The following is a 181,437-nucleotide window of genomic DNA, read 5'->3' as shown; positions in this document are numbered from 1 at the left end:
GCCCGTCGATGTCGCGGATGCGGGTGCCCTGCGCGCCCGTGATGATCGCAGGCGCGTTCTTCACGCTGTCCGAGGGCGAGGTCATCGGATGCCAGAGCGAGCGGGCATTGTGGGCTTTCAGGAAGTTGGCGTCTTTCATGGGTCGGCTCCTTTCCAGAGGCGGGCGAGCGGTTCGGGGACCTGTCCGCCCCAGAGGCCGGTCAGATCGGCCCCGGCGCGAGTAAGGTCACGGGTGACGGCAATGTGCAGCGCGGGCGTCATGCGGGGCGCGGCGGCGGCGATGGCCAGCGCACCGGAGCAGGTGCCGGTGGCATCGAACAGGGGGACGGCGAAGCTGTGCACGTCCTTCTCGAAGGTCGAGAGGGTTTCGGCGTAGCCGCTTTCGCGGGTGGCGGCGATACGGGCTGCCAGTGCCGCAGGATCGGGAGCGGCGGCGATCACCGGCTCCGGCGCGGCGAGGAAGGCGAGGACGGCAGCGCCCGAGGCGGTGGCATGGAAGGGCAGGAAATCGGCGTCCTCCATCATCACCTTGACACCGCCGCGCGCGGCATAGGCGAAGGCGAGCGTCTGCAACCGCCCCGCGACGAGATGCGACAGGTGTGCCGTCTCGCCCGTGCTCTCGGCCAGGCGGCGGAGGACCGGCATCGCCGCCTCGCGCGTCGGGACGGCGGCTTCGCGCAGCGCTGAGAGGCGCAGGACCGCGGGGCCGAGGCGGTATTCGCGGGCGGGGCCGACCTGCTCCAGAAGGCCGCGCGATTCCAGTTCGGTCAGCAGGCGGTGGCAGGTGGCCTTGTTCAGGCCTGAGGCGCGGGCGAGTTGGGACAGGCCAAGCTGCGGCTCGGCCCTGGTGAAAAGGTCCAGAAGATCCAGTGCCTTGCCGACCGTCCCCATCCGACCAACGGCCCTTTCCCCGATGCCATGCCAAAACTGTTGACAGACCGGGGTGGGCGCTGTCAATCTATTTTTAAACCATCGGTTCAATATTTGAACCAATCGGGAGGACACATGGATCAGGCAATGATCGACCGGCTGGCAGCGGCCCCGGTCGCGGCGGGGAAACTGCTGATCGAGGGCGAATGGGTGGAGGGTGCGGGCGAAACGCCGGTCCTGTCGCCCATCGACGGGCGGCAGCTGACGACCATCGCCGCGGCCGGGCCGGACGACGTCGCCCGCGCCTGCGCCTCGGCCCGCGACGCCTTCGAGGACGGGCGCTGGTCGCGCATGGCGCCCTCGGGCCGCAAGGCGGTGCTGCACCGGCTGGCCGACCTGATCGAGAAGCACGCGACCGAACTGGCCGTGCTGGGCGTCCGCGACAACGGCACCGAGATTTCCATGGCGCTGAAGGCCGAACCCGGCAGCGCTGCCGGAACCTTCCGCTACTACGCCGAGGCCATCGACAAAATCTATGGCGAGATCGCCCCCACGGCGCCGAACGTCCTCGGCCTGATCCACCGCGAGCCGGTGGGCGTGGTTGGCGCCATCGTGCCGTGGAACTTCCCGCTGATGATCGGCGCCTGGAAGATCGCCCCGGCGCTCGCCACGGGCAATTCGGTGGTGCTGAAACCGGCGGAGACGGCATCGCTTTCACTGTTGCGGCTGGCGGCGCTGGCGCTGGAGGCGGGCGTCCCGCCCGGCGTCTTCAACGTTGTCACCGGGCCGGGCCGGGTGACGGGCGAGGCGCTGGCCTTGTCGACCGATGTCGATGTGATGGTCTTCACCGGCTCGGGCGCGACGGGGCGGAGATTGTTGCAATATTCGGCACAGTCGAATCTCAAACGCTGCTATCTGGAACTGGGCGGCAAGTCGCCCAACGTCGTCTTCGCCGATGCGCCGGACCTGTCGGCCGCAGCAAAGGCGGCGGCGACCGCGATCTTCCGCAATGCCGGGCAGGTCTGCGTGGCGGGCTCACGGCTTCTGGTCGAGGCCTCGGTGCATGACGCCTTCGTTGCCGAGCTCGCGACAGCGACCCGCAAGATGGCGGTCGGCAACCCGTTGAAGCTGGAAACGCAGGTGGGCGCGGTGAACTCGCTGAGCCAGTTGGAGGGCAACCTCGGCTTCGTCGCCGACGCCACGCGCGAAGGCGGCGAGATCGTCACCGGCGGGACGCGGGCGCTGGAGGCAACCGGCGGATATTACATGGACCCGACCATCGTGACGGGCGTGAAGCCCGAGCATCGGCTTTACCGCGAAGAGGTCTTCGGCCCGGTGCTGGCCGTCACGCCATTCAAGGACGAGGCCGAGGCGTTGCGGCTGGCCAATGCCAGCGATTTCGGACTGGCCGCGGGTGTCTGGACTGCGAACCTGTCACGCGCGCACCGGATGGTGCGGGGCATCCGCTCGGGCGTCGTGCACGTCAACACCTATGGCGGGTCGGATGTGACGGTTCCGCTCTCGGGCATGAAGCAATCCGGAAACGGGGCCGACAAGTCCTTGCACGCGCTGGAGAAATACACCGACCTCAAGACCGCATGGATCCAGCTATGACCCCTTGCATCCTTGTCGCCGGCACCTGGGACACCAAGGACGCCGAACTTGGCTACATGCGCGACGTGATCCTTGGGCAGGGCGGACAGGTCCTGACGATGGATGTCTCGGTGCTGGGCGATCCCTCCTCTCCCACCGACATTTCCAAGCATCAGGTGGCCGAGGCGGCGGGCTCGTCCATCGCCGCCGCCATCGCGGCGGAAGACGAGAATACCGCCATGCAGATCATGGCGTCGGGATCTGCAAAGCTGGCGGCGCGGCTGCACGCCGAAGGGCGCATCCAAGGGGTGATCGTGCTGGGTGGCACGATGGGCACCGACCTGGCGCTGGACCTGTGCAGCGCGCTGCCCCTGGGTGTGCCGAAATACGTGGTCTCCACCGTCAGCTTCTCGCCCATGCTGCCGCCGGAGCGGCTGCCAGCGGATATCCAGATGATCCTCTGGGCGGGCGGGCTTTACGGGCTGAACTCGATCTGCAAGGCCTCGCTCAGTCAGGCGGCAGGGGCGGTGCTGGGCGCGGCGCGGGCGGTGGAAGCGCCGCGGCGCGACAGGCCGCTGATCGGGATGACCAGCTTCGGCAAGACGGTGCTGCGCTACATGGTCAGCCTGAAACCGGCATTGGAGGCGCGTGGCTACGAGGTTGCGGTGTTCCATGCGACGGGGATGGGCGGGCGGGCCTTCGAATCGCTGGCCGCCGAAGGGGCCTTCGCCGCCGTCCTGGATTTCGCGCCGCAGGAGGTGGGCAACCACCTTTTCGGGTCGGCGATCACCGCGGGGCCGGACCGGATGACCGGCGCTGGGGCGCGGGGCATCCCGCAGATCGTGTCGATCGGCTGCTACGATCTGGTCGATCTGGTGGGCTGGCACCCTCTGCCTGCGCATCTTGAGGGGCTGCCGGGCCATGCGCACAACCGGCTCCTGTCCTCGGTCGTGCTGGACGCCGACGCGCGGCGGAAGGTGGCGCGGGCGATCATGGGCAAGCTGGCGCAGGCGAAGGGCGAGGTGGTGTTCCTGCTGCCGGTGCAGGGCGGCAACGAATGGGACCGTGCTGGAGGGCCGCTGGAAGATGCTGCCGGTCTGGCGGCTTTTGTGGCCGAGGTGCGTGTGAGCTGCCCACCGAACGTGCGGCTGGTGGAGCTGGAGGCCCATATCAACGACCCGGCGTTCAGCGCGGCGGCGCTGGCGGTGGTGGACGGCTGGATCGCCGAAGGCCGCTTGCCCAAGGCTTGACGGAAGTTCACAAACCGCATTCGATTGCGCCGACAACGCGCTGCGCTGCCTTGGTTTTCGGCATGTCTGCCGGGCATCGCCCAGCCGGTTCTGCCCGGCAGGGCAAGCGCAAACTGCCGCTTGTAACGAATCGGCAATGAGTTTTACCTTTTGGTAAAAATCAGACAACCAACACCAACAGGGATAGGCAGTCACATGACCATCAGGACATTCACGATCTCGCGCCGCGGCCTTATTCTGGGCGGCGGGACCATGCTGGTTGCGGCGAACCTGCCGCGCGGGGTTTTCGCGCAGGAACCGCTCAAGATGGCGGGCATTTACACGGTGCCGGTGGAACAGCAATGGGTCAGCCGCATCCACATCGCCGCCGAGGCGCTGACGGCGGCGGGGACGGTGGACTATACCTATACCGAGAACGTGGCGAACACCGACTATCCCCGCGTGATGCGGGAATATTGCGAGGCGGGGGTCAAACTCATCGTCGGCGAGATATTCGGGGCCGAGGCGGAAGCGCGGGAGGTCTGCGCGGAATATCCGGACGTGGCCTTCCTGCTGGGATCGTCCTTCATGCCGGACGAAGCGGCGAACCCGAACCTTGCGGTCTTCGACAACTACATCCAGGACGCGGCCTATCTGTCGGGCATCGTCGCGGGTGGCATGACCCAGGGCAACATCGGCATGGTCGGCGGCTTCCCGATCCCCGAGGTGAACCGGCTGATGAATGCCTTCATGGCGGGGGTGCGCGAGATCAAGCCTGACGCGAAGTTCCAGGTCAGCTTCATCGGGTCGTGGTTCGACCCGCCCAAGGCCAAGGAAACCGCCTTCGCGATGATCGATGGCGGCGCGGACCTGATGTACGCCGAACGCTTCGGCGTCTCGGACGCCGCGAAGGAGCGTGGGGTGCTGGCCATCGGCAACGTGATCGACACGCAGGGGGATTACCCGGAAACGGTCGTCACCTCGGCGCTGTGGCATTTCGAGCCGACCCTGAACGCGGCTGTCGCGGCGGTGCAGGGCGGGACGTTCAAGGCCGACAACTACGGCACCTATTCCTTCATGACCGCGGGCGGATGCTCGCTGGCACCCTTGGGCACCTTCGATGGCAAGGTTCCGGCCGAAGTCATGGCCAAGGTTGCCGAGAAGGAGGCTGCGATCAAGGAAGGCAGCTTTACCGTGACCATCGACGACAACGAGCCGAAATCGTCGTGAGTTCGACCGGGCCCGGGGCGGAGGTCGTCCTTCGCCTCGACCGCATCAGCAAGAGCTTCGGGGCGCTGAAGGCGAATGATGCGGTCAGCCTGACCCTGCGGCGCGGCGAGGTTGTCGCGCTTCTGGGCGAGAATGGCGCGGGCAAGACCACGCTGATGAACATCCTCTTCGGTCACTATCTGGCCGATGACGGCGGCGTCGAGGTCTTCGGCCAGCCCCTGCCCCCCGGCAAACCCAAGGCGGCGCTGGCGGCGGGGGTCGGGATGGTCCACCAGCATTTCACGCTGGCGGGAAACCTGACGGTGCTGGAGAACATCCGCCTCGGGACCGACGCGCTCTGGTCGCGCGGGCATGGCGGCGCGCGGGCGAAGGTCGAGCGGCTGTCGCGCGATTTCGGGCTGGCGGTGCATCCCGATGCCAAGGTGGGACGCCTGTCGGTGGGCGAGCGGCAGCGGGTGGAGATCCTGAAGGCGCTCTACCGCGACGCGCGCATCCTGATCCTGGACGAACCGACGGCGGTGCTGACCCCGCAGGAATCGGAAGCGCTGTTTGCCACGCTGCGGAAGGCGACGGCGCTGGGGCTGTCGGTGATCTTCATCAGCCACAAGCTGCACGAGGTGATGGCGATTGCCGACCGCTGCGTGGTCCTGCGCCATGGCCGGGTGGTGGGCGAGGTCGACACCCACGCCACCGACAAGGGCCAGTTGGCGGCGCTGATGGTCGGGGGAGAGCTGTCGCTGCCGCGGGCCGAGGCGCGGGTGGCGGGGGAGGTGCTGATGCAACTCGACCGGGCGAGCACGCCGGACCGGGGCACGGTGCCGGGCCTCAGGTCAGTATCGCTGGCCCTGCGGGCCGGGCAGATCACCGGGCTGGCGGGCGTCTCGGGCAATGGGCAGGCGGCGCTGGCCGAGATCATCGCGGGACTGGCGCTGCCCGCCTCGGGGTCGATTTCCCTGCGGGGAGTTCCAGTGGCCCGCTGGACTCCGGGCGAGGCGCTGGCGCAAGGGGTGGCGCGCATCCCGGAGGACCGGCACCACCAGGGCAGCATCGCCGATTTCGACCTGACCGAAAACGCAGTGCTGGAAAGCTACCGTTCGCGCTTCTCGCGCCGGGGCTGGATGAACTGGCGGGCAGCACGGGAGTTTGCGCAAGGGATCATCCGGGCCTATGACGTGCGCTGCCCGGGACCGGAGACGCGCATCCGGCTTCTGTCCGGCGGCAACATGCAGAAGCTGATCCTGGGCCGGGCCATGGCGTCGGACCCGGTGGTGATCCTGGCGAACCAGCCGGTGCGTGGCCTGGACGTGGGCGCGATCGCCTATGTGCAGAGCCAGCTGATTGCAGCGCGCGACCGGGGGGCAGCAGTAATTCTTGTTTCGGAAGACCTGGATGAAATCATTGGCTTGTCGGACGTAATTCACGTCATGTCTCAAGGCCGCCTGTCGCCTGCTTTCGTGCGCGGAACCATGACGGCGGCGGAATTGGGCCTGTGGATGGCGGGTCAGAAGTTCGAGGGCGCGGATGCGGCTTGAACCCGTCGCCAACCCCTCTGCCGCCCGACGCCTGGGCCTGCCGGCACTGGCGCTTGTCGCAACGCTTGGGGTCGCGATGGGGCTTGCGCTCTTGGCCGGGGCCAATCCCCTTGCGGTGCTGGGCCAGATTGCCACCGGGGCGTTGGGGTCGAAACTCGCCATACTGGAGACGCTGAACCGCGCGACGCCGCTGATCTTCACCGGGCTGGCGGTGGCGGTCGCCTTCCGGGCGAAGCTGTGGAACATCGGCGCCGAAGCGCAGTTGTATGCCGGTGCGATCCTTGCGGTCGTGCTGGGAACCGGGGTTCTGGGGAGCCCCTGGGTCCTGCCGGTGTCCGCCCTGGCCGCAATGCTGGCCGGGGCGGCGCTTTTGCTGGGGCCGGTGCTGCTGAAAACGCGGCTCGGGGTGGACGAGGTCGTCACCACGCTGCTTCTGAACTTCATCATGCTCCTTTTCGTCAGCTACCTGCTGGAAGGGCCGATGAAGGACCCGATGGGCATGGGCTGGCCCAAGTCCCCGGCCCTGATCCCGGAGGCCCGGCTGCCCCGGATTGTCGAAGGGTTGCGGCTGCATTGGGGCTTCGCGCTGGCAATCATCGCCGCTGTGGTCGTGTGGGTGATCCAGACCCGCACCACTTTGGGCTTCGAAATTCGCGCCGTGGGGCAGAACCCCGAGGCTGCGCGGTTCGCAGGGATGCCGGTCAATGCCGTGCTGGTGAAGACGGCTTTGCTGTCGGGCGGGCTGGCCGCGCTGGCGGGCTGGTCGGAGGTGGCGGGGCTGAAGGGGCATCTGTCCTCGGACCTGTCGCCGGGGTTCGGCTATACCGGTATCATCGTTGCCATGCTGGCGCTGCTGCATCCCCTGGGGGTGATCGTGACGGCGATCTTCGTGGCGGGGATATTCGTGGGGTCCGATGCGATGAGCCGGGCGGCGGGAGTGCCAACCTATATCGCCGACATGCTGATGGCGACCGCGCTTCTGTTCATGGTGCTGGCAATTCTTCTCACGCGGGTCCGGGTGGTGCGGGGATGAGCGCGGTCATCGACATCCTGATCTCGGCCAGCTTCTGGGCGGCGGTGATCCGCATCGCCTCGCCCCTGATCCTGGCGACGATGGGCGAACTCATCTGCGAACGCGCCGGGGTGCTGAACCTGGGGATCGAGGGGATCATGGTCATCGGCGCCTTCACCGGCTGGATGGCGGTGTATCAGGGCCTGCCGCTCTGGGGCGGGGTGGCAGTGGCGATGGCGGCGGGGATGATGTTCGGCCTTCTGCATTCGACCCTGACGGTACCCTTCGGCCTGTCGCAGCACGTGGTGGGGCTGGGGGTGACGCTGCTTGCGACATCTTCGGCTTCCTTCGCGTACCGGCTGATGCTGCCGGAAGTCACCAGCCCACCGAAGATCGCGCCGTTCCAGCCCTTGAATGTTCCGGGGCTTTCGGACCTGCCGTGGCTGGGCGACGCGCTGTCGCAGACCGCACTGACCTGGGCGGCCTTCGCAGTGGCGGGACTGGTGGCTTGGGTGCTGTATCGCACGCCGCTGGGTCTGGCGGTCCGTGCCGTGGGCGAGAAACCGGCGGCGGTCGAGGCGCAGGGCCTGTCCGTCACGGGCCTCAGGATGGGGGCGGTGATCGTCGGGTCGGGGTTGATGGCGGTGGGGGGAGCGTTCCTGACGCTCTCGGCCTTCTCCAGCTTTTTCTTCGAGATGGTCAACGGGCGCGGCTGGATCTGCATCGCGCTGGTGGTCTTCGGTGCCTGGAAGCCCGGCAAGGCGGTGCTGGGGGCGATCCTGTTTGCCGCTTTCGATGCGCTGCAAATCCGGCTTCAGCAGACACCCCTGGGGGCCGCCCTGCCCTATCAGCTTTTCCTTGCGCTCCCCTTCATCCTGTCGGTCCTCGCGCTGATCCTGATGTCGCGTCGCGCGGAAGTGCCGGCGGCACTGATGGTGCCCTACAACAAGGGAGAACGGTAGATGTTCGATCTTCTGGTCAAGGGCGGAACCCTGCCCGACGGCACTGTGGCAGATATCGGCATCCAGGGCGACCGGATCGCGGCAGTGGGGCGGCTGGAAGCAAGGGCGGGACAGGTGATCGACGCGACCGGCGATCTGGTCAGCCCGCCCTTCGTCGACCCGCATTTCCACATGGACGCGACGCTGAGCTACGGCCTGCCGCGGGTGAATGCCTCCGGGACGCTCCTGGAGGGGATCAGCCTCTGGGGCGAGTTGCGCGAGATCGCGACGGTGGAGGACATGGTGGGCCGTGCGCTCGCCTATTGCGACTGGGCGGTTTCGATGGGCCTGCTGGCGATCCGCACCCATGTCGACACCACGCCCGACCACCTGCGCGGGGTCGAGGCGATGCTGGAAGTGAAGCGGCAGGTCGCGCCCTATCTGGACCTGCAACTGGTGGCCTTCCCGCAGGACGGGCTTTACCGCACGGCGACGGGGCGGCAAAACCTGCTGCGGGCGCTGGACATGGGCGTCGATGTCGTGGGCGGCATCCCGCATTTCGAACGCACGATGGAGGAAGGCGCGGAGAGCTTGCGCGATCTTGGCCGGATCGCCGCCGAGCGCGGTCTGATGTGGGACGTCCATTGCGATGAGACCGACGACCCTTTGTCGCGGCATGTGGAAACAATGGCGCGCGAGGTGACGCGGCACGGGCTCGGGCGAAGGGCGGCGGGAAGCCACCTGACCTCGATGCATTCGATGGACAACTACTATGTCTCGAAACTGCTGCCGCTGGTCGCCGAAAGCGGAATGACCGCGATCCCGAACCCGCTGATCAACATCACCCTGCAAGGCCGCCACGACAGCTATCCCAAGCGGCGCGGGCTGACGCGGGTGAAGGAGATGCAGGGCCTTGGCATCCCCGTCGGCTGGGGGCAGGACTGCGTGCTCGACCCCTGGTACAGCCTTGGCACGGCTGACATGCTGGACGTGGCCTTCATGGGGCTGCATGTCGCGCAGATGACCCATCCGGCGGAAATGGCGCGCTGTTTCACCATGGTCACGGAAACGAACGCGCAGATCATGAACCTGTCCGGCTACGGGCTGCGACCGGGCTGCACGGCGAGCCTGGTGGTGCTGGACGCAGGCAGCCCGACCGAGGCGCTGCGGCTCAGGCCCGACCGGCTGGCGGTGGTAGCGAAGGGTAAAATCGTCGCCGAACGCCGGCGCAATGATACCCGGCTGACGCTTGCCGGGCGGCCCGCGACCGTCCGCCGCCGTCACGGATAGACTTGCCTGCGCCCCTTGGCGCAAACGCCGCCCGAGGCGGCGCCCGGTCGGCATTTCCCGCTGTGGTTGAGCAGGCCCATCCTTCAAATCTCCTCTTGAGCGCCCCATTTTCGCCCCGTTCCACAACCATGACGGTCGCAATGTATTGGTGCGTTTGTGTGGACGATTATCCCTGCGGAGTGGCCGGGTGCCTGGCGCCCCGATCTGCACGAACAGAACCGTCCATTGAGCTTGCACCATTGTGGGAAGGGCGAACGACATGGCGCAGCAGAAAGCGGTGGAAGCCGCGGCCGATGAGGTCGAGGATCTGATCGACGAACTGCAACCGGGCGCGAAGCTGCTCAAGGGTCAGTATACGATCACCCGCTACATCAACTCGGGCGGCTTCGGCATCACCTATCTCGCCAAGGACAGCCTGGACCGCGACGTGGTTATCAAGGAGTGCTTCCCCTCCTCGGTCTGCCGCCGGTCGAAGGTCGTGGTCGCCGCCCGGTCGCGCGCGCATACCGCCGAACTGCGCTCCATCGTCCAGCTCTTCGTGCGCGAGGCGCGCAATCTGGCGAAGATCGTCCATCCGAACATCGTCGCTGTCCACCAGGTGTTCGAAGACAACGGCACCGCCTATATGGCGATTGACTTCATCGACGGGCTGGACCTGCAACAGGTGATCGACGGCGAAGGCCCGCGGCTTTCGCCCGACCACGTTGTCAAGATCACCGAAAAGCTTCTGCACGCGGTCGGTTTCATTCATGACCACGACATGCTGCACCGCGACATCTCTCCCGACAATGTGCTGATCGACAAGAGGGGCGAGCCGATCCTGATCGACTTCGGCGCGGCGCGAGAGAAGGCCTCGCAATCGAACCGGGCCATGTCGGCGCTCAGGGTGGTGAAGGATGGCTACTCGCCGCAGGAATTCTACATCGCCGGATCGGAACAGGGGCCGTGGAGCGACCTCTACGCGCTTGGCGCGACGCTTTACCACCTGATCTCCGGCGATGCGCCGGTGAACGGGCAGGCCCGGCTGGCCGCCTTGGCCGAGGACCGGCCCGACCCTTATGTACCGCTGACCGGGCGGTTCCCGCACTTCCCGAAGGGCTTTCTGGAAGCCATCGACCGGGCGATGAGCACCTTGCCGAAACAGCGCCTGCAATCGGCGCAGGACTGGCTGGCGATGTTCCACTCCGCCTCGCCGGCGCCCACCGGGACCGTCGCCACAGCTGCGATCACCCTGCCCGAGCCCGCGCATGAGCCTGCACTGGACATTCCCCCGGTCGCCGTGGCCGCCCCGCCGCCGCTGGCCAGGGCCGCCTCACGCCCGGCCGCGGCCGTGGTCGACCGCGCTCCGGCCGCCGCGCGCGGCAAGAGCCCGGTGCAGCTTGCGGCGGGCGTCGCGGCGGCGCTGATCGTGGTCGTGGCCGGCTACATGATGCTGGGCGGCAAGGACCCCGCGCCGAAACCCGTGGAAGCCGCCGCCGCGACCAAGGCCGCAGAACCGGCAACAACCGCCGAAGCGAAGCCTGCCGAACCGGCTGATGCCGCGACCGAAACCGCCGCCGCGGAACCCGATGCCGCCGAGAAACCGGCGGTCCCGGAAACCGCTGCCGCGCCAGGCGAACCGGCCGCCGAGCTCGAGGAGACCGTCGCCGCAGCGACCCCCGAGCCGGTGGCAAGCCCTGAACCCGCAGCGGAACCCGTGCCCGTTGCGGAACCCGAAATGGTCGCCGCGCCCGAGCCCGCGAGCGAGACCCCGGCGGTGCCGCTCGGCAAGCCCGCCCCGAACCAGGTGGCCTTTGCCGCCTGGGACGTGGAAATCCCCTTCGCCGCCGATGACCGGATGGTCGACGGCAAGCGCGTCGCGGTCGTGACCCGCATCCCGCCGACGGTGGATCGTGCGGAAGCCGGTGACTGGCTGGCTCCCGGCATCACGCTCCTTGCGGTGAACGGCACGCCGATCCAGTCGGCGGGGTCGATCACGGTCGCGGTGATGAACGCCATGGCGGTCGACCCCGACGGGAAGGCTCGCCTTGTCGTCGAATATGCCGGTGCGTCGAAAGAGCCGATGACCGGCCTGCTGACCGTCTCCGCCATCCGCCTTGTGAACCTTACGAACGGGGTCGGCACGCGGACCTCGGTCGTCGATGGCGTCTGGACCACCGAAGTCACCGGCGTGACCCGGCCCGAGATCACCAGCCTGCGGCAGGGCGACGTGCTGTTCCGCGACAAGACCACCACGACGCCTCTGGACGCGCCGGGCTCGCTGGAAAAGATCATCGCTGACCTGGTTGCCGCGGGGACGAGCCAGACCGAATTCTCGATCATCCGGGACAAGAAGGTCAGCGAAGCGCGGATGCAACTGGCTCTGGAGGAAGCACCGTGATCATGGCGCCACATGGCAGCGAGGATACCACCCCGGTTGCAAAGCCGACACCCGCCGCCGGCGGACGCGCCCGGCCTGCGCCTGGCGGGACCGTACCGCTCGACCCTCTGATCTTCGCCCTGTCGCGGGCGGTCGATCGCCTTGGTCCGGGCCGACGGCCCGACCCCCACCCAGACATTGCAGGCTGAACCGACGGGAACAGCCTGAACCGACCACAAACGACCGGTTGTCCGGGGCGGGATGGCGCGGCAGGTCCGCGCCGCCCTCGGCCCGCCGCCCGGCCAAAGGAGCACAGACGATGGCACTTTCGCGGATCTTCCTCTTCGGCAGCACGGTTCTGCTTCTCGGCGGGACGGCGGCATGGGCGCAAGAGGCCTGCACGACCTACAAGGTCCAGGCGGGCGACAACCTGCGCTACATCGCCCGGGCAGCCTATGGCGATGCCGACCTCTACCGGGTGATCTATGATGCCAACGTGGCCGCGATCGGCGCAAAGGCCGACCTGATCGAGATCGGGACGGAACTGGTACTGCCCTGCGAGACGCAGAGCGCCGAGCCTGTCGCTGTCGTAACCCCCGCCGCCGCCACGCCGGAGCCTGCGGCCAGCGACAGCAACACCGCGGCACCGACACCCGCGCTCAAGCCGATCGGCTTCGTCACCGGCAACGGCTATGCGCCCTTTGCCGACGAGACCCTGCCCGGCGGCGGCATGATGACCCAGCTGGTCGAGATGGCGGTGTTCCGGGCCGACCCCGGTATTCCCTACAACCTGACCTTCATCAATGACTGGCAGGCCCATCTCGACGCGCTTCTGCCCTCGGGCGCCTATGACCTGAGCTTCCCTTGGGTCCGCCCGAACTGCGAGGCGCCCGAAACGCTGTCGCCGGGCGACCAGACCCGCTGCAACGATTTCGTCTTCTCGGGTCCGTTCTACGAGATCGTCGACGGCTTCTTCGCGATGCGGACGAGCGGCCTGGGCGCGGCGACCAAATATGCCGAGTTCGAGGGCAAGCGTATCTGCCGCCCCGAAGGCTTCACGACCGGGGTGCTCGATGCGGTGGGGTTGACCGCCGCGACCATCACCCTGACCCGCCCGGTCGAGGCGACCGACTGTTTCCGCGCCCTTGCGGCGGGCGAGGTGGACCTGGTGTCGATCGATGCCGAGGTCGGGGATTCGGCGCTGGCGGAACTGGGCCTGACCCCGCAGGTCGAGCAGAACCCGCATCTGATGACGCTTCTCAGCCTGCATGCCATCGCCCACAAGTCGAACCAGCGCGCGGTCGACATGATCGGCCAGCTCGATGCCGGGCTGATCGAGATGTACGAATCCGGAGAGTGGTACGACATCGTCTCCACCGCTCTGGCGCGCAACAGCAAGGCGCCATGAGCACCGGATGGGGACGGAAGGCAACCTGGCTCTGTGTTGCTGGATCGGAAACAGAAATCGCGGTCAGATTGTGTGAGGCCGCTTCGGGCCCACCCGCACCCCGCGTGCATTCGAGCCGCTCAGATCCTGCGACCTGGCGCTTTACGTCCCTGTCCTGCGAACAATCCGGCGCGCCGATCACTTCTTTCGCCCGAACCAATCGAGCCGCGAATGATCACCGGATCGCCTTATTCGTGCCATCTATACAACCATATGGTGCATCATCGGTAATATTGTTTCGGTATCTGCACGTAGACAGCAGCATCTAACGGCCTCCAGAAGGAAATCCACCCCATGAGAACCGCATCCTATTTTCACAGGCTGACCGTTCTGACCGCTGCGATCATTTCGCTGCCGGTTCTTGCCGCAGCCCAGGAAGCTTGCACCACCTATACCGTCAAGGACGGCGACACGCTGGGCTCGATCGCACAGGCCGCCTATGGCAGTTTTGACTACCAGAACATCTTCAACGCAAACCGCGATGCGCTGGCGGCCAACCCGAACAGCCTTCCCGCCGGACTGCAACTGGTCCTCCCCTGCAAGGACGGTCGACTGACGCCGGATGCCGAGCTGAGTTCGGTCATCGAAAGCGAGACGCAGAAGCAGGAAACGTCCAGGCCGAAGTCGAACGTCTACGAGCCGCCGCTGAAATTCGTGACCTCGAACAACTGGATGCCTTTCACCGATGAATCGCTGAACGGCGGCGGGATATTTGTCCGCATGGCCGCCACCGCGATGCAGCGCGGCGGCAACGACCGCGGCTACGAAGTGTCTTACGTCGACGACTGGATGTCGCACATCGACGTGCTCCTGCCCTCGGGTGCCTTCGACGTCTCGATCGCCTGGGAGGCGCCGGATTGTTCGAAACTGGACATGCTGGGCGAATTCTCGGCCCGGATGTGCACCGAGTTCGACTTCTCGCTGCCGATCTACGAGGCGGCCTATACCTTCAACACGCTTCCCGACAGCAAATATGCCAACGCGCGGTCGTTCGACGAATATGCCGGCGCCAAGATCTGCCGTCCGGAAGCCTGGCCGCTTGGCGACCTCGAGGTGCAGGGCCTGGTCCCCCCGGTCGTCGAATACATCCAGCCGAAGAACCCGATGGACTGCGCAGAGATGCTGATGAAGGGCGAAGTCGACATCTACTCCATCGAGACCGAAACCTCGGTCTCCAACTTCGCCGACCTGGGCGTGACCGACAAGGTTGTCACCAACCCGGCCATTGCGACCTTCATCTCGTATCACTTCCTGACCGCCAAGAGCAATCCGCGCGGCCGGGTCTACATCGCGATGCTGAACCGCGGCATCACCGAGATGCGCGAGTCGGGCGAATGGTATGACATCGTCGCCACCGGGCTTGAGGAATACAACAAGCTGAAGCAGCAATAAGCCCCGACCTGCCTCAGTCTGTCGAAGGCCCCGCACCCCCCTGCGGGGCCTTCCCCTCTCTCCGGATGCGACTTCCCGGTTGTCTTCCGCCGCCACCTCGGTATCAGATGCCGCCGGAAGATCGGGGGAAAAGCTGGACGAGACCCTGCATACCAAGGACCCTGCCCCCCGCACGATGAGCCGCGAGGCCCGGCGGGCGCAGCTGATCGCCTCGACCATCGAGACGCTGGCGGCGCGCGGCTATTCCCGCATCACCCTGACCGATGTCGCCCGCGCCGCCGGCCTGTCGCACGGGCTGGTGCTGTTCCACTTCGAAAGCAAGGAAAGGCTGCTGGCCGAGACGCTGAATTTCCTGGCCGAGGAATACCGCCAGAACTGGCAGGCGGCGCTGTCGCGCGCCGGGAGCGACCCCGCCGAACGGCTGAACGCGCTGATCGAGGCCGATTTCAATCCGGCGATCTGCACGCCCTCGCGGCTGGCGGCCTGGTGCAGCTTCTGGGGCGAAGCGCAATCGCGCCCTATCTACCAGGAGCTGTGCGGCGACAAGGACGACGCCTACAACCGGCAGCTGGAGGATATCTGCCAGCAGCTGAGCGATGCGGGCGGCTATGGCCACCTCGCCCGCCATGTCGCCCGGGTGATCCGGGTGACCATCGAGGGCACCTGGCTCGACCTGATGACGATGACCGCGCCCTATGACCGTGACGAGGCGCTGACCACGGTCCGCACCTGCGTCGCGATGTGCTTTCCGGAGCATTTCACGCCAGAGGGGCTGCGGCACGGCCCGCACCGGCAGGGGTGACTGCGGCGGGCCGAAGAAGTGTTTGGAACGTTCGTTCCGTATGCTAAGCTGCCCGGGATCAACCAATGGAAGCCGAAATACCCATGCCGGATGCCCTTACCGAACCGCGCGATACGCCCCGGACGGTCGAGACCTTCCGCGAGCGTCTGCTGGAACTCAACGGTCAGCTTCCGCGCCGGTTGCAGCAGTGCGCCGACCATGTCGCCACGCATCTGGATTCGATTGCGCTCTCGACCGTGGCGCAGGTGGCGCAGGGCGCAGGGGTGCCGCCCTCGGCGGTGATGCGCTTCTGTCAGATCATGGGGTTCTCCGGCTTTGCCGAGATGCAGCGGCTGTTCCGCGAGGCGCTTTCGCGCGCCGCGCCCGATTACGCGACGCGGCTGGCCAACCTGAAAGCCGGGGGGGCCGGACAACCCTCGGCGCTGGTGGCAGAATTCGTCGAGGCCGGGCGGCAGTCGATGGAAGCCTTGGCACGAGACCTGAACGAAACAACGCTGAATCAAGCAGTTGTGATCCTAGCACAGGCAAGGACCGTCCATCTTGCCGGGTTCCGCCGGTCCTTCCCGGTGGCAAGCTACCTGGCCTATGTCTTCGACAAGCTGGGGGTTCCGGCAGTGCTGCATGACGGGGTCGCGGGGCTGGGGCATCGCTCCAGTCTGCGACCGGGCGATGCGCTTCTGGCCATCACCTTCGCACCCTATTCCGAGGAAACCCTGGCGCTGGCCGCCTTCGCCCGCGACCGGGGCCTGCCGGTCGTGGCGCTGACCGATCCACCCGCGAGCGGCCTGTCCGGGGTGGCCGACACGATCCTCAGCGTGACCGAGATCGACTTCGGCGCCTTCCGGTCGCTGTCGGCGGTGATCGCGCTGGCCCTGTCGCTGGCAGTAGCAGTGGCGGCACGGCGGGAAACTTAGCTCTTTCCCGATCATACGAAATGGAATAAATGTTCCAACGACGGGACCGAGTCGCCCCGACCGCACGGAGCAATGCCCATGTCCACACCGAAGCCCCTCGACGTGATTACCATCGGCCGGTCGTCGGTCGACCTTTACGGCGCGCAGATCGGCGGGCGGCTGGAGGATATGGGGTCGTTCCAGAAATACATCGGCGGCTCGCCCACCAACATGGCGGCGGGCACCGCGCGGCTGGGGCTGAAATCCGCCCTGATCACCCGGGTCGGCGACGAACACATGGGCCGCTTCATCCGCGAGGAGCTGGCCAAGGAAGGCGTCGACGTTCGCGGCGTCAGGACCGACCCGGAGCGGCTGACCGCGCTGGTCCTGCTCGGCATCCGCGACGACAAGCAGTTCCCGCTGATCTTCTACCGGGAAAACTGCGCCGACATGGCGCTGGACGAAGACGATATCGACGAAAGCTTCATCGCCGAGGCCCGCGCCGTGGTCGCGACCGGCACCCATCTGTCGCACAAGCGCACCGAAGCCGCCGTGCTGAAGGCGCTGACGCTGGCGCGAAAGCACGGGCTGCAGACCGCTCTGGATATCGACTACCGCCCGAACCTCTGGGGGCTTTCGGGCCATGGCGACGGCGAGAATCGTTTCATCGAAAGCGCCGCCGTCACCGCCAAGCTGCAATCCACCCTGCATCTCTTCGACCTGATCGTCGGCACGGAAGAGGAGTTCCACATCGCGGGTGGGTCCACCGACACCATCGCCGCCCTCCGTGCCGTCCGCGCCGTCAGCAAAGCCACCCTCGTCTGCAAGCGCGGCCCGATGGGCGCCGTCGCGTTCACCGGGGCGATCCCCGACTCGCTCGATGACGGCGAAACCGGCCCCGGCTTCCCGATCGAGGTCTTCAACGTCCTCGGCGCGGGCGATGGCTTCATGTCCGGCCTGATCAAGGGCTGGCTGGATGGCGAACCCTGGCCGGTGGCGCTGAAATACGCCAACGCCTGCGGGGCCTTCGCCGTGAGCCGCCACGGTTGCACCCCGGCCTATCCCAGCTGGGCGGAGTTGCAGTTCTTCCTTCAGCGCGGAGTGGTGCAGAAGGCCTTGCGCAAGGATCAGGCGCTGGAGCAGGTGCATTGGGCGACCAACCGCCACGGCGACTGGTCGACGATGCGCGTCTTCGCCTTCGACCACCGCATGCAGCTTGAGGCGATGGAGGGCGCGACCCCCGCCAGAATAGGTGCGTTCAAGGAACTCTGCCTGCAAGCCGCCCTCAAGGTCGCGGGTGGCAAGCCCGGCTACGGCATCCTCTGCGACAGCCGGCTTGGCCGCGACGCCCTCTTCCAGGCGGCAGGCACCGGCCTCTGGATCGGGCGGCCCGTCGAATGGCCGGGCTCCCGACCCTTGACACTGGAACCCGAGATCGGCCCCGACTTTGGCGGCCTCTCCGAATGGCCGCTGGAGCATGTGGTCAAGGTGCTCTGCTTCTACCACCCCGACGACGATGCCGCGACCAAGGCGGCGCAGGAGGACACCGTCCTCCGCCTCTTCCACGCCTGCCGCCGCAACCGGCTGGAGATGCTGCTGGAAATCATCCCCTCCAAGGTCGCCGACGTCACCGACACCACCAGCGCCGAGGTGATCCAGCGGTTCTATGACCTCGGCGTCTACCCCGACTGGTGGAAGCTGGAACCCTTCACCACCGATGCGGCCTGGGAAAATGCCTGCGCCGCGATCACTGCGAACGACCCGAATGTGCGTGGCATCGTCGTCCTCGGTCTCGACGCCTCAGAGGCTGACCTGGCGGCCTCGCTGGCGCTGGCGGCGAAGCATGATCTGGTCAAGGGCTTCGCCATCGGCCGCACCATCTTCGGCGACGCAGCGCGTGGCTGGCTGAAGGGCGAGATGACCGACACCGAAGCCGTCACGATGATGTCCGACCGTTACGCCCGCCTTGCCGCCCTCTGGGACAAGGCCCGCGAGGGAGCAAGCCAATGACCACGATCCGCCTCACCGCCGCGCAGGCCCTTGTCCGCTGGCTTTCGGTGCAACAGGCCGAGGATGGCTCGCGTTTCATCGAGGGCGTCTGGGCGATCTTCGGCCACGGCAATGTCGCCGGTCTGGGCGAGGCGCTCCATGCCCACCGCGATGCGATCCCCACCTGGCGGGGGCACAACGAGCAGACGATGGCCCATGCCGCCATCGCCTATGCCAAGGCGAAGCAGCGGCGGAAGGCCATGGCCGTGACCTCCTCCATCGGCCCCGGCGCGACCAACATGGTGACGGCGGCGGCGCTGGCGCATGTGAACCGCCTGCCCGTCCTCTTCATCCCCGGCGACGTCTTCGCCAACCGCGCGCCCGATCCGGTGCTGCAACAGATCGAGGATTTCGACGACGCGACCGTGTCAGCGAACGACTGCTTTCGCCCCGTGGTCCGCTATTTCGACCGCATCAGCCGCCCCGAGCATATCCTGACCGCCCTGCCCCGCGCGCTGCGGGTGATGACCGACCCGGCCAACTGCGGCCCGGTCTGCCTCGCCTTCTGCCAGGACACGCAAGCGGAAGCCTATGATTATCCGGTGGAATTCTTCGAGCCGAGGGTCTGGCATATCCGCCGCCCGGAACCTGACCAGCGCGAGCTGGAAGCTGCTGTCGCGGCGATCAGGGCTGCCAAGACGCCGCTGATCGTGGCTGGCGGGGGCGTCCTTTACTCCGGCGCGGAACGGACGCTCCTCGACTTCGCCAGGGCCCACAACATCCCGCTGGTGGAAACCCAGGCTGGCAAGGGCGCGGTCGACTGGGAGGAGAAGCTGCACTTCGGCTCGCCCGGTGTCACTGGCACCGGCTGCGGCAACGAGCTGGCGGCCAAGGCCGATCTGGTGATCGGCGTCGGCACAAGGTTTCAGGACTTCACCACCGGAAGCTGGACGGTGTTCTCGAACCCCGGTCGGAAGCTTCTGTCGATCAATATCCACGGCTACGACGCCGCGAAGCGCGCCGCGCAACCGCTTGTTTCGGATGCGAAAGTCGCTTTGGAGAAGATCGGCGCAGCGCTTGGGAAGCACCGTTTCGCCGACCCGGATTTCAGTGCGCGGACCAATTGGTTCCAGATCACCAACGCCCTTTTCGCGGCCCCGAAGACCAACGAACTTCCGACCGACGCGCAGGTGATCGGCGCGGTGGACCGGAACGCTGGCAAGCAAAGCCTCATCATGTGCGCCGCAGGCACCATGCCCGGTGCGCTGCATGTCCTTTGGCGAGCAGCGCAAGGCGGCTACCACATGGAATACGGCTTCTCCTGCATGGGGTATGAGATCGCGGGGGCGATGGGGATCAAGATGGCCCTGCCCGAAAAGGACGTCATCTGCATGATCGGCGACGGCAGCTACATGATGGCGAACTCGGAACTGGCGACGGCGGTGATGATGGCGATCCCCTTCACCGTGGTCCTGACCGACAACCGGGGCTATGGCTGCATCAACCGGCTGCAACAGGCCACCGGCGGCGCGCCGTTCAACAACATGCTGGACGACAGCTATCATGTGAACGCCGCCAATATCGACTTCGTGGCCCATGCCCGCTCGATGGGTGCGAATGTGGTCAAGGCCGCCGGGATCGCGGAACTGGAAGCCGCCATGCAAGCCGCGAAGACCGCCACCATCCCGACGGTGATCGTCATCGACACCGACCCCATGCCCGGCACCGGCGCGGGCGGGCATTGGTGGGATGTCGCCGTCCCCGAGGTCTCGACCCGCCGCGAAGTGAACGAGGCCCGCAAGGGCTATGAAGCGGGCGTCAAGGCCCAGTGGCTGCTGAACTGAGAGAACGAACATGAGCGTGAAGATCGGGATTTCCCCTATCAGTTGGCAGAACGACGACCTGCCGGACCTGACCGCCGCCTATACGATGGAGCAGGCGCTGAGTGAGGCGCGCGAGATCGGCTATATCGGCGTCGAACGCGGGCGGCGGATGCCTGCGGACACAGCGGGGCTTGGGGCCTATCTGACGGCGAACGGGCTGGCGCTCTGCGGCGGCTGGTGTTCGGGCAATCTGCTGGTGAACGACGTGAAGACCGAGATTGAGGCGGTGCGCGCCCAGGTCGAGCAATTCGTCGCCCTCAAGGCCCCCTGCATCGTCTATGCCGAATGTTCCAACACCGTGCAGGGCAACATCGCGGTGCCGGTGAACGACCGGCCGAAGTTCTCTGCGGCCGATGTGAAGGCCTATGGCGCGAAGCTGTCCGAACTCGCGAAATGGATGGCCGACCAGGGCATGACCCTCGCCTACCATCACCACATGGGCTCCTTCATCGAATCCGAAGACGACGTGAACGCGCTGATGGAAGGCTCGACGGCGGAGGTGAAGCTCCTCTTCGACACCGGCCACCTCCTCTTCGGAGGCGCGGACGTGATGCGCGTTCTGAACCGCTGGGCCGACCGCGTCCACCACGTGCATTTCAAGGACATCCGGCCCGAGGTGGTGAAGGACGTGCGCGAGAACCGCCGCAGTTTTCTCGACGCGGTGATCGCCGGGGCCTTCACCGTGCCGGGCGACGGCTGCATCGATTTCCAGGCGGTCACGGACAAGCTGAAGGCGATGGGCTACAACGGCTGGATCGTCGTCGAGGCCGAGCAGGACCCGGCCAAGGCGCCTCCTTTCGAGTATTCGAAGCTGGGCTACGAGCATATCGTGAAGCTCTGTGCGGCCTCCGGCCTGACGATAGACCACAGCCGCCCCTCCTGAAGGACCACGCCCATGCCCGACCTCCTGCTCAAACCCACTGGAACCCGCGGCAAGGTGCATGAGGTGACCCCGGCCAGCGCGGGATGGGGCTATGTCGGCTTCACCCTTTACCGGCTGGAACCGGGCGACGTGGCGGAAGAGACGACTGGCGACACCGAGGTGATCCTTGTTCTGGTCGAGGGCAAGGCCCGCATCGAAGCCGCCGGGCAGGACTGGGGCGAGATGGGCGAGCGGATGGACGTCTTCGAGAAGACCCCGCCGCATTGCCTGTATGTCCCGAACGGCAGCCAGTGGAAGGCCACCGCCACCACCGCCTGCACCATCGGGGTCTGCAAGGCCCCCGGCAAGGGCGGCCACCCGGCGCAAAGGCTGGGGCCGGATGGGATCATCCTCACCCCGCGCGGCAAGGGGACGAACACCCGCCACGTCAACAACATCGCGATGGAGGCGCTGGATGTGGCGGACTCTCTCCTCGTGACCGAGGTGTTCACCCCGGCCGGGAACTGGTCGTCCTACCCCAGCCATCGGCATGACGAGGACGACTTCCCGAACATGACCTATCTGGAAGAGACCTACTACATGCGGCTGAATCCCGGGCAGGGGTTCGGGATCCAGCGGGTCTATACCGAGGATGGCTCCTTGGACGAGACGATGACGGTGAAGAACCACGATGTCACGCTGGTCCCCAAGGGGCATCATCCGTGCGGGGCGCCCTATGGCTATGAGATGTACTATCTGAACGTGATGGCCGGGCCGATCCGGAAGTGGCGGTTCAAGAATGATCCCGACCACGACTGGATCGCCAAGCGGGATTCCTGACTGTCCACGGTGGGCATTTCAGGTTTTTGCTTCTATTTCAAATTGTTGACCGCGAACGTTTACCGGATGTCAACCCCCGCCGCCCGCGCCTGTCAGGCCGTTTTCTGCGGCACGCGGCGTTCGAACCAGCCGAACAGCGCGACGATCAGACCGGTGATACCGAGGTAGACCACGGCGAGCAGCAGGAGCGGTTCGTAGGTGATCAGCGTCTCGGACCGGACGCGGCTCGCCACCGCATAGATATCGACCACCGTGATCATCGCCACCAGCGGCGTCGCCTTCAGCTGCAGCACCGTCTCGCCCCCCAGCGTCGGCAGCACGCGATGCAGCGCCTGCGGCAGCCAGATGCGGCGGAAGATGGTGAAACGCGGCATCCCCATCGCGCGCGCGGCTTCCAACTGGCCATGCGGCACCGCCTTGAAGGCGCCGCGCATAACCTCGCCCTCGTAGCCCGCGACGGACAGCGACAAGCCGAGGATGGCGTAGTACCAGGCGTCGCGCAGGATCGGCCAGGCCCAGCTTTCCCGGATGCCGGGGATGCCGGGGAACAGGCTGCCGATACCGTAGTAGAGCAGGAAGAGTTGCAAGAGGAGCGGCGTGCCGCGGATCACCCCGCAGAAGGCGCGGGCAGGGCCGGCCAGATACCAGGGCCCGACGGCCTGGGCGAGGCCGAGCGGAATCGCCAGCGCCATCCCCAGCACCATCGTCACGACCAGCAGGATCAGCGTGTTCCCGATGCCGCGCAGGATCAGCGCCTGGTATTTCGGCTCGCCGAGCCAAGTCCAGCGACCATAGGCAACCACCAGCGCTATGATCACCGCAAGGAGACCCAGCATGACCAGGCGGCGGGGAAGGAGAAGTTCGCGCAGCATCAGCCCTGCACCGGGCGCTGCCCGCGCCGCGCCCGGCGTTCCAGCCAGGCGAAGACGAGAGTCGAGAGGATGGAAAGCGCCAGATACAGGACCCCGGCGGCAGCGTAGAAGGTGAAGAAGGCCTTGGTCGTGCTGGCCGCCTGCCGCGTGGCCTGGGTCAGTTCGGCAAAGCCCACCACGGCCAGAAGGGCGGTGTCCTTGGTCGCGATCAGCCACAGGTTCGCCAGCCCCGGCAGCGCCAGCGACAGCATCAGCGGCAGCGTCACCCGCCGTGCAAGCAAGGTAGGCGGCATTCCCATGGCACGCGCGGCTTCGATCTGGCCCGCGGGCACGCCCAGGATCGCGCCGCGCAGGACCTCGGTCGCATAGGCGCCCTGCACCACGCCAAGCACGATGATCCCGGCGGCGATGCCGGAGATCTGCATCTTCTCGCGGCCCATGGCGAGCAGGACCTGGTTCACCAGGTCGGTGACGGCGAAGTAGAGGATGAGGATCAGGATCAGCTCGGGCACGGCGCGGACGACCGTGGTGTAGACCGCCAGCAGGTCCTTGGCCACCGGCCCGCCGTAAAGCTTGCCATAGGCGCCGAGAATGCCGATGGCGAGGCCCAGCGCGAAGGCCCCGGCGGCGATCAGCACCGAATGCCAGAGCCCCAGCAGCAGCACCGCCCCCCAGCCCGGCGGGTCGATCGCCAGCAGGTCCAGCGTGGAAGCGAGAAGCGACCCGCCGGTCATGCGCGCCCCCGGAGCCGGATTGCATGGGGCGGCACGAGCGGGCGGATCGTTCCCAGTTCGGATACGGCCCGCCACGCCCCCCTCCCCGGCCCTCCCCACGCGGGGGAGGGCGGGCTCCATACCTGCCCGCAGTCCGCAAGTGACAGCGCTGCCCCTGTGTGGAGAGATAGTGCATCGGTCCGGAGACGGGCCTCACCGTCGCGCCGGGCTGCTCCCCTCACCCGCGTGGAGAGGGGATGGGGGTGGGCGGCACCCGCCCGCCGGAGGGACAGGATGCCCAAGACCCTTATTCGCCGTAGATCGACGAGGCGAAGTATTTGGCTGTGATCGTGTCGTAGGTGCCATCCTCGCGGATCTTGGCGATTCCGGCGTTGAACTTGGCCTTCAGCTCGTCATCGCCCTTGCGCAATCCGACGCCGACGCCGAGGCCAAGCACCTCCGGGTCGTCGGCGACGGCACCGGCGATCTCGCAGCACGCCCCGGCCTCGGAACCGACGAAGGCGTCGAGCGCGATGGAATCCGCCTGCGTCGCGTCGATCCGGCCGGCGGCGAGGTCCTGGTTGGCCTCGTCCTGGGTCTGGTAGACCTTCACCTCGGCAGCGGTCTCCGCGAAGTGCTTGTTCACATAGGCCTCATGCACGGTCGCGACCTGGACGCCGATGATCTTGCCCGCCAGCCCTTCGGCGGTGGGCGTGATGCCCGACCCCTTGGCCGCCGCGATCACCGTGGGCGTGTTGTAATACTTGTCCGAGAAGTCGATCGTCTTCAGCCGCTCTTCCGTGATCGACATCGAATTCATGATCGCGTCGATCTGCCCCGAGGTCAGCGCCGGGATGATGCCGTCCCAGGCCACCGGGGTGATCACGCATTTCATCTCGGCCGCAGCGCAGACGGCGTTGATCATGTCGACCTCCCAGCCGACCCAGTTGCCGCTGGCGTCGGGGCTGGTGAAGGGGGGATAGGGCTCGGACGCGATGCCGACCTTGACCTCCTGGGCGGCGACCGGCGCGGCCAGCAGCATCAGCGCGGCGGCAAGGGCTTTCAGTTTCATGGCACTCTCCTTGGTGGTTGTTCCGTCTTTTCAGGCGACGGATTTCAGAAATTGCTTCAGGCGTTCGGACTTCGGCGCGCCGAACAGCTGGTCGGGCGGGCCCTCTTCCTCGATCTGGCCGTTGTGCAGGTAGATGACATGGCTCGCGACCTCACGGGCGAATTTCATCTCATGCGTGACCAGCACCATCGTCCGCCCCTCGTCGGCGAGGCCGCGGATCACCTGCAACACCTCGCCCACCAGCTCGGGGTCCAGCGCCGAGGTGGGTTCATCGAACAGCATCGCCCTGGGGTTCATGCACAGGGCGCGCGCAATGGCGGCACGCTGCTGCTGGCCGCCGGACAGGAAGGCCGGATAGGCCGCTTCCTTTTCCGCCAGACCGACGCGGGCCAACAGGCTGCGCGCGCGGGCCACGGCCTCGTCCTTCGGCAGCTTCAGCACATGCACAGGCACCTCGATCAGGTTCTCCAGTACGCTGCGATGGGTCCAGAGGTTGAAGTTCTGGAACACCATCCCCAGCGACTGCCGGACGCGCTCGATCTGGCGGCGGTCGGCGGGGCTGCCGTCCGGCCGCATCGCCACCGTCTCACCCGCGATGGAAATCCGGCCCGTGGTCGGCGCTTCCAGAAAGTTGATGCAGCGCAGCATGGTCGACTTGCCCGATCCCGACCCGCCGATCACCGCCACGACATCGCCTTCGCAGGCGCGCAGCGAAACTCCCTTGAGTACATGAAGCGGGCCGAACCGCTTGTGCAGATCATCGACCCGTATCGCTTCGGGCCGTGCGGACGGATTGGTCGCCATGCTTCCCCCTGTTCTTATTATATGAACGTACAATTCACCGCAACGCAAGCTTTTCCTTTCGCGCCGGACGTTTCCTTGCGGTCCGGGCTGCCGTCGCGACTTGAAGGGGGCGGGCGGGTCGTCTAATCAGGGTCGAAGCCGAAGGACACCCCCGCCATGCGCATCCTGATCACCAATGACGACGGCATCAACGCGCCGGGGCTTGAGGTGCTGACCGAGATCGCGATGGCGATCGCCGGGCCCGAGGGCGAGGTCTGGACCGTGGCCCCGGCCTTCGAGCAGTCGGGCGTGGGGCATTGCATCAGCTATACTCATCCGATGATGATCGCCGAGTTGGGACCGCGCCGGTTTGCCGCCGAGGGCAGCCCGGCGGATTGCGTGCTGGCGGCGATCTATGACGTGCTGGACGGGGCGAAGCCGGATCTGGTGCTGTCGGGGGTGAACCGGGGCAACAACGCAGCCGAGAACGTGCTGTATTCCGGCACCATCGGCGGGGCGATGGAGGCGGCATTGCAGGGGGTACCCGCGATTGCGCTGTCGCAGTTCTTCGGGCCGGACAATGCGCGGCTGGCCGATCCGTTCGACAGCGCGCGGGTCCATGGCGCGGCAGTCGTGCGGGCGCTGCTGGACAAGGGGCTTTGGGCGGAGGGCGACTATCGCGCCTTCTACAACGTGAACTTCCCGCCGCTTTCGGCGGCCGAGACCAGGGGAATGATGGTCGCCCCGCAGGGGTTCCGGCGGGATACGGCCTTCTCGGTTGACGCGCACAACTCGCCCTCGGGCCGCAAGTTCCTGTGGATCAAGGGCGGCCACCAGCACACACCGACCCTGCCTGGCAGCGACGCAGCAGTGAACCTGGACGGCTACATCTCGATCACGCCGATGCGGGCCGACCTGACGGCGCACGATCTGCTGGCAGAACTTGAGGCAAGGCTGGCATGACCCAGGGACCGGAGGACGAACCGACCTCCGATCTGCTTGCCGAACGCAAGATGCGCTTTCTCTTTGCCCTCCGCACGCGCGGCGTGACCGACAGCCGCGTGCTGACCGCGATGGAGCGGATCGACCGCGGGCTTTTCGTGCGCGGCATCTTCGCCGACCGTGCCTATGACGACATGCCGCTGCCCATCGCCTGCGGCCAGACGATCAGCCAGCCCTCGGTCGTGGGGCTGATGACGCAGGCGCTGCAGGTGAACCCGCGCGACACGGTGCTGGAGGTGGGCACCGGGTCGGGCTACCAGGCGGCGATCCTGTCGCAGCTGGCGCGGCGGGTCTACACGGTGGACCGCTACCGCCGTCTGGTGCGCGAGGCGAGCGAACTGTTTCGCCAGCTTGATCTGGTGAACATCACGGCCATTACCGCGGACGGATCGCACGGCTTGCCGGACCAGGCGCCCTTCGACCGCATCCTGGTGACGGCGGCTGCGGAAGACCCTCCGGGGCCGCTGCTGGAGCAGCTGAAGCCCGGCGGGATCATGGTGGTGCCGGTCGGCCAGTCCGACGCGGTGCAGGCGCTGATCAAGGTCACGCGGACCCAAAGCGGTTTCGACTACGAAGAACTTCGCCCAGTGCGCTTTGTCCCACTGGTCGAAGGGATCGGCTCCGAGTAACATTCGCGCCCATAAACCGGGCCGAACCCGGGCAGGCAGAACATCAGGCGGGACGACATGGCAAGAACGGGATCAAGATTGCGGGCCACGCTGGTGCTTGGCGCAAGTGCCTTGGCGCTGGCTGGATGCATGGACACCGGCAACCTGGACTGGGACCTGCGCGCCGGCGGCGGCGACACGTCGGATGCCGCGCGCCAGGCCACAGCGGCGGCGCCCACGCCCGACGGCAATGGCATCATCTCCTACCCCGACTATCAGATGGCCACCGCCCGACGCGGCGAGACGGTCGCCAGCATGGCGGGCCGACTGGGCATGAATCCCGAGGACCTAGCACGGACCAATGCGCTGCGGCCGACCGACCCGCTGCGCGAAGGCGAAATGCTGCTGCTGCCAAAGCGCGTCTCGGCCACCCCGCAGCCCGCGGTGATCGGCGGCACCGTCTCTGGGGGCTCGGTGGACATCACCTCGATCGCGACGACCGCACTGGATGAGGCGGGGCCGACGCCCGTCGCCACCTCGCCAGCCGCGTCGAAGCCGGTGTCGGGCCAGCCCTTGACCCACCGCGTCGCCCGGGGTGAGACCGCCTTCACCATCGCGCGGACCTACAACGTCTCGGCCAAGGCGCTGGCCGACTGGAACCAGCTCGGCTCTGACATGGCGGTGCGCGAGGGACAGACGCTGATCATCCCCGTCGCCACCGCAGCCGCGCCAGACCCCGAACCGGTGCCGACCGCGCCGGGCGCGGGCAGCCCCACACCGGAGCCGCCCTCGGCCAAGAAGCCGCTTCCGGACGAGAAGACCGAGGCGAGCGGCACCAAGCCCAAGGGCACCCCTGCCTCGCCCGACATGGGGGCGGAGAAGACCAAGCCCTCGAAGATGGCGATGCCGGCCTCGGGCAAGATCATCCGCGGCTATGACGCGAAGAAGAACCAGGGCATCGACATCGCCGCGGCGGCAGGCAGCCCGGTGAAGGCGGCCGATGCGGGGACGGTCACGGTGCTGTCGTCGGACACCAACGGCAAGGGCATCGTGATCATCCGCCACGCGGGCGATCTGCTGACGGTCTATGTCGGGGTCAGCGGCATGGTGGTGAAGAAGGGCGACAAGGTGAAGCGCGGGCAGGAGATCGGCAAGGTCGCGGCGGGCGATCCGGCGTTCGTCCATTTCGAGGTGCGGAATACCTCGAAACAGAGCTTCGACCCGGTGGGCTATCTGCAATAGCAGGCAGGGCACGATTCTGTCTCGCACAAGATCGCAGAGATCGAGTTTTCGCAGGAAGATCGTGCTGAGCCCAAGCGCGGCGCCGTCCGGCAATCAGTCCGGGACCTCGGCGACCAGCACCTTGTCGATGCGGCGACCGTCGAGGTCGATCACCTCGAAGCGGTAGCCTTCTGCGGTGAAGTGCGCACCCAGGTCCGGGATCTGGCCGAGCTGATGCAGCACAAGGCCCGCGACGGTATCATATTCCCCGGCCATGGCACGCGGCAGGCCGAGGCGGTCGCAGAATTCGTCCACCGGCATCCAGCCCGCGACGAGGTAGCTGCCGTCTTCGCGCGTGATGATGGCGGGTTCGTCAGTGTCGCTGGAGGCGACCGCGCCGGTGATTGCCTCCAGCACATCGCCAGTGGTGAGAATGCCCTCAAAATGGCCGTACTCGTCATAGACCAGCGCGAAATGGTGTTCCGACTTCTGCAATATTTCAAGGACATCCAGCGCCTCGGCCTGATCGGACACCACCGGCACGTCGCGGACCAGCGCCTTCAGGTCCAGTGTCTCGCGGCGGGAGACCGCCTGGAAAGCGTCAGAGAGAAGCACGATCCCAATCACCTCGCCCTCGGCATTGGCAACGGGCATCCTCGGGCGGGCGACCTTGCGGATCGCGGCCACCGCCTCGGCGCCGGTGGCGTCGAGAGGCAGCATCTCGACCTCGTGGCGCGGGGTCATCAGGGCACGCGCGGTGCGGTCGGAGAGCCGCATCACGCCGGTGATCATCTCGCGTTCCTCGGTTTCGAGCACGCCGCCTTCGTGGGCTTCGGCAAGGAGCACGTGAACCTCCTCCTCCGTGACCCGGTTTTCGCTTTCGCCGCGCTGGCCGAGGAGCCACAAGAGCGCCTTGCCGGATTTGTCAAGGAACCAGACCAGGGGCGCGCCGATCACCGACAGGAAGGTCATCGCCGGGGCCATGCGGATCGCGACCCCTTCGGCATTGCGCAAGGCCATCTGCTTCGGCACCAGCTCGCCCACGATCAGGCTGACATAGGTGATCAGCACCACCACGCCCCCGACGCCAAGGGTCGAGGCCCAGTCGGAATCGACGCCTTGAGCTTGCAGCCAGCCTTGCAGGCGCAGGCCCAGGGTCGCCCCCGACAGCGCTCCGGAGAGGACACCGACAGCGGTGATGCCGATCTGCACGGTCGACAGGAACCGCCCCGGATGCTCGGCCAGCCGCAGGGCCATGCGCGCACCGCGGCTTTTCGCTTCCAGCGGCTTCAGCCGGGCGGGACGGGCGCTGACGATGGCCAGCTCGGACATGGCGAGCACGCCGTTCAGGACGATCAGGGCCAGGATGACCAGGATTTCAGTGATCATGATGCTTCCCGCCTAAGGCGAGATGCGCCGCGCTGCAAGTGAAGATCATATGTCAGGCGCGGATGCGCACCCCTTCGCGGGCCGCAAGGTCACAGAAGAACTGCCAGGCCACCCGGCCCGACCGCGCCCCGCGCGTGGCCTGCCATTCGATCGCTTCGGCTTGCAGACGGTCGTCGGGGACCTTGACGCCATGCGCCGCGCAATAGCCGCGGATCATCTCCAGGTAATCGTCCTGCGAGCAGGGATGGAAGCCAAGCCAGAGCCCGAACCGGTCGGAGAGCGAGACCTTTTCCTCCACCGCTTCGCCCGGGTTGATCGCGGTGGACCGTTCGTTGTCGATCATGTCGCGCGGCATCAGGTGGCGGCGGTTCGAGGTGGCGTAGAAAAGCACGTTTTCCGGCCGCCCTTCGATGCCGCCGTCCAGCACCGCCTTCAGGCTCTTGTAGTGCTGGTCGTCGTGGGAGAACGACAGGTCGTCGCAGAAGAGGAGGAAGCGATGCGGCGCCGCGCGCAGATGCTGAAGCAGGCGCTGGACGGACGGAAGGTCCTCGCGGCTGAGTTCCACGATCTTCAGGTCATGCCCCTCGGCCCTGACGGCGGCGTGGACCGCCTTCACCAGCGACGACTTCCCCATCCCCCGTGCGCCCCAGAGCAGCGCGTTGTTGGCGGGCAGCCCGGCGGCGAAATGGCGGGTGTTCTCTAGGAGCGTATCGCGCGAGCGGTTGACGCCGATCAAGAGCGACAGGTCGACCCGCGCGACCTGCGCCACGGGCTCCAGCCGGTCGGGCGCGGTATGCCAGACGAAGGCCTCGGCGGCGAAGTCAGGCGCTGGCATTGGCGCCGGGGCCAGCCGTTCCAGCGCCGCCGCGATGCGGTCGAGCGGGTCGGTCACGACTTGGTCCCGGCCGGGTCCGTGGCGGCATCTTCCTCTTCGTCCCACAGGCCCTCGGCGCGCAGTTCGGCCTCGCGCCGCTTTTCCATGCGACGGATCAGGAAGATCGACACTTCGTACAGGGGATAGATCGCCGAGAAGAGGATCATCATGCTCATCACGTCGGGCGGGGTGACAAGCGCCGACACCAGCATCATGATGACAATGGCATAGCGGCGCATTCCGGCAAGCCCGGCCGAGCTTGCCAGACCGGCCTTGCCCATCAGCGTCAGAAGGACCGGCATCTGGAAGCAGAGCCCGAAGGCCATGATCAGCTTCAGGCTGATGTCCAGCGTCTGGTCAACTTTGCCCTGGAAGACAATGGCGATCCCATCGCCGGTCGCGGATCCGGTCGCGGTCTCCGCGGGCAGGCCCTGCAGCTGCAAAAGCGCGGCCGACACCATCGAGGGCAGGTCGGCAAAGCCCAGGAAGAAGCGCATCGCCAGGGGGGTGACGATGTATTGCGCGAAGCCCGCCCCGGCCAGGAACAGGACGGGAGAGGCGATCAGGAACGGCAGGAACGCCTGCTTTTCACTGCGGTAGAGGCCCGGAGCCACAAATCGCCACAGCTGGTAGGCGATGACCGGAAAGGCCAGCGCCAGCCCGCCGACCACCGAGATGTGGAAGTAGGTGAACAGAAGTTCCTGCGGCGCGGTGTACTGCATCACCGGGTTCGGGTTGCCCAGATCCCGCATCGCCTCTTCGATCGGCTTCAAGAGGAAGCCGAGAATGGTCTTGGCAAACGGAAATACCACGATCATCGCCACAACGAAGGCGGCAATCGACCAGATCAGCCGGTTGCGCAGTTCGATCAGATGTTCGACCAGCGGGGCCGAGCTGTCGTCGATGTCATCCCTGGTGTTCATGTCGCGTCACCGCTCGTGGGGTCTGCCTTCTTGCGGCGCCGTCCCGGGGCCTTGGCGGCGGGCGCCGATGCGGTGCCCGCCGGTGCGGGATCGGAAATCGCGCGCAGCTTGGCCGAAGCATCGTCGAGCACCGCCTTGCGCGCCGCCTTCCTTTCGTAAAGCGCCGCCGTCGCGGGTCCCACCGAAGGGGTCGCGGGCGCGGCGATGGTTTCCGAAACCGCCGGGGCCGCGCTCGCCTCGGCGGCCGCGACGGCCGGGGCGGCGACGCCCGGCATCGGCGGCGGGGTCAGCGGTTTCGTCGGCTTGGCCGCGTTCTTTAGCGGGTCCCACTTCTCGAACCGGTCGGCGGCGGACTTCACGGCGTCCAACCCCATCGACTTGGCCGAGGTGACGTTGCGCAGGTCGTCGGCCACGTCCTTGACACCGGATTCCTTCGCTGCCTGCTCCATCGCCCGGCTGAACTCGCGCCCCATCGCGCGGATCTTCGCCGTGAAGCGCCCCAATTCGCGGAACATGCCGGGCAGGTCCTTCGGGCCGATGATGATCAGCGCGACGATGCCGACGACAAGAAGTTCGGACCAGCTGAGATCCATTCTGCGTCCCCCAAAGCCCCGTGGATCAGGCCTTGTCCTTCTCGGCGGCGGGCGTCACGTCCTTGGCTTCGGCGGCCTTGGCGTCTTCCAGTTCCTTGGTGCCGTCGTTCACGCCCTTCTTGAAGGCGGTGATGCCCTTGCCGACCTCGCCCATCAGGCTGGACACCTTGCCCTTGCCGAAAAGCACGAGGACCACGACGGCGATCAGAAGAAGACCGGGAAGACCGATATTGTTGAGCATGGGATTACCCTCCGATTCATGCCCCCCGCGGGGGCGGCAGTGTCTGTCTGCCCCGTATTAGGACCAGCCCGCCCCGCCTTCCAAGCCCGAACCGGCTTGCAGATCGCAATCAACTGACAGTATTTTGTCAGTAAGTCCCGCCCCGCACCCCCGGAATCCGCATGAAACGTGACGCCCGCCTGTATGACATCGTGCAAGAACTGCGCGACGGGCGGTTGCATACGGCGGCAGAACTTGCCACGCGACTCGGGGTTTCGACCCGCACGATCTGGCGCGACATGGAAATGCTTGCGACCAGCGGCCTGCCGGTGACGGGCGAGCGCGGTCTGGGCTACATCCTGCGCTCCCCCCTGATGCTGCCGCCGACCATGCTGACGCCGGACGAACTGGAGGCGCTGGTCGAGGGGCTACGCCATGTGGGGCAAGAGGGGAACCCGCGGGCGAAGGCGGCACGCAGCCTGCTCTACAAGGTCGCGACACTGTTGCCGCAGTCGGGCATCGAGGCGGAGGGCTAGACCCCGAACACGAAACAGCGGTCGCGCCGGATCATGAGCCAGAGCACGGTGCCAGGTTTCGGCAGGAACACGCCCGGGACGCTGGCGGTCAGCTTCGCCCCTTCGAAGTCCATCGCGAAATCCACGAGGCTCTCGCGGCCGAGATAGCGGCTGCGCAGGACCGCGCCGCGGGCAGGGGTTCCGTCCTCCGGTGTCGGGTTCGGGCCCCGCCCGCCCCGGTCGAAGTCGATGCGCAGGTGCTGAGGGCGGATGACGATCTCGACCGCAGCGCCGTCCCGGTGGCCGGGGGTCAGGAACTCACCGAAGGGCGTTTCGGTCAGGGCCCCGCGCGAGACGCCACGGATCACGTTGATATCACTGAAGAAAGCCGCCGCCGCCTTGTCGACTGGCGCGTTGTAGACGTTGTAGGGGGCACCCTTCTGCACGATGCGCCCCTGCCGCATCAGCGCGATCTCGTCTGCCATCCGCATCGCCTCGTCGGGCTCATGGGTGACAAGCAGCACAGCCGTGCCTTCCTCCTTCAGCAGCTCCAGCGTGCGGTCGCGGATGCCGTCGCGCAGCCGGTTGTCGAGGCCCGAGAACGGCTCGTCCATCAGCATCACCCGGGGCCTCGGCGCCAGCGCCCGGGCAAGGGCCACCCGCTGCTGCTCGCCGCCCGAAAGCTCATGCGGGTGCTTGCTGCCGAAGCCGGAAAGGTCGACCTTCTCCAGCAGTTCGCCCACCCGGCGTGCCTTTTCCGCCCGGTCGGTGCGCAGCCCGAACGCCACGTTGTCGGCGACCGTCAGATGCGGGAACAGCGCAAAGTCCTGGAACATCAGCCCGACCGAGCGCAGTTCCGGCGGCGCATGCACCCCCGGCGCGGCAACAGTCGTGCCGTCCAGCAGTACCTCTCCGGCGTCGGCCCGCTCCACCCCCGCGATCATCCGCAATGTGGTGGACTTGCCGCAGCCCGACGGGCCCAGAAGGCAGGTCACCTGCCCCGCCGCCACCGACAGCGACACGTCATCCACCACCCGCCGCCCGCCGAAGGCACGGACAAGATTGCGGGTTTCCAGGCGTGGGGAAGGCGTGTCGGGCATGAAACTCAAGCGAATTGCTCAGGTTTTCCCTAGCAGCCGTGCCCCGGCCCGGCAAGGCGTCTCACAGGGTCGTATTCGTCGCACCGCCATCCAGAAGCACGTTCTGCCCGACAATGAACCCGGCGTGCTGCGAGCAGAGGAAGGCGCAGGTGGCGCCAAATTCCGAGGGCGTGCCATAGCGGCCCGCCGGGATGGTCGCCGCGCGTTCGGAAATCGCCTCTTCCATGCTGATCCCCCGCGCCTTCACCACCGCCCCATCCAGCGCAATCGCCCGGTCAGTGGCATGAATGCCGGGCAACAGGTTGTTGATCGTGACGCCCTTTCCCGCCACCTGCCGCGCGGTCCCGGCGACAAAGCCGGTCAAACCCGCGCGTGCCGAATTCGACAGGCCAAGGACCGCGATCGGCGATTTCACCGAAACGCTGGTGATGTTCACCACCCGGCCCCAGCCCTGCGCGATCATTCCCGGCAGGACGGCCTGCATCAGCGCGATCGGAGTCAGCATGTTGGCGTCCAGCGCCTTGATGAAATCCTCGCGGCTCCAGTCCGACCACATCCCCGGCGGCGGGCCGCCCGCGTTCGTCACCAGGATGTCGAACGGCCCCTGCGCCAGCACTGCCGCACGACCGGATTCCGTCGTGATATCAGCGGACACGGTGGTGACATTCACCTGATACCTTAACCGGATGTCATGCGCCGCCGCCTCCAGCGCATCGGTCCCCCGCGCGTTCATCACCAGATCGACGCCCGCATCCGCCAAGGCCTCGGCGCAGCCCCGGCCCAAGCCCTTCGACGAGGCACAGACCAGCGCCCGCTTTCCCGCGATCCCCAGATCCATTGGCATTCCCTCCTGCTTTGGCAGAAGCCTAGCAGCCGAGGCCATAAGGGCAAGATGTGCATCTGTTGCGGCGCGGCCCGCCGCAGGATAAGGGAGCCCCATGTCGAACCGCGCCCCCCTTCCGCCCGAAATCGCCCGCCGCCGGACCTTTGCGATCATCTCGCACCCCGACGCCGGGAAAACCACGCTGACCGAAAAGTTCCTGCTGTTCGGCGGCGCGATCCAGATGGCGGGCCAGGTCCGCGCCAAGGGCGATGCCCGGCGCACGCGGTCGGATTTCATGAAGCTGGAGCAGGAGCGGGGGATTTCCGTCTCGGCCTCGGCGATGAGCTTCGACTTCCGCCACTATCGCTTCAACCTGGTCGACACGCCCGGCCACAGCGATTTCTCGGAAGACACCTACCGCACGCTGACCGCCGTCGATGCCGCCATCATGGTGATCGACGGGGCCAAGGGGGTGGAAAGCCAGACGCGCAAGCTGTTCGAGGTCTGCCGGTTGCGCGACCTGCCGATCCTGACCTTCTGCAACAAGATGGACCGTGAAAGCCGCGACACGTTCGAGATCATCGACGAGATCCAGCACAACCTGGCGATCGACGTGACGCCCGCAAGCTGGCCCATCGGCATGGGGCGGGATTTCATCGGTGCCTATGACCTGCTGCACGACCGGCTGGAGATCATGGACCGCGCGGACCGCAACAAGGTGGCGGAATCAATCCAGATTTCCGGGGTGGATGACCCGAAGCTGGCCGAACACATCCCGGCGGACCTGCTGGCGAAGTTTCACGAGGAATTGGAGATGGCGCGGGAACTCCTCCCCGCCTTCGACCGCAAGGCCTTCCTCGAAGGCCACATGACGCCGATCTGGTTCGGCTCGGCGATCAACTCCTTCGGGGTGAAGGAATTGATGGACGGCATCGGCGAATACGGGCCGGAACCCGAGCCACAGAAGGCCGCCGAGCGCCAGATCGACCCTTCGGAACCCGCTGTGACCGGCTTCGTCTTCAAGGTCCAGGCCAATATGGACCCCAAGCACCGCGACCGGGTGGCGTTCGTCCGCCTCGCCAGCGGACATTTCGAACGCGGGATGAAGCTGCATCATGTGCGGTCGAAGAAGCCGATGGCGATCACCAACCCGGTCCTCTTCCTTGCCGCCGACCGCGAGCTTGCAGAAGAGGCCTGGGCGGGCGACATCATCGGCATTCCGAACCACGGCCAGCTGCGCATCGGCGACGCGCTGACCGAGGGTGAGACCCTGCGCTTCACCGGCATCCCGAGCTTTGCGCCCGAGCTTCTCCAGACCATCCGCGCCACCGACCCGATGAAAGCCAAGCACCTGGAAAAAGCCCTGACCCAGTTCGCCGAGGAGGGTGCGGCCAAGGTGTTCAAGCCGATGATCGGCTCAGGCTATATCGTCGGCGTGGTGGGCGCGCTGCAATTCGACGTGCTCGCTTCGCGGATCGAGCAGGAATACTCGCTGCCCGTGCGCTTCGAGGGGTCGAACTTCACCTCGGCCCGCTGGATTTCCGGCGACAAGGCCGAGGTCGAGAAGCTTGTGAACGTCAACAAGGGCCATATCGCGCATGACAGCGACGGAGACCTCGTGTTCCTGACCCGGCTGCAATGGGACATCGACCGCGTGGAGCGCGACTATCCGGGCGTGAAGCTGACGGCGACCAAGGAGATGATGGCCTGAGCCCGGCTTGACCCCTCTTCTCGCGCAGCCTAGCGTCACTGCGGCAGAGCGGGACAGGGGCGCGCGAGCATGGCCAGCACTGAACCGCCCGATCCGCAGGACGACCCGGCAGAGGACGGCCCGGTCGAAACCTATCCGGGAGCGCCCGACAGCCTGGTCGGGATCTGGAAGCAACGGCGACGGCGGCTGAAGCTGGCCGCGCGTGACTGGTTTCCGACGGCTGATCTTGACCTTGCGCCCCTTCTGGCGACGCGGATTCCCGATGACATCCCGCCGCTGGACGGCCCGCAGACCCTGCATGCGAAGAAGCTGCACCAGATGCGGGTCGAACTGGCGGGCAAGCCGGAACTGGCGGCGGTCAACGCGATTCTCATCGCGCATCTCAGGAAACAGCGATTCCCGGCCCATACCCCTGCCCTCTTCCGCCGCATCTGGGCTGAGGCGGGCCGGGATCTGATGCCGGAGCTGCCCGGGCGCTGGCTGATCTCCTCGGCCATCACCTTCGCCGACCACGGCGAGACCGAGGCGCAACGCCGGGTCGGACAGTCGATCAACATCCTGTTTTCGCTGATGAAGCTTTACGAGTTCGAGCGGCTGCACTCCGGCCTGCCCGCCGAGACGCCCTTCCCGCCGCGCCGCATCCGGCACCGGCGGCTGCCTCTCGACATGCCGCATTTCAACATCGCCTCGGGGGGGCTGGACATCAACCTGCTGGCCCAGATCTGGGGCGAGGCGCGACCGGTGCCTGTCATCGGGCCGCTCGCCTGCCATCTGTTGCAGAGGCTGAACGAGGACCCCGGCACCCTGTTCCGCCGGATCGGGATCATGCGGGCCGGGAAGCACCTGGCCCATCTGGACCGGGCGATCCAGACCGCATCACCTTTGGGTGCGACCGAATCCGACGACAACGGCAACGCGGCCTAGTTTCCCGCCGCGCGCCAACCATGGTCCGGTGCCGCCTTGGCCAGAACCACGCGCCGTGTCGCAGCCGGGGGCGCATCGCAGCCGACCGAGGCGATGGTCAGCCAGTTCTCGCCCACTGGAAAGCCGCGACCGAGGCGGACGACCGCCAGCTCGCCGGGACCAAGGGGCGGTGTGTGACCGAGGAAGGCCGCATCGTCACCCTGAACCCGGAAGCGGACATGACGGCAGCCGCTGTCGGGCGCGGCGATCAGCAGGCCATAGCTGCGCAGAGCGGAAATCGACTGGAAGCTGACGGCTGTCGGGCAGCCGGTCCGGAAGCAGTTTTCATCCTTGGCCGAAGCGGGGAAGGACAGGGCAAGTGCAAGGCTTGCCGCTTGCAAGGCGCTGGTCATCAGGGAAAATCCGTCATTGAAATGGGCAGTTGAAATGCCGCCAGCCTATCGCAAACCGGCCGGCTGGTCCATGCCTCCGACCCCCGACTTGACCCGCAGGACGAATTCCGCTATGCGCCTCCGGCGGCCAAAACGGGCCGAGACGCCGGGGCGCCCGGAAACTTGCGTCCCATCATCCATGCGGTCCGATACCGCATTCACAGGACGCTTATGACCAAATTCTCCGATCTCGCGCTGGACCCGCGCGTTCTTCAGGCTGTTTCCGAAGCAGGCTACGAAACCCCCACGCCGATCCAGGCCCAGGCCATCCCCGAGGCGCTGCAAGGCCGCGATGTGCTCGGGATCGCCCAGACCGGCACCGGCAAGACGGCCAGCTTCACCCTGCCGATGATCACGCTTCTGGGCCAGGGCCGTGCCCGCGCCCGGATGCCGCGCTCGCTGGTCCTCGCGCCGACGCGGGAACTGGCCGCGCAGGTGGCCGAGAATTTCGACATCTATGCCAAGCATACCAAGCTGACCAAGGCCTTGCTGATCGGCGGGGTCGCCTTCGGCGAGCAGGACAAGCTGATCGACCGGGGCGTCGACGTGCTGATCGCCACCCCCGGCCGATTGCTCGACCATTTCGAGCGCGGCAAGCTCCTCTTGACCGGCGTGCAGATCATGGTGGTGGACGAGGCCGACCGGATGCTCGACATGGGCTTCATCCCGGACATCGAGCGCATCTTCACCCTGACGCCCCCGAAGCGGCAGACGATGTTCTATTCCGCCACCATGGCACCGGAAATCGAGCGGATCACCAAGACCTTCCTGAAGGACCCGGCCAAGATCGAGGTGGCGCGGCAGGCGACAACCTCGACCACGATCACGCAGGCGTTGATCGAGGTGAAGCCGGCGCGGAAGGACCGCAGCTTCGGCGACAAGCGGGCCATGCTGCGGGCGCTGATCAAGTCTGAAGGCGAGGCCTGCACCAACGCGATCATCTTCTGCAACCGGAAGATGGACGTGGACGTGGTGGCGAAGTCGCTGAAATCGCACGGCTTCAATGCGGCGCCGATCCACGGCGACCTGGCGCAGTCCGAACGGATGAAGACGCTGGACGCCTTCCGCGACGGGACGCTGCACCTCCTGGTCGCCTCGGACGTGGCGGCGCGCGGGCTGGACATTCCGGCGGTGAGCCATGTGTTCAACTTCGACGTGCCCTCGCATCCCGAGGATTATGTCCACCGCATCGGTCGCACCGGCCGTGCGGGGCGGCTGGGCAAGGCCTTCACCATCGCGGTGCCCTCGGATGAGAAATACCTCAAGGCCATCGAAAGCCTGATCAAGTCAGAAATTCCGCGCGGCGAGCAGCCCGAGGGCTATGAGCCCTCCACCGCCGACAGCCGTCCCGACCGTGCCCCGCGCGAAGACCGCAAGGGGCGCGAGCGCGGTGGCCGTGGTCGCGACCGCGAACGTCCGGTGAAGGCGCATGACGAGGTGGCAGCGATGGAGCCGCTGGTCGTTGCGCCGAAGACCGAGGTGGCAGAGGAGGCGCCCCGCGAGGAGCGCCGGGAAGAACGCCGCGAGCCGCGTGGGGACCGGGGCGATCGTCGTCGTGAAGGCCGGGGCGAGGAGCGGGGCGAGCGTCGTGAGCCACGCGAGGAGCGCCGGGACGAACGCCGCGAGCCGCGTGAAGACCGTCGGGATGACCGCCGCGACTATCGCCGGGACCGTGATCTCGGGCCCTCGGTGATCGGCATGGGCGACCATGTGCCCGACTTCATCCTGCGCAGCTTCGCGATCAAGACGTCGAAAGTGGAAGAGGTGGAAGAGGCCGTGCCCGCCACCGGCACAGAAGGCTGATCTGATCTTCGGCTCATCCCTCCCGTCGGTCGGTCTTCGCTTGCGTTAGCGAGGAGCGACCGAAGGCAAGCGACGAGCGGCTACTCGGCGACCAGTCGGCTGATCACCACCGTCACCTCGGGCTTCTTGCCGATCTCTTCCATCGCGACCTGGCGGACGACCTTGCGGATTTCCTCCTCCAGCTTGTCGTCGTCGGCCATCACCTTGCGACCGAGCCGACCGATGACCTCGTCGAGGTCGGACTCCATCGTCTCGGACAGCGCGCGCTCCCCCCGCCCCACCGGCGGCAGGCCCATCAGTTCCACCCAGGGCTCGCCCATCGGGCTGTCGGTCTCGTCCAGGATCACCGTGACCGTCACCAGCCCGTTCAGCGCCATGCGGATGCGATCGCGCACCACCCCGTCCAGCGCGCCGATCAGTGCCGTGCCGTCGAGGTAGAGCCGCCCGGTTTCCACGTATTCCGCCACCTCGGGCACATCGCCGCTCAGGTCCAGCATCGTCCCGTTCGGTGCCACCGCCGCCGCGATCCCGGCCTCGGTCGCGATGCGGACATGCTCGGTCAGGTGCCGGTGTTCGCCATGCATCGGGATCAGCATGTCGGGCAGGACGAGGCGGTGGACATGCTCCAGATCCGGGCGATTGGCGTGGCCCGAGACGTGATACTTGCCGCCCTGGTCGTCGATCACCTGCACGCCCATTTCCGAGAAGGCGTTCCAGACCCGCAGCACATCACGTTCGTTGCCGGGGATGGTCTTGGAGGAGAAGAGGAAGGTATCGCCCTCCTTCATCTCGATCCCCAGATACTTGCCGCGGGAAAGCTGCGCCGAAGCCGCCCGCCGCTCGCCCTGCGACCCTGTGACCAGCAGCATCAGGTTGCGGCGCGGTACTTCCAGCGCCTCCTCGGGCGTCACCGTCTTCGGGAAGCCCGACAGCACCGCCGCCTCTTCCGACGCCGAGAGCATCCGCTTCATCGACCGGCCCAGGACGCAGATGGTGCGGCCCGCCGCCCGGCCCGCTTCGGCCAGCGTCTTCAGCCGCGCGACGTTCGAGCCGAAGGTCGTCGCCACCACCATGCCGGTACGGCTGCGGATCAGTTCGGCCAGCGGCTCGGCGAGGCTCGCCTCGGAGCGGCCTTCGTGGGTGGAGAAGACGTTGGTGGAATCGCAGGTCATCGCCTTCACCGGGCGTTCCGCCACGATCTCGGCGATCCTGGCATCCTCCCAGCCCTCGCCCACCACGGGCGTATGGTCGATCTTGAAATCCGCCGAATGGAAGATGCGGCCTGCGGGGGTGTCGATCACCAGGGCCGAGCTTTCGGGGATGGAATGCGAGACGGGGACGAACTGCACCTTGAACGGGCCGACCTCCACGGTGGCGGGACGCGGCTCGACGGTGACGATCTGATCGACCGGCAGGCCCGCCTCCTCGAACTTCAGCCGGCCGATGGTGGCGGTGAAGCGGCGGCAGTAGACCTTCTTCTCCAGCCGGGTCCAGAGCGGCGCCAGCGCACCGATGTGGTCTTCATGCGCATGGGTGATGAAGATCGCCTCCAGCCGGTCGAGCTTGTCGGCCAGCCAGCCGATGTCGGGCAGGATCAGGTCGACGCCCGGCGAGGTGTCCATGTCCGGGAAAGCCACCCCCAGATCGACGAGGATCAGCCGCTCCTTGCCCTTCGGCCCATAGCCGTAGACATAGGAGTTCATGCCGATCTCGCCGGCGCCGCCGAGGGGAAGGTAGATCAGGCGGTTCGCGCTCATGGCGTATCCTTGTTGTAGGTGTTGATCAGGACGAGGCCATGCATGGTCAGGTCGTCCTCTATGCTGTCGAACAGCGCTGTTCCTTGCGCGAAAAGCGAGGCCAGGCCGCCAGTCGCGATCACTTTCATCGTCCGGTCCCGTTCGCGCCGCACTTCGCGCACGATGACTTCGACCAGCCCGATGTAGCCCCAATACACGCCAGACTGCATGCAGGCCACCGTATTCGTGCCGATGGCTTTCGCAGGCCTGGCCACATCGACGTGAGGCAGGGCGGCGGCGGCCATGTGGAGCGCCTCCAGCGAGAGGTTCACCCCTGGCGCGATCACCCCGCCGATATAGGCGCCGTCGGTGTCCACCACGTCGAAGGTGGTGGCGGTGCCGAAGTCCACCACGATCAGATCGCCGCCGTGCCGGTCGAAGCCCGCCACGGTATTGACCAGCCGGTCGGGGCCGACGGTGGTGCCCTGGTCGACGCGAGGGGCGACGGGCAGCTTGCAGTCGGCCTTGCCCACGACGAGAGGGCGGCAGTTGAAATAGCGGTCGCAGAGGACACGCAGGTTGAAGACCACGCGCGGGACGGTCGAGGAGATGATCGCCTCGGTGATCTCGGCTTGCGTCTTCGTCAGGGCCATCAGGCTGGAGAGCCAGACGAAATACTCATCCGCCGTGCGCTTGTGATCGGTGGCGATGCGCCAGGTGGCGATGAAGGTCGTGCCGTCCCAGATCGAGAAGACTGTGTTGGTGTTGCCGCAGTCGATGGCGAGAAGCATGGGATGGCCTTTCACGGGACGCGGAAGTCTAAAATTTTTCTAGAAAAATTTTAGACTTCCGGACGCAGTCGGTCAAAAGAACACCTCGGCGGCGGGGATGGCAAGCCTGCCTTGCACAGCCCGGAGGATCAGGTTGCCACTGGCGTCGATCCCCTCGAACACGCCCTCTCGGCTGTCGTTCCCGGTGCGGGCGCGGATCGTCTCTCCCAACCGGGCGGCATGAGCCAGCCAGGCGGTGCGGAGCGGGCCGAAGCCTTCGGTCTGGAAAGTGGCCTCCCAAGCCGCGTAAGCGGGGGCGAGGGCGTCGAGGAAAGCCTCGGGAGTGATGCGCAGGCCGGTTTCCTGGAGGAGGGACACAGGCGGGACGGCCCCCGGCTCCACCTGCGCAGGGTCGGGCGCGGCGATCAGGTTCACGCCGATGCCGATACAGAGAACCGGGTCCGAGCCGTTCAACCCTTGCGATTCCAGCAGGATACCCGCCAGCTTGCCGCCGTTGCAGAGGACGTCGTTCGGCCATTTCAGGGTAAAGCTGGTCGCCAGCCCCGTCACCTGCACCAGCGCATCGCGAAGGGCCAGCGCGGCGACGAAGGAGCGGAGCGCGACGGTTTCAGGCGGTTCCGTGGGTTTCAGCACCAGCGTGCCGTGGAAGTTGCCTTGCGGGCTGGACCACGGCCTTGCGCGCCGTCCCCTGCCCGCTGTCTGGACCCCGGCGAGGATCCAGATCGGACCGGCAAGCACGGCGGCCCGCCGGAAGCCTTCGGCGTTGGTGCTGTCGATCCCGGGCAGGGTGATCCGCCCTGCCCCGCCGTTACCGGACAAGCGCTTCGGCGGCGACGGCAGCCGCGGGTTCGATCCCGAACAGGTTCACCACCCCCAGCACCATGGCCAGGGAAACCACGGCGAGCATGGCCCATTGCACCGGGGCCATGCGGCTGTCGACGGGTTCCTGCTCGGCACCGAAATACATGAAGTAGACGATGCGCAGGTAGTAAAAGGCGCCGATGACCGAGGCCACCGCGCCCGCGACGGCCAGCCAGACCCAGCCCGCATCGACGGCGGCCTTGAGCACGTAGAACTTGCCGAAGAAGCCGACCATCGGCGGCACACCGGCCAGCGAGAAGAGGAGCACCAGCATCGCCAGCGCCTTCCACGGTTCCTTCTTCGCGAACTGGTTCAGGCCAGCGATGTCTGACACCGGGCGCCCGTCACGCTCCATCGACAGGATGAAGGCGAAGGTGCCGATGTTCATCGTCACATAGATCGCCATGTAGATCAGCGTCGCCTGCACGCCATAGGCCGTGCCGACGCAAAGCCCGATCAGCGCATAGCCCATATGGGCGATGGAGGAATAGGCCATCAGCCGCTTGATGTCGCGCTGGCCGATCGCCGCCACGGCACCGAGGAACATCGAGGCGACCGCGAGGCCCGCCAGCACCTGCCCCCATTGCCCCGGAATGCCGCCGAAGGCGTCCTGCACCAGGCGGGCGATCAGGCCCATCGCGGCAACCTTGGGGGCCGTGGCGAAGAAGGCGGTGACCGGGGTGGGCGAGCCTTCGTAGACGTCCGGTGTCCACATATGGAAGGGCGCGGCAGAGACCTTGAAGGCAAGACCGGCCAGCATGAACACCAAACCGAACAGAAGCCCCAGCGGCACGCTATCGCCGAGCGTGGTCAGGATGCCTGCGAACTGGGTCGTCCCGGCATAGCCGTAGGTCAGCGAGGCGCCGTAGAGCAGGAGGCCAGAGGACAAGGCGCCGAGGACGAAGTATTTCAGCCCCGCTTCCGAGGATCGGGCACTGTCGCGCCGCATCGCCGCGACCACGTAGAGCGACAGCGATTGCAGCTCCAGCCCCATGTAAAGCGTGATCAGGTCGGCGGCCGAGACCATGACCATCATCCCCACCACGGCCAGCGTGATCAGGATCGGGTATTCGAAGCGCAGAAGCTCACGCCGCGTCATGTAGTCCTGGCTCATCACCAGGACTGCCGCCGCCGACAGAAGGATCGTCACCTTGGCGAAGCGCGCGAAGGGATCGTCGGTGAAGAGGCCCGAGAAGACGGTCCGCTCACCTTCGCCGCTTGCACCGATGTAGAGCGCCAGCGCCACGAACAGCCCCGCCGTCGCCCAGACGAGCATCGCGGCAAGCTTGTCCTTGCCGGAATAGACCGCCGCGATCAGCGCCAGCATGGCATAGACCGCCAGCACGATCTCGGGGAGGAGGGTCTGGAAATCGGCGGAGGTCATTCGTCATGTCCTTCGTTCAGGGCCAGTCCGTCCGCGGGTTGGGCGGCATGGTAGTCGGTGACAAGGGCCGAGACGGAGGGCCCGATGATGTCGGTCACGAGGCTGGGGTAGATGCCCAGGATCAGGGTCATCGCGATCAGCGGCGCGAAGATCGCCTTCTCGCGGCGGTCCATGTCGGTGATCGAGCGCAAGGCTTCCTTGATCAGGTCGCCGAACACGACCCGGCGGTAAAGCCAGAGCGCATAAGCGGCGGACAGGATCACGCCCGAGGTCGCCACTGCGGCGACCCAGGTGTTGACCTGGAAGATGCCCATCAGCGTCAGGAATTCGCCGACGAACCCGCTGGTGCCCGGCAGGCCGACGTTGGCCATGGTGAAGAACATGAAGACCAGCGCATAGGCCGGCATCCGGTTCACGAGGCCGCCATAGGCGTCGATTTCCCGCGTGTGCATCCGGTCGTAGATCACGCCGACGCAGAGGAAGAGCGCGCCCGAGATGAAGCCGTGGCTCAGCATCTGGAAGATCGCGCCGTCCACCCCCTGCTGGTTCGCCGCGAAGATGCCCATCGTGACGTAGCCCATGTGCGCGACCGAGGAATAGGCGATCAGCTTCTTCATGTCGGTCTGCGCGAGGGCCACAAGCGAGGTGTAGACGATGGCGATGGCCGACATCCACAGCACGAGCGGGCCCATCACCTCGGACCCGACCGGGAACATCGGCAGGCTGAAGCGCAGGAAGCCATAGCCGCCCATCTTCAGAAGCACCGCCGCCAGGATCACCGATCCCGCAGTCGGCGCCTGGACGTGGGCGTCGGGCAGCCAGGTGTGGACCGGCCACATCGGCATCTTCACCGCGAAGGACGCGAAGAAGGCCAGGAACAGCATGGTCTGCAAGCCGCCGACGACCTGGAAGCCCAGAAGGCTGAACGTCTCATGCCCGAAGTCATGCGCCAGGAGCTTGACCATATCGGTGGTTCCTGCATCCAGGTACATCGCGATCATCGCGACCAGCATCAGGACCGAGCCGAGGAAGGTGTAGAGGAAGAACTTGAAGGCCGCATAGATGCGGTCCTTGCCACCCCAGATGCCGATGATCAGGAACATCGGGATCAGCCCGGCCTCGAAGAACAGGTAGAAGAGCACGAGGTCGAGGGCACAGAACACGCCCAGCATCAGGCTTTCCAGGACCAGGAAGGCGATCATGTATTCCTTGACCCGCGTCTCCACCGCCCAGCAGGACCAGATGGTCAGGGGCATGAGGAAGGTGGTCAGCATCACGAACAGGATCGAGATGCCGTCGACGCCCATCTTGTAGCTGAGGCCGAGAATCCAGCTCCGCTCTTCGACGAACTGGAATCCGGTGTCCGATGGGTCGAACCGGAACAGCACGAAAAGCGAGATGACAAAGGTCGCCGAAGTGGTGAAGAGCGCAAGCCACTTCGCCCCTTTGCGCGCCGCCGCGTCGTCGCCGCGCATGAAGAGCGCCAGGATCGCCGCCGCAACCAGCGGCAGGAAGGTGATGATCGAGAGAAGCTGGTTTTCCATGGTGCGCGCCCCTTACTTCGCGCCGCCGAACAGCGTCATCCAGGTGACGAGGACGACGATCCCCAGCACCATCGCGAAGGCATAGTGGAACAGGTAGCCGGACTGCGCGCGGCCTGCGAGGCGGGTGAAGAAGGGGATGATCCCCATCGCCACCCCGTTGAGTGTGCCGTCGATGACATCGCCGTCGCCCTTCTTCCACAGGAAGTTGCCCAGCCACTTGGCGGGACGGACGAAGATCACGTCGTAAAGCTCGTCGAAGTACCACTTGTTCAGGAGGAACAGGTAGAGCGGGCGCTGCTGCGCGGCCAGGCGGCGCGGCAGGCTCGGGTCCTTGATGTAGAAGAGCCAGGCAAGCACAAAGCCGATCAGCATCGCCACGAAGGGCGAAACCTTGACCCAGTCCGGCACTTCATGCGCGGCGTTGATCGCCGTGGTCGGCGGATGCTCGGCATGAGCCACCTTTTCCGCATCCAGGCGGGTGTCGACCACGGCCTGCTCTTCCGGAGTGAACGGCAACATCAGGAGCGCACCTTTCGGGGCGGCGCTGACCGCTGCCTCGAAGTCTTTCGAAAGCTCGGCATTTGCCTCGGCGTTGGTCAGCGCGCCCTCTGTTCCCGAAGCAGCGAGAGCATCACCCTCGGCAGGTGCGGTATCGGTGGTGGTGCCTTCCGTCGCGACGGCCGTGCCTTCGGCGGGGGCCGCCTCGGTTGCTGCCGGTGCCTCGGTCGTGGCGGTCGCGCCGTGGTCCTCGGTCGTGGCGGTCGCGCCGTGGTCCTCGGTCGCGACAGCGGTGCCCTCCGCAGTCGAGGCAGCCTCGGCGTGGTCATCGCCATGCGCCTCGGCATGGGCGGCGGCTTCCATGCCGAACCAGTCGCGCACGGCGGCTTCCTCGCCGAAGAAAACCTTGTACCACAGCATCCCCGAGAAGACCGCGCCAAGCGCCAGTACCCCCAGCGGGATCAGCATGGTCAGCGGGCTTTCGTGCGGCTCGTGATCCCCGTGAGCGTCATGGCCATGCGTGTCATGCACCGCGCCGTGATGGTCATCGTGACCGTGGCCGTGCCCGTTGCCATGCGCCCGGCTTTCCCCGAAGAAGGTCAGGAACATCAGACGCCAGCTGTAGAAGCTGGTCATGCAGGCGGCAGCGACCAGCAGCCAGAAGGCGTAGGAGGAGCCGACCCAGGCGCTTTCGATCACTGCGTCCTTCGACAGGAACCCGGCAAAGCCGTAATGCGTCAGCGGAATGCCGACGCCGGTGATCGCCAGCGTGCCGATCATCATCGCCCAGAACGTGAGCGGGATCTTCTTCCGCAACCCGCCATAGTTGCGCATGTCCTGCTCATGGTGTGTGGCGGTGATCACCGAGCCAGCGCCAAGGAACAGCATCGCCTTGAAGAAGGCGTGAGTGAAGAGGTGGAACATCGCCACCGAATAGACCCCAACGCCTGCCGCCACGAACATATAGCCAAGCTGCGAGCAGGTGGAATACGCGATCACCCGTTTGATGTCGTTCTGCACCAGACCCACGGTCGCCGCAAAGAATGCGGTGGTGGCACCAAGAACAGTGATGAAGGCCGTCGCCTGAGGCGCGTATTCGTAGAGCGGCGACATGCGGCAGACGAGGAAGACCCCCGCCGTCACCATCGTCGCGGCGTGGATCAGCGCCGAGACCGGCGTCGGGCCTTCCATAGCGTCGGGCAGCCAGGTGTGCAGGATCAGCTGCGCCGATTTCCCCATTGCCCCGATGAACAGGAGGACGCCGATCAGGTTCGCGGCGTTCCAGTCGGCCCAGAGGAAACTGAGATTGGTCTCCGCCAGCGTCGGTGCAGCCGCAAAGACGTCATCAAAGCGGATGCTGTCGGTCAGGTAGAACAGCCCGAAGATGCCGAGCGCGAAGCCGAAGTCGCCGACGCGGTTGACCACGAAGGCCTTGATCGCAGCAGCGTTGGCACTGGGCTTGCGATAGTAGAAGCCGATCAGCAGGTAGGAGGCGACGCCCACGCCCTCCCAGCCGAAGAACATCTGGACAAGGTTGTCAGCCGTCACCAGCGCCAGCATGGCGAAGGTGAAGAACGACAGATAGGCGAAGAAGCGGGCCTTGTAATGCTCGCCCTCATGCCAGTTCTCGTCATGCGCCATGTAGCCGAAGGAATACAGGTGAACCAGCGCCGAGACCGAGTTCACCACCACCAGCATGATCGCCGTCAGCCGATCCAGCCGGATCGCCCATTCCGACCCCAGCGTCCCGCTCTCGATCCAGCGCAGGAGGGTGATGTGCTGCGTCTCGCCGTCGAAGGTCAGGAAGATGTACCAGCTCAGCGCGGCGCCCAGGAAGACGAGCGAGGTGGTGATGACCTGCCCCGCCTTCTCGCCGATCAGCCGCCAGCCGAAGCCGCAGATCAGGGCCCCGATCAGCGGAGCGAAAAGGATGATCGTTGCCATTACTCGGTCCTGTCCTGGGTAGCACCACAGCGGCTTGATCCGCAGCGGGTCGATTGAAATTCATCTGCCGGAACGGCCCCGGCGGTGTGGCACGTCTCGCATTCCAGGTCGACCATCGCGCCCCTGACGGCGGTGATCCGCATCCCGAACACGTTCTGCTCTCCGACCTTCATGCCGTCAGCCCTTCATCACGTTGACGTCTTCCACCTCGATGGTGCCGCGGTTGCGGAAGAAGACGACGAGGATGGCAAGGCCGATGGCGGCCTCGGCAGCGGCGACGGTCAGGACGAACATCGTGAAGACCTGCCCCACCAGATCGCCGGAATAGGAGGAGAAGGCGACGAGGTTGATGTTGACCGCCAGCAGCATCAGCTCGATCGACATCAGGATGACGATCACGTTCTTCCGGTTCAGGAAGATCCCGAAGATCCCGATGACGAAGAGGGCCGCGGCCACCGTCAGGTAATGTTCAAGTCCGATCATCGTCTGGTCCCTCGTGGCCGTTTTGACCGTTTCGTAGGTCGGGGTTCACCCCGACATCCTTAGCAAAGTCGGGGGGAACCCCGACCTACAACCCCTGCCCCGGCTTCACGTCCTTCAGCTCCATCGCCTTGGCCGGGTCGCGCCACATCTGGGCCAGCACGTTCTGCCGCTTGATGTCCTTGCGGTGCCGGAGCGTCAGCAGGATCGCCCCGATCATCGCCACCAGCAGGATCAGGCCCGCCAGCTGGAACAGCAGGAAATACTTGTCATAAAGCAGCATCCCCAGCGCCCGGGTGTTCTCGATCTCCGAAGGCGCCACCGCCTGCCGCAGCCCTTGCGATCCGTCGGCCACCTGCCAGACGCCGACGCCGATCGCGACCTGCATCAGAAGGACCACGCCGATCAGCAGGCCAAGCGGCATAGCGCGCGCCATCTCGCCCTTCAGCGCGGCGAAGTCGATGTCGAGCATCATCACCACGAAGAGGAACAGCACCGCCACCGCGCCGACATAGACGATGACCAAGAGCATCGCCACGAACTCCGCCCCCAGAAGGACGAACAACCCCGAGGTCGACAGGAACGCCAGGATCAGCCACAGCACCGAATGGACCGGGTTGCGGGACAGCGTGACCATCAGGCCCGCCGTCACCGTGATCACCGCAAACAGATAGAAGGCAAAGCTGAAGACGGTCATGCGTCTTTCTCCTCAGTAGTCTCGGCGAAGACGGACTGGGCGATTTCCAGCGCCTTCTGCATGGCGGGAACCCCGCCGAACATCGACATCTGCCAGATCACTTCCGCGACCTCGCGTTTCGTGGCCCCGGCAGAAAGGCCGTTCTTGATCGCCATCCGCAGCTGCGGCTCGCCCACCGGACCCAGCACGGTCAGCGCCGCGATGGTCACGAGGAACCGGGTCCGCGCGTCCAGCCCTTCGGGGTTGAAGGTCTTGCCGAACCACATCTCCAAGAGCTCCTTCGGCATCGGCGGAAAGAACTTCTCGAACGCCTTCGCGTCGATGTTCTCCATGCCCGGCATGAAGGCATTGGCCATCTTCTGACCCTGCTCCATCATCGCGGCGAACATCTTGGCGAAGTCTTCGGTCATGGGGTCGTCCTATTGTCCGTCTTCGGCCAGCGCGCGAAAGCAAAGACCCAGATTGCAATCACATTCAGCAGAGGGATTCCCATCAGAAGGCCTGGCCAAGCCGTGCCATGCGCGCGCTTGGCAATGATCATCGCGGGCCAACCATACGCAAGAAACCCCGCGACCAGCAGAATAAGCAATGCTGGAAGGCCGGTTATGTGGTTTCCCCAAAGGTTGACGTACATCTTCACCTCCTCACCGATACGGCGCGTCGATTTCGAGGTTGCGGGCGATCTCGGCCTCCCAGCGGGCGCCATTCTCCAGGAGTTTCTCCTTGGTGTAGAACAGCTCTTCCCGCGTCTCGGTCGAGAATTCGAAGTTCGGGCCCTCGACGATGGCATCGACCGGGCAGGCCTCCTGGCAGAAACCGCAGTAGATGCACTTGGTCATGTCTATGTCATAGCGCGTGGTCCGGCGGGAGCCATCCTCGCGCGGTTCGGCGTCGATGGTGATGGCTTGGGCCGGACAGACGGCCTCGCAGAGCTTGCAGGCGATGCAGCGTTCCTCGCCATTCGGATAGCGGCGCAGCGCATGTTCGCCGCGGAAGCGAGGCGACAGCGGCCCCTTCTCATGCGGGTAGTTCAGCGTCGATTTCGGCGCGAAGAAGTATTTCATCCCCAGGCCGAAGCCCTTGATGAAGTCCACCAGCAGGAAATACTTCGTCGCGCGGGTCCAGTCGATGTTGGACATCATCAGCCTCCAATCGCCCAGCGGGCCCAGAAGCCGCCCAGCACTTCGAACTTGGCAAGGAACGCCACGATCACCACCCAGCCCAGCGACAGGGGCAGGAAGACCTTCCAGCCGATCCGCATCAGCTGGTCATAGCGGTAGCGGGGGACGATGGCCTTCACCATCGCGAACATGAAGAAGAAGACCCACATCTTGGCAACCATCCACCACCAGCCGTCCGGCAGGAACGGCAGGGGCGACAACCAGCCGCCGAAGAACAAGAGCGAAATCAGCGCGCACATCAGGAAGATGGCGATGTATTCGCCCGCCATGAAGAGGAGATAGGGCGTCGAGGAATATTCCACCATGAAACCGGCAACCAGCTCGGACTCCGCCTCGGGCAGGTCGAAGGGTGGGCGGTTGGTCTCGGCCAGGGCGCTGACGAAGAACAGCACCACCATCGGCAGATGCGGCAGCCAGTACCAGTTGAACAGGCCCCAGTCGCCCTCCTGCGCCGCCACGATGGAGGAAAAGCTCATCCCGCCGGTCGAGATGATCACCCCGATGATGATCAGGCCCAGCGACACCTCGTAGGAGATCATCTGCGCGGCCGACCTCAGGCTCCCGAGGAAGGCGTATTTCGAGTTCGAGGCCCAGCCGCCCATGATCACGCCGTAGACCTCCAGCGAGGACACGGCGAAGACGAACAGGATCGCGACGTTGATGTTGGCCAGCACCCAGCCGTCATCGAAGGGGATCACCGCCCAGGCCAGGATCGCCAGCACGAAGGACAGCATCGGCGCCAGGAAGAAGACCGGGCGGTCCACCCCGGCGGGGACGACGATTTCCTTGACGACGTATTTCAGCGCATCGGCCACCGATTGCAGCAGGCCGAACGGCCCCACCACGTTCGGGCCCCGCCGCATCTGCACCGCCGCCCAGATCTTACGGTCGCCGTAGACGAGGAACAGAAGGCTGATCATCACGAAGGCCACGATCAGCAGCGACTGTGCCGCGATCAGCACCGCCGTCCCGAACCCCGTGGAAAAGAACCCGTCCATCTCAGTCCCTCATCCTCAAACCGCCATCCCTACCGGGTCGGTATTCCAAGCTCGACGCACTCGCCCGCCACCACTTCGGCGTCCACGGTGCGCAGGCCCTCGGGCAGCCCAGCCGAGATGAGGTAAACCGCATCTCCGTACCACGTCTGCCCTTGCTTCTTCACGATGGTTCGCACTTGCCGTGCGAAGCCAAAGCCTTGATCCAGCGCATATTGCGCCGCCGCGCAGCGGCCATAGGCCTCGACATCGGCCCGGTCCTTCGCGCCCTGCATGGCGACGCTGAAGCTGACCATGTCGGTGTCGAGCAGGATGGTCGAGACCCCCTGATAGACCGCCGTCTGCCCGCGCTCCTCTGGCACCTCTCCGGCGGGCGCGCAAGCCCCCAGCGCCGCTGTCGCGGTGCCAAGGGTGGCCAGAAGGGAGAGGCGCTGTGTCATCTTACTCCGCCGCAATCGGGGCCACGGCGCGGGCCTTGGCCAGCGCGCTCAGTTCCGCCATCACCGTGGACGCCCGCGCGATGGGATTGGTCAGGTAGAAGTCCTTGATCGCATTGCGGAAGGTGGCCTTGGCCGGAAGCTTGACCTCCAGCGGTTGCCACTGGTTCTCCGGCACCTCGTCGATCCGGCCCAGGTGCGGATGCGCCTTGACCAGCGCCGACCGCAGGCCCGCCAGCGAATCCCACGGCAGTTGCTGGCCAACCTCGGCCGACAGCGCCCGCAGGATCGCCCAGTTTTCCTTCGCCTCGCCGGGGGCAAACCCGGCGCGGAAGGCCAGTTGCGGCCGCCCCTCGGTGTTGACGAACAGCCCGTTTTCCTCGGTATAGGCCGCGCCCGGCAGGATGATGTCCGCCCGGTTCGCGCCCCGGTCGCCATGCGACCCCTGATAGATCACGAAAGGCGCATCCGCCCCGTCGCGGCTGATCTCGACCTCATCGGCGCCAAGGTTGTAGATCACCTGCGCGCCTTCGGTCGCCTTCGACAGCCCGCCCTCCGTCACGGCGCCCACGTCCATCGCGCCGACCCGGCCCGCCGCCGTGTGCAGCACCAGAAGCTTGCCGCCCGCACCTTGAGCATAGGCCATCGCCTGGCTCAGAACCGCCTCGCCATCGGCCTCGTTGATCGCGCCCTGGCCGATGATGACCAGCGTGTTGCCCTTCTGGGTCACGCGGCCCACCAGATCGACCAGCGCGGCCCGGTCGGTGCCCATGTGCTTGTAGTCATAGGTCAGGTCGACCTTTTCACCGAAGAGCCCCACCATCGCGCCATTGGTCCAGGCCTTGCGGATGCGGGCGTTCAGCACCGGGCTTTCCACCCGCGGGTTGGTCCCGATCAACAGGATCACCTTGGCGCTGTCGATGTCCTCGATCTTCGCCGTGCCGACATAGGCCGAGCGGTTGCCGACCGGCAGCTTCGCCCCATCGGTGCGGCACTCGACATGGCCGCCGATCCCTTCGATCAGCGTTTTCAACGAATATGCCGCTTCCGTCGACACCAGATCGCCCACGAGACCGGCGACCTTCTTGCCCTTCATGGCGGCCGCCGCCTTGGTCAGCGCCTCACCCCACGAGGCTTTCCGCAGGCGCCCGTTCTCGCGCACATAAGGCGTGTCCAGCCGCTGACGGCGGAGGCCATCCCAGACGAAGCGGGTCTTGTCGCTGATCCATTCCTCGTTCACGCCGTCATGGTTGCGCGGCAGGAAGCGCATGACTTCGCGGCCCTTGGTGTCGATGCGGATGTTCGACCCCAGCGCATCCATCACGTCGATGCTCTCGGTCTTCGTCAGCTCCCAGGGCCGCGCCGTGAAGGCATAGGGCTTCGAGGTCAGCGCCCCCACCGGGCACAGGTCGATGATGTTGCCCTGCAGGTTCGAATCCAGCGTCATGTTCAGGTAGCTGGTGATCTCGCTGTCTTCCCCCCGGCCCGTCTGGCCCATCTGGGTGATCCCGGCGACCTCGGTCGTGAAGCGCACGCAGCGGGTACAGGAGATGCAGCGCGTCATCTTCGTCTCGACCAGCGGGCCGAGGTTCAGGTCTTCCGACGCACGCTTCGGCTCGCGGTAGCGGCTGAAGTCGACGCCATAGGCCATCGCCTGATCCTGAAGATCACACTCGCCACCCTGGTCGCAGATCGGGCAATCGAGCGGGTGGTTGATGAGCAGGAACTCCATCACCCCCTCACGCGCCTTCTTCACCATCGGCGAGGTGGTCTTCACCACCGGCGCCTCGCCGTTCGGCCCGGGCCGCAGGTCGCGCACCTGCATCGCACAGCTCGCAGCAGGCTTCGGCGGGCCGCCGACGACTTCCACAAGGCACATCCGGCAGTTCCCGGCGATCGACAGCCGCTCATGGTAGCAGAAGCGCGGGATCTCCACCCCGGCCGCTTCCGCCGCCTGGATGATGGTCATCGCGCCATCGACCTCGACCTCGATCCCGTCGATGCTGATTTTCTTGAGGTTGGTCATTTCCGTGCTTCCAGTTCCTGCACCCGGCGCTTCAACGCCGCAATCTCGTCGCGGATTTCGTCCATGCCCTCGCCATGCTGCTCTGTCGCAGCCGAGGCCATTCCAGCCATGCCTATGGCGGTAGCAACCTGATCCCGCATTTCTTCGATGTGGCGCTCGACGCGCTGCAACCGGCGACCGTCGTCAACTTGCTGCCCGCGGATCTCCCGCAGGAGCCGCAGCACGACATTGTCTTCCAACTCTGCCATCGCCCTACTCCGCCGCCACTTGCGCGCAGCCGTGGGTCTTCCACGCCTGCGCTTCTTTCAGATATTTCCAGCCGAAGGCATGGTCGCTGTCGCCCTGCGCCTCCAGATGCGCCAGCCGCTCCAGCGCCTCGTCCAGCGTGGGACGGTGCCCCGCAGGCACCCACCACATGACGAAATGCATCCGGCCCAGCACCTCGAACCACTCAGCCCGCCGCTCATAGAAGGCGCGATGGACGGTGTTGAAGACGAAATGCTCCAGCGTTTCCACGCTTTCCCAGACCGTGAGGTTCGACACGAACTGCGGGTCGCCGCCGATCTTGGTTTCGGTGTTCCCGGTGCCGGGCTCGCCCGAGCCTTCCATCATCCAGACGAACCCGGGCATCCGCTTGCCCATCCCGTTCACCCGGTCGAGCGCAGCCATGAACTCGGCCACGCGCGGGTCGTCGGTGGGGGCCAGAAGGCGCCCCACGTTCAACTCGGCCAGATGCATGCCGGACGACTGGTTCACTTCTTCGACCTCAACAGATAGCCGATCAGGCTTTCCTTGGAGATTTCCTCTTCGCCGATCCGGCAATAGGCGTCGGGGTTCCCCGGCTCGGCGCCCTTGGCCTTCAGCCACTCGGCCGCCTCGGCCTTGAACTTCTTCTTCTCTTCCTTCGAGGTGACGAATTCCCGCACCACGTCCGCCTCATAGCCCTGCTTCAACGCGTAGTCGCGCAAGGAGTTCAACTCGCCCAGGGCGCGCAGCTTGCGGGCCTCCATCGTCGGGCAGTTGTCGGCGATGGCGTCGCCGATGAACCCCTGCAGAAGCTTGTCGCGGATCACCGGCTCTTCGTTGATCGGCACCAGTGCCAGTGCGGGCGTGGCGCTGACGGCAAGGGTCAGGGCGATGGTCTTGATGGTGCGAAGCATGTTGGCCTCCTTGGCTGCTTTTAGCAGCCGACGACCGACTGCTGCTCGTGCCGCGGAGATGGGGGTAAAGCCCCTTGATATGCCATGACAAACCCGCGTTATCAGCGGTTTGTGACCGGGGATGACGGCAGATGTCATGCGCAACCCTCCGGATAGACCCATTCGCCGGTCGCCCGGTCGAAGCGGTCGTAGATCGAGACCCTGACCTTCCCGCCGCAAGCCGCATCCGCCGCCTTGCGGGCAGCCGCCCCTTCCCACATCTGGAACGGCTGGCCGTTGTTGGTGACGCGCACAGGCTCGCGCGAGGCGGGGACGGGTGCTGCCGTTCCCACGCAGGCGGCCTGCGCCAAAGTCACCGAAAGGGCCAGCGCCATCCGCATCACTCCGCCGCGACCGCCGTGACCCGGCCGGTGCGCTTGGCCTTGATCCGGTCCTCGATCTCGTCGCGGAAGGCGCGGATCAAACCCTGGATCGGCCAGGCCGCCGCATCGCCGAGCGCGCAGATCGTGTGGCCCTCGACCTGCTTCGTCACCGACAGCAGCATGTCGATCTCCTCGACCTCCGCCTCGCCCCTGACCAGCCGATCCATGACCCGCATCATCCAGCCGGTGCCCTCGCGGCAGGGGGTGCACTGGCCGCAGCTTTCGTGCTTGTAGAACTTCGACAGCCGCCAGATCGCCTTGATGACGTCGGTCGACTGGTCCATCACGATGACTGCCGCCGTCCCAAGGCCCGAGCGCTGCTCGCGCAGCCAGTCGAAATCCATGATCGCGTCGTCGCATTGCGACTGGGTCAAGAGCGGCACCGAGGACCCGCCGGGGATCACCGCCTTGATGTTCTTCCAGCCGCCGCGCACACCGCCGCAATGCCGGTCCAGAAGCTCTTTCAGCGGGATCGACATCGCCTCTTCCACGACGCAGGGCTGCATCACATGGCCCGAGATGCCGAAAAGCTTGGTCCCCGTGTTGTTCGGCCGCCCGAAGCTTGCGAACCAGTCCGAGCCGCGCCGCAGGATCGTCGGCACCACGGCAATCGACTCCACGTTGTTCACCGTGGTCGGGCAGCCGTAAAGCCCCGATCCCGCCGGGAACGGCGGCTTCATCCGGGGCATGCCCTTCTTGCCTTCCAGGCTTTCCAGAAGGGCCGTCTCCTCGCCGCAGATATAGGCCCCGGCCCCGTGGTGCAGGTACAGGTCGAAGTCCCAGCCCGACTTGGCGGCATTCTTGCCCAGAAGGCCCGCGTCATAGCATTCGTCGATGGCCGCCTGCAGCGCCTCGCGCTCGCGGATGTATTCGCCGCGGATGTAGATGTAGCAGGTGTTCGCCCCCATCGCGAAACTGGCGATCAGCGCCCCCTCGATCAGCGTATGCGGGTCGTGCCGCATGATCTCCCGGTCCTTGCAGGTGCCCGGCTCGGACTCGTCGGCGTTGATCACCAGATAGGACGGCCGCCCGTCCGACTGCTTCGGCATGAACGACCACTTGAGGCCCGTCGGGAAGCCCGCGCCGCCCCGGCCCCGCAGACCCGAGGCCTTGACCTGCTCGACGATCGTGTCACGCCCGCGCTTGATGATGTCGGCGGTGCCGTTCCAATGCCCGCGCTTCATCGCGCCCTTCAGGCTGCGGTCATGCATCCCGTAGAGGTTGGTGAAAATGCGGTCCTGATCCTTGAGCATCTTGGTCTTCCTAACCCCGGCGTCCGCGCCAGATCTGATACGTCACCACCATCGCCCAGACGAAGCCGGCGATGGCGGCAAGGTCGAAGAGGAACGCGAACCGCGTCTCCCACCCCAGTTGTCCGCCCACGAACTGAGCGCCCATCCACAGGATCATGGTCGCCGCCAGCACGATGGCCACCAGACGCGTCTGTCGGGCGCGTTTCAGGTCGGCGGGATCGGGGCGGGTCTCGGCCATGTCTCTCAATACTCGTTGGTCCGGGCGCGCTCGCGGAAGGCCTCAAGCCCTTCGGTGACGATGATCCGGGCCTGTTCCACCCATTTGTCGCGGGTGATGCGGCCCTTGAAGGTCTTCATCTCGGCATCGACCAGCGCGACATCGGCGTCGGTCCAGGCGGCGATCTGGTCGAAATGGTAAAAGCCCATGCCATTGACCAGTTTCTCCAGCGCCGGGCCAATGCCCTCGATCTCTTTCAGATCGTCCGCCTTGCCCTTGCGCGGTGCCTTCAGCCGGACAAGACCGGCAGGCTTCGCCGCTTTCTCGGCCTTGGGCTTGGCGGCCTTGGGCTTCGGTTCGGCCTTGGCTTTCACCGCAACCTTTTCGGCCCCGGCCTCTGCCTTCGGCTTCGTTGCCGCTCTCGGCTTCGCCGCCGGTTTCGCCTTCGGTTTCGCCTTGGCCAACGGGGCGATATCAGACATCGGCGGAACAGCTTCAGTCACGGCAGCCGAACCCGCCGGCACCGGAGACGCCATGATCGGCGCAGGCTCGACCTCGGCCAGCGGCGTCACCACCGAAGAGGCAACGCGCGCCTTCAGCGCCTCGGGCCGCACCGGAACCGCCTTCACTGCCGGAACCCCTGCCCCCTCGACCCCTTCGATCCGCCCCTCGCCCGAGCCCGGGACGATCCGGCGCACCCGCTGGGCCGCCTCTGCATCCTCGTCGCGGGTCATCTTTGCCGCCAGCCAGTAGAGCACCAGCAGGACCATGAGGGCGAGGGCCAGCGCAAAGACCACCGCCGGGAACAAAAGGTAGTTCATGACGCCGCGCAGGACGGCAAAGGCCACGATCCCGGAAAGACCCACCAGGACCCAGCCGCCGATGCCGATCGTCGTTTCATACTCCCCGTCGCGCATCCTGCCTCACTCCCGAACCTGACCAGCCGCCCTCTTTTCCGTCCGCCTATGCCTTCGCCGCCGCTTCCGCCTCGGCCACCGTGCCGCCCGCCGCCAGGATCTTCGCCTGCGCCACCCAGCGGTCACGGGTCACGCGGCCCTTGAAGCCTTCCAGGTTCTCGTCGACCCAGGCGATCTCGGCCGGGGTCCATTCCGCGATCTGGTCAAAGTGGAAGAAGCCGAGACTGTGACACAGCAGCTCCAGCTTCGGCCCGATCCCGAGGATCAGCTTCAGATCGTCCGCCTTGCCCTTCCGCGCGGCCTTCAGGGCCTTGGGCTTCTTGCCAGCACCTGCCGGGGCCTTGGCCTCCGGTGTGGCCAGGGGCGTCGCGTTCGGCGCGTTGCCGTCCGTCTTCGGCTTGCCCTTGGACGAAGCCTTCGCCTCCTGCACCGTCGCGCCCGTCGCATCCGCTGGCGCGCCCGCGCCGGGCTTCGGTTCCACCGGCTTGCCCCGCGCGGGCTTCACCGGCGCTGCCACGCCCAGCCACGGGGTCGAGAGCGGCACTTCCGTCCCGTCGATCCGCTTCACCGTGTCCTTGATGTCCACCGCCAGCTGCGCCGAGGCGTTGTACTGCTTCCGGCCCGATTCAAACTCCTTCAGGCTGGTCAGCCCCCCGATGGGTTCTGCCGCATAGCGCCCGTTCTGCGGCCCCGGCACCGGCACCTCACCCTTCGAGAAGCGCCCGATCAACTCGCGCAGCTTCGCAGCCGTCAGGTCCTCGTAGTAGTCCTTGCCGATCTGCGCCATCGGAGCATTGGCACAGGCCCCCATGCACTCGACCTCTTCCCAGGAGAACTTCCCGTCCGCCGACAGCGTGTGCGGGGTGGAGGCGATCAGCTCCTTCGCCACCGCCACCAGGTCCTCGGCCCCGCAGATCATGCAGGACGTCGTGCCGCAGATCTGCACATGCGCGACGGACCCCACCGGCTGCAGCTGGAACATGAAGTAGAAGGTCGCCACTTCCAGCGCCCGGATGTAGGCCATCCCCAGCATATCCGCGACATGCTCGATGGCGGGGCGGCTGAGCCAGCCCTCCTGCTCCTGCGCACGCCACAGAAGCGGGATGATCGCGCTGGCCTGACGGCCCGCCGGATACTTGGTGATCTGGCCCTTGGCCCATTCCAGGTTCGCCGGAGTGAAGGCGAATGAGGCGGGCTGGTGGGGGTGAAGGCGACGCAGCATCAGAGGATTCCAGCGATAAGAGCGGGGGCCGCGACCATGCCGACCGGCAGGGTCAGAAGCCCAAGCAGAAGAAACGGAGCAACGCCAAGGGCGATCACCGGTCGACCTCCCCGAACACGATGTCGAGCGTGCCGATGATGGCCGAGACGTCGGCCAGCTGGTGGCCCTTGCACAGGAAGTCCAGCGACTGCAGGTGCGGATAACCCGGGGCGCGGATCTTGGCGCGGTAGGGTTTGTTCGACCCGTCCGCCACCAGATAGACCCCGAACTCGCCCTTCGGCGCTTCGACGGCGGCATAGACCTCGCCGGCCGGGACGTGGAAGCCCTCGGTGTAAAGCTTGAAGTGGTGGATCAAGGCCTCCATCGAGGTCTTCATCTCGCCGCGCTTCGGCGGCGTGATCTTGCCGCGCGCCAGGATGTCACCCTTCTCGACCCGCAGCTTGGCGATGGCCTGCTTGATGATCTTGGTCGACTCGCGCATCTCGGCCATGCGGCAGAGATAGCGGTCATAGCAGTCGCCGTTCTTGCCCACGGGGATCTTGAAGTCGAACTCGTCGTAGCATTCGTAAGGCTGCGCGCGGCGCAGGTCCCAGGCGAGGCCCGAGCCGCGGACCATCACGCCCGAATAGCCCCAGTCCTGAATGTCCTTCTCGGTCACGATACCGATATCGGCATTGCGCTGCTTGAAGATGCGGTTCTCGGTGAGAAGGCCGTCGATGTCGTCCAGCACCTTGGGGAAGGCATCCGCCCAGGCGTCGATGTCGTCGATCAGCTGCGGCGTCAGGTCCTGGTGCACCCCACCCGGGCGGAAGTAGGCCGCGTGCAAACGTGCCCCGCAGGCGCGTTCGTAGAAGACCATCAGCTTCTCGCGCTCCTCGAAGCCCCAGAGCGGCGGGGTCAGCGCGCCCACGTCCATGGCCTGAGTGGTCACGTTCAGGAGGTGGTTCAGGACGCGCCCGATTTCCGAATACAGCACCCGGATCAGGCTTGCCCGGCGCGGCACCACCGTCCCGGTCAGCCGCTCGATCGCCAGACACCAGGCATGTTCCTGGTTCATCGGCGCCACATAGTCGAGGCGGTCGAAATACGGCAGGTTCTGGAGATAGGTCCGAGACTCCATCAGCTTCTCGGTCCCTCGGTGCAAGAGGCCGATATGCGGGTCGCAGCGTTCGACGATTTCGCCGTCCAGCTCCAGCACCAGACGCAGCACGCCGTGTGCCGCCGGGTGCTGCGGCCCGAAGTTGATGTTGAAGTTGCGGATGCGCTGCTCGCCGGTCTCGAAATCACTCGAGCCGTCGTTATAGGTGTTTCGGCGGATATCCCCGTCCATCATGCGATGCCCCTATTCCTGTTTGCCACATACACGGCAAAACGCTGGCCGAGGTATGCGTGCAAGATCGCACAAATGGTCATCACAACCACGAGCGGAGTGTTGAACATCATCGTCCAAGAAAACGGTAATCCCGGTGAAGCCATAAATGCGCCAAACAGCAAATAGGGCACGATGTATGTCACGAAACTGGCGACTACCCCAAGCAAGAGTCCTTTCGAGCCTGGATAGAAGAAGCCAGCCAGTCCCGCGTACAAAATCGAGCGAGAGCTGAAAAGCGGTACGATCACCAACGGCAGTCCATAGACCAGAAGCAACCCCAGGATAAAATCCATCACTTACCGCCCTTCTGGTCACCGGGAAGGATGTATTCGGCCCCTTCCCAAGGGCTCATGAAATCGAACTGCCGGTATTCCTGCACCAGCTTCACCGGCTCATAGACCACACGCTTCAAGGCCTCGTCATAGCGAACCTCAGTGTAGCCCGTGGTCGGGAAGTCCTTGCGCAGAGGATAGCCCCGGAAGCCGTAGTCGGTCAGGATGCGCCGCAGGTCCGGGTGGCCCGAGAAGAGGATGCCGAACATGTCGAACACCTCGCGCTCGAACCAGTTGGCGCTGGGGTGGATGGCGACCAGCGAAGGCACCATCTCCTCCTCGCGCACCGCGACCTTCACGCGGATGCGCTGGTTCCGGTACATCGACAGCAAGTGGTAGACCATGTCGAACCGCTGGGCGCGTTCCGGGTGGTCGACGGCGGTGATGTCGACCAGGGTCGAGAACCGGCACGAGGCATCATCGCGCAGATATTCCACCAGCGATTCCAGATGGGCAAGGTTCGCGACCAGCGTCAGCTCGCCAAAGGCGACGGTCGCCGATTGCACCGCATCCGCCTGCTTCAACTCGATGATTGCGGCCAGTTCCTGCAAAGCCTCGGACATGATCACCTCACCAGAGTGCCAGTGCGGCGGATCTTCCGCTGCAACTGCAGGATACCGTAGAGCAGCGCCTCGGCCGTGGGCGGGCAGCCGGGGACATAGATGTCGACCGGGACGATCCGGTCGCAGCCCCGCACCACGGAATAGCTGTAGTGGTAGTAGCCGCCGCCGTTCGCGCAGGAGCCCATGGAGATCACATAGCGCGGCTCGGGCATCTGGTCGTAGACCTTGCGCAAGGCCGGGGCCATCTTGTTGGTCAGCGTGCCCGCGACGATCATCAGGTCCGACTGCCGGGGCGAAGCGCGCGGCGCCGTCCCGAAGCGTTCCAGGTCATAGCGCGGCATCGAGGTATGCATCATCTCGACCGCGCAGCAGGCCAGCCCGAAGGTCATCCAGTGCAAGGACCCGATCCGCGCCCAGTTGATGATGTCTTCCGTGGACGTCAGGATGAACCCCTTGTCCGAAAGCTCCCGGTTCAGAGCCTGGACGGCGACCTCATGGTCGGCCCCCGCCGTGTTCAGCCCGGTCTGCAACCCGACCGGCTGGCCGCCCGGCATCCCGATGGTCTCGATCCCGCCCGAAGTGCCGTCGATCGGCGTCGAGGTGCCCCTCACTCCCATTCCAGGGCCCCCTTCTTCCATTCATAGGCAAAGCCGACCGTGAGGACGGCCAGGAACAGCATCATCGACCAGAAGGCGGCCATGCTGATCTCGCCGAAGGCCACGGCCCAGGGGAACAGGAACGCCACTTCCAGGTCGAAGATGATGAACAGGATCGACACCAGGTAGAAGCGCACGTCGAACTTCATCCGCGCGTCGTCGAAGGCATTGAACCCGCATTCGTAGGCGCTCACCTTTTCGGGGTCCGGGTTCCTGACGGCCAGCACCGCGGCGGCCAGGATCAGGACGATGCCCAGGCCGATGGCAATGGCCAGAAGGATGAGGATGGGAAGGTATTCTCTGAGAAGCAGGTCCACGAGGGGCTCCCTGGTGCTGGCGGCGCGCGTGCAAGCGGGCGTCACCGCCCGTTGGTCCCTCCGGCTTTACTCTGCGCCCTTTCCGGGGTCAACCGAAGGCGGGGCAGATTCAGGGCTTTGCGCGTGCAGAAAATCCTGAAAACCAAGGCTTTTTGTCGGGATTTAATGGACAGGTTCCCCCTACCTTGACCCCCTGCCCCAGAGGGCCTTTCCTGCCCGCAAGCACGAAAGGACCCCCATGCGCTTCGCCCTTCTACTCGCCCTCACCGCCAGCACCGCCAGCGCCCAGACCTGCGAAATCGACCTTTCCGCCGTCGAGACGCGCATCGCCGGACTTGAACCCTCCTACGGCCTCGTCCTCTCCGACATCTCCTGCGACGCGCCGACCAATCCCGCCCACATCCTGATGTGCAACGACGCCAACGCAGCCGACGCGACGCTTTGGCGCATGGGCCGGCTCGACGATCTCGCCTGGCTCTACGCGGTGGAAAACGCCACCGGCCAACAGGTCGACCCGGCCAACCCGCCCCGCGACGACAGTTTCATCGCCACCCGCGATGCCTGCACCGACGCGACCTGCCTCTGCGAGACGCTCATCGAGCACACCAACGCCAGCCTCGGCGGCACTTCTCCCTATCCGCAGTAACAGGCAGGCCTCAGCCGCCCGACCCGACCGGAACGAAGGCATAGCCCGTCCCCGCCCGCGCGATCCAGCCGATGCCGGGGTCGGGCAGATGCGCCCCGGCAACCAGCCAGCCGTCCCTCTCGGCCTGCGCCATCAGCCTCAGCCGCGTGGCGCGGGCCCGATCCTGGTCTTCGTCGAAGGCCCAGGTCACCTCCGGCCGGGCAAACTGCACCGCCGCGTGGTGCACCAGATCGCCCCAGATCAGCAGCCGCCCCTCGACCAGAAAGGCCATGTGCCCCGGCGAATGGCCCGGCGCGTTGATCGCCGTCACACCCGCGATCAGCCCGTCCCCCTGCTCCAGCGGCACAAGGCGCGGCAGGACCGGCAGCATCCGGGGCTCCGCGCGAAAAGCCAGCAACTCTTCGGTCGCGACCAGAACCCGCTCGGCATCGGGGAAGGCCGCGCCTTCGGGTCCGACCAGCCCGCTCAGGTGATCGACATGGGTATGGGTCAGGGCAACCACCGTCACCTCGCGCGCCCCGACCCCCGCCTCGACCATCGCCTCGGGCAGCCGCCCCAGAACGGGATGCCAGGCATTGGCCGCCCCGGTGTCGATCATCAGGCAGCCGTCCCGCCCCCGGACCAGGAAGCAGCGCACCGGCAGCCGCAACTTGCCGCCGACGACATCGGCGCCGGCCAGATCACCGTCAGGCAGCGGCGCACCATCCGGGCCGCGCAGATGGCTCACCGGCATCGCCGTCTCGCCGTCGGACAGCACGGTGACCCGGGTGTCGCCCAGTTCCACCTCCATCGACAAGCGACCCCGCCGCAATACCCGCATCAGCACCAACTCCCCCGCAGCCCGCCACCATACTGCCGCGCATGGCCCCCGCGGATCATCAGCCGGGCCACGTCCACGCCGTCTATCTCCAGCCGCACCAGCGCCCGGCCATACTGGTCGGTCCCCTGATGCACCAGCACCATCCGGTCCGCGCGCTGGATCAGCGCCCGCAGATGCCAGGACGCGCGTTCCGCAGCCAGGAACTCGCCCAGGCATTTCGGTGCGTATTTCTCGGGCGTGTCGAAACCGAGAAGCCGCGCGCTGACCATCCCGTCCTCCGGGCAGATCAGCGACAGCGTGTCGCCGTCCACAACACGCAGGACCCGGCAATCGCCCTGATCGCTCGACACGGGCTTCATCGCCGCGTTCACCAGGTCGGCGATGGTCGGCACCAGCACCAGCCCCGCCACGGCCAGCCCGATCGCCAGCTTCAGGTAGAAACGAGGATCAGCCAGCCGCCGAAGCCCCCGCACCACCGGCCCGGCGGGCCGCGCCGGGCGGAGAAGCCAGCCCATCAGTCCGCCGCCGGGGCCGCGACCGAAGCCAGGTCGCGCGCCGATGCGGCAACCCCGACCTCCTGACCGATGATCCGGGCGATCTGGACCACGTCCTCAGCGGCAAAGGTCAGGGGCAACCGCATGTCGATCAGCCCGGCCAGCACCCGGTCGGTCTGCGGCAAAACCTCGGGCGCGGCATAACGCCAATGCGCATAGCGGCTGGTGAACCCCTGCGGGTCCGCCGCGCCAAACCATTTCAGCTCCACCCCCCGCGCCGCTGCCCCGGCGACGAAGGCGGCCACCCGCGCAGGCTCCCAACCCGGCAAGAGGAACTGGAAGGACGAGCCGACATAATCCTCATGCTGCGGGCGCGGGATCAACTGAACCCCGGCCACGCCCTCAAGCCCCCGCTCCATCCCCTGATAAAGCGCCCGCCACCGCGCGCGCCTGTCGTCCAACATCCCGATTTGCGGCCGCAGGATCGCCGCCCGCAGGTTGTCCATCCGGGAGGACACGTTCGGCACGTCCAGCTTCAGCGCCTCGAACACCTCCGCCGGAGGTGCCGCCCGGTGGCGGGCGAACAGCATGTAGGACCCCGACAGAAGCACCGCCCGCGCCGCCAGTTCCGGGTCGTCCGTGACCAGCAACCCGCCCTCGCCCGAGTTCATGTGCTTGTAGGTCTGCGTCGAATAGCAGCCGATGGCGCCGTGCCTGCCCGAGGCCACGCCCTTCCACTTCGCCCCCATCGTATGCGCGCAATCCTCGATCACCCGCAGCCCCAGCCGGTCGCACAAGGCCATCAGCGCCTCCATGTCGCCGACATGCCCCCGCATGTGCGACAGGAGCAGTACCTTCGCGCCGGAGGCCTTCGCCTGCTCCTCGAGATGGTCAAGGTCGATGGTCAGATCCTTCGTCACCTCGACGAAGACCGGCCTTGCCCCCAGCGAGGCAATCGCCCCCGGCACCGGCGCCAGCGTGAAGGCATTCGACAGCACCGGATCGCCCGGCTTCACCTGACAAGCGCGCAAGGCGCAGGCCATCGCCGCCCCGCCCGAAGCCAGCGCGACGCAGTATTTCGCCCCGACATAGGCTGCGAATTCCTCTTCCAGCAGCGCCGTCTCGGCCACTTCCACGGCAACCGTGTTGTAGCGGTGCAACCGCCCGTGCCGCAGCACGGCCATCGCCGCCTCGATGCCCGCCTCGGGGATCGGCTCCTGTTGGGTAAAGCTGCCCTTGAACTTCTCGCTCATGCCTTCTCGGACCTCTTCAGCAGCAGGAACAGCACGGTCGTCAGCGCAAGGCAGCCCGCCGCGATCCAGAAGGCCACGTCGGTCGACCGCCAGGCGCGGCCCTCGGCCCAGAAATGCCCGAAGATCAACGCGAAGAACACCGTGCCGAACAACATCGCCAGGTTCATCACCGCCGACAGCCCGCCCTGCAATTCACCCTGTGCATCCTCCGGCACCCGCTTGGTCAGAAGCGCGGTCAGCAGCGGATGCACGAAGCCTTCCGGCCCGTGCAGGATCATCAGCACGAAGACGCCAAGCACCGACCAGACGAAGCCGTAGCCCAGAACCACAAGCGTCGCGCAGACCATCCCGAACAGCGCCACCCGCCATTCCCCGAACCGCGCCGTCGCCGGTCCGGTCAGGAACCCCTGGAAGGCCCCCGCGATCAGCCCGAACATCGCCAGCGTGACGCCCACCATCGCCTCGGACCAACCGAACTTGGCGATGCCCCAGAAGGTCCAGATCGCCGGATAGACCGAGGTCGAGAAGAAGAAGAGACCCAGCACCAGCACCATCGGCAGGACGCCGCGATAGGTCGCGAAAACCCGGAAGGCGCCGAAGGGATTGGCCCGCCATAGCTCGAACTTGCGGCGGTTCTCGGGCGACAGGGATTCGGGCAGCACGAGCAAGCCATACAGGAAGTTGATCAGCGAGATACCCGCCGCCACCCAGAACGGCACCCGCGGGCCCAACTCTCCCAGCAATCCGCCGATGGCCGGGCCGATGACGAAGCCGACGCCAAAGGCCGCCCCCATGTAGCCGAAGGCCCTGGCCCGGTCATCTGGGGCGGTGACATCGGCGATGTAGGCACTGGCGATGATCCAACTGGCTCCGCAGATCCCGGCAATGATCCGCCCGGCAAACAGCCACTCCAGCGTGGGCGCCAGGGCCATCAGGATGAAGTCCATCCCCAGCCCGAAGATCGCCAGCAGCAGCAGCGGCCTACGCCCGTAGCGGTCGGCCAGATTGCCCATCAGCGGTGCGAAGACGAACTGCGCCAGGCTGAAGGCCGCGAACATCCAGCCGCCGATGATCGCCGCCCTGTCGATGGTGACATGGCCCACATCCTCGATCAGCTTCGGCAGGACCGGCATGATCAGGCCGAAGCCCACCATGTCCAGAAAGACGGTGATCAGGACGAACGTCACCGCATGGCGGCTGACCGGCTTCAGGGCGCCGACACTGGTTTCACTGATGGTGCTCATGACGCGCGACCCTATGGGTCGCGGTTGATACTGTCAAACCGGCGTGGGTCTTGCCCCGAAGCTCGCCCGCCCAGGCCGGGACCACCCTTGCAAAGCCCTTTCACCTGGCTCCAAATATCCCCGCCGGAGGCAATCCCGAGCCGGTTGGCCGCAGGCCAGAGGCGAGACAGAAGGCTTGCGCGCCAGCGCTCGATCTGAAAACCGCCGCTTCGCTGCGGATTGGCCAGCACCAAAAGCACTTCCCGTCCCATGTGGTCAGGCAGCGAGCGCGCGCCCGGAGCCACCTGCGCAGAGATTACGAAATCCTTAACGCCCGTGACTATCTATCTGATCTGATTGTGTTCTCGACTTTTGTCCACCGTGGACACTCAGGCCAGCAGCCGCCCCGCCAGCCCTGGCAGATCCTCGAACCGGTCCAAAAGCGCCGCCGGGTTGAACCGCCCCACTCCCGCCCCCTCCGGCCCGAAGGTGACCAGCACGACCGGCACCCCCGCCGCCACCCCGGTCTTCGCGTCGGTTTCGGTGTCGCCCACCAGCATCGACCGGCCAACGTCCCCTCCGGCCCGCTCCACGGCCGCCCGGTAGGGCATGGGATCGGGCTTCCTCACCGGAAAGGTATCCGCCCCGACCAGCGCCCCAAAGGCCCCCCGCACCCCCAACGCCGTCAGCAGAAGCTCCGCCAACCCCTCCGGCTTGTTCGTGCAGACCGACACCGCGAAGCCCGCCCCCTTGAGCTGCTCGACCGCCTCCATCGCGCCGGGATAAAGCCGGGTATGGGTGGCGATCCCGCCCCGGTAGGCCTCCAGCAGCACCGGATAGGCCGCATCCACATCGGCCTCCGACCAGTCCATCCGCAGCCGCGAGAACCCCAGCCGCAGCATCGCCCGCCCGCCATGGAACGCCGTCAGCGAATCCCCCGGCCCCAGGCAGGCCCGCGGCAGGCAGGCATTCGCCGCCGCCAGCAGGTCGGTCGAGGTGTCCGCCAAAGTTCCGTCCAGATCGAAGACTACGCAGCGCATTCTTGGCAATCCTGTAACGTGGTGTGAGGCCCCGCCCCCTTGCCACCCGATCCAAGGGGGGTAAAACGGGCGCGACGATAAAGGAAGGGGCAGAATGCAGGTTTCAGTCATCGTTCTGGCAGCCGGTCAGGGCACGCGGATGAACTCCGACCTGCCCAAGGTCCTGCACCAGGTCGCCGCCGCCCCCCTCCTCCACCACGCGCTTGCGACCGCCCAGTCGCTGGAACCGTCGCGCATCGTCACCGTCACCGGCCACGGGGGCGAGGCCGTCGCCGCCTCCGCGACGGCTTACAGCGAGGTGATCGAAACCGTCGTCCAGGACCCGCAGCTCGGCACCGCCCATGCCGTCGCCCAGGCCGCGCCGCTGCTTTCCGACGAACCGGGCGAGGCCATTGTCCTCTATGCCGACACGCCGCTGATCCGCGAGGAAACCCTCCGTGCGATGCTCGACGCACGGGCGAAACACGCCGTCGTCGTCCTCGGCTTCCACGCGCGTGACCCTGGCCGCTACGGCCGTCTGCTGACCCAGGGCGACGAGCTTCTGGCGATCCGCGAATACAAGGACGCGACGCCCGAGGAATACAGCCTCACCCTCTGCAACTCCGGCGTCGTCTGCGCCGAGGCGCACACCCTCTTCTCTCTTATCGCCGAGGTGAAGAACGACAACGCCGCGGGCGAATACTACCTGACCGACATCGTCGAACTCGCCCGCAAGCGCGGCCTCTCCGCCGGGGTCGTCCTTTGCGCCGAGACCGAGACGCTGGGCGTCAACACAAGGCAGCAACTCGCCGAAGCCGAAGCCGCCTTCCAGGCCCGCGCCCGCGCCGAAGCGCTGGAGAACGGCGTCACCCTGACCGCCCCGGAAACCGTGTTCTTCGCGCTGGACACCCATATCGGCCGCGACGCGATCATCGGCCCGAACGTGATCTTCGGCCCCGGCGTCACCGTGGAATCCGGGGCCGAGATCAAGGCATTCTGCCATCTCGAAGGCTGCCACATCAGCCGCGGCGCCACCGTCGGCCCCTTCGCCCGCCTCCGCCCCGGCGCGGAACTGGCCGAGGACGTGCACGTCGGCAACTTTGTCGAAATCAAGAATGCGATCCTGGACGAGGGCGTGAAGGTCGGCCACCTGACCTATCTCGGCGACGCGCAGGTGGGCGAGCATACCAATATCGGCGCCGGCACCGTGACCTGCAATTATGACGGGGTGATGAAGCACCGGACCACAATCGGCAAGCGCGCCTTCATCGGGTCCGACACGATGCTTGTTGCGCCCGTGACAGTGGGCGATGGAGCGCTGACCGCTTCCGGTTCGGTCATCACCGAGGATGTTCCGCCCGAAGCCGTGGCGATCGGCCGGGCGCGGCAGGTCACGAAGCCAGGCTTGGCGACGCGGATGTTCGAAAAGTTGAAAGCCGTCAAGGTTTCAAAGGCAAAAGGGCATTAGAAATGTGCGGTATTGTAGGGGTACTGGGGAACCATGAGGCTGCCCCGCTGCTGGTCGAGGCGCTGAAGCGGTTGGAATATCGGGGCTACGACTCTGCCGGGATCGCCACCGTGAATGCGGGCAAGCTGGACCGGCGCCGTGCGGTGGGAAAACTCGTCAACCTGTCCGACCTTTTGGTCCATAACCCGTTGGCCGGAAAAGCCGGAATCGGCCATACCCGCTGGGCCACCCATGGCGCGGCGACGGAGAAGAACGCCCATCCGCACCGCGCGGGCGGGGTCGCGGTCGTCCACAACGGCATTATCGAGAACTTCCGCGAGCTGCGCGCCGAACTGGTCGCCGACGGCTACCGCCAGGAATCCGAGACCGACACCGAGACGGTCGTCCTCCTCGTGAAGCGTGCGATGGACCGCGGCGCCTCACCCGTGGACGCCGCGCAGGACACACTCGCCCGCCTGCATGGGGCCTTCGCGCTCTGCTTCCTCTTTGATGGCGAGGACGATCTGCTGATCGCCGCCCGCAAGGGCAGCCCGCTGGCCATCGGCTGGGGCGACGGCGAGATGTTCGTGGGCAGTGACGCCATCGCGCTGGCACCGATGACCGACAGGATCACCTATCTGGAAGAGGGCGACTGGGCCGTCGTCACCCGCGCCGGGGCCGAGATCTTCGACGCACAGAACCGCCGCGCCAATCGGGCCGAGACCCACATCGCGCTGGACGCGACGCGGATCGAGAAGGCGGGCTACAAACATTTCATGTCCAAGGAAATCGCCGAACAGCCGGTGGTCATTGCCGATGCGCTGAAGCACTACTGCACCCCAGAGGGCGCCCTCAACCTGCCGAAAGGCATTGATTTCAAGGGTATCGCCCGTGTCACGCTGGTCGCCTGCGGTACGGCTTCCTATGCCTGCCATGTCGCGAAATACTGGTTCGAGCAGATCGCGGGCCTGCCAGCCGACATCGACATCGCCTCCGAGTTCCGCTACCGCGAGCCGGTCCTGTCACCGGCCTCGATGGCGATCTTCGTCAGCCAGTCGGGCGAAACCGCCGACACGCTGGCCGCCCTCCGCCACGCGACGGGCAAGGTGGCCAGGGTGGTTTCGGTCGTCAACGTGCCCACCTCCTCCATCGCCCGCGAAAGCGATCTGGCGCTACCGATCCTGGCGGGGGTGGAGGTCGGTGTCGCCTCGACCAAGGCCTTTACCTGCCAGCTGACGGTCCTCGCCCTCATGGCGCTGAAGGCCGCCAGCGATCGCGGCCGGATCGATGCGTCAACGCTCAAGACGCGGCTCACTTCGCTTTCCGCCCTGCCCGGACTGATGAATGCCGCCTTGTCGCTGTCGGACCCCATATCCAGGGTGGCCGAAGATCTGGCCAGGGCGCAGGACATCCTGTTCCTCGGTCGCGGGTCAATGTTCCCGCTGGCGCTTGAAGGTGCGCTGAAACTCAAGGAAATCAGCTACATCCACGCCGAAGGTTATGCGTCTGGTGAACTGAAGCACGGCCCCATCGCGCTGATAGACGCAGCGGTCCCGGTGATCGTCCTGGCGCCCAAGGACGCGCTTTTCGACAAGACCGTCTCGAACATGCAGGAGGTGATGGCGCGGCACGGCAAGGTGCTGCTCCTCTCCGATGCCGCCGGGATCGCGGCGGCGGGACAGGGCACCTGGAAGACGCTGGCGCTTCCCACCGTCGATCCACTCTGGGCGCCGATCCTCTATGCCGTCCCGGCGCAGCTGTTGGCCTATCACACCGCCATCGCCAAGGGCACCGATGTGGACCAGCCGCGAAACCTGGCGAAATCGGTGACGGTGGAATGACCATCACCCTTCAGGACGCGCTGGCGGCGCTCGAGGCCGAAGCCGACCCCGAACGCGCGGTCGCCGAGGCGGCCTATCTCAAGTCGCCCCGTCGCGTGCTGGGCCTGCGGGTGCCGCGGATCACCGAACTGGCGACGGCCTGGCGCGAGGGTTTGTCGGTGGAAGAGCGCGTGGCGCTGGCCGACGGCCTCTGGCGCTCGGACATCCACGACGCAAGGGTGGCGGCGGCGAAGCTGCTGACCCAGGCGCGGTTGCGTCCGGACCAGGGCGTCTGGGACCTGATCGCCAGCTGGGTGCCCCAGTTCGACGGCTGGGCCTTGGCCGACCACGCCTCCGATGCCGGCGCCCGGCGGCTGGTGGCCGATCCGTCGCGGCTGGACCAGGTGGAGGGCTGGGTGACAAGCCCGCATATGTGGACCCGCCGCGCGGCTTTGGTGATGACCCTGCCTTGGACCAAGCAGAATTTCCCGACGGATCAGGACCTTGCGATCCGGCAGCGCGTGCTGGGCTGGTGCGCCCAACTGGCCCCGGACCGCGACTGGTTCATCCAGAAGGCCGTGGCCTGGTGGCTGCGCGACCTGTCGAAGCACGATGCGGCGGCGACGCGGGCCTTCCTCGCCGCGCATGGCGAGATGCTGAAACCCTTCGCCCGGAAAGAGGCTGCGCGGCATCTTACCTGACCTCCTCGTGCGACTTCGTCTTCTCGTCGCGAGGAGTGACGAAGTCCACGACGAGCCATCCTCACGCCCCGCGGTACCGCCTCCAGCCGATCCGGTCGAAGAGCGGCCCGTAGATCCCCGCCAGCGCCCGGATACCATGCCCATCGGTCCGCCAGGCGGGCTCCCACGCCTTCGTGGCGATCCCGAGGATACGGGGGGCAATCATCCCCTCCGCCTGTGAGTCCTCGGTGGTGAACTCGCCCCAGAAGCAGGCCTGCACCCCGGCGATGCGCGGGGCGATGTCCTCGGCCCCCTTCGGCACCGGGTTCCAGTCGACGGTCTTTTCCAGCGGAACGAACCCCGCCCAGGCCGCGCCCCAGTCGTCCGGATCGTCCGAATGGGCGAGGTCGAAATAGGCGGTCCGCGCCGGGCACATCACCACGTCATGCCCCCGCCGCGCGGCTTCCACCCCCGGCCCCTGCCCCGTCCAGCTGAACAGAAGCGCGCCGTTGCCGATGCCGCCCTGCACCCCCTTCGCCGCCTCCTCCCAGGCCGCGACGCGGATGCCCTGCGCCACCAGCCCCTCCGCCAGCTTCGCCAGCATCCAGCCCTGCAGGTCATCCGAAGTCCGAAGCTCCTCGCGCGCCTTCAGCGCCGCCACGGCGGGCGAACCGTCCCAGGCCCCGTGCGGCGCCTCGTCCGCGCCAAGGTGGATCATGCCGAAGGGGAACAGCCCTGCCACTTCCTGTACCAGGGGTTGCAACAGCTCCCAGGTCGCGGGCATCGCGGGATTCACGATGTTGTCGATATAACCCTGGACCGAGGCCTCCTCGCCATTGTCGCCGGGGTCGCGCAGGCCGGGGATCGCCTTGACCATGCCGTGCGAATGGGCGGGGACCTCGATCTCCGGCAGCACCTCGATGTGCAGCGCCTTGGCCCGCGCCAGCACAAGCGCCACGTCGGCCTTCGAATAGCTACCCCCCGCCCGTATGCCGCCGCCGAAGACGCCCGGCACCAGCTCGCCCTCGCCCCGGAAGGCGGTGCGTTGCCAGAGGAGGGGCTGGGTCTCGACCTCCAGCCGGAAGGCCTCGTCGTCAGAGAGATGCCAGTGGAAGCGGTTCAGCTTGAGGAGCGCCATCAGGTCGAGGAGGCGCAGGATGAAATCGACGCCGAAGAAATGCCGCGCGCAATCAAGATGTTGCCCACGCCAGCCGAAGCGCGGCTGGTCTTCGATCACGCCGCAGGGAAGCTTGCCGCCACAGGTCTCGCGCAAGGTCAGGAGCGTGATCCCGGTGTAGTGCAGCCCCGCAGGTCCGCCCACCGCGACCGACAGGCCCGCCGGTGCGATGGTCAGGCGATAGCCCTCTGGCCTAAGTGCTGCCTCCTCCGTCACCGCCAGTGGCAGCCCCCCCGGCACAACCAGCGGCGCCAGCCCCAGCCTCTCTGCCAGGTCCGCCACGCCCTCCAGCCCCTCGACCGGAGACAGCGCGGCGAAACCGATCTCCCCGCCCGAAGCGCGCCACTCTGTCGGCTGCGGGACCAGCGGCAAACGCCCGGCCTCCAGTGCAGGCGCAGGTGGCCCCTCCGCCTCCCGCAGGCCGAGGCCGGCGCCCGGCGGCAGCGGCAGGCACTCCTTCCCCACCCGCAGATACGGCCCCAGCGGCAGCCAGGCCCGGTTGCGCGGGAAGTAATCTGCGTTGGCGTGCTCCAGCACCACCTCATGCACCGCGCCTGCCGCAAGGTCCGGCAAGGCGACCTCGGCATAGCCCGCCACCCGCCGGACGAGCGTGCCGCCTGAGACCACCGTCGGCGCGGCCATCAGCGAGAAGCAGAAGACCGGCGCGGCAAGCGGGCGATCCGTGCCGATGGCGCACAGGATCTGCCGCCCCTCGATCCGGGCGGAAAAGCTCAGGGTCATGGCGCGTCCAGCCTCAATTCGGCAATGAAATCATAGATGTCGCTGCGGTATAGCCCCCGCGTGAACTCGATCGGCCGCCCCGAGGGCAGATAGGCCGTCCGGTCGATCCGCAGCACCGCCGCCCCTTCCGGCAGGAGCAACAGCTTGGCATCCGCCGCCGTCAGGTTCACCGCCGTGATCCGCTGCACCGCCCGCGTCGGTGCCTTCCCCGATGCCCGCAGCACGTCATATAGCGAGGTTTCCACCACTTCGGGGTTGGGCAGCACATCGGTCGGCAGCGAGGACCATTCCAGCGCCAGCGCTGTCTCGTCGGCAAAGCGCAACCGCTCCACCCGCGCCACCCGATCCCCGGCCGGAAGCCCCAGCGCGATGGTTTCGTCCGGCGTGGGCAGGAACAGCCCCCGGCGCAGGATGCGGCTGGACGAAGTCTTGCCACGCTGGCGCATGTAGTCGGTGAAGGACAGAAGCGCCGAGAGCGACTGCTCGATCCGCGACCGCGCGGGTTTGACGAAAGTACCTGCGCCGCGCCGCTGTTCCAGCACGCCGTCCTCGACCAGCTGGCTGACCGCCTTCCTCACCGTCACGCGGGAGACATCGGCGATCAGAGCCAGCTCGCGTTCCGGCGGAAGCTGGCTGTCCGGCGGCAGTTCACCGCCCGCGATGGCCGCCGAGAGATGGCGGTAAAGCTGCTCGTACCGCGGCCCGCGCGCGGCGCGAAACCACGCTTCGGGGCGGTAGAGCGCCTGATCGTCTTCCATCGGAAGCCCCCGAATTGGTATTGTTTTGACGGAACCAATTCCATCGCTTCTTGCCAGAAGGGCCGATTTTCGGCGCGAAAACAAGGGAAAATCGCGCCGCTTCCGATTTTTTCGGTAACTTGGTATTATGATGGTAGCAAATCAGATGTTTTTTGGTATCGTCAGGACAACAAGATGATTCGACCCGCGCCGCCCTGCCAGGCGGCCCAGGCTGGACAGGGGGAACCGCATGACGCTTGCCGTCGAAACCGCCGCGCCGGAACGGATGCAGCGCCGCGAGCTGTCCGACCGCGCCTTTGCCTGGCTCCTGATTGCGCCCGCATTGCTGTTCATCGCCGTCATCGTGGTCTGGCCGCTGATCGAGACGATCCGCCTCTCCTTCACCGACGCCACGCTCGGCGGCGAGAACTGGGTCGGCGCGGCAAACTACACCGTCCTCTTCGGCGACCCGAAATTCTGGCAGACCGTGGGGCGCACCTTCTACTGGATGGTCCTCGCCGTCAGCCTGAAGCTGGTGGTCGGGCTGATCGGCGCCACGCTTTTGAACGCCGCCATTCCGGGCAAGGCGCTGTTCCGCGTGCTGGTCATGCCGCCCTGGGTGATCCCGGTCGCCATCGGGGTCATCGGCTGGAAATGGATGTACAACGGCTATTTCGGGCTGATCTCGGGCCTGTTGCAGGAATTCGGCCTGGTGCAGGACCGCGTCGCCCTCCTCGCCACCAAGACCTCGGCCTTCTACTCGGCCATCGTCACCGATGTCTGGGTCGGCACCCCGATGGTGACGCTGTTCTTCCTCGCCGCGATGCAGGGCGTCAGCAAGGACCTTTACGAGGCCGCCTGGGTCGACGGCGCCGGGCGCTGGTATCGTTTCCGCCGCATCACCATTCCCCAGATCATGCCAGTCATTGTCTCGATGGCGCTCCTCTCCGCGATCTGGACCTTCAACAGCTTCGAGATCATCTGGATTCTCACCGAAGGCGGCCCGCGCGGGGCGACGACCACCCTGATCATCGACACCTACAAGGTCGCGATTTCCGCCCAGCGTTTCGGCGAGGGCGCGGCGCGGGCGGTGGTGATCGTGGTGCTGCTGGCGTCCTTCTCGCTCTTCTACCTGTGGTTCCTGAACCGCGTGAACCGCCGTTACGGCGCCAAGTAAGAGAGGGGCGAAATCATGCAGATCGACAAGCTCTCGTTCCTCCAGAAGATCGGCGTCTACATCGCCACCTTCTTCTTCCTCCTCTTCATCCTGATGCCCTTCATCGAGATGATCCGCGTCTCGCTCCGCCCCATGAGCCACCTGATGACCGCCGAATTCTCCTGGTGGTCCGAGGATTTCAGCCTGCAAGCCTACCGCGATATGTGGAACACGGTGCCGCTTCTGGGGCGCTACATCTTCAACTCGATCTTCGTCGCCTCGGCCGTGACCGTGATCACCATGATCGTGGTCATACCCGCTGCCTACGCCTATGCCCGTCTCGACTTTCCGTTCAAGTCGCTGTCGCTGGGCGGGTTCCTGGCCGTGAACATGTTCACCGGGGCGGTGCTGCTGATCCCGCTCTACCGGGTGCTGCGCTCGCTCGGGATGCTCAACACCTACTGGGCGATGATCATCCCCGGCGTGGCCTTCCTGATCCCGACGGGCATCTGGCTTCTCCGGTCGTACCTGGAGAAGATCCCGCGCGAACTGGAGGAGGCCGCCTTCGTCGACGGTGCCTCGCGGCTTTACACCCTGCGCCGGGTGGTGATCCCGCTCGCCGTCCCCGGCCTGATCGTCGTCGGCACCGCCGTCTACATCGGCGCCTATGCCCAGCAGTTCCTGTTCGCCATCACCTTCAACAACGTCCGCGAAATCCAGCCGCTTCCCGCCGGCCTGTTCGAGTTTGTCGGCTACCAGGACACCACCTGGAACGAGCTGATGGCCGCCGCCCTGACCGGCATCACCCCGGTGATGATCGTGTTTCTGTTCCTCCAGAAGTTCCTCGTCGCGGGCCTCACCGCCGGCGCGGTGAAAGAATGACCAACCAAGACCACCAACAAGGGAGACTACGAATGACCCATCTCAAGACCCTGACGGTCGCCGCAGGCCTGATGGCCGGAACGGCGCTCTCGGCCCAGGCGCAGGAGCTGCATTTCATCATGTGCGGCGGCGAAGTGCGCCCCGCCGACCAGGTGGTGATCGACAAGTTCCAGGCCGACAATCCCGGCGTCACCGTGAAGATGGAAGCGGTGGAATGGGGCACCTGCCAGGACAAGTCGATGCAGCTCGCCGCCGCGGGCGACCCGCCGGACGTGGCCTACATGGGGTCCCGCACCCTGCGCCAGTTGGCGAAGAACGACCTGATCGTTCCCGTCACCTTCACCCCCGAGGAAGAGGCCGTGTTCCAGCCCGGCGTGCTGAAGACCGTGACCAACGGCGGCCAGTACTGGGGCATCCCGCACGCCTTCTCGACCAAGGCGCTCTACATCAACTGCACCGTGGTCGAAGCCGCCGGGGCCGAATGCAAGGCGCCCGCCGACTGGACCGAGCTTGTGGCTCTGGCGAAGACCGTGACCGACAACACCGACGCCGCAGGCATCGGCATCGCGGGCAAGGATTTCGACAACACGATGCACATGTTCCTCGACTTCCTCTATTCCAACGGCGGCAAGGTCTACAACGACGACGGCACCCCGGCGCTTGACAGCAAGGAAACCCGCGAAACCCTGCAACTCTATGCAGACCTCCTGCCCTACATGGAATCGGGCCCGACCGAATGGGAACGCGACCAGATGAAGGACCTCTTCAACGACCGGCAGATCGCCATGTACGTGAACGGACCCTGGGGTGAAGGCCAGCACAAGGAAAAGGTTCCGAACCAGATCATCGTCCCCGTCCCGCACGGCCCCTCGGGCACCAACGGCACGATCCTGATCACCGACTCGCTCGCCGTCTTCAAGGGCACCGGGAACGAGGAACTGGCGACCAAGCTTGCCAAGGCGCTGACCTCGGGCGAGGCGCAGTATGACCTCGACATGACCTGGGGTCTGACGCCGATCCTCGACTACGAGAAGCTCGGCATGACGGATGTCTTCTACACCAAGGGCAACTGGCCGGTCTTCGTCGCGGGCATCTCGACCGGCGGGCCGGAGCCGATGGTCGAGGACTTCAAGGCCCTGCAGGCCGTCTTCACCAACATGATCCAGGGCATCATGCTGGGCGAAGGCACCGTGGACGAGCTGGTGACGCAAGCGGGTGTCGAACTCGCCGCCGTCCGCTGATCAGAACCGGGGGCGCGGCCAATCGCGCCCCCACCCTTCCGCCCTTCCTCTCCAAGGACGCGTCCATGGCCACGCTCGATCTCCAGTCCATCACCAAGTCCTTCGGCGCGGCCCAGGTGCTGACCGGCATCGACCTTGCCATCCGAGACAAGGAATTCGTGGTCTTCGTCGGCCCCTCCGGCTGCGGCAAGTCCACGCTCCTGCGCATCATAGCCGGGCTTGAAGCCGCAACCTCCGGCCAGATCCTGATCGACGGCACCGACGTTTCCGCCGCCGCCCCGGTCGACCGCGGCATCTCGATGGTGTTCCAGAGCTACGCGCTCTACCCCCATCTCTCGGTCTTCGAGAACATCGCCTTCCCCCTCCGCGTCGCCCGCCTGCCCGAGGCCGAGGTGAAGCAGAAAGTCGGTCGCGCCGCTGAAATCTTGCAACTGACCGAGAAGCTCAGCCTGAAGCCCGGCCAGCTCTCCGGCGGCCAGCGCCAGCGCGTCGCCATCGGCCGCTCCATCGTGCGCAACCCCAAGGTCTTCCTCTTCGACGAGCCGCTCTCCAACCTCGACGCAGCCCTCCGTGGCGAGATGCGCGTCGAGCTTTCCGCCCTGCAACGCGACCTCGACGCCACCATGGTTTACGTCACCCACGACCAGGTCGAGGCGATGACGATGGCCCACCGCATCGTCGTCCTCAACAAGGGCCGGATCGAACAGTTCGGCACGCCGATGGAGCTGTACCACCACCCTGCGACCAAATTTGTCGCCACCTTCATCGGCCAGCCCAACATGAACCTCCTGCCCGCCACCGTCACCGGCACCGGGGCCGAAGGGGTCACGGTCGAGTTCCACGGCGGCGCGCGGATGACCCTGCCGGTCGAGGCCGCAACGGCTCGCAAGGGCGACAGCGTCGATGTCGGCGTCCGCCCCGAGAACCTGAAGCTCGGCCAGGGCATTGCCATGCGCCTCCGTGTCCTCGAACGCCTCGGCGGCACCGCCATCGCCTATGGCCAGATGGCCGACGAGCTGAAGCTCTGCGCGGCACTTTCCGGCGACACTACCGTGCATGAGGGCGAGGAGATCGGCCTGACCTTCTCCCCCGCCGACGCCCATGTCTTCGACACCCAGGGCCGCGTAATGCGGCGGCGGCAGGCCCCTGCGCTCGCCGCCTGAAAGGAGACCACAATGCGTATTGTCACGTCAGGCATCGGTCTGCGGGCCGGTCATGTCTTGACCACACTCAAGGAAGAGATGCCGGAAGCCGAGATCGTCGGCTACTACGACCCCCAGCCCACCCATCTTTCGATGATCGGCGAGGACACCCCGCGCTACCCTTCCGTCGAGGCAATGCTCTCCGACGCGCGGCCGGACCTCTACTGCGTCTTCTCCCCGAACGTCTTCCACCTCGACCAGATCCGCCTGGGGCTGGAGGCAGGCGTGCAGATCTTCACCGAAAAGCCCGTCGTCGTCTCCATCGAGGAAACCCTCGAACTCGCGCGCCTCCTTGCAAAACACGGCGGTACCAACCGCGTCATGGTCGGCCTCGTCCTGCGCTACTCGCAGCACATGGTCGACCTCCGCGCCGCCCAGTCGCAGGGCTGGCTCGGCGATGTCACCAGCCTTGAAGCCAACGAACACATCGGCCCCTACCACGGCGCTTTCTTCATGCGCGACTGGCGCCGCAAGACCGGCCTCGCCGGTGGCTTCATGCTGGAGAAATGCTGCCACGACCTCGACATCTACAACATGGTCACCGGCTCGCGCCCCGCTCGCGTCGCCAGTTTCGGCGGGCGCAAAAGCTTCGTCCCCGCCAACGCGCCGAAGTCGAATGCCGAGGCCGAAATCTTCCACGTCAAGAAATCCGTCTGGGAATCGACCGACGATCCCTTCCTGTCCGACGGCGACATCATCGACTACCAGACCGCGATCCTTGAGTACGAGACCGGTGCCTCCCTCGCCTTCCACACCAACCTGAACGTCCCCGACGAACACCGCCGCTTCTGCGTGATCGGCACGCATGGCATGGCCGAGGGCGACTTCGTGCGCGGCTTCCTGAAAGTCACCGCCCGCGACGGCCGCCGCCTTGCCGACCACGACTACACGCAAGGAACGGCGATGAAGGGCGCACACTACGGCGCCGACCAGCTCATGTGCCGCGACATCACCGCCTACCTGCGCGGGCAATCCGGCGCGCTTCCCGTCTCCATCCTCGACGCGATGGAGGCGGGCATCGCCGCAATTGCGCTGGACCAGGCCCGTGTGACCGGCCAGGTGGTCGACCTCACCGACACCTGGGCCGCGCTCGACAGACACGGCCTGCGCCAATGACCCACCCGGTCTTTCATACTGGCCCAAATATCCCCGCCGGAGGCTCCGCGACCACCCCCCGCGCAACCGTTTCCGCCGTACACGACGCCAACCGCAAGCGCCTCCCCTCCCCCTCGTGGGGAGGGGCCGGGGGTGGGGGGCTCCGTCGTCCCGAAAGCCGCACCTGTCCCCCCTCCCGCATCCGGGCCGCAAGATGATCGACCTTCCCCCCGACGCCGGGCAGCACATGGCCCGCGAGATCGCCGAGGCCCCGGCCGTCTTCGCCGCCTCCGTCGCGCAACCCGTCGCCCTCCCGGACCTGACCGAACTCCGCGCGATCTACACCGTTGCCCGCGGCTCCTCCGACGCCGCCGCCAACGTCCTCTCCTACGAGATCATGCGCGAAACCGGCCTGCCCGTGACCTCGCTCCCCCCTTCGATCTTCTCGCTCGGGGAAGGCGTCCGCCTGACCGGCGCCGCCGTCCTCGTCGTCTCTCAATCCGGCGCTTCGCCCGACCTAGTCCGCTCCGCCCAAGGTGCGCGCGCGAACGGGGCCACCGTCCTCGCACTGACCAACGCACCCGAAAGCCCGGTCGAGGCCGCAGCCGACCTCATCCTCCGCATCGGCGCAGGCCCGGAACTCGCCGTGCCCGCCACCAAATCGGTGATCGGCGCGATCGCGGGCGGCATGGCGCTGCTCTCCGCACTCGCCCCGGCCTATGCCTCCCGCGCGAAAGCCTCCGCGCAGGCCTTCGCGGCCCTGCACGGCAAAACCCTGCCGCAGACCCGCGCGATCCTCGCCGCGCTCCTGCGCGCCTCCCATGTCTATGTCATCGGCCGCGACACCGGCTTCGGCGCGGCGCAGGAACTGGCGCTGAAGCTCAAGGAATGCTGCGCCCTTCACGCCGAGGCCTATTCCAGCAGCGAAGTCCTGCACGGGCCCCTGCAACTGGTGACGAACCCGCTCCTGATCCTGATCCTCGACACCGAAGCGCCGCAGGTTCAGGACAGCCTCGACACCGCCGAAGCCCGCTTCCGCGCCGCTGGCGGAACCGTGGTTCGCCTCCGCCCCTCCGACGCGGGCGCGACCGGCCTCACCCCGGCCGCCGCCGCCGCCGCGCTCCTTTGCCTCACCTACCCGCTTGTCCTGCAAACCGCCCTCGCGCTGGGGCTCGACCCGGACCGTCCGACGACGCTTGCCAAGGTGACGCAAACCCGATGACCCGCCCCTCACCTTCCCTCTTTGCCCAAATATCCCCGCCGGAGGCAGCCTCCGCAGCCAGAGGCGCTGTCTACCACCGCACCGCACCAAGGCCTGCCACAAGCGCCCCCCTCCCCCTCGTGGGGAGGGATGGGGTGGGGGGCACCCGACCGATCCACGAAGCGAAAGCCCGATGACCGACCTCACCCGCCACGCCACCTTCCGCGAAATCCTTTCCCAGCCCGCGATCTGGCGCGACTGGGGAGCCCGCCTGCCCGTCGCCGACCTTCGCCGGTGGATAGCCCAGACCGACACCGACGAAGTCTGGCTCTGCGGCGCTGGAACCTCCGCCTATATCGGCGACATCCTCGCCGCGGGCCTAGAAGGCCAGCAGGTTGATGGAAGAACAGGCCCCCGCCTGCGTTCCGTCCCCACCACCGACATCGTCGCCCGCCCCCGCGCCTACCTCACCGGCCAACCGAAACTCATCGTCAGCTTCGGCCGCTCCGGCAACTCCGCCGAATCCCTCGGACTCCTCGACTCAGCCGACGCCTTCGCCCCGCACTGGCCCCGCCTCAACATCACCTGCAACGCCGCCTCGGCGCTGGCCACGAGGCCCGGCGCCAGGGTCATCACCCTGCCCGAAGCCACCCATGACCAAGGCTTCGCGATGACCTCCAGCTTCTCCACCATGCTCCTGACCGCCGCCGCCCTCTTCGACACGACCCTTCCAGCCGATCAAGCCGCAAACCGCTTCCAGACCCTCGCCGACGCCCTCGCAACCCTCCTCCCCGCCTTCACCGCCCAGGCCGGATCCGCCCGCCTTCCTGCCCGCGCCGTCTTCCTCGGCTCCGGCCCCCTCTCCTTCGCCGCCCGCGAAGCCGCGCTCAAGGTGATGGAGCTGTCCGCCGGACAAATCCCCGCGCTCTGGGATTCGACACTCGGCTTCCGCCACGGCCCGAAAAGCTTCACCACACCCGACACCGACCTCTGGCTTTTCCGTTCCGCCGACCCCAACACCCGCGCCTATGACGACGACCTCCTGGCCGAGCTTTGCACCCAATTCCCCGGCAGCACCGTCACCACTCCCGACATCCCGCACCCGTTCGGCGATCTCTGGTCTGCCCCCCTCTACGTCGCCCTCGCCCAGATCCTCGCCGTCACCTGGTCCGACGCGCTTGGACTCAATGTCGACGATCCCTTCGCAGGCCAGGGCACCCTCACCCGCGTCGTCTCCGGCGTGAAACTCCACCCGGTGACGCCATGATCGCGGCGGGCATCGACCTCGGCGGCACCAAGATCGAGGCGCAGGTCTTCGCCCCCGACTGGTCGCTCGCCGCCCGCCACCGCTGGCCCACGCCAAAGGACTACCCCGTCCTCGTCGCCGCGATGGCCGAGGCGATCCGCTGGTGCGAAACGCATGGCACCAACCTCCCCATCGGCATCTCCGCCGCGGGCCTCGTCCACCCCGAAACCGGCCTTGCCCTAACCTCCAACCTCTCCGCCACCGGCAAGCCCTTCCCCGCCGACATCGCCACCGCAGCAGGCCGCAAGATCGCCTGGATCAACGACTGCCGCGCCCTCACCCTCTCCGAGGCCACCCTCGGAGCGGCAAGGGGCGCCGACCCCGCCGTCGGCCTGATCCTCGGCACCGGCGTCGCCGGAGGCGTGGTGACAGGCGGCCGTCTCCTCCCCTCGCCCGCCGCCACCGGGGGCGAGTTCGGCCACTTCCCCCTCGCCGCCGGTCCCGTCACCGCCCACAACCTCCCCCTCCTCACCTGCGGCTGCGGTCGCCTCGGCTGCGTCGAGACCTATCTCTCCGCCCCCGGCCTTTCCCGCATCGCCGCCCACCTGACCGGCCAGACCCACGCTCCCGAAACCGTGGTCGCCGGTCGCGCCACCACTCCCTGCTTCGCCATGGCCTGGGACATCTGGCTCGACCTGGCGACCGAATTCCTCGTGACCCTCTGCTTCACCCTCGACCCCGAGGTCATCGTCATCGGCGGCGGCCTCTCCCGCGCCCCCGGCCTGACCGCGGACCTGACGAGACGCCTCGCCCAAGCCACCCTGAAAACCTTCCCGATCCCCGCCATCCGCCTCGCCGAGGGCGGGGATGCCAGCGGGGCGCGCGGCGCCGCCCTCCACGCCCTGAACGAGGCCGAACATGCCTGACCTCCGCCAGATCATCGCCCGGAACCGCGCCGGGGAGCCCATCGCCATCCCCTCGGTCTGCACCGCCCACCCCGACGCCCTGGAAGCCTCGCTCACCCTCGCCGAAACCCTCGACCAGCCGATCGTGGTCGAAGCCACCTCGAACCAGGTCAACCAGGACGGCGGCTATACCGGCCTGATGCCCGCCGCCTTCATCCGCTTCGTCGCCGACATCGCCACCCGCGCTGGGGTCGACCCCGCCCGCATCCTCTTCGGCGGCGACCATCTCGGCCCGCAAGCCTGGCGCAAGCTTCCGGCGACGCAAGCGATGGACAAGGCGCACCGCATGGTCGCGGACTACGCCGCCGCAGGCTTCACCAAGATCCACCTCGACTGCTCAGAAGGCTGTGCCGGAGAGCCCGCCCAGCTCACCGACGAAATCACCGCCAGCCGCTCCGCCGCACTGGCCGCCACCGCCCTTCGACACGCGCCCGACCCCGCCGCCCTCCTCTTCGTCATCGGCACCGAAGTCCCTCCCCCCGGCGGCGCGCGGACCGACGACCATGGCGATATCCCGCCGACAACACCCGCCTCCGCCAGCGCCACCCTCGCCGCCCATGCCGAAGCCTTCCGCGCCCTCAATCTTCCCCTCGACCAGATCGGCGGCCTCGTCGTCCAGCCCGGCGTCGAGTTCTCTCCGATGGAGGTTCACCACCTTCCCCTCGCCCGCAAGCCCCACCTTCTCGACGCCCTGAAAGACTGGCCCGGCCTCTGCCTCGAAGCCCATTCCACCGACTACCAGCACGCCGCCGCCTACCCCCGTCTCGCCGAGCTTGGCTTCGCCTTCCAGAAGGTCGGCCCCGCCCTGACCTTCGCCTGGCGCGAGGCGCTCTATGCCCTCGATGCCCTGCGTTCCCAGAACGGCTGGGCCAGCGGCCCCTCTCTTGCGGACACGATGGAACAGGTGATGCTGGCGAACCCCGCCCACTGGCAGGCGCATATCCACGGGCAAACCGCTGATCCGCGCAGCGAGCGCCACTTCGGCCTCGCCGACCGCATCCGCTACTACTGGCCCGACCCGAAGGCGCGAGAGGCCGTCCAGCGCCTGATGACCGACCTCGCCGACAAACGCCTGCCCGACCCGATGCTCCACGCGCATTTCCGCGAAGACGAGATTGCCACCGCCCGCGCCAACGCCTATCCCCTGCCCCGCGCGCTGGCGCTCGCCCGCGTGCAAACCGCTCTCCGCCCCTATTTCTTCACGGGACCCCGGTCATGACCGCAACACCCGACCTCTGGCTCCTTCCCGACGCGATCTTCGACGGCAGCCGCCTCCGCCCCGGCGCGGCCCTCGGCATCGCCCAGGGTCGCAGCCTCCAGATCGCTGAAGCTCCGCCCCCCGGCGCCCCGGTCCGTCGCATCAGCGGCATCCTGACCCCCGGCTTCCTCGACCTGCAAGTCAACGGCGGCGGCGACGCGCTCCTGAACAACGACCAGTCGCCCGAGGCCCTGCACCGCATGGCCGCCGCCCACCGCCGCTTCGGCACCGTCGGCATCCTGCCCACCGTCATCACCGACGCCCCCGAAGTCCTGGCCCGCGCCGTCGACGCCACCCTTGCCGCCCAGGCCGAGCCGCAGCCCGACCGCAGCCTCCTCGGCCTCCATATCGAGGGCCCGCATCTTTCGATCCCCCGCCGCGGTACCCATGCGCCGGAATGGGTCCGCCCCTTCGACGCCAGCACGCTGGCCCATGTCCAGCTCCTCCGCGCCGCAGGCCTCTTCGTCAAGATCACCGTCGCGCCGGAAAGCACCACCCCGCAGGACGTGGCCCGCCTCGCAGGCCTCGGGGCCGTCGTCTCCATCGGCCATTCCGACGCCACGGCAGATGAGGTCCGCACCCTCCTCGACGCAGGCGCCACCTGCTTCACCCATCTCTTCAACGCCATGTCGCCGATGCTGAACCGCGCCCCTGGCGTGACCGGCGCCTGCATCAACTCCTCGGCTTACGCGGGCATCATCTGCGACGGTATCCATGTCGCCGACGAGATGGTCGGCCTCGCCATCCGCGCGCGGCCCCTCCCCGGCCGGATGTTCCTCGTCTCCGACGCGATGAGCACCGTCGGCGGCTCCGGCCACCTGCGCCTTTACGGCCGCGACGTCTGGCTGAAGGACGGCCGCCTGGTCAACGCGGAAGGCTCCCTCGCCGGGGCGCATGTCACCATGGCCGAAGGCCTCCACCGCCTGATCACCATCGTCGGCACCCCGCCCGAAACCGCCCTCGACATGGCCGTGGCCGCCCCCGCCCGCCTCCTCGCCCGTCCCGACCTCGCCAGCCCCGAACACCGCGACGCAGCCGACCTCCTGCTCCTCGCCCCGGACTGGACCGTCAACGGCACCGTCGCCGACCTCCTCGAAGCCCAGCCCGCCTGAGCCCGCAGCCTTTCATCTTTGCCCAAATATCCCCGCCGGAGGCACCTGCCCGGCACCGGACCAGGACCTTTCATACTGGCAGAAATATCCTGGGGGTTTGGGGGTGAAACCCCCATCCGCCGAGGAGGAGGGCGCAAGCCCCGACGACGAGACAAAAGCCTCGCGCGTCAGCGCTCAATTCGAGAACCGCCCGTCGCCGGCTGTCACGGCCCGTAGACCGTCATCTCCGGCAGCTCCGTCAAGGGCAACCCCAAAGCCTGGAACGCCGCCAGCGACAGAAGCGCCCCGCCCGTTCCCGGTCGCAATTCGACGGCCAGGCTCTTGCCCGCCGCCGTCACGATCCGCCCCTGCGCCTTCTCCTTCACCAGCGCGGACGACAGCCAGATCCCCTGCTCCGCCGGCGGACCCAGCGCCACGACCACGCGGCCGAGTTCGCGCTCGCCCCCCGCCGCCGGGGCCGCCAGCGCCGCCGCCTTCTCCTCGGCGGTGGTCTTGTCCAGCACCTCCGCGCTCACCGCGCCGGTCCCCAGCACGGCGGTCGACACCGCAGGCGCGAACTCCGTCGCCGGTTGCGGCTCGACCGGCCCGGTCGCGGCGGTCGGTCCCCCGGCCTTCTGGAACAGGGCACAGCCCGACAGGGCCAGGGCGACAAGCGACAGGAGCACGAACTGTTTCATGCGCCGCAGCCTAGCCTGCCGCCCCCCGCCCCGCAATCGTCGCATCCAGTCTTGTGCAGCCCCCCGCTGAGGCCTACCTTTCGGCCATGGCCCCGCTCATCGACCCCTTCGCCCGCGCCATCAGCTACCTGCGCGTCTCGGTCACCGACCGTTGCGATTTCCGCTGCACCTACTGCATGTCGGAACACATGACCTTCCTGCCCAAGGCCGACCTCCTCTCGCTGGAAGAACTTGACCGCCTCTCCTCCGCCTTCATCCAGTTGGGTGTCTCGAAACTCCGCATCACCGGGGGCGAGCCGCTGGTCCGCAAGGGCATCCTCACCTATTTCGAGGCGATGAGCCGCCACCTCGAAACCGGTGCGCTCAAGGAACTCACCCTCACCACCAACGGCAGCCAGCTCGCGCGCTTCGCGCAGCCCCTCGCCGACCTCGGCGTTAAACGCGTCAACGTCTCGCTCGACACGCTCGACCCCGCGAAATTCGCCGAAGTCACCCGCTGGGGCCGCCTGCCGCAGGTGCTGGAAGGCATCGCCGCCGCCGGATCCGCAGGCCTCAAGGTCAAGATCAACGCCGTCGCCCTGAAAGGCTTCAACGAGGACGAGCTTTTCCCCCTCCTCGACTGGTGCGCGCGGGAAGGCCACGACCTCACCTTCATCGAGGTCATGCCGATGGGCGAGGACATGACCGCCACCCGCCTCGACCAGTACTGGCCGCTGAAGGATCTGCGCGCCCGCCTGGCGGAACGGCTCACCCTCACCGACCTGGCCGAACGCACCGGCGGCCCCGCCCGCTATGTCCGCGTCGAGGAAACCGGCCAGAAGATCGGCTTCATCACGCCGCTCACCCACAATTTCTGCGAAAGCTGCAACCGCGTGCGGCTGACCTGCACCGGCCAGCTCTACATGTGCCTCGGGCAGGAGGACATGGCCGACCTCCGCGCGCCCCTTCGCGCCAGCCCCGACGACGCCGTGGTCGAACAGGCGATCCGCGCCGCCATCGCGCGCAAACCCAAGGGCCACGACTTCGACTACAGCCGCCAGCAGGTCGCGGGCCAGATCACCCGCCACATGAGCCATACCGGCGGCTGAGGACTCAAATTCCTTAAGTAAGGAATTTGCCCCGGCCCGAACGCCACGCCCTATTTCGTCAGGATCAGCTTGCCCGCCCGGGTGATCCGCAGGGCGTAGATCTGCCCGTCCAGCACGATCCGCGCCAGGCTGCCGCCCTCGGTCAGCGCGCGGGCATCATGCACCGGGGTCGCATCCGCCGTGAGCCAGGGTTCGACATAGGCGTTCATTTCGACGCCTCCAGCCGTGCGATCAACGCTTTCAGCGCCGCGCCGGGCATCATTCCGGTCACGGCGATCAGCAACAGGTCCAAAAAATCGGCACGCGGGGCAGCATCACGGTCGGGCATGGTGAACTCCACCTGTTTGAAGGACACCGGGCGTGCCCGATCCGGGCTGGCTGGGTTTCTGATTATATCCCTACTAAAACAGTCAACCATGTCAAGCCTACATTCCGCTGGCCCCCGCCGCATGAGTCGCTATCCTGCCCCCCGGACCAGAGCCATGACCCAGGACCCCGCAGGAAGCCTCCTCTCCCTCCCCCCGCCCCGCCTCGCCACGCAGGCGCTGGAAAGGCTTGCGGAAACCCATTGGAGCCTCACGGGCACACTTCACCCGCTCACCTCGGAACGCGACCAGAACCACCGACTAGACGCTGCTACCGGTCCGTTCACCCTGAAGCTCGCCAACCCTGCCGAGCCCGCCGCCCTGACTGCATTCCAGACCGAGGCCCTCCAGCATGCCGCGGTCGCGGCGCCCGATCTCCCCATCCCCCGCGTGATTCCCGCAATGGATGGTCGCAGCATCATCGCCACCCCGGACGGCGCCCTGCGTCTTCTCACCTGGCTTCCCGGCACGCCCCTCGCCCACCTGCCCCGCACTCCGGACCTCGCCCGCTCCATCGGCACCGCGCTCGGCCGCCTCGACGCCGCGTTTGCCAGCTTCCACCACCCGGCGTCACGGCATCACCTCCTCTGGGACATCCAGAACGCGACGGACCTCATCCCGCTTACCCCCGCGCTCGTCCCCGACCTCAAGCCCCGCATCACCGCCGTCCTCGCCCGCTTCGCCAGCCACATCGCCCCGGCCCTCGAAACCCTGCCGCGCCAGGTGATCCACGGCGATTTCAACCCGCACAACCTCCTCGCCGATCCTGCCGAGCCGAACCGCCTCACCGGCATCCTCGATTTTGGCGACATGACACTCTCGCACCGCATCTGCGATCTCGCCGTCGCCGCTTCCTACCTGATCGACCCCGCCGATCCGACGGCGCTGCTGCTTCCCCTGACCCAAGCCTACAGCCATGCCAACCCATTGACAAAGAAAGAGATTCTTATCCTCCCCGACCTGATCACCACCCGCCTCGTCACCACGCTGACGATCACCGCCTGGCGCGCCGCCCGCTACCCGGAGAACGCGCCCTATATCCTGCGAAACGCGGCGACCTCGCGCGCAGGCCTCGATGCGCTGACCGACCCCGCCACACTTGGCCCTGCGCTCCTCCATGCCTGCGAAAGGCTCACGACATGACCCGCCAGACCGCGATGCTGAATGCCTATACCCCCGGCGCAGGCCACCTTTCTGCCGAGGATGAAGCCCTCGCCAACCGCCGCGCCCAGGCCCTCGGCCCCGCCTACCGGCTCTTCTATGAAACTCCGGTGCATCTGGTCCGCGGCCAGGGCGTCCATCTCCACGCACCCGACGGCACCGCCTACCTCGACTGCTACAACAACGTCGCCTCGGTCGGACATTGCCATCCCCGCGTGGTGCAGGCGATGGCGAACCAGGCCGCGACGCTCGCCACCCATACCCGCTACCTGCACGAGACGATCCTGACCTATGCCGAGCGTCTTCTCGCGCTTTTCCCGCCCGACCTCTCCCACGTCATGTTCACCTGCACGGGGAGCGAGGCGAACGACCTCGCGCTCCGCATCGCCCGCGCTGCGACCGACGGCACCGGGATCGTCGTCACCGACAACGCCTATCACGGCGTCACGCTCGCCACCGCCGAGATGTCGATGTCGATCGGCCCCGCCGTCGCCCCCGGGCCCGCGGTCTTCCCGATCCCCGCGCCCTCCGCCGCGAACTACCCGCAGGGCATCGCCGAAGGCTTCGCCGAGGCCGTGACCAACGCCTGCGACCGGATGGCCGCGCAGGGCATCAGGCCCGCCCTCCTGATCGTCGACACGATCTTCTCCTCCGATGGCGTCTACGCCGACCCCGCCGGTTTCCTCGCCCCCGCCGCCGCCGCGATCCGCAAGGCGGGGGGTCTCTTCCTCGCCGACGAGGTGCAGCCCGGCTTCGGCCGCACCGGCAGCCAGTTCTGGGGCTTCAAGCGCCACGACCTGATCCCCGACATGGTCTCGATGGGCAAGCCGATGGGCAATGGCTACCCGCTCGCGGGCCTTGCCCTGCAACCGCAGGTCATCGCCGACTTCGGCGCAAAAGCACGCTATTTCAATACCTTCGGCGGCAATGCCGTTGCCGCCGCCGTCGGCCTTGCCGTGCTCGACGTGATCCGCGACGAAGCCCTGCAACAGAACGCCGCCACGGTCGGCACGGCGCTGGCTGACGGCCTCCGCACCTTGGCCCGACGCCACGAGGCCCTTGGCGAAACCCGCGCCGCCGGTCTCTTCATCGGCCAGACCATCCAGACCGATGGCCAGCCCGACCCCGCCCGCACCGCCCGCCTGGTGAACGCGCTCCGCGACAACCGTATCCTGATCAGCTCCACCGGCCGGCAGGGCGACAGCCTGAAGATCCGCCCGCCGCTTCCCTTCAGCCTTGCAAACGTGGATCAGGTCCTCACCACCCTCGACCGCCTGCTGCCGACGATCTAGACCCGCCCTTCACCTTTGCCCAAAGATCCCCGTCGGAGGCACGCGTCCTCCAGGAATCCGTGTTTTCATACCGGTGCAAATATCCTGGGGGTTTGGGGGTGAAACCCCCATCAGCCGAGGAGGAGGGCGAAGTCCCGACGACGAGAGGAAAGCCTTGCGCGTCAGCGCTCCTTTCGAAAACCGCCCCAACCCGCACCACCGTCCGCAGGTTAAGAAATGGCTAACGCAAACCGGGAACTCATTGAGTTTAAATATAATACCGAATTTGTCCACCGTGGACACCTATCCCAGAGAATACCCCGCCCCCCGCACCGTCCGCACCGGGTCCGCCCCCCCGAACTGCATCAGGCTCTTCCGCAGCCGCCCCACATGCACGTCCACCGTCCTTGTATCGACATAGATGTCCCGCCCCCAGACCAGGTCCAAGAGCTGCTCGCGTGAAAACACCCGCCCCGGCCGCTCCATCAGCGTGACCAAGAGCTTGAACTCGGTCGGCCCCAGCTTCAGCACCTTGTCCGCCCGGTAAACCCGGTGGCTCTCGGGATCCAGCCGGATATCCTCGTGCTCCAGCACCACCCCCGCGGTCGAGGGCCGGACCCGCCGAAGCTGCGCCCTGGCGCGGGCCATCAGCTCCAGCACCGAATAGGGCTTCACCACATAGTCGTCGGCACCCGTCTCCAGCCCCCGCACCCGGTCCACCTCCTCGGCCCGCGCCGAGAGCATGATGATCGGAATGCCCCGCGTCTCGGGCCGCATCTTCAACCGCCGGCAGACCTCGATGCCGCTGACTTTCGGCATCATCCAGTCCAGGATGATGATGTCGGGCTCCTCCTCGTCGACCAGCACCATCGCGTCCTCGCCGTTGTCGGCCTGGGTCACGGCGAAGCCCTCGGCTTCCAGGTTGTAAGCCAGCACCGTCCGCTGCGCGGGCTCGTCCTCGACCAGCAGAACCCGCGGCTGCCCGCCCTTGCCCATGCTCAGTCCCTCGTTCCGGTGCTATCGACCTTGGGCCGGTCATCCCCCGGCATCTCGCCGGTCACGAGATAGATCACCTGCTCGGCGACCGAGGTGGCGTGGTCGCCCACCCGCTCGATGTTCTTGGCGATGAAATGCAGGTGCATGCAGGGTCCGATGGTGCGGGGATCCTCCATCATGTGGGTCAGGAACTCGCGGAAGATCGAGTTGTACATCTGGTCCACGTCGCGGTCGCGGGTTCGCACATCCTCGGCCAGCTTCACGTCGCGGCGGATATAGGCGTCCAGCGCGTCGGTCAGCATCTGCACCACCGCCTTCGCCAGCCGCCGGATCGCGCCCGAGGCGCCCGGAACCGGTGTCATCTGCGCCAGCACCGCCGTCCGTTTTGCCAGGTTCTTCGCATAATCCCCCGACCGCTCCAGCGCGGCGGCGATCTTCATCACGGTCAGCACCGTCCGCAGGTCGCCCGCCGTGGGGCCGCGCAGCGCCAGAAGCTGGGCGCATTGCGTGTTGATCTGCTCTTCCAGCGCGTCGATGGCCTGGTCCCCGGTCCGGACCCGCGCGGCGAGGTCCTCGTCCCGCCGGTCCAGTGCCTCGGCGGCATCCAGAAGCGCGGCTTCGACCAGCCCGCCCATCCGCATCACCCGGGCCTGCGCGGCTTCGAGGTCACGATCAAAGGCAGAAACGATATGCGCGGTGCTCATGGTCTGCTCCTTATCCGATGCGCCCGGTGATATAGGCCTCGGTCCTCGGGTCGGTCGGATTGGTGAATATCTGGGAGGTGTCGCCGTATTCGACCAGGTTCCCCAGATGGAAGAACGCGGTCTTCTGGCTGACGCGCGCCGCCTGCTGCATGGAATGCGTGACGATCACCACCGAGAACTGGCTGCGCAATTCGTCGATCAGCTCTTCGACCTGGGCCGTGGCAATCGGGTCCAGCGCCGAGCATGGCTCGTCCATCAGAAGAACCTCCGGCGAGGTCGCCACTGCCCGCGCGATGCAGAGCCGCTGCTGCTGCCCTCCGGAAAGCCCGGTGCCCGGCGCATCCAGCCGGTCCTTGACCTCGTTCCAGAGCGCGGCCTTCCTCAGCGAGGCTTCTACCACCGCATCCAGCTCGGCCTTGTTGCGGGTCAGCCCGTGAATCTTCGGCCCGTAGGCCACATTGTCGTAGATAGACTTCGGAAACGGGTTCGGTTTCTGGAACACCATCCCGACCTTGGCGCGCAACTGCACCGGATCGACGCGGGGGTCGTAGATGTCTTCCCCGTCCAGCAGGATCGTCCCCGAGACGCGGGCCGAGGCGACAGTGTCGTTCATCCGGTTCAGGCAGCGCAGGAAGGTCGACTTGCCGCAGCCGGAGGGCCCGATGAAAGCCGTCACCGTCCGGTCGAGGATATCGACGGTCACATCCTTCAGCGCGTGGTTCGTGCCATAGTGGACCTGAACCTCGCGGGCCGCGATCTTGGTGCTTTCGACCGCGATCTCGCGTTCAACCGTCCGCATGTCGTCCATCCGTCTTCCTCACGAGCTGCCGCGCCCAGACGATCTAGGCCGGTTTCGTGACGCATATGCGACGGATATGTAACAGGTGAATGACGCCGGCCCAAGATCAGGGGCGCGCCAGCAGCGTGTCGATCTCGGCCCGCGACGGCATGGCGGCAGCCGCTCCGGCGCGGGTCACGGAAATCCCCGCCGTGGCCGCGCCGAAGCGCACCGCCTCGATCACGTCGCGGCCTTCGGACAGCGCCACCGCGAAGCCGCCGTTGAAGGCATCGCCCGCGCCCGTGGTCTCCACCACCGTCCCGGCGCTGATCACCGGCACATGCACCGACCGGGTCCGGTCGCGATAGAGCGCCCCGTTCGCGCCCAGCGTCACGATCACCGCCCCGACGCCCCGCGCCATCAGCGCATCGGCGGCCTTCTCCGCCTCGGCCAGGGTCGTCACCGGCAGGCCGGTCAGCGTCTCGGCCTCGGTCTCGTTCGGGGTGATGTAGTCGCACAAAGCCAGCATCGCATCGTCCAGCGCCGCCGCCGGGGCCGGGTTCAGGATCGTTGTGACCCGCGCCGCCCGCGCGATTTCCAGCCCCCGCCGGGCCGCCGGGATCGGCTGTTCCAGCTGGGTGACGAAGACCGCCGCACTGCGGATGAGGACAGCATTGGCGTCAAGATCCTCCGGCGCGATCCGCCCCCCGGCGCCCGAGGCGACGATGATCGCGTTGTTGCCGGTGGCCGCCTCCAGGAAGATGAAGGCGGCGCCGGTGTGGCTTTCGGCGTCCACTGTCACTTCGGGGATGACTCCGGCCGCTTCCCAGACTTGCCGGGCCACCTTGGCGAAATCGTCGGCGCCGAGGCGGGTGATGAAATGCGTCCGTCCCCCTGCCTTGGCCGCCGCGACGGCCTGGTTCGAGCCCTTGCCCCCCGGCCCCAGCGCGAAATGCTGGCCGAGGATCGTCTCGCCGATCTTCGGCAGCCGGTCGGCGCGGTAGGAGGTGTCGGCGTTGAAGATGCCGAGGATCACGACGGGTTTCATGCTCAGGCCTCCGGAGGGATCACGCCCTTGCGCAGCATGAAACAGCCGTAGAAGCGCCGCTCCCCGGTCTGGATCACCGCGAAGGACTGGCGGGCCATGTCGTAGAAGGCGAAGCGTTCGATGCCGGGCAAGGGCCGGAAGCGGCCCTCGGCGCGGTCGATTTCGGCCTGGACCTCGACCTGCACCGGCGGCACCTCCTCGGGGTGGCCGACCACCTCCATCCGGCCCGCGAAATCCTCGACGAAAGTGTCCAGCGGCAGGACGGAAAGGATCGCGTTCATCGCCTCGGCGGCGGTCAGGTTCTCCATCCGCAGGAGCCTGCCGGTTACGGTCGCGCGGGCCACGGATTCCGCCGGGAAGTTGGTGTCCACGACGACCAAGCAGTCGCCATGGCCCATGGCGCGGAGCGTGCCCAGCACCTCGGCGTTCAGCCGGTTGTCGATCCCCTTCAGCACCTCGGCGCTCCTCTTGTCGCTTTGGTCAAGGATATGCCCGGCTTGCCCGGTTTAGGCAAGGAACGCGCGAGACCTCTTGCAGCGCCCTGGGGGTACGTCGCACTCTCCCTGCGACCCAGACCGGAGTTTCCCCTTGACCCCTACCCCGCCCTACCGCTGGCCCGATCCCGACCGCGACTACGCCAACGGTGATTTCATCGCCGGGGCCGCCGATTATCCGGCCCGCTGGGCCGCCAAGGCCACCGACTTTCGCAGTGCGTCGGGGAAGCGCGCGGACCTTGATCTCGCCTACGGACCGTCGCCGCGCGAGAAGCTGGACCTCTTCCTGCCTGCAGGCACGCCCAAGGGGGCGGTCGTCTTCGTCCACGGCGGTTACTGGCACCTCTTTTCCAAGGCGCACTGGTCGCATCTGGCCGCGGGGCCGTTGGCGCAGGGCTATGCGGTGGCGATGCCGAGCTATACGCTCGCCCCCGCCGCGCGGCTGGCCGAGATCACCGCCGAGATCGCGCGGGCCTGCTGGTTCGTCGGCACCCGCGTCGCGGGGCCGATGGTGGTGACGGGGCATTCCGCCGGGGGGCACCTCGCGGCGCGGATGGGGAATGCCGACCTGGCGGTGCCGGTGACGCGGGTGGTGCCGATTTCTCCGCTTTCGGAACTGGGGCCGCTGATCGAGACCGGGATGAATGCGACCCTGAGGATCGACGAAGGCGAGGCATCGGCGGAGAGCCCGGCGCGACACGCCTTGCGGGACGGGGTGACGGCGCATGTCTGGGTGGGGGCGGAGGAGCGGCCGGCCTTCCTGTGGCAGGCGCGGGTCCTGTCCGAGGAATGGGGCTGCCCCTGGACGGCCGATCCGGGGCACCACCATTTCAGCGTGATCGAGGGGCTCGCCGACCCCGGATCCGCCCTGTGCGAGGTGCTGCTGAAGGGGCTTTGAGCCGGGCTTGTCCACGGTAGACATTTCCGGATTTTCCTTCCGGCCCAATGGCTTGCCCGTGGACGTTAGGTGTTTGTTAAGCCTCCCTGCACCGCTCGTCGTTGGACTTCGTCACTCCTCGCCGACGCGCCGCGAGAAGAAGCCGAAGGCGCACGACGAGCGGCCCCGTCAGAGCAGCATCGCCTCTTCCGCCCGCCGCGCTTCGGCCTCGCGGACGGCCTCGATCCGGGCGCGGCGACGGCGGTTGACTTCGTAGACCAGCGCCAGGGCCAGGGTCAGCAGGATCAAGAGGAAGGCCAGCGCGTTGATCTTGGGCGTGATCCCGGACCGGACCTGGCTGAAGACATAGACCGTCAGCGTCGTCTCGTTCGCCTTGGTGAAGAGGGTGACGTTGAAGTTCTCCATCGACTGGAAGAAGGCGATGGCGGCCGAGGCGGCGATGGCGGGGTAGAGATGCGGCAGGAGGATGCGCCGCAGGACCTGACCATGGTTCGCGCCCAGGTCCAGAGCCGCCTCTTCCAGGCCGGGATCGAAGCTTTGCAGCCGCGCCAGCACCAGCAGCATCACATAGGCCGAGATGTAGCTGACCTGGCCCAGGGTCGACAGATGCAGCCCGCGACCAAACAGGAAGAAGTCATCCGCCCCGACCGATCGGCCCAGCTGGTTCCAGAACAGCACGGTCGAGATGCCGATCACCAGACCCGGCGCCAGCACGGGCGCGACCATGAAGCCGTAGAGCGTGGCGCGGACCTTGCCCGAGATCGAGTTCAGCAGTATCGCCGCCGCCGTCCCGATCGGCACCGCAAGCGCGACGACGGCCAGCGCGACGAGGATCGAGTTGAGGAAGGCGCCCCACATGGTCTGGTCTGCCCAAAGCTCGCGGAACCAGGTCCAGGTGAAGCCCTTCCACGGCGCGATGGTGGGCAGCTTGCTGTCGTTGAACGCAGCGCCAGCCATCACGGCAAGGGGCACGAGCAGATAGAGGATGAACAGCGCGAAGTAGAGCTGCCCGAGGATGGCGCGGTTCCGGCTCATTTGGCGATGTCCGACAGTTTGACCTTGAAGACCCGCATCATCACGATGACGAAGAGGATGCAGACCAGAAGGAAGATCATCGAATAGGCCGCCCCGGTGTTCCAGTCGAGCGCGTCGTTGAACCAGGTGTAGATCGTCTGCGGGAACCAGTTGGCCTTGGTCGAGCCGACGACGGTGGGCACGAGCAGCGACCCTGCGGACAGCATGAAGACCATGACGCAGCCCGAGGCGATGCCCGGTTTCGCGTGCGGGATCACCACCCGCCAATGCGTCCGCCACCAGGGCGAGCCGAGGTCCTCTGCCGCCTCGATCTGGTTGGTGTCGAGCGAGGTGATCGCGGTGTAGATCGGGAACAGCATGAACAGGACGTAGCAATAGGTCAGCACGATCACGATGGCGTCGTAGGAGGTGACGACCCCGTTCTGCCAGCGTACCCCCTGGTCGATGATCCCCAATGCCTTCAGAAGCGCGTTCAGCGGCCCGTTGAAGGTCAGGATGATGTACCAGGCGAAGGCGCGAAGCGCCTCGGAAACCCACATCGGGATGAAGAGGAGGAGAAGCAGTGTCGGGATCGACCGGGGGTTCGCAACCTTGGCCAGGAAATAGGCGAGCGGATAGGCCAGGATCAGCGTCATCAGCGTCACGAGGGCCGAGAAGAACACCGTATCGACGAATGTGCTGATGTGGATCGGGATGGTGATCGGGATACCGAACCACGACGTCTCGACCGGGTTGGCCAGGATCTTCTCGTAGTTCCCCATCGTGAAGACATCCTTCGGCCCGCCGATGTCGACCACCGGCAGATAGGGCCGGAAGCTTTGCTCGAACATCGCGAAGTTCGGCAGGATCACCAGCACGAGGATCCAGAAGGCGACCAGCAGGCAGAAGACCGCAGTCAGCCCGGTTCCGTAGCGGCGGATCAGGTCCTCCATCGGCCTACCCCCTCACGTTTGCGTCGGGCAACAGCAGGGCCCGCGCCGCGTCGAAGGTGGCGAAGACTTTCTCGCCTACCGCCGGAGCCTGCGTGACCCCGTCGTTCTTGACTTCGGCCTGGATGCGCTTGCCCCCGGAGGCCAGGCCATGGACCGAGATGAAGGCGCCCTCGAAGGCCACTTCGGTCACTTCCATCTCGACCGAGTTTTCGGCTGCGGCGGTCTTCGACAGCTTCGTATGTTCCGGCCGGACGTAAAGCTTCAGCGCCTTGCCCTGCGCATCCGGGAGGATGCGGGCCCGGAAGTTGCCGTGCGGACCGCTGAGGGAGGCCATGCCGTCGGCGACCGGGCTGATATCGCCCTCGAAGATGTTGTTTTCGCCCACGAAAGAGGCGACGAAACCGTTGACCGGATTGTCATAGATGTCGCGCGGGGCGGCGATCTGCTGGATGCGGCCCTGGGACATGACGCCCACCCGGTCGGACATGGCCAGCGCCTCGCCCTGGTCGTGTGTGATGTAGATGAAGGTCACGCCGGTGCGCTTCTGGATGGCGCGCAGCTCGGCCCGCATGTGCTGGCGGAGCTTGAGGTCAAGGGCCGAGAGCGGTTCGTCCAGAAGCATGACCGAAGGCTCCACCGCCAGGGCGCGGGCGATGGCGACGCGCTGCTTCTGGCCGCCGGAAAGCTGGCTGACCATCTTGTCAGCGGCCCCCGGCAGGTCGACCAGTTTCAAGAGATCCTCGGCCTTCTTCCGTCGCGTGGCCTTGTCGACGCCACGAACCTCCAGCCCGAAGGAGATGTTCTCCCAGATCGGCATCAGCGGAAACAGCGCGAGGTTCTGGAAGATGAGCGCGGTGGGCCGCTGGTTCGGGCGACTTCCCCGCATGTCCTTGCCGCCAATCTTTATTGCGCCCTGCGTCGGCTCGATGAAGCCCGAGACCATGCGCAGGATCGTGGTCTTGCCGCAGCCCGAGGGCCCGAGGAACGAGAAGAACTCGCCCGGCTTTATCGAGACATTGGCATTGTCCACGGCCCGGAAGGTGCCGAAGTCGCAGCAGACATTTTCCAGATCAATTCCCGCGCTCATGGTCGGCGTGGTCCCCCTGACAGTCAGTCTTCTTATTTCAGGCTTGCGGTCTTTTTGTTGCAGGCTAGCAGGCAGCCCCGGCCGATCAATGGGTATCGCCAGATTCGGCGCGACATTCGGTCCAGGCCGCCGTTGCCTTGCCCAAAAAAAGGCACGCCGAGCCCAAACAAGCCCGGCGTCCCCGCTTCAGTTGTGCACTGGGGCGGCCCTGATCAGGCGGCCTTGTACTTGTCGGCGTATTCCGCGCGCTTGGCGAGGAAGTCGGCCGACTGGTCGGGCCACCACCACAGCTTCGACAGCGCGTCTTCGTTGAAAGTGCCGTTGTAATAGGCCGAGACATCCGGGTTCAGCAGTTCGGACGCGCCCTTGCCCACCGGGTTGGACGAGAAGGCCGAGGCCCAGCCCGCCGCCCCTTCCGGCGTCGAGATGTATTTGGCGAACTCATGCGCCTGCTCGACGTTGGCGGCGTTCTTCATCAGGACGAAGCCCTGGTGCCAGGCGAAGGCGCCTTCCGCCGGGGCGACATAGGCATAGCCATCATTGCGCAGGTTGTAGCCGGTGGAATCCCAGCACAGGCCGACGGTCGCGCCGTTGGCGGTGAAGCCGGCGTTCGCCTCGTTCTCGCCCGACCACCACTGCACGATGTTGCCCTTGGCCTTGATCGCCTCGGCCAGCGCGATGTCCCACAGCTCGGTCATCGCGGCCATGTCGCTGTAGCCGTCCATCCACGGGCGCGGCAGCTTGCCGGTGGCGTCGAGCCAGCGGCCCATCGCGGCGAGCGCCGAGTGCGGGCGGACGGTGGCGGGGTTCTCCGGGTTGAAGAGATCGCCCAGCGAGGGGGGTGAGGAGAGCTTGGCGTTGGCGGTGTTCACCACCAGCGATTCCGTGCCCCAGTTCGACGGGACATACTTCAGCACGCCGCCGGGACGCGAACGTTCCCCCGCGGCGCCATCGGCGAGGCCGGGCAGGTAGTTGTCCATCGCCAGTTTCGATTCGTCCCAAGCCCCCAGGAGCCCGTTCGAATCCCAGGCGCCGACGCGGTCGATCGTCGGCTCGATCACGTCGATGCCGCCGGCTTCCAGCGCGACCTTGGCGTCGGCATACATGGTGTCCTGGTCGGGCAGTTCCTTGAAGTTCACGGTGATGCCGGTCGCGGCGGTGAAGGCGGGGAACACCTTCTCGGCCAGAGCGGGATAGCCGGCCCAGCCGGTGAAGTTGACCTCGCCCGACGAGGCCAAGGCCTTGGACGAGATGATCGCCGGAGCGGCGAGAGCGCCGAGGCCGGCGGCGGACCCTTGCAGGAACCGGCGGCGGCTGAAGGCGGAGGCGGTGTGTTTCACGGTAGTCTCCCTGGTTTATTGGATGCGGGGCGCGAGCCGTCCCGTTTGTTATCATTCGTGCAGACGCAGGCCGGTCTGACTGGCAGTTCCCACAGAACGGGACCGTGTCGATCGACGGGCGCGCGCCCGGTGACGGGAGATTACTCCCGCAGACCATGATCCTGTCAACGACGCAATGCGGGCGCACAACCAAGGGTGCGCGCGGCGACGCGTCGGCGGCGCAGAATCGCGCATCGGGACCGGAACGACCGCCGAGAATGTCCGAACGACAGGAGAATCAGGCGGATCCCGCGATGTTCGAATCCGCGCGGAAATCACCGGAAGGTCCGGACCTTTTTTCGTTGCTTTTTTGCATCCGAAATGTTTCGGATTGGTTCCAAAGGGGTTTGGGTCATGGCGACGCTGAAGGACATCGCGCGGACTCTCGACCTGTCGATCACCCAGGTCAGCCGGGCGCTGAACGATCACTCCGATGTGAGCGAGGAAACCCGTCTCCGGGTCAAGGAGATGGCGCAGGCGATGAACTACCACCCGAACGCCTCGGCCCGCAAACTGGTCTCGGGCCGGTCGGGCATGGTCGGGCTCGTCGTGCCACAGCACCGCAACATCGGCCAGGACGGCATCTTCATCGAAGCCGTGGCCGGTCTCTCGGCGCAGTTTTCCGGCCGGGGCATGCAATTCGTCCTGCACATCATGGCCGAGCACGAGCCGGTGCTGCCGGTTTATCAACGGCTTATCGGCAAGGCGATGCTGGACGGCTTCGTGCTGATCGACCCGCTGGACCATGACCCCAGGATCGACTTCCTGAAGAAGGCCGGCATCGCCTTTGTCGTGCACGGCCGGGTGGGGAAAGCCATCGACTATCCCTATTTTGACATTGAGAATGAACAGCTTGCCTATGACCTCACGTCGCATCTGACAGCTCGTGGCCATCGATGCATCGCGTTGCTGAACGGGATTTCCGGGCGCAGCTATGTCACGGTGCGCAAACAGGGATACTGCCGTGCCCTGCGGGATGCGGGCGCCGAGGAGTTGCCGCATCTGCACCTGGGCGGCGAGATGGACGAAGCAAACGGCCTGACCCATACCATCCGTCTGTTCAGTGGCGACGCTCCGCGCCCTACGGCGATCGTCTGCGGAAACGTCCGTCTGGCACGCGGCGTCTATCAGGCGCTGGCAGCGCTTGGTCTCCGGGTGCCGACCGATGTCTCGGTCGTTGCGCATGATGATGAATTGCCAAGCCTGCGCGCCTCGGCATTCTTCCCGGCCCTTACTGTCACCAAGGCGCCGCTTCGCGACAGTTGGGAGCCTCTGGTGGACTGCCTGACCGGAGCCATCGAGGGAAAGCCGCTTGCAACGCTGCAACGGATCGGCAGCTACACCTTCATCGAGCGCAATTCGGTAGCCGACGCCGCGATGGCATGAACTGCATCGAATCGTTGACCGAAAGCGCTTTGGAGACTATCTTTTCCGAAACGTTTCGGATTTTTTCGGGCGTTTTGCCACGGAGATGGCGCGCCACAGCGGCGTCCAATGGGAGGAAAACCTATGATGATCATGAAAGGCCGCGCAGTTCGCGCGACCGCAACCGCAGCCATGCTTGCCGTGTTCGGCGCTCCCGTCATGGCTGAAGAGTTGTTCTATGTTTCGGGCGCCGTCGGCAACGCGGTCGAGGACTTCAAGACCATCGTGAAGCCCTGGGAAGAAGCCACCGGCAACACCGTGACCATCGTCCCGATGCCGGCCTCGACCACCGACCAGTTCGGCCAGTACCGCCTGTGGCTTGCCGCTGGGGCGACCGACATCGACCTGTACCAGACCGACGTGATCTGGGCACCGCAGCTCGCCGACCACTTCGTCGACCTGACCGAGGCCGCCAAGGACCTGGCACCGACGCACTTCCCGTCGATCATCGAATCGCAGACCGTGAACGGCAAGCTGGTCGCGCTGCCGCTCTTCACCGATGCGCCTGCGCTCTACTACCGCACGGATCTGCTGGAGAAATACGGCAAGACCCCGCCGAAGACCTGGGCCGAGCTGGCTGAAACCGCCAAGGCCATCCAGGACGGCGAGCGCGCCGAGGGCAAGGCCGACATGTGGGGCTTCGTCTGGCAGGGCAACGCCTATGAAGGCCTGACCTGCAACGCGCTGGAATGGGTGAAGTCCTTCGGTGGCGGCCAGATCGTCGAGGCCGACGGCACGATCTCGATCAACAACGAGAACGCCGTCGCCGCGCTGGAGGCCGCGAAGTCCTGGGTCGGCACGATCAGCCCGGATGGGGTCCTCGCCTACCAGGAAGAGGAAGCCCGCGGCGTCTGGCAGACCGGCAATGCGGTCTTCATGCGCAACTGGCCCTATGCCTATACTTTGGGCAACGGCGACGACTCGGCGGTCAAGGGCCTGTTCGGCGTGACCACCCTGCCGGTCGGGAAGGACGGCGACAGCTCGGCGGCCACGCTTGGCGGCTGGAACGTCGCGGTGTCGAAATACTCGACCAAGCAGGACGCCGCGGTCAGCCTGGCGCTGTATCTTGCGGGGCCGGAGGCGCAGAAGACGCGTGCGCTCATCGCCTCGAACCTGCCAACGATCGTCGCGCTGTATGACGATCCCGAGATCGCCGAAAAGCAGCCGATCATCCCGCAGTGGAAGGACGTGTTCCTGAACGCCGTGCCGCGCCCCTCGGCGCCCACGCTCGGCAAGTACAACGAGGTTTCGGCAAAGTTCTGGTCCGCCGTCCACAACACTCTTTCGGGTGAGGGTTCGGCCGCCGAGAACCTGGAGCTTCTTGAAGTGGAGCTGACGGACATCAAGGGGTCGGGCTGGTAAGTCCTCCCGGACCTGACTGACCCCACCGACGGGCGGCGCTGACCCCAGCAGTTGCCGCCCGTCTCATCTTCACGGGCCTCGGAGGGGGGCCCGACAGGGGAGGGTATCATGGCAATCAACGACGGGGGGCTCAGCCTCTCGCAGCAACGCCAGCGCGCAGCCTTCTGGTTCATCGCGCCGATGCTGGCAGCCTTGTTTTTCGTGGCCGCCTGGCCGCTTCTGCGCACGATCTGGTTCTCGCTGACCGACACCGCGCTGTCCGACCTGTACGGCGGCGAATGGATCGGCTTCGACAATTACCTGTCGCTGCGTGTGCTGGACAGCGGACGCTGGATCTGGCGCGGCACCCTGGTCGACGCCGACTGGTGGAACGCCGTCTGGAACACGGTGCGCTTCGCCTTCGTCTCGGTCTTCTTCGAGACGGTGCTGGGCCTGATCGTGGCTCTGGTGCTGAATGCAGAATTCAAGGGCCGCGGGCTGGTGCGCGCGGCGATCCTGATCCCCTGGGCGATCCCGACCATCGTTTCGGCCAAGATGTGGGCCTGGATGCTGAATGACCAGTTCGGCATCCTGAACGACATCGCGCTGAATCTGGGCCTCATCGACCAGAAGATCGCCTGGACCGCCTCGGTCGATACCGCGATGTATGCCGTGCTGATGGTCGATGTCTGGAAGACCACGCCCTTCATGGCACTTCTGATCCTTGCCGGCCTGCAGATGGTGCCGCGCGACATCTACGAGGCGGCGAAGCTGGACGGGATCAACCCGGTCAAGGTGTTCTTCAGGATCACCCTGCCGCTGATCCGCCCGGCGCTGGCGGTGGCGATCATCTTCCGCATGCTCGACGCACTGCGCATCTTCGACCTGGTCTATGTGCTGACGCCAAATTCCAAGGCCACCAAGACCATGTCGGTGATCAGCCGCGAGAACATGATCGACTTCGACAAGTTCGCCTATGGCGCGGCGCAGTCGACGCTTCTCTTCGCGATCATCGCCATCTTCGTCAGCCTCTACATCTGGCTGGGCAAGGTCGACCTTTCCGGGGAGGGACAGAGATGACCGCGCAGAAGCTTCTTTCCACAGTCGGTTTCTACGCGCTTGTCGTGGTGATCGTCGTCTTCTCGGTCTTTCCCTTCTATTACGCGATCGTCACCTCCTTCGCGACGGGGACCGAGCTCTTCAAGGTCAACTACCTGCCCAAGTCGTTCGACTGGGGGAACTACCAGAGCGTGCTTGGCGGGCGCAACTTCGTGCGGTCGATCGTGAATTCGGTCTTCATCGCCACGACCACCGTGGTCTTCGCGCTGTTCCTGGCCGTCACGGCCAGCTACGCGCTGGCGCGGGTGCGGTTCCGGGGGCGCGGGCTTTTGCTGATGGCGATCCTTGCGGTGTCGATGTTCCCGCAGATCGCCGTGCTGGCGGGCCTGTTCGAGCTGATCCGCTTCCTGGGCATCTTCAACACGCCCTGGGCGATGATCCTGTCCTATGTGATCTTCACCCTGCCCTTCACCGTCTGGGTGCTGACCACCTTCATGCGCGACCTGCCGGTCGAGATCGAGGAGGCGGCCATCGTCGACGGCGCGACGCCCTGGGTGATCATCACCAAGGTCTTCCTGCCGCTGCTCTGGCCCGCCCTGGTCACGACCGGCCTTCTGGCCTTCATCGGTGCCTGGAACGAGTTCCTGTTCGCGCTGACCTTCACCAGTTCCGAGACGACCCGGACGGTGCCGGTGGCGATCGCGCTCCTCTCGGGCGCGAGCCAGCAGGAAATCCCCTGGGGTCCGATCATGGCGGCCAGCGTCATCGTGACGGTGCCGCTGATCATCCTCGTCCTCATTTTCCAACGCAAGATCGTCGCGGGTCTGACCGCGGGCGGCGTGAAGGGCTGACATCATGGCAAAGATCGAACTGAAGAACGTCACCAAGTCCTATGGCGCCGTGCAGGTGATCAAGGGCATCGACCTGACCATCGAGAAGGGCGAGTTCATGGTCTTCGTCGGGCCCTCGGGCTGCGGCAAGTCCACGCTTCTGCGGCTGATCTCGGGGCTGGAGGAGATCACAACCGGCGACATGCTTTTCGACGGGGAAAGGGTTAACAACCTGATCCCATCCAGGCGCGGCATCGCCATGGTGTTCCAGAGCTATGCGCTTTATCCGCACATGAAGGTCTACGACAACATGGCCTTCGGGATGAAGCTGGACAAGACCAGCGAGGCCGAGATCCGGAAGCGGGTGGAGAACGCGGCCAAGCTTCTCCAGATCGACCACCTGCTCGACCGCCTGCCGAAGCAGTTGTCGGGCGGCCAGCGCCAGCGTGTTGCCATCGGCCGCGCCATCGTGCGTGACCCGCGGGTGTTCCTGTTCGACGAACCGCTATCGAACCTCGACGCGGCCCTTCGGGTGCAGACCCGGCTGGAGATCGCCAAACTGCACCATTCGATGTCGAACGTGACGATGATCTACGTGACCCATGATCAGGTCGAGGCGATGACGCTGGCCGACCGGATCGCCGTGCTGCGCGACGGACGGCTGGAACAGGCGGGCAGCCCGGCGGAGCTTTACGAGCGGCCGAACTCGATCTTCGTCGCGGGTTTCATCGGCAGCCCGAAGATGAACTTCCTGACCGGCAAATTCGCCGCCGACCATGACTGCACCACCCTCGGTGCCCGGTCGGAACATATCGACGTGGTGGAAAACGGTCCCTGGTCGGGCGAAGTCCTGCACGTCGAGGATCTGGGCTCCGACCACTATCTCTTTGTCGAGATCGGCAGCGACGAGCCCGTCATCGTCCGCCGTCCCGGCAAGGCGACCGTTGCCGTTGGCACCAAAGTCTCGCTCAAGCCCCAGGCCGCGAACCTTCACCGCTTCGACGCGGACGGTAAACCGATCCGCTGACCCTACCCCGCGCGCGCCGCTTCCCGAGGTCGGGGCGCGCAGTCATTTCAAGGAGAAGACCCATGACCATCCGCGTCACCGTGTGGGGCGAGAACGTCCATGAACAGAAGAACAAGGTGGTGGCCGAGGTCTACCCGAAGACCATGCACGGTACGATTGCCGAGTTCCTGAACAAGGAGGACGGCATCACCGCGACCACCGTCACGCTTCAGGACAAGGAGCACGGGATGACCGCGAAGAAGCTCGCGGAAACCGATGTGCTGATCTGGTGGGGCCACGCGGCCCATGGTGACGTGCAGGACGAGATCGTCGAGCGCGTGGCCGAGGCCGTCTGGTCCGGCATGGGGGTGATCTTCCTGCATTCCGCCCATTTCTCGAAACCCTTCAAGCGGCTGATGGGCGCGCCCTGCAACCTGTCCTGGCGCGAGGCCGGGGAGCGCGAACGCCTCTGGGTTACGTCGCGCCAGCACCCCATCGCGCGGGGCATCCCCGACCATTTCGAGATCGAATACGAAGAGATGTATGGCGAGCCCTTTGGTGTGCCGGAGCCCTTGGAAACCGTCTTCGTCAGTTGGTTCCAGGGTGGCGAGGTGTTCCGCTCGGGCCTCACCTATCGGCGCGGTGCGGGCAACATCTTCTACTTCCGGCCGGGGCATGAGACCTATCCGACCTACCATCAGCCGCTGGTGCAGAAAGTGATCGCGAACGGCGTCCGCTGGGCCTTCAACCCCGAGGCCAGGCTGGCCAATCCGACCGACGCCCCGAACACGCCGGTGGGCAAGACGCTGGAACCCATCGTGGAGCGCGGGCCGCGCCTGCACCACGACGGCGAGGCGGGATACCGCTGATGCAACCCGTCCGCCTTCTTATCCTCGGCACCGGCGGCATGGCGAAGAACCATGCCGAGCATTTTGCCGCGATCCCCGGCGTCGCCATCGTCGCCGGGATCGACACGCGGCCCGAGCAGCTTGCCGCCTTCCAGCAGGCGCACAACATCCCGCACGGCTTTGCTTCCGTGCAGGATGCCGTTGCCTGGGGTGAATTCGACGCGGTGACCAACGTCACCCCGGACGCCGCGCATTATGCGACGACCCTGCCCTTCCTTGCGGCGGGCAAGCATGTGCTGTGCGAAAAGCCCCTGGCCACCAACGCCGCCCATGCCGAGGAGATGGCCGCAGCCGCCGCCAAGGCTGGCGTTGTGAACATGGTCAACCTGACCTACCGCAACGTGCCCGCGCTGCAGAAGGCCGCGCAGATGGTGCGCGACGGCGCCATCGGCACGATCCGGCATTTCGAGGCCTCCTACCTGCAAAGCTGGCTCACCCAGTCCGCCTGGGGCCATTGGGACAAGGAATCGCAGTGGCTCTGGCGGCTGTCGACCAAGCACGGGTCCAAGGGCGTGCTGGGCGACGTGGGCATCCACATCCTCGACTTCGCGACCTTCATCGCCGGGATGGATGCCACGCAGATCTCCTGCCTCCTGCAGACCTTCGACAAGGCGCCGGGCGGGCAGATCGGCGAATATGTGCTGGACGCGAACGACAGCGCGACGATGCAGGTCCGCCTGTCGAACGGGGCGCTCGGCACCGTCGCCGCGACCCGCTTCGCGACCGGCCACCTGAACGACCTGCGGCTTCGGCTTTACGGGCTGACCGGCGGGCTGGAGGTGCGCTACGAAAAGGGCATCAGTGCGCTGCGGGCCTGCCTTGGCGACGACATCAAGGAAGGCATCTGGCACGATGTCGAGTGCCCCGATGTCCCCACCGTCTACCAGCGCTTCATCGCCGCGATCCGCGGCGAAGGCCCGGCCGAGCCCGACTTTGCCCGTGGCGCCGCGCTGCAGGTGCTGCTCGATAAGGCTGAGGCCTCGGCGGGAGAAGGCGGGAAGCTGCTGGCGGTGTGACTGGCGCTCTTCGAGCCCTTCGGGCACTCATCGCCGGGGTCCCCCTCCGAGGAGTGTCCGAAGGATATCGACGAGGCGTCAGGCCCCTGACGCGACCGGCTCTGCCTGCTCCAGCCCCGCCAACCGGACAGCGCCGTCCCGCAGGTTCCCCCGGATCAGGAAACCCGGCTGCGTGACCTCGGGGTGTTTTTCGGCCCAATCGCGGAAGCGGTCGTTGCTCACGATCCGCGCGCCGAATTCGCGGGCGGTTTCCAACAGGTAGGGGTCGGCCTGCGTCCCCTTCGCCACCACCATCACCTGACGCGGCTCCATCTTCAGCATCCGCGCAAAATCATCGTCATGCAGATAGCGCCCGGCCAGCTTCCAGCCTGCGTTGGCATCGAACACGACGCCCGGCACATAGCCGAGGTCGCGCAACCGGGCGATGACCTTCCGCACCGGCTCTATGCTGGGGCTGTTGTCCTGCCAGTGCATCACGTTCGACCCGTCGACCAGGATCCAGTTCTCCGGCGCGGCCTTGGGGACAGGCCGAACCGCGCACCAGAGGCGCGGGAGCAGGAAAAGGATCAGGAGCAGACCCAGAAGCCCGAGCGCCCAGGCAATCTCGGTTCCCACCGTCGATACCGACGGGGTGGTCGATGCGTCGACCGTGATGGTCTTGAAATCTGCCAGCGGCAAAAGGAACGACGCGATCATGCCGACCTCACCCGCCGAGCAGCGCCCTGACCCGCGCCGAAAAATCCTCCCCCCGCTTCTCGAAGTTCGGATACTGATCGAAACTCGCCGCGGCCGGCGCGAGGAGGACGACCTCTCCCGCCTGCGCTTCCTCGGCGGCCCGGGCCACGGCGCGTTCCATCGTCTCGCAGATTTCGTGCGGTGTCTCGCCGATCTGCAACGCGAAGTCCCGCGCCGAATGGCCGATGAGATAGGCCTTCACCACCGAGCTGAGATGCGGCTTCAGCGCGGCGATCCCGCCGTCCTTGCCCATGCCCCCCGCAATCCAGCGGATCTTCGGGAAAGCCTGCAGCGCCTTGGCTGCCGAATCCACGTTCGTCGCCTTCGAGTCATTCACGAACCGCACCCCGCCCCGTTCGCCGACCAGCTGGCTGCGATGCGGCAGGCCCGCGAAACTGTGCAGCGCCCCCTCGATCAGCTTCGGCGCCAGGCCCAGCGACCGGCAGGCGGCATAGGCCGCGCAGGCGTTCTGGTGGTTGTGGGCGCCCGGCAGGCCCTTCACCTCGCGCAGGTCGATGCTGGCCACCTGCCGCCCCTTCCGCCATTCGGCCAGGAATCCCTTGCGGGCGAAGACCGACCAGCCGAAGCCTTCAAGCTTCTGACCAGAGGAGACCCGGATCACCCGGTCGTCCTGCGGCCCCTGCGCCAGCGCCCCGGCGAGGTAGCGCCCCTCCACTTCATCCACCCCCACCACGGCGCGGTCCGGCCCGCCCAGGGTGAAAAGCCGCGCCTTGGCGGCGAAATAGCCGCCCATGCCGCCATGCCGATCAAGGTGATCCGGCGACAGGTTGGTGAAGACCGCCACGTCCGGGGTCAGCGCGCGGGCCAACTCGGTCTGGTAGCTGGACAGCTCCAGCACCACCACCTCGCCATCCTGCGGCGGGTCGATGGACAGGACCCCGGTGCCGATGTTCCCGGCCATCTGCGTGGGCTTGCCCGCCACTTGAAGGATGTGGTGGATCAACGCCGTGGTCGTCGACTTGCCGTTCGAGCCGGTGACCGCCACCACCTTGGGCGGGGTCTCCATCTCTTCCCACTGCGGCCCGGCGGCGCTTTGGAAGAAAAGCCCGATATCGTTGTCGACCGGGATACCCGCCTCCAGCGCGCGGGCGATGGTCGGGTTCGGCGTGGGATAGAGGTGCGGAATGCCCGGAGATGTCACCAGACAAGCCACCCCCTCCAGCGCCGCGTTCCGTGTGAGGTCGGTCAGCGTGAACCCCTTGGCTTCCGCCTTGGCCCGCGCCTCGGGGCTGTCGTCCCAAAGCAGGGGTTCCGCTCCTCCGGCCCGAAGCGCGGCGGCTGTGGCCAAGCCCGACCGGCCCAGCCCCAGCACCGCCACTTTCGCACCCTTGTAACCCTTCACCGGGATCATCGCCTGCCCCCCATTGGTCCCGGACAGGGATAGGGGAGGATCGGCGAAAGGGGAAGAGCCGGTGCCCTTCCCCGCCTGCCGGTCAGTCGCCTACAGGGCCAGCCGCCTCATTTCTTCAGATCGTTGTATTCCGCCAACCCGGTGGCGACGATGTCGTACCATTCGCCCGACTCGCGCATCTCGGCGAGGCCGCGGTTGAGCATGGCGATGTAGTCCTGCCCGCGCCGGTTCGACCGCGAGGTCACGAAGTGGTGGGTGTTGAAAGTGGTCAGCGCCGGGTTCAGCAGCACCTTGTCGGTCGCGCCCAGTTCCTCGAAGTTGGCGGTCGAGGTCTCGACCTCGATGGAATAGAGGTCGACCTTGCCGTCGAGCAGCATCTTCGCGCATTCCATCGGCGTCTTCGGGCGCACGAATTCCACCGTCGGCGCCGCAAGCCCCTCGACCTCGAGGTCGCTGGTGGGCCAGCCCTCGGGTCGGCAGATCTTGGCCCCGGCATAGTCGGAGAAGGCACGGGCTTCGGCGTATTTGCTGTCCACGAGCGTGTGGTAGGAATAGGCAACCTCGTAGATCGGGTCGGAGAACTCGAACTCGGTGCACATGGTCACCGCGAATTCGCCCAGCATGTCGATCTTGGAGCAATCCGGTTTCGACCAGGCGATCGACACGTCATAGGCCGCCGAGGGCAGCAGCGTGTCGATATGCGCGCCCCAGTCGTCGACGAAGGCGATCTTGTAGTCCCGGTCATTGCCGCCGCGCTGCATCGCGGTCGTGGCCATGCGGACATAGATGCCGCCGCCGCTCAGGCTTTCGTCGGTGAAGGGCTTCCAGTCGTTCGCGGTGACGAACTTCAGCGCCGGCAGGTAGGGCCGGTTCGGATCGCGCGTTTCGTCCTGTTTCTTGGTTTCCGCCTCGATCACCGCGCTCAGTTCGCTGTCGGGGGTCAGGCGGCCATCCTCGCAGGGCAGGATCAGTTGCAGCCCCGCCGGAAGGCTGTTGGTATTGCCCGCGATCGCCTCGCGGTTGGCGTTGAAAATCATCTGATAGTTGTAGGACCCGTAGGCGGTCATGGCGATGCCGCCCAGCGTGTCGCCCTCACGGACGGTGTAGGTGGTGCAGGCCTCTTGCGCGGAAACCGCAGCCGGAGCCAGAAGGGCAACAGCGGCAAACTTGATACAACAAACGGCTTTCATGGCACGAAACATCAGTACATCCTCCGATTGAAGCCCGCGCAATGCACAGCGTCAACTGGGTGAAACTTTCGCTATTTCGTGGCCGAAATGGGGCGATTCCCCGGAACTCTGCCCTATCAGGAAACAAAGACCCTCGACAGGAAAGCTGCGGCCTATTCCCGCACTTCAGCGCCGCCAACCCGGTCATTGCCGGGATCACGCGCATCGCCTCGACGACGTGAAGGCGGCTGACTGCCGGTCCATTCTGCCAGGCACGGCGAAAGGCCCGGCGGCGGGGCAAGGCGGGCCAGTCCGGGGCGGGCCAGTCTGGGGCGGCCCAGTCTGGGGCGACCCGTCAGCTTGAGGGGACAATGCGGACGACGGGGGCCGGTTCGTTTCGAGAGGCCTCCGCCGCAAGGGAAAAACATGGACTTCGGACGGACGTCCTTTAGGGTTTACAAATTGGGACCGTGATGTCGGCTTGATTCCCGTTTGGTACGAAGGACGTTTTAGTGAAGCATCTTCCCGGTCTGGATGGCCTTCGGGCGGCCAGCATCCTTCTCGTCATCGGAGCCCACACGTTGCCGCTGGGTCCGAAGATCCTGCAAGTGAACCACTTGGCGGGCGTGATGGGCATGTCGCTCTTCTTCTGCCTCTCTGGCTACCTGATTACCTCGACCCTGTTGCAGAAGCCTGACGTCTGGCCCTTTCTGGTCAAGCGCATCTTCCGGATCGTGCCGTCGATGTGGCTCTATCTTGCGATCCTGGTCTTGTTTCTTGGTGTGCAGTGGCAGAATGCCATCCTGAACGCGGCCTTCGTCTCGAACTATCTGGTTGCCGGATTGAACGATGGCCCAACCGGGATTCTCTGGTCACTCTGCGTCGAGGTGCAGTTCTATCTCGCCATCGGGCTTCTGGTCTGGATCGCGGGGGTGCGCGGGCTTTATCTCATTCCGTTCGCCGCGCTGGCAGTCACCATCGTCCGGATCGACCACCATAGCTATGCGAACATCGCCACCCATCTTCGAGTCGACGAAATCCTGGCGGGCGGGTGCCTTGCTCTTGTGCTGCATTTCCGATCATCCGCTCTGCGCGACTGGCTTGCGACGGGTACAAGGAGCCGGCTGCTTCTCGGGGCGGCCGTCTGCGTCTGGCTGGTCTCATGCCATCCGCTCGGCGGACCGATGAACTATGTCCGCCCCTACGCCACCGCCCTGATGATGGGGCTGGTACTGCTTGCCGCCCCCGAGAGGCTGCAACGCGTGCTGGCCAGCAAGGCCGCAGCCTACATCGCGCACATATCCTATGCGCTCTACATCTATCACAGCCTGATGATCTGGGGCTGGATGAACGAGGGCAGCACGGCGGTGCGCTATCTGGTCAAGCGACCGATCAGCTGGTCGTTGACCCTCGTTGCCGCCCATCTTTCAACCTTCTACTGGGAGGCCTTCTGGCAGCGCTTCGCCCGGCAGCGGATCCTGCGCGAGCAACCGCGCCCGATTACCGCACCTTCAGCGTCGCCAGCCCGATCATTGCCAGGATCACGCTGATGATCCAGAACCGGATCACGATCTGAGGCTCGGCCCAACCCTTCTTCTCGAAATGGTGGTGGATCGGCGCCATGAGGAAGATGCGTTTTTTGGTGCGCTTGTAATACAGCACCTGGATGATCACGCTCAGCGCCTCGACGACGAAAAGCCCGCCGACAATCGCCAGCACGATCTCGTGCTTGGTGCAGACCGCTATGGCCCCAAGCGCACCACCCAGGGCCAGCGACCCGGTATCGCCCATGAACACCGCCGCCGGGGGGGCGTTGTACCACAGGAACCCCAGACCGCCGCCGAAAAGCGCTGCGGAGAAGATCACCAGTTCGGAGGTGCCCGGCACGTAGTGCACATCGAGGTACTGTGTATAGTCGACCCGGCCCACGGCATAGGCGATGATCCCCAGCGTCCCGCCCGCGATCATGACCGGCATGATCGCCAGGCCATCGAGCCCGTCGGTCAGGTTCACCGCATTCGCTGCCCCCACGATCACCACCATGCCGAAGGGCACGAAGAAGACGCCGAGATTAAGGAGTGCGTCCTTGAAGAAGGGGAAGGCCAGCATGTTGGTCAGCTCGGTCGGGTGGAACATCGAGGCCGCATAGGCCGCCAGCGCCGCGATCAGAAGGCCAAGGCCCATCCGCACCTTGCCCGAGACGCCCTTGGTGTTCTGCTTGGTGACCTTGGCATAGTCGTCGGCAAAGCCGATCAGGCCGAAGGCCAGCGTCACCAGGATCACGATCCAGACGAAGGGATTGTCGAGCCTGGCCCAGAGGAGGGTCGAGACCATCAGTGCCGACAGGATCAGAAGGCCCCCCATCGTGGGCGTCCCGGCCTTCGACAGGTGCGATTGCGGCCCGTCATCTCGGATCGGCTGGCCCTTGCCCTGCTTCCTGCGCAGAAGATCGATCAGGGGACGACCGAACAGGAAGCCGAAAAGCAGTGCAGTGACGAAAGCCCCGCCCGCCCGCACGGTGATGTAGCGGAAGAGGTTGAAGACCCCACCCCCGTCGGAAAACTCGGCAAGCCAATAAAACATCTAAAGGGTCCCTTCTTTCGGCGCTGCGGCCTGCCCCATTTTTCGCAGGACGTCAACGATGAGGCTGACCTTCACACCCTTCGAACCCTTGACGAGGAGGATGTCGCCCGCGTCCACCAGGCTGCGGGTACGGGGGGCAAGCTCTGCCGCCGTTTCCACCCATTCGCCGCGTTGCCCTCGGGGCAAGAGCGCGTGCAGGGCCTTCATCCTTGGTCCGACGCAATGGATGACATGCACCGCCGAAAGACCCGGATGCCGGGCAATCGCCGCATGCAGCGCGATTTCCGTCGGCCCCAGTTCCAGCATGTCGCCCAGGATGGCGACGCGCCGCCCCCCGCCCACGCGGCCGATTCCGTCCACCGGCGTTGCGGCGATCAGCACATCCAGTGCGGCGGCCATCGAGGCAGGATTGGCGTTGAAGGCGTCGTCGATCAGGTCGAAATAGGTTTCCTCGACGATGTCCAGGTTGATCCGTTCCCGCTGGCCACGCCCCGCCGGGGGCAGCCAGCGTCCCAGGTCATGCGCGGCAATCATCGGGTCGGCCCCCAGCGCCTCGGCCACCGCGAGTGCGCCAAGCGCATTCAGCGCGAAATGGCGGCCGGGGGAGGAGACCTTGTAGAGAAGTGGTCTGCCCCGGTGGCTGGCGCGGCAGACCGTCGCCTCGTCACCGATCCGCGCCTCGATCAGCCGCCAGTCGGCGCCTTCGGTTTCGCCGAAGCCCACGGCGACCGCGCCGACCTCTGCCGCCTTCGCGCGCAGGATCGGCGTCGTCGCCATGTCGGCGTTGAAGACTGCCGTCCCGCCGGGGATGAGCCCGTCGAAGATCGCCGCCTTCTCCCCGGCGATGCCCTCGATGCTGGTGAAGGCCTCCAGATGCGCGGGGGCGACGATGGTGATCATCGCCACATCCAGCCGCGCGAGCCGGGCCAAGGGGGCGATCTCGCCCGGGTGGTTCATCCCGATCTCGATGACCGCGAAATCGGTGTCGACCGGCATCCGCGCCAAGGTCAGCGGCACGCCCCAGTGGTTGTTGTAGCTGGCCTCGGCCGCATGGGTCTTGCCCTGCCCCGACAGGATCGCCCGCAGCATCTCCTTGGTCGAGGTCTTGCCGACCGAGCCGGTGACACCCACCACCTTCGCCCGCGTCCGCGCCCGGGCAAAGGCCCCAAGGTCCGCCAGCGCCTGCAACACGTCCGGCACGACCAGCAGGGGCGCATCATCTGCCACCCCTTCCGGCACGCGGGACACCAGTGCCGCCGCCGCCCCCTTCTCCAGCGCCTGCGCGACGAAATCATGCCCGTCCCGCACATCCTTCAGCGCCACGAACAGATCGCCCCTGGCCAGGGTCCGCGTGTCGATGGAGACGCCATGCGCCTGCCATGCCTTCGTCACTTGCCCGCCGGTCGCCTGTGCCGCATCGGAGGAGGTCCAGAGCATCAGATCACCCCGTCCAGCGCGGCGACGGCGACGCTCGCCTGCTCCACGTCGTCGAACGGGTAGATGTCGGTCCCCACCACCTGACCGCTTTCATGGCCCTTGCCCGCGATCAGCAGCGCGTCGCCCGGCAGGAGGGCATCCACCGCCCGCAGGATCGCCTCGGCCCGGTCGCCGACCTCATGCGCCTCGGGGCAGGCCGCCAGGATCGCGGCGCGGATCGAGGCCGGGTCCTCGGTACGCGGGTTGTCGTCGGTGACATACAGCACATCGGCATGGGCCTTGGCCGCAGCACCCATCAGAGGCCGCTTGGTCCGGTCCCGGTCGCCGCCCGCGCCGAAGACCACCACGATCCGCCCCATCACATGCGGGCGCAGCGCCTTCAGCGCGGTTTCCAGCGCGTCGGGCGTATGGGCGTAGTCGACATAGACCGCCGCCCCGTTCCGCCGCGTCGCGGCCAGCTGCATCCGGCCCCGGACCCCCGTCAGCCGGGGCAGCACCGCCAGCACCGCCTCGGGCGCATCTCCAGCGGCAATCGCCAGCCCCGCCGCCACCGCGACATTCTCGGCCTGGAACGCCCCGATCAGGGCCAGCCGGGTCTGGAAAGCGCGGCCCTGCCAAAGGTAGCGCACCTCCTGCCCCGTCGCATCCGGGCGGGTGGCGGCGATCTGCAGATCTGCGCCCTGCCCCTTGCCCACGGTCAGCACCCGAAGCCCCCGGTCCAGCGCCAGTTCGGCCATGTCCGAGCCCTTCGCGCCGTCAAGGTTCACCACCGCGATCCCGTCCTCGGGGAGCAATCGGGTGAAAAGCTGCGCCTTGGCCTCGAAATAGGCCTCCATCGTGCCGTGATAGTCCAGGTGATCCTGCGTCAGGTTGGTGAAGCCGCCCGCCACCAGACGCACCCCGTCCAGCCGCCGCTGGTCGATCCCATGGCTGGAGGCCTCCATCGCCGCATGGGTCACACCCCCCGCAGCCGCCGCCGCCAGAAGCTTCTGCAAGGTCACCGGGTCAGGCGTCGTGTGCCCGGAGGGTGCCGTCCAGGCCCCCTCGATCCCGGTGGTGCCGATGTTGATCGCCTCATGCCCCAGCGCGGCCCAGATCTGCCGGGTAAAGGTCGCGACGGAGGTCTTGCCGTTCGTCCCCGTCACCGCGACCATGACTTCGGGCTGCGCCCCGAACCATAGCGCTGCGGCGCAGGCCAAGGCCGCGCGCGGGTCCTCGGCCACCACCAGCGCCACGTCGGTCTCGGCCAAAGCCTCCGCCGCCAGCCGCGCGCCCTCGGCATCGGTCAAGACTGCCGCCGCCCCCTGCTCCAGCGCCGCCGACAGGAATTTGGCGCCATGCACCGCCGTTCCTGGCAGGGCCGCAAACAGCATCCCCGCCCGCACTGCCCGACTGTCCGCCGTGATCCCCGACAGCGCCGGGTCGCGACCGGCCCGGGCCGTGAGCCCCAGGTCGGAAAGCCGTGTCGCGCGCGCTGCCATGATCCACCCCGTCAGTTGCTGGCGGCAGTTACCGCATCCGCCACGACAGGTTCAAGCTTCGGCCGTAGCCCCATCAGCGGGGCGACGCGCCGGATGATCTCGGCGGCAACCGGCACCGCCGTCCAGCCCGCCGTCCGCCGCGTCTCGGACAGGGTGTCGTCCTGCGGCTCGTCCAGCGTGACGATCAGCACGTATTGCGGGTTCGAGGCCGGGAACATCGAGGCGAAAGTGTTCACCACCTTGTCATGGTAGTAACCGCCCGATTTCTTCGGTTTGTCCGCTGTCCCGGTCTTGCCCGCCACCTCATAGCCCGGCACGTCGCCCAGCGTTGCCGTGCCCTCCAGCACCACGCGGCGCAGCATCGCGACCGAGTCCGCTGCTGTCTTCTCGCTCATCACCCGGACGCCCGTCGTCGGCCCCTCGCGCTTCAGGAGCGTCGGCTTGATCATCACGCCGCCGTTGGCAATCGCCGCATAGGCTGCCGCAAGATGCATGGGGCTGGCCGACATGCCGTGGCCGTAAGAGGTGGTGATCGTCACGATCTCGGGCCATTTCTTCGGGATCAGCGGCTTGGCGCCGGGGGCTTCCACCAGTTCCAGGGGCGTCGGCTCGAAGAAGCCCAGCGACTTCAGGAACTGCTGCTGCCTGAGCGGCCCGATCATCAGCGCGATATGCGCGGTGCCGACGTTTGACGACTTGGCGATCACATCGGTAACCGCCAGCAGCGGCCCGTAGTTGTGGCCCTCGAATTCCTTGATCTTGTACTTGCCCCAGGTCATCGGCGCGTTGGCATCGACCATCGTCTGCGGGTTCACCAGGCCCAGTTCCATCGCCTGCGCCACCGCAAAGATCTTGAAGGTCGAGCCAAGCTCATAGACCCCCTGCACCGCCCGGTTGAAGAGCGGGCTGTCGCCGGGCTCGGCGTTCTTGTCGACCAGGGGGTTCGGCCGGTCGTTCGGGTCGAAGGTCGGCAGCGAGGCAAGCGCGAGGATTTCCCCGGTCCGCGCATCCATCAGGATCGCCGCCGCACCCTTGGCGTTCAGCATCCCCATGCCGGCGGCCAGCACTTCCTCGATGGTCGATTGCAGCGTGAGGTCGATGGAAAGCGTCAGGGGCTTGCCGCCCTGCGCCGGATCGCGGAGGCGCGCATCCAGCGCCTTCTCGATCCCCGCCACCCCGATCACTTCCGCCGAATGCACGCCCTCGGCGCCGAACGAGGTGCCGCCGAGGACATGCGCCGCCAGCGTCCCGTTCGGGTAAAGCCGCATCTCGCGCGGGCCGAAGAGAAGGCCCGGATCGCCGATCTCATGCACCTTCTGCATCTGCTCGGGGCTGAGCACCTTCCTGATCCAGACGAAGCTGCGCCCGTCGGTGAAGCGCCGCTCCAGCGCCTTGGCATCAAGCTCGGGGAAGATTTCCTCAAGCTTCACCGCCGTGCCCTTCGGGTCGACCATGACCTTCGGGTGGGCGTACAGCGCGTGGGTCGTCATGTTCGTCGCCAGCACCCGCCCGTTGCGGTCGGTGATGTCGGCGCGCTGCGCGATGATCTCGGCCCCCGGCGCGCTCGACTTTGGCTCCACGGGTTCAGTCGCCGCCATCAGGCCCATTCGCGCGCCGATCGCGCCAAACGCGAAGACGAAGCTTGCGCACAAGATGAACAGCCGGAACTGCGCCCGGCCGCGCGTCTTTTCGCGCATCGCCTCGTGCCGGACCTTCAGGTTTTCCTTTTCGATGCTGTCGGGGTTCAGCCCCTCCTGCCGGGCATGGAGGATGCGGGCCAGGGGTCGCAGCGGGGTACGCATCACAATCCCTCCGCGTCAGAGGTGATGGTGCCCTGGATATCCGTCGTGAAGCTGATCTCGGGCAGTTTCGCCGCCGGATAGGCCACCTGCGCCGCCGTGCCGAACTGCGAGGGCTCCATCGGCATCAGACCCAGCCGGTCGAAGTTGGCAGTTGCCAGTTCGCGGAGCCGGTCGGGCCGGTTGAGATAGGCCCATTCCGCCCGCTGCACCGTCAGCGCCTCGCGCAGGCCGACGATCTGGCGTTGCAGCCCCTCGACCTCCTTCAGCGCGGCCTGGGTCGCGTAATTCTCGCGATAGGCCCAGAAACCAAGCGCGATCAGCGCCAGGAACGAAAGGGCATAGAGAACGGGGCGCATCTATCGGCGTCCTTTCTTCTGGATTTCCGGCAGGCCAAGGTCGGCCGGGGCAAGCAGCTTCGCAGGCGCCTGGGTCCGCCGCCCGACGCGCAGCTTGGCGGACCGCGCGCGGGGGTTGCGGGCGATCTCGGCCTCGTCCGGGGCGACGGCCTTGCGGGTGACCATCTCGAACCGCGCCTTTGTGTCGGCCTTCGCAGGGGCGTAGCGGTTGGCGTTGGCCTCGTGGCCAGAGGCAAGCTGGAAGAACCGCTTCACGATCCGGTCCTCAAGCGAGTGGAACGTCACCACGGCCAGAAGACCCCCCGGCTTCAGCGCGCGTTCGGCGGCGTTCAGACCCTCGGCCAGCTCGGTGAATTCCGTGTTCACCGCGATGCGGATCGCCTGGAAGCTGCGCGTCGCTGGGTGACTTTGCCCCGGCTTCGGGCGAGGCAGGCATTTCGCCACGATCTCCGCCAGCCGCGCCGTCCGGGTGATCGGTTCCACCGCCCGCGCCGCGACGATGGCATGGGCGATCCGGCGTGACGCCCGCTCCTCGCCGTAGTGGTAGAGGATATCGGCCAGCGCGCCCTCGTCGACCGTATTCACCAGGTCGCCGGCACTTTCACCCGACTGGCTCATCCGCATGTCCAGGGGGCCGTCCTTCATGAAGGAAAACCCGCGCTCCGGCTGGTCGAGCTGCATGGACGACACCCCAAGATCCAGCACCACCCCGTCGAGCGCCTCACCCGCCAGGGCGTCGAGATCGGAAAACGTGCCCGCGACCAGCCGCAGCCGACCACCGTAGGACCCGGCCCAGCCTGCGGCCATCTGCAACGCCAGGGGGTCACGATCCACGCCGATCACCCGCTCCGCACCGGCAGCGAGCAAGGCCCGCGTGTAGCCGCCCGCCCCCAGCGTTCCGTCCAGCCAGACGCCTGAGACGGGCGCGCATTCCCGCAGAATCGCGTCGATCAGGACCGGGATATGCGGATCGTCGGACGTCTGGCTTGACGGGCGGCCTGGCAGCGGACCCTGCATCGGCCTACCCCGTCCGCTTGTGCCGCCCGACAAGGGTCAGCGGGTCGATGTCGTCGTCTTCATCCTCGGCCAGCTCGGCGTCATAGACCTCGCGGCGATAAAGGCGGAAGCGGTTGGTGAAGCCCGCGAAGGCGGCCTCGCTGTCCGCCGCCAGATCGCCCGCAAAGCCCATCTTCTCGCGCACGCGCTGCGGCAGGACGATCCGGCCGTCGGCGTCGATCTCGACCATCACCGACCGGCTGATCAGGTCGCGCTCGGCCCGCACCCGTTCGGGCGAGCCCATCTCCATCGCCTCGATATCCTCGGCCAGCTGGTCCGCGCCACGCTTGGAATAGCCCTCGACGAAATTGCGCGCCTTGCCGCCATAGACCAGCACCAGCCGCGCGCCGCCCTTTTCGCCTTTCTGGGGGTCGTCCGCGTTCAGGACGGCACGAAAGGCCGCCGGGATCGAGACCCGCGCCTTCCCGTCTACCCGCTGGTAGAACTCGCCTCTGAACGCCTCTGCCATCGCCTGGCCTTTTCAATTCCACGTCGAACCCTGGGCGATGGAAATAAAAAGGCGGACCGGGTTGCTGCCACTACCCGATCCGCCGCTGTCCCATCGCTGGGCGTCCAGCTACGCGCGCCACCTGGGGGAGATGTCTGCTCGCTCGCGCGCCGGATCCTTGTTCGCCGATGAAAGGGGCTGCCTGTATGAAGCTGCCTTACGCCTTGTTCGGGGTCTTTCGTCCGCCCCTGACTTTCACTGCCCATCGCATCGTCGTGAGGACAACTTGCGTGGGATTTCATGGGAAAGCAAGGGAAAAATTGGGTGGGAATGGGCTCCATCTTGTGCCAGAGCGGGTCGGGCAGCAGCATCTTGTGCCGAGATTCACCGCCAACTTCCAAATTCTAGGCGAGCCACTCGAAATACTCCCCTACATCTTGTGGCCGCGTCACGGCCGATGACAGTCCCGTGAATTCCCACGATTCAGCGCGATCCGCCTCTGATCTTGCAAATTCTTGGCCCGACACCGGCGAATCTGCCCGAATCCACCCACCGGGAACAGTCCGAGCCCGGCATTTCCCACGATTTCCCGTGATCTGTGATTCGACATCCACACACCGGCTGGGCCGGGCAGCCGCCTTCTGTATGACGGCAATGATGTCGCCGTCAGGCGGGTCGCCCGAAGAGAAGCCGCAGATAGCGCTCCAGATGGTTGAAGGCCTCGCGCGCGGGGGCGGGGGAATTCAGCGCCTTGGCCAGGATGATCCCGCCTTGCACCGCCACCTGGAACTGCTGCGCCAGACCCTCGGCCGTCACTCCCGGCACCGGATGCGCGGCCAGTGCCTCGGCCAGATGCGGCCGGACATGCTCGAACCCCGACGTGACGCTCCGTTCCGCCGCCTCGCGGATCGGGGTCGAGGTCTCGTAAGCCTCCTGCACCGTGGTCCCCGCCACACAGGTGAACTCGGGGATCGGCTGGCCCAGGATCTGCCGCCGCAACTCGACGTAGCCGAACACCCGGTCCAGCGGATCGGGCAGGGAATTGTAGGGATGCGCGGTGAACATGACCCCGGTGGTTTCGGTCCAGTCGTCGATCAGAGCGACGCCCAGCGCTTCCTTGCTGGCGAAATGGTGGAAGAAGGCGCCCTTCGTCACCCCCGCCGCCGCACAAAGGTCGTCGACCGAGGTCGCGGCAAACCCCTTGCGCCGCACGAGGCTGCGTGCGGCCTCGATCAGCCGCGCGCGCGCTTCCCCACGCGGAACCCTCATGCGGCGCCTCCCGCCGGTCTCGCGCCCTGCCTCATTGAAACATCCCCTTCGGCGTTTCGCCCTTAAGAAACCCTTCGATCAGCGCCGCCAGAAGGTCAACCTGACCGATCACCGCAGTATGCGAGGTCGCCGGCAGCACCGCCAGCCGCGAGGCCGGCAGGGGCGCGCCCATGTCGCCCATGCCGCCGCCGCCCAGCAGCCGGAACATCGCGACCGAATGTTCCAGCGTGGCCACATCGGCGTCGCCGGTGATGATCAAGACCGGCGTCTTCAGCGCCTTCACCTCCGCCTCCCAGGCCATCGGCTCCTTCTCCAGCGCGATCAGCTTCTCGACCAGTGCCGGAAAGCCCTCGGGATCGGCGGCCAGCGTCTTGTAGTCCTCGGCGAAGGGCATGTCGGTGAACATCTCGACGGTCATCATCGGGATGAAGTCGCGGAAGGCGGGTTGCCAACCGTCGGCGTCATAGGCGACCGAGGCCGCGATCAGCTGGTCCACCTTCTCGGGGTGACGGATCGCCAGCTGCAGCCCGGCAGTCGCCCCCATCGAATAGCCGAAGACATCGGCCTTCGGCAGGTTGACCGCCTCCATGAAGACCGCCACATCATCGGCAAGACCCGGATAGGTGATCGGCCGGTCGAGGTCGGTGGTGCGGCCATGGCCCTGAAACTCCAGCGCATAGACTTTGTGGGTCTCGGCCAGCTTCGGGATGATCGCCCCCATCGAGGGGATGTTCATGTAGGCCCCGTGCAGCACGACCAGCGGATCGCCCTCGCCCGACACCTCGTAATACATCTGCATGCCGTTGACCTCGACCCGGTTCCCGACCGGGGCGGTGTCCGACAGGGCCGGACCTGCGGCAAGCAGGGCGATCGTCAGCAAGGTTGCGCGCGACATGGGGTATTCCTCTCTCTGCATGGCGTTTCGCGTTGTCAGGGCGGAACCGCCCTGACCGTGATTAAACCGCGTCAGGCATCCTTGTCCCAAAGCGCGGGATCGGGCGTCAGCACCGCCCAGAGAATCCCGAACGGATCGCGCACCATGCCCCAGTCGTCACCCCAGGGCTGCCTCTCGTATGGCATCACGGACACGCAGCCCGCCGCGACAGCCCGGTCGAACCAGGCCCGCCCGTCGCCGACGACCAGTTGCAGATGCCCCCGCGCCAGCGGCGGGCCGCCGGGCGAGCCGTCGCCGACATGGTCGGTCAGCATCAGCGCGCCGCCGTTGATCTCGACCTGCAGGTGCATGTAGTGCCCCGGCTGGCCCGGCGTCTCCATCCGCCCCATGTCCCTGGCGGCGAAGGCCTTCATGTAGAAATCCGCCGCCTCCCCCGCCTGCCCGGCAAGCGACAGATAGGGGATCACCCCCTGCATGATCCGGTCTTCGGGCCGGTAGCGCTGGTCCTGTGGCACGTCGTTCATCATATCCTCCCTTGCCCATCACGCGGGCTCTTCGGAAAAACTGCCGGTCCGCATCGGCCCGGCGGGCTTGTAGGTCGAGATCACCACGCCCGAAGGCGTGGCCTTTCTCTCGACCAGCTTCAGCTCGGCGGGCTGCACGACATCCGAGAAGATGCGCTTGCCCCGCCCGATCATCACGGGGAAGACCAGGAGCACCACCTCATCCGCCAGCCCCTCGGCGATCAGCAAAGGTGTCAGGGTGGAGCTGCCCCAGACGATCAGGTCCGGCCCGCCCGCCTGCTTCACCTTGCGGATACCGGCGGCGATGTCGGACCCAAGGCCCTCCACCGGCCCCCAGTCCAGACTGTCGGGCCGATGGGTCGCGACGAACTTCTTCGCCCCGTTCAGGCTGTCGGCCATCGGCCCCTTCTGCTTCGGCCAGTAGCTGCCGAAGATGTCATAGGTCTTCCGGCCAAGGAGCAGGTCGAACCCCGTCCCCTGCGCCTTGTCGATGGCGGCCCCGCCTGCCTCGTCATGATGGGGGAAAGCCCAGCCGCCGTGGTTGAAGCCGTTGGCGGGGTCTTCCTCCGGCCCGCCCGGACCCTGGATGACGCCGTCCAGCGAGATATGCTCGATGATCCTGATCGTCCGCATGTCGAAGCTCCTCTCTCTCGCCCGTCAGGCCGCCGCGCGGACCGCAGCCTCGATCTCGGCGATGTCGATCTTCTTCTGCTTCATCATCGCCGCCGTCGCCGCCGCCGAGACCTTCTTGTCCTTGCTCAGCGTCAATTCGGTCAGCCGACGCGGAAAGACCTGCCAGGAGACGCCGAAGCGGTCCTTCAGCCAGCCGCAGACGCTCTCCTCGCCGCCATCCGCGGTCAGGGCCGCCCAAAGCCGGTCGGTCTCGGCCTGGTCATCGGTCTCGACGCTGATGGACACCGCTTCCGTCAGGGTGAAATGCGGCCCCGCGTCGAGGATCTGGTAGGGCGTGCCCGCCAGATTGAAGTCCGTCACCGTGAACGGCCCCATCCCCGCATCGGCGCCGAAGCTGCGCTCCACCCGGCTGTTCGGGATCAGGTCGCAGTAGAACTTCGCCGCTTCCGGGCCACGGCCATCGCGGAACCAAAGACAGGTGCGAATGTTGTGAGTCATCTTCTTTCCTCCTCAAGGGTGTCAGCCGTCGCGTCCGCGACTCGCTGGTCATGCAGGAAAGATACCAACCAGTTGGTATGTAATCAACCCAAAATCCCGCCCAAAGCAAAAACCCGCCACTCGGGCGGGTTTCCTGCAAGGTGACGATGGGAAAAGGCCTCAGCCCATCCCGCCCGCGATCAGCCGGTCGGCCAAAGCCAGATAGGGCGCGGCCAGCGGGCTGTCGGTCGCCGCAACCGGCGTCCCGGCGTCGCCTGCCACCCGCACGTCCAGCGCCAGGGGCAGTTCCCCCAGGAACGGCAAGTCCAGTTTGCGCGCCTCGGCTGCCACCCCGCCATGGCCGAAGATATGGCTCTCATGCCCGCAGTTCGGGCAGACATAGGTCGACATGTTCTCGACGAGGCCCAGGATCGGCGTCTTCAGCTTGTGGAACATATCCAGGGCCTTGCGCGCATCCAAGAGCGCCACGTCCTGCGGGGTGCTGACCACAATCGCCCCGGTCAGCTGTGTCCGCTGGCAGAGCGTCAGCTGCACGTCCCCCGTCCCCGGCGGCAGGTCGATGATCAGCACGTCCAGCTTGCCCCAGGCCACCTGCCCCAGAAGCTGCTGCAAGGCCCCCATCAGCATCGGGCCGCGCCAGACCACCGCTTCGTTCTCCTTCAGCATCAGGCCGATGGACATCATCGTGACCCCATGCGCGACCAGCGGCTCGATGGTCTTGCCGTCGGGGGATGAGGGCCGCCGGTTCACGCCCATCATCTTCGGCTGGCTCGGCCCGTAGATGTCGGCGTCCAGAAGCCCGACCTTCCGGCCCCGCCGCGCCAGGGCCACCGCCAGGTTCGAGGCGACCGTGGATTTCCCGACGCCCCCCTTTCCGCTCGCCACCGCGATGATCCGGTCGATCCCGGAAATCCGCTGCGGCCCGCCCTGCTGCGGCGTCGGGTGCTGGCCGATCTTCAGCGACGGAGGCGCGGCCTTCGCCGCCGGGCCATGCGCCGTCATCACCACCTGCACCGAAGCGACCCCCGGCAATGCGCGCAGCCGCGCCTCCGCCTCGGCCTGCGCGGGGCCAAATGCCCGCGCCTCGTCGGGCGTCGCGGCCTCGATCACGAAGCGTATCACGCCCCCCTCGACCGACAGCGCGCGAATCAGATCCCGGCTTGCCAGATCGCCCCCGCCGGGGACCGCAATCCCGGCCAGCACCCTCGTCACCGCATCCCGATCCACCGTCATCGTTTCAACTCCGCCCAAGATTTGCGCTAGGGTCGCGGTCTTTGCGCGGAAGGGCAAGCACCCTTGACCAGTTGCTCAAAAAATCGGCGAACGCATTAATAAATCATGACATTTCCGTGACCCAAGCCATGCGGATGCTGCATGGCAGCATTGATCAGACCGGCTATTGTGCATCCGCAGCATGAGGCGCATGTTATCCCTAACAGCGCGACAGAACGTTGCTGACGAAACTGAAGAGGCTTGAGTGACATGGCTTATGTGACCACCACCCCCGTCGCCCGCAAGGGGTTCGCCGACCGCCTGGCTTTCGTGAAGGACGTGCTCCTGACCGCGATCACCCGGCGCCGCGTCTACGCCCGCACCGTGGCCGAACTGAACTCGCTCACCGACCGTGAGCTGTCCGACCTCGGCATCTCGCGCCTCGGCATCACCGAGATCGCCCGCGAGGCTGCCTACGGCAAGTAAGATTTCGTCCGGGGTCCCCTCCCTCCTCCCTTGGGGCCCTGCGACGATGCGGCGATGCCCCTCCTCCTCCCTGGGCACCGCCGCCCCTATCGGGGCCGAATGGCTCCATCCCATCGGGCGACCCTCCCTCCTCCCTGGGCGCTTGGTACTGCGGCGGGGCCTCTCCTCCTCCCTGGCCTCGCCGCGCAACCCATCCCGAGCCCGCTCCTCCTCCCTGGGCTTGTGATCTGCGGCGGTGCCTCCCTCCTCCCTGGCATCGCCGCCCCCATTCGGGGTGAAAACCCCAAGTCCATCGGGTGCCCACCTCCTCCCGGGCATCCGGTATTGCGGCGGGGCCTCTCCTCCTCCCTGGCCTCGCCGCGCAAACCATCCCGAGCCCGTTCCTCCTCCCAGGGCTTGTGATCCGCGGCGGTGCCTCCCTCCTCCCTGGCATCGCCGCCCCCATTCCGGGCTGATCGCCCGAACGGCATCGGACGCCCCATCCTCCTCCCGGGGTGCGCCGATCTTGGCGCGCGGCCCCTTTCCTCCTCCCTGGGGTCGCCGCCTTTCTTTCCTCGCTCCCCCTTGCAGCCCGCCCCCTCACACGGAATAGTCCCGCAACGCCAATCGCCTGGGAAGCCGACATGCGGGCCTCGGTCCTTTCTGCCGCCACCGTGGCTGCACTGGTGGGCTATGCCGCCTCGGTCGCCATCATCCTCGCCGCCGCCACCGCGCTTGGGGCGACGCCTGCACAGACGGCAAGCTGGCTTCTCGCCATCTGCATCGGCAAGGCGTTCGGCTCTGCCCTGCTGTCCTGGCGCAGCAAGGTTCCCGTCGTCCTCGCCTGGTCCACGCCGGGCGCCGCACTGATCGCTGCCACCTCCGGCATCAGCTTCTCCGAGGGCGTCGGTGCCTTCGTTGTCGCGGGCCTTCTCATCGCCGCAACGGGGCTGCTCCGTCCTATGGGCGCGCTGGTCGCCCGCATCCCCGACGGCATCGCCGCCGGAATGCTGGCCGGGGTGCTCCTCCCCTTCTGCCTGAAGGGCGCAACAGCCGCGCAGGACCTGCCTGCCCTGGTGCTGCCGATGGTCGCGGTCTTCCTCGTGGTCCGGCTGTGGAATCCCGCGATGGCGACACTCGCCGCCTTCGCAACCGGCATCGTGCTGGCGCTACTTACCGGGTCCGACCTTTCCACCCTCCGCCTCTCGGCGCCCCTCCTCGACTTCACCGCCCCGGAGTTCCGTCCCGGCGTGATCCTCGGCCTTGGCCTGCCACTCTACCTCGTCACCATGGCCTCGCAGAACCTGCCCGGCTTCGCCACGCTGCGTGCTGCGGGCTACGAGCCGCCGGTCAGCGCCGCCCTCACCACCACCGGTCTCATCTCCGCCGTCACGGCCTTCTTCGGCGCCCACACCGTCAGCATGGCCGCGATCACCGCCGCGATCTGCCTTGGACCGGACGTGCATCCCGACAAGGACCGCCGCTGGATCGTCGGCCTTGCCTATGCCGGGGCCTGGCTGCTCCTCGGCCTCCTCAGCCCGACCGTGCTGCAACTTCTCGCAGGCCTTCCTGCCCCTGTGGTCGCGGCTCTCGTCGCCCTCGCGCTTCTGTCACCATTGATGGGCGCCCTGACCGCTGCCTTCACGCAGGCTGACCAGCGCCTGCCCGCGACGCTGACCCTTGTCACGACCGCTTCCGGCATGGCCGCCTTCGGCATCGGCGCGGCCTTCTGGGGTCTGATGGTCGGCCTCGCGGTCTGGGCGCTGGAGCATGCGCGCCGCCGGCCAACGTGACGCAGTCGCCCGACACCGCGACGCTTGACCGACTCGGTCCGCCCATCCGAGGCTGCGGCAGGGTGATCGAAGGGTTTCTGCCGGAGGTCGAGGCCCGGCTGACCTGTTGCTGCGGCTCTGCCGGAAAGATGACCGTGGTGATCTGCAAGGGCGGCGAGACGGCGGAAGTGATGATCGGCAGCAAGACTTGCTTCGTGCTGCGGAAAGGCCATCTGGTCCTGCGCTTCCCCTATCCCGCGGGCGACGGAGCGCGCCCGCACAAGCCATTGATTTCCCAAATCCCCCGAGCCGACGCACCGCAAGCAGCTCCCCGTTGCCACGCTCGGCTTCCTCCCCTACCCTCACGCCAACCCACAGGAGGACCCCATGACCGACCATCCCCTCGGCTTCGACACCCTCGCCGTCCATGCCGGCACCGCGCCGGACACTGCCACCGGCGCCCGGCAGGTGCCGATCTACCAGAGCACCGCCTTCGTCTTCCGCGATGCCGACCACGCGGCCAAGCTCTTCAATCTTCAGGAAATCGGCTACATCTATTCCCGCCTGACCAACCCCACCGTCTCGGCGCTGGCGAACCGGGTTTGCGCGCTTGAAGGCGGGGCCGGGGCCATCGCCTGCTCTTCGGGCCACGCCGCGCAGATCATGGCGCTTTTCCCGCTGATGCAGCCGGGGCGGAACGTTGTCGCCTCGACCCGGCTCTACGGCGGCACGATCCAGCAGTTCTCGAACACGATCCGCAAGTTCGGCTGGTCGGCGAAGTTCGTCGACTTCGACGACCCGAAAGAGATCGAGAAAGCCATCGACGGCGACACCCGGGCGCTGTTCTGCGAGACAATCTGCAACCCGGGCGGCGCGCTTTCGGACATCCCCGCCATCGCCCGCGTCGCAACCCAAGCGGGTATCCCGCTGATCGTCGACAACACCACCGCCACGCCCTATCTCTGCCGCCCGATCGAGATGGGGGCGACCCTCGTCGTCCATTCGGCCACCAAATACCTGACCGGCAACGGCACCGTGACCGGCGGGATCGTGGTCGACTCCGGCAAGTTCAACTGGTCGGCGGACGACAAGTTCCCCTCGCTCTCGCAGCCCGAACCCGCCTATCACGGCCTCGTCTTCCACCCGACGCTGGGCAACATGGCCTATACCTTCCACTCCATCGCCATCGGCCTGCGCGACCTAGGCATGACGATGAACCCGCAGGGCGCGCATTACACGCTGATGGGGATCGAGACCCTGTCCCTGCGGATGCAGCGCCATGTCGAGAATGCGCAGATCGTCGCGGAATGGCTGGAGCAGGATCCGCGGGTCGGCAGCGTCACCTATCCGGGCCTGAAGTCCTCGGCCTATTACCATCTGGGCAAGATGATCACGCCGAAGGGTCCCGGGGCGCTCTTCACCTTCACGATCAAGGGCGGCTACGAGGCCTGCGTCAGGCTCATCGACAATGTGAAGCTCTTCAGCCATGTCGCGAACCTGGGCGACACGCGGTCCTTGATCATCCATCCGGCCTCGACAACGCACCGGCAGCTGACGGAAGAGGCGCAGGTCAAGGCCGGGGCCGCGCCGGATTCGGTGCGCCTGTCGATCGGGATCGAGGACGTGCGCGACATCATCGCCGATCTCGATCAGGCGCTGGCCAAGGCCACGGCCTGACCGCGAGATCCGCCGCCTAGCCCCCTGTGGCGGGGTCCAGCGGCGGGGCCACGAACATGCCCTTCGGCAAGGGGGCGAGCCACGCAACCTCGGCCCCCGCCGAGACCGGCCGATCCGGCGCCCAGTCGAGCGTCAACCGCAACGGACGACAGATCTCGGCAACGTCCGGGGCACCGCAGGCCGTGCCGATGGTCTCGAGCAGGGCCTTCAGCGCGGAATCGGGGCTTTCGGTGCCCTCCACCCCGGCTTCCATGTCAAGCGTCACCCGGTCGGTGTGCAACACCCGCGTGGCGAGATCGGGCAGCTCGGTCCCGTCGTCCTGCAAGCGGAACACCAGTTCCAACTGGAACATCGCGGTCCCGACCGCCGGATCGACACTGCCCTCGACCACCCGCGCCGCATTCACCGCGCAGTCCCGGGCGATCGCGTCCAGGAGCACCTGGCACAGCCCATCGCCGACCTTGGGCGCGCGGATGTCGGCCAGCACCTCAAGAAAGGGGGCGTCAGGCAGCTTCTCTTCCCCCACCAGCAGGTCGGCAAGCTTCGCCTGGCGGACGACGCGCAGCGTCCGGGCAGGTACGAAACGCTCCTGTGCCAGATAGGCCTGAACGTCGGCCTGCGGCACCAGCCCGCCGGTGGGCGAGATCAGCCAGCTCTGCCGCGCGGGAAGGGGGGGGACCGGGGTTGCGGTGGCGGCTTCTTCTGCCACAGCTGCCTTCGGCAGCGTCTGCCAGTATTGCCAACCCGCGGCTCCGAAGCCCACGGCCATCAGCAAAAGCCCCGTGCCGATCAGAACCCGCAGCATCAGAACGCGACCCCCTGGCGTATGGTCTTCAGGTCGCCGAAGGCGAAACTGGCGGCGATAGCCCTGACCCGGCCGGCGAAATCCTCGCCCTTGGCCACCTGGCCGCGGATCTCGAAATAGCTGTCCTGGGTCAACCGTATCTGTGCACCCTGGACCCTGGCATAGACCGCCTTCGGCTCTGCCGCGCCGGGCTGCGGCCCGACGACCGAGACGGTGCCCCCCGCAAAGCCCGCGCGGGTTTCATCCGCAGGCGCCCCGAAACTGTCGCGGAACCAGCTGTTGTAGGCTGCGATCCGGTCCTGCATCACCGCAAGTTTCGCTTCCGCCGCGGCCTTGTCGCTGGCGGACCCGGCCTTCAGCACCTCGAAGAAACGATGGCCGGGGTTCAGCGGATAGGCGGGAGCGATCCCGCAGGCGGCCAGCGCGTCGCCCGGCAGCACCTCGACCGGGACCACGGGATCCAGGTTCGCCACCCCCGCATGTGCGCCACCCAACAGGATCACCCGTTCAATCCGGGCGCCGGGCGCGAGATGGATGTTCCAGATCCGGTTGCCACGGGCGTTTTCCAGCACCAGATAGACCGGCGCACGGGTTTCCGTGACCGCCACGTCATAGGCCTCGTAGGCCAGTTCCGATCCGTCACCGGGCGAGGCCAGGCCGCTTTCGCGGTAGCGGTCGACGAAGCCCTGCACGGCGGCGGCGAGGTCGCTGTCATCATAAGTCAGGAAGGCAAGCCGCAGCCCGGTCTCCTCGGCGGTCACATGGCCAACGACGGTGCCCGCAAGCGGCGGCGTCAGCCGGCAGCCCGAAATCGGCCGGATCGTGGTGATCTCGGCCGGGATGTCCGACGCCACGCGCGTGCTGTAGCCGTCAATCACATCCGCGACGAAGACCGGACGGTTCCCCGCCAGCGCCGCGATCGGCCCGCGCGCGACCAGGCCGTCGGGCCCGTCCTCCAGAAGGTCGGCGGGGCTGTCGCCCGACCGCCGACCGCTGCCGAACGTCCCGCCAAGACCGCCGTCCAGCAGCGCCATCACCCGGTCGGGAAGATAGCGCTCGAAAGCCTGAGGCCCGAGCGACACCAGGGCGACCCCGGCAAGCATGATGGCACCGACGATCAACAAGCTGATCGGTCCGCGGATCATGGGGAACTGCTCCTGCCTTCTTCTCTTGCCGCGAGATTGCCCGGCGACTTGGGCCAAATCATGACGGAAACCGGCGGAATCCGGGTGATTTCCGCCCCTTGACGCCGGGTTGTGCCATCCTACTCGGCGATCTCCCAGGTGACCGCGACATTGGCCACCAGGCCAAGCTCGCCGCCCAACACCGGCGGCGCCGCAGCCGAGACCGCCTCGCGGTACATCGGCGCCGGATCGGTCATCGCGCCCGCGTCCGAGATCGACAGGACCTGTCCCAGTTTCACACCCGCCGCCATCGCCAGAAGCTCGGCCTTGGCGCGGGCATCGGCGACCGCCTCCTTGCGGGCCTCGTTATAGGCCGGTTCGGGGTCGGCAAGGCCGAAGGTCATGCCGTTCAGCGTATTGGCCCCGTCCGCCACCGCCGCGTCCAGCACGGTTCCGGTCGTGTCCAGCGCCCGGACCCGCACCGTCAGCATGTTCGAGGCGACATAGCCAGAGATCGTCGGGGTCGAGCTGTCATATCCGGTCCAGTTCGGGTTGATCGACAGGTTCGAGGTCTGCATGTCCCGCGCCTCGATCCCCGAGGCGGTCAGCCGGGCAATCACCGCGTCGGTCGCCTTGGAGTTCGCAGCCAGCGCCTCGGCAGCGGTCGCGCCCTGCGTGGTCACGCCGATCATCAGGGTGGCCATGTCGGGAGCGGCCTCGATCGTGCCGGTGCCGGTCACGCTGATGGTTCGGGTCATGGCATCCTCGGCAAGGGCGGGGGCCGCCAGCGGCAGGGCCAGCGCGGTGGACAGGATCAGGGCAGACAGAACACGCATCGGGGTCTCCTTGCAATTTGCGCGACATTTCGCATCTGTGACGCGCGCCGCAATGGCTTCCTTGGCCGTTTTCCTTCCCTTCGGCGAAAAGCTGCTTTAGTAAAGCGGCATCCGGCTGGGGCACGTTCCAGCACTTCCAAGATCCGTGCTAGACCCGCGACATGAAACCGACATTTGCACTTGACCTGACCCGCGACACCATCGGGCTTCTGCACCGGACCCCGAAGGGCTGGCTCTCGATCGGCGAGGTGGCCTTCGACGCCCCCGATCTGGGCGAGGCGCTGGACTATCTGCGCAAGACGGCGCTGGGGTTGTCACCGCTGGGGGTGGCGACCAAGCTGATCCTGCCAAACGCCCAGATTCTCTACACCGAGATCCACGCCCCCGGCCCCAGCCGCGACGAGAAGCGCCGCCAGATCGCCGCCGCGCTGGAAGGCCGCACCCCCTATGAGGTGGACGACCTGGCGTTCGACTGGTCCGGCAAGGGCGCGACGGTCAAGGTCGCCGTCATCGCGCGGGAAACGCTCGACCAGGCCGAGGGTTTCGCGGTCGAGCACCGGCTGAACCCGGTCTCCTTCGTCGCCATCCCCGAGGAGGGCAGCTTCGTCGGCGAGCCCTGGTTCGGCCCGACCGCCGCCGCGGCAGGCATCCTGGCCGAGGACGAGACGGTCGAGCGCGATCGCGACCCGGTGGCGATCCTGCATCGGGAATTGCCGAAGGCCGAGCCTGCGGCTCTCGCCGACACCCCCGCCGTCGAACCGGTGGCCGAGGTGGTGGTCGAGGCGGAACCCGAAGCCGAACCGGCGCTCGCAGTCGAGCCCCCTGTCGAGGAAGAGCCTCTGCCCGGCCTGGAGGAGGCGCTGAACGCCGAGCCTCCCGAGCCCGAACCCGCCCCCAAGCCAGCCCCTGCCGCGCCCGAACCTGCGCCCGTGGAGGCGGTTGGGGACGACGGGATGGATGCCGCCACCCTTCGCGATCTTGAAGCCGCCCTGGCCGATGATGCGCCGGTCGATGATGCTCCGGGGCCCGTCGTCACCGAAAGACCGGCCGCCACGCCCCGGACCGAGGCTTTGCCCGACCCCGAGGAAGCCCCCTTCGCGCATGTCACCGACAGCGCAGCCTTTCCCGAACCCGAAGACAGCGCCCCGTCCGCCGCTGCGGCGCGGAAGGGGATCATCGACGATCTCGACGATGACCTCCCTCCGGCTCCGCCCTCGGCGGCGATGGTCGCCTTCGCCAGCCGCCGCGCTGCCGCCGGTGATGCCATCGGTCGCCCGGTCGAAGGCGTGACCCGCCCGGCTGCTGCGGGCCGCACCGCGGCGGTCGCCCGGCCGACGGCATCGAAGGGCTTCCCCGGCATGGTCACCGCGCCGACCATCCCCGGGACCCGTGCCAAACCCAAGCTCAAGGGCGGCGAGATCCCGCGCCCGGCAGTGGCAGGCCCGACCACGGTGAAATCGCCGGCCCGCCCCGGCGGCACCTTCGGCACCATGGCTCCGGCGAAGAAACGGACCGGCACCGTCTTCCTGGTCATGGTCGCCCTGCTCCTCCTGTTTCTGGCGCTGGTCGCGGCCTGGGCCTCCTATTTCATGGGCGGCAATGGCAGCGCGGCCACCGTGGACGAGGCCGCCGTCACCGATCAGGTGCCGGGCGTCGATGACGAGATGCTGGCCGACATGCAGGACCCCGAGGGGATGACCGATCCGATCCCCGAGGCCGAAGGTGCGACGCTGGCCGATGCGGGGGATCTTGCGACCGAAAGCCTGCCGGTAAACATGGGGGGCGAGGAGGCCGCAGCGGCGACGGAGGAAACCGAGATCTGGGCCCAACCCGAAGCCAGCGAACCCGAAGCCACCGACCCCGCACCGACCGACCCCGCGCCGACCGACCTCGCCGACGAGGCGACCGTCCCCGCCGAACCGGTGGCCGAACCCGCGCCCGGTACGGTGGTCGCGACAGATGTTTCCGTCGCCTCCGCCCCGACCGAGGATCAGGACGAGATCTTCCTGTCCGCCATGGACGCCCCGCCCCCGGCACTGGACGCCCTGGCGCTGCCCGCGCTCGCCACTGCGGTCGACGCCCTGCCCGATCCGGCGATGCCGCCCCCCGCCCCGGGAACGGTCTACCAGTTCGATGCGAAAGGCCTTCTCAAGCCGACGCCGGAGGGGATCGTCAGCCCGGACGGGGTCTTCCTGATCGCCGGGAAACCGCCCCGGCTCCCGCCCTCGCGCAGCGAGGTCGCATCGGCCGCCGCCTTGGCGGCCGCCGCCGTTGCCCCCCCCGCGACCGAACCTGCGGCAGCCGCGGTCTCCGACGCCTCGCTGGTCACTGGCGGGACCGAACCGGCCGCCGACGCACCGCTTCCGCCCGCCGATCCGGCGATGGCGGGGTTCCGCCCGAAGGCGCGGCCCGAGGGGCTTGCCCCCGCCACGGCGGACGACGCGGCGCTTGCCCCCGAGACCTCCACCGAATTCGCGGGCCTGCGCCCCCTCGCCCGTCCGGCCAGTGTGACCGCCGCCGCTGCGGCGGCCGCCCCGGCCGAAGCCGCCGACCTCGGTGCGCAGGGCGCCTCGCTGACCGCGCAGGCCGAGGCGAAGCTGGCCGAGGCTGCCGCCCTGGAAGCCCAGAACCCCTCTATCGTCGCGATCTCGATGCGGCCGGCAGAACGCCCCCGTGACTTCTCCGCCGCGGTCGAGGCAGCCGTGGCCGCCGCCGTCCGCGAACCGGCCCCGGTCGAGGAAGTCGCCCCCACCGAGGTCGCCGCCGCCGCGCCCGCGCCGAAGCCGGAGGAAACGGCCGACCTTGACGAGCCCGAGCCGACCAAGGTCGCCCCGTCGATCCCGACCAAGGCCAGTGTGGCGAAGCAGGCGACCTATGCGAATGCGATCAACCTGTCGAAGATCAACCTGATCGGGACCTATGGCACCGACTCGCGCCGGTACGCGCTGATCCGGCAGGCGAACGGGAAGTACAAGAAGGTCAAGGTCGGCGACAAGATCGACGGGGGGACGGTGAAGGCGATCACCGATACCGAGGTCCGCTACCAGAAGGGCGGGCGGCTGGTCAGCCTGAAGATGCCGAAGGTCTGATCGGGCTGTCCACGGTGGACATTTCCGGGTTTTTATTCTAGATCAATGATTTGTTTGCGGGCGTTTACGATTTGGTAATGTCTGCTCGTCGGGGACTTCGTCCCTCCTCGCTGGAGTGCGACGAGGAGACGAAGTCGAACGAGGAGCCGCCGTTCAGCCCGCCGCCACGCCCGCTTCAGCGAAGGTGGCCATGCCGGAATGGCAGGCGACCGCGCCCCGCACCACACCGATGGCCAGCGCCGCGCCCGAGCCTTCGCCCAACCGCAGGCCAAGCGACAGGAGCGGTTCCTTGCCAAGCTTCTCCAAGAGGCGGGCATGGGCACCCTCGGCGCTCTGGTGGCCCGCAACGCAATGGTCCAGCGCACCGGGGGTGGCCTTTTCCAGCACCGCCGCCGCAGCGGTGGCGATGAACCCGTCCAGGATCACCGGCACCCGCGCCATACGCGCGCCGAGGATCGCGCCGGTCATCGCGGCGATCTCGCGGCCCCCAAGGCAGCGCAGCACCTGAAGCGGATCGGAGATGAGCGCCTTGTGCCGCTCCAGCCCCGCCGCGACGGCGGCTTCCTTGCGACGGAGCCCCTCGTCATCCACCCCGGTCCCCCGGCCGGCCCAGCCGACCCCGCCGTAAAGCGCGGTGGCGATGGCGGCCGCAGCGGTGGTATTGCCGATGCCCATCTCTCCAGCGACGAAGAGATCGGCCTGCGGGTCGACGGCTTCATAGCCCTTCTGCAAGGCCGCCAACACCTCGGCCTCGCTCATCGCCGGGGCCTCGGTGAAATCCGCGGTCGGGCGGTCGAGGTCAAGGGAATGGACATCAAGCTTCGCGCCGAAGGCCTTGGCCAACTGGTTGATCGCCGCCCCGCCATGGGCGAAGTTGGCCACCATCTGTACGGTGACTTCCGCCGGGAAAGCGGAAACACCCTTGGCGGTAACACCATGATTTCCCGCGAAGATCACGATCTGCGGATTGCCCGCACGGGGCTTTTCCGTCCCCTGCCAGCCCGCCATCCAGATCGCGAGCTTCTCCAGCCGTCCCAAGGCCCCCGGCGGCTTGGTCAGCTGGCCGTTCCGCGCCTCGGCCCCGGCAAGCGCGGCCTGGTCGGGAGCCGGAAGCTGCCCGAGCAGAGCATGGACATCGGCGAGGCTGTGGAACGGCATGGTCGTCTTCCCGGATTGCACCTTTTCGCTTCTGGGGCTACCCCAAGGGCCAACCCGACGCCAGCCGGAACCTGCCGCTTTGACCCCAATCCGCGACATTGCCCTAGGGCTTCCCGCCGATCTTCTGTCGGCCTTTGCGCTGCTCACACGCCTGCCCCTGCCCAACCATCGGGGAACCGGTGCGGCATCGGCCTGGGCCTGGCCGCTGGTGGGTGCCGTGCTGGCCGCGCTGGGGGCAGCGCTGGCGACGGCGGCGCTGTGGCTGGGGGTCACGCCGGGGGTGACGGCGGTTCTGGTCCTGGCGCTTGGTGCGATGCTGACCGGGGGCCTTCACGAGGACGGGCTGTCCGACACCGCAGACGGGCTTTACGGCGGCTGGACGCGGCAGAGGCGGCTGGAGATCATGAAGGACAGCCGGGTCGGCAGCTACGGCGTGCTGGCGCTGGTGCTGGTCACGCTCGCCCGCTGGTCGGCGCTGACGGCGGTGCTGGTCTATGGCGGGCACTGGGGCGGGCACTGGGCGGCGCTGGTGGCCACGGGGGCCCTGTCGCGCGCGCCGATGGCGCTGGTGATGGCGCTTCTGCCCAATGCACGCGGCGAGGGGCTGAGCCATGCGACCGGGCGGCCCAATCCGGCGGTGGCGCTGGTCGGACTGGCATTGGCGGTGGTGATCGCCGGGGCGCTGACCGGCTGGACGGCGGTGCCGCTGGTCTTTGCGGCGCTGGGGGTGACGGTGATGCTGGCCATCTCGGCCCTGCGGCGGATCGGCGGGCAGACGGGGGATATTCTCGGGGCCTCGCAGCAGCTGGCCGAGGTGGCCTGTCTCGCGGTGTTGTCGGCGCGGGGGTGAGGGGAGTCGGGATAAGAGAGTCGGGGCACGCCCCGACCTACGACGGGCACCCTCTGGCCTTTGCGCCCCGCCCGCGCTAGAGGAACGCGAGAGAGCTTGCGAGGCTGCCGCCCATGTCCGACTATTCCGACGCCATTTCCTCGACCGAGGAGATCATCGAAGACGCCCGCAACGGGCGGATGTTCATCCTGGTCGACCACGAGGACCGCGAGAACGAGGGCGACCTCGTCATCCCGGCGCAGATGTGCACGCCGAATGCGATCACCTTCATGGCGACGCATGGCCGGGGCCTGATCTGCCTGGCGCTGACCGCGGAACGGGTGGACCAGTTGGGATTGCAGCTGATGGAGCGGAAGAATTCCTCGCGCCATTCCAGTGCCTTCACGCTGTCGATCGAGGCGGTCGAGGGGATTGCCACCGGCATTTCCGCCGCTGACCGGGCGCGCACCGTGGCCGTTGCGACCGACCCGTCCAAGGGTGCGGTGGATATCGCCAGCCCGGGCCATATCTTCCCGCTGCGCGCGCGGGACGGCGGCGTGCTGGTGCGTGCGGGCCATACCGAGGCGGCGGTCGACGTGTCGCGGCTGGCGGGGCTGAACCCCTCGGGCGTGATCTGCGAGGTGATGAACGACGACGGCACGATGGCGCGGCTCCCGGACCTGATCAAGTTCGGCCAGAAGCATGGCATCAAGATCGGCACCATCAGCGACCTCATCGCCTATCGCCGGAAGCATGACAGCCTGGTCCGCGAACGCTCGGTCAAGGCGGTGCAATCGGTGCATGGCGGCGAATGGCTGATGCGGGTTTACACCGACGAGTTGCAGGGGGCCGACCAGGTGGTCCTGACAAAGGGCGATCTGACCACGCCAGAGCCGGTGCTGGTCCGGGTCCATGCCCTGAACCCGCTGGAGGATGTGCTGGGCCTGGGCAGCGGCAGCGACCTGCCCGCCGCGATGCGGATCATTGCCGCCGAGGGGCGCGGGGCGGTGATCCTTCTGCGCGACACGTCGATGAAGATGGTCGAGGATGGCGAGCATTCGCCGCAGACCCTGCGCCAGTATGGGCTTGGCGCCGAGATCCTGGCGGCACTCGGGCTGTCGAAGATCTCGCTGGTGACGAATTCCAAGGCGCCGAAGCTGGTGGGTGTCGAAGGCTACGACCTGACCATCACCGGCACCCGGCCCATCAAGGAGTGATCATGGCCACCGCCGAGACGCATTACACCCTGCCGCTGCCCGCTTTCGACAAGCCGGTGAAACTGCTGATCGTGGTGGCGCCCTATTACAAGGATATCGCCGACAATCTGGTGGCGGGGGCCCGCGCGGTCGGCGCGACCTGCGGGGCGACGGTGGACCTGATCGAGGTGCCGGGCGCGCTGGAAGTGCCCTCGGCCATCGCGATGGCGGAACGGCTTGCGGAGTATGACGGTTACGTGGCGCTTGGCTGCGTGATCCGGGGCGAGACGACACACTACGACACGGTGTGCAATGACAGCTCGCGCGCGATCAGCCTTCTGGGGTTGCAGGGGGCCTGCATCGGCAACGGCATCCTGACGGTGGAGAACCGCGCCCAGGCCGAGGTGCGGGCCGACCCGGCGGGGCAGAACAAGGGCGGGGGTGCCGCAGCTGCGGCCTTGCATCTGGTGGCGCTGTCGCGCAAATGGGCCGGAAAGACCAAGGGGATCGGTTTCCGGGCATGACCGCCAAACGTGACGAAAAGCGCCAGATGAAATCCGCAGCGCGGCTCTATGCGGTGCAGGCCCTGTTTCAGATGGAGGTCTCGGGCCAGACGGTCGAGGCGGTGACGCGCGAGTTCGAAACGCACCGCTTTGGCGCTGTCTACGAGGAAGGCGAGTTCGCCGAGGGCGACGTCGACCATTTCCGCGCCGTGGTGGGTGCGGCGGTGAACTGGCAGGCGAAGATCGACCAGCTGACCGACCGGGCGCTGGTCGCGGCCTGGCCCATCGACCGGATCGACCCGGTGCTGCGGGCCTTGTTCCGCGCGGCGGGGGCGGAGCTGGTGGACATGGCCACCCCGCCCAAGGTGGCGATCACCGAATATGTGGATGTGGCGAAGGCCTTCTTCCCCGAGGGGAAGGAGCCGAAGTTCGTGAATGCCGTCCTCGACCACATGGCGCGCGAGGACAAGCCCGAGGCTTTCTGATGCGTCACAGGATCTGGACCATCACGAAAGGACTGTCCCGATGACCCGTCTTGCCGTCCCCCTTGCGCTTGCCCTTGCCGCCGCCTCTCCGGCCTTTGCCACCGAGATCGGCGGCGAATGGCATCTGGTGGGGTTCGAGGGCCAGCGCGCGCCCGCGCCGCTGTCGATCACCTTCACCACCGGTGGCAAGCTGTCGGGCAAGGCGCCCTGCAACAGCTATTTCGGCAGCTACCAGGCCACGTTGCCCGAAATCTCGTTTTCGCCGCTGGGCGCGACCCGGATGGCCTGCGACAAGCTGGACGTCGAAACGGCATATTTCCAGGCGCTCCAGGCCATGACCAATGCCGAGGTGACGGATGAGCACCTGTTCCTGATCGGCCCCGAAGGCCGGGTGCTGGAGTTCAGCCGGACCGAAGAGGACGAGAACTGCTTCACCTGCGGCGACTGAAGGCGGCGCGGTGTCCTAGCGGTGCGCCTCGAACAGGGCCGCCGCACGGTCGAAGAACCGCGCCCGCACCGCCGGCCCTTCCATCATGATCTCGTGTTCGGCCCCCGGGTAAAGGTCCAGCTGCCCGTTCGCCCAACCCGCCATCCGCAGATGCACCGGGGGCACGTCCACCACCTTCTCCGCCGTCCCGATCGCGCAGATCGCCGGAACCTTCGGCGCGGGCAGCACGGCCAGCGCGGCGCATTCGTGCAGCGCCGCTTTCAGCCAGCCGATCGACGGCCCGCCCAGCGCAAGTTCCGGCACCTCGGCCACCTGGCGGCGCATGTAGCCCCACATCTCGCGGTCAGTCGTCAGCACGTTGCCAGCGAAGGGCGCTTGCAGCAGATAGGTCTCTGCGCTGGTCGAGGGCGCATAGCGGTTCACCAGGCCCAGCGGTCCGGCAAGGGCCGAGACAACGGAAGCCACGGGGCGCAGCCAGGCGGCCATGGCGATGCCCCACATCGGCGCCGAGAAGGCCGCGGCCCGCACCGGCAACCCACGCATCAGGCCACGCAGCCCGATGCAGCCACCCATCGAATGCGCGATCATGTAGAAGGGCTGCGGCAGGTCCTGACGCACAGCTTCGGCCAGCATCGCGTCCAGGTCCTGCTGATACTCGGCGAAATCTCCGACATGGCCTTCGCGGCGGTCGGGCAAGGCGCGGTCGGCCAACCCCTGCCCGCGCCAGTCGATCGTGATGACCGAAAAGCCGCGCGTGACCAGATCGCCCGCCGCGCGGCCATATTTCTCGATGCATTCCGTCCGGCCGGGTAGAAGCAGCACTGTGCCCCTGTCTCCGGCCTTCCACCAGGCTAATCGAATCCGGGCCGTGCCCGCCTGTGCCCAGACGACCGTCGCCCCGGGTGGCGCGTCGGCCAGTTCCGCATGGAACGGCGCAGGCAGGGCGGTCTCGTGCTTCACCCCAGCACCGAACCAAGCTTCATGGCGAGGCCCATGTTGCCGTCGACCGAAAGCTTGCCGGTCATGAAGGCCATGGTCGGGTTCATGTCGCCCTCGAGGATCGAGCGGAACACGTCGGCCTCGGCGGTCAGGGTCACGTCGGCCTCTTCGTCTGCGGCCCGGACGCCCTGCCCGTCCAGCATGATCGCCCCCTCACCGGGGATCACGAATTTCGCAATGCCGTCGAAGCCGCCCGACAGCTTGGCCGACAGCGCCTTGACGGCTGCATCAATCATTTCGCTCATCACAAGTCTCCGGTTCGTGACCCGGGCGCCACTGGCAATCTGGCGCGGATCGGCTACTTTCACGTTATGGGTCGTGAAGCCGCCATTCTCAATCGTATCGTTGCGGCACTTGTGCTGCTTTTCCTGACTTGCGCGGTCGCTCTGGCCGAGGATACCGCCAAGCTCGATGGTCTGTTCGAGCGGCTGAAGGTCGCGGACGAGGCGGAGGCAGGCCGGATCGAGCGGGAAATCTGGATTGAATGGTCGAAATCGGGCTCACCAGCCGAGGACCTCTTGTTGCAGCGCGGCAAGGATGCGATCGGCTTGGGTGACTATCCGGCGGCCATCGAGCATTTCACCGCGATCATCGACCATGACCCCGGTTTCGCCGAGGCCTGGAATGCGCGGGCGACGGCCTATTACATGGCGGGGGAGTTCGGCCCCTCGGTCGCCGACATCGGCAAGGTCCTGACGCTGAACCCCCGGCATTTCGGGGCGCTTTCGGGGCTGGCGATGATTCTGGAGGAAAGCGGCAAGCCGGAGAAGGCGCTGGAGGTCTACAAAGCGGCACTGGCGATCCATCCCCATCTTCAGGGCGCGGCCGAAGCGGTCGAGCGGCTGGAGACCGAAGCCGAGGGGCAGGAGCTTTAAGCCATGGATGCCACGCGGCGGGTGACGGCGGTCCTTGGGCCGACGAATACCGGCAAGACCCATCACGCCATCGACCGGATGCTGGCGCACCGGACGGGGGTGATCGGCCTACCGCTGCGGCTGCTTGCACGCGAGGTCTATGACCGCATCGTCGCCCGCGTCGGCCCCTCGGTCGTGGCGCTGGTGACGGGCGAAGAGCGGATCGTGCCCGAGCGGACGCAGTACTGGGTCTGCACCACGGAAGCGATGCCGCTGGAGATCGGTGCGGATTTCGTCGCGGTGGACGAGATCCAGCTTTGTGCCGATGCCGACCGGGGGCATGTGTTCACCGACCGGCTTCTGCGCGCGCGGGGGCTGAACGAGACGCTGTTCCTGGGGTCCGACACCATGCGGGGGGCGATTGCGGCGCTGGTGCCGCATGTGAGCTTCCTGAAGCGCGAGCGGATGTCGACGCTGACCTATGCCGGGTCGAAGAAGATCAGCCGGATGCCGCCACGGTCGGCCATCGTCGGGTTCTCGGTCGAGAATGTCTATGCGATCGCCGAGCTGATCCGGCGGCAGAAGGGTGGCTGCGCGGTGGTGATGGGGGCCTTGTCGCCCCGCACCCGGAATGCGCAGGTCGCCTTGTACCAGAACGGCGACGTGGACTATCTGGTCGCGACCGATGCCATCGGCATGGGGCTGAACCTCGACATCAAGCATGTGGCCTTCTCTGCCACCGCCAAGTTCGACGGCCGCCGGATGCGGGCGCTTTATCCGCAGGAGCTGGCGCAGATCGCGGGCCGGGCCGGGCGGCATACCGAGGACGGGACCTTTGGGGTCACGGGCGAGGCGCGGCCCTTCGACGAGGATGTGGTCGAGGCCATCGAGACCCACCGCTTCGCCCCGGTCCGGAAGCTGCACTGGCGCAACGAGGCGCTGGATTTCGGGAGCGCCGAGCGGTTGATCCATAGTCTGGAGGAGCCGACCCACAACGACTGGCTGACCCGCGCGCGGGAAGCCGACGACCTGTTGTCGCTGAAGGCACTGGCCGCCCTGCCCGAGGTGCAGGACAAGTTGACCGAACCGAAGCGGGTGCAGCTCCTCTGGGACGTGTGCCGGATTCCCGACTTCCGCTCCTCCTCCGGGGTGGAACACACGACCCTCCTGACCCGCATTTTCGAGTTCCTGGTCGGCCGGGGGCTGGGCGGGGGCCGCATCCCCTCGGACTGGCTGGCGCAGGCGATCAGGCGGATCGACCGGACCGAGGGCGACATCGATGCTTTATCGCGCAGGCTCGCCCATATCCGCACCTGGACCTACGTCACCCAGCGGAAAAACTGGGTCGAAGACGAAAGCCATTGGCGCGACGAAACCCGCGCTGTAGAAGACCGCCTGTCGGACGCGCTTCACGCGGCACTGACGCAACGATTTGTCGACCGGCGGACGAGCGTCCTCCTCCGCCGGTTGAAGCAGAAGGAGGCTCTGGTGGCCGAAGTGAACGACAAGGGCGAAGTGACGGTCGAAGGCGAATTCGCCGGGCGGCTGGAGGGCTTCCGCTTCCGGCAGGACGCCTCGGCGACCCCGGATGCCGCACGGACGCTGGCGCAGGCCGCATTGCAGGCGCTGAAGCCCGAGTTCCACCTGCGCGCCGACCGCTTCTACAACGCGCCGGACACCGAGCTGGACTTCACCGAACAGGGCGGCCTGATGTGGGGCAGCAATGCGGTGGGCAAACTGGTCAAGGGCGCCGAGCCCGCAAAACCGGCGGTCGAAGCCTTCGTGGATGAGGAAGCCGGGCCGGAAGTGGCCGAAAAGGTGCGCCGCCGGTTGCAGCATTTCATCGACCGCAAGGTGGCGGCGCAGTTTGAGCCGTTGCTGGCGATGGGCCGCGATGAGGCACTGACCGGCCTCGCCCGGGGGTTTGCGTTCCGGCTGTCGGAAGCGATGGGGGTTCTGCCGCGCGACGCGGTGGCCGCCGAGGTGAAGGAGCTGGACCAGGAGGCGCGGGGGGCCTTGCGCAAGCATGGCGTGCGCTTCGGCCAGTTCACCATCTTCCTGCCTGCGCTGCTGAAACCGGCGCCGACGCGGCTTCGGCTGGTCTTGTGGTCGCTCTGGAACGGCTTGCAGGAATTCCCCGAATCGCCGCCGCCCGGCCTGGTGACGATCCCTAACGTGGGCGAGGTTCCGAAACAGCATTACACGCTGGCGGGCTATCACCCCGCAGGTGCGCGCGCGATCCGCATCGACATGCTGGAACGGCTGGCCGATATCCTGCGGCAAAAGGACAGCCGTGCCGGTTTCGAGGCGACGCCCGACATGCTGTCGATCACCGGCATGACGCTGGACCAGTTCGCCGACCTGATGGCGGGCCTCGGCTACAAGGGCGAGAAGGCCGAACGGGTGAAGGTCAAGGCCGAGGTGGCAAAGGCTCCCGAAATCTCCGAGGAAGCCGCCGCCGCCATCGCCGCAGGCGTGCCGATCCCGGAGGAAGTCTCGATCCTCGCCCCCGTGGCGGAACCGGAAGCCGAAGCCGCGCCGGAGATGGAGGCCTTCTACACCTTCACCTGGGCGCCGAAACCTCGCCCGCGCCCGGAGCGTGCCCCCCGGCCCGAACGGAAGGAGGGCGAGGCCCGCGCGCCCCGCGGCGACCGCCCGCAGGGCGAGCGTCCCAAAGGGGACCGTCCGCGCGGCGACCGCCCGAAAGGCGACCGCCCCAAGGGCGACTACAAGGGCGGCAAACCGCAACGGGACGACCGGCAGAAGTCGTTCGAAGCCCGTCCGCCCCGCGCGGAAAAGCCCATCGACCCGGACAATCCCTTCGCCGCGCTGCTCGCGCTCAAGGGCAAGGTCTGATTGGCCGGGCCTTCGGGCAAGCCTGTGCCCGGCGCCGCCCCGAAGCTGCGGCTGGACAAATGGCTCTGGCAGGCGCGGTTCTTCAAGTCGCGCGGCCTTGCCGCCGAGGTGATCGAAGCGGGTTCCGTCCGGGTGAACGGGACCCGCACCTCCCGCCCCGGGCGCGACGTGACCGAGGGCGATACGCTGACATTTCCGCAGGGAGGCCGCATCCGCGTGGTGCGCATCCTGGCCCTGGGGTTGCGTCGGGGTCCGGCCACCGAGGCGCAGGCGCTCTATCTCGATCTTGAACCCTCTGCGGCACCGGACCCGCTTGAATGATCCGCCCGCATGGCCTAACTGGCAGTCAGACGCATCCCACCAGAGCCACGCCATGACCTATGTCGTCATCGACAACTGCATCGCCTGCAAATACACCGACTGCGTCGAGGTCTGCCCGGTCGACTGCTTCTACGAAGGCGAGAACATGCTGGTCATCCACCCGGATGAATGCATCGACTGCGGCGTCTGCGAACCGGAATGCCCCGCCGACGCGATCCGCCCGGATACCGAGCCGGACATGGAGGAATGGGTCAGCTTCAACCGCAAATATGCGGTGCAATGGCCGGTGATCGTGACCAAGAAGGACCCGCTGCCGGGCTATGAGGACCGCGACGGCGAGACGGGCAAGCGCGAGAAGTACTTCTCCGAGGCCCCGGGTGAGGGCGGCTGACCGTCGGCCCGATTCGCCCTCACAGCGTGGCACGAATCGGTTACGGAGCGCAAAACCTTGCGAATACAAGGCGTTGGTGCTGAACTGCCCGGTTTCGCGGCAGTTGGAATCAGTGCGCTTTTGTGTTATTGTTCGTTTACAAAGCAAGCATGGAAGCCTGACACCGGCTTAGAGCGTACCGCCTGGGCCAAATTCTTTTGTGACAATCCAAGCTCCACTCGCCTGAACCGGGGTTCAGGGCGCGCGGGGTGTTTGTCGCGGAAGGGGCGTCCTTACTGGGGAACCGTGAATGACCAAATCGAAGAAGCCTGAATTCCGCCCGAACGATTTCGTGGTCTACCCCGCGCATGGCGTGGGCAAGATCATCTCGATCGAAGAACAGCAGATCGCCGGGATTCAGCTGGAGCTTTTCGTCATCTCCTTCGAGAAGGACAAGATGACCCTGCGCGTCCCCACCCACAAGGCGCTGGACATCGGCATGCGCGCGCTGTCGGCCCCCGACGTGGTGACGAAGGCCCTGGACACGCTGAAAGGCAAGGCCAAGGTCAAGCGGGCCATGTGGTCGCGCCGCGCGCAGGAATATGAACAGAAGATCAACTCGGGCGACCTCCTGTCGATCGCCGAGGTGGTCCGCGACCTGCACCGCACCGACGACCAGCGCGAGCAGTCCTATTCCGAGCGCCAGCTCTACGAAGCCGCGCTGGAACGCCTGACCCGCGAAGTCGCGGCTGTGTCGGGTGTGGACGAGGCGGGCGCTGCGAAGCAGGTGGACAGCGTCCTGGTCGGCCGCGCGGCCTGAGCCTTCGCGGATGGAATACGGAACGGCGGTCCGAAGGGGCCGCCGTTTTCATTTTGCGCGGCGAGAGAGGCAGGGCGACTCCCGCCCCGGATCAGGTCCGGCGCGCGCTTTCCCTGCAGCAAGCGCCTCACCCGAAATACCGCTCCGCCGGCAGATAGCCCGCCAGCCGCCCCGCCGCGCACCAGTCGCGCTCCAGTCCCAGGTCGCCCACCAGGATCACCCGGTCCGAGGGCACCTTCCCCAGCGCCTGCCGCAGCACCGCCCGCACTTCGCCGAACCCGGCCAGCGCATAAGGGGCAGGATGGACCGCATCCAGCACCACCGGATTGGCGGTCTCCAGCAACCCCGGCGTCAGCGGCGCCACTGCCAGCGCCAACCGACCGCATTGCACTTCCTTCAACTTCAAGGCCCGCGCCTCAGGCATCGCGGGCCGCATCAAGGACACCCGCAAGGCATTGGAGGAAAACAGGAACGCCACCACGTCATGCCCGGTCATCGCCCGCACCCCGGCATAGGTCCTGTAGTCCAGCCCCAGCGCCTTGGCCCGTTTCACCCGCAACCGGACCACCTCGATGGGCAGCGTGGGCAACAGCCGCTCGCGCGCGGCCTGCCAGCAATGCTTCCGCCAGCTGACTCCGCCCTCGACCGAAGGCCCGCCGTTGTGCCCGATCCCGCCCATCACGAACTCCGAAGCATTTGACTCAAATTGTCTTTCACATTTGCACAAATATCCCACGGGAGGTCCGGAGGGTGTGAAACCCTCCGGGGCCAGCCAAAAGCAGGCCCTCAGTCATACTCGCGCAGCCGCGCCACATAGCGGGCCATGGTGTCGACCTCCAGGTTCACCTTGTCCCCCACCGCGACCTCGCCCCAGGTCGTCACCTCCTGGGTGTGCGGGATCAGGTTCACCCCGAATTCCGCCCCCGAAACCTCGTTCACCGTCAGGGAGGTGCCGTTCAATGCGACCGACCCTTTCGGCGCGATGAACTTCGCCAAAGCCTCCGGCGCGCGGAAGGTCACGCGGACCGAGCCGCCCTCGTGCCGGACCGAAACCACCTCGGCCAGCCCGTCGACATGGCCCGAGACGATATGTCCGCCCAGTTCATCTCCCACCTTCAGCGCGCGCTCCAGGTTGACGCGCTTGCCGGGGGTCCAGCCGCCAAGGTTGGTCTTCGACACCGTCTCGGCGGAAATCTCGACGTCGAACCAACCCTCCGGCCCCAGCGCCACCACCGTGAGGCAGACCCCGTCGCAGGCGATGGAGGCCCCGATGTCGATGCCGCCCACGTCATAACGCGTGGCGATCCGGGCGCGCAGGTCGCCTGTGACCTTCGTCTCGACGATCCGGCCGACATCGGTGACGATTCCGGTGAACATGGGCGTGCTCCTGATGCTTCGTTCCGAGGTAAAGCGCCCGGCCCGGGCTTGCAAGCCTGCCTCGCCGCGCGCCATGATCGGGCCACGCTTTCCTGTGAGACTGCCCGAAATCCCCGCAAGGCCCGCCCCGTGACCGACGCCCCCCGCCGCTTCCTCTTCCTGCAAGGGCCGCACGGCCCCTGGTTCCACCAGCTTGGTCGCCTGTTGCGCGCCGCCGGAGCCGAGGTCTGGCGCGTCGGCTTCAACCGGGGCGACCGGGCGTTCTGGCCGGGACCGGGCTACATCGCCTTCCAGGGCAGCCATGAGGCCTGGCCCGAGACCTGCGCCACGCTTCTCGACAGCCGGGGCATCACCGACCTCGTGCTCTATGGCGACACCAGGCCGATCCATGCCCAGGCCGTCGCGCTGGCCAAGGCGCGGGGGATCACCGTGCATGTCTTCGAGGAAGGCTACCTGCGGCCCTACTGGATCACCTACGAACGCGGCGGGGCGAACGGGCATTCCCGGCTGATGGACCTTTCCCTGCCCGAGATGCGCGCGGCGCTGGCGCGGGTCGACCCTGACCTGCCCGAGGTCCCGGCGACCTGGGGCGACATGCGCCAGCATATGTTCTGGGGCGCGCTCTACCACGGTTTCGTGGCACTGGGCTTGCGCGCCTACCGCAACTTCCGGCCGCATCGCAGCCTGACCGTGGGGCAGGAGTTCCTGCTCTACCTCAAGCGCTTCCTCCTGATGCCCGTCCACCGCTGGGAGCGCCGCCTTGCCACCCGCCGCATACGGCGCGGGGGGTTCCCCTATCACTTGGCGATCCTGCAACTGGAACATGACGCGAGCTTCCGCGACCATTCCCCCTTCGCCAGCATGACCGACTTCCTGGCGCTGGTGATCCAGGGCTTCGCCAGGGGCGCGCCGCCGCATCACCACCTGGTCTTCAAGGCGCATCCGCTGGAGGATGGCCGCGTGGCGCTGTTGCCGACGATCCGCCGCCTCGCGCGCGAGCACGGGATTGCGGACCGCGTCCATTTCGTGCGCGGCGGCAAGCTGGCGCAGCTTCTGAACGAGGCGCGCTCGGCCGTGACGGTGAATTCCACCGCCGGGCAGCAGGCGCTGTGGCGCGGCCTGCCGCTTCGTGCCTTCGGCACGGCGGTCTATGCCCAGCCCGAATTCGTCTCATCGCAGCCGCTGGACGCATTCTTCGCCGCGCCCTCCCGCCCCGACACCCGCGCCTACCGCGACTACCGGCATTTCCTCCTGGAAACCTCGCAGGTGGTGGGCGGCTTCTACTCCTCGCGGGGGCGGCGCGCCCTGCTGCGACAGGTGGTGGACCTGATGCTTTCGCCCGAAGATCCCTATCAGGCGCTGACCTCGGGCAAAGCGGCACCACGGCAACAGTTGCGGCTCGTGCGCTGAATGGCGCTTGTCGTGCTGGTCAACCCTTGGGCGTTTCGCTAGATTCACGCAACAATAACCCAAGGCAGAACGCGGGAACCGGGCAGTGACCTTCAGATCGTCCATCGCCGTCAGGGCGATTGTCCTTTTCACGTCGGTTGCGCTGGTGGCCGGTTGCGGGCTGCCGCGCTCGGGCCCGAACAAGCGCGAGGTCCTGTCCGGTTCGGTCGACAAGAAGGGCAATGCCTACATCGTGACCGTCACGCCCGACGTTTCGCGGGCCACCGCCGTGCAACCGACCTTCGGCTTCAGCGAAAGCTTCCGCAATGCCGGGGTCGTCGCCTCGGACATGATCTCGCCTGGCGACGCGATCAACATCACGGTCTACGAGAACGTGAAGGACGACCCGCTGCTGGGCAACACCGGGCAGCGCGTCTCGGGCCTCTCGACCGTGCAGGTCGACGGGCAGGGCTACATCTTCATCCCCTATGCCGGGCGCATCAAGGCCGCAGGCCAGACCAACGAGGGCCTGCGCCAGGCAATCACCCGCAAGCTGGAAGACCAGACGCCGGACCCGCAGGTCAGCGTGGTGCGACAGGCGGGCGACGGCTCGACCGTGTCGATCTCGGGCCAGGCGGGCGCCAATGGCGTCTATCCGATCGACGCCTCGACCCGGACTCTGGCCACCATGCTGGCCAAGTCGGGCGGCGTCACCATCGACCCGGCGACGGCCATCGTGCGGGTGACGCGCGGCGGGCATACCGGCAAGATCTGGCTGAACGACCTCTACCAGAACCCCGCGCTCGACATCGCGCTGCGCCCCGGCGACAAGATCATGATCGAGGAAGACAGCCGCAAGTTCATCGCTCTGGGGGCGACGGGGACGCAAAGCACGGTGCCTTTCGTGTCGCCGACCATGTCGGCGCTGGAGGCGATCGCGACAGTGGGCGGGTTGTCGACCATGTCGGCCGATCCGAAGGGCGTCTTCATCCTGCGCGACGAACCCGAAGGGATCGCCCGCAGCGTGCTGGGTCGGCCCGACCTGATCGGCGACCAGCGCATCATCTATGTCCTGAACCTGACCGAGCCGACGGGGCTGTTCGAGGCGCGCGATTTCCAGATCCGCGACGGTGACACGCTTTATGTGACCGAGGCACCGTTCGTGCAGTGGCAGAAGACGCTGGGCGCGATCACCGGATCGACAAATGCGGCGTCGAACCTGGCCAACACCGCGAACTCGGGCAACTGACCGCGCCGTGGCGGGCGGGGACGAAGGCTTGGCCGGCGTTCCCCGTCGGCTTTTCCACCAGAACCTGTCCCTGCTCCGCAACCGCCGCCTGCACCGGATGCTGGCGCTGGCCGGGCATGAGCTGCGCTTCGGTCTGCCCGGCCCCGGCGATGGCGTGCTGGTCTGGGGCGCCAGCCCGACCGCCTGGCGCGGCGAGGCGGTAGCCGCCCGGCGCGGGGTGCCGCTGGTGCGGGTGGAGGATGCCTTCCTGCGGTCCGTCCTGCCGGGGCGGGCGGGGGGTGCTGCGCCGCTTGGCCTGCTGGTCGACCCGGTGGGGGTGCATTTCGACAGCCGCGCGCCGTCCCGGATCGAGCAGGTCCTGGGTCATGCAGACTTGTATGATTCGAACATTTTTAATGAGGCTGGCCGGTTAATTCATTCTTTGATTGAAGCTGATTTGTCCAAATACAATAATTTCGACCCCGACCTGCCCTGCCCCGAGCCCGGCTATGTCCTGGTCGTCGACCAGACGCGCGGCGATGCGTCGATCCGGGCCTCGGGGGCTTCAGCCGCGACCTTCCGCGCGATGCTGGAGCGCGCGAAGGGCGATCACCCCGAGGCGCGTATCGTGCTTCGCAGCCATCCGGAGACCGCGCTTGGCCTGCGGGCGGGTCATTTCGGCGCAGGCGACGCCGGGGGCCGGGTGTCCCTGCTGACTGCGCCGGTCTCGCCACACCGGCTGCTGGCGGGGGCGGCGGCGGTCTATACCGTCTCCTCGCAACTGGGGTTCGAGGCGGTCCTGCACGGCCACCGCCCCCATGTCTTCGGCCAGCCGTTCTATGCCGGCTGGGGACTGACCCAGGACGAACAGCCCCTGCCCCGCCGCAGCCGCCGCCTGACGCACGAGGAGCTGTTCGTGGGGGCCATGCTGCTGACGCCCTTGTGGTACGATCCCTGCCGCGACCGGCTGTGCGGGCTGGAGGAGGTGATCCGCCAGCTGGAGGCCGAGGTCCGTGCCTGGCGCGAGGATCGGCATGGCCATGTCGCCGCCGGAATGCGGCTCTGGAAGCGGGGGCGGTTGCAGGCGGTCTTCGGCGGCGTGTCGCCCCTTCGGTTCCGCGACGATCCTGCGGCGGCGGACCGGCTGGCCGCGGCCACGGGGCGCGGCCTCCTCCTCTGGGCCGGGAAGGAGCCTGCCGGGTTCAAGCCCGAAGCTCCCTGCCTGCGGGTCGAGGACGGCTTCCTGCGCTCGCGCGGTCTGGGGGCCGAGCTTGTGCCGCCCGTGTCACTGGTGACGGATGACCTAGGCATCTACTACGACCCCACCCGCCCTTCGCGGCTGGAGGCATTGATCGCGACGCCGCTCACCGACAGCCAGCGCCGCCGGGCCGAGGCGCTGATCGCCCGGCTGCGGGCCGAGGGGCTGTCGAAATACAACCTTCCCGGCGCAGTCCCCCCGCTGCCCGAAGGCCATCGCATCCTCGTGCCGGGACAGGTGGAGGACGACGCCTCGATCCGCCTCGGCGCGGGGGAGCTGCGGACGAACCTTGCGCTGCTGCAGGCCGCGCGGGCCGCGAACCCCGACGCGGTGATCCTCTACAAGCCGCACCCGGACGTCGAGGCGGGCCTGCGCCCCGGCGCGGTGGATGCCACGGGACTGGCGGAGATGGTTCTTCCGGGCGTCGATCCGGCAGCGCTTCTGGCCCAGGTGCAGGAGGTCTGGACCATGACCTCGCTCATGGGCTTCGAGGCGCTCCTGCGCCGTGTCCCCGTCACCTGCCTCGGCGCGCCTTTCTACGCGGGCTGGGGGCTGACCCGCGACCTCGGACCCGTGTTTCCCCGCCGCACCGCCCGCCCCGACCTCGCGCAACTGGTCCATGCCGCCCTTGTCGCCTATCCGCGCTACTGGGACCCGGTCGGCCGCCGCCCCTGCCCGGTCGAGGTGGCGCTGGATCGGCTGGCCAGCGAAGACATCCCCCACCCCGGCCGCTGGAACCGCGCACTGTCCAAGCTGCAAGGCCGGTTCGCCAGCCTCGCGCATCTGTGGCGGTAAAGCTCCTCGTTCGACTTCGTCTTCTCGTCGCAAGGGCACCGCCAGCAAGGAGGAACGAAGTTACCGACGAGCGGCAATCCGCCAGAAGCGCGCCATCAGGCTGGCCGAGGCACAGGCAAGACCGACCACCAGACCCAGCCACAACCCCACGCCGCCGAAGCCCAGCGGGAAGGCCAGCACATAGCTGCACGGGATGCCGATCAGCCAGTAGCTGACCGCCGCCAGCCCCATCGGCACCCGCGTATCCTTCACGCCCCGCAGCAGGCCCAGTGCCATCACCTGCATCCCGTCGGCCAGCTGGAACAGCGCGGCCAGCCCCAACAGCACCACGCCATAGTTCAGGATCGCCGCGCTTTCCGGTTTCGTCATGTCGAGGAAGAGCGCCACGATCGGCCGCCCGAAGGACAGAAACAGCGCGACCGAGAAGAGCGCCACCCCGAACGAGATCGCCACCGAGACCTTCGCCGCCTGCCTGAGCTCCACCCTGTCCCCGGCCCCATCATAGCGGGCGATGCGGATCGTCGCCGCGCTGGACAGCCCGACATGCAGCATGAAGGTCAGCGCCGCGACCTCCAGCGCAATGCCATGCGCGGCCAGTTCCACCGTCCCGATCCAGCCCATCATCAACGCCGAGGCCTGGAAGAGCCCGCCCTCGGCCAGCCCCGTCAGCCCGATCGGCACCCCCAGCCGCCAGACCTGCCCCATCGCGTGCCAGTCCGGCCGCCAGAAGCGCTGGAACAGGTGGAACCGGCGCAGCTCAGGCAAGAGCCCCGCATAACCCGCCAGGATCGCCAGCGAGAACACCTGCACCACCAGCGTCGCCACCGCCGAGCCGCGCGCGCCCATCTCGGGAAAGCCCCAGTTGCCGAAGATCAGCGCCCAGTTCACCGCCACGTTCACCGCCACCGCGACCAGCGTCACCCAAAGCACGACCTGCGTCCGGTGCAACGCGGCAAGATAGCTTTGCAGCACGGTCACGCACAGCGCCGGCACCAGCCCGAACCCCGCGATCCGCAGGTAATCCTGCGCAATGGCCGAGACTTCGGGCTTCTGGCCCAGCGCCAGCAGGATCGCCTCGGACCACCAGAAGACCGGCAACACCACGATCCCGTAGGCGATGGAGAGCCACAGCCCCATCCGCGTGTCGCGGCGGACCTGAACCTCGTCGCCCCGGCCCATCGCGGTGGCGACCATCGGCATCACCGCCTTGGCGAAGCCCGAGCCCACCACGAAGATGATGAAGAACGAGGACGCCCCCAGCACAACCGCCGCCAGCGGCACCACGCCATACCAGCCGACCATGACCGTATCGGCCACATGCAGCGCCATCTGCGCCAGTGACGACCCGATCAGGGGCAGGCCCAGAACGAGGGTTTCCCTCGCATGGGTGGAATTGGACAGTTGTATAGTCATGCGGCAGGCTTACGCCGGGCCGTCGCCGTTCACAAGCCACCGCTTCCGCCGCGTCGCAGCGTCTAGAGGCTGCCGATCAAGAGGCCCAGCGCAGCCACGGCGATGATCGCGCCGACCGTCAGCTCGACGATCGGCAGCGCCCTGGCGAACCTGCCGAGCCCCAGCCCCGACAGCGCCCCCTCGCGCGCCCAGACCGCCATCAGCGCCGCCGAGACGGTGATCAGCGCCGTGCCGAGGCCCATCACCAAGGCCCCGACCACCCCGGCCAGCGCGATCCCCAGCTGGAAGGTGATGATCAGGATGAAGAGCGCCCCGGAACAGGGCCGAAGCGCGACGCCCAGAACCAGCACGGCCGCATCGCGCCAGCCGCCGACGGCCTCGACCTCGGCCAGCGTCGGCCCGTGGGCATGGGTGCAATGCGGTCCGTGTTGGTGATCATCATGGTCATGATGCTGGTGGTCATGATGGTGGTGATCGCCGTCATCCGGCGCTTCCGGACCCGCCCGGCCCCCCGCAACCTGCCGGCCCAGCCCCCTCAGCCCGCGCCAGACCAGCCAGAGGCCGAGCCCCGCGATCATCGCGTGGCCGGTCGGGGTCATCCAGCGGTTTGCCGCATCTTCCGCCGCCGCGCGGGTCAGTCCCAAGACCGCCAGCGTCGCATAGACCAGGGCGATGGCAACCACGGCCTGCGCCAGGCTGGCGGAAAGCGCCAGGCCCGCCAGCCGCGCCACCGGCACCCGGCGCGCAAGCCCGTAGCCGCCGATGACCAGCTTGCCATGCCCCGGCCCCGAGGCATGCAGCACGCCATAGCCCAGGCACAGGCCCCAGAACGCCAGAAGCGCCCCCGGCTCGCCCGCGCGCAGCGCCCGGATCGCGCCTGCCAGCCGGTCCTGCGCGGCCCGCTGCGCCGCCTGCACCAGCCGCGCAAGCTCCTCCAGCGACCCCGTGGCCCAGAGCAGGGCCAGGATCAGCGCGACCGCAAGGCCCGCCAGCGTCAGGGCGCGCCGCATGTCACCCGCACCTCGTCCGAGAATTTCGCCCCGACGGCCGGAAACTGCCCCTCGACATCGGCCCCCGGCGCGAATTCCTCCAGCGCGGCTTGCAGGGCCGCATCCGCAGCGTCGAGATCGGCCTCGAACACCTGCGCAACGCAGCCCGTGCCCCCCGTCACCACGGCGGGCGGAAGGATGACATGGGCGGCATAATAGCCGGGATCATAGGCCTGGATCACCAGCGGCACCTCGCCCACGGCCACGGGGGTCAGGATATCGCGGTAATGGGTCGACGACAGTTTCCCGTCCCGCCAGGACGCCGTCCAGTCCCGCGGGCCGGAAATGGCGATGGGCTTGCCGTCCATCAGGACATAGGTGTCGCCCTCGAACCCCTCGATCCATTTCATGTCGAAGCCATTGAGGCGCGTCTCTTCCTCGGCGGTCAGGATGCCGTCACCATCCGGGTCCAGCGACAGATCCCCGAAGATCAGCAGCGCGTAGAGGTCGTCATAGGTCCAGCCGATCCGCAGCGCCGTCGCTTCGTTCCGGTCGTTCAGGATCACCTCGAACCGGGTGTCGATCCAGACATGCGGATGCGCCAGCGCGGGAGCCGGGATGAGCAGCAGGGTGACAAGCGCCAAGGGTCGCATGATGCCGACAACACTAGTGCCACGGGACGGGCCGCGCCAAGCGCCGCCCGGACTGTCGGCGCGCGATTGCCGAAGACGATCAGCCCCGCTGCATCGCCGGATGGGTCGCCGCATCGTAGATGTCGGGCGCCATGCCCAGCACCTGCTGCGCGCGGCCCACAATCAACGGGTCGGGGCTGCCCACCACCGCAGGGTCCTTGTTCGGATAGTCCAGCGTCGACAGGAAATGCCGCATGCAGTTCAGCCGCGCGCGCTTCTTGTCGTTCGACTTGACGATCACCCAGGGCGCATCGGCGGTGTCGGTATAGAAGAACATTGCCTCCTTCGCCTCGGTATAGTCGTCCCAGCGATCGAGGCTGGCCTTGTCGATGGGCGAGAGCTTCCACATCTTCAACGGGTCGGTCTCGCGCGCCATGAACCGCGCCCGCTGTTCCTCGCGCGTCACGCTGAACCAGTATTTGTAAAGCCTGATCCCCGACCGGGCCAGCATCCGCTCGAACTCCGGGGCCTGGCGCATGAACTCCAGGTATTCCGACGGCGTGCAGAAGCCCATCACCCGCTCCACCCCCGCGCGGTTGTACCAGCTGCGGTCGTAGAACACCATTTCGCCCGCCGTCGGCAGATGGGCGATATAGCGCTGGAAGAACCACTGGCCCTTCTCCACGTCACTGGGTTTGGTCAGCGCGCAGACCCGGGCATAGCGCGGGTTCAGATGCTCCATGAACCGCTTGATCGTGCCGCCCTTGCCCGCCGCATCGCGCCCCTCCATCAGGATGACGAACTTCTGCCCGGTCTCCTGCGCCCAGATCTGCACCTTCAGCAGCTCGGCCTGCAACTTGGCCTTCTCGGCCTCATAGGTCGCGCGGCCCATCAGCCGGGCATAGGGGTAACGGCCGGATTCGAAGGCCTGGTGCAGCGGGCTTGACGCCACCGGAAAGGTCTTCGGGCCGGGCGCGGCGTCAGGCACCTCGGCGGCGGGGCTCACGATCTTCACGCTGTCTTCCATACGGGCACCTCCCATGCACATCACTCTGGGATCATTGCACGGCCTGCGGCATTTTGCCTTGATCCCGATCAAGACCCCGGCGCTTTCACGCCCCCTTTTGCTTCCCTGCCTCAGCGCATAGGCTGGCTGCAGCTTCGATGGAGTCCCCCATGCCCACCCTCTACGGCGTCTTCCGCAGCCGCGCCTCGCGCCCGATCTGGCTGCTTTACGAGTTGGACGAGGCCTTCGACCATGTCCCGGTGATCCAGGCCTACCGCCTGCCGCAGGCCAGCGCCCCCGATGCGCCGCTGAACACGACCTCGGGCAGCTTCCTGACGGTGAACCCGCAGGGCCAGATCCCGGCCTATGTCGAGGGCGACCTGGTGCTGACCGAGTCGCTCTCCATCACCAATCACATCGCCCGCACCCGTGGCGGAAGCCTTGGGCCGCAGACCCCGGCGGAACAGGCGCTGATCGACCAGTGGACCCTGCTGGCCGTCACCGCCGTCGAAGGCCCTGCGCTGGAGATCCAGACCATCATCGGCGCGGGCGGCGACAAGACCCCCGAAGGTCAGGCTGCCATCGGCATCGCCGCCGAAAAACTCCGCCGACCCCTGAAGCGGCTTCAGGCCCATCTCGCCGCGCATCCGTATCTGGTGGGCGACCGCTTCACCGTGGCCGACCTGAACCTCGCCGAATGCCTGCGCTATGCCCAGGGACATCCCACTTTGCTGGCGGAATTCCCGGCGGTGAAAGCCTGGCTGGAAACCTGCCAGTCGCGCCCGGCCTTCCAGCGGATGTGGGCCGCGCGGATGGCGGAACCGGCGTAAACCGGCAGAGAGCTTGTGCGATCCGGCCCTCCCCTGCCCCTCGCGCCGGTGGCGGGCCGCACCTACCTTCCCGTCAACGAAACGTATCCGGGAAAGGTCCCGCCATGAAGAAGATCGGTTTTCTCTCCTTCGGCCATTGGTCCGACGAGCGCGGCTCTGCCGTCCGCTCCGCCGCCGATGTGCTCACCCAATCCATCGAACTCGCCGAAGCCGCCGAGGAACTGGGCGCGGATGGCGCCTATTTCCGCGTCCACCACTTCGCCCGCCAGCTCGGCTCGCCCTTCCCGCTGCTGGCCGCCGTCGGCGCCCGGACGAAGCGGATCGAGATCGGCACCGGCGTCATCGACATGCGCTACGAGAACCCGTTCTACATGGTCGAGGATGCCGGTTCCGCCGACCTCATCTCCGGCGGCCGCCTGCAACTCGGCATCTCGCGCGGCAGCCCCGAGCAGGTGATCGACGGGTGGCGCCACTTCGGCTATGCGCCGAAAGACGGCGAAACCGATCAGGACCTCGCCCGCGACCACGCACTGACCTTCCTGAGGCTGCTCGAGGGCAAGGGCTTCGCCAAGCCCAACCCGCGCCCGATGTTCCCGAATCCGCCCGGCCTTCTCCGGCTGGAACCGCATTCGCCGGGCTTGCGCGACCGCATCTGGTGGGGCGCCGCCTCGGACGCAACCGCGGAATGGGCGGGCACTTTGGGCATGCACCTGCAAAGCTCGACCCTGAAATGGGATGAATCGGGCGAGCCGCTGCACCTCCAGCAGACGACGCAAATCCGCAAGCACCGCGAGGCCTGGAAAGCCGCCGGGCACGCAGGCCAGCCCCGCGCCTCGGTCAGCCGCTCGATCTTCCCGATCACCAGCGACCTTGACCGGATGTATTTCGGCCAGGGCCGCCCGGAACAGGACCAGATCGGCGTGATCGACAACACCCGCGCCGTCTTTGGCCGCAGCTATGCGGGCGAACCGGACCAGCTGATCGAGGAACTGCGCAAGGATACCGCCATCGCCGAGGCCGACACGCTGCTTCTCACCGTGCCCAACACCCTCGGCGTCGACTACAACGCCCATGTGATCGAGAGCATCCTGAAACACGTCGCGCCCGCCCTCGGCTGGCGCTGACGGCGCAGCACGGGCCGGGAAGGCGCGTGCCACGCCTCGTCCTGGCCCAGACACCCCGCGGAAGGTCCGCCGCTAGTCCTGGAGGCTTTTCAGATATTCCGCGATCTGCACCAGCCGCACCGGCGTGGGCGTCCCGATCCCGTCGCCCCCGTCATAGGGCACCAGCTCGCCCTGCAACAGCGGCCCGAACTGCGGCATGGGCGAGCTGCCGTCACGACCGCCGGTATAGCCCCAGATCTTCGCCATCACCCGCGTCCCGGGAAATACCCCGCCATTCCGCGCCGACAGTCGCGTGAGATCCGCAGGCTTGCGGTCCAGCGTCGCCGCCGCACCGCCGTCACCCTTGCCGCCCGCGCCATGACAGGCGGAACAGAAGGTCGCGAAATCCTCGGCCCCGCTGGGAACCTTGTCCTTCTCCACGCAGGCCGCCAGCGCAAGGACCGGGATCATGAGCATCAGTCGCATGAAGAGGCTCCTCCTTTTCCGCAGCTTGCCGGGATCCGTCGCAAGGCGCCTTGATTCATGTCACCCGGCCCTCGGTCAGCCGCACCACCCTGTCCATCCGCGCCGCCAGGTCCATGTTATGCGTCGCGATCAGCGCCGAGAGGCCCGTCTCCCGTACCAGCTCCATCAGCACCCCGAACACCTGGTCCGATGTCGCCGGGTCGAGGTTCCCCGTCGGCTCGTCCGCCAAGAGAAGCTTCGGCCCGTTCGCCAGCGCCCGGCAGAAGGCCACCCGCTGCTGCTCGCCCCCCGACAAGGCCGCCGGACGATGCCCCGCCCGCGCGCCGAGGCCGACCTTGCCCAGCAGCTCCATCGCCCGCGCTTCAGCCGCCGACTTCGCCACCCCGTTCGCCAGCTGCGGGATCACCACATTCTCCAGCGCGGTGAACTCGGGCAGGAGGTGATGGAACTGGTAGATGAATCCCACCTCCGCCCGCCGCGCCTCGGTCCGGGCCTTGTCGGAAAGCCCCCCCATCTCGCGCCCGCCCAGCCGCACCATGCCCGCATCCGGCACGTCCAGAAGCCCCGCGATGTGCAGCAGCGTCGACTTCCCCGCGCCCGACGGGGCGACCAGGGCCACCACCTCGCCCTTGGCCACGGTCAGCGAAGCCCCCCGCAGCACCAGCACCTCCGAAGGCTTGCCCCGGTTGTAGCCCTTCTCGATCCCCTGAAGCTCCAGCATCTCACTCATAGCGCAGCGCCTCGACCGGGTTCATCCGCGCCGCCCGCCGCGCCGGCAAGAGCGTCACCACGAAGGACAGGACCAAGGACAAGACCACCGCCGACAGCACATCCCCCGCCTGCAACTTGGCCGACAGGTGATAGATCGGCCGCACCGTCGGGTCCCAGACCCCGCCCCCCGCCAGCCAGTTGATGAAATCGAAGATCGGCGTGAAATAGACCGAGAAGAGGCACCCCAGCGCGACCCCCAGCAAAGTCCCCGCCACCCCGGTGAACGCCCCGCACAGGAAGAACACCCGCAGGACCGAGCCTTCGGTCAGCCCCATCGTCCGCAAAATCCCGATGTCCCGGCCCTTGTTCTTCACCAGCATGACGAGGCCCGAGATGATGTTCATGCTGGCGATCAGGACCAGGATCGACATCAGGATGAACATCATGTTGTCCTCGACCGTCAGCGCCCGCAGGAAGGCGCCGGAACTGTCCTTCCAGCTCCAGAGCATCGCCTCCGGCCCCCCCGCCGCCATCAGCGCCGGGCCGTAGCTGTCGATCTCCTCCGGGTGGTCGACCATCACCTGGAACTCGTCCACCCGGCCCTCGGCGTTGAAGAAGGCCTGCGCCTCGGCCAGCGGCAGATAGGCCCGCGTCCGGTCGATATCCGGGCTGCCGGTGTTGAAGACATAGACCACGTCATAGGCGTTGACCCGCGGCGTCGATCCCAGCGCCGACTTCACCCCGTTGGGCGAGATCAGCCGCACCCGGTCGCCCACCGTCACCCCCAGCTCGCGCGCGATCCCCGATCCCAGCGCCACCCCGCGCTCGAAATCGGCGATATTGCCCAGATCGTCGCCGCCTTCGTGCATCGCCGGGATCGCCGCAAAATCCGCCTCCCGCATCCCGTAGACCTCGGCGCCGGAGTTTTCCTCGCCGTCCGAAACCATGACCTGCCCGCGCACCACCGGCGCCGCTTCGACCACGCCCGGCACCTTCGCCAGCGCGGCGTCGATCTCTCCGGTATCGGCGAAACCGCGCAGCATCCGGCCGTCGGCATCGAGCTGGCCGGTGGTGTAGACCGTCACATGCGCATTCGCCCCCAGGATGGTGTTGACGAATTCCTCGCGGAACCCGGCGCGGACCGCCATCGTCGCGATCAGCGCGAAGACCGCGAGCGTGATCCCGATCAGGCTGATCCAGGTCATCACAGAGACCCCGCCCTCGGCCCGTCTTGCCCGCAGATAGCGCCAGGCGATCATGAACTCGAAGCCGGAAAAGGGGGTGGTTCTCGTTGCCATTCGCTCTCGCCCAAAACTGGCGCGACCTTCGGGTAGCGGGGCGGAAAGGTCAAGCCACAGCCCCGTCAGCGCGGATTTCCGCACAGGCCCGACGACACCTCCTGCCACGCTGCAGGCGGTGCGCTAGGGTGACGATGCGGCGATTTCCGTCGCGCACATCATACCGATAACGAGGGACACCATGCGTTTTGCATCGACCATTCTGGCGCTGGCCGCCACCGGCTTTCTGGCCGCCTGCGATGAGGAAACCTGCACCCAGGAAATCGCCACCAAGAAGGCCACCGACCTGACGACGAAGATCCAGGAAATGGCCACCTCCGATCCGGCGAAAGTCGCCGAACTGGCGCCCAGGCTCCAGGACCTCGCGACCAAGGCCTCTGCGGGTGGTGACGATCTTTCCGCCACCTGCAAGGCGCTGGACGAGATGATGGCGGAACTGTCGAAGTAAGGCCCCGGTCCGGGCCTCATGCGGGGCCCGGCTCCCTCACCTGTCTGATCCCGAACTCCCTCCCCATCCGTTCGCAGCCCGTTGCCCAGCCGCCTCGGCGGTCCCATGTACTATTTCATCAATCCGTTATATAAGTGATTTGTTACATAACGGATATGGCCCGATGCCTCCGCTCGACGCCCCCTTTGCCGCCCTCGCCGACCCCACCCGCCGCGCGATCCTCGCCCGGCTGGCGCAAGGCGAGGCCACCGTGCAGGACCTCGCCCGCCCCTTCGCGATCAGCCAGCCTGCGATCAGCCGCCACCTCAGGGTGCTGGAGGACGCGGGCCTCATCGAGACCCGCATCCAGGGCACCGCCCGTCCGCGCCGCCTGCAGCCTGACGCCATCGCGCAACTCTGGCACTGGCTTGGCCAGTATCGCGCGCTCTGGGAAGACCAGTTCCAGCGTCTCGACGCCGTGCTCGACCGCCTCGACGACCAACCGGAAGGACCGACACCATGACCCAGGCCCAGCTTGCCCTCGACGGCGACACCGACGTCGTGATCCGCCGCAGCTTTTCGCACCCCCCGGAAAAGGTCTGGCGCGCCCTGACCGAACCCGCGCTGATCCGCCAGTGGCTCTCGCCCGACCTCACCGATTGCCGGATGGACGCCCGCCCCGGCGGCAGCTTCCGCTACGACTGGCCGGCGTTCTTTTTCTCAGGCCCGGTCCTTGAAGCCCGCGCCCCGCAGCACATGGTCCTTGTCGAGCATTTCAACGGCGACACCACGCAAGGCCCGACCGTCACCACCACCCTTGCCGCCGACGGCTCCGGCACCAGAATGACCGTGGTGATGCGCTACCAGGACGCCGCCGCGCGCGCGACTGCCATCGAACAGGGCTTCACCGACGGCATCGCCGAAGTCTACGGCCGGATCGAACAGGTGAGCTTCCCCACCTGACCCGAGTCCGCTGAAAAACCCTTTCACATTTGCCCAAATATCCCCGCCGGAGGCCCTTCACCCGAGCCGGTTGCGCGTTCTTCACGCGCAGAGGCGAGACAAAAGGCTTGCGGCGCAGCCGCTCGATTCGAAAGCCGCCCCAACCCGCGACACCGCCGCGCGCCGCCCCGCAGGGACGGTCAATCTGCGCCCCAAGGCGCAGGTTGACCCACCACTTCAACCCGTTAAGAATCCCCTAACGCCCACGACCAACCCCTTGTTGCCAAAGGATCATCCCGATCTGTCCACCGTGGACAGGTTCAGAAATCGGTCGGCGCCCCGCCCTCCTGCTTCCGCCGCGCGACGAAGCGTTGCAGCTCCTCCAGGTGGTCCCCGTTCATCTCCGGCGCCTCGAATTCGGCCAGGATCTGCTTGTAGATCCGGTGCGCCCGTTCGACCGTCCACACCGACCCGTCCGCAGCCCAGGCCTCATAGTTCCGCCAGTCCGACACGAAGGGCGCATAAAAGGCGTGCTGATAGCGGTCCTGGGTATGCTGGATGCCGAAGTAGTGCCCGCCCGCGCCCACCTCCCTGATCGCGTCGAAGGCCAGGTCTTCATCCCGCGTCGCGAAGGTCACGTCCTCGAAATAGCGCTGGATCATCTGCAGGACCTCGCAGTCCATGATGAACTTCTCGGGGCTCGCGATCAGCCCCCCCTCCAGCCAGCCCGCGGCGTGATAGACCATGTTGGTCCGGCTCTGCACCGCCGCCCACAGGCTGTTCGAGGTCTCCCACATCGCCTGCCCGTCCGGCACGTTCGCCGCGCAGACGCCAGAGGACCGCAAGGGCACCCCGTAGAACCGCACCAGCTGCCCGGTCATCTGTGTCGCCCGCATGTATTCCGGGGTGCCAAAGGCCGGTGCCCCCGACTTCATGTCGACGTTCGAGGTGAAGGTCCCGATCGCCACCGGACAGCCCGGCGCAATGTATTGCAAGAGCGCAACCGCCGCCAAGGCCTCGGCGATCGACAGCGCCACCGCGCCAGACATCGTCACCGGCGCCATCGCGCCCGCCAGCGTGAAGGGCGTCACCACCACCGGCTGCCCGCGTTTCGCCATCCGCATCGCCCCGTCCAGCATCGGATAGTCGTGCTTCAGCGGCGAGACCGAGTTGATGTTGGTATACATCCGCGGCCTGGCCTGGAACTCGCTTTCCGTCAGCCCACCCGCAATGCGGACCATCTCCATCACGTCTTCCACCCGCTCGGCCCCCAGCGAATAGGCGTGGACGACCTTGTCGGTCAGCGTCAGTTTTTCATAAAGGCAGTCCAGGTGGCGGACACTGGCGTGAACATCCACCGGCTCCACCGGGTAGCCGCCCGCGACGTGGATGCAGTTGAAATACTGCGTCAGCTTCATGAATTCCCGGAACGTCTCGAAATCGCCCGAGCGCTTTCCACGCTCCATGTCCCAGGCGTTCGGCGGCGAGGAGACGTTCACGAACAGCATGTGCTTGCCACCCATGATCAGTTCGCGATCCGGGTTGCGCGGGGTGATGGCGAAGCTCTCCGGCGCGCGCCCGACCATCTCCATCACGAAGTCCTCGTCCATCCGGACGTTGGTCCCGTTGACGATGCAGCCCGCCTTGCGCAGGCGCTCCACCGCGTCCGGGTTCAGGAACTCGATCCCGATGTCGCGCAGGATGCGCATCGCGGTCTTGTGGATGCGTTGCACCCCCTCGGCATCCAGCGGCTCGACCGGAGCGTCCGGGTTCACCGGGATCCGCCAGGGCATCTGGTCGATCACCGCCGTTCCCGCCCGGACCTTCATCCCCGCCCGACCCCCGGCGCGTTTCCTGCGGGCTGGTTCATCGGTCATCGTCATTCTCCCTTGGCTTCAGCCAAGGATGACGGAACCCGCGCAGGAGTGGTCACTGCGTTTGCGACGAAAAGCGTCGTTTTTTGCAGATCGCACTGAAGGATCAGGCTTTCAGGCCGGAAAGCCAGTCCGGCAGCGCGCCGATGTCGTCCAGCACCACATCGGCATGGGGCGCCAGTTCCTCGCGACGGGCGATTCCTGTCAGCACTGCGACCACCCGCATCCCCGCCGCGCGGCCGGCTTCCAGATCATGTCGACTGTCGCCCACCATGGCGACCCGGGCAGGCTCCAGCCCAAGCGCGCGCGCAAAGGCCAGACACATCCCCGGCCCCGGCTTCGCCCCATGGCCCGAGTCGTAGCCGGAGATGAAATCGAAGCAATCGGTGATCCCGTGGTTGGCCAGATGACGCCGGGCCGGGGCCTCGGAATCGTTCGTCGCCACCCCCAACCGCAAGCCTTGCCCGCGCAGCGCCGCGAGGAGCGGGCGCAGGGGCACCGCCTCGGACATCGGCGCCTGGCCTGCGCTGGCGTCGATCCGCTCGGTCAGTTCCCCGACCGTTACACCCGGCAGTTCCGGTTGCAGCGCGGCGGCAATGTCGGCAGCGGTGGCGGCGATCACCGGGCTGTCGGGCGCAAAGCTGCCATTGTCGAGGTCGAAGCCGATGGCCCGCCCCAAACGCCGGGCATGGGCGGCATCGGTCGCGATCCGGGTCAGGAAGTCCTTCGCCCAGCGGCCCCAGCTGACCCGGAAGTCGAACAGGGTTCCGTCCTTGTCGAACAACAGGCCGTCTATCATCGCCATCCTTCCCGTCAGGTCCAGTTCACCACAGCCCCGCCCGGCAGGACCGCCCGGGCCGCCTGCGGTGCAGTGTAGGCTTGTCTCGAGGCATCGCAGAAGGCAACCACCCATCTGTCGTCCTGCATGAGGAAATCCAGCACCGCCGCCAGAAACTCCGGATCGACCGCCTTCTGACGCAGGTCGGACAGGGTCGCGCCGGTCGCGGTCAGGAACAGCGGAAACAGCTGATCCTCCGAGGCGATCCACCCCAGGGCCTGCAGCGCAAGGGTTTGTGCTGCCTCTGGTTGCATCCTGCCCGTCCTTCCGTTGCCGAAACCCCGTCACGCAGCGGAATATGATCATCCCCTGGTCGGACAGAAAGGATTCCTTAACCTTCTTGGCCGCAGACTCCGGCCATCTAGAACAAGAGAAGACGGCAACGGGAAGATGAGCGCAAGGATACTCATCACGGATGACGTGGCGGCGAACCGGATCGTCCAGCAGGCCCGGCTGTCGGCGGCCTGCTACGAGACAGTCCTGGCCTGCAATGGCGCCGGCTGTCTTGCCGTCGCACGGCTGGATCAACCCGATCTGGTGCTCCTCGATCTCGATCTGCCCGACATCTCGGGGCTTGACGTGCTGCGCACCCTGCGCCGCGACGCCCGGTGCCGCGACATCCCGGTCATCGCGCTGACCGCGACCTCGGCCCCCACCGAACGGCTGGCCGCCTTCGCGGCCGGGGCGGATGACGTGATGGACCGCCCGGCGAACGAACGGGTGCTGATGGCGCGGCTGCGCAATCTCCTCCGCCTGAAGGCCGAGGGGGAATTTCCGGCGACCGAGGGCATTCCGCTTGCGGGCCTTGCCGAGGCCCCCGCCGCGTTCGAGCCCCAGGGCACCATCGCACTGGTCGCTCCCCTTGCCACGCGCGCCGAAAGCCTGCGCGCGGCATTGGCCGACCAGTTGCGCGACCGTCTGGTCGTCCTGTCACGCAGCGAAGCGCTGACCGACATCCCGACGGCCCGGGATCATGACGGACTGCCGGAGGTGTTCGTCCTGATGGATGACGGGCAAAATCCATCGGCCACGTTGCGGCTTCTGTCGGAGCTGAAAAGCCATCAGCCCACCCGTCACGCTGCCGTCTGCGTCGTGGGCCCGGCGGGAGAGGGGGACGAGGCGGCGATGGCCTTCGATCTTGGCGCCGACGATGCGGTCGGCCCCTCGGTCATGCCCGAGGAGCTGGCGCTGCGCATCCGCGGGCTTCTGCGCCGCAAGCGGCAGTCCGATCGCCGCCGCGCCCGGATGCAGGACGGCCTGCGCCTTGCCATGCGCGATCCGCTGACGGGGCTTTACAACCGCCGCTTCGTGGTCCCGCAACTGGCCGCCATCGCCGCCCGCGCCTGCGAGGAAGGGACTCCCTTCGCAGTCATGGTCATGGACCTCGACCGCTTCAAACAGGTGAACGACCTTCACGGCCATGCCGCCGGCGACCAGGTTCTGATCGAGGCGGCGCGGCGGCTGTCGGCGAACCTGCGCGAGACCGACGTTCTGGCCCGGATCGGGGGCGAGGAGTTTCTCGCGATCCTGCCCGGCAGTTGCACGGCGAACGCCCGTCGGGTGGCGGAGCGACTGTGTCAGGCGATGGACGAGGATCCGATCCGCCTCGCCTCGGGCGAAGTGCTGCATGTCACCGTCTCGATCGGCGTCGCCGTCGCCGGGACCGGGGGTGAGGCCGGCTTCGCCATCGAGCGCCTGGTGGAACAGGCCGACCTCGCGCTGCTCGACTCCAAGGGGGCGGGGCGGAACCAGGTCACCTTCCGGATGAACGCCGCCTGAACCGGGTCAGGCCCGGAGGTTTCAGTCCTTGCCGCCGCGCCTAAGACCCTTTTCCAGCCGGTCGGCAAAAGCCGCGCGTTCGCTGGGCGACATCTCGATCAGCCGGGTTTCGATCAGGCTTCGACCAAGGTCCAGCCGTTGGGCGTTGCGCGCCTCGAGCGCCTCCAGCGCCGCCTTCAGCGCCTCGGGATCGAAGGGATCGGCCCGGAGGGTGGCAAGCAGCGTCTCGAACTCGGCTCGCGCCGCCGCGCGCTGCTCGCGGAACTCGCCCAGCCGTTCCAGCAGCGCCTTGCGGATCGCCCGGCGGTCGTCTTCGTCCAGCGCCTCGGTGAACGGGCCGAAGGACATATCGCGGGGCATCCCCCGGTGCGGCCCGTCGCCGAGCCAGGCTCCGACGGCGAGCCCTGCCACGCCAAGGTTCAGCGCCACCGACAGCGCCAGCGCGATCTTCACCCCGCGTGGGGTGGCTGGGGCGGGAGCCGCTGATGGCGGCGTCGGTGCGGTGGTGTGCGGGTCGCTCATCATCAACCTTCCGTGGTCAGGAAATCGGCGCCGGGGAAGAACTCGGTCGCATCGGCGGTGGCGCCGGTCAGATAGTCCAGCGTCGTGGGACTGTAGTAGCCCAGCACCAGCCCGAAGACCGCCGCCGTGCCCAGGCCCGCCAGTGCGGGCGCGCCCCCGAAGACCGCCGCCAGCCGCGCCAGCACCCCCGGTCGCGGCGCGGGCGCCGCCGGGCGGAACGCCGCGGCCCCCGGCTGCAAGGCAAGCGCATCGGCCAATACCCGCTCCATCAGCGCCTCGGATGGCACCAGAGGCCGCCGCGCCGCCACTGCCAGCAGGTCGTCAATATCATCCTGCATCTGCGTCATCCTCATAGCCCAGGGCCGCCTTCCGACCCGCCAGGATCGCCGACAATGCCCGCTTGCCGCGCGCCGTCAGGCTTTCCACCGCCTCGACCCCGATCTCCATGATCGCCGCGATCTCGGGGTTCGTCATCCCTTCCAGGTGCCGGAGCACCACCGCCTGTCGTTGCCGGTCGGGCAGGTCGGACAGCGCGGCCTCCAGAGCCGCCATCCGCCGCGCCTCGATCAGCCGTCCCTCGGCTCCCGGTGCCGGATCGGCCACCTCGGGAGCGTCGTCCAGCGCCAGCTGCCGCCTGCGCCCGCGCGACCGCTGCCGGTCGATGCAGAGGTTGGTGGCAACCCGGTAGGCCCAGGTCGTCACCTTGCTTTCGCCCTGCCGCCACTCAGGCGCGACCTTCCACAGCCGCAGCATGGTTTCCTGCGCCACATCCTCGGCCTCGGCCCGGTCGCCGGACAGAAGCCGCGCGGCATAGGCCAGGACACGCGGGGTGATGCGCCGGGCCAGGGCCAGCGCCGCGTGACGGTCTCCATTGGCATAGAGCACCATCAGCGCCTCGTCCGAGGTCTCCCCTTGCGCATCGAAGGCCATGGTCATGCCCTGTGCTTAGCCGCTGCGGCCCGGGTCCGCAAAGGCCTTAGTTGTCGCCCATGCCCCACCCGCCGTGGCCGCGCTTCTTGTGGTGCTGCATCCCGGCCTGGATTTCCTCCTTGGTGACGAAACCGTCATTGTCGGCGTCGATCCGGGCAAAGTTGCGCATGCCCGGGCCTTCGCCCATCTCGTCCGGCGAGAGGCTGCCGCTGCCGTCATTGTCCATGTTGTCGAGCATTCCCTGCGTCCGTTCGGCAAGCTTCTCCTGGAACCGCGCCAGCGCCCGGGCCGACAGTTCGTCCGCGCTGAGCGCCCCGTCCTTGTTGGTGTCGGCCGCGTCAAACTCGGCCTTCCGATGCGCTTCCAACTCGGCATAGGTGATCTTGCCGTCCTTGTCGGCGTCGACGGAATCGAACAGCTCGATCAGCATCGCGCCGCGGCCTTCGCCCTGCCCACCGGGCCCGCCCATGCCCATCCCGCCCTTCTCGGCCAGCACGGCAGAGCCCATCAGGGCGCCGATCACGGCCAGCGCGGCGATCGCGGATTTCTTCGGTCCAGTCATCGTCATCTCCTCATTTCCGGGCCGCTTCATCGACCCGTCTGCCCTTTCACACGGGCCGGTCCGCGGTTTCCGTCGCGGATTTTTGCGACATCCGGGCGCAGGGCCGGTCTTTCCCCTGTGAAACGCGCCGGGCCGTGTCTATGTTCGCGGCTCTTGCCAAAGCGCCCGAAGCGCAGGACCCTTTCGATGACCATGACCGAGACGACGCCAGTGACCGATTCCGAAGACCGCCCCTGGAAGCCTGCCGTTCTGCGTGGCTGGCGGCGGCGCTGCCCCAACTGCGGCGCGGGGCCGATGCTGCGCGGCTATCTCAAGGTGCGCGACGCCTGCCCGGTCTGCGGCGAGGAATTGCACCATCACCGCGCCGACGATGGCCCGGCCTACCTTACGATCCTGATCGTCGGCCACCTGCTCGCGCCGGTGCTTTTGTTCACCTACACCAAGTTCCGGCCCGAGCCGCTGGTCATGGCGGTGGGCTTCACCATCGGCACCGTGGCCCTGTCGCTCTACCTTCTGCCCCGGCTGAAGGGCGCGCTGGTCGCGTTGCAATGGGCCAACCGGATGCACGGTTTCGGCAACCGCCCGCATGACTGACGAACCGATCCGCCACGCCGCGACCGTCGTCCTCTGGCGCGAAAGCCCGGACGGCCCGCAGGTCCTGATGGGCCAGCGTGGCGAAGGGGCGGTGTTCATGCCGTCGAAATTCGTGTTCCCCGGCGGCCGGGTCGATGCCGAGGATCACGCCGCCGCCCGCCCGGGCTTTCTGTCATCGGACTGCGCCCGCCGACTGGCCCTGCTGGCCCCTGACGACGCCCCCGGCCCCGATGTGCTGGTCGCCGCCGCGCTGCGCGAGTTGACCGAGGAAACGGGCCTGAACCTTGGCGCGATGGAGCACCCGACGCTCCGCTTCATCTTCCGCGCCATCACGCCCCCCGGCCGCACCCGCCGCTTCGACGCGCGCTTCCTGCTGGCCCATGCCGACAGCCTTGACGGCGACGGCAATGACTTCGCCACTGCGTCGGGAGAGTTGCAGCATCTGCGCTGGTTGCCCCTGCCCGAGGCGCGCGCGCTGGACCTGCCCTTCATCACCGAGGTCGTATTGGCCGAGGTCGCGGTGCTGGTGGCGGGCGGCGATCAACCCGGCGTGCCGTTCTTCGACAATTCCGGCAGCACCCCGCAGTTCCGCCGGATTGTCTGACGGGTTGCCCATCGATGACTTCGTCACGCCTCGCGATGGCCTGGCCCGACGAGAAGACAACGTCGCACGAGGAGGTGCTGCCTCAGTCGCCCGACCGTTTCACCGGCCAGACCGGATGCGGCACCGGGTCTTTAGGGGTGAACAGGTAGCGGCGGAAGATCTCGGTGTAGCTGCGGTAGACATAGGCCTCGTTGCGGCGCCGGTAGTGATCCTTCCGCGCGGCATACATCGCGGGCAGCTTGTACCAGGCGACCGCAGGGTGCATGTGGTGGACGACGTGAAAATTGTTGTTCAGGAACAAGAGGCTCAGCGGCCCCCGGCTTTCAATGATCACCGTCCGCGCCCGCGCCGCCTCATGCGCGCGGTGCTCAAGATAGGTCCGTATCTTCAAGAGCGCCGTCCCGATATACGCCGCCGCCAGATAGGCCCAGACCGGCATCGTTCCCACCGCAAGAAGCCATCCCAGGACCAGCGCCAACCCCAGCAGGTGCAGCGCCCAGGCCAGCATCACCCGCCGGTCCCCGCGCAGCGCCAGATGCAGGTCCATCGCGAGGAAGGTCGCCGTCCCCACCAGCGGCCCGATCAGCACCCGCCCCGCCAGCGTGTTGTTGACCCGCAGGATCAGCCTCGCGATCCCCGGCAGCCGTGCCCAGACGGCCGGATCGCAGAAGTTCGATTCCGGGTCGTCATTGGGGTCGGTCAGGGCCGGTTCGTGGTGATGCTGTAGATGGGTGTCCTTGAACCGCAGATAGGGGATGAAGAGCCCCGTCGCCGGGAAAACCAGCGCCTCGGACAGGGCCTGCAAGCGGAACGGGTGACCGTGCAACACCTCATGCGCCAGTGACGAAAGCTGCGCGATGGCGATGCCGGTGACAAGGATGGCCAGCGTCGCCGAAACGGGCCAGAGAAGCGTGGTGCCCAGGGCCCAAAGGGCATAGGTTATGACGAAAACAAACACAGTCGGCCATTCCGTAGCCCGGGGGGCGGTCTGCACGATGATCCTCAAGTGTTACCTGTCGACATGCTATCAAGCGGCGTCACTGCCGTGAATTCAGGGTATTGTAAACTTGACTCAGCGTTCGTTCTGTAAAATCATCAACTGATGGATAAAGTCGACAAACGCGACCGAGCCATGCAATTCCGTGCCCGCCTGGCCGAGGCAATGGCAGCACGAAAGATGACTCAGGCGGACCTCGCGCGGCAGACCGGGGTCGACCGCTCCACCATCTCGGCGCTCCTGCAACCCGGCACCCGGCTGCCCAATGCCCAGCTTGCCGCCGACTGCGCCCGCGCGCTTGGCATCAGCGCCGACTGGCTTCTTGGTCTCTCCGGTCGCCCCGAACCCATTGCCGATCTCCTCGCCGCCTCGCTGTCGCTGACCGAGGCCCCGCGCGCGCTGATCGACGAACGCATCTTCGGCTGGCACCAGGAGGCCGCAGGCTACAAGATCCGCCATGTCCCCGCGACGCTGCCCGACATGCTGAAGACCCGCGCGGTGGTGGAATGGGAATACGAGCCCCAGCTTGGCCGCACCGCCGAACAGGCCATCGGCGCCTTCGAGGACCGGCTGCGCTGGATGCGCGGCTCCGGGTCGGACTACGAAATCGCACTGCCCCTGCACGAACTTGCCGCCTTCGCCACCGCCTCGGGCTATTACGAGGGCCTGCCCGCCGAAACCCGTCGCGCGCAGCTCTCCCATCTAAGGACGCTTTGCGACCAGCTCTACCCCTCGCTCCGCCTCTGCCTCTTCGATGCGAGGAAGCTCTTCTCGGCCCCCGTCACCGTCTTTGGCCCGATGCTCGCTGTCATCTATCTGGGCCGCCATTACCTTGCCTTCCGCGACTCGGCCCGGGTCGAGACGATCACCCAGCATTTCGACCTCCTGGTCCGCGAGGCCGAGGTCGGCGCGCGCGATATGGTCGCCCATCTGCAAGGCCTGCTGGATCGGGTACATTAAAGCGCGGTGAGAGCTTCGGTTCGGTAGCCATTGAAGTCGAAGACTTCTCTTGCAGCCTCCAGCCGGTCGGCGGGGATTTCACCCCGGTCGAGCAGGATCCCGAACCGCCCCGAGGGCGTCCCGATGGCCAGCGTCCGGTAGCCCACATCAACCCAGATCACCCACCAGTCCTCGCCCTTCACCCGAAGCCGCCCCGGCCCGACCAGGGGGGCCAAGCCCGATACCTTCTCGGCCTTTCCCGCCAGGCACAGCGTTCCCGCCAGGCGAAGCCCGGCAGCTTCGGGCGTGATCTCCACCGCCCCCGCCCCGCAGGACCCCGAAGTCCGGAAATCCGCCACTTGGATCCATGTCCCCACCACTTGTCCCGGCTGGAAGGCCGCCGCCGACCAGATCGGCGTGCCTTCCGCGCGGAACGCGGGGGCGGAGGCGGGCTTCGCCACGCAGGCCGCCAGCAGCATTGCGAAGGCCAGCGCTAGTCGAGACACAGGGTTACTCGCGCGCCGTTGTCCTGGAGGATCTCGTTGCAGCCATAGAGCGGCTTCAGCGGCGAGCAGGTGCCCGACCTGGCGAGGCACACCCCGTCGCACTGGCTTTCCCGGTCGCAACGCTTGCCGCCGTCCCGGGTCCGGAAGACGCAGGCCCGTGCGTCGCCCTTGCCGATCCCGGACCAGCTGCCCTTCTTCTTTTCGCACGCGAGTTGCATCTCGGACTTCGGCGTCACCGGCGTCGCCTGCAGGTCGGACTTTGGCGCCGGGCTGCCGGGGTCTTCCCCGGGCTCGCCCCCTGCGGCAGGGGCGGTTCCAGCATCGGACTGGGGCGCGGATTGCGCGGCGGCCTTGTCGGTCCCGACCGGTTCGGTGCCAGCGGCAGCCACGGTTCCACCCGACGGGGCGTCGAGCGCCGTCACCTCGATCTCGCCTCCGGTCAGCGGGTTTCCGGCCGGCGGACCCGACGCGCCCTTCCCCGGGCCGGTCAGCTGGCAGCCCGCCAGCAGGCTGGCGACGCAGAGAACAAGCGCAACGAGGGACAGACGGCTTTGCGGGCGGGGCATCGGGCTCTCCGGTTCGGGGCCAGAAGTGCCTTGAACCGCCTCCCACCGCAAGTCCCGTCAATAAGGCGCGGGATGGGCCCGGTGGGTTTCCGCTATGTCCCTGAGCACTTCGCGCGACAAGGCGATGCCCGCCGCGCCGATATTGGTGCGCAACTGCTCCGGCGTGGTCGCACCGATGATCGGGATCGTCGGGAAGGGCCGTGTCCGACAGAAGGCGATGGCCATCTGGCAGGGGTCGAGTTCATGCCGCGCCGCGACCCCGAGATAGGCCGCCACCGCCGGAAACACCCGCGCGGTGATCCGGCCCGAAAGATGCGGGTTCAGGCTGCGGCGCGAGCCTTCGGGGATCACGTCGCCCGCATACTTGCCGCTGAGAAGCCCGGTCGCCAGCGGCGAGAAGGCCAGGAGCGGCATGTCCTCGATCACCGACAACTCGGCCCAGTCGGTGTCGAACTGGCGGCAAAGGAGCGAATATTCGTTCTGCACCGTCGCCATCCTTGGCAGACCCAGCGTCTCGGCCAGATGCAGCCAGCGTGCTGCACCCCAGACGCTTTCGTTCGACAGGCCGATGGCCCGGATCTTGCCTTCCGCCACCAGCTCCTGCGCTGTGGTCAGGATGTCGGTCATGCTCGCCGTTTCGGCCGCCTTGTCGATCCCCGAGGGAGCATAGCGCCAGGACTGGCGGAAGTGGTAACTTCCCCGGTTCGGCCAGTGCAGCTGGTAAAGGTCGATGTAATCCGTCTGCAAGCGCCGCAGCGATGCCTCCACCGCCGCCCGCATCGTGGCCCCCGTGACAGGCTGGCCCGGTCGAATGATCTGCCCTTTTCCCGCCACCTTGGTCGCGATCACCAGCCTGTCCCGCCCACCGCGCGACGCCAGCCACGAGCCGATGATCTCCTCCGTCCGCCCGACCGTCTCGGCCCGCACCGGGTTGACCGGATACATCTCTGCCGTGTCCCAGAAGGTCACGCCATGCTCCAGCGCCATGTCGGCCTGCGCATGGCCCTCGCTTTCGGTGTTCTGCGAACCCCAGGTCATCGTGCCGAGGCACAGTTCGGAAACCGTCAGTCCGGTCTTGCCAAGGGTCAGGGTCTGCATCGGCAACTCCTTCTTGTCCGGGCGAAGGCTAGGCCGGATCAGCGCGGGATCAAAGGTCCCGCCCGCACGTCATCGAAAAATCCCCGTTGTTGACGGCGGCTCCAGCGCGCAAAAGGGCAGAACCGAACCTCGCGCGGGGTCGGATTTGCCAAATTCGCCCCCCACGCTAGAACCCCGACAGACAGTAACCGGGGGGGTTCACATGCGCCGTCTTGCCGTCCTTTTCCTCGCCACGCTTTTTCCCTTGCAGGGGGCCAGCGCCGCGACCACCGCCTATCATCTCGACCCTGTCGATTCGACCGTGGCTTTCGAGACCGACTTCGGCCCCGACCTCATCACCGGCTCGATCCCGCTCGAGAAAGCCGACCTGAAGCTCGACTTCGACAATGTTGCGAACTGCACCGTCGCGGTCGCGCTGGACGTGACCGGAGCCAAGGCCAGCTTCCCCTTCGCCGCCCAGGCGCTGAAAGGCCCGAAGGTCTTGGACGCGAAGGGCCATCCCCGGATGACCTTCGACAGCACTTCGGTCAAACGCGCGGGCGAAGCAGCCGATGTCACCGGCAACCTCACCATCCGCGGCGTGACGAAGGCCGTCACGCTCCACGCGCAGATCTTCCGCCCCAAGGGGAGCACTGCGGGCGACCTAGACCATCTCACCGTCAAGCTTACCGGCAAGGTCAACCGCTCTGACTTCGGCGCGACCGGTTGGTCCGACATGGTGGGCGACGAGGTCCGCATCATCATCACCGCCCGCATCGACGCGGCGGGCTGACATGGCGCTGCGGAACGGCCCCGAGGAGTTCGGCCTTGTCACAAGGGTGATCCACTGGACGATGATGCTGATCGTCCTCGGCCAGCTCGCCCTCGGCCTCCGGCTTGACAGCATGGAGCCCGGCCTCGCGAACCTCTGGCTCTATGGGCTGCACAAGACCGTGGGCTTCATCGTCTTCGCCCTGATCCTCGTCCGCATCGCCTGGCACCTTGTCAGCCCGCCGCCTCCGACGCTCGGCCCGCGCAACCTGCCTTTCTGGGCCGCCCGCGCCGCGCATTGGGCGATCTACCTCCTCCTCATCGCCATCCCCCTCACCGGCTGGGCCGGAAGTTCGGCGACCGGCATCGACGTGATGTTCGCCGACCGCTGGACCGTGCCCCCGCTGGTCGAGGCCTCCGAGGAAGCCGAAGCCTTCTGGTTCGGGTTGCACGACCTCCTGACCAAGCTTCTGATGGTGCTGATCGCAGTCCACATCCTTGGCGCGCTCAAGCGGCAGGCTGAGGGTGACGGAACCCTGACCCGGATGCTCAGAGGACGTGTCTAAAAATTTTCGCGAAGATTTTTAGACACCTCCCTGCGCTAGCCCTTTCGCACAGCTTCGGCTAAGCAATCGCCGGACTCATGCAAGGCGCAGACATGGCACGCATCCTCATCACTTCGGCCATCCCCTACATCAACGGGATCAAGCATCTGGGCAACCTCGTCGGCTCGCAGCTTCCGGCCGACCTTTTCGCCCGCTTCAACCGGGCGATGGGTCATGAGGTGATGTTCATCTGCGCCACCGACGAACACGGCACCCCGGCCGAGCTTGCCGCCGCCAAGGCCGGGAAGCCGGTGGAGGAATATTGTGCCGAGATGCACGAGGTTCAGAAGGCGCTGGCCGCCGGGTTCCGCCTCTCCTTCGACCATTTCGGGCGATCCTCCAGCCAGCGGAACCACAAGCTGACCCAGCACTTCGCCGGGAAACTGGACGAACACGGGCTTATCGCGGAAGTGTCGGAGAAGCAGGTCTTCTCCATCGATGACAACCGCTTCCTGCCCGACCGCTATATCACCGGCACCTGTCCGAATTGCGGGTACGAAGCCGCGCGCGGCGACCAGTGCGAAAACTGCACCAAGCAGCTTGACCCGACCGACCTGATCAACCCGCGCTCCTCGATTTCCGGCTCCACCAACCTTGAGGTGCGGGAAACCAAGCACCTCTACCTCAAGCAGCGCGCCCTGAAGGACAAGCTGGAGGCCTGGATCGACTCGAAGAAGGATTGGCCGATCCTGACCACCTCGATCGCGAAGAAATGGCTGAACGACGGCGACGGCTTGCAGGATCGCGGCATCACCCGCGACCTGTACTGGGGCATCCCGGTGAAGAAGGGCGACCAGCCCTGGCCGGGGATGGAGGGCAAGGTCTTCTACGTCTGGTTCGACGCCCCCATCGAATACATCGCCTGCACCGCCGAATGGGCGGACGCGAACGGCAAGGCGGACGCCGACTGGGAACGCTGGTGGCGCACCGACAAGGGTGCGGCGGACGTGACCTACTATCAGTTCATGGGCAAGGATAACGTCCCCTTCCACACACTGAGTTTCCCCGCCACCATCCTTGGCTCCGGCGAGCCGTGGAAGCTGGTCGACTACCTCAAGTCCTTCAACTACCTCAACTATGACGGCGGCCAGTTCTCGACCTCGCTGGGTCGGGGCGTTTTCATGGATCAGGCCCTGTCGATCCTGCCTGCCGACTACTGGCGCTGGTGGCTTCTGTCGCACGCGCCGGAAAGTGCCGACAGCGAGTTCACCTGGGAGAATTTCCAGGCTTCGGTGAACAAGGACCTTGCCGATGTGCTGGGCAACCTCGTCTCCCGCGTGACCAAGTTCGCCGTGTCGAAGTTCGGCAATGAAGTCCCGGCGGGCGGCAGCTTCGGCCCGCTGGAGACCGCGCTCATCGCCGACCTCGGCGCGCGGATCACCGACTACACCCGCTTCATGGAGCAGATGGAGGTCCGCAAGGCCGCCGCCGAACTGCGCGCGATCTGGGTGATCGGCAACGAATACCTGCAGGCCGCCGCGCCGTGGTCCGTGGTCAAGACCGACCCGGAGCAGGCCCAGGCCATCGTCCGCCTCGCCCTGAACCTGATCCGGGTCTACGCGATCCTCTCGGCCCCGTTCATCCCTGACGCCTCGACCACGATGATGCAGGCTGTGCGGTCGGACGACTGGACCTGGCCCACCGACATCTCCGCCGCGATGCGTACCCTGCCCCCGGGGCACGGCTTCGCGGTTCCGGAAAACCTCTTCCGCAAGATTACCGACGAAGAGCGCGCCGACTGGCAGACAAGGTTCTCCGGCGTCCGCAGCTAGGCAGATTTCCGCCTTTTCGCTGCACTTGCATCCAAGGTGCCGGTCAGCCGCGTTTCGGCTCCATGAAAGACGGACGGAAGCAAGACGTGCGGAGGACGCCGCCCTCCAGCCAGTCTTCCAGTTAATCCTGCCTTGTCAGGACCTTGCACAGACCATTCGCGATCAAACGAATCGTCTTTCACCTTCGTGATCCGCAGCGGAAAAAGGTTCGTTTGCAGCCGCAGAAATGCCTCCGGAGCGGGCAAATTTCTGCCCGCTCCGCTTTGCCACAGGACAAAATTCCGCCGAGACTGAAATCTTGGGGAAGCCACACCACACGCAATGGTGGTAATCTTCGGCCATCGGACCTGAGTCGCTGCCCGACTTCTGCCAAGTCCAGGAGAACCCGAGATGACACAGATTCTGCCTTCGCGTACCCGCCCCGTCAGAACCTATGCCGCCGTCGCCCTGTTCCTTGCCGTATATTTGGGAGTGCTGGTTTTTGTGTTTGCGCCAAAGGACCTGATCTCCGTCCAGTCACCGACGGCGCTGCTGCAAACCGACTGACCGCCGTTCAGATGATCGCCCCTTCCACCAGCGCGCGCCCCTCGGCGATGCGCCCGTAGTGGAACTCGGCCATGTCCAGCGTCCGATAGCCGCCGTGCACGATCAACTCCGCCGTCGCCCGTCCCATCGCTGGGGACTGCTGCAGCCCGTGGCCTGAAAACCCGTTCAGGAACAGGAAGTTGCCCACCTCCGGGTGCGGCCCGGTGATCGCATTCTGGTCCAGCAGGTTGTAATCGTACTGTCCCGCCCATTCGCTGATAACCTTCACCGCCTCGAAAGCCGGGATGCGCGTGGCGATATAGGGCCAGATCTTGTCCATCCAGAGCCCGTGATCCATCGCGAAATCGTCGAAGGCCACCGCCGGGTCAACATCGGCGTGGCCGCCGGCCATATAGGTCCCGCCCCCCATCTCGCGGACGAAAACCCCTGACGGATCAATGGTCAAGGGCAGCGGGCGGTCCAGCGGAGTCTCGGCCTGGATCACCCAGTTGAAGCGTTTCCGGGGCTCGATCGGGACCCTGATCCCCGCCATCGCGGCGACCTTGGCCCCGCGCGTGCCAGAGGCATTCACCACCATCCCGCAGGCGACGGTCCGGCCGGATTTCATCCGCACGCCAGCCACCCGGCCAGCAGCGACATCAAGCCCCACCACCTCGTCAGAGACATATTCCACCCCGGCCTCGCGAGCCTTGCGGTGGAACCAGTCAAAGACCGTCGAGCCGTCGAAATAGCCCTCGTCCCTGGTGTTCAGGCTGCCGAGCACCAGGTCATCGACCATCATGAAGGGAAATTCGGCCTTGATCTGGTCTGGCGAAAGCAACCGCGTGCCGGCACCCGCCGCCGCCTGCACCACCTGGTTGGCGCGCAGCACACGGGCGAAATCCTCACCGTCGGCAAGATAGAGATAGCCGAAATTCTGGATCTTCAATTCCGGCACCCTTTCGTCACCGCCCATCCGCGCCCGCAGGGACTGCACGAAATCGGCCCCGAACTGCGAGATGCGGATGTTCAATTCGGTCGAGAACTGCTGCCGGATGCAGGAAAAGCTCAGCGTCGTCGCCGCCTGTTCATAGGTCGGGTCGCGCTCCACCACCAGCACACGGCCCGCAAAGCCCAACTGCGTCAGCCACCACGCGGTCGACGATCCCATGATCGCCCCGCCGATGATGACCACGTCATAGGCGCCGTGCTTCGGTTCCGTCTGAAATCCCTGCATTTCCATCCCGCCTGAAGCTCTCGGGCACGGGTGTAGCGCAGCTTGTCCGCAGGGTAAATCCGGCGCGGGTCAGCCCCAGCGCCGGAATCCTGCAAGTGGGCCTCAGCCGCCCGAACCTTCGCCCATCTCCATCCCATCCATCTTGGAATGATCCATATCCTCCGTCCCGGCGCCCATTGGCGGGTCGATCATGAATTCCACCTCCGCCCGGCCCGCATGTTCGAAGATCAGCGTCACCTTGCGCATCTCGCCTTCCTTCAGCGTGTCCTTCAGGCCCATGAACATGATGTGGTAGCCGCCATGCTCCAGGTTCACAGTCTGGCCGGGCGGGATCTCGATGAAGTCGACGTGCTCCATCGTGCCGACGCCATTTTCATCGACCTTGCTCTCATGGGTTTCCGACTTGGCGGCGAAATCTGCCTCGACACCGATCAGCCGGTCGGCCTCGGCTCCGTTGTTGCTGATCGCCAGGAACCCCCCGGCAGCCTTGGCCGATGCGGCGGGTTGCGGGATGTTCGCGTGAATGATCTCCAGATCGCCCACCATCACCTCATGGGCAAGGGCGGGTCCCGCGAGCAATAGAGCGGCTGCGAAGGTCAGGATATATTTCATCGGTCTACTCCGTTTGAGGAAGGGAAAATCAGTTCACCAGCCGCTTCAAGGGCGGCAGAGCAGTCAGGACGACGAGGTCCAGCACCATCATCGCCAGCACGGTCAGGCCCAGCATCGGGAAGGCCAGCGACAGGCCGAGCGTGACCAGAAGCGCGCCCCTGGCGTAGGGAATGTCGACGGGCCGGGGCGGAGCGCCCAGCCGCGCCCCGGCGGGTCGGCGCTTCCACCAGAGCACCAGGCCCGAGACCGCCATCAGGATCACGGACAGGCAGAAGCCGGTGTTCAGTGCGATGTTCCACAGACCCAGGTCGCCCTCGTGGAAGGCGACGCCCCAGGCCATCAGCCGGGCATAGGCGGAATAGTCGGCATAGCGCACGTCGGCCAGGACATTGCCGGTATAGCGGTCGATATGGATCGTCCGATCCGCCCCGGGGTCCGGCCCATCGTTCGACATGCTGTCGTGGCTGATGGTGTAGACGCCCTTTTCATCGGCGGGCAGGTTCAGCTGATAGCGGTTGGCAAAGCCCAGGCTGTCGGCGAAGGCTGCAACGCTGTCCACCGTCACCGGCCCGGTGATCGCCTGCATTCCGGCCAGCGAGCCCGATTCCGGTATCGGCGTCTGTTCCAGTGCCCAGGGCACCTCCTTGGCCGCGCCATGGTTCATCGCGGCATGGGTCGCGTCCGACAGCGGCACCGCGTCCCATTTCTCCGCCGGAAAAGTCGACCAGGCCTGCACGAACTTGGTTCCCCAAAGGCCAGTCCAGGAAAGGCCCGAGATCAGGAACAGCACCAGCATCAGGCTGACCCAGAGCCCCAGCGCCCCGTGCAGAGATTTCCAGAACGCCCGGCCCCGCGCCGCCGTATGCACCGTCAACGCCTTGCCCCAGCCCTCACGCGGCCAGTGCAAGTAGAGGCCGCTGATCACCAGCAGCAGCCCCAGGCTAGCCGCCGCCTCGATCATCCAGTCGCCGGCATCGCCAATCAGGAGAGAGCCGTGGATGTCGGTCAGGTAGTCATACCATCCGGCCCGCCAGGGAAACTGGTTCAAGACCTCGCCGGTGTAGGGGTTGAGCGTGATGCCGGTCGTCACGTCGCCCGCAGCGACCGCGACGGTGGCGATATGGTCGGGCGAGAGCGGCGCGACATACTGGGTCGCGATGCTGCCGGGGATGGCGGCCTCGGCAGCGGCGGTCAAGGCGCTGACCGCAAGCAGATGATCGCCGCTGGGGATGGTCAGCTTCTCGTCACCGATCCCGGTCAGGACGGCGATCCACAGCATGATCAGCCCGGTGGTGGCGAGCATCAGCAGGAAGGGGATGACATAGAGCCCGGCATAGAAATGCCAGCGCCAGACGGCGAAATACAGACGGTTCGGGGTTTGTGTCTCGGTGGACATGAGGATGCCTTCGGTTCTCGTGGGAATGTGCAGGCGCGGGGCCTGCAAGCGGCACGGGAAGGCGGCGTCGATATGAAAAATGGCGCCGCCGTCAGGCGGTGGGCGGGCCTTGCGGCGGATGGGCCGGGTCGGTCGGGTGCAGCAGTGCCCGAATCTCGCGCGGGGCGATGATCTCGGCATGGAACGCGAATTCCAGGTCGATCCGCGGACCGGTCAGCGGGGGCAGGTCGGCCGTGCCGGTGATCTGACAGGCCTGGCACTCTGCCCCGCCATGCAGGGCCTTGGCGGGGTCAACACCGCAGAAGTCGCCGAGGCTGGCCCCGTTCTGAAGGGCGAAGGCCAGCGCCTCGTCCTCGGCCGAGGGCATCCGATGCGCAAAGCCCGTCGCCACCAGGGCAACGGTCAGGGCGACAAGCAACGCCACCCGATGCAGGGCATGGAGCATACGGACCATCCCCTTGGCATGGCCGAAGACGCCCCGCCCGTCAACCGTTCCGCGCCATCTGCGGCGAAACGGCCCGGCTTGCGCATCGGGTCAAAAGCCTCAAGAGTGGCCGCGAACCCCTGCAACCGGACCCAAGCAATGCCCGCCCAGATCCCCGTCTTCGATGGCCACAACGACATAGTCCTTCAGATCGCCGCCGCCGGAGAGAACCGCGCGAAGCTCTGGCTTCAGGGCGAGGGAGCGGGGCATCTCGACCTGCCGCGGATGCTGGCCCATGGCTTCGCGGGCGGCTTCTTCGCGGTCTACATCCCCTCGCCCGAGGAGGGCGAGCCGGTCGACCACGACGCCCTGATGGACAAGCCGCCCTATGACCTGCCGCTGCCCGGCCTGATCACCCACACCGCCGCCCAGCCCGTCGCGGTCGAGATGCTGGGCCACCTTCTCTGGATGGAGCGCGTGTCCGAGGGCCGCTTCCGCTGGTGCCGCAGCGCCGCGGAGATCCGCGCCGCGATGGCCGCGGGCGCCGTCGCCGGAATCCTGCACTTCGAGGGCGCCGAACCCACCGGCCCCAACCTCGACGCGCTGCACCTCTTCCACGCGATGGGCCTGCGCTCGCTGGGTCCGGTCTGGAGCCGCCCGACCATCTTCGGCCACGGCGTCCCCTTC

General features: G+C 66.8%; 185 protein-coding genes and 1 pseudogene (1 of these 186 cut by a window edge). 80 read left to right on the top strand and 106 right to left on the bottom strand.

All coding sequences use genetic code 11. The annotated features are described in order from the left end of the window. Together JNJ68_RS11335 and JNJ68_RS11330 are read right to left on the bottom strand one after the other, a co-directional pair. Positions 1 to 139: pseudogene (locus JNJ68_RS11335) on the bottom strand (aspartate aminotransferase family protein); the annotation flags it as partial. After that, entirely contained in the window at positions 136 to 891 is a 756-nt protein-coding gene (locus tag JNJ68_RS11330; RefSeq protein ID WP_294982477.1) for a helix-turn-helix domain-containing protein, read from the bottom strand. The pseudogene JNJ68_RS11335 and the gene JNJ68_RS11330, both read right to left, overlap by 4 nt. A gap of 114 nt (positions 892 to 1,005) precedes the next feature. On the opposite strand from JNJ68_RS11330, the gene JNJ68_RS11325 reads away from it, so the two are divergent. The 16 genes from JNJ68_RS11325 to iolB all read left to right on the top strand — a co-directional run bounded on the left by JNJ68_RS11325 (position 1,006) and on the right by iolB (position 22,164). Continuing rightward, entirely contained in the window at positions 1,006 to 2,484 is a 1,479-nt protein-coding gene (locus JNJ68_RS11325; RefSeq protein WP_294982476.1) for an aldehyde dehydrogenase family protein, read from the top strand. Beyond that, the gene (locus JNJ68_RS11320; RefSeq protein ID WP_294982475.1) at positions 2,481 to 3,713 is read left to right on the top strand and encodes a Tm-1-like ATP-binding domain-containing protein; all 1,233 of its coding nucleotides are present in this window, start codon (positions 2,481 to 2,483) and stop codon (positions 3,711 to 3,713) included. The genes JNJ68_RS11325 and JNJ68_RS11320 overlap by 4 nt, the downstream gene beginning before the upstream one ends. Before the next feature lie 252 nt (positions 3,714 to 3,965). Then, the gene (locus JNJ68_RS11315) at positions 3,966 to 4,922 is read left to right on the top strand and encodes a BMP family protein (RefSeq protein ID WP_294982487.1); all 957 of its coding nucleotides are present in this window, start codon (positions 3,966 to 3,968) and stop codon (positions 4,920 to 4,922) included. Further along, entirely contained in the window at positions 4,919 to 6,454 is a 1,536-nt protein-coding gene (locus JNJ68_RS11310; RefSeq protein ID WP_294982474.1) for an ABC transporter ATP-binding protein, read from the top strand. The genes JNJ68_RS11315 and JNJ68_RS11310 overlap by 4 nt, the downstream gene beginning before the upstream one ends. After that, the gene (locus tag JNJ68_RS11305) at positions 6,444 to 7,487 is read left to right on the top strand and encodes an ABC transporter permease (RefSeq protein WP_294982473.1); all 1,044 of its coding nucleotides are present in this window, start codon (positions 6,444 to 6,446) and stop codon (positions 7,485 to 7,487) included. Before JNJ68_RS11310 ends, JNJ68_RS11305 begins: the two co-directional genes overlap by 11 nt. Then, positions 7,484 to 8,428, top strand: coding sequence for an ABC transporter permease (locus JNJ68_RS11300; RefSeq protein ID WP_294982472.1), 945 nt, complete (start codon positions 7,484 to 7,486; stop codon positions 8,426 to 8,428). The genes JNJ68_RS11305 and JNJ68_RS11300 overlap by 4 nt, the downstream gene beginning before the upstream one ends. Then, entirely contained in the window at positions 8,429 to 9,697 is a 1,269-nt protein-coding gene (locus tag JNJ68_RS11295; protein ID WP_294982471.1) for an amidohydrolase family protein, read from the top strand. Positions 9,698 to 9,956: 259 nt separating this feature from the next. Next, the gene (locus JNJ68_RS11290) at positions 9,957 to 12,077 is read left to right on the top strand and encodes a protein kinase (RefSeq protein ID WP_294982470.1); all 2,121 of its coding nucleotides are present in this window, start codon (positions 9,957 to 9,959) and stop codon (positions 12,075 to 12,077) included. A gap of 298 nt (positions 12,078 to 12,375) precedes the next feature. Continuing rightward, positions 12,376 to 13,464 (top strand): transporter substrate-binding domain-containing protein, encoded by a 1,089-nt coding sequence (locus JNJ68_RS11285; protein WP_294982469.1) that lies wholly within the window; start codon positions 12,376 to 12,378, stop codon positions 13,462 to 13,464. A gap of 333 nt (positions 13,465 to 13,797) precedes the next feature. After that, positions 13,798 to 14,895: a LysM peptidoglycan-binding domain-containing protein gene (locus JNJ68_RS11280; RefSeq protein ID WP_294982468.1), complete on the top strand. Its 1,098-nt coding sequence runs from the start codon at positions 13,798 to 13,800 to the stop codon at positions 14,893 to 14,895. Positions 14,896 to 15,070: 175 nt separating this feature from the next. Beyond that, positions 15,071 to 15,697, top strand: a complete 627-nt coding sequence (locus JNJ68_RS11275; protein ID WP_294982467.1) for a TetR family transcriptional regulator C-terminal domain-containing protein — start codon at positions 15,071 to 15,073, stop codon at positions 15,695 to 15,697. Between the two features lie 83 nt (positions 15,698 to 15,780). Next, positions 15,781 to 16,611 carry a MurR/RpiR family transcriptional regulator gene (locus JNJ68_RS11270; protein ID WP_294982466.1) on the top strand — a complete coding sequence of 277 codons (831 nt, stop codon included), beginning with the start codon at positions 15,781 to 15,783 and terminating at the stop codon, positions 16,609 to 16,611. A 78-nt stretch (positions 16,612 to 16,689) separates the two neighbouring features. Further along, positions 16,690 to 18,600, top strand: coding sequence for a 5-dehydro-2-deoxygluconokinase (iolC, locus tag JNJ68_RS11265; RefSeq protein ID WP_294982465.1), 1,911 nt, complete (start codon positions 16,690 to 16,692; stop codon positions 18,598 to 18,600). Further along, positions 18,597 to 20,423 carry a 3D-(3,5/4)-trihydroxycyclohexane-1,2-dione acylhydrolase (decyclizing) gene (iolD, locus tag JNJ68_RS11260; protein WP_294982464.1) on the top strand — a complete coding sequence of 609 codons (1,827 nt, stop codon included), beginning with the start codon at positions 18,597 to 18,599 and terminating at the stop codon, positions 20,421 to 20,423. The genes iolC and iolD overlap by 4 nt, the downstream gene beginning before the upstream one ends. Positions 20,424 to 20,433: 10 nt before the next feature. Then, a complete protein-coding gene (iolE, locus tag JNJ68_RS11255; RefSeq protein WP_294982462.1) occupies positions 20,434 to 21,345 on the top strand; it encodes a myo-inosose-2 dehydratase in 912 nt (303 codons plus the stop codon). Positions 21,346 to 21,357: 12 nt separating this feature from the next. Next, positions 21,358 to 22,164 (top strand): 5-deoxy-glucuronate isomerase, encoded by an 807-nt coding sequence (gene iolB, locus JNJ68_RS11250; RefSeq protein ID WP_294982460.1) that lies wholly within the window; start codon positions 21,358 to 21,360, stop codon positions 22,162 to 22,164. 92 nt (positions 22,165 to 22,256) lie between these two features. Here iolB and JNJ68_RS11245 read toward each other — a convergent pair whose 3' ends face one another. The 4 genes from JNJ68_RS11245 to JNJ68_RS11230 form a co-directional block, all read right to left on the bottom strand. Next, entirely contained in the window at positions 22,257 to 23,036 is a 780-nt protein-coding gene (locus JNJ68_RS11245) for an ABC transporter permease subunit (RefSeq protein WP_294982458.1), read from the bottom strand. Next, complete coding sequence (locus JNJ68_RS11240) at positions 23,036 to 23,770, bottom strand: ABC transporter permease subunit (RefSeq protein ID WP_294982457.1); 735 nt, start codon at positions 23,768 to 23,770, stop codon at positions 23,036 to 23,038. Before JNJ68_RS11240 ends, JNJ68_RS11245 begins: the two co-directional genes overlap by 1 nt. Before the next feature lie 286 nt (positions 23,771 to 24,056). Then, positions 24,057 to 24,821 carry a transporter substrate-binding domain-containing protein gene (locus tag JNJ68_RS11235; protein ID WP_294982455.1) on the bottom strand — a complete coding sequence of 255 codons (765 nt, stop codon included), beginning with the start codon at positions 24,819 to 24,821 and terminating at the stop codon, positions 24,057 to 24,059. A gap of 30 nt (positions 24,822 to 24,851) precedes the next feature. Then, positions 24,852 to 25,625: an ATP-binding cassette domain-containing protein gene (locus JNJ68_RS11230; RefSeq protein WP_294982453.1), complete on the bottom strand. Its 774-nt coding sequence runs from the start codon at positions 25,623 to 25,625 to the stop codon at positions 24,852 to 24,854. Between the two features lie 156 nt (positions 25,626 to 25,781). On the opposite strand from JNJ68_RS11230, the gene surE reads away from it, so the two are divergent. From surE to JNJ68_RS11215, 3 genes are all read left to right on the top strand, one after another. Further along, entirely contained in the window at positions 25,782 to 26,567 is a 786-nt protein-coding gene (surE, locus tag JNJ68_RS11225) for a 5'/3'-nucleotidase SurE (protein WP_294982451.1), read from the top strand. Further along, positions 26,564 to 27,235 (top strand): protein-L-isoaspartate(D-aspartate) O-methyltransferase, encoded by a 672-nt coding sequence (locus tag JNJ68_RS11220; RefSeq protein WP_294982450.1) that lies wholly within the window; start codon positions 26,564 to 26,566, stop codon positions 27,233 to 27,235. Before surE ends, JNJ68_RS11220 begins: the two co-directional genes overlap by 4 nt. A gap of 129 nt (positions 27,236 to 27,364) precedes the next feature. Then, the gene (locus JNJ68_RS11215; RefSeq protein ID WP_294982448.1) at positions 27,365 to 28,456 is read left to right on the top strand and encodes a peptidoglycan DD-metalloendopeptidase family protein; all 1,092 of its coding nucleotides are present in this window, start codon (positions 27,365 to 27,367) and stop codon (positions 28,454 to 28,456) included. A gap of 93 nt (positions 28,457 to 28,549) precedes the next feature. On the opposite strand, the gene JNJ68_RS11210 is transcribed toward JNJ68_RS11215, so the two are convergent. The 5 genes from JNJ68_RS11210 to JNJ68_RS11190 are packed head-to-tail and all read right to left on the bottom strand — an operon-like array spanning position 28,550 to position 32,455. Continuing rightward, positions 28,550 to 29,824 carry a hemolysin family protein gene (locus JNJ68_RS11210; RefSeq protein ID WP_294982446.1) on the bottom strand — a complete coding sequence of 425 codons (1,275 nt, stop codon included), beginning with the start codon at positions 29,822 to 29,824 and terminating at the stop codon, positions 28,550 to 28,552. 52 nt (positions 29,825 to 29,876) lie between these two features. Further along, on the bottom strand, positions 29,877 to 30,716 hold the full coding sequence (locus tag JNJ68_RS11205; RefSeq protein WP_294982444.1) for an ATP-binding protein: 840 nt from the start codon (positions 30,714 to 30,716) through the stop codon (positions 29,877 to 29,879). Then, entirely contained in the window at positions 30,713 to 31,621 is a 909-nt protein-coding gene (locus JNJ68_RS11200; protein ID WP_294982442.1) for a twin-arginine translocase subunit TatC, read from the bottom strand. The genes JNJ68_RS11205 and JNJ68_RS11200 overlap by 4 nt, the downstream gene beginning before the upstream one ends. Continuing rightward, on the bottom strand, positions 31,618 to 32,214 hold the full coding sequence (gene tatB / locus JNJ68_RS11195) for a Sec-independent protein translocase protein TatB (RefSeq protein WP_294982440.1): 597 nt from the start codon (positions 32,212 to 32,214) through the stop codon (positions 31,618 to 31,620). Before tatB ends, JNJ68_RS11200 begins: the two co-directional genes overlap by 4 nt. Before the next feature lie 25 nt (positions 32,215 to 32,239). Continuing rightward, positions 32,240 to 32,455 carry a twin-arginine translocase TatA/TatE family subunit gene (locus JNJ68_RS11190; RefSeq protein WP_294982439.1) on the bottom strand — a complete coding sequence of 72 codons (216 nt, stop codon included), beginning with the start codon at positions 32,453 to 32,455 and terminating at the stop codon, positions 32,240 to 32,242. 161 nt (positions 32,456 to 32,616) lie between these two features. Here JNJ68_RS11190 and JNJ68_RS11185 point away from each other — a divergent pair, with 161 nt between their 5' ends. Continuing rightward, complete coding sequence (locus JNJ68_RS11185) at positions 32,617 to 32,970, top strand: HTH domain-containing protein (RefSeq protein ID WP_294982437.1); 354 nt, start codon at positions 32,617 to 32,619, stop codon at positions 32,968 to 32,970. Here JNJ68_RS11185 and JNJ68_RS11180 read toward each other — a convergent pair. Both JNJ68_RS11180 and JNJ68_RS11175 read right to left on the bottom strand, forming a co-directional pair. Beyond that, entirely contained in the window at positions 32,967 to 34,049 is a 1,083-nt protein-coding gene (locus JNJ68_RS11180; protein WP_294982435.1) for an ABC transporter ATP-binding protein, read from the bottom strand. The genes JNJ68_RS11185 and JNJ68_RS11180 overlap by 4 nt on opposite strands. Before the next feature lie 61 nt (positions 34,050 to 34,110). Next, entirely contained in the window at positions 34,111 to 34,887 is a 777-nt protein-coding gene (locus JNJ68_RS11175; RefSeq protein ID WP_294982486.1) for an SDR family oxidoreductase, read from the bottom strand. Positions 34,888 to 34,987: 100 nt separating this feature from the next. Here JNJ68_RS11175 and JNJ68_RS11170 point away from each other — a divergent pair, with 100 nt between their 5' ends. Together JNJ68_RS11170 and JNJ68_RS11165 are read left to right on the top strand one after the other, a co-directional pair. Further along, a complete protein-coding gene (locus tag JNJ68_RS11170; RefSeq protein WP_294982433.1) occupies positions 34,988 to 36,583 on the top strand; it encodes a peptide chain release factor 3 in 1,596 nt (531 codons plus the stop codon). Positions 36,584 to 36,652: 69 nt separating this feature from the next. After that, a complete protein-coding gene (locus tag JNJ68_RS11165) occupies positions 36,653 to 37,507 on the top strand; it encodes a hypothetical protein (protein ID WP_294982431.1) in 855 nt (284 codons plus the stop codon). On the opposite strand, the gene JNJ68_RS11160 is transcribed toward JNJ68_RS11165, so the two are convergent. Beyond that, entirely contained in the window at positions 37,504 to 37,899 is a 396-nt protein-coding gene (locus JNJ68_RS11160; RefSeq protein ID WP_294982429.1) for a hypothetical protein, read from the bottom strand. The two genes, JNJ68_RS11165 and JNJ68_RS11160, sit on opposite strands and share 4 nt — an antisense overlap. 210 nt (positions 37,900 to 38,109) lie before the next feature. Here JNJ68_RS11160 and JNJ68_RS11155 point away from each other — a divergent pair, with 210 nt between their 5' ends. Continuing rightward, positions 38,110 to 39,741 carry a DEAD/DEAH box helicase gene (locus JNJ68_RS11155; RefSeq protein ID WP_294982427.1) on the top strand — a complete coding sequence of 544 codons (1,632 nt, stop codon included), beginning with the start codon at positions 38,110 to 38,112 and terminating at the stop codon, positions 39,739 to 39,741. Positions 39,742 to 39,821: 80 nt separating this feature from the next. Here the strand turns inward: JNJ68_RS11155 and JNJ68_RS11150 are convergent, their stop codons facing one another. From JNJ68_RS11150 to JNJ68_RS11020, 27 genes are all read right to left on the bottom strand, one after another. Further along, a complete protein-coding gene (locus JNJ68_RS11150) occupies positions 39,822 to 41,498 on the bottom strand; it encodes a ribonuclease J (RefSeq protein WP_294982426.1) in 1,677 nt (558 codons plus the stop codon). Beyond that, on the bottom strand, positions 41,495 to 42,268 hold the full coding sequence (locus JNJ68_RS11145) for a type III pantothenate kinase (RefSeq protein WP_294982485.1): 774 nt from the start codon (positions 42,266 to 42,268) through the stop codon (positions 41,495 to 41,497). The genes JNJ68_RS11150 and JNJ68_RS11145 overlap by 4 nt, the downstream gene beginning before the upstream one ends. Positions 42,269 to 42,340: 72 nt before the next feature. Continuing rightward, on the bottom strand, positions 42,341 to 43,087 hold the full coding sequence (locus JNJ68_RS11140; RefSeq protein ID WP_294982424.1) for a biotin--[acetyl-CoA-carboxylase] ligase: 747 nt from the start codon (positions 43,085 to 43,087) through the stop codon (positions 42,341 to 42,343). Then, complete coding sequence (nuoN, locus tag JNJ68_RS11135) at positions 43,077 to 44,513, bottom strand: NADH-quinone oxidoreductase subunit NuoN (RefSeq protein WP_294982422.1); 1,437 nt, start codon at positions 44,511 to 44,513, stop codon at positions 43,077 to 43,079. The genes JNJ68_RS11140 and nuoN overlap by 11 nt, the downstream gene beginning before the upstream one ends. Next, positions 44,510 to 46,057: an NADH-quinone oxidoreductase subunit M gene (locus tag JNJ68_RS11130; RefSeq protein WP_294982420.1), complete on the bottom strand. Its 1,548-nt coding sequence runs from the start codon at positions 46,055 to 46,057 to the stop codon at positions 44,510 to 44,512. The genes nuoN and JNJ68_RS11130 overlap by 4 nt, the downstream gene beginning before the upstream one ends. A gap of 12 nt (positions 46,058 to 46,069) precedes the next feature. After that, the gene (gene nuoL / locus JNJ68_RS11125; protein WP_294982418.1) at positions 46,070 to 48,499 is read right to left on the bottom strand and encodes an NADH-quinone oxidoreductase subunit L; all 2,430 of its coding nucleotides are present in this window, start codon (positions 48,497 to 48,499) and stop codon (positions 46,070 to 46,072) included. Positions 48,500 to 48,676: 177 nt separating this feature from the next. Continuing rightward, positions 48,677 to 48,982 carry an NADH-quinone oxidoreductase subunit NuoK gene (gene nuoK, locus JNJ68_RS11120; RefSeq protein WP_197642188.1) on the bottom strand — a complete coding sequence of 102 codons (306 nt, stop codon included), beginning with the start codon at positions 48,980 to 48,982 and terminating at the stop codon, positions 48,677 to 48,679. A gap of 85 nt (positions 48,983 to 49,067) precedes the next feature. Further along, positions 49,068 to 49,676, bottom strand: a complete 609-nt coding sequence (locus JNJ68_RS11115) for an NADH-quinone oxidoreductase subunit J (protein ID WP_294982416.1) — start codon at positions 49,674 to 49,676, stop codon at positions 49,068 to 49,070. Next, positions 49,673 to 50,086, bottom strand: a complete 414-nt coding sequence (locus JNJ68_RS11110; RefSeq protein WP_294982414.1) for a carboxymuconolactone decarboxylase family protein — start codon at positions 50,084 to 50,086, stop codon at positions 49,673 to 49,675. Before JNJ68_RS11110 ends, JNJ68_RS11115 begins: the two co-directional genes overlap by 4 nt. After that, entirely contained in the window at positions 50,083 to 50,310 is a 228-nt protein-coding gene (locus JNJ68_RS11105) for a hypothetical protein (RefSeq protein ID WP_294982413.1), read from the bottom strand. The genes JNJ68_RS11110 and JNJ68_RS11105 overlap by 4 nt, the downstream gene beginning before the upstream one ends. A 10-nt stretch (positions 50,311 to 50,320) precedes the next feature. Then, positions 50,321 to 50,815 carry an NADH-quinone oxidoreductase subunit NuoI gene (nuoI, locus tag JNJ68_RS11100; RefSeq protein ID WP_294982410.1) on the bottom strand — a complete coding sequence of 165 codons (495 nt, stop codon included), beginning with the start codon at positions 50,813 to 50,815 and terminating at the stop codon, positions 50,321 to 50,323. Positions 50,816 to 50,817: 2 nt separating this feature from the next. After that, entirely contained in the window at positions 50,818 to 51,855 is a 1,038-nt protein-coding gene (gene nuoH / locus JNJ68_RS11095) for an NADH-quinone oxidoreductase subunit NuoH (protein WP_294982408.1), read from the bottom strand. Between the two features lie 29 nt (positions 51,856 to 51,884). Then, positions 51,885 to 52,292: a hypothetical protein gene (locus JNJ68_RS11090; RefSeq protein ID WP_294982407.1), complete on the bottom strand. Its 408-nt coding sequence runs from the start codon at positions 52,290 to 52,292 to the stop codon at positions 51,885 to 51,887. Between the two features lies 1 nt (position 52,293). After that, a complete protein-coding gene (gene nuoG, locus JNJ68_RS11085) occupies positions 52,294 to 54,315 on the bottom strand; it encodes an NADH-quinone oxidoreductase subunit NuoG (protein WP_294982405.1) in 2,022 nt (673 codons plus the stop codon). Then, a complete protein-coding gene (locus tag JNJ68_RS11080) occupies positions 54,312 to 54,563 on the bottom strand; it encodes a hypothetical protein (RefSeq protein ID WP_294982403.1) in 252 nt (83 codons plus the stop codon). Before JNJ68_RS11080 ends, nuoG begins: the two co-directional genes overlap by 4 nt. 4 nt (positions 54,564 to 54,567) lie before the next feature. Continuing rightward, positions 54,568 to 55,053, bottom strand: a complete 486-nt coding sequence (locus JNJ68_RS11075; RefSeq protein WP_294982484.1) for a DUF3291 domain-containing protein — start codon at positions 55,051 to 55,053, stop codon at positions 54,568 to 54,570. A 14-nt stretch (positions 55,054 to 55,067) separates the two neighbouring features. Further along, positions 55,068 to 55,475, bottom strand: a complete 408-nt coding sequence (locus JNJ68_RS11070; RefSeq protein ID WP_294982401.1) for a DUF5333 domain-containing protein — start codon at positions 55,473 to 55,475, stop codon at positions 55,068 to 55,070. Positions 55,476 to 55,609: 134 nt separating this feature from the next. Beyond that, positions 55,610 to 55,849 carry a hypothetical protein gene (locus JNJ68_RS11065; RefSeq protein WP_294982400.1) on the bottom strand — a complete coding sequence of 80 codons (240 nt, stop codon included), beginning with the start codon at positions 55,847 to 55,849 and terminating at the stop codon, positions 55,610 to 55,612. 5 nt (positions 55,850 to 55,854) lie between these two features. Beyond that, positions 55,855 to 57,150, bottom strand: a complete 1,296-nt coding sequence (nuoF, locus tag JNJ68_RS11060) for an NADH-quinone oxidoreductase subunit NuoF (RefSeq protein ID WP_294982398.1) — start codon at positions 57,148 to 57,150, stop codon at positions 55,855 to 55,857. 10 nt (positions 57,151 to 57,160) lie between these two features. Further along, positions 57,161 to 57,388 carry a DUF5337 domain-containing protein gene (locus tag JNJ68_RS11055; protein WP_294982396.1) on the bottom strand — a complete coding sequence of 76 codons (228 nt, stop codon included), beginning with the start codon at positions 57,386 to 57,388 and terminating at the stop codon, positions 57,161 to 57,163. 5 nt (positions 57,389 to 57,393) lie between these two features. After that, the gene (locus JNJ68_RS11050; RefSeq protein ID WP_294982394.1) at positions 57,394 to 58,284 is read right to left on the bottom strand and encodes a hypothetical protein; all 891 of its coding nucleotides are present in this window, start codon (positions 58,282 to 58,284) and stop codon (positions 57,394 to 57,396) included. Between the two features lie 46 nt (positions 58,285 to 58,330). Then, a complete protein-coding gene (locus JNJ68_RS11045) occupies positions 58,331 to 59,506 on the bottom strand; it encodes an NADH-quinone oxidoreductase subunit E (RefSeq protein ID WP_294982392.1) in 1,176 nt (391 codons plus the stop codon). Between the two features lie 94 nt (positions 59,507 to 59,600). Continuing rightward, positions 59,601 to 60,839 (bottom strand): NADH-quinone oxidoreductase subunit D, encoded by a 1,239-nt coding sequence (locus JNJ68_RS11040; RefSeq protein ID WP_294982390.1) that lies wholly within the window; start codon positions 60,837 to 60,839, stop codon positions 59,601 to 59,603. Continuing rightward, the gene (locus JNJ68_RS11035; RefSeq protein ID WP_294982388.1) at positions 60,836 to 61,171 is read right to left on the bottom strand and encodes a hypothetical protein; all 336 of its coding nucleotides are present in this window, start codon (positions 61,169 to 61,171) and stop codon (positions 60,836 to 60,838) included. Before JNJ68_RS11035 ends, JNJ68_RS11040 begins: the two co-directional genes overlap by 4 nt. Continuing rightward, on the bottom strand, positions 61,171 to 61,773 hold the full coding sequence (locus JNJ68_RS11030; RefSeq protein WP_294982387.1) for an NADH-quinone oxidoreductase subunit C: 603 nt from the start codon (positions 61,771 to 61,773) through the stop codon (positions 61,171 to 61,173). The genes JNJ68_RS11035 and JNJ68_RS11030 overlap by 1 nt, the downstream gene beginning before the upstream one ends. Positions 61,774 to 61,775: 2 nt before the next feature. After that, positions 61,776 to 62,327, bottom strand: a complete 552-nt coding sequence (locus JNJ68_RS11025) for an NADH-quinone oxidoreductase subunit B (protein ID WP_294982483.1) — start codon at positions 62,325 to 62,327, stop codon at positions 61,776 to 61,778. A 53-nt stretch (positions 62,328 to 62,380) separates the two neighbouring features. Next, positions 62,381 to 62,746, bottom strand: coding sequence for an NADH-quinone oxidoreductase subunit A (locus tag JNJ68_RS11020; RefSeq protein WP_294982385.1), 366 nt, complete (start codon positions 62,744 to 62,746; stop codon positions 62,381 to 62,383). Between the two features lie 238 nt (positions 62,747 to 62,984). On the opposite strand from JNJ68_RS11020, the gene JNJ68_RS11015 reads away from it, so the two are divergent. Beyond that, positions 62,985 to 63,392: a hypothetical protein gene (locus JNJ68_RS11015; protein ID WP_294982383.1), complete on the top strand. Its 408-nt coding sequence runs from the start codon at positions 62,985 to 62,987 to the stop codon at positions 63,390 to 63,392. A 10-nt stretch (positions 63,393 to 63,402) separates the two neighbouring features. Here JNJ68_RS11015 and JNJ68_RS11010 read toward each other — a convergent pair whose 3' ends face one another. From JNJ68_RS11010 to JNJ68_RS10990, 5 genes are all read right to left on the bottom strand, one after another. Then, positions 63,403 to 64,212 (bottom strand): MBL fold metallo-hydrolase, encoded by an 810-nt coding sequence (locus tag JNJ68_RS11010; protein WP_294982381.1) that lies wholly within the window; start codon positions 64,210 to 64,212, stop codon positions 63,403 to 63,405. Then, positions 64,212 to 64,727: a thermonuclease family protein gene (locus JNJ68_RS11005; RefSeq protein ID WP_294982379.1), complete on the bottom strand. Its 516-nt coding sequence runs from the start codon at positions 64,725 to 64,727 to the stop codon at positions 64,212 to 64,214. The genes JNJ68_RS11010 and JNJ68_RS11005 overlap by 1 nt, the downstream gene beginning before the upstream one ends. Further along, entirely contained in the window at positions 64,727 to 65,959 is a 1,233-nt protein-coding gene (locus JNJ68_RS11000) for an aminotransferase class I/II-fold pyridoxal phosphate-dependent enzyme (RefSeq protein ID WP_294982378.1), read from the bottom strand. Before JNJ68_RS11000 ends, JNJ68_RS11005 begins: the two co-directional genes overlap by 1 nt. After that, entirely contained in the window at positions 65,956 to 67,203 is a 1,248-nt protein-coding gene (locus JNJ68_RS10995) for a TCR/Tet family MFS transporter (RefSeq protein ID WP_294982376.1), read from the bottom strand. The genes JNJ68_RS11000 and JNJ68_RS10995 overlap by 4 nt, the downstream gene beginning before the upstream one ends. 368 nt (positions 67,204 to 67,571) lie before the next feature. Continuing rightward, positions 67,572 to 68,222: an HAD-IA family hydrolase gene (locus JNJ68_RS10990; protein ID WP_294982373.1), complete on the bottom strand. Its 651-nt coding sequence runs from the start codon at positions 68,220 to 68,222 to the stop codon at positions 67,572 to 67,574. A gap of 94 nt (positions 68,223 to 68,316) precedes the next feature. On the opposite strand from JNJ68_RS10990, the gene glmU reads away from it, so the two are divergent. Genes glmU through JNJ68_RS10975 form a run of 3 tightly spaced genes read left to right on the top strand, consistent with a single transcriptional unit; the run spans position 68,317 to position 72,169 of the window. After that, positions 68,317 to 69,669, top strand: a complete 1,353-nt coding sequence (glmU, locus tag JNJ68_RS10985; RefSeq protein ID WP_294982371.1) for a bifunctional UDP-N-acetylglucosamine diphosphorylase/glucosamine-1-phosphate N-acetyltransferase GlmU — start codon at positions 68,317 to 68,319, stop codon at positions 69,667 to 69,669. 2 nt (positions 69,670 to 69,671) lie between these two features. Then, positions 69,672 to 71,489 (top strand): glutamine--fructose-6-phosphate transaminase (isomerizing), encoded by a 1,818-nt coding sequence (gene glmS / locus JNJ68_RS10980; RefSeq protein WP_294982369.1) that lies wholly within the window; start codon positions 69,672 to 69,674, stop codon positions 71,487 to 71,489. A 2-nt stretch (positions 71,490 to 71,491) separates the two neighbouring features. After that, entirely contained in the window at positions 71,492 to 72,169 is a 678-nt protein-coding gene (locus JNJ68_RS10975; RefSeq protein WP_294982482.1) for a DNA alkylation repair protein, read from the top strand. A gap of 61 nt (positions 72,170 to 72,230) precedes the next feature. Here the strand turns inward: JNJ68_RS10975 and JNJ68_RS10970 are convergent, their stop codons facing one another. Together JNJ68_RS10970 and JNJ68_RS10965 are read right to left on the bottom strand one after the other, a co-directional pair. Continuing rightward, positions 72,231 to 74,066 carry a family 20 glycosylhydrolase gene (locus tag JNJ68_RS10970; RefSeq protein WP_294982368.1) on the bottom strand — a complete coding sequence of 612 codons (1,836 nt, stop codon included), beginning with the start codon at positions 74,064 to 74,066 and terminating at the stop codon, positions 72,231 to 72,233. Next, a complete protein-coding gene (locus JNJ68_RS10965) occupies positions 74,063 to 74,824 on the bottom strand; it encodes a GntR family transcriptional regulator (protein WP_294982367.1) in 762 nt (253 codons plus the stop codon). Before JNJ68_RS10965 ends, JNJ68_RS10970 begins: the two co-directional genes overlap by 4 nt. A gap of 229 nt (positions 74,825 to 75,053) precedes the next feature. Here JNJ68_RS10965 and JNJ68_RS10960 point away from each other — a divergent pair, with 229 nt between their 5' ends. The 10 genes from JNJ68_RS10960 to nagA all read left to right on the top strand — a co-directional run bounded on the left by JNJ68_RS10960 (position 75,054) and on the right by nagA (position 86,161). Continuing rightward, positions 75,054 to 75,980, top strand: a complete 927-nt coding sequence (locus JNJ68_RS10960; RefSeq protein ID WP_294982365.1) for a sugar ABC transporter permease — start codon at positions 75,054 to 75,056, stop codon at positions 75,978 to 75,980. 15 nt (positions 75,981 to 75,995) lie between these two features. Continuing rightward, positions 75,996 to 76,841 (top strand): carbohydrate ABC transporter permease, encoded by an 846-nt coding sequence (locus JNJ68_RS10955; protein WP_294982364.1) that lies wholly within the window; start codon positions 75,996 to 75,998, stop codon positions 76,839 to 76,841. A 32-nt stretch (positions 76,842 to 76,873) separates the two neighbouring features. After that, complete coding sequence (locus tag JNJ68_RS10950; protein WP_294982362.1) at positions 76,874 to 78,082, top strand: sugar ABC transporter substrate-binding protein; 1,209 nt, start codon at positions 76,874 to 76,876, stop codon at positions 78,080 to 78,082. 65 nt (positions 78,083 to 78,147) lie between these two features. Beyond that, positions 78,148 to 79,245, top strand: a complete 1,098-nt coding sequence (gene ugpC / locus JNJ68_RS10945) for a sn-glycerol-3-phosphate ABC transporter ATP-binding protein UgpC (protein ID WP_294982360.1) — start codon at positions 78,148 to 78,150, stop codon at positions 79,243 to 79,245. A 12-nt stretch (positions 79,246 to 79,257) separates the two neighbouring features. Next, positions 79,258 to 80,400 (top strand): Gfo/Idh/MocA family oxidoreductase, encoded by a 1,143-nt coding sequence (locus JNJ68_RS10940; RefSeq protein WP_294982358.1) that lies wholly within the window; start codon positions 79,258 to 79,260, stop codon positions 80,398 to 80,400. A 193-nt stretch (positions 80,401 to 80,593) separates the two neighbouring features. Then, entirely contained in the window at positions 80,594 to 81,601 is a 1,008-nt protein-coding gene (locus JNJ68_RS10935) for an SIS domain-containing protein (protein ID WP_294982356.1), read from the top strand. 172 nt (positions 81,602 to 81,773) lie between these two features. Next, positions 81,774 to 82,847: an SIS domain-containing protein gene (locus tag JNJ68_RS10930; protein ID WP_294982354.1), complete on the top strand. Its 1,074-nt coding sequence runs from the start codon at positions 81,774 to 81,776 to the stop codon at positions 82,845 to 82,847. Beyond that, on the top strand, positions 82,844 to 83,752 hold the full coding sequence (locus JNJ68_RS10925) for an ROK family protein (RefSeq protein WP_294982352.1): 909 nt from the start codon (positions 82,844 to 82,846) through the stop codon (positions 83,750 to 83,752). Before JNJ68_RS10930 ends, JNJ68_RS10925 begins: the two co-directional genes overlap by 4 nt. Continuing rightward, positions 83,745 to 85,010, top strand: a complete 1,266-nt coding sequence (locus JNJ68_RS10920) for a class II D-tagatose-bisphosphate aldolase, non-catalytic subunit (RefSeq protein ID WP_294982350.1) — start codon at positions 83,745 to 83,747, stop codon at positions 85,008 to 85,010. Before JNJ68_RS10925 ends, JNJ68_RS10920 begins: the two co-directional genes overlap by 8 nt. Further along, on the top strand, positions 85,007 to 86,161 hold the full coding sequence (nagA, locus tag JNJ68_RS10915) for an N-acetylglucosamine-6-phosphate deacetylase (RefSeq protein WP_294982349.1): 1,155 nt from the start codon (positions 85,007 to 85,009) through the stop codon (positions 86,159 to 86,161). The genes JNJ68_RS10920 and nagA overlap by 4 nt, the downstream gene beginning before the upstream one ends. A 203-nt stretch (positions 86,162 to 86,364) precedes the next feature. Here the strand turns inward: nagA and JNJ68_RS10910 are convergent, their stop codons facing one another. Continuing rightward, the gene (locus JNJ68_RS10910; RefSeq protein WP_294982347.1) at positions 86,365 to 86,838 is read right to left on the bottom strand and encodes a hypothetical protein; all 474 of its coding nucleotides are present in this window, start codon (positions 86,836 to 86,838) and stop codon (positions 86,365 to 86,367) included. Positions 86,839 to 86,924: 86 nt separating this feature from the next. On the opposite strand from JNJ68_RS10910, the gene moaA reads away from it, so the two are divergent. Further along, positions 86,925 to 87,926, top strand: coding sequence for a GTP 3',8-cyclase MoaA (gene moaA, locus JNJ68_RS10905; RefSeq protein WP_294982346.1), 1,002 nt, complete (start codon positions 86,925 to 86,927; stop codon positions 87,924 to 87,926). A gap of 50 nt (positions 87,927 to 87,976) precedes the next feature. On the opposite strand, the gene JNJ68_RS10900 is transcribed toward moaA, so the two are convergent. Together JNJ68_RS10900 and JNJ68_RS10895 are read right to left on the bottom strand one after the other, a co-directional pair. Next, a complete protein-coding gene (locus JNJ68_RS10900; RefSeq protein ID WP_294982344.1) occupies positions 87,977 to 88,135 on the bottom strand; it encodes a hemin uptake protein HemP in 159 nt (52 codons plus the stop codon). After that, positions 88,132 to 88,254, bottom strand: a complete 123-nt coding sequence (locus JNJ68_RS10895) for a hypothetical protein (protein WP_294982342.1) — start codon at positions 88,252 to 88,254, stop codon at positions 88,132 to 88,134. Before JNJ68_RS10895 ends, JNJ68_RS10900 begins: the two co-directional genes overlap by 4 nt. A gap of 154 nt (positions 88,255 to 88,408) precedes the next feature. On the opposite strand from JNJ68_RS10895, the gene JNJ68_RS10890 reads away from it, so the two are divergent. Together JNJ68_RS10890 and JNJ68_RS10885 are read left to right on the top strand one after the other, a co-directional pair. Next, positions 88,409 to 89,434, top strand: a complete 1,026-nt coding sequence (locus tag JNJ68_RS10890) for a phosphotransferase (RefSeq protein ID WP_294982340.1) — start codon at positions 88,409 to 88,411, stop codon at positions 89,432 to 89,434. Beyond that, entirely contained in the window at positions 89,431 to 90,744 is a 1,314-nt protein-coding gene (locus tag JNJ68_RS10885) for an aminotransferase class III-fold pyridoxal phosphate-dependent enzyme (protein ID WP_294982338.1), read from the top strand. The genes JNJ68_RS10890 and JNJ68_RS10885 overlap by 4 nt, the downstream gene beginning before the upstream one ends. Positions 90,745 to 91,026: 282 nt before the next feature. On the opposite strand, the gene phoB is transcribed toward JNJ68_RS10885, so the two are convergent. From phoB to JNJ68_RS10860, 5 genes are all read right to left on the bottom strand, one after another. Continuing rightward, positions 91,027 to 91,719 (bottom strand): phosphate regulon transcriptional regulator PhoB, encoded by a 693-nt coding sequence (gene phoB / locus JNJ68_RS10880; RefSeq protein WP_294982336.1) that lies wholly within the window; start codon positions 91,717 to 91,719, stop codon positions 91,027 to 91,029. A 2-nt stretch (positions 91,720 to 91,721) separates the two neighbouring features. After that, entirely contained in the window at positions 91,722 to 92,423 is a 702-nt protein-coding gene (phoU, locus tag JNJ68_RS10875; protein WP_294982334.1) for a phosphate signaling complex protein PhoU, read from the bottom strand. Between the two features lie 10 nt (positions 92,424 to 92,433). Then, on the bottom strand, positions 92,434 to 93,231 hold the full coding sequence (gene pstB, locus JNJ68_RS10870) for a phosphate ABC transporter ATP-binding protein PstB (protein ID WP_294982332.1): 798 nt from the start codon (positions 93,229 to 93,231) through the stop codon (positions 92,434 to 92,436). A gap of 97 nt (positions 93,232 to 93,328) precedes the next feature. Next, positions 93,329 to 94,249, bottom strand: coding sequence for a ribokinase (rbsK, locus tag JNJ68_RS10865; protein WP_294982330.1), 921 nt, complete (start codon positions 94,247 to 94,249; stop codon positions 93,329 to 93,331). Between the two features lie 2 nt (positions 94,250 to 94,251). After that, complete coding sequence (locus JNJ68_RS10860) at positions 94,252 to 94,704, bottom strand: RbsD/FucU family protein (RefSeq protein WP_294982328.1); 453 nt, start codon at positions 94,702 to 94,704, stop codon at positions 94,252 to 94,254. A 133-nt stretch (positions 94,705 to 94,837) separates the two neighbouring features. Between JNJ68_RS10860 and JNJ68_RS10855 the strand changes: the two genes are divergently transcribed. After that, positions 94,838 to 95,641: an alpha/beta hydrolase fold domain-containing protein gene (locus tag JNJ68_RS10855; RefSeq protein ID WP_294982326.1), complete on the top strand. Its 804-nt coding sequence runs from the start codon at positions 94,838 to 94,840 to the stop codon at positions 95,639 to 95,641. 168 nt (positions 95,642 to 95,809) lie between these two features. Here the strand turns inward: JNJ68_RS10855 and JNJ68_RS10850 are convergent, their stop codons facing one another. The 4 genes from JNJ68_RS10850 to JNJ68_RS10835 all read right to left on the bottom strand — a co-directional run bounded on the left by JNJ68_RS10850 (position 95,810) and on the right by JNJ68_RS10835 (position 100,035). Further along, entirely contained in the window at positions 95,810 to 96,676 is an 867-nt protein-coding gene (locus JNJ68_RS10850; protein WP_294982324.1) for an ABC transporter permease subunit, read from the bottom strand. After that, a complete protein-coding gene (locus tag JNJ68_RS10845) occupies positions 96,673 to 97,608 on the bottom strand; it encodes an ABC transporter permease (RefSeq protein ID WP_294982322.1) in 936 nt (311 codons plus the stop codon). Before JNJ68_RS10845 ends, JNJ68_RS10850 begins: the two co-directional genes overlap by 4 nt. A 4-nt stretch (positions 97,609 to 97,612) precedes the next feature. Beyond that, positions 97,613 to 98,695: an ABC transporter ATP-binding protein gene (locus JNJ68_RS10840; protein ID WP_294982320.1), complete on the bottom strand. Its 1,083-nt coding sequence runs from the start codon at positions 98,693 to 98,695 to the stop codon at positions 97,613 to 97,615. A 212-nt stretch (positions 98,696 to 98,907) separates the two neighbouring features. After that, a complete protein-coding gene (locus tag JNJ68_RS10835) occupies positions 98,908 to 100,035 on the bottom strand; it encodes an extracellular solute-binding protein (RefSeq protein ID WP_294982318.1) in 1,128 nt (375 codons plus the stop codon). Positions 100,036 to 100,428: 393 nt separating this feature from the next. Between JNJ68_RS10835 and JNJ68_RS10830 the strand changes: the two genes are divergently transcribed. The 7 genes from JNJ68_RS10830 to JNJ68_RS10800 all read left to right on the top strand — a co-directional run bounded on the left by JNJ68_RS10830 (position 100,429) and on the right by JNJ68_RS10800 (position 107,659). After that, positions 100,429 to 101,460, top strand: a complete 1,032-nt coding sequence (locus tag JNJ68_RS10830; RefSeq protein ID WP_294982317.1) for a substrate-binding domain-containing protein — start codon at positions 100,429 to 100,431, stop codon at positions 101,458 to 101,460. Between the two features lie 198 nt (positions 101,461 to 101,658). After that, positions 101,659 to 102,861 carry an ABC transporter substrate-binding protein gene (locus JNJ68_RS10825; RefSeq protein WP_294982315.1) on the top strand — a complete coding sequence of 401 codons (1,203 nt, stop codon included), beginning with the start codon at positions 101,659 to 101,661 and terminating at the stop codon, positions 102,859 to 102,861. Between the two features lie 108 nt (positions 102,862 to 102,969). Next, entirely contained in the window at positions 102,970 to 103,920 is a 951-nt protein-coding gene (locus JNJ68_RS10820; RefSeq protein ID WP_294982313.1) for a sugar ABC transporter permease, read from the top strand. After that, positions 103,917 to 104,750, top strand: a complete 834-nt coding sequence (locus JNJ68_RS10815; RefSeq protein WP_294982311.1) for a carbohydrate ABC transporter permease — start codon at positions 103,917 to 103,919, stop codon at positions 104,748 to 104,750. The genes JNJ68_RS10820 and JNJ68_RS10815 overlap by 4 nt, the downstream gene beginning before the upstream one ends. Positions 104,751 to 104,754: 4 nt before the next feature. Beyond that, positions 104,755 to 105,756, top strand: coding sequence for an ABC transporter ATP-binding protein (locus JNJ68_RS10810; RefSeq protein WP_294982309.1), 1,002 nt, complete (start codon positions 104,755 to 104,757; stop codon positions 105,754 to 105,756). A 62-nt stretch (positions 105,757 to 105,818) separates the two neighbouring features. Next, positions 105,819 to 106,604 carry a ThuA domain-containing protein gene (locus JNJ68_RS10805; RefSeq protein WP_294982307.1) on the top strand — a complete coding sequence of 262 codons (786 nt, stop codon included), beginning with the start codon at positions 105,819 to 105,821 and terminating at the stop codon, positions 106,602 to 106,604. Further along, positions 106,604 to 107,659, top strand: a complete 1,056-nt coding sequence (locus tag JNJ68_RS10800; RefSeq protein ID WP_294982305.1) for a Gfo/Idh/MocA family oxidoreductase — start codon at positions 106,604 to 106,606, stop codon at positions 107,657 to 107,659. Before JNJ68_RS10805 ends, JNJ68_RS10800 begins: the two co-directional genes overlap by 1 nt. Before the next feature lie 78 nt (positions 107,660 to 107,737). Here JNJ68_RS10800 and JNJ68_RS10795 read toward each other — a convergent pair whose 3' ends face one another. From JNJ68_RS10795 to JNJ68_RS10785, 3 genes are all read right to left on the bottom strand, one after another. Further along, the gene (locus JNJ68_RS10795; protein WP_294982303.1) at positions 107,738 to 108,355 is read right to left on the bottom strand and encodes a hypothetical protein; all 618 of its coding nucleotides are present in this window, start codon (positions 108,353 to 108,355) and stop codon (positions 107,738 to 107,740) included. Between the two features lie 7 nt (positions 108,356 to 108,362). Further along, the gene (gene murD / locus JNJ68_RS10790) at positions 108,363 to 109,766 is read right to left on the bottom strand and encodes a UDP-N-acetylmuramoyl-L-alanine--D-glutamate ligase (protein WP_294982301.1); all 1,404 of its coding nucleotides are present in this window, start codon (positions 109,764 to 109,766) and stop codon (positions 108,363 to 108,365) included. Positions 109,767 to 109,873: 107 nt separating this feature from the next. Then, complete coding sequence (locus tag JNJ68_RS10785; RefSeq protein WP_294982300.1) at positions 109,874 to 110,968, bottom strand: transporter substrate-binding domain-containing protein; 1,095 nt, start codon at positions 110,966 to 110,968, stop codon at positions 109,874 to 109,876. A 479-nt stretch (positions 110,969 to 111,447) separates the two neighbouring features. Here JNJ68_RS10785 and JNJ68_RS10780 point away from each other — a divergent pair, with 479 nt between their 5' ends. Beyond that, positions 111,448 to 112,485, top strand: a complete 1,038-nt coding sequence (locus JNJ68_RS10780) for an acyltransferase (protein ID WP_294982298.1) — start codon at positions 111,448 to 111,450, stop codon at positions 112,483 to 112,485. On the opposite strand, the gene mraY is transcribed toward JNJ68_RS10780, so the two are convergent. From mraY to JNJ68_RS10715, 13 genes are all read right to left on the bottom strand, one after another. Beyond that, positions 112,436 to 113,518 carry a phospho-N-acetylmuramoyl-pentapeptide-transferase gene (mraY, locus tag JNJ68_RS10775; RefSeq protein ID WP_294982296.1) on the bottom strand — a complete coding sequence of 361 codons (1,083 nt, stop codon included), beginning with the start codon at positions 113,516 to 113,518 and terminating at the stop codon, positions 112,436 to 112,438. The genes JNJ68_RS10780 and mraY overlap by 50 nt on opposite strands. Further along, a complete protein-coding gene (gene murF / locus JNJ68_RS10770; RefSeq protein WP_294982293.1) occupies positions 113,519 to 114,955 on the bottom strand; it encodes a UDP-N-acetylmuramoyl-tripeptide--D-alanyl-D-alanine ligase in 1,437 nt (478 codons plus the stop codon). It lies immediately after the preceding gene. Further along, a complete protein-coding gene (locus JNJ68_RS10765; protein ID WP_294982291.1) occupies positions 114,955 to 116,436 on the bottom strand; it encodes a UDP-N-acetylmuramoyl-L-alanyl-D-glutamate--2,6-diaminopimelate ligase in 1,482 nt (493 codons plus the stop codon). The genes murF and JNJ68_RS10765 overlap by 1 nt, the downstream gene beginning before the upstream one ends. 11 nt (positions 116,437 to 116,447) lie before the next feature. After that, a complete protein-coding gene (locus JNJ68_RS10760) occupies positions 116,448 to 118,241 on the bottom strand; it encodes a penicillin-binding protein 2 (protein ID WP_294982289.1) in 1,794 nt (597 codons plus the stop codon). Further along, on the bottom strand, positions 118,238 to 118,594 hold the full coding sequence (locus JNJ68_RS10755) for a cell division protein FtsL (RefSeq protein WP_294982287.1): 357 nt from the start codon (positions 118,592 to 118,594) through the stop codon (positions 118,238 to 118,240). Before JNJ68_RS10755 ends, JNJ68_RS10760 begins: the two co-directional genes overlap by 4 nt. Beyond that, positions 118,595 to 119,611 (bottom strand): 16S rRNA (cytosine(1402)-N(4))-methyltransferase RsmH, encoded by a 1,017-nt coding sequence (rsmH, locus tag JNJ68_RS10750; RefSeq protein ID WP_294982285.1) that lies wholly within the window; start codon positions 119,609 to 119,611, stop codon positions 118,595 to 118,597. 4 nt (positions 119,612 to 119,615) lie between these two features. Next, a complete protein-coding gene (locus tag JNJ68_RS10745; protein WP_294982283.1) occupies positions 119,616 to 120,119 on the bottom strand; it encodes a division/cell wall cluster transcriptional repressor MraZ in 504 nt (167 codons plus the stop codon). Positions 120,120 to 120,764: 645 nt separating this feature from the next. Next, positions 120,765 to 121,367, bottom strand: coding sequence for a TetR/AcrR family transcriptional regulator (locus JNJ68_RS10740; protein WP_294982281.1), 603 nt, complete (start codon positions 121,365 to 121,367; stop codon positions 120,765 to 120,767). A 31-nt stretch (positions 121,368 to 121,398) separates the two neighbouring features. After that, on the bottom strand, positions 121,399 to 122,262 hold the full coding sequence (locus JNJ68_RS10735) for an alpha/beta hydrolase (protein WP_294982279.1): 864 nt from the start codon (positions 122,260 to 122,262) through the stop codon (positions 121,399 to 121,401). Positions 122,263 to 122,333: 71 nt separating this feature from the next. After that, a complete protein-coding gene (locus JNJ68_RS10730; protein WP_294982277.1) occupies positions 122,334 to 122,786 on the bottom strand; it encodes a glyoxalase/bleomycin resistance/extradiol dioxygenase family protein in 453 nt (150 codons plus the stop codon). An 18-nt stretch (positions 122,787 to 122,804) separates the two neighbouring features. After that, a complete protein-coding gene (locus tag JNJ68_RS10725) occupies positions 122,805 to 123,419 on the bottom strand; it encodes a dihydrofolate reductase family protein (RefSeq protein ID WP_294982275.1) in 615 nt (204 codons plus the stop codon). A 24-nt stretch (positions 123,420 to 123,443) separates the two neighbouring features. Beyond that, complete coding sequence (locus JNJ68_RS10720) at positions 123,444 to 123,917, bottom strand: VOC family protein (protein ID WP_294982274.1); 474 nt, start codon at positions 123,915 to 123,917, stop codon at positions 123,444 to 123,446. A gap of 159 nt (positions 123,918 to 124,076) precedes the next feature. Next, positions 124,077 to 125,150 (bottom strand): Mrp/NBP35 family ATP-binding protein, encoded by a 1,074-nt coding sequence (locus JNJ68_RS10715; protein ID WP_294982272.1) that lies wholly within the window; start codon positions 125,148 to 125,150, stop codon positions 124,077 to 124,079. A gap of 249 nt (positions 125,151 to 125,399) precedes the next feature. Between JNJ68_RS10715 and JNJ68_RS10710 the strand changes: the two genes are divergently transcribed. The 3 genes from JNJ68_RS10710 (at position 125,400) to JNJ68_RS10700 (ending at position 129,043) form a co-directional block, all read left to right on the top strand. Then, positions 125,400 to 125,615, top strand: a complete 216-nt coding sequence (locus JNJ68_RS10710; RefSeq protein WP_294982270.1) for a DUF1127 domain-containing protein — start codon at positions 125,400 to 125,402, stop codon at positions 125,613 to 125,615. 623 nt (positions 125,616 to 126,238) lie between these two features. Beyond that, positions 126,239 to 127,387, top strand: coding sequence for a benzoate/H(+) symporter BenE family transporter (locus JNJ68_RS10705; protein WP_294982268.1), 1,149 nt, complete (start codon positions 126,239 to 126,241; stop codon positions 127,385 to 127,387). A 366-nt stretch (positions 127,388 to 127,753) separates the two neighbouring features. Further along, positions 127,754 to 129,043 carry an O-acetylhomoserine aminocarboxypropyltransferase/cysteine synthase family protein gene (locus tag JNJ68_RS10700; RefSeq protein ID WP_294982266.1) on the top strand — a complete coding sequence of 430 codons (1,290 nt, stop codon included), beginning with the start codon at positions 127,754 to 127,756 and terminating at the stop codon, positions 129,041 to 129,043. A gap of 16 nt (positions 129,044 to 129,059) precedes the next feature. Here JNJ68_RS10700 and JNJ68_RS10695 read toward each other — a convergent pair whose 3' ends face one another. The 3 genes from JNJ68_RS10695 to JNJ68_RS10685 all read right to left on the bottom strand — a co-directional run bounded on the left by JNJ68_RS10695 (position 129,060) and on the right by JNJ68_RS10685 (position 131,808). Then, positions 129,060 to 129,848, bottom strand: a complete 789-nt coding sequence (locus JNJ68_RS10695) for a hypothetical protein (protein WP_294982264.1) — start codon at positions 129,846 to 129,848, stop codon at positions 129,060 to 129,062. Beyond that, positions 129,848 to 130,993 carry a hypothetical protein gene (locus JNJ68_RS10690; RefSeq protein ID WP_294982262.1) on the bottom strand — a complete coding sequence of 382 codons (1,146 nt, stop codon included), beginning with the start codon at positions 130,991 to 130,993 and terminating at the stop codon, positions 129,848 to 129,850. Before JNJ68_RS10690 ends, JNJ68_RS10695 begins: the two co-directional genes overlap by 1 nt. A gap of 119 nt (positions 130,994 to 131,112) precedes the next feature. Next, positions 131,113 to 131,808, bottom strand: a complete 696-nt coding sequence (locus tag JNJ68_RS10685) for an SIMPL domain-containing protein (RefSeq protein ID WP_294982260.1) — start codon at positions 131,806 to 131,808, stop codon at positions 131,113 to 131,115. A gap of 161 nt (positions 131,809 to 131,969) precedes the next feature. Between JNJ68_RS10685 and JNJ68_RS10680 the strand changes: the two genes are divergently transcribed. Beyond that, on the top strand, positions 131,970 to 134,897 hold the full coding sequence (locus tag JNJ68_RS10680; protein ID WP_294982258.1) for a translation initiation factor 2: 2,928 nt from the start codon (positions 131,970 to 131,972) through the stop codon (positions 134,895 to 134,897). Positions 134,898 to 135,050: 153 nt separating this feature from the next. On the opposite strand, the gene cobT is transcribed toward JNJ68_RS10680, so the two are convergent. After that, entirely contained in the window at positions 135,051 to 136,055 is a 1,005-nt protein-coding gene (cobT, locus tag JNJ68_RS10675; RefSeq protein ID WP_294982256.1) for a nicotinate-nucleotide--dimethylbenzimidazole phosphoribosyltransferase, read from the bottom strand. A 79-nt stretch (positions 136,056 to 136,134) separates the two neighbouring features. Between cobT and JNJ68_RS10670 the strand changes: the two genes are divergently transcribed. From JNJ68_RS10670 to JNJ68_RS10650, 5 genes are all read left to right on the top strand, one after another. Then, positions 136,135 to 136,905 carry an adenosylcobinamide-GDP ribazoletransferase gene (locus tag JNJ68_RS10670; RefSeq protein ID WP_294982254.1) on the top strand — a complete coding sequence of 257 codons (771 nt, stop codon included), beginning with the start codon at positions 136,135 to 136,137 and terminating at the stop codon, positions 136,903 to 136,905. A 113-nt stretch (positions 136,906 to 137,018) separates the two neighbouring features. Then, positions 137,019 to 138,101 carry a 3,4-dihydroxy-2-butanone-4-phosphate synthase gene (gene ribB, locus JNJ68_RS10665; RefSeq protein WP_294982252.1) on the top strand — a complete coding sequence of 361 codons (1,083 nt, stop codon included), beginning with the start codon at positions 137,019 to 137,021 and terminating at the stop codon, positions 138,099 to 138,101. Between the two features lie 2 nt (positions 138,102 to 138,103). After that, positions 138,104 to 138,604: a 6,7-dimethyl-8-ribityllumazine synthase gene (locus JNJ68_RS10660; RefSeq protein WP_294982250.1), complete on the top strand. Its 501-nt coding sequence runs from the start codon at positions 138,104 to 138,106 to the stop codon at positions 138,602 to 138,604. Then, positions 138,601 to 139,068 carry a transcription antitermination factor NusB gene (nusB, locus tag JNJ68_RS10655; RefSeq protein ID WP_294982248.1) on the top strand — a complete coding sequence of 156 codons (468 nt, stop codon included), beginning with the start codon at positions 138,601 to 138,603 and terminating at the stop codon, positions 139,066 to 139,068. Before JNJ68_RS10660 ends, nusB begins: the two co-directional genes overlap by 4 nt. Positions 139,069 to 139,108: 40 nt before the next feature. Next, positions 139,109 to 139,516: an META domain-containing protein gene (locus tag JNJ68_RS10650; protein WP_294982246.1), complete on the top strand. Its 408-nt coding sequence runs from the start codon at positions 139,109 to 139,111 to the stop codon at positions 139,514 to 139,516. A gap of 15 nt (positions 139,517 to 139,531) precedes the next feature. Here JNJ68_RS10650 and JNJ68_RS10645 read toward each other — a convergent pair whose 3' ends face one another. Together JNJ68_RS10645 and JNJ68_RS10640 are read right to left on the bottom strand one after the other, a co-directional pair. Then, positions 139,532 to 140,476, bottom strand: a complete 945-nt coding sequence (locus JNJ68_RS10645; RefSeq protein WP_294982244.1) for an alpha/beta hydrolase — start codon at positions 140,474 to 140,476, stop codon at positions 139,532 to 139,534. After that, positions 140,473 to 140,760, bottom strand: a complete 288-nt coding sequence (locus JNJ68_RS10640; RefSeq protein ID WP_294982243.1) for an SCP2 sterol-binding domain-containing protein — start codon at positions 140,758 to 140,760, stop codon at positions 140,473 to 140,475. The genes JNJ68_RS10645 and JNJ68_RS10640 overlap by 4 nt, the downstream gene beginning before the upstream one ends. A gap of 66 nt (positions 140,761 to 140,826) precedes the next feature. On the opposite strand from JNJ68_RS10640, the gene JNJ68_RS10635 reads away from it, so the two are divergent. From JNJ68_RS10635 to JNJ68_RS10615, 5 genes are all read left to right on the top strand, one after another. Further along, a complete protein-coding gene (locus JNJ68_RS10635) occupies positions 140,827 to 141,390 on the top strand; it encodes a tetratricopeptide repeat protein (RefSeq protein WP_294982241.1) in 564 nt (187 codons plus the stop codon). A gap of 3 nt (positions 141,391 to 141,393) precedes the next feature. After that, complete coding sequence (locus tag JNJ68_RS10630) at positions 141,394 to 144,225, top strand: helicase-related protein (RefSeq protein WP_294982239.1); 2,832 nt, start codon at positions 141,394 to 141,396, stop codon at positions 144,223 to 144,225. Then, positions 144,226 to 144,546: an RNA-binding S4 domain-containing protein gene (locus tag JNJ68_RS10625; RefSeq protein WP_294982237.1), complete on the top strand. Its 321-nt coding sequence runs from the start codon at positions 144,226 to 144,228 to the stop codon at positions 144,544 to 144,546. Between the two features lie 52 nt (positions 144,547 to 144,598). Next, entirely contained in the window at positions 144,599 to 144,937 is a 339-nt protein-coding gene (fdxA, locus tag JNJ68_RS10620) for a ferredoxin FdxA (RefSeq protein WP_294982235.1), read from the top strand. 289 nt (positions 144,938 to 145,226) lie between these two features. After that, on the top strand, positions 145,227 to 145,736 hold the full coding sequence (locus JNJ68_RS10615) for a CarD family transcriptional regulator (RefSeq protein WP_294982234.1): 510 nt from the start codon (positions 145,227 to 145,229) through the stop codon (positions 145,734 to 145,736). Between the two features lie 127 nt (positions 145,737 to 145,863). Here the strand turns inward: JNJ68_RS10615 and JNJ68_RS10610 are convergent, their stop codons facing one another. Continuing rightward, on the bottom strand, positions 145,864 to 146,415 hold the full coding sequence (locus JNJ68_RS10610) for a hypothetical protein (protein ID WP_294982231.1): 552 nt from the start codon (positions 146,413 to 146,415) through the stop codon (positions 145,864 to 145,866). A gap of 107 nt (positions 146,416 to 146,522) precedes the next feature. Next, on the bottom strand, positions 146,523 to 147,113 hold the full coding sequence (locus tag JNJ68_RS10605) for a riboflavin synthase (RefSeq protein WP_294982229.1): 591 nt from the start codon (positions 147,111 to 147,113) through the stop codon (positions 146,523 to 146,525). 129 nt (positions 147,114 to 147,242) lie between these two features. Here JNJ68_RS10605 and JNJ68_RS10600 point away from each other — a divergent pair, with 129 nt between their 5' ends. The 3 genes from JNJ68_RS10600 to JNJ68_RS10590 all read left to right on the top strand — a co-directional run bounded on the left by JNJ68_RS10600 (position 147,243) and on the right by JNJ68_RS10590 (position 151,783). Next, positions 147,243 to 148,523 (top strand): capsular biosynthesis protein, encoded by a 1,281-nt coding sequence (locus tag JNJ68_RS10600; protein WP_294982227.1) that lies wholly within the window; start codon positions 147,243 to 147,245, stop codon positions 148,521 to 148,523. An 85-nt stretch (positions 148,524 to 148,608) separates the two neighbouring features. Then, the gene (locus JNJ68_RS10595) at positions 148,609 to 149,751 is read left to right on the top strand and encodes a polysaccharide biosynthesis/export family protein (protein ID WP_294982226.1); all 1,143 of its coding nucleotides are present in this window, start codon (positions 148,609 to 148,611) and stop codon (positions 149,749 to 149,751) included. Further along, the gene (locus JNJ68_RS10590; RefSeq protein ID WP_294982225.1) at positions 149,708 to 151,783 is read left to right on the top strand and encodes a capsular polysaccharide biosynthesis protein; all 2,076 of its coding nucleotides are present in this window, start codon (positions 149,708 to 149,710) and stop codon (positions 151,781 to 151,783) included. The genes JNJ68_RS10595 and JNJ68_RS10590 overlap by 44 nt, the downstream gene beginning before the upstream one ends. Positions 151,784 to 151,843: 60 nt before the next feature. On the opposite strand, the gene JNJ68_RS10585 is transcribed toward JNJ68_RS10590, so the two are convergent. The 4 genes from JNJ68_RS10585 to ppk2 all read right to left on the bottom strand — a co-directional run bounded on the left by JNJ68_RS10585 (position 151,844) and on the right by ppk2 (position 155,844). Next, entirely contained in the window at positions 151,844 to 153,196 is a 1,353-nt protein-coding gene (locus JNJ68_RS10585; protein WP_294982223.1) for an MATE family efflux transporter, read from the bottom strand. A 62-nt stretch (positions 153,197 to 153,258) separates the two neighbouring features. Further along, positions 153,259 to 154,206, bottom strand: a complete 948-nt coding sequence (locus JNJ68_RS10580) for a hypothetical protein (protein WP_294982221.1) — start codon at positions 154,204 to 154,206, stop codon at positions 153,259 to 153,261. Continuing rightward, positions 154,191 to 154,838 (bottom strand): DUF1007 family protein, encoded by a 648-nt coding sequence (locus JNJ68_RS10575; protein ID WP_294982219.1) that lies wholly within the window; start codon positions 154,836 to 154,838, stop codon positions 154,191 to 154,193. The genes JNJ68_RS10580 and JNJ68_RS10575 overlap by 16 nt, the downstream gene beginning before the upstream one ends. 79 nt (positions 154,839 to 154,917) lie before the next feature. Further along, on the bottom strand, positions 154,918 to 155,844 hold the full coding sequence (ppk2, locus tag JNJ68_RS10570) for a polyphosphate kinase 2 (RefSeq protein WP_294982217.1): 927 nt from the start codon (positions 155,842 to 155,844) through the stop codon (positions 154,918 to 154,920). A gap of 149 nt (positions 155,845 to 155,993) precedes the next feature. Between ppk2 and JNJ68_RS10565 the strand changes: the two genes are divergently transcribed. Both JNJ68_RS10565 and JNJ68_RS10560 read left to right on the top strand, forming a co-directional pair. Next, positions 155,994 to 156,653 (top strand): glutathione S-transferase family protein, encoded by a 660-nt coding sequence (locus JNJ68_RS10565; RefSeq protein WP_294982216.1) that lies wholly within the window; start codon positions 155,994 to 155,996, stop codon positions 156,651 to 156,653. 104 nt (positions 156,654 to 156,757) lie between these two features. After that, entirely contained in the window at positions 156,758 to 157,777 is a 1,020-nt protein-coding gene (locus JNJ68_RS10560) for an LLM class flavin-dependent oxidoreductase (protein ID WP_294982214.1), read from the top strand. Between the two features lie 72 nt (positions 157,778 to 157,849). Here the strand turns inward: JNJ68_RS10560 and JNJ68_RS10555 are convergent, their stop codons facing one another. The 3 genes from JNJ68_RS10555 to JNJ68_RS10545 are packed head-to-tail and all read right to left on the bottom strand — an operon-like array spanning position 157,850 to position 160,251. Next, positions 157,850 to 158,242, bottom strand: a complete 393-nt coding sequence (locus JNJ68_RS10555) for a c-type cytochrome (protein WP_294982212.1) — start codon at positions 158,240 to 158,242, stop codon at positions 157,850 to 157,852. A gap of 55 nt (positions 158,243 to 158,297) precedes the next feature. Further along, positions 158,298 to 158,972: an ABC transporter ATP-binding protein gene (locus tag JNJ68_RS10550; RefSeq protein ID WP_294982210.1), complete on the bottom strand. Its 675-nt coding sequence runs from the start codon at positions 158,970 to 158,972 to the stop codon at positions 158,298 to 158,300. Continuing rightward, positions 158,965 to 160,251 carry a lipoprotein-releasing ABC transporter permease subunit gene (locus JNJ68_RS10545; RefSeq protein ID WP_294982208.1) on the bottom strand — a complete coding sequence of 429 codons (1,287 nt, stop codon included), beginning with the start codon at positions 160,249 to 160,251 and terminating at the stop codon, positions 158,965 to 158,967. The genes JNJ68_RS10550 and JNJ68_RS10545 overlap by 8 nt, the downstream gene beginning before the upstream one ends. A gap of 181 nt (positions 160,252 to 160,432) precedes the next feature. Here JNJ68_RS10545 and JNJ68_RS10540 point away from each other — a divergent pair, with 181 nt between their 5' ends. The 3 genes from JNJ68_RS10540 (at position 160,433) to JNJ68_RS10530 (ending at position 161,641) form a co-directional block, all read left to right on the top strand. Then, positions 160,433 to 160,699 (top strand): hypothetical protein, encoded by a 267-nt coding sequence (locus tag JNJ68_RS10540; protein ID WP_294982207.1) that lies wholly within the window; start codon positions 160,433 to 160,435, stop codon positions 160,697 to 160,699. A gap of 163 nt (positions 160,700 to 160,862) precedes the next feature. Continuing rightward, a complete protein-coding gene (locus JNJ68_RS10535; protein ID WP_294982205.1) occupies positions 160,863 to 161,201 on the top strand; it encodes a metalloregulator ArsR/SmtB family transcription factor in 339 nt (112 codons plus the stop codon). Next, complete coding sequence (locus tag JNJ68_RS10530) at positions 161,198 to 161,641, top strand: SRPBCC domain-containing protein (protein ID WP_294982204.1); 444 nt, start codon at positions 161,198 to 161,200, stop codon at positions 161,639 to 161,641. The genes JNJ68_RS10535 and JNJ68_RS10530 overlap by 4 nt, the downstream gene beginning before the upstream one ends. Positions 161,642 to 161,940: 299 nt before the next feature. On the opposite strand, the gene JNJ68_RS10525 is transcribed toward JNJ68_RS10530, so the two are convergent. The 3 genes from JNJ68_RS10525 to JNJ68_RS10515 form a co-directional block, all read right to left on the bottom strand. Next, positions 161,941 to 163,497 carry a trimethylamine methyltransferase family protein gene (locus JNJ68_RS10525; protein ID WP_294982202.1) on the bottom strand — a complete coding sequence of 519 codons (1,557 nt, stop codon included), beginning with the start codon at positions 163,495 to 163,497 and terminating at the stop codon, positions 161,941 to 161,943. 103 nt (positions 163,498 to 163,600) lie between these two features. Continuing rightward, positions 163,601 to 164,293: an HAD family hydrolase gene (locus JNJ68_RS10520; protein WP_294982481.1), complete on the bottom strand. Its 693-nt coding sequence runs from the start codon at positions 164,291 to 164,293 to the stop codon at positions 163,601 to 163,603. Between the two features lie 14 nt (positions 164,294 to 164,307). Continuing rightward, entirely contained in the window at positions 164,308 to 164,586 is a 279-nt protein-coding gene (locus JNJ68_RS10515; protein ID WP_294982200.1) for a DUF3572 domain-containing protein, read from the bottom strand. 136 nt (positions 164,587 to 164,722) lie between these two features. On the opposite strand from JNJ68_RS10515, the gene JNJ68_RS10510 reads away from it, so the two are divergent. Continuing rightward, positions 164,723 to 166,111 (top strand): diguanylate cyclase, encoded by a 1,389-nt coding sequence (locus tag JNJ68_RS10510; RefSeq protein ID WP_294982198.1) that lies wholly within the window; start codon positions 164,723 to 164,725, stop codon positions 166,109 to 166,111. A gap of 21 nt (positions 166,112 to 166,132) precedes the next feature. On the opposite strand, the gene JNJ68_RS10505 is transcribed toward JNJ68_RS10510, so the two are convergent. From JNJ68_RS10505 to JNJ68_RS10490, 4 genes are read right to left on the bottom strand one after another with little or no spacing between them, the layout of a single operon-like run. Then, on the bottom strand, positions 166,133 to 166,633 hold the full coding sequence (locus JNJ68_RS10505; protein ID WP_294982196.1) for a periplasmic heavy metal sensor: 501 nt from the start codon (positions 166,631 to 166,633) through the stop codon (positions 166,133 to 166,135). A gap of 2 nt (positions 166,634 to 166,635) precedes the next feature. Continuing rightward, positions 166,636 to 166,971 (bottom strand): hypothetical protein, encoded by a 336-nt coding sequence (locus JNJ68_RS10500; RefSeq protein WP_294982194.1) that lies wholly within the window; start codon positions 166,969 to 166,971, stop codon positions 166,636 to 166,638. Then, positions 166,961 to 167,569 carry an RNA polymerase sigma factor gene (locus tag JNJ68_RS10495; protein WP_294982192.1) on the bottom strand — a complete coding sequence of 203 codons (609 nt, stop codon included), beginning with the start codon at positions 167,567 to 167,569 and terminating at the stop codon, positions 166,961 to 166,963. The genes JNJ68_RS10500 and JNJ68_RS10495 overlap by 11 nt, the downstream gene beginning before the upstream one ends. A 40-nt stretch (positions 167,570 to 167,609) precedes the next feature. Further along, on the bottom strand, positions 167,610 to 168,125 hold the full coding sequence (locus tag JNJ68_RS10490) for a hypothetical protein (RefSeq protein ID WP_294982191.1): 516 nt from the start codon (positions 168,123 to 168,125) through the stop codon (positions 167,610 to 167,612). Between the two features lie 192 nt (positions 168,126 to 168,317). Between JNJ68_RS10490 and JNJ68_RS10485 the strand changes: the two genes are divergently transcribed. Then, positions 168,318 to 168,719, top strand: coding sequence for a DUF983 domain-containing protein (locus tag JNJ68_RS10485; protein WP_294982480.1), 402 nt, complete (start codon positions 168,318 to 168,320; stop codon positions 168,717 to 168,719). Beyond that, positions 168,712 to 169,323, top strand: a complete 612-nt coding sequence (locus JNJ68_RS10480; protein ID WP_294982190.1) for an NUDIX hydrolase — start codon at positions 168,712 to 168,714, stop codon at positions 169,321 to 169,323. The genes JNJ68_RS10485 and JNJ68_RS10480 overlap by 8 nt, the downstream gene beginning before the upstream one ends. Before the next feature lie 82 nt (positions 169,324 to 169,405). Here the strand turns inward: JNJ68_RS10480 and JNJ68_RS10475 are convergent, their stop codons facing one another. After that, positions 169,406 to 170,317, bottom strand: coding sequence for a fatty acid desaturase (locus JNJ68_RS10475; RefSeq protein ID WP_363165757.1), 912 nt, complete (start codon positions 170,315 to 170,317; stop codon positions 169,406 to 169,408). A gap of 105 nt (positions 170,318 to 170,422) precedes the next feature. Between JNJ68_RS10475 and JNJ68_RS10470 the strand changes: the two genes are divergently transcribed. Continuing rightward, positions 170,423 to 171,280, top strand: coding sequence for a helix-turn-helix transcriptional regulator (locus tag JNJ68_RS10470; protein WP_294982478.1), 858 nt, complete (start codon positions 170,423 to 170,425; stop codon positions 171,278 to 171,280). Here the strand turns inward: JNJ68_RS10470 and JNJ68_RS10465 are convergent. From JNJ68_RS10465 to JNJ68_RS10455, 3 genes are read right to left on the bottom strand one after another with little or no spacing between them, the layout of a single operon-like run. Beyond that, complete coding sequence (locus JNJ68_RS10465) at positions 171,277 to 171,738, bottom strand: lipocalin (RefSeq protein WP_294982188.1); 462 nt, start codon at positions 171,736 to 171,738, stop codon at positions 171,277 to 171,279. The genes JNJ68_RS10470 and JNJ68_RS10465 overlap by 4 nt on opposite strands. Before the next feature lie 14 nt (positions 171,739 to 171,752). Beyond that, positions 171,753 to 172,331, bottom strand: coding sequence for a hypothetical protein (locus tag JNJ68_RS10460; RefSeq protein WP_294982186.1), 579 nt, complete (start codon positions 172,329 to 172,331; stop codon positions 171,753 to 171,755). A gap of 57 nt (positions 172,332 to 172,388) precedes the next feature. Further along, positions 172,389 to 173,429: an aldo/keto reductase gene (locus tag JNJ68_RS10455; RefSeq protein WP_294982184.1), complete on the bottom strand. Its 1,041-nt coding sequence runs from the start codon at positions 173,427 to 173,429 to the stop codon at positions 172,389 to 172,391. A 202-nt stretch (positions 173,430 to 173,631) separates the two neighbouring features. Between JNJ68_RS10455 and JNJ68_RS10450 the strand changes: the two genes are divergently transcribed. The 4 genes from JNJ68_RS10450 (at position 173,632) to JNJ68_RS10435 (ending at position 177,102) form a co-directional block, all read left to right on the top strand. Next, the gene (locus JNJ68_RS10450; RefSeq protein ID WP_294982182.1) at positions 173,632 to 174,201 is read left to right on the top strand and encodes a YceI family protein; all 570 of its coding nucleotides are present in this window, start codon (positions 173,632 to 173,634) and stop codon (positions 174,199 to 174,201) included. Position 174,202: 1 nt separating this feature from the next. Next, entirely contained in the window at positions 174,203 to 174,745 is a 543-nt protein-coding gene (locus JNJ68_RS10445; protein ID WP_294982180.1) for a cytochrome b, read from the top strand. 92 nt (positions 174,746 to 174,837) lie between these two features. Then, a complete protein-coding gene (gene metG, locus JNJ68_RS10440; protein ID WP_294982178.1) occupies positions 174,838 to 176,556 on the top strand; it encodes a methionine--tRNA ligase in 1,719 nt (572 codons plus the stop codon). 390 nt (positions 176,557 to 176,946) lie between these two features. Further along, positions 176,947 to 177,102, top strand: a complete 156-nt coding sequence (locus JNJ68_RS10435) for a hypothetical protein (RefSeq protein WP_294982176.1) — start codon at positions 176,947 to 176,949, stop codon at positions 177,100 to 177,102. Between the two features lie 7 nt (positions 177,103 to 177,109). On the opposite strand, the gene JNJ68_RS10430 is transcribed toward JNJ68_RS10435, so the two are convergent. The 4 genes from JNJ68_RS10430 to JNJ68_RS10415 all read right to left on the bottom strand — a co-directional run bounded on the left by JNJ68_RS10430 (position 177,110) and on the right by JNJ68_RS10415 (position 180,780). Then, positions 177,110 to 178,324, bottom strand: coding sequence for an FAD-binding oxidoreductase (locus tag JNJ68_RS10430; protein ID WP_294982175.1), 1,215 nt, complete (start codon positions 178,322 to 178,324; stop codon positions 177,110 to 177,112). A 96-nt stretch (positions 178,325 to 178,420) separates the two neighbouring features. After that, positions 178,421 to 178,930 carry a copper chaperone PCu(A)C gene (locus tag JNJ68_RS10425; protein ID WP_294982173.1) on the bottom strand — a complete coding sequence of 170 codons (510 nt, stop codon included), beginning with the start codon at positions 178,928 to 178,930 and terminating at the stop codon, positions 178,421 to 178,423. A gap of 28 nt (positions 178,931 to 178,958) precedes the next feature. Further along, entirely contained in the window at positions 178,959 to 180,326 is a 1,368-nt protein-coding gene (locus JNJ68_RS10420; RefSeq protein WP_294982171.1) for a PepSY domain-containing protein, read from the bottom strand. Between the two features lie 91 nt (positions 180,327 to 180,417). After that, entirely contained in the window at positions 180,418 to 180,780 is a 363-nt protein-coding gene (locus tag JNJ68_RS10415) for a hypothetical protein (RefSeq protein ID WP_294982169.1), read from the bottom strand. Positions 180,781 to 180,909: 129 nt separating this feature from the next. On the opposite strand from JNJ68_RS10415, the gene JNJ68_RS10410 reads away from it, so the two are divergent. Beyond that, on the top strand, positions 180,910 to 181,437 hold the start of the coding sequence (locus tag JNJ68_RS10410) for a dipeptidase (RefSeq protein WP_294982167.1). Its footprint extends 540 nt past the window's final position; the window shows 528 of its 1,068 coding nt (coding positions 1–528); it begins with the start codon at positions 180,910 to 180,912; the stop codon falls past the right edge of the window.

This window comes from Tabrizicola sp. (assembly GCF_016793705.1).
Taxonomy (GTDB): domain Bacteria; phylum Pseudomonadota; class Alphaproteobacteria; order Rhodobacterales; family Rhodobacteraceae; genus Tabrizicola.
Note: the sequence above shows the minus strand (reverse complement) of the source record. Positions and strands in the feature narration are given on the sequence as shown.

Excerpts from the sequence above, each read along its gene's own strand:
- JNJ68_RS11330 (WP_294982477.1), bottom strand. The coding sequence starts at position 891 with ATGGGGACGGTCGGCAAGGCACTGGATCTTCTGGACCTTTTCACCAGG.
- JNJ68_RS11325 (WP_294982476.1), top strand. The coding sequence starts at position 1,006 with ATGGATCAGGCAATGATCGACCGGCTGGCAGCGGCCCCGGTCGCGGCG.
- JNJ68_RS11320 (WP_294982475.1), top strand. The coding sequence starts at position 2,481 with ATGACCCCTTGCATCCTTGTCGCCGGCACCTGGGACACCAAGGACGCC.
- JNJ68_RS11315 (WP_294982487.1), top strand. The coding sequence starts at position 3,966 with ATGCTGGTTGCGGCGAACCTGCCGCGCGGGGTTTTCGCGCAGGAACCG.
- JNJ68_RS11305 (WP_294982473.1), top strand. The coding sequence starts at position 6,444 with ATGCGGCTTGAACCCGTCGCCAACCCCTCTGCCGCCCGACGCCTGGGC.
- JNJ68_RS11300 (WP_294982472.1), top strand. The coding sequence starts at position 7,484 with ATGAGCGCGGTCATCGACATCCTGATCTCGGCCAGCTTCTGGGCGGCG.
- JNJ68_RS11295 (WP_294982471.1), top strand. The coding sequence starts at position 8,429 with ATGTTCGATCTTCTGGTCAAGGGCGGAACCCTGCCCGACGGCACTGTG.
- JNJ68_RS11290 (WP_294982470.1), top strand. The coding sequence starts at position 9,957 with ATGGCGCAGCAGAAAGCGGTGGAAGCCGCGGCCGATGAGGTCGAGGAT.
- JNJ68_RS11285 (WP_294982469.1), top strand. The coding sequence starts at position 12,376 with ATGGCACTTTCGCGGATCTTCCTCTTCGGCAGCACGGTTCTGCTTCTC.
- JNJ68_RS11280 (WP_294982468.1), top strand. The coding sequence starts at position 13,798 with ATGAGAACCGCATCCTATTTTCACAGGCTGACCGTTCTGACCGCTGCG.
- JNJ68_RS11275 (WP_294982467.1), top strand. The coding sequence starts at position 15,071 with ATGAGCCGCGAGGCCCGGCGGGCGCAGCTGATCGCCTCGACCATCGAG.
- JNJ68_RS11270 (WP_294982466.1), top strand. The coding sequence starts at position 15,781 with ATGCCGGATGCCCTTACCGAACCGCGCGATACGCCCCGGACGGTCGAG.
- iolC (WP_294982465.1), top strand. The coding sequence starts at position 16,690 with ATGTCCACACCGAAGCCCCTCGACGTGATTACCATCGGCCGGTCGTCG.
- iolD (WP_294982464.1), top strand. The coding sequence starts at position 18,597 with ATGACCACGATCCGCCTCACCGCCGCGCAGGCCCTTGTCCGCTGGCTT.
- iolE (WP_294982462.1), top strand. The coding sequence starts at position 20,434 with ATGAGCGTGAAGATCGGGATTTCCCCTATCAGTTGGCAGAACGACGAC.
- iolB (WP_294982460.1), top strand. The coding sequence starts at position 21,358 with ATGCCCGACCTCCTGCTCAAACCCACTGGAACCCGCGGCAAGGTGCAT.
- JNJ68_RS11245 (WP_294982458.1), bottom strand. The coding sequence starts at position 23,036 with ATGCTGCGCGAACTTCTCCTTCCCCGCCGCCTGGTCATGCTGGGTCTC.
- JNJ68_RS11240 (WP_294982457.1), bottom strand. The coding sequence starts at position 23,770 with ATGACCGGCGGGTCGCTTCTCGCTTCCACGCTGGACCTGCTGGCGATC.
- JNJ68_RS11235 (WP_294982455.1), bottom strand. The coding sequence starts at position 24,821 with ATGAAACTGAAAGCCCTTGCCGCCGCGCTGATGCTGCTGGCCGCGCCG.
- JNJ68_RS11230 (WP_294982453.1), bottom strand. The coding sequence starts at position 25,625 with ATGGCGACCAATCCGTCCGCACGGCCCGAAGCGATACGGGTCGATGAT.
- surE (WP_294982451.1), top strand. The coding sequence starts at position 25,782 with ATGCGCATCCTGATCACCAATGACGACGGCATCAACGCGCCGGGGCTT.
- JNJ68_RS11220 (WP_294982450.1), top strand. The coding sequence starts at position 26,564 with ATGACCCAGGGACCGGAGGACGAACCGACCTCCGATCTGCTTGCCGAA.
- JNJ68_RS11215 (WP_294982448.1), top strand. The coding sequence starts at position 27,365 with ATGGACACCGGCAACCTGGACTGGGACCTGCGCGCCGGCGGCGGCGAC.
- JNJ68_RS11210 (WP_294982446.1), bottom strand. The coding sequence starts at position 29,824 with ATGATCACTGAAATCCTGGTCATCCTGGCCCTGATCGTCCTGAACGGC.
- JNJ68_RS11200 (WP_294982442.1), bottom strand. The coding sequence starts at position 31,621 with ATGAACACCAGGGATGACATCGACGACAGCTCGGCCCCGCTGGTCGAA.
- tatB (WP_294982440.1), bottom strand. The coding sequence starts at position 32,214 with ATGGATCTCAGCTGGTCCGAACTTCTTGTCGTCGGCATCGTCGCGCTG.
- JNJ68_RS11190 (WP_294982439.1), bottom strand. The coding sequence starts at position 32,455 with ATGCTCAACAATATCGGTCTTCCCGGTCTTCTTCTGATCGCCGTCGTG.
- JNJ68_RS11185 (WP_294982437.1), top strand. The coding sequence starts at position 32,617 with ATGAAACGTGACGCCCGCCTGTATGACATCGTGCAAGAACTGCGCGAC.
- JNJ68_RS11180 (WP_294982435.1), bottom strand. The coding sequence starts at position 34,049 with ATGCCCGACACGCCTTCCCCACGCCTGGAAACCCGCAATCTTGTCCGT.
- JNJ68_RS11175 (WP_294982486.1), bottom strand. The coding sequence starts at position 34,887 with ATGGATCTGGGGATCGCGGGAAAGCGGGCGCTGGTCTGTGCCTCGTCG.
- JNJ68_RS11170 (WP_294982433.1), top strand. The coding sequence starts at position 34,988 with ATGTCGAACCGCGCCCCCCTTCCGCCCGAAATCGCCCGCCGCCGGACC.
- JNJ68_RS11165 (WP_294982431.1), top strand. The coding sequence starts at position 36,653 with ATGGCCAGCACTGAACCGCCCGATCCGCAGGACGACCCGGCAGAGGAC.
- JNJ68_RS11160 (WP_294982429.1), bottom strand. The coding sequence starts at position 37,899 with ATGACCAGCGCCTTGCAAGCGGCAAGCCTTGCACTTGCCCTGTCCTTC.
- JNJ68_RS11155 (WP_294982427.1), top strand. The coding sequence starts at position 38,110 with ATGACCAAATTCTCCGATCTCGCGCTGGACCCGCGCGTTCTTCAGGCT.
- JNJ68_RS11150 (WP_294982426.1), bottom strand. The coding sequence starts at position 41,498 with ATGAGCGCGAACCGCCTGATCTACCTTCCCCTCGGCGGCGCCGGCGAG.
- JNJ68_RS11145 (WP_294982485.1), bottom strand. The coding sequence starts at position 42,268 with ATGCTTCTCGCCATCGACTGCGGCAACACCAACACAGTCTTCTCGATC.
- nuoN (WP_294982422.1), bottom strand. The coding sequence starts at position 44,513 with ATGACCTCCGCCGATTTCCAGACCCTCCTCCCCGAGATCGTGCTGGCG.
- JNJ68_RS11130 (WP_294982420.1), bottom strand. The coding sequence starts at position 46,057 with ATGGAAAACCAGCTTCTCTCGATCATCACCTTCCTGCCGCTGGTTGCG.
- nuoL (WP_294982418.1), bottom strand. The coding sequence starts at position 48,499 with ATGGCAACGATCATCCTTTTCGCTCCGCTGATCGGGGCCCTGATCTGC.
- nuoK (WP_197642188.1), bottom strand. The coding sequence starts at position 48,982 with ATGATCGGACTTGAACATTACCTGACGGTGGCCGCGGCCCTCTTCGTC.
- JNJ68_RS11115 (WP_294982416.1), bottom strand. The coding sequence starts at position 49,676 with ATGACCGTCTTCAGCTTTGCCTTCTATCTGTTTGCGGTGATCACGGTG.
- JNJ68_RS11110 (WP_294982414.1), bottom strand. The coding sequence starts at position 50,086 with ATGACCGAAGACTTCGCCAAGATGTTCGCCGCGATGATGGAGCAGGGT.
- JNJ68_RS11105 (WP_294982413.1), bottom strand. The coding sequence starts at position 50,310 with ATGTACGTCAACCTTTGGGGAAACCACATAACCGGCCTTCCAGCATTG.
- nuoI (WP_294982410.1), bottom strand. The coding sequence starts at position 50,815 with ATGTCCAACATCGACTGGACCCGCGCGACGAAGTATTTCCTGCTGGTG.
- nuoH (WP_294982408.1), bottom strand. The coding sequence starts at position 51,855 with ATGGACGGGTTCTTTTCCACGGGGTTCGGGACGGCGGTGCTGATCGCG.
- JNJ68_RS11090 (WP_294982407.1), bottom strand. The coding sequence starts at position 52,292 with ATGACACAGCGCCTCTCCCTTCTGGCCACCCTTGGCACCGCGACAGCG.
- nuoG (WP_294982405.1), bottom strand. The coding sequence starts at position 54,315 with ATGACCAACCTCAAGAAAATCAGCATCGACGGGATCGAGGTCGAGGTC.
- JNJ68_RS11080 (WP_294982403.1), bottom strand. The coding sequence starts at position 54,563 with ATGGCAGAGTTGGAAGACAATGTCGTGCTGCGGCTCCTGCGGGAGATC.
- JNJ68_RS11075 (WP_294982484.1), bottom strand. The coding sequence starts at position 55,053 with ATGCATCTGGCCGAGTTGAACGTGGGGCGCCTTCTGGCCCCCACCGAC.
- JNJ68_RS11070 (WP_294982401.1), bottom strand. The coding sequence starts at position 55,475 with ATGCTTCGCACCATCAAGACCATCGCCCTGACCCTTGCCGTCAGCGCC.
- JNJ68_RS11065 (WP_294982400.1), bottom strand. The coding sequence starts at position 55,849 with ATGGCGCTGGCCCTTTCGGTGACTTTGGCGCAGGCCGCCTGCGTGGGA.
- nuoF (WP_294982398.1), bottom strand. The coding sequence starts at position 57,150 with ATGCTCAAGGATCAGGACCGCATTTTCACCAACCTCTACGGGATGCAT.
- JNJ68_RS11055 (WP_294982396.1), bottom strand. The coding sequence starts at position 57,388 with ATGGCCGAGACCCGCCCCGATCCCGCCGACCTGAAACGCGCCCGACAG.
- JNJ68_RS11050 (WP_294982394.1), bottom strand. The coding sequence starts at position 58,284 with ATGCGCGACGGGGAGTATGAAACGACGATCGGCATCGGCGGCTGGGTC.
- JNJ68_RS11045 (WP_294982392.1), bottom strand. The coding sequence starts at position 59,506 with ATGCTGCGTCGCCTTCACCCCCACCAGCCCGCCTCATTCGCCTTCACT.
- JNJ68_RS11040 (WP_294982390.1), bottom strand. The coding sequence starts at position 60,839 with ATGATGGACGGGGATATCCGCCGAAACACCTATAACGACGGCTCGAGT.
- JNJ68_RS11035 (WP_294982388.1), bottom strand. The coding sequence starts at position 61,171 with ATGGATTTTATCCTGGGGTTGCTTCTGGTCTATGGACTGCCGTTGGTG.
- JNJ68_RS11030 (WP_294982387.1), bottom strand. The coding sequence starts at position 61,773 with ATGTCCGAGGCTTTGCAGGAACTGGCCGCAATCATCGAGTTGAAGCAG.
- JNJ68_RS11025 (WP_294982483.1), bottom strand. The coding sequence starts at position 62,327 with ATGCCGGGCGGCCAGCCGGTCGGGTTGCAGACCGGGCTGAACACGGCG.
- JNJ68_RS11015 (WP_294982383.1), top strand. The coding sequence starts at position 62,985 with ATGCGCTTCGCCCTTCTACTCGCCCTCACCGCCAGCACCGCCAGCGCC.
- JNJ68_RS11010 (WP_294982381.1), bottom strand. The coding sequence starts at position 64,212 with ATGCGGGTATTGCGGCGGGGTCGCTTGTCGATGGAGGTGGAACTGGGC.
- JNJ68_RS11005 (WP_294982379.1), bottom strand. The coding sequence starts at position 64,727 with ATGGGCTGGCTTCTCCGCCCGGCGCGGCCCGCCGGGCCGGTGGTGCGG.
- JNJ68_RS11000 (WP_294982378.1), bottom strand. The coding sequence starts at position 65,959 with ATGAGCGAGAAGTTCAAGGGCAGCTTTACCCAACAGGAGCCGATCCCC.
- JNJ68_RS10995 (WP_294982376.1), bottom strand. The coding sequence starts at position 67,203 with ATGAGCACCATCAGTGAAACCAGTGTCGGCGCCCTGAAGCCGGTCAGC.
- JNJ68_RS10990 (WP_294982373.1), bottom strand. The coding sequence starts at position 68,222 with ATGCGCTGCGTAGTCTTCGATCTGGACGGAACTTTGGCGGACACCTCG.
- glmU (WP_294982371.1), top strand. The coding sequence starts at position 68,317 with ATGCAGGTTTCAGTCATCGTTCTGGCAGCCGGTCAGGGCACGCGGATG.
- glmS (WP_294982369.1), top strand. The coding sequence starts at position 69,672 with ATGTGCGGTATTGTAGGGGTACTGGGGAACCATGAGGCTGCCCCGCTG.
- JNJ68_RS10970 (WP_294982368.1), bottom strand. The coding sequence starts at position 74,066 with ATGACCCTGAGCTTTTCCGCCCGGATCGAGGGGCGGCAGATCCTGTGC.
- JNJ68_RS10965 (WP_294982367.1), bottom strand. The coding sequence starts at position 74,824 with ATGGAAGACGATCAGGCGCTCTACCGCCCCGAAGCGTGGTTTCGCGCC.
- JNJ68_RS10960 (WP_294982365.1), top strand. The coding sequence starts at position 75,054 with ATGACGCTTGCCGTCGAAACCGCCGCGCCGGAACGGATGCAGCGCCGC.
- JNJ68_RS10955 (WP_294982364.1), top strand. The coding sequence starts at position 75,996 with ATGCAGATCGACAAGCTCTCGTTCCTCCAGAAGATCGGCGTCTACATC.
- JNJ68_RS10950 (WP_294982362.1), top strand. The coding sequence starts at position 76,874 with ATGACCCATCTCAAGACCCTGACGGTCGCCGCAGGCCTGATGGCCGGA.
- ugpC (WP_294982360.1), top strand. The coding sequence starts at position 78,148 with ATGGCCACGCTCGATCTCCAGTCCATCACCAAGTCCTTCGGCGCGGCC.
- JNJ68_RS10940 (WP_294982358.1), top strand. The coding sequence starts at position 79,258 with ATGCGTATTGTCACGTCAGGCATCGGTCTGCGGGCCGGTCATGTCTTG.
- JNJ68_RS10935 (WP_294982356.1), top strand. The coding sequence starts at position 80,594 with ATGATCGACCTTCCCCCCGACGCCGGGCAGCACATGGCCCGCGAGATC.
- JNJ68_RS10930 (WP_294982354.1), top strand. The coding sequence starts at position 81,774 with ATGACCGACCTCACCCGCCACGCCACCTTCCGCGAAATCCTTTCCCAG.
- JNJ68_RS10925 (WP_294982352.1), top strand. The coding sequence starts at position 82,844 with ATGATCGCGGCGGGCATCGACCTCGGCGGCACCAAGATCGAGGCGCAG.
- JNJ68_RS10920 (WP_294982350.1), top strand. The coding sequence starts at position 83,745 with ATGCCTGACCTCCGCCAGATCATCGCCCGGAACCGCGCCGGGGAGCCC.
- nagA (WP_294982349.1), top strand. The coding sequence starts at position 85,007 with ATGACCGCAACACCCGACCTCTGGCTCCTTCCCGACGCGATCTTCGAC.
- JNJ68_RS10910 (WP_294982347.1), bottom strand. The coding sequence starts at position 86,838 with ATGAAACAGTTCGTGCTCCTGTCGCTTGTCGCCCTGGCCCTGTCGGGC.
- moaA (WP_294982346.1), top strand. The coding sequence starts at position 86,925 with ATGGCCCCGCTCATCGACCCCTTCGCCCGCGCCATCAGCTACCTGCGC.
- JNJ68_RS10900 (WP_294982344.1), bottom strand. The coding sequence starts at position 88,135 with ATGAACGCCTATGTCGAACCCTGGCTCACGGCGGATGCGACCCCGGTG.
- JNJ68_RS10895 (WP_294982342.1), bottom strand. The coding sequence starts at position 88,254 with ATGCCCGACCGTGATGCTGCCCCGCGTGCCGATTTTTTGGACCTGTTG.
- JNJ68_RS10890 (WP_294982340.1), top strand. The coding sequence starts at position 88,409 with ATGACCCAGGACCCCGCAGGAAGCCTCCTCTCCCTCCCCCCGCCCCGC.
- JNJ68_RS10885 (WP_294982338.1), top strand. The coding sequence starts at position 89,431 with ATGACCCGCCAGACCGCGATGCTGAATGCCTATACCCCCGGCGCAGGC.
- phoB (WP_294982336.1), bottom strand. The coding sequence starts at position 91,719 with ATGGGCAAGGGCGGGCAGCCGCGGGTTCTGCTGGTCGAGGACGAGCCC.
- phoU (WP_294982334.1), bottom strand. The coding sequence starts at position 92,423 with ATGAGCACCGCGCATATCGTTTCTGCCTTTGATCGTGACCTCGAAGCC.
- pstB (WP_294982332.1), bottom strand. The coding sequence starts at position 93,231 with ATGGACGACATGCGGACGGTTGAACGCGAGATCGCGGTCGAAAGCACC.
- rbsK (WP_294982330.1), bottom strand. The coding sequence starts at position 94,249 with ATGAAACCCGTCGTGATCCTCGGCATCTTCAACGCCGACACCTCCTAC.
- JNJ68_RS10850 (WP_294982324.1), bottom strand. The coding sequence starts at position 96,676 with ATGAGCCGGAACCGCGCCATCCTCGGGCAGCTCTACTTCGCGCTGTTC.
- JNJ68_RS10845 (WP_294982322.1), bottom strand. The coding sequence starts at position 97,608 with ATGGAGGACCTGATCCGCCGCTACGGAACCGGGCTGACTGCGGTCTTC.
- JNJ68_RS10840 (WP_294982320.1), bottom strand. The coding sequence starts at position 98,695 with ATGAGCGCGGGAATTGATCTGGAAAATGTCTGCTGCGACTTCGGCACC.
- JNJ68_RS10830 (WP_294982317.1), top strand. The coding sequence starts at position 100,429 with ATGGCGACGCTGAAGGACATCGCGCGGACTCTCGACCTGTCGATCACC.
- JNJ68_RS10825 (WP_294982315.1), top strand. The coding sequence starts at position 101,659 with ATGGCTGAAGAGTTGTTCTATGTTTCGGGCGCCGTCGGCAACGCGGTC.
- JNJ68_RS10820 (WP_294982313.1), top strand. The coding sequence starts at position 102,970 with ATGGCAATCAACGACGGGGGGCTCAGCCTCTCGCAGCAACGCCAGCGC.
- JNJ68_RS10815 (WP_294982311.1), top strand. The coding sequence starts at position 103,917 with ATGACCGCGCAGAAGCTTCTTTCCACAGTCGGTTTCTACGCGCTTGTC.
- JNJ68_RS10810 (WP_294982309.1), top strand. The coding sequence starts at position 104,755 with ATGGCAAAGATCGAACTGAAGAACGTCACCAAGTCCTATGGCGCCGTG.
- JNJ68_RS10805 (WP_294982307.1), top strand. The coding sequence starts at position 105,819 with ATGACCATCCGCGTCACCGTGTGGGGCGAGAACGTCCATGAACAGAAG.
- JNJ68_RS10800 (WP_294982305.1), top strand. The coding sequence starts at position 106,604 with ATGCAACCCGTCCGCCTTCTTATCCTCGGCACCGGCGGCATGGCGAAG.
- JNJ68_RS10795 (WP_294982303.1), bottom strand. The coding sequence starts at position 108,355 with ATGATCGCGTCGTTCCTTTTGCCGCTGGCAGATTTCAAGACCATCACG.
- murD (WP_294982301.1), bottom strand. The coding sequence starts at position 109,766 with ATGATCCCGGTGAAGGGTTACAAGGGTGCGAAAGTGGCGGTGCTGGGG.
- JNJ68_RS10785 (WP_294982300.1), bottom strand. The coding sequence starts at position 110,968 with ATGTTTCGTGCCATGAAAGCCGTTTGTTGTATCAAGTTTGCCGCTGTT.
- mraY (WP_294982296.1), bottom strand. The coding sequence starts at position 113,518 with ATGTTTTATTGGCTTGCCGAGTTTTCCGACGGGGGTGGGGTCTTCAAC.
- murF (WP_294982293.1), bottom strand. The coding sequence starts at position 114,955 with ATGCTCTGGACCTCCTCCGATGCGGCACAGGCGACCGGCGGGCAAGTG.
- JNJ68_RS10765 (WP_294982291.1), bottom strand. The coding sequence starts at position 116,436 with ATGGCAGCGCGCGCGACACGGCTTTCCGACCTGGGGCTCACGGCCCGG.
- JNJ68_RS10755 (WP_294982287.1), bottom strand. The coding sequence starts at position 118,594 with ATGCGCCCCGTTCTCTATGCCCTTTCGTTCCTGGCGCTGATCGCGCTT.
- rsmH (WP_294982285.1), bottom strand. The coding sequence starts at position 119,611 with ATGCAGGGTCCGCTGCCAGGCCGCCCGTCAAGCCAGACGTCCGACGAT.
- JNJ68_RS10745 (WP_294982283.1), bottom strand. The coding sequence starts at position 120,119 with ATGGCAGAGGCGTTCAGAGGCGAGTTCTACCAGCGGGTAGACGGGAAG.
- JNJ68_RS10740 (WP_294982281.1), bottom strand. The coding sequence starts at position 121,367 with ATGAGGGTTCCGCGTGGGGAAGCGCGCGCGCGGCTGATCGAGGCCGCA.
- JNJ68_RS10735 (WP_294982279.1), bottom strand. The coding sequence starts at position 122,262 with ATGTCGCGCGCAACCTTGCTGACGATCGCCCTGCTTGCCGCAGGTCCG.
- JNJ68_RS10730 (WP_294982277.1), bottom strand. The coding sequence starts at position 122,786 with ATGAACGACGTGCCACAGGACCAGCGCTACCGGCCCGAAGACCGGATC.
- JNJ68_RS10725 (WP_294982275.1), bottom strand. The coding sequence starts at position 123,419 with ATGCGGACGATCAGGATCATCGAGCATATCTCGCTGGACGGCGTCATC.
- JNJ68_RS10720 (WP_294982274.1), bottom strand. The coding sequence starts at position 123,917 with ATGACTCACAACATTCGCACCTGTCTTTGGTTCCGCGATGGCCGTGGC.
- JNJ68_RS10715 (WP_294982272.1), bottom strand. The coding sequence starts at position 125,150 with ATGACGGTGGATCGGGATGCGGTGACGAGGGTGCTGGCCGGGATTGCG.
- JNJ68_RS10710 (WP_294982270.1), top strand. The coding sequence starts at position 125,400 with ATGGCTTATGTGACCACCACCCCCGTCGCCCGCAAGGGGTTCGCCGAC.
- JNJ68_RS10705 (WP_294982268.1), top strand. The coding sequence starts at position 126,239 with ATGCGGGCCTCGGTCCTTTCTGCCGCCACCGTGGCTGCACTGGTGGGC.
- JNJ68_RS10700 (WP_294982266.1), top strand. The coding sequence starts at position 127,754 with ATGACCGACCATCCCCTCGGCTTCGACACCCTCGCCGTCCATGCCGGC.
- JNJ68_RS10695 (WP_294982264.1), bottom strand. The coding sequence starts at position 129,848 with ATGCTGCGGGTTCTGATCGGCACGGGGCTTTTGCTGATGGCCGTGGGC.
- JNJ68_RS10690 (WP_294982262.1), bottom strand. The coding sequence starts at position 130,993 with ATGATCCGCGGACCGATCAGCTTGTTGATCGTCGGTGCCATCATGCTT.
- JNJ68_RS10685 (WP_294982260.1), bottom strand. The coding sequence starts at position 131,808 with ATGCGTGTTCTGTCTGCCCTGATCCTGTCCACCGCGCTGGCCCTGCCG.
- JNJ68_RS10680 (WP_294982258.1), top strand. The coding sequence starts at position 131,970 with ATGAAACCGACATTTGCACTTGACCTGACCCGCGACACCATCGGGCTT.
- cobT (WP_294982256.1), bottom strand. The coding sequence starts at position 136,055 with ATGCCGTTCCACAGCCTCGCCGATGTCCATGCTCTGCTCGGGCAGCTT.
- ribB (WP_294982252.1), top strand. The coding sequence starts at position 137,019 with ATGTCCGACTATTCCGACGCCATTTCCTCGACCGAGGAGATCATCGAA.
- JNJ68_RS10660 (WP_294982250.1), top strand. The coding sequence starts at position 138,104 with ATGGCCACCGCCGAGACGCATTACACCCTGCCGCTGCCCGCTTTCGAC.
- nusB (WP_294982248.1), top strand. The coding sequence starts at position 138,601 with ATGACCGCCAAACGTGACGAAAAGCGCCAGATGAAATCCGCAGCGCGG.
- JNJ68_RS10650 (WP_294982246.1), top strand. The coding sequence starts at position 139,109 with ATGACCCGTCTTGCCGTCCCCCTTGCGCTTGCCCTTGCCGCCGCCTCT.
- JNJ68_RS10640 (WP_294982243.1), bottom strand. The coding sequence starts at position 140,760 with ATGAGCGAAATGATTGATGCAGCCGTCAAGGCGCTGTCGGCCAAGCTG.
- JNJ68_RS10635 (WP_294982241.1), top strand. The coding sequence starts at position 140,827 with ATGGGTCGTGAAGCCGCCATTCTCAATCGTATCGTTGCGGCACTTGTG.
- JNJ68_RS10630 (WP_294982239.1), top strand. The coding sequence starts at position 141,394 with ATGGATGCCACGCGGCGGGTGACGGCGGTCCTTGGGCCGACGAATACC.
- fdxA (WP_294982235.1), top strand. The coding sequence starts at position 144,599 with ATGACCTATGTCGTCATCGACAACTGCATCGCCTGCAAATACACCGAC.
- JNJ68_RS10615 (WP_294982234.1), top strand. The coding sequence starts at position 145,227 with ATGACCAAATCGAAGAAGCCTGAATTCCGCCCGAACGATTTCGTGGTC.
- JNJ68_RS10610 (WP_294982231.1), bottom strand. The coding sequence starts at position 146,415 with ATGGGCGGGATCGGGCACAACGGCGGGCCTTCGGTCGAGGGCGGAGTC.
- JNJ68_RS10605 (WP_294982229.1), bottom strand. The coding sequence starts at position 147,113 with ATGTTCACCGGAATCGTCACCGATGTCGGCCGGATCGTCGAGACGAAG.
- JNJ68_RS10590 (WP_294982225.1), top strand. The coding sequence starts at position 149,708 with ATGCGGCGTCGAACCTGGCCAACACCGCGAACTCGGGCAACTGACCGC.
- JNJ68_RS10585 (WP_294982223.1), bottom strand. The coding sequence starts at position 153,196 with ATGACTATACAACTGTCCAATTCCACCCATGCGAGGGAAACCCTCGTT.
- JNJ68_RS10580 (WP_294982221.1), bottom strand. The coding sequence starts at position 154,206 with ATGCGGCGCGCCCTGACGCTGGCGGGCCTTGCGGTCGCGCTGATCCTG.
- JNJ68_RS10575 (WP_294982219.1), bottom strand. The coding sequence starts at position 154,838 with ATGCGACCCTTGGCGCTTGTCACCCTGCTGCTCATCCCGGCTCCCGCG.
- ppk2 (WP_294982217.1), bottom strand. The coding sequence starts at position 155,844 with ATGGAAGACAGCGTGAAGATCGTGAGCCCCGCCGCCGAGGTGCCTGAC.
- JNJ68_RS10565 (WP_294982216.1), top strand. The coding sequence starts at position 155,994 with ATGCCCACCCTCTACGGCGTCTTCCGCAGCCGCGCCTCGCGCCCGATC.
- JNJ68_RS10560 (WP_294982214.1), top strand. The coding sequence starts at position 156,758 with ATGAAGAAGATCGGTTTTCTCTCCTTCGGCCATTGGTCCGACGAGCGC.
- JNJ68_RS10555 (WP_294982212.1), bottom strand. The coding sequence starts at position 158,242 with ATGCGACTGATGCTCATGATCCCGGTCCTTGCGCTGGCGGCCTGCGTG.
- JNJ68_RS10550 (WP_294982210.1), bottom strand. The coding sequence starts at position 158,972 with ATGAGTGAGATGCTGGAGCTTCAGGGGATCGAGAAGGGCTACAACCGG.
- JNJ68_RS10545 (WP_294982208.1), bottom strand. The coding sequence starts at position 160,251 with ATGGCAACGAGAACCACCCCCTTTTCCGGCTTCGAGTTCATGATCGCC.
- JNJ68_RS10540 (WP_294982207.1), top strand. The coding sequence starts at position 160,433 with ATGCGTTTTGCATCGACCATTCTGGCGCTGGCCGCCACCGGCTTTCTG.
- JNJ68_RS10535 (WP_294982205.1), top strand. The coding sequence starts at position 160,863 with ATGCCTCCGCTCGACGCCCCCTTTGCCGCCCTCGCCGACCCCACCCGC.
- JNJ68_RS10530 (WP_294982204.1), top strand. The coding sequence starts at position 161,198 with ATGACCCAGGCCCAGCTTGCCCTCGACGGCGACACCGACGTCGTGATC.
- JNJ68_RS10525 (WP_294982202.1), bottom strand. The coding sequence starts at position 163,497 with ATGACCGATGAACCAGCCCGCAGGAAACGCGCCGGGGGTCGGGCGGGG.
- JNJ68_RS10520 (WP_294982481.1), bottom strand. The coding sequence starts at position 164,293 with ATGATAGACGGCCTGTTGTTCGACAAGGACGGAACCCTGTTCGACTTC.
- JNJ68_RS10515 (WP_294982200.1), bottom strand. The coding sequence starts at position 164,586 with ATGCAACCAGAGGCAGCACAAACCCTTGCGCTGCAGGCCCTGGGGTGG.
- JNJ68_RS10510 (WP_294982198.1), top strand. The coding sequence starts at position 164,723 with ATGAGCGCAAGGATACTCATCACGGATGACGTGGCGGCGAACCGGATC.
- JNJ68_RS10505 (WP_294982196.1), bottom strand. The coding sequence starts at position 166,633 with ATGAGCGACCCGCACACCACCGCACCGACGCCGCCATCAGCGGCTCCC.
- JNJ68_RS10500 (WP_294982194.1), bottom strand. The coding sequence starts at position 166,971 with ATGCAGGATGATATTGACGACCTGCTGGCAGTGGCGGCGCGGCGGCCT.
- JNJ68_RS10495 (WP_294982192.1), bottom strand. The coding sequence starts at position 167,569 with ATGACCATGGCCTTCGATGCGCAAGGGGAGACCTCGGACGAGGCGCTG.
- JNJ68_RS10490 (WP_294982191.1), bottom strand. The coding sequence starts at position 168,125 with ATGACTGGACCGAAGAAATCCGCGATCGCCGCGCTGGCCGTGATCGGC.
- JNJ68_RS10485 (WP_294982480.1), top strand. The coding sequence starts at position 168,318 with ATGACCGAGACGACGCCAGTGACCGATTCCGAAGACCGCCCCTGGAAG.
- JNJ68_RS10480 (WP_294982190.1), top strand. The coding sequence starts at position 168,712 with ATGACTGACGAACCGATCCGCCACGCCGCGACCGTCGTCCTCTGGCGC.
- JNJ68_RS10465 (WP_294982188.1), bottom strand. The coding sequence starts at position 171,738 with ATGCTGCTGGCGGCCTGCGTGGCGAAGCCCGCCTCCGCCCCCGCGTTC.
- JNJ68_RS10460 (WP_294982186.1), bottom strand. The coding sequence starts at position 172,331 with ATGCCCCGCCCGCAAAGCCGTCTGTCCCTCGTTGCGCTTGTTCTCTGC.
- JNJ68_RS10455 (WP_294982184.1), bottom strand. The coding sequence starts at position 173,429 with ATGCAGACCCTGACCCTTGGCAAGACCGGACTGACGGTTTCCGAACTG.
- JNJ68_RS10450 (WP_294982182.1), top strand. The coding sequence starts at position 173,632 with ATGCGCCGTCTTGCCGTCCTTTTCCTCGCCACGCTTTTTCCCTTGCAG.
- JNJ68_RS10445 (WP_294982180.1), top strand. The coding sequence starts at position 174,203 with ATGGCGCTGCGGAACGGCCCCGAGGAGTTCGGCCTTGTCACAAGGGTG.
- metG (WP_294982178.1), top strand. The coding sequence starts at position 174,838 with ATGGCACGCATCCTCATCACTTCGGCCATCCCCTACATCAACGGGATC.
- JNJ68_RS10435 (WP_294982176.1), top strand. The coding sequence starts at position 176,947 with ATGACACAGATTCTGCCTTCGCGTACCCGCCCCGTCAGAACCTATGCC.
- JNJ68_RS10430 (WP_294982175.1), bottom strand. The coding sequence starts at position 178,324 with ATGGAAATGCAGGGATTTCAGACGGAACCGAAGCACGGCGCCTATGAC.
- JNJ68_RS10425 (WP_294982173.1), bottom strand. The coding sequence starts at position 178,930 with ATGAAATATATCCTGACCTTCGCAGCCGCTCTATTGCTCGCGGGACCC.
- JNJ68_RS10420 (WP_294982171.1), bottom strand. The coding sequence starts at position 180,326 with ATGTCCACCGAGACACAAACCCCGAACCGTCTGTATTTCGCCGTCTGG.
- JNJ68_RS10415 (WP_294982169.1), bottom strand. The coding sequence starts at position 180,780 with ATGGTCCGTATGCTCCATGCCCTGCATCGGGTGGCGTTGCTTGTCGCC.